Source organism: Thermococcus thermotolerans (genome assembly GCF_024707485.1).
GTDB lineage: Archaea > Methanobacteriota_B > Thermococci > Thermococcales > Thermococcaceae > Thermococcus > Thermococcus thermotolerans.
Genome location: NZ_CP102602.1, coordinates 1,548,721 through 1,768,614, shown reverse-complemented (window position 1 = coordinate 1,768,614; position 219,894 = coordinate 1,548,721). Strand labels below are relative to the sequence as shown.

Annotated in this window: 242 protein-coding genes, 4 tRNA genes and 2 pseudogenes (2 of these 248 cut by a window edge); 138 read left to right on the top strand and 110 right to left on the bottom strand. The window is 53.3% G+C overall.

Translation table 11 applies throughout. The annotated features are described in order from the left end of the window. Window positions 1-1,772 carry the 3' portion of a glyceraldehyde-3-phosphate:ferredoxin oxidoreductase gene (gene gor / locus NUS69_RS09995; RefSeq protein ID WP_258083611.1) on the top strand. Its footprint begins 187 nt before the window's first position, so only the last 1,772 of its 1,959 coding nucleotides appear in the window; its start codon lies off the left edge, out of view; its stop codon occupies window positions 1,770-1,772. A gap of 105 nt (window positions 1,773-1,877) precedes the next feature. Here gor and NUS69_RS09990 read toward each other — a convergent pair whose 3' ends face one another. Both NUS69_RS09990 and NUS69_RS09985 read right to left on the bottom strand, forming a co-directional pair. After that, window positions 1,878-3,569, bottom strand: coding sequence for a prenyltransferase/squalene oxidase repeat-containing protein (locus tag NUS69_RS09990; RefSeq protein WP_258083610.1), 1,692 nt, complete (start codon window positions 3,567-3,569; stop codon window positions 1,878-1,880). 9 nt (window positions 3,570-3,578) lie between these two features. Then, entirely contained in the window at window positions 3,579-4,439 is an 861-nt protein-coding gene (locus tag NUS69_RS09985) for a hypothetical protein (RefSeq protein WP_258083609.1), read from the bottom strand. A gap of 231 nt (window positions 4,440-4,670) precedes the next feature. Between NUS69_RS09985 and NUS69_RS09980 the strand changes: the two genes are divergently transcribed. From NUS69_RS09980 to NUS69_RS09955, 6 genes are all read left to right on the top strand, one after another. Then, window positions 4,671-5,933 carry a phytoene desaturase family protein gene (locus NUS69_RS09980; RefSeq protein ID WP_258085091.1) on the top strand — a complete coding sequence of 421 codons (1,263 nt, stop codon included), beginning with the start codon at window positions 4,671-4,673 and terminating at the stop codon, window positions 5,931-5,933. Between the two features lie 139 nt (window positions 5,934-6,072). Beyond that, window positions 6,073-7,020, top strand: coding sequence for a carbamate kinase (gene arcC, locus NUS69_RS09975; protein WP_258085090.1), 948 nt, complete (start codon window positions 6,073-6,075; stop codon window positions 7,018-7,020). A gap of 48 nt (window positions 7,021-7,068) precedes the next feature. Then, window positions 7,069-7,911 (top strand): SDH family Clp fold serine proteinase, encoded by an 843-nt coding sequence (locus tag NUS69_RS09970; protein ID WP_258083608.1) that lies wholly within the window; start codon window positions 7,069-7,071, stop codon window positions 7,909-7,911. Between the two features lie 145 nt (window positions 7,912-8,056). After that, window positions 8,057-8,959 carry a coiled-coil protein gene (locus NUS69_RS09965; protein ID WP_258083607.1) on the top strand — a complete coding sequence of 301 codons (903 nt, stop codon included), beginning with the start codon at window positions 8,057-8,059 and terminating at the stop codon, window positions 8,957-8,959. Window positions 8,960-8,968: 9 nt separating this feature from the next. After that, window positions 8,969-10,675 (top strand): archaeosine synthase subunit alpha, encoded by a 1,707-nt coding sequence (arcS, locus tag NUS69_RS09960; protein ID WP_258083606.1) that lies wholly within the window; start codon window positions 8,969-8,971, stop codon window positions 10,673-10,675. A gap of 31 nt (window positions 10,676-10,706) precedes the next feature. Continuing rightward, on the top strand, window positions 10,707-11,003 hold the full coding sequence (locus NUS69_RS09955; RefSeq protein ID WP_258083605.1) for a DUF2103 domain-containing protein: 297 nt from the start codon (window positions 10,707-10,709) through the stop codon (window positions 11,001-11,003). Here the strand turns inward: NUS69_RS09955 and NUS69_RS09950 are convergent. From NUS69_RS09950 to NUS69_RS09915, 8 genes are all read right to left on the bottom strand, one after another. Next, complete coding sequence (locus NUS69_RS09950) at window positions 11,000-11,662, bottom strand: ABC transporter ATP-binding protein (RefSeq protein WP_258083604.1); 663 nt, start codon at window positions 11,660-11,662, stop codon at window positions 11,000-11,002. The two genes, NUS69_RS09955 and NUS69_RS09950, sit on opposite strands and share 4 nt — an antisense overlap. Continuing rightward, a complete protein-coding gene (locus NUS69_RS09945) occupies window positions 11,659-12,096 on the bottom strand; it encodes a hypothetical protein (RefSeq protein WP_258083603.1) in 438 nt (145 codons plus the stop codon). Before NUS69_RS09945 ends, NUS69_RS09950 begins: the two co-directional genes overlap by 4 nt. Continuing rightward, window positions 12,093-12,863 (bottom strand): ABC transporter permease, encoded by a 771-nt coding sequence (locus NUS69_RS09940; RefSeq protein WP_258083602.1) that lies wholly within the window; start codon window positions 12,861-12,863, stop codon window positions 12,093-12,095. Before NUS69_RS09940 ends, NUS69_RS09945 begins: the two co-directional genes overlap by 4 nt. A 4-nt stretch (window positions 12,864-12,867) precedes the next feature. After that, the gene (locus NUS69_RS09935) at window positions 12,868-14,457 is read right to left on the bottom strand and encodes a PEGA domain-containing protein (RefSeq protein WP_258083601.1); all 1,590 of its coding nucleotides are present in this window, start codon (window positions 14,455-14,457) and stop codon (window positions 12,868-12,870) included. Then, the gene (locus NUS69_RS09930) at window positions 14,454-15,488 is read right to left on the bottom strand and encodes a hypothetical protein (RefSeq protein WP_258083600.1); all 1,035 of its coding nucleotides are present in this window, start codon (window positions 15,486-15,488) and stop codon (window positions 14,454-14,456) included. Before NUS69_RS09930 ends, NUS69_RS09935 begins: the two co-directional genes overlap by 4 nt. Further along, window positions 15,485-16,510, bottom strand: coding sequence for a hypothetical protein (locus tag NUS69_RS09925; protein ID WP_258083599.1), 1,026 nt, complete (start codon window positions 16,508-16,510; stop codon window positions 15,485-15,487). Before NUS69_RS09925 ends, NUS69_RS09930 begins: the two co-directional genes overlap by 4 nt. 4 nt (window positions 16,511-16,514) lie before the next feature. Beyond that, complete coding sequence (locus NUS69_RS09920) at window positions 16,515-16,886, bottom strand: hypothetical protein (protein WP_258083598.1); 372 nt, start codon at window positions 16,884-16,886, stop codon at window positions 16,515-16,517. A gap of 216 nt (window positions 16,887-17,102) precedes the next feature. Beyond that, window positions 17,103-17,738 (bottom strand): hypothetical protein, encoded by a 636-nt coding sequence (locus tag NUS69_RS09915; protein WP_258085089.1) that lies wholly within the window; start codon window positions 17,736-17,738, stop codon window positions 17,103-17,105. Window positions 17,739-17,838: 100 nt separating this feature from the next. Between NUS69_RS09915 and NUS69_RS09910 the strand changes: the two genes are divergently transcribed. Both NUS69_RS09910 and NUS69_RS09905 read left to right on the top strand, forming a co-directional pair. Then, the gene (locus NUS69_RS09910; protein ID WP_258083597.1) at window positions 17,839-18,441 is read left to right on the top strand and encodes a class I SAM-dependent methyltransferase; all 603 of its coding nucleotides are present in this window, start codon (window positions 17,839-17,841) and stop codon (window positions 18,439-18,441) included. Between the two features lie 44 nt (window positions 18,442-18,485). After that, a tRNA-Gly gene (locus tag NUS69_RS09905) sits at window positions 18,486-18,563 on the top strand. A 126-nt stretch (window positions 18,564-18,689) separates the two neighbouring features. Here NUS69_RS09905 and lrpA read toward each other — a convergent pair. Both lrpA and rlmD read right to left on the bottom strand, forming a co-directional pair. Further along, complete coding sequence (gene lrpA / locus NUS69_RS09900) at window positions 18,690-19,115, bottom strand: HTH-type transcriptional regulator LrpA (RefSeq protein ID WP_258083596.1); 426 nt, start codon at window positions 19,113-19,115, stop codon at window positions 18,690-18,692. A 69-nt stretch (window positions 19,116-19,184) separates the two neighbouring features. Further along, window positions 19,185-20,438: a 23S rRNA (uracil(1939)-C(5))-methyltransferase RlmD gene (rlmD, locus tag NUS69_RS09895; RefSeq protein WP_258083595.1), complete on the bottom strand. Its 1,254-nt coding sequence runs from the start codon at window positions 20,436-20,438 to the stop codon at window positions 19,185-19,187. 108 nt (window positions 20,439-20,546) lie between these two features. Here rlmD and NUS69_RS09890 point away from each other — a divergent pair, with 108 nt between their 5' ends. Together NUS69_RS09890 and NUS69_RS09885 are read left to right on the top strand one after the other, a co-directional pair. Further along, window positions 20,547-20,762, top strand: a complete 216-nt coding sequence (locus NUS69_RS09890) for a helix-turn-helix domain-containing protein (protein WP_055428457.1) — start codon at window positions 20,547-20,549, stop codon at window positions 20,760-20,762. 44 nt (window positions 20,763-20,806) lie between these two features. Further along, on the top strand, window positions 20,807-21,637 hold the full coding sequence (locus tag NUS69_RS09885; RefSeq protein ID WP_258085088.1) for a MinD/ParA family ATP-binding protein: 831 nt from the start codon (window positions 20,807-20,809) through the stop codon (window positions 21,635-21,637). Here the strand turns inward: NUS69_RS09885 and pyrE are convergent. Then, window positions 21,593-22,153 (bottom strand): orotate phosphoribosyltransferase, encoded by a 561-nt coding sequence (pyrE, locus tag NUS69_RS09880; protein ID WP_258083594.1) that lies wholly within the window; start codon window positions 22,151-22,153, stop codon window positions 21,593-21,595. The two genes, NUS69_RS09885 and pyrE, sit on opposite strands and share 45 nt — an antisense overlap. Before the next feature lie 107 nt (window positions 22,154-22,260). Between pyrE and NUS69_RS09875 the strand changes: the two genes are divergently transcribed. Beyond that, window positions 22,261-22,998, top strand: coding sequence for a PrsW family glutamic-type intramembrane protease (locus tag NUS69_RS09875; protein ID WP_258083593.1), 738 nt, complete (start codon window positions 22,261-22,263; stop codon window positions 22,996-22,998). Here NUS69_RS09875 and NUS69_RS09870 read toward each other — a convergent pair. The 5 genes from NUS69_RS09870 to NUS69_RS09850 form a co-directional block, all read right to left on the bottom strand. Next, the gene (locus NUS69_RS09870; RefSeq protein ID WP_258085087.1) at window positions 22,982-24,661 is read right to left on the bottom strand and encodes an ATP-dependent DNA ligase; all 1,680 of its coding nucleotides are present in this window, start codon (window positions 24,659-24,661) and stop codon (window positions 22,982-22,984) included. The genes NUS69_RS09875 and NUS69_RS09870 overlap by 17 nt on opposite strands. 44 nt (window positions 24,662-24,705) lie before the next feature. Further along, window positions 24,706-25,608, bottom strand: a complete 903-nt coding sequence (locus tag NUS69_RS09865; protein ID WP_258083592.1) for a pantoate kinase — start codon at window positions 25,606-25,608, stop codon at window positions 24,706-24,708. A 68-nt stretch (window positions 25,609-25,676) separates the two neighbouring features. Further along, entirely contained in the window at window positions 25,677-27,284 is a 1,608-nt protein-coding gene (locus NUS69_RS09860; RefSeq protein WP_258083591.1) for a Na+/H+ antiporter NhaC family protein, read from the bottom strand. Window positions 27,285-27,591: 307 nt separating this feature from the next. Beyond that, on the bottom strand, window positions 27,592-28,179 hold the full coding sequence (gene udg / locus NUS69_RS09855) for a type-4 uracil-DNA glycosylase (protein WP_258083590.1): 588 nt from the start codon (window positions 28,177-28,179) through the stop codon (window positions 27,592-27,594). Window positions 28,180-28,188: 9 nt separating this feature from the next. After that, window positions 28,189-28,548 (bottom strand): hypothetical protein, encoded by a 360-nt coding sequence (locus NUS69_RS09850; RefSeq protein ID WP_258083589.1) that lies wholly within the window; start codon window positions 28,546-28,548, stop codon window positions 28,189-28,191. Window positions 28,549-28,751: 203 nt separating this feature from the next. On the opposite strand from NUS69_RS09850, the gene tes reads away from it, so the two are divergent. Both tes and NUS69_RS09840 read left to right on the top strand, forming a co-directional pair. Then, window positions 28,752-30,524 (top strand): tetraether lipid synthase Tes, encoded by a 1,773-nt coding sequence (tes, locus tag NUS69_RS09845; RefSeq protein ID WP_258083588.1) that lies wholly within the window; start codon window positions 28,752-28,754, stop codon window positions 30,522-30,524. Window positions 30,525-30,534: 10 nt separating this feature from the next. Continuing rightward, window positions 30,535-30,840, top strand: a complete 306-nt coding sequence (locus NUS69_RS09840) for a DUF3213 domain-containing protein (protein ID WP_258083587.1) — start codon at window positions 30,535-30,537, stop codon at window positions 30,838-30,840. A gap of 11 nt (window positions 30,841-30,851) precedes the next feature. On the opposite strand, the gene NUS69_RS09835 is transcribed toward NUS69_RS09840, so the two are convergent. Next, complete coding sequence (locus NUS69_RS09835; protein ID WP_258083586.1) at window positions 30,852-32,309, bottom strand: DUF2139 domain-containing protein; 1,458 nt, start codon at window positions 32,307-32,309, stop codon at window positions 30,852-30,854. Between the two features lie 89 nt (window positions 32,310-32,398). Between NUS69_RS09835 and NUS69_RS09830 the strand changes: the two genes are divergently transcribed. Together NUS69_RS09830 and NUS69_RS09825 are read left to right on the top strand one after the other, a co-directional pair. After that, on the top strand, window positions 32,399-32,746 hold the full coding sequence (locus tag NUS69_RS09830) for a CidA/LrgA family protein (protein WP_258083585.1): 348 nt from the start codon (window positions 32,399-32,401) through the stop codon (window positions 32,744-32,746). Then, a complete protein-coding gene (locus NUS69_RS09825; RefSeq protein ID WP_258083584.1) occupies window positions 32,743-33,417 on the top strand; it encodes a CidB/LrgB family autolysis modulator in 675 nt (224 codons plus the stop codon). The genes NUS69_RS09830 and NUS69_RS09825 overlap by 4 nt, the downstream gene beginning before the upstream one ends. Here NUS69_RS09825 and NUS69_RS09820 read toward each other — a convergent pair. Together NUS69_RS09820 and NUS69_RS09815 are read right to left on the bottom strand one after the other, a co-directional pair. After that, window positions 33,382-33,822, bottom strand: coding sequence for a Tfx family DNA-binding protein (locus NUS69_RS09820; RefSeq protein ID WP_258085086.1), 441 nt, complete (start codon window positions 33,820-33,822; stop codon window positions 33,382-33,384). The two genes, NUS69_RS09825 and NUS69_RS09820, sit on opposite strands and share 36 nt — an antisense overlap. Window positions 33,823-33,986: 164 nt before the next feature. Continuing rightward, window positions 33,987-34,064 (bottom strand) — tRNA-Tyr (locus tag NUS69_RS09815). A gap of 76 nt (window positions 34,065-34,140) precedes the next feature. Between NUS69_RS09815 and NUS69_RS09810 the strand changes: the two genes are divergently transcribed. The 4 genes from NUS69_RS09810 to NUS69_RS09795 are packed head-to-tail and all read left to right on the top strand — an operon-like array spanning window position 34,141 to window position 35,772. Next, the gene (locus tag NUS69_RS09810; RefSeq protein WP_258083583.1) at window positions 34,141-34,719 is read left to right on the top strand and encodes a hypothetical protein; all 579 of its coding nucleotides are present in this window, start codon (window positions 34,141-34,143) and stop codon (window positions 34,717-34,719) included. Between the two features lie 35 nt (window positions 34,720-34,754). Beyond that, window positions 34,755-34,979 (top strand): type II toxin-antitoxin system HicB family antitoxin, encoded by a 225-nt coding sequence (locus tag NUS69_RS09805; RefSeq protein WP_258083582.1) that lies wholly within the window; start codon window positions 34,755-34,757, stop codon window positions 34,977-34,979. Then, complete coding sequence (locus tag NUS69_RS09800) at window positions 34,957-35,205, top strand: type II toxin-antitoxin system HicA family toxin (RefSeq protein WP_258083581.1); 249 nt, start codon at window positions 34,957-34,959, stop codon at window positions 35,203-35,205. The genes NUS69_RS09805 and NUS69_RS09800 overlap by 23 nt, the downstream gene beginning before the upstream one ends. Window positions 35,206-35,214: 9 nt before the next feature. Beyond that, the gene (locus NUS69_RS09795; protein ID WP_258083580.1) at window positions 35,215-35,772 is read left to right on the top strand and encodes an aldolase; all 558 of its coding nucleotides are present in this window, start codon (window positions 35,215-35,217) and stop codon (window positions 35,770-35,772) included. Between the two features lie 52 nt (window positions 35,773-35,824). On the opposite strand, the gene NUS69_RS09790 is transcribed toward NUS69_RS09795, so the two are convergent. Both NUS69_RS09790 and cobO read right to left on the bottom strand, forming a co-directional pair. Beyond that, entirely contained in the window at window positions 35,825-36,076 is a 252-nt protein-coding gene (locus tag NUS69_RS09790) for a UPF0147 family protein (protein ID WP_014013138.1), read from the bottom strand. A 117-nt stretch (window positions 36,077-36,193) separates the two neighbouring features. Further along, on the bottom strand, window positions 36,194-36,721 hold the full coding sequence (gene cobO / locus NUS69_RS09785; RefSeq protein ID WP_258083579.1) for a cob(I)yrinic acid a,c-diamide adenosyltransferase: 528 nt from the start codon (window positions 36,719-36,721) through the stop codon (window positions 36,194-36,196). A gap of 156 nt (window positions 36,722-36,877) precedes the next feature. Here cobO and hsdR point away from each other — a divergent pair, with 156 nt between their 5' ends. The 7 genes from hsdR (at window position 36,878) to NUS69_RS09750 (ending at window position 45,176) form a co-directional block, all read left to right on the top strand. Continuing rightward, on the top strand, window positions 36,878-39,406 hold the full coding sequence (gene hsdR, locus NUS69_RS09780) for an EcoAI/FtnUII family type I restriction enzme subunit R (RefSeq protein ID WP_258083578.1): 2,529 nt from the start codon (window positions 36,878-36,880) through the stop codon (window positions 39,404-39,406). A gap of 3 nt (window positions 39,407-39,409) precedes the next feature. Continuing rightward, window positions 39,410-40,906, top strand: a complete 1,497-nt coding sequence (locus tag NUS69_RS09775) for a class I SAM-dependent DNA methyltransferase (RefSeq protein ID WP_258083577.1) — start codon at window positions 39,410-39,412, stop codon at window positions 40,904-40,906. Then, window positions 40,903-42,207, top strand: coding sequence for a restriction endonuclease subunit S (locus tag NUS69_RS09770; RefSeq protein ID WP_258083576.1), 1,305 nt, complete (start codon window positions 40,903-40,905; stop codon window positions 42,205-42,207). The genes NUS69_RS09775 and NUS69_RS09770 overlap by 4 nt, the downstream gene beginning before the upstream one ends. Next, window positions 42,204-43,448, top strand: coding sequence for a hypothetical protein (locus tag NUS69_RS09765; protein ID WP_258083575.1), 1,245 nt, complete (start codon window positions 42,204-42,206; stop codon window positions 43,446-43,448). Before NUS69_RS09770 ends, NUS69_RS09765 begins: the two co-directional genes overlap by 4 nt. Before the next feature lie 147 nt (window positions 43,449-43,595). Continuing rightward, window positions 43,596-43,760 carry a hypothetical protein gene (locus NUS69_RS09760; RefSeq protein WP_258083574.1) on the top strand — a complete coding sequence of 55 codons (165 nt, stop codon included), beginning with the start codon at window positions 43,596-43,598 and terminating at the stop codon, window positions 43,758-43,760. Window positions 43,761-43,870: 110 nt separating this feature from the next. After that, a complete protein-coding gene (locus NUS69_RS09755; protein ID WP_258083573.1) occupies window positions 43,871-44,545 on the top strand; it encodes a DUF3800 domain-containing protein in 675 nt (224 codons plus the stop codon). Window positions 44,546-44,744: 199 nt separating this feature from the next. Further along, the gene (locus tag NUS69_RS09750) at window positions 44,745-45,176 is read left to right on the top strand and encodes an EVE domain-containing protein (protein WP_258083572.1); all 432 of its coding nucleotides are present in this window, start codon (window positions 44,745-44,747) and stop codon (window positions 45,174-45,176) included. A gap of 847 nt (window positions 45,177-46,023) precedes the next feature. Here the strand turns inward: NUS69_RS09750 and NUS69_RS09745 are convergent. Beyond that, window positions 46,024-46,100: transfer RNA gene (locus NUS69_RS09745), tRNA-His, on the bottom strand. Window positions 46,101-46,241: 141 nt separating this feature from the next. Here NUS69_RS09745 and taw3 point away from each other — a divergent pair. Further along, on the top strand, window positions 46,242-46,880 hold the full coding sequence (taw3, locus tag NUS69_RS09740; protein ID WP_258083571.1) for a tRNA(Phe) 7-((3-amino-3-carboxypropyl)-4-demethylwyosine(37)-N(4))-methyltransferase Taw3: 639 nt from the start codon (window positions 46,242-46,244) through the stop codon (window positions 46,878-46,880). 1 nt (window position 46,881) lies between these two features. On the opposite strand, the gene NUS69_RS09735 is transcribed toward taw3, so the two are convergent. From NUS69_RS09735 to NUS69_RS09725, 3 genes are all read right to left on the bottom strand, one after another. After that, window positions 46,882-47,631 (bottom strand): lipoate--protein ligase family protein, encoded by a 750-nt coding sequence (locus tag NUS69_RS09735; protein WP_258083570.1) that lies wholly within the window; start codon window positions 47,629-47,631, stop codon window positions 46,882-46,884. Between the two features lie 344 nt (window positions 47,632-47,975). Further along, window positions 47,976-48,452, bottom strand: coding sequence for a signal peptidase I (locus NUS69_RS09730; RefSeq protein WP_258083569.1), 477 nt, complete (start codon window positions 48,450-48,452; stop codon window positions 47,976-47,978). Next, window positions 48,413-48,976, bottom strand: coding sequence for a DUF531 domain-containing protein (locus NUS69_RS09725; protein ID WP_258083568.1), 564 nt, complete (start codon window positions 48,974-48,976; stop codon window positions 48,413-48,415). The genes NUS69_RS09730 and NUS69_RS09725 overlap by 40 nt, the downstream gene beginning before the upstream one ends. A gap of 63 nt (window positions 48,977-49,039) precedes the next feature. On the opposite strand from NUS69_RS09725, the gene NUS69_RS09720 reads away from it, so the two are divergent. From NUS69_RS09720 to NUS69_RS09700, 5 genes are read left to right on the top strand one after another with little or no spacing between them, the layout of a single operon-like run. Next, entirely contained in the window at window positions 49,040-50,119 is a 1,080-nt protein-coding gene (locus tag NUS69_RS09720; protein WP_258083567.1) for a hypothetical protein, read from the top strand. A 6-nt stretch (window positions 50,120-50,125) separates the two neighbouring features. Further along, window positions 50,126-51,061, top strand: coding sequence for a dipeptidase (locus NUS69_RS09715; protein WP_258083566.1), 936 nt, complete (start codon window positions 50,126-50,128; stop codon window positions 51,059-51,061). Between the two features lie 41 nt (window positions 51,062-51,102). After that, window positions 51,103-51,303, top strand: coding sequence for an antitoxin family protein (locus NUS69_RS09710; protein ID WP_258085085.1), 201 nt, complete (start codon window positions 51,103-51,105; stop codon window positions 51,301-51,303). Continuing rightward, entirely contained in the window at window positions 51,294-51,770 is a 477-nt protein-coding gene (locus NUS69_RS09705; protein WP_258083565.1) for a type II toxin-antitoxin system VapC family toxin, read from the top strand. The genes NUS69_RS09710 and NUS69_RS09705 overlap by 10 nt, the downstream gene beginning before the upstream one ends. Before the next feature lie 4 nt (window positions 51,771-51,774). Then, window positions 51,775-52,626, top strand: coding sequence for a class I SAM-dependent methyltransferase (locus tag NUS69_RS09700; protein ID WP_258083564.1), 852 nt, complete (start codon window positions 51,775-51,777; stop codon window positions 52,624-52,626). A gap of 5 nt (window positions 52,627-52,631) precedes the next feature. On the opposite strand, the gene NUS69_RS09695 is transcribed toward NUS69_RS09700, so the two are convergent. Next, window positions 52,632-54,506, bottom strand: a complete 1,875-nt coding sequence (locus NUS69_RS09695; RefSeq protein WP_258083563.1) for a dipeptidyl-peptidase 5 — start codon at window positions 54,504-54,506, stop codon at window positions 52,632-52,634. Window positions 54,507-54,574: 68 nt separating this feature from the next. On the opposite strand from NUS69_RS09695, the gene NUS69_RS09690 reads away from it, so the two are divergent. Beyond that, complete coding sequence (locus NUS69_RS09690) at window positions 54,575-54,901, top strand: hypothetical protein (protein WP_258083562.1); 327 nt, start codon at window positions 54,575-54,577, stop codon at window positions 54,899-54,901. Here NUS69_RS09690 and NUS69_RS09685 read toward each other — a convergent pair. Next, on the bottom strand, window positions 54,869-55,516 hold the full coding sequence (locus NUS69_RS09685) for a serine/threonine protein kinase (protein ID WP_258083561.1): 648 nt from the start codon (window positions 55,514-55,516) through the stop codon (window positions 54,869-54,871). The two genes, NUS69_RS09690 and NUS69_RS09685, sit on opposite strands and share 33 nt — an antisense overlap. Before the next feature lie 52 nt (window positions 55,517-55,568). Here NUS69_RS09685 and NUS69_RS09680 point away from each other — a divergent pair, with 52 nt between their 5' ends. Then, the gene (locus NUS69_RS09680; RefSeq protein ID WP_012572508.1) at window positions 55,569-55,796 is read left to right on the top strand and encodes an Lrp/AsnC family transcriptional regulator; all 228 of its coding nucleotides are present in this window, start codon (window positions 55,569-55,571) and stop codon (window positions 55,794-55,796) included. A gap of 54 nt (window positions 55,797-55,850) precedes the next feature. Here the strand turns inward: NUS69_RS09680 and NUS69_RS09675 are convergent, their stop codons facing one another. The 3 genes from NUS69_RS09675 to NUS69_RS09665 form a co-directional block, all read right to left on the bottom strand. Continuing rightward, window positions 55,851-56,525: a TIGR00153 family protein gene (locus tag NUS69_RS09675; RefSeq protein WP_258083560.1), complete on the bottom strand. Its 675-nt coding sequence runs from the start codon at window positions 56,523-56,525 to the stop codon at window positions 55,851-55,853. A gap of 4 nt (window positions 56,526-56,529) precedes the next feature. After that, window positions 56,530-57,747 (bottom strand): inorganic phosphate transporter, encoded by a 1,218-nt coding sequence (locus NUS69_RS09670; RefSeq protein WP_258085084.1) that lies wholly within the window; start codon window positions 57,745-57,747, stop codon window positions 56,530-56,532. Window positions 57,748-57,846: 99 nt separating this feature from the next. Then, entirely contained in the window at window positions 57,847-59,505 is a 1,659-nt protein-coding gene (locus NUS69_RS09665; RefSeq protein ID WP_258085083.1) for a metallophosphoesterase family protein, read from the bottom strand. Between the two features lie 127 nt (window positions 59,506-59,632). On the opposite strand from NUS69_RS09665, the gene NUS69_RS09660 reads away from it, so the two are divergent. Continuing rightward, on the top strand, window positions 59,633-59,989 hold the full coding sequence (locus NUS69_RS09660) for a cupin domain-containing protein (RefSeq protein WP_258083559.1): 357 nt from the start codon (window positions 59,633-59,635) through the stop codon (window positions 59,987-59,989). Here NUS69_RS09660 and NUS69_RS09655 read toward each other — a convergent pair. The 4 genes from NUS69_RS09655 to NUS69_RS09640 form a co-directional block, all read right to left on the bottom strand. Then, window positions 59,986-60,552 carry a signal peptidase I gene (locus tag NUS69_RS09655; RefSeq protein ID WP_258083558.1) on the bottom strand — a complete coding sequence of 189 codons (567 nt, stop codon included), beginning with the start codon at window positions 60,550-60,552 and terminating at the stop codon, window positions 59,986-59,988. The genes NUS69_RS09660 and NUS69_RS09655 overlap by 4 nt on opposite strands. An 18-nt stretch (window positions 60,553-60,570) precedes the next feature. Further along, on the bottom strand, window positions 60,571-60,957 hold the full coding sequence (locus NUS69_RS09650; protein ID WP_258083557.1) for a hypothetical protein: 387 nt from the start codon (window positions 60,955-60,957) through the stop codon (window positions 60,571-60,573). A 170-nt stretch (window positions 60,958-61,127) separates the two neighbouring features. Continuing rightward, window positions 61,128-62,405 carry a tRNA (N(6)-L-threonylcarbamoyladenosine(37)-C(2))-methylthiotransferase gene (locus NUS69_RS09645; protein ID WP_258083556.1) on the bottom strand — a complete coding sequence of 426 codons (1,278 nt, stop codon included), beginning with the start codon at window positions 62,403-62,405 and terminating at the stop codon, window positions 61,128-61,130. Window positions 62,406-62,616: 211 nt separating this feature from the next. Then, window positions 62,617-62,829, bottom strand: a complete 213-nt coding sequence (locus NUS69_RS09640) for a TRAM domain-containing protein (protein WP_055430018.1) — start codon at window positions 62,827-62,829, stop codon at window positions 62,617-62,619. Between the two features lie 363 nt (window positions 62,830-63,192). Between NUS69_RS09640 and NUS69_RS09635 the strand changes: the two genes are divergently transcribed. The 28 genes from NUS69_RS09635 (at window position 63,193) to NUS69_RS09500 (ending at window position 79,667) form a co-directional block, all read left to right on the top strand. Beyond that, on the top strand, window positions 63,193-63,690 hold the full coding sequence (locus NUS69_RS09635) for a monovalent cation/H+ antiporter subunit E (protein ID WP_258083555.1): 498 nt from the start codon (window positions 63,193-63,195) through the stop codon (window positions 63,688-63,690). Continuing rightward, a complete protein-coding gene (locus tag NUS69_RS09630; RefSeq protein ID WP_167893848.1) occupies window positions 63,687-63,950 on the top strand; it encodes a cation:proton antiporter in 264 nt (87 codons plus the stop codon). Before NUS69_RS09635 ends, NUS69_RS09630 begins: the two co-directional genes overlap by 4 nt. Continuing rightward, window positions 63,947-64,318: a monovalent cation/H(+) antiporter subunit G gene (gene mnhG / locus NUS69_RS09625; RefSeq protein WP_258083554.1), complete on the top strand. Its 372-nt coding sequence runs from the start codon at window positions 63,947-63,949 to the stop codon at window positions 64,316-64,318. Before NUS69_RS09630 ends, mnhG (NUS69_RS09625) begins: the two co-directional genes overlap by 4 nt. Continuing rightward, window positions 64,315-64,581: a DUF4040 domain-containing protein gene (locus tag NUS69_RS09620; protein WP_055430021.1), complete on the top strand. Its 267-nt coding sequence runs from the start codon at window positions 64,315-64,317 to the stop codon at window positions 64,579-64,581. The genes mnhG (NUS69_RS09625) and NUS69_RS09620 overlap by 4 nt, the downstream gene beginning before the upstream one ends. After that, window positions 64,578-64,874 (top strand): hydrogen gas-evolving membrane-bound hydrogenase subunit E, encoded by a 297-nt coding sequence (mbhE, locus tag NUS69_RS09615; RefSeq protein ID WP_258083553.1) that lies wholly within the window; start codon window positions 64,578-64,580, stop codon window positions 64,872-64,874. Before NUS69_RS09620 ends, mbhE (NUS69_RS09615) begins: the two co-directional genes overlap by 4 nt. Then, window positions 64,871-65,332 (top strand): Na(+)/H(+) antiporter subunit B, encoded by a 462-nt coding sequence (locus NUS69_RS09610; protein WP_258083552.1) that lies wholly within the window; start codon window positions 64,871-64,873, stop codon window positions 65,330-65,332. The genes mbhE (NUS69_RS09615) and NUS69_RS09610 overlap by 4 nt, the downstream gene beginning before the upstream one ends. Further along, window positions 65,329-65,688 carry an NADH-quinone oxidoreductase subunit K gene (locus tag NUS69_RS09605; protein ID WP_055430023.1) on the top strand — a complete coding sequence of 120 codons (360 nt, stop codon included), beginning with the start codon at window positions 65,329-65,331 and terminating at the stop codon, window positions 65,686-65,688. The genes NUS69_RS09610 and NUS69_RS09605 overlap by 4 nt, the downstream gene beginning before the upstream one ends. After that, window positions 65,685-67,220 (top strand): proton-conducting transporter transmembrane domain-containing protein, encoded by a 1,536-nt coding sequence (locus tag NUS69_RS09600; protein ID WP_258083551.1) that lies wholly within the window; start codon window positions 65,685-65,687, stop codon window positions 67,218-67,220. The genes NUS69_RS09605 and NUS69_RS09600 overlap by 4 nt, the downstream gene beginning before the upstream one ends. A 1-nt stretch (window position 67,221) precedes the next feature. Beyond that, complete coding sequence (locus tag NUS69_RS09595; RefSeq protein ID WP_167893852.1) at window positions 67,222-67,569, top strand: hydrogenase; 348 nt, start codon at window positions 67,222-67,224, stop codon at window positions 67,567-67,569. A 14-nt stretch (window positions 67,570-67,583) separates the two neighbouring features. Beyond that, window positions 67,584-68,099 carry an NADH-quinone oxidoreductase subunit B family protein gene (locus NUS69_RS09590; RefSeq protein WP_055430026.1) on the top strand — a complete coding sequence of 172 codons (516 nt, stop codon included), beginning with the start codon at window positions 67,584-67,586 and terminating at the stop codon, window positions 68,097-68,099. Beyond that, window positions 68,096-68,623 (top strand): NADH-quinone oxidoreductase subunit C, encoded by a 528-nt coding sequence (locus tag NUS69_RS09585; RefSeq protein ID WP_258083550.1) that lies wholly within the window; start codon window positions 68,096-68,098, stop codon window positions 68,621-68,623. Before NUS69_RS09590 ends, NUS69_RS09585 begins: the two co-directional genes overlap by 4 nt. Beyond that, window positions 68,620-69,915: a hydrogenase large subunit gene (locus tag NUS69_RS09580; RefSeq protein WP_258083549.1), complete on the top strand. Its 1,296-nt coding sequence runs from the start codon at window positions 68,620-68,622 to the stop codon at window positions 69,913-69,915. Before NUS69_RS09585 ends, NUS69_RS09580 begins: the two co-directional genes overlap by 4 nt. Next, the gene (locus NUS69_RS09575; RefSeq protein WP_258083548.1) at window positions 69,912-70,901 is read left to right on the top strand and encodes a respiratory chain complex I subunit 1 family protein; all 990 of its coding nucleotides are present in this window, start codon (window positions 69,912-69,914) and stop codon (window positions 70,899-70,901) included. The genes NUS69_RS09580 and NUS69_RS09575 overlap by 4 nt, the downstream gene beginning before the upstream one ends. Next, window positions 70,898-71,323 (top strand): 4Fe-4S binding protein, encoded by a 426-nt coding sequence (locus NUS69_RS09570; RefSeq protein WP_258083547.1) that lies wholly within the window; start codon window positions 70,898-70,900, stop codon window positions 71,321-71,323. The genes NUS69_RS09575 and NUS69_RS09570 overlap by 4 nt, the downstream gene beginning before the upstream one ends. A gap of 247 nt (window positions 71,324-71,570) precedes the next feature. Beyond that, window positions 71,571-72,074, top strand: a complete 504-nt coding sequence (locus tag NUS69_RS09565) for a Na+/H+ antiporter subunit E (protein ID WP_258083546.1) — start codon at window positions 71,571-71,573, stop codon at window positions 72,072-72,074. Then, entirely contained in the window at window positions 72,071-72,364 is a 294-nt protein-coding gene (locus NUS69_RS09560; protein WP_055430032.1) for a cation:proton antiporter, read from the top strand. The genes NUS69_RS09565 and NUS69_RS09560 overlap by 4 nt, the downstream gene beginning before the upstream one ends. Beyond that, the gene (mnhG, locus tag NUS69_RS09555) at window positions 72,361-72,714 is read left to right on the top strand and encodes a monovalent cation/H(+) antiporter subunit G (RefSeq protein ID WP_258083545.1); all 354 of its coding nucleotides are present in this window, start codon (window positions 72,361-72,363) and stop codon (window positions 72,712-72,714) included. The genes NUS69_RS09560 and mnhG (NUS69_RS09555) overlap by 4 nt, the downstream gene beginning before the upstream one ends. Beyond that, window positions 72,711-72,974, top strand: a complete 264-nt coding sequence (locus tag NUS69_RS09550) for a hydrogenase subunit MbhD domain-containing protein (RefSeq protein WP_258083544.1) — start codon at window positions 72,711-72,713, stop codon at window positions 72,972-72,974. Before mnhG (NUS69_RS09555) ends, NUS69_RS09550 begins: the two co-directional genes overlap by 4 nt. After that, window positions 72,971-73,243, top strand: a complete 273-nt coding sequence (gene mbhE / locus NUS69_RS09545; RefSeq protein ID WP_167889866.1) for a hydrogen gas-evolving membrane-bound hydrogenase subunit E — start codon at window positions 72,971-72,973, stop codon at window positions 73,241-73,243. The genes NUS69_RS09550 and mbhE (NUS69_RS09545) overlap by 4 nt, the downstream gene beginning before the upstream one ends. After that, the gene (locus NUS69_RS09540) at window positions 73,240-73,707 is read left to right on the top strand and encodes an MnhB domain-containing protein (protein ID WP_258083543.1); all 468 of its coding nucleotides are present in this window, start codon (window positions 73,240-73,242) and stop codon (window positions 73,705-73,707) included. The genes mbhE (NUS69_RS09545) and NUS69_RS09540 overlap by 4 nt, the downstream gene beginning before the upstream one ends. Continuing rightward, window positions 73,700-74,065 carry a sodium:proton antiporter gene (locus NUS69_RS09535; RefSeq protein ID WP_167889868.1) on the top strand — a complete coding sequence of 122 codons (366 nt, stop codon included), beginning with the start codon at window positions 73,700-73,702 and terminating at the stop codon, window positions 74,063-74,065. The genes NUS69_RS09540 and NUS69_RS09535 overlap by 8 nt, the downstream gene beginning before the upstream one ends. Then, the gene (locus NUS69_RS09530; RefSeq protein ID WP_258083542.1) at window positions 74,062-75,615 is read left to right on the top strand and encodes a proton-conducting transporter transmembrane domain-containing protein; all 1,554 of its coding nucleotides are present in this window, start codon (window positions 74,062-74,064) and stop codon (window positions 75,613-75,615) included. The genes NUS69_RS09535 and NUS69_RS09530 overlap by 4 nt, the downstream gene beginning before the upstream one ends. Beyond that, window positions 75,612-75,965 carry a hydrogenase gene (locus NUS69_RS09525; RefSeq protein ID WP_258083541.1) on the top strand — a complete coding sequence of 118 codons (354 nt, stop codon included), beginning with the start codon at window positions 75,612-75,614 and terminating at the stop codon, window positions 75,963-75,965. The genes NUS69_RS09530 and NUS69_RS09525 overlap by 4 nt, the downstream gene beginning before the upstream one ends. After that, entirely contained in the window at window positions 75,966-76,412 is a 447-nt protein-coding gene (locus NUS69_RS09520; protein ID WP_055430039.1) for an NADH-quinone oxidoreductase subunit B family protein, read from the top strand. After that, window positions 76,409-76,972 (top strand): NADH-quinone oxidoreductase subunit C, encoded by a 564-nt coding sequence (locus NUS69_RS09515; RefSeq protein ID WP_258083540.1) that lies wholly within the window; start codon window positions 76,409-76,411, stop codon window positions 76,970-76,972. The genes NUS69_RS09520 and NUS69_RS09515 overlap by 4 nt, the downstream gene beginning before the upstream one ends. Beyond that, window positions 76,972-78,210, top strand: coding sequence for a hydrogenase large subunit (locus tag NUS69_RS09510; protein WP_258083539.1), 1,239 nt, complete (start codon window positions 76,972-76,974; stop codon window positions 78,208-78,210). The genes NUS69_RS09515 and NUS69_RS09510 overlap by 1 nt, the downstream gene beginning before the upstream one ends. Further along, window positions 78,207-79,172 carry a respiratory chain complex I subunit 1 family protein gene (locus tag NUS69_RS09505; RefSeq protein ID WP_258083538.1) on the top strand — a complete coding sequence of 322 codons (966 nt, stop codon included), beginning with the start codon at window positions 78,207-78,209 and terminating at the stop codon, window positions 79,170-79,172. Before NUS69_RS09510 ends, NUS69_RS09505 begins: the two co-directional genes overlap by 4 nt. Window positions 79,173-79,175: 3 nt before the next feature. Continuing rightward, complete coding sequence (locus tag NUS69_RS09500; protein ID WP_258083537.1) at window positions 79,176-79,667, top strand: 4Fe-4S dicluster domain-containing protein; 492 nt, start codon at window positions 79,176-79,178, stop codon at window positions 79,665-79,667. Between the two features lie 6 nt (window positions 79,668-79,673). Here NUS69_RS09500 and NUS69_RS09495 read toward each other — a convergent pair whose 3' ends face one another. The 5 genes from NUS69_RS09495 to NUS69_RS09475 all read right to left on the bottom strand — a co-directional run bounded on the left by NUS69_RS09495 (window position 79,674) and on the right by NUS69_RS09475 (window position 82,260). Then, complete coding sequence (locus NUS69_RS09495; protein WP_258083536.1) at window positions 79,674-80,183, bottom strand: ferritin-like domain-containing protein; 510 nt, start codon at window positions 80,181-80,183, stop codon at window positions 79,674-79,676. A 141-nt stretch (window positions 80,184-80,324) separates the two neighbouring features. Next, window positions 80,325-80,819, bottom strand: a complete 495-nt coding sequence (locus NUS69_RS09490; RefSeq protein WP_308686508.1) for a ferritin-like domain-containing protein — start codon at window positions 80,817-80,819, stop codon at window positions 80,325-80,327. 39 nt (window positions 80,820-80,858) lie between these two features. Further along, on the bottom strand, window positions 80,859-81,038 hold the full coding sequence (locus tag NUS69_RS09485) for a hypothetical protein (protein ID WP_258083535.1): 180 nt from the start codon (window positions 81,036-81,038) through the stop codon (window positions 80,859-80,861). Beyond that, complete coding sequence (locus NUS69_RS09480) at window positions 81,031-81,741, bottom strand: SagB/ThcOx family dehydrogenase (RefSeq protein ID WP_258083534.1); 711 nt, start codon at window positions 81,739-81,741, stop codon at window positions 81,031-81,033. The genes NUS69_RS09485 and NUS69_RS09480 overlap by 8 nt, the downstream gene beginning before the upstream one ends. A 33-nt stretch (window positions 81,742-81,774) precedes the next feature. Next, window positions 81,775-82,260: a THUMP domain-containing protein gene (locus NUS69_RS09475; RefSeq protein ID WP_258083533.1), complete on the bottom strand. Its 486-nt coding sequence runs from the start codon at window positions 82,258-82,260 to the stop codon at window positions 81,775-81,777. A gap of 61 nt (window positions 82,261-82,321) precedes the next feature. On the opposite strand from NUS69_RS09475, the gene NUS69_RS09470 reads away from it, so the two are divergent. The 4 genes from NUS69_RS09470 (at window position 82,322) to trxB (ending at window position 86,018) form a co-directional block, all read left to right on the top strand. After that, window positions 82,322-83,530, top strand: coding sequence for an ATPase (locus tag NUS69_RS09470; protein ID WP_258083532.1), 1,209 nt, complete (start codon window positions 82,322-82,324; stop codon window positions 83,528-83,530). A 6-nt stretch (window positions 83,531-83,536) separates the two neighbouring features. After that, on the top strand, window positions 83,537-84,070 hold the full coding sequence (locus NUS69_RS09465; RefSeq protein ID WP_258083531.1) for a metal-dependent hydrolase: 534 nt from the start codon (window positions 83,537-83,539) through the stop codon (window positions 84,068-84,070). 48 nt (window positions 84,071-84,118) lie between these two features. Then, a complete protein-coding gene (locus NUS69_RS09460; RefSeq protein WP_258083530.1) occupies window positions 84,119-84,961 on the top strand; it encodes a hypothetical protein in 843 nt (280 codons plus the stop codon). A gap of 67 nt (window positions 84,962-85,028) precedes the next feature. Beyond that, window positions 85,029-86,018, top strand: coding sequence for a thioredoxin-disulfide reductase (gene trxB, locus NUS69_RS09455; RefSeq protein ID WP_258083529.1), 990 nt, complete (start codon window positions 85,029-85,031; stop codon window positions 86,016-86,018). Between the two features lie 65 nt (window positions 86,019-86,083). On the opposite strand, the gene NUS69_RS09450 is transcribed toward trxB, so the two are convergent. Then, window positions 86,084-89,611: an SAM-dependent methyltransferase gene (locus tag NUS69_RS09450; protein ID WP_258083528.1), complete on the bottom strand. Its 3,528-nt coding sequence runs from the start codon at window positions 89,609-89,611 to the stop codon at window positions 86,084-86,086. A gap of 159 nt (window positions 89,612-89,770) precedes the next feature. Here NUS69_RS09450 and NUS69_RS09445 point away from each other — a divergent pair, with 159 nt between their 5' ends. Both NUS69_RS09445 and NUS69_RS09440 read left to right on the top strand, forming a co-directional pair. Continuing rightward, window positions 89,771-91,108 (top strand): ornithine aminotransferase, encoded by a 1,338-nt coding sequence (locus NUS69_RS09445; protein ID WP_258085081.1) that lies wholly within the window; start codon window positions 89,771-89,773, stop codon window positions 91,106-91,108. A gap of 103 nt (window positions 91,109-91,211) precedes the next feature. Continuing rightward, on the top strand, window positions 91,212-91,820 hold the full coding sequence (locus NUS69_RS09440; RefSeq protein ID WP_308686507.1) for an ECF transporter S component: 609 nt from the start codon (window positions 91,212-91,214) through the stop codon (window positions 91,818-91,820). Here NUS69_RS09440 and NUS69_RS09435 read toward each other — a convergent pair. The 3 genes from NUS69_RS09435 to NUS69_RS09425 form a co-directional block, all read right to left on the bottom strand. Further along, the gene (locus NUS69_RS09435) at window positions 91,817-92,110 is read right to left on the bottom strand and encodes a family 4B encapsulin nanocompartment shell protein (RefSeq protein ID WP_055430371.1); all 294 of its coding nucleotides are present in this window, start codon (window positions 92,108-92,110) and stop codon (window positions 91,817-91,819) included. The genes NUS69_RS09440 and NUS69_RS09435 overlap by 4 nt on opposite strands. After that, complete coding sequence (gene deoC / locus NUS69_RS09430; RefSeq protein ID WP_258085079.1) at window positions 92,094-92,774, bottom strand: deoxyribose-phosphate aldolase; 681 nt, start codon at window positions 92,772-92,774, stop codon at window positions 92,094-92,096. The genes NUS69_RS09435 and deoC overlap by 17 nt, the downstream gene beginning before the upstream one ends. Window positions 92,775-92,958: 184 nt before the next feature. Further along, window positions 92,959-94,167, bottom strand: coding sequence for a CGP-CTERM-anchored Cys-rich protein (locus tag NUS69_RS09425; protein WP_258083527.1), 1,209 nt, complete (start codon window positions 94,165-94,167; stop codon window positions 92,959-92,961). A gap of 115 nt (window positions 94,168-94,282) precedes the next feature. On the opposite strand from NUS69_RS09425, the gene eno reads away from it, so the two are divergent. From eno to NUS69_RS09410, 3 genes are all read left to right on the top strand, one after another. Continuing rightward, window positions 94,283-95,575, top strand: coding sequence for a phosphopyruvate hydratase (eno, locus tag NUS69_RS09420; protein ID WP_258085078.1), 1,293 nt, complete (start codon window positions 94,283-94,285; stop codon window positions 95,573-95,575). A gap of 182 nt (window positions 95,576-95,757) precedes the next feature. Next, window positions 95,758-95,967 (top strand): hypothetical protein, encoded by a 210-nt coding sequence (locus NUS69_RS09415; protein ID WP_258083526.1) that lies wholly within the window; start codon window positions 95,758-95,760, stop codon window positions 95,965-95,967. Beyond that, window positions 95,964-96,791 (top strand): radical SAM protein, encoded by an 828-nt coding sequence (locus NUS69_RS09410; RefSeq protein ID WP_258083525.1) that lies wholly within the window; start codon window positions 95,964-95,966, stop codon window positions 96,789-96,791. Before NUS69_RS09415 ends, NUS69_RS09410 begins: the two co-directional genes overlap by 4 nt. A 103-nt stretch (window positions 96,792-96,894) precedes the next feature. Here the strand turns inward: NUS69_RS09410 and NUS69_RS09405 are convergent, their stop codons facing one another. The 8 genes from NUS69_RS09405 to NUS69_RS09370 form a co-directional block, all read right to left on the bottom strand. Then, window positions 96,895-97,704 carry a hypothetical protein gene (locus NUS69_RS09405; RefSeq protein WP_258083524.1) on the bottom strand — a complete coding sequence of 270 codons (810 nt, stop codon included), beginning with the start codon at window positions 97,702-97,704 and terminating at the stop codon, window positions 96,895-96,897. 51 nt (window positions 97,705-97,755) lie between these two features. Then, window positions 97,756-98,289 (bottom strand): hypothetical protein, encoded by a 534-nt coding sequence (locus NUS69_RS09400; protein ID WP_258083523.1) that lies wholly within the window; start codon window positions 98,287-98,289, stop codon window positions 97,756-97,758. Between the two features lie 4 nt (window positions 98,290-98,293). Beyond that, the gene (locus NUS69_RS09395; RefSeq protein WP_258083522.1) at window positions 98,294-98,815 is read right to left on the bottom strand and encodes a hypothetical protein; all 522 of its coding nucleotides are present in this window, start codon (window positions 98,813-98,815) and stop codon (window positions 98,294-98,296) included. Beyond that, the gene (locus tag NUS69_RS09390; protein WP_258083521.1) at window positions 98,806-99,468 is read right to left on the bottom strand and encodes a hypothetical protein; all 663 of its coding nucleotides are present in this window, start codon (window positions 99,466-99,468) and stop codon (window positions 98,806-98,808) included. Before NUS69_RS09390 ends, NUS69_RS09395 begins: the two co-directional genes overlap by 10 nt. Before the next feature lie 52 nt (window positions 99,469-99,520). Then, window positions 99,521-100,525, bottom strand: a complete 1,005-nt coding sequence (locus tag NUS69_RS09385; RefSeq protein ID WP_258083520.1) for a hypothetical protein — start codon at window positions 100,523-100,525, stop codon at window positions 99,521-99,523. A 373-nt stretch (window positions 100,526-100,898) separates the two neighbouring features. Next, complete coding sequence (locus NUS69_RS09380; RefSeq protein WP_055430137.1) at window positions 100,899-101,351, bottom strand: Lrp/AsnC family transcriptional regulator; 453 nt, start codon at window positions 101,349-101,351, stop codon at window positions 100,899-100,901. Between the two features lie 55 nt (window positions 101,352-101,406). Then, window positions 101,407-101,961: an XTP/dITP diphosphatase gene (locus tag NUS69_RS09375; protein ID WP_258083519.1), complete on the bottom strand. Its 555-nt coding sequence runs from the start codon at window positions 101,959-101,961 to the stop codon at window positions 101,407-101,409. A gap of 42 nt (window positions 101,962-102,003) precedes the next feature. Further along, window positions 102,004-102,492, bottom strand: coding sequence for an adenosine-specific kinase (locus NUS69_RS09370; RefSeq protein WP_258085077.1), 489 nt, complete (start codon window positions 102,490-102,492; stop codon window positions 102,004-102,006). A gap of 71 nt (window positions 102,493-102,563) precedes the next feature. Between NUS69_RS09370 and NUS69_RS09365 the strand changes: the two genes are divergently transcribed. After that, window positions 102,564-103,481 (top strand): Lrp/AsnC family transcriptional regulator, encoded by a 918-nt coding sequence (locus NUS69_RS09365; protein WP_258083518.1) that lies wholly within the window; start codon window positions 102,564-102,566, stop codon window positions 103,479-103,481. On the opposite strand, the gene NUS69_RS09360 is transcribed toward NUS69_RS09365, so the two are convergent. Both NUS69_RS09360 and NUS69_RS09355 read right to left on the bottom strand, forming a co-directional pair. Next, window positions 103,478-104,410 carry an SPASM domain-containing protein gene (locus tag NUS69_RS09360; protein ID WP_258083517.1) on the bottom strand — a complete coding sequence of 311 codons (933 nt, stop codon included), beginning with the start codon at window positions 104,408-104,410 and terminating at the stop codon, window positions 103,478-103,480. The genes NUS69_RS09365 and NUS69_RS09360 overlap by 4 nt on opposite strands. A gap of 96 nt (window positions 104,411-104,506) precedes the next feature. Beyond that, on the bottom strand, window positions 104,507-104,935 hold the full coding sequence (locus tag NUS69_RS09355; protein WP_258083516.1) for a molybdenum cofactor biosynthesis protein MoaE: 429 nt from the start codon (window positions 104,933-104,935) through the stop codon (window positions 104,507-104,509). Window positions 104,936-105,035: 100 nt separating this feature from the next. On the opposite strand from NUS69_RS09355, the gene NUS69_RS09350 reads away from it, so the two are divergent. Next, complete coding sequence (locus NUS69_RS09350; protein WP_258085076.1) at window positions 105,036-105,899, top strand: hypothetical protein; 864 nt, start codon at window positions 105,036-105,038, stop codon at window positions 105,897-105,899. Here the strand turns inward: NUS69_RS09350 and NUS69_RS09345 are convergent. The 6 genes from NUS69_RS09345 to NUS69_RS09320 all read right to left on the bottom strand — a co-directional run bounded on the left by NUS69_RS09345 (window position 105,892) and on the right by NUS69_RS09320 (window position 111,710). Then, a complete protein-coding gene (locus tag NUS69_RS09345) occupies window positions 105,892-106,590 on the bottom strand; it encodes a ThiF family adenylyltransferase (protein WP_258083515.1) in 699 nt (232 codons plus the stop codon). The genes NUS69_RS09350 and NUS69_RS09345 overlap by 8 nt on opposite strands. Window position 106,591: 1 nt before the next feature. After that, a complete protein-coding gene (locus NUS69_RS09340) occupies window positions 106,592-106,858 on the bottom strand; it encodes a ubiquitin-like small modifier protein 1 (protein WP_258085075.1) in 267 nt (88 codons plus the stop codon). 455 nt (window positions 106,859-107,313) lie between these two features. After that, entirely contained in the window at window positions 107,314-107,610 is a 297-nt protein-coding gene (locus NUS69_RS09335; protein ID WP_258083514.1) for a hypothetical protein, read from the bottom strand. 12 nt (window positions 107,611-107,622) lie between these two features. Continuing rightward, complete coding sequence (locus NUS69_RS09330) at window positions 107,623-110,517, bottom strand: hypothetical protein (RefSeq protein ID WP_258083513.1); 2,895 nt, start codon at window positions 110,515-110,517, stop codon at window positions 107,623-107,625. Between the two features lie 113 nt (window positions 110,518-110,630). Next, window positions 110,631-111,143 (bottom strand): CDP-2,3-bis-(O-geranylgeranyl)-sn-glycerol synthase, encoded by a 513-nt coding sequence (locus tag NUS69_RS09325; RefSeq protein WP_258085074.1) that lies wholly within the window; start codon window positions 111,141-111,143, stop codon window positions 110,631-110,633. Window positions 111,144-111,188: 45 nt separating this feature from the next. Beyond that, window positions 111,189-111,710, bottom strand: a complete 522-nt coding sequence (locus NUS69_RS09320; protein ID WP_258083512.1) for a GbsR/MarR family transcriptional regulator — start codon at window positions 111,708-111,710, stop codon at window positions 111,189-111,191. A 120-nt stretch (window positions 111,711-111,830) separates the two neighbouring features. On the opposite strand from NUS69_RS09320, the gene NUS69_RS09315 reads away from it, so the two are divergent. From NUS69_RS09315 to NUS69_RS09285, 7 genes are read left to right on the top strand one after another with little or no spacing between them, the layout of a single operon-like run. After that, complete coding sequence (locus NUS69_RS09315) at window positions 111,831-114,098, top strand: hydrophobe/amphiphile efflux-3 (HAE3) family transporter (RefSeq protein WP_258083511.1); 2,268 nt, start codon at window positions 111,831-111,833, stop codon at window positions 114,096-114,098. Further along, window positions 114,095-116,464, top strand: coding sequence for a COG1361 S-layer family protein (locus NUS69_RS09310; RefSeq protein WP_258083510.1), 2,370 nt, complete (start codon window positions 114,095-114,097; stop codon window positions 116,462-116,464). Before NUS69_RS09315 ends, NUS69_RS09310 begins: the two co-directional genes overlap by 4 nt. A gap of 51 nt (window positions 116,465-116,515) precedes the next feature. Continuing rightward, window positions 116,516-117,424, top strand: a complete 909-nt coding sequence (locus NUS69_RS09305) for an LEA type 2 family protein (protein WP_258083509.1) — start codon at window positions 116,516-116,518, stop codon at window positions 117,422-117,424. Between the two features lie 42 nt (window positions 117,425-117,466). Beyond that, window positions 117,467-117,985 carry a DUF3201 domain-containing protein gene (locus NUS69_RS09300; protein WP_258085073.1) on the top strand — a complete coding sequence of 173 codons (519 nt, stop codon included), beginning with the start codon at window positions 117,467-117,469 and terminating at the stop codon, window positions 117,983-117,985. A gap of 9 nt (window positions 117,986-117,994) precedes the next feature. Then, complete coding sequence (locus tag NUS69_RS09295; protein WP_258083508.1) at window positions 117,995-119,143, top strand: RsmB/NOP family class I SAM-dependent RNA methyltransferase; 1,149 nt, start codon at window positions 117,995-117,997, stop codon at window positions 119,141-119,143. A 2-nt stretch (window positions 119,144-119,145) separates the two neighbouring features. Further along, window positions 119,146-120,183, top strand: a complete 1,038-nt coding sequence (locus tag NUS69_RS09290) for a flippase-like domain-containing protein (RefSeq protein ID WP_258083507.1) — start codon at window positions 119,146-119,148, stop codon at window positions 120,181-120,183. A gap of 56 nt (window positions 120,184-120,239) precedes the next feature. Beyond that, complete coding sequence (locus tag NUS69_RS09285; RefSeq protein ID WP_258083506.1) at window positions 120,240-121,076, top strand: NAD(+) kinase; 837 nt, start codon at window positions 120,240-120,242, stop codon at window positions 121,074-121,076. Here NUS69_RS09285 and NUS69_RS09280 read toward each other — a convergent pair. The 5 genes from NUS69_RS09280 to NUS69_RS09260 all read right to left on the bottom strand — a co-directional run bounded on the left by NUS69_RS09280 (window position 121,060) and on the right by NUS69_RS09260 (window position 125,968). Then, window positions 121,060-121,851: a DUF835 domain-containing protein gene (locus NUS69_RS09280; RefSeq protein WP_258083505.1), complete on the bottom strand. Its 792-nt coding sequence runs from the start codon at window positions 121,849-121,851 to the stop codon at window positions 121,060-121,062. The genes NUS69_RS09285 and NUS69_RS09280 overlap by 17 nt on opposite strands. Next, complete coding sequence (locus NUS69_RS09275; protein WP_258083504.1) at window positions 121,842-122,819, bottom strand: bifunctional N(6)-L-threonylcarbamoyladenine synthase/serine/threonine protein kinase; 978 nt, start codon at window positions 122,817-122,819, stop codon at window positions 121,842-121,844. Before NUS69_RS09275 ends, NUS69_RS09280 begins: the two co-directional genes overlap by 10 nt. Window positions 122,820-122,859: 40 nt before the next feature. After that, window positions 122,860-123,381: a flavin reductase family protein gene (locus NUS69_RS09270; protein ID WP_258083503.1), complete on the bottom strand. Its 522-nt coding sequence runs from the start codon at window positions 123,379-123,381 to the stop codon at window positions 122,860-122,862. An 82-nt stretch (window positions 123,382-123,463) separates the two neighbouring features. After that, complete coding sequence (locus NUS69_RS09265; RefSeq protein ID WP_258083502.1) at window positions 123,464-124,780, bottom strand: acetate--CoA ligase family protein; 1,317 nt, start codon at window positions 124,778-124,780, stop codon at window positions 123,464-123,466. Beyond that, entirely contained in the window at window positions 124,781-125,968 is a 1,188-nt protein-coding gene (locus NUS69_RS09260) for a hypothetical protein (protein WP_258083501.1), read from the bottom strand. It lies immediately after the preceding gene. Between the two features lie 70 nt (window positions 125,969-126,038). Between NUS69_RS09260 and coaD the strand changes: the two are divergent. Further along, window positions 126,039-126,503, top strand: a pseudogene (coaD, locus tag NUS69_RS09255) (phosphopantetheine adenylyltransferase); the annotation flags it as partial. A 70-nt stretch (window positions 126,504-126,573) separates the two neighbouring features. Next, window positions 126,574-127,254 (top strand): triose-phosphate isomerase, encoded by a 681-nt coding sequence (tpiA, locus tag NUS69_RS09250; RefSeq protein ID WP_258083500.1) that lies wholly within the window; start codon window positions 126,574-126,576, stop codon window positions 127,252-127,254. 78 nt (window positions 127,255-127,332) lie between these two features. Here tpiA and NUS69_RS09245 read toward each other — a convergent pair. From NUS69_RS09245 to NUS69_RS09215, 7 genes are all read right to left on the bottom strand, one after another. Next, a tRNA-Gln gene (locus tag NUS69_RS09245) sits at window positions 127,333-127,408 on the bottom strand. Window positions 127,409-127,881: 473 nt separating this feature from the next. Continuing rightward, window positions 127,882-128,568 (bottom strand): hypothetical protein, encoded by a 687-nt coding sequence (locus NUS69_RS09240; RefSeq protein ID WP_258085072.1) that lies wholly within the window; start codon window positions 128,566-128,568, stop codon window positions 127,882-127,884. A gap of 49 nt (window positions 128,569-128,617) precedes the next feature. Further along, on the bottom strand, window positions 128,618-132,508 hold the full coding sequence (locus NUS69_RS09235; RefSeq protein WP_258083499.1) for a DNA-directed DNA polymerase II large subunit: 3,891 nt from the start codon (window positions 132,506-132,508) through the stop codon (window positions 128,618-128,620). A gap of 173 nt (window positions 132,509-132,681) precedes the next feature. Beyond that, window positions 132,682-133,758, bottom strand: a complete 1,077-nt coding sequence (locus tag NUS69_RS09230) for a hypothetical protein (RefSeq protein WP_258083498.1) — start codon at window positions 133,756-133,758, stop codon at window positions 132,682-132,684. A 2-nt stretch (window positions 133,759-133,760) separates the two neighbouring features. Next, window positions 133,761-135,869 (bottom strand): DNA-directed DNA polymerase II small subunit, encoded by a 2,109-nt coding sequence (locus tag NUS69_RS09225; RefSeq protein ID WP_258083497.1) that lies wholly within the window; start codon window positions 135,867-135,869, stop codon window positions 133,761-133,763. Continuing rightward, window positions 135,869-137,116, bottom strand: a complete 1,248-nt coding sequence (locus NUS69_RS09220) for an ORC1-type DNA replication protein (protein WP_258083496.1) — start codon at window positions 137,114-137,116, stop codon at window positions 135,869-135,871. The genes NUS69_RS09225 and NUS69_RS09220 overlap by 1 nt, the downstream gene beginning before the upstream one ends. A 395-nt stretch (window positions 137,117-137,511) precedes the next feature. Then, on the bottom strand, window positions 137,512-138,135 hold the full coding sequence (locus NUS69_RS09215; protein ID WP_258083495.1) for a DNA-binding protein: 624 nt from the start codon (window positions 138,133-138,135) through the stop codon (window positions 137,512-137,514). A 687-nt stretch (window positions 138,136-138,822) separates the two neighbouring features. Between NUS69_RS09215 and NUS69_RS09210 the strand changes: the two genes are divergently transcribed. From NUS69_RS09210 to nucS, 3 genes are all read left to right on the top strand, one after another. Next, window positions 138,823-139,839: a potassium channel family protein gene (locus NUS69_RS09210; RefSeq protein ID WP_258083494.1), complete on the top strand. Its 1,017-nt coding sequence runs from the start codon at window positions 138,823-138,825 to the stop codon at window positions 139,837-139,839. Between the two features lie 187 nt (window positions 139,840-140,026). Then, a complete protein-coding gene (radA, locus tag NUS69_RS09205) occupies window positions 140,027-142,537 on the top strand; it encodes a DNA repair and recombination protein RadA (protein ID WP_258083493.1) in 2,511 nt (836 codons plus the stop codon). Between the two features lie 35 nt (window positions 142,538-142,572). Then, entirely contained in the window at window positions 142,573-143,325 is a 753-nt protein-coding gene (gene nucS, locus NUS69_RS09200; RefSeq protein WP_258083492.1) for an endonuclease NucS, read from the top strand. Here the strand turns inward: nucS and NUS69_RS09195 are convergent. Next, a complete protein-coding gene (locus NUS69_RS09195; RefSeq protein ID WP_258083491.1) occupies window positions 143,322-143,702 on the bottom strand; it encodes a DUF473 domain-containing protein in 381 nt (126 codons plus the stop codon). The genes nucS and NUS69_RS09195 overlap by 4 nt on opposite strands. Before the next feature lie 9 nt (window positions 143,703-143,711). Continuing rightward, window positions 143,712-144,440, bottom strand: coding sequence for a proteasome assembly chaperone family protein (locus NUS69_RS09190; protein WP_258083490.1), 729 nt, complete (start codon window positions 144,438-144,440; stop codon window positions 143,712-143,714). A 328-nt stretch (window positions 144,441-144,768) separates the two neighbouring features. On the opposite strand from NUS69_RS09190, the gene NUS69_RS09185 reads away from it, so the two are divergent. From NUS69_RS09185 to NUS69_RS09105, 17 genes are all read left to right on the top strand, one after another. Continuing rightward, window positions 144,769-145,722: a hypothetical protein gene (locus NUS69_RS09185; RefSeq protein WP_258083489.1), complete on the top strand. Its 954-nt coding sequence runs from the start codon at window positions 144,769-144,771 to the stop codon at window positions 145,720-145,722. Window positions 145,723-145,728: 6 nt separating this feature from the next. Beyond that, window positions 145,729-146,112 (top strand): hypothetical protein, encoded by a 384-nt coding sequence (locus NUS69_RS09180; RefSeq protein WP_258083488.1) that lies wholly within the window; start codon window positions 145,729-145,731, stop codon window positions 146,110-146,112. 90 nt (window positions 146,113-146,202) lie between these two features. Beyond that, window positions 146,203-146,976 (top strand): S-methyl-5'-thioadenosine phosphorylase, encoded by a 774-nt coding sequence (locus NUS69_RS09175; protein ID WP_258083487.1) that lies wholly within the window; start codon window positions 146,203-146,205, stop codon window positions 146,974-146,976. Window positions 146,977-147,138: 162 nt separating this feature from the next. Continuing rightward, on the top strand, window positions 147,139-147,903 hold the full coding sequence (locus NUS69_RS09170; RefSeq protein WP_258083486.1) for a hypothetical protein: 765 nt from the start codon (window positions 147,139-147,141) through the stop codon (window positions 147,901-147,903). 9 nt (window positions 147,904-147,912) lie between these two features. Beyond that, complete coding sequence (locus tag NUS69_RS09165; protein ID WP_258083485.1) at window positions 147,913-148,284, top strand: hypothetical protein; 372 nt, start codon at window positions 147,913-147,915, stop codon at window positions 148,282-148,284. Window positions 148,285-148,383: 99 nt separating this feature from the next. Continuing rightward, window positions 148,384-148,893 carry a hypothetical protein gene (locus NUS69_RS09160; RefSeq protein ID WP_258083484.1) on the top strand — a complete coding sequence of 170 codons (510 nt, stop codon included), beginning with the start codon at window positions 148,384-148,386 and terminating at the stop codon, window positions 148,891-148,893. A gap of 161 nt (window positions 148,894-149,054) precedes the next feature. Continuing rightward, window positions 149,055-149,516 (top strand): thermonuclease family protein, encoded by a 462-nt coding sequence (locus NUS69_RS09155; RefSeq protein WP_258083483.1) that lies wholly within the window; start codon window positions 149,055-149,057, stop codon window positions 149,514-149,516. A gap of 72 nt (window positions 149,517-149,588) precedes the next feature. After that, complete coding sequence (locus tag NUS69_RS09150; protein ID WP_258083482.1) at window positions 149,589-150,863, top strand: amidohydrolase family protein; 1,275 nt, start codon at window positions 149,589-149,591, stop codon at window positions 150,861-150,863. A 45-nt stretch (window positions 150,864-150,908) separates the two neighbouring features. Beyond that, complete coding sequence (locus tag NUS69_RS09145; RefSeq protein WP_258085071.1) at window positions 150,909-151,460, top strand: [protein ADP-ribosylglutamate] hydrolase; 552 nt, start codon at window positions 150,909-150,911, stop codon at window positions 151,458-151,460. Between the two features lie 67 nt (window positions 151,461-151,527). Then, window positions 151,528-151,794: a hypothetical protein gene (locus NUS69_RS09140; RefSeq protein ID WP_258083481.1), complete on the top strand. Its 267-nt coding sequence runs from the start codon at window positions 151,528-151,530 to the stop codon at window positions 151,792-151,794. Between the two features lie 14 nt (window positions 151,795-151,808). Further along, entirely contained in the window at window positions 151,809-152,246 is a 438-nt protein-coding gene (locus NUS69_RS09135; RefSeq protein WP_258083480.1) for a hypothetical protein, read from the top strand. Between the two features lie 32 nt (window positions 152,247-152,278). Next, complete coding sequence (locus NUS69_RS09130) at window positions 152,279-153,721, top strand: NAD(P)H-hydrate dehydratase (RefSeq protein ID WP_258085070.1); 1,443 nt, start codon at window positions 152,279-152,281, stop codon at window positions 153,719-153,721. A gap of 6 nt (window positions 153,722-153,727) precedes the next feature. Beyond that, window positions 153,728-154,384: a hypothetical protein gene (locus NUS69_RS09125; protein WP_258083479.1), complete on the top strand. Its 657-nt coding sequence runs from the start codon at window positions 153,728-153,730 to the stop codon at window positions 154,382-154,384. Window positions 154,385-154,572: 188 nt separating this feature from the next. Then, a complete protein-coding gene (locus NUS69_RS09120; RefSeq protein WP_258083478.1) occupies window positions 154,573-155,316 on the top strand; it encodes a hypothetical protein in 744 nt (247 codons plus the stop codon). A gap of 123 nt (window positions 155,317-155,439) precedes the next feature. Then, the gene (locus NUS69_RS09115; protein WP_258083477.1) at window positions 155,440-155,877 is read left to right on the top strand and encodes a translation initiation factor 2; all 438 of its coding nucleotides are present in this window, start codon (window positions 155,440-155,442) and stop codon (window positions 155,875-155,877) included. 20 nt (window positions 155,878-155,897) lie between these two features. After that, a complete protein-coding gene (locus NUS69_RS09110) occupies window positions 155,898-156,302 on the top strand; it encodes a hypothetical protein (RefSeq protein ID WP_258083476.1) in 405 nt (134 codons plus the stop codon). 21 nt (window positions 156,303-156,323) lie between these two features. Next, complete coding sequence (locus NUS69_RS09105) at window positions 156,324-156,698, top strand: hypothetical protein (protein WP_258083475.1); 375 nt, start codon at window positions 156,324-156,326, stop codon at window positions 156,696-156,698. 36 nt (window positions 156,699-156,734) lie between these two features. Here NUS69_RS09105 and NUS69_RS09100 read toward each other — a convergent pair whose 3' ends face one another. The 4 genes from NUS69_RS09100 to NUS69_RS09085 all read right to left on the bottom strand — a co-directional run bounded on the left by NUS69_RS09100 (window position 156,735) and on the right by NUS69_RS09085 (window position 159,718). After that, a complete protein-coding gene (locus tag NUS69_RS09100; RefSeq protein ID WP_258083474.1) occupies window positions 156,735-158,108 on the bottom strand; it encodes an alpha-amylase in 1,374 nt (457 codons plus the stop codon). A gap of 145 nt (window positions 158,109-158,253) precedes the next feature. Next, window positions 158,254-158,811 (bottom strand): ArsR/SmtB family transcription factor, encoded by a 558-nt coding sequence (locus tag NUS69_RS09095; protein ID WP_258083473.1) that lies wholly within the window; start codon window positions 158,809-158,811, stop codon window positions 158,254-158,256. Window position 158,812: 1 nt separating this feature from the next. Then, a complete protein-coding gene (locus NUS69_RS09090; RefSeq protein WP_014788876.1) occupies window positions 158,813-159,118 on the bottom strand; it encodes a DUF211 domain-containing protein in 306 nt (101 codons plus the stop codon). Window positions 159,119-159,142: 24 nt separating this feature from the next. Then, window positions 159,143-159,718 (bottom strand): winged helix-turn-helix domain-containing protein, encoded by a 576-nt coding sequence (locus NUS69_RS09085; RefSeq protein WP_055428344.1) that lies wholly within the window; start codon window positions 159,716-159,718, stop codon window positions 159,143-159,145. A gap of 221 nt (window positions 159,719-159,939) precedes the next feature. On the opposite strand from NUS69_RS09085, the gene NUS69_RS09080 reads away from it, so the two are divergent. Beyond that, on the top strand, window positions 159,940-161,352 hold the full coding sequence (locus NUS69_RS09080) for an acetate--CoA ligase family protein (protein ID WP_258085069.1): 1,413 nt from the start codon (window positions 159,940-159,942) through the stop codon (window positions 161,350-161,352). Window positions 161,353-161,400: 48 nt separating this feature from the next. Here the strand turns inward: NUS69_RS09080 and NUS69_RS09075 are convergent. After that, window positions 161,401-161,502, bottom strand: a pseudogene (locus NUS69_RS09075) (ribonuclease VapC); the annotation flags it as partial. 249 nt (window positions 161,503-161,751) lie between these two features. Between NUS69_RS09075 and NUS69_RS09070 the strand changes: the two are divergent. Both NUS69_RS09070 and NUS69_RS09065 read left to right on the top strand, forming a co-directional pair. Then, window positions 161,752-162,906 (top strand): tryptophan--tRNA ligase, encoded by a 1,155-nt coding sequence (locus NUS69_RS09070; RefSeq protein ID WP_258083472.1) that lies wholly within the window; start codon window positions 161,752-161,754, stop codon window positions 162,904-162,906. Window positions 162,907-162,977: 71 nt separating this feature from the next. Then, a complete protein-coding gene (locus tag NUS69_RS09065) occupies window positions 162,978-164,756 on the top strand; it encodes a M1 family aminopeptidase (protein WP_258083471.1) in 1,779 nt (592 codons plus the stop codon). A gap of 18 nt (window positions 164,757-164,774) precedes the next feature. On the opposite strand, the gene NUS69_RS09060 is transcribed toward NUS69_RS09065, so the two are convergent. The 3 genes from NUS69_RS09060 to NUS69_RS09050 are packed head-to-tail and all read right to left on the bottom strand — an operon-like array spanning window position 164,775 to window position 166,487. Continuing rightward, window positions 164,775-165,464, bottom strand: coding sequence for a 3'-5' exonuclease family protein (locus tag NUS69_RS09060; protein WP_258083470.1), 690 nt, complete (start codon window positions 165,462-165,464; stop codon window positions 164,775-164,777). Next, window positions 165,454-166,338, bottom strand: a complete 885-nt coding sequence (locus NUS69_RS09055; protein WP_258083469.1) for a viperin family antiviral radical SAM protein — start codon at window positions 166,336-166,338, stop codon at window positions 165,454-165,456. Before NUS69_RS09055 ends, NUS69_RS09060 begins: the two co-directional genes overlap by 11 nt. Further along, window positions 166,335-166,487 carry a hypothetical protein gene (locus tag NUS69_RS09050; RefSeq protein ID WP_258083468.1) on the bottom strand — a complete coding sequence of 51 codons (153 nt, stop codon included), beginning with the start codon at window positions 166,485-166,487 and terminating at the stop codon, window positions 166,335-166,337. Before NUS69_RS09050 ends, NUS69_RS09055 begins: the two co-directional genes overlap by 4 nt. A 111-nt stretch (window positions 166,488-166,598) precedes the next feature. Between NUS69_RS09050 and NUS69_RS09045 the strand changes: the two genes are divergently transcribed. After that, window positions 166,599-167,702, top strand: a complete 1,104-nt coding sequence (locus NUS69_RS09045) for a hypothetical protein (RefSeq protein WP_258083467.1) — start codon at window positions 166,599-166,601, stop codon at window positions 167,700-167,702. Here NUS69_RS09045 and NUS69_RS09040 read toward each other — a convergent pair. Together NUS69_RS09040 and NUS69_RS09035 are read right to left on the bottom strand one after the other, a co-directional pair. Beyond that, complete coding sequence (locus NUS69_RS09040) at window positions 167,692-167,934, bottom strand: hypothetical protein (RefSeq protein ID WP_258083466.1); 243 nt, start codon at window positions 167,932-167,934, stop codon at window positions 167,692-167,694. The genes NUS69_RS09045 and NUS69_RS09040 overlap by 11 nt on opposite strands. A gap of 71 nt (window positions 167,935-168,005) precedes the next feature. Further along, window positions 168,006-168,656 carry a hypothetical protein gene (locus NUS69_RS09035; RefSeq protein ID WP_258083465.1) on the bottom strand — a complete coding sequence of 217 codons (651 nt, stop codon included), beginning with the start codon at window positions 168,654-168,656 and terminating at the stop codon, window positions 168,006-168,008. Between the two features lie 94 nt (window positions 168,657-168,750). On the opposite strand from NUS69_RS09035, the gene NUS69_RS09030 reads away from it, so the two are divergent. From NUS69_RS09030 to NUS69_RS09015, 4 genes are all read left to right on the top strand, one after another. Next, on the top strand, window positions 168,751-169,428 hold the full coding sequence (locus NUS69_RS09030; RefSeq protein ID WP_258085068.1) for a fumarylacetoacetate hydrolase family protein: 678 nt from the start codon (window positions 168,751-168,753) through the stop codon (window positions 169,426-169,428). A 45-nt stretch (window positions 169,429-169,473) separates the two neighbouring features. Next, window positions 169,474-169,812, top strand: coding sequence for a hypothetical protein (locus tag NUS69_RS09025; protein WP_258083464.1), 339 nt, complete (start codon window positions 169,474-169,476; stop codon window positions 169,810-169,812). A gap of 341 nt (window positions 169,813-170,153) precedes the next feature. Then, window positions 170,154-171,905, top strand: coding sequence for an OPT family oligopeptide transporter (locus NUS69_RS09020; protein WP_258083463.1), 1,752 nt, complete (start codon window positions 170,154-170,156; stop codon window positions 171,903-171,905). 4 nt (window positions 171,906-171,909) lie between these two features. Next, window positions 171,910-172,428 carry a cell division protein gene (locus NUS69_RS09015; protein ID WP_258083462.1) on the top strand — a complete coding sequence of 173 codons (519 nt, stop codon included), beginning with the start codon at window positions 171,910-171,912 and terminating at the stop codon, window positions 172,426-172,428. Between the two features lie 42 nt (window positions 172,429-172,470). Here the strand turns inward: NUS69_RS09015 and trm14 are convergent, their stop codons facing one another. From trm14 to NUS69_RS09000, 3 genes are read right to left on the bottom strand one after another with little or no spacing between them, the layout of a single operon-like run. Beyond that, window positions 172,471-173,568, bottom strand: coding sequence for a tRNA (guanine(6)-N2)-methyltransferase (gene trm14 / locus NUS69_RS09010; RefSeq protein WP_258083461.1), 1,098 nt, complete (start codon window positions 173,566-173,568; stop codon window positions 172,471-172,473). 5 nt (window positions 173,569-173,573) lie between these two features. Next, on the bottom strand, window positions 173,574-174,647 hold the full coding sequence (locus tag NUS69_RS09005; protein WP_258083460.1) for a GTPase: 1,074 nt from the start codon (window positions 174,645-174,647) through the stop codon (window positions 173,574-173,576). Beyond that, window positions 174,601-174,936, bottom strand: a complete 336-nt coding sequence (locus NUS69_RS09000) for a TIGR04076 family protein (RefSeq protein ID WP_258083459.1) — start codon at window positions 174,934-174,936, stop codon at window positions 174,601-174,603. The genes NUS69_RS09005 and NUS69_RS09000 overlap by 47 nt, the downstream gene beginning before the upstream one ends. Window positions 174,937-175,028: 92 nt before the next feature. Between NUS69_RS09000 and NUS69_RS08995 the strand changes: the two genes are divergently transcribed. The 5 genes from NUS69_RS08995 to NUS69_RS08975 are packed head-to-tail and all read left to right on the top strand — an operon-like array spanning window position 175,029 to window position 181,308. Then, window positions 175,029-176,465 (top strand): DUF515 domain-containing protein, encoded by a 1,437-nt coding sequence (locus NUS69_RS08995; protein WP_258083458.1) that lies wholly within the window; start codon window positions 175,029-175,031, stop codon window positions 176,463-176,465. A 10-nt stretch (window positions 176,466-176,475) separates the two neighbouring features. Beyond that, window positions 176,476-177,456 (top strand): hypothetical protein, encoded by a 981-nt coding sequence (locus tag NUS69_RS08990; protein WP_258083457.1) that lies wholly within the window; start codon window positions 176,476-176,478, stop codon window positions 177,454-177,456. A 6-nt stretch (window positions 177,457-177,462) separates the two neighbouring features. Further along, complete coding sequence (locus NUS69_RS08985; protein WP_258083456.1) at window positions 177,463-179,325, top strand: CpaF family protein; 1,863 nt, start codon at window positions 177,463-177,465, stop codon at window positions 179,323-179,325. Between the two features lie 10 nt (window positions 179,326-179,335). Then, window positions 179,336-180,400 carry a type II secretion system F family protein gene (locus NUS69_RS08980; RefSeq protein WP_258083455.1) on the top strand — a complete coding sequence of 355 codons (1,065 nt, stop codon included), beginning with the start codon at window positions 179,336-179,338 and terminating at the stop codon, window positions 180,398-180,400. A gap of 5 nt (window positions 180,401-180,405) precedes the next feature. Beyond that, complete coding sequence (locus NUS69_RS08975; protein ID WP_258083454.1) at window positions 180,406-181,308, top strand: type II secretion system F family protein; 903 nt, start codon at window positions 180,406-180,408, stop codon at window positions 181,306-181,308. On the opposite strand, the gene NUS69_RS08970 is transcribed toward NUS69_RS08975, so the two are convergent. Continuing rightward, the gene (locus tag NUS69_RS08970; RefSeq protein ID WP_258085067.1) at window positions 181,285-181,779 is read right to left on the bottom strand and encodes an FKBP-type peptidyl-prolyl cis-trans isomerase; all 495 of its coding nucleotides are present in this window, start codon (window positions 181,777-181,779) and stop codon (window positions 181,285-181,287) included. The two genes, NUS69_RS08975 and NUS69_RS08970, sit on opposite strands and share 24 nt — an antisense overlap. 133 nt (window positions 181,780-181,912) lie before the next feature. On the opposite strand from NUS69_RS08970, the gene NUS69_RS08965 reads away from it, so the two are divergent. Further along, window positions 181,913-182,206, top strand: coding sequence for a hypothetical protein (locus NUS69_RS08965; RefSeq protein ID WP_258083453.1), 294 nt, complete (start codon window positions 181,913-181,915; stop codon window positions 182,204-182,206). A gap of 9 nt (window positions 182,207-182,215) precedes the next feature. Here the strand turns inward: NUS69_RS08965 and NUS69_RS08960 are convergent, their stop codons facing one another. After that, a complete protein-coding gene (locus tag NUS69_RS08960; protein WP_258085066.1) occupies window positions 182,216-182,710 on the bottom strand; it encodes a DUF2118 family protein in 495 nt (164 codons plus the stop codon). A gap of 69 nt (window positions 182,711-182,779) precedes the next feature. Here NUS69_RS08960 and NUS69_RS08955 point away from each other — a divergent pair, with 69 nt between their 5' ends. From NUS69_RS08955 to NUS69_RS08935, 5 genes are all read left to right on the top strand, one after another. Then, on the top strand, window positions 182,780-183,631 hold the full coding sequence (locus tag NUS69_RS08955) for a DUF4129 domain-containing protein (protein ID WP_258083452.1): 852 nt from the start codon (window positions 182,780-182,782) through the stop codon (window positions 183,629-183,631). Continuing rightward, entirely contained in the window at window positions 183,621-184,070 is a 450-nt protein-coding gene (locus NUS69_RS08950) for a hypothetical protein (protein WP_258083451.1), read from the top strand. Before NUS69_RS08955 ends, NUS69_RS08950 begins: the two co-directional genes overlap by 11 nt. Beyond that, a complete protein-coding gene (locus NUS69_RS08945; protein ID WP_258083450.1) occupies window positions 184,039-184,992 on the top strand; it encodes an AAA family ATPase in 954 nt (317 codons plus the stop codon). Before NUS69_RS08950 ends, NUS69_RS08945 begins: the two co-directional genes overlap by 32 nt. A 78-nt stretch (window positions 184,993-185,070) precedes the next feature. Next, window positions 185,071-186,297, top strand: coding sequence for a DUF58 domain-containing protein (locus tag NUS69_RS08940; RefSeq protein WP_258085065.1), 1,227 nt, complete (start codon window positions 185,071-185,073; stop codon window positions 186,295-186,297). Continuing rightward, complete coding sequence (locus tag NUS69_RS08935) at window positions 186,294-186,716, top strand: hypothetical protein (protein ID WP_258083449.1); 423 nt, start codon at window positions 186,294-186,296, stop codon at window positions 186,714-186,716. The genes NUS69_RS08940 and NUS69_RS08935 overlap by 4 nt, the downstream gene beginning before the upstream one ends. Here the strand turns inward: NUS69_RS08935 and NUS69_RS08930 are convergent. Continuing rightward, window positions 186,713-187,546 (bottom strand): carbohydrate kinase family protein, encoded by an 834-nt coding sequence (locus tag NUS69_RS08930; protein WP_258085064.1) that lies wholly within the window; start codon window positions 187,544-187,546, stop codon window positions 186,713-186,715. The genes NUS69_RS08935 and NUS69_RS08930 overlap by 4 nt on opposite strands. 158 nt (window positions 187,547-187,704) lie before the next feature. Here NUS69_RS08930 and NUS69_RS08925 point away from each other — a divergent pair, with 158 nt between their 5' ends. The 4 genes from NUS69_RS08925 to NUS69_RS08910 all read left to right on the top strand — a co-directional run bounded on the left by NUS69_RS08925 (window position 187,705) and on the right by NUS69_RS08910 (window position 190,181). After that, window positions 187,705-189,201 (top strand): carboxypeptidase M32, encoded by a 1,497-nt coding sequence (locus tag NUS69_RS08925; RefSeq protein WP_258083448.1) that lies wholly within the window; start codon window positions 187,705-187,707, stop codon window positions 189,199-189,201. A gap of 36 nt (window positions 189,202-189,237) precedes the next feature. Then, window positions 189,238-189,441: a hypothetical protein gene (locus tag NUS69_RS08920; protein WP_258083447.1), complete on the top strand. Its 204-nt coding sequence runs from the start codon at window positions 189,238-189,240 to the stop codon at window positions 189,439-189,441. 162 nt (window positions 189,442-189,603) lie between these two features. Next, a complete protein-coding gene (locus NUS69_RS08915; RefSeq protein ID WP_258083446.1) occupies window positions 189,604-189,840 on the top strand; it encodes an antitoxin VapB family protein in 237 nt (78 codons plus the stop codon). Next, on the top strand, window positions 189,813-190,181 hold the full coding sequence (locus NUS69_RS08910; protein WP_258083445.1) for a type II toxin-antitoxin system VapC family toxin: 369 nt from the start codon (window positions 189,813-189,815) through the stop codon (window positions 190,179-190,181). Before NUS69_RS08915 ends, NUS69_RS08910 begins: the two co-directional genes overlap by 28 nt. On the opposite strand, the gene NUS69_RS08905 is transcribed toward NUS69_RS08910, so the two are convergent. Together NUS69_RS08905 and NUS69_RS08900 are read right to left on the bottom strand one after the other, a co-directional pair. Next, window positions 190,174-190,521 (bottom strand): ASCH domain-containing protein, encoded by a 348-nt coding sequence (locus tag NUS69_RS08905; protein ID WP_258083444.1) that lies wholly within the window; start codon window positions 190,519-190,521, stop codon window positions 190,174-190,176. The two genes, NUS69_RS08910 and NUS69_RS08905, sit on opposite strands and share 8 nt — an antisense overlap. A 9-nt stretch (window positions 190,522-190,530) precedes the next feature. Further along, complete coding sequence (locus NUS69_RS08900; RefSeq protein WP_258083443.1) at window positions 190,531-191,643, bottom strand: geranylgeranyl reductase family protein; 1,113 nt, start codon at window positions 191,641-191,643, stop codon at window positions 190,531-190,533. A 60-nt stretch (window positions 191,644-191,703) separates the two neighbouring features. Between NUS69_RS08900 and pcp the strand changes: the two genes are divergently transcribed. The 3 genes from pcp to NUS69_RS08885 are packed head-to-tail and all read left to right on the top strand — an operon-like array spanning window position 191,704 to window position 195,001. After that, window positions 191,704-192,306 carry a pyroglutamyl-peptidase I gene (gene pcp / locus NUS69_RS08895; RefSeq protein WP_258083442.1) on the top strand — a complete coding sequence of 201 codons (603 nt, stop codon included), beginning with the start codon at window positions 191,704-191,706 and terminating at the stop codon, window positions 192,304-192,306. Between the two features lie 12 nt (window positions 192,307-192,318). Next, window positions 192,319-194,349 (top strand): DUF460 domain-containing protein, encoded by a 2,031-nt coding sequence (locus NUS69_RS08890; RefSeq protein ID WP_258083441.1) that lies wholly within the window; start codon window positions 192,319-192,321, stop codon window positions 194,347-194,349. Window positions 194,350-194,383: 34 nt separating this feature from the next. Continuing rightward, a complete protein-coding gene (locus NUS69_RS08885; protein ID WP_258083440.1) occupies window positions 194,384-195,001 on the top strand; it encodes a hypothetical protein in 618 nt (205 codons plus the stop codon). Here the strand turns inward: NUS69_RS08885 and NUS69_RS08880 are convergent. Beyond that, a complete protein-coding gene (locus NUS69_RS08880) occupies window positions 194,982-195,290 on the bottom strand; it encodes a transcriptional regulator (RefSeq protein ID WP_258083439.1) in 309 nt (102 codons plus the stop codon). The genes NUS69_RS08885 and NUS69_RS08880 overlap by 20 nt on opposite strands. Window positions 195,291-195,294: 4 nt before the next feature. Continuing rightward, window positions 195,295-195,909 carry a hypothetical protein gene (locus NUS69_RS08875; RefSeq protein ID WP_258083438.1) on the bottom strand — a complete coding sequence of 205 codons (615 nt, stop codon included), beginning with the start codon at window positions 195,907-195,909 and terminating at the stop codon, window positions 195,295-195,297. A 148-nt stretch (window positions 195,910-196,057) separates the two neighbouring features. On the opposite strand from NUS69_RS08875, the gene NUS69_RS08870 reads away from it, so the two are divergent. Then, on the top strand, window positions 196,058-196,804 hold the full coding sequence (locus NUS69_RS08870) for an RAD55 family ATPase (protein ID WP_258083437.1): 747 nt from the start codon (window positions 196,058-196,060) through the stop codon (window positions 196,802-196,804). Here NUS69_RS08870 and NUS69_RS08865 read toward each other — a convergent pair. From NUS69_RS08865 to NUS69_RS08835, 7 genes are read right to left on the bottom strand one after another with little or no spacing between them, the layout of a single operon-like run. Then, the gene (locus NUS69_RS08865) at window positions 196,772-197,740 is read right to left on the bottom strand and encodes a TIGR00269 family protein (protein ID WP_258083436.1); all 969 of its coding nucleotides are present in this window, start codon (window positions 197,738-197,740) and stop codon (window positions 196,772-196,774) included. The genes NUS69_RS08870 and NUS69_RS08865 overlap by 33 nt on opposite strands. Window positions 197,741-197,787: 47 nt before the next feature. After that, complete coding sequence (locus tag NUS69_RS08860) at window positions 197,788-198,921, bottom strand: site-2 protease family protein (RefSeq protein ID WP_258083435.1); 1,134 nt, start codon at window positions 198,919-198,921, stop codon at window positions 197,788-197,790. A 48-nt stretch (window positions 198,922-198,969) separates the two neighbouring features. Further along, on the bottom strand, window positions 198,970-199,854 hold the full coding sequence (locus tag NUS69_RS08855) for a glycosyltransferase (protein WP_258083434.1): 885 nt from the start codon (window positions 199,852-199,854) through the stop codon (window positions 198,970-198,972). After that, window positions 199,851-201,122, bottom strand: coding sequence for a sulfatase-like hydrolase/transferase (locus NUS69_RS08850; RefSeq protein ID WP_258083433.1), 1,272 nt, complete (start codon window positions 201,120-201,122; stop codon window positions 199,851-199,853). Before NUS69_RS08850 ends, NUS69_RS08855 begins: the two co-directional genes overlap by 4 nt. Then, window positions 201,115-202,065, bottom strand: coding sequence for a glycosyltransferase family 2 protein (locus NUS69_RS08845; protein ID WP_258083432.1), 951 nt, complete (start codon window positions 202,063-202,065; stop codon window positions 201,115-201,117). Before NUS69_RS08845 ends, NUS69_RS08850 begins: the two co-directional genes overlap by 8 nt. Further along, window positions 202,062-202,928, bottom strand: coding sequence for an alkaline phosphatase family protein (locus NUS69_RS08840; protein ID WP_258083431.1), 867 nt, complete (start codon window positions 202,926-202,928; stop codon window positions 202,062-202,064). The genes NUS69_RS08845 and NUS69_RS08840 overlap by 4 nt, the downstream gene beginning before the upstream one ends. A 2-nt stretch (window positions 202,929-202,930) precedes the next feature. Further along, window positions 202,931-203,938, bottom strand: a complete 1,008-nt coding sequence (locus NUS69_RS08835; RefSeq protein ID WP_258085063.1) for a glycosyltransferase family 2 protein — start codon at window positions 203,936-203,938, stop codon at window positions 202,931-202,933. Window positions 203,939-204,184: 246 nt separating this feature from the next. On the opposite strand from NUS69_RS08835, the gene NUS69_RS08830 reads away from it, so the two are divergent. Both NUS69_RS08830 and NUS69_RS08825 read left to right on the top strand, forming a co-directional pair. Beyond that, on the top strand, window positions 204,185-205,042 hold the full coding sequence (locus tag NUS69_RS08830) for a sulfotransferase (protein ID WP_258083430.1): 858 nt from the start codon (window positions 204,185-204,187) through the stop codon (window positions 205,040-205,042). A 430-nt stretch (window positions 205,043-205,472) separates the two neighbouring features. Next, window positions 205,473-206,333 carry a cation diffusion facilitator family transporter gene (locus NUS69_RS08825; protein WP_258083429.1) on the top strand — a complete coding sequence of 287 codons (861 nt, stop codon included), beginning with the start codon at window positions 205,473-205,475 and terminating at the stop codon, window positions 206,331-206,333. 37 nt (window positions 206,334-206,370) lie between these two features. Here the strand turns inward: NUS69_RS08825 and mfnA are convergent, their stop codons facing one another. Genes mfnA through NUS69_RS08810 form a run of 3 tightly spaced genes read right to left on the bottom strand, consistent with a single transcriptional unit; the run spans window position 206,371 to window position 208,988 of the window. Continuing rightward, the gene (gene mfnA, locus NUS69_RS08820; protein WP_258083428.1) at window positions 206,371-207,525 is read right to left on the bottom strand and encodes a tyrosine decarboxylase MfnA; all 1,155 of its coding nucleotides are present in this window, start codon (window positions 207,523-207,525) and stop codon (window positions 206,371-206,373) included. Between the two features lie 37 nt (window positions 207,526-207,562). Further along, a complete protein-coding gene (locus tag NUS69_RS08815; RefSeq protein WP_258083427.1) occupies window positions 207,563-208,738 on the bottom strand; it encodes a cation:proton antiporter in 1,176 nt (391 codons plus the stop codon). Window position 208,739: 1 nt separating this feature from the next. After that, complete coding sequence (locus NUS69_RS08810) at window positions 208,740-208,988, bottom strand: TIGR00304 family membrane protein (RefSeq protein ID WP_258083426.1); 249 nt, start codon at window positions 208,986-208,988, stop codon at window positions 208,740-208,742. A gap of 74 nt (window positions 208,989-209,062) precedes the next feature. Between NUS69_RS08810 and NUS69_RS08805 the strand changes: the two genes are divergently transcribed. Next, window positions 209,063-209,761, top strand: coding sequence for an HAD family hydrolase (locus NUS69_RS08805; RefSeq protein ID WP_258083425.1), 699 nt, complete (start codon window positions 209,063-209,065; stop codon window positions 209,759-209,761). Beyond that, on the top strand, window positions 209,733-210,386 hold the full coding sequence (locus NUS69_RS08800; RefSeq protein WP_258083424.1) for a diacylglycerol/polyprenol kinase family protein: 654 nt from the start codon (window positions 209,733-209,735) through the stop codon (window positions 210,384-210,386). The genes NUS69_RS08805 and NUS69_RS08800 overlap by 29 nt, the downstream gene beginning before the upstream one ends. 68 nt (window positions 210,387-210,454) lie before the next feature. Here NUS69_RS08800 and NUS69_RS08795 read toward each other — a convergent pair whose 3' ends face one another. After that, window positions 210,455-213,880, bottom strand: a complete 3,426-nt coding sequence (locus tag NUS69_RS08795) for a CARDB domain-containing protein (protein ID WP_308686506.1) — start codon at window positions 213,878-213,880, stop codon at window positions 210,455-210,457. Between the two features lie 118 nt (window positions 213,881-213,998). Here NUS69_RS08795 and NUS69_RS08790 point away from each other — a divergent pair, with 118 nt between their 5' ends. Both NUS69_RS08790 and NUS69_RS08785 read left to right on the top strand, forming a co-directional pair. Further along, window positions 213,999-215,957, top strand: coding sequence for an alpha-amylase/4-alpha-glucanotransferase domain-containing protein (locus NUS69_RS08790; protein ID WP_258085062.1), 1,959 nt, complete (start codon window positions 213,999-214,001; stop codon window positions 215,955-215,957). A 73-nt stretch (window positions 215,958-216,030) separates the two neighbouring features. Beyond that, window positions 216,031-216,519, top strand: a complete 489-nt coding sequence (locus tag NUS69_RS08785) for a hypothetical protein (RefSeq protein ID WP_258083422.1) — start codon at window positions 216,031-216,033, stop codon at window positions 216,517-216,519. Here the strand turns inward: NUS69_RS08785 and NUS69_RS08780 are convergent. The 4 genes from NUS69_RS08780 to NUS69_RS08765 form a co-directional block, all read right to left on the bottom strand. Further along, a complete protein-coding gene (locus NUS69_RS08780) occupies window positions 216,516-217,172 on the bottom strand; it encodes a DUF257 domain-containing protein (RefSeq protein ID WP_258083421.1) in 657 nt (218 codons plus the stop codon). The genes NUS69_RS08785 and NUS69_RS08780 overlap by 4 nt on opposite strands. A gap of 92 nt (window positions 217,173-217,264) precedes the next feature. Further along, entirely contained in the window at window positions 217,265-218,182 is a 918-nt protein-coding gene (ttuA, locus tag NUS69_RS08775) for a tRNA-5-methyluridine(54) 2-sulfurtransferase (protein WP_258085061.1), read from the bottom strand. A gap of 63 nt (window positions 218,183-218,245) precedes the next feature. Then, window positions 218,246-218,857 (bottom strand): DUF257 domain-containing protein, encoded by a 612-nt coding sequence (locus tag NUS69_RS08770; protein ID WP_258083420.1) that lies wholly within the window; start codon window positions 218,855-218,857, stop codon window positions 218,246-218,248. Then, the gene (locus NUS69_RS08765; RefSeq protein ID WP_258083419.1) at window positions 218,847-219,452 is read right to left on the bottom strand and encodes a DUF257 domain-containing protein; all 606 of its coding nucleotides are present in this window, start codon (window positions 219,450-219,452) and stop codon (window positions 218,847-218,849) included. The genes NUS69_RS08770 and NUS69_RS08765 overlap by 11 nt, the downstream gene beginning before the upstream one ends. Window positions 219,453-219,713: 261 nt before the next feature. Between NUS69_RS08765 and NUS69_RS08760 the strand changes: the two genes are divergently transcribed. Further along, window positions 219,714-219,894, top strand: partial view of a hypothetical protein gene (locus NUS69_RS08760; protein ID WP_258083418.1) — the beginning only. 608 nt of this gene lie beyond the right edge of the window; 181 of the gene's 789 nt are visible here — the first part of the coding sequence; the start codon lies at window positions 219,714-219,716; its stop codon lies off the right edge, out of view.

Genomic DNA, 219,894 nt, shown 5'->3' with positions numbered 1-219,894 from the left:
CAACCCTGCCCGGGGCTCACAGGCTCATGTTCTTCTTCCGTTCCCCCCTATACGGGACTCTCTTTCCATCTGCAATGGGAGGCGCTGCTTACGCCTTCAAAAACGTTGGCATAGACTTCGTGGCCTTCGAGGGCAAGGCCGAGAAGCCCGTCGTTGTTTTACTTTACAACGACGGCGAAAACGTAAGGGTGGAGCTCCACGCGATAGAGCTTGAGAAGGTCATCGAAATATGGAGGGGCTACAAGGGAGAGGAGGGAGTCTATGCCCTCACCCAGTATCTCATCGATACCTTTGGAGAACGCTTTGACTTCGAGTACAGAATAGCGGTCGTTGGGCCCGCCGCTCTAAACACCAACTACGGAGCGATATTCTCCCAGGCACTCAGGAAGGGAGAAAGGCTTGTTGGAAGCGAGGACTGGGCGGCAAGGGGAGGCCCGGGTTCGGTTCTTCTCAGGGCTCACAACGTCGTCGGAATAATATTCGGCGGAAAGCCGAGGAGGAGAAGCTTCCCGGGCGAGGACATCGGCAGCTTCAAGACCTCCAAGAGTATCGTCGAGGGCGTGCACAAAAAGCCGTACAACGAGATAATAGCCGAGAAGACGACCAAGTACCGCTTCAACCCCAAGCTCAACACCGGCGGAACCTTCGGTGGCAACTACCCGGCCGAGGGCGACTTCGTTCCGATACTAAACTGGCAGATGCCCTACATTCCAAAGGAGGAGCGCATAAAAATCCACGAAAACATCATGAAGCACTACTGGGAGCCCTTCAACGAAGAGGCCATAAAGCCCAAGAACTGGACGACCTGCGGCGAGCCCTGTCCTGTCGTGTGTAAGAAGCACCGGAGGGGACACCACGTAGAGTACGAGCCCTACGAGGCCAACGGTCCGCTGAGCGGAAGCATAAGCCTGAGAGCCAGCGACATAAGCGTCCACGCCGCCGATGCAATGGGCTTCGACGCGATAGAGTTCGGTGGAACCGCAGCGTGGGTTTTGGAATTAATCCACCGCGGTCTGCTCAAGCCGGAGGAGGTTGGCATAAGCGGAAAGCCGGAGTTCACCAAAGAGGCCCTTCTTGAGAGACCGGTGGAGGCGAGCGAGGTCAACGCCAAGCTCGTCGCCGAGCTGGCCCACAGGGTGGCCTTCGCCGAGAACGAGATAGCGAGGATAATCGGCCTCGGAAAGAGGAAGGCCAGCGTAATCTTCGACGAGAGGTTCAAGGACAGGCTGAAGTACGGCGAGAGCTTCAAGGACTACGGCGTCTTTGTCCCTCTCGGCGAGGACGGTGAGATGACGCCGACGATGTACTGGGCGATAGGCAACTACATACCGCTCCCGATTCAGGGTAGGTACTGGACCTTCTACCAGTTCGGCGTCTTTCTTGAGCCGGAGGAGCTCGCCCAGAAGATAATCGCCTCGGCTCTCTGGGAGTTCTGGTACGACAACGTCGGCTGGTGCCGCTTCCACAGGGGATGGATGAAGCCCGTCCTTAAGGCACTGTTCATGGACGCCTACGGAGAGAACGTCGACATGGAGGAGCACGCGAAGAAGCAGATAAAGAGGCTCATAGAGTACGCGAGGAAAGCCGGCTACACCCCGGCATTCTGGGACAGCATGCGCGTGATAGACCTCGTCGCCGCCGGAAGCGAGGAGTTCGGCAACGAGCGCTGGGCCGAAAGGTTCAGAATCGACAAGGTCGGCACCGCCAAGGAGTACCTCGAGAGGGTGCTCAGTGCATACAGCGAGATTCTGGGAGTGGAGTGGAGGTTTTGAGTTTTCATTTTAGTTTTCATTTTCCTATCTATTTGCGAAAAGAACGATTGTCGGTTTTCTATCCTATAAATGGCTCAAATCTAAAAATGTAAAAAATGTGGCTGGCTAATGATAATCAAGAAGCCTGAGGATATCGAGCGCTAAAAACGTTGGTATTGGTCCCCCCTGCTCATGATGTTCGCATGGGGCGTAAGAGAAAAAGCCATAGGGGCACTTTCTCAGCTCAAGTGCCTTTGCTATCTCCTCTTTCCCGTCAACCTTGGCCCCCATTGAGTTTAGAGCCAGCAAAGTGTACCTGGTTATTGGTAAAGACCACCACAGGGCGCCTTGTCTGCTGGATTTAATGAACTTAACCGTCTTTTTATCCCCATACCCGTACCCAAGCTCGTTGAGGATCAGGACTGAGTAAAGAGTTATTTCGAGCCGGTTAATTTTTATCTTTGATATTTTGCTACCAAACCCTCCATCACTATCCTTTAGTCCCAAAACAAAGGAGGTCACGTTTTCTTTCCATCTTTCGTCGATTTCAATGCCCAGTTCCCTACTCGTTACAAGCAGGTAGTATATATCCTTTAGCAGGTAGTGGTTTTGATAGACATCCGAGAGGTTCAGGTTGTCGAGGAAGCTTTTCAGAAGGGGTTCTACTGTCTCCTTAAGCTTACTGGGAGGCACACCAAGCTCCTTTAGTGCCTCGTATTCCACCCATATCAGGCTCGGTTTACTCTCCCTTGAGATTTCAGTGAGTAGGTAGTCTCTGACACTCGTCTCATTGGGCACCGTTGAATTCAAAAGCTTGAGAGTTATTACGGAGAAGGCGGTGCCCACCGGATTAGGCACTATGTAGTTTGGAATGCCTACGAAACCTCCGAGTGGCCCTTCAAGGGACCGCAGGTAGCTTACAGTATCCGCCCCAACGTCTCCTCCTGCATAGGTTATCGTCTCCACCGCCCAGTGCGTGGTGTCAAGGTGTCCCTTTTTAGCGCCTCTCGTGTCAGAGTATGCGCCGTCAAGGCACTTGTATTTCTGAATACTCGTTAGTATTTTTCTTCTTAGCGTTTCGTTTTTGATGTGTTCCTCCCTTATGAATCTCGCCATGGTTTTGAGATCAAAGAAACCGAGTCTCTCTATTCTGTCGGACGCCTCATCAAACACGGCCCTCGCGGTCTCATACATCACGGTGTAGTTGGGTATTTCATCGGGGGAGTATCCTGACTCCATGAGAAGCCCCCTGAACTGAAGGAAGTCCCACAAAAAATCCAGTGAGTGTTCCGGCCTCAGCTTGAGCCAGAGAGACATGGAAACGTTCTTCGCCAAGGTAGAATTAAGCAGAATGAGGGTTTTCGCATGCAGGAAGGTCTCGTTTGACTTCCTCATGTCCTCAATGATGAAGTTTTCGAAGGCCTCCCTGTTTCTGAGGCTCATATTGAACTCTTTAAAGAGTGTTAGCAGATAATAGGCATCAAGAACCGAAGGGTAATTCCGACCGTTGTAAAAATTCTCCTCTTCTTCCCTCAGGAACTCTATGGTTTTTTCGAGATGTGTTGGACTAAGGTTCAGAAGGCTCAGCGTCATGATACCGTGATATGTGTGATACAGGCTTGGAAGTATCGTAAATGAAACGTCGCCGTTCCAGCCACCTGTAACCGGATCCTGAGCGAGGTAAAGGCGTTTTACCGTCCAGTTTACCCATGAAGAGGATACTACCTCGGGTGAAATAGGCCGTGTCTTTGTTGCCGAGATGATGAGAGCAATCCCCAATAAAAAAATCAAAATAGTGGCTAGGATTTTGTTTCTCATTGTCCCACCTCAAAATGCTGATGAGTCTATCGCCACATATGTGCTCGTAGAAAGACTCTTAAAGTTGCCCGTTGTAACCTCAAACGTTGCCAAGGGCATGGAACTTACACTGTATATTCTTACTTTGGTGTAGTCCCTAACCGTTAGTGCACCCTCGTATGAATGAGATATCGAGTCGTAATTGTTAATGCTGTCCTCTCCAAATGAACCGTCAATTGAAATCCATGAACTACCACCAGATACTTGGATTGATAATCCCGGAGGTATTGAAATAGTACCTCCTATGCTCCAACCGCTGGCGTATGTTTCTCCTCCAAAAGAGAGTTTGTTGCTCAACTTGATGCTCTTACAGTTGTACTGATATGTGATATAAGGGGGATATTCCGTGATGGCCGTGCTATATGCGTAGTGGTAAACACTGAGGTCTATTGTTTCTACTGGATCATACTGGTCCATTCTGAACCTTGCAGAAAGAGCGGCTCCTACTGATAATTTTATCTTCTTGTTGTCCCGCTCATTCAGTTTAAAAGTGGTGATTCTGTAGTTGCTGTCAGATTTGATTATTGTATTTTCATAGTTGCTTTGTAATCTTATATCCTCCGTCCATTTGTTTAAAACACGCCTTACCATTAGCTGATTAACCCTCTCTAATATATCACCCCTGCCCACCTTCGAAGTTTGCCCTATAATTATCATTCCGTTGTTCATCTTTCTCAGTGGAACATTCACTCCATCAACCGTAATTTTCTCGTTGGTACTAATCTTTTCTAAAGCATCTGTCGTTGGATACTGCTCTGCGTATACTGCCCTTCCTAAGGTTCCAACCATTAGCAGTCCAACGAGGACTGCCAATAGTGGTTTCCACTTCACCCAGTTTACCTCCTCTGAGTTTTTGCATCACCACGTGAGCAACTTGCCTTTATAAATTTTTCCTTTTACCACAAGTAAATTTTCTTCATTTTTTATCCGAGTACGAATTTTTTTAGAGTTGAGTTTTGCTCTTAGAATGAACGAAAAGAAGCCAGAGTAAAAGAGTTGCATAGCCATGCAATAGCTAAACCCTTATATTCTTCTCTTTCCTCAGGTTTTCAGGTGAGAAAAATGAGGGCAGTTGTAATAGGCTCCGGAATCGGCGGTCTTCTAACGGCTTCCTTCCTGGCTAAAAACGGTTACGATGTCACCGTCATCGAAAAGTCACCCCACATCGGCGGCCGCTTTACAAATTTAAACTACAGGGGCTTCGGCCTCTCCACAGGAGCGTTCCACATGCTCCCCCACGGCGAGGACGGGCCTTTGGCTCACCTTCTCAGGCTCCTCAACGCGGACGTCCAAATCGTCAACTCGAAGCCGAAGGGCATGATTCTCTACGGCGGAAAGACCTTCCACTACCGTGATGGCTGGAAGTACCTGAGCTTTACCGAGAAGGCGAAAGCGACAAAGCTCCTCCTTGACATAAAGAGGAACAAACTACCGGCCGGAGAAGAGGCTGAGATGAGAGGCCGCGAGTGGATAAGGGAAAGGATAGGCGACAACGAGTTCGTTGACCTCTTCATCAAGAGCTTCCTCGGCTGGGCCGACAGCGTCCTGGACGTTCCGGCGGGAGAGCTGGCGAGGGAGATAAAGGCGGCGCTGAGATGGGGAGGGCCCGGACTGGTCAATGGAGGGTGTAGGGCGATAACCGGAGAGCTGGCAAGGATAGTGGTAGAAAACGGCGGAAAAATCCTCATGAAGAAGAGGGCCGTCGAAATCGACCCCGAGGCGAAGAGAGTCTTTACTTCCGACGGGGAGGAGTTCGCCTACGACGTCCTCATCTCCAACGTCGGGATAAAGGAAACCGTCGAGCTGATCGGCAGGGAGAACTTCGACCGGGACTACCTCAGGCGCGTTGATTCCCTCAAACCGAGCGAGGGCATCAAGTATAACGTTGCCCTGAAGGGCGGGTCAAGGATAGGGAACACCGTCGTCTTCACCCTTGACACGGAGAGGATAAACGGCTACAACGAGCCGTCATCTCTGAGCCCTGAGCTAGCGAGGGAGGGATATACTCTGGTAATGCTCCACCACGCTTTACAGAGCAGAAACGTCAAGGCCGAGCAGAGGAAGGGCATCGAGGACATCTACCGCATCTTCCCGAACCTCGACGAGGAAGGGGAGATTCTGCTCATCCAGACCTACCTCGACGGGAATCCCGTCAACAGGGTCGCCAGCGGCCAGACCGTCGAGGACTTCCCGATAAGCGATGTTTACATCGTCGGCGACGCCTACAAGCCACCCGGAGGAATCGAGGTTGAGGGCATAGCTCTCGGCGTCATGAGGACACTTGAGAGGCTCGGCCTTGGGGACTTCCGGGAATGGTATCTCTGAGGCAGTTCTTGCCTATCCTTTCTTTACCTTTGCCAACTTATTTTTCCTCCTCTCGAACCTTTTTTCGGTGAACAGTCCTGGCTTCTAACGAACGTTTTTATTCTCCTGCGCTGAGTTATCCATCCCGGAGGTGATGCTCATGAAGAGGGTTGTCATCGCTCTTGGCGGGAACGCTATTCTCCAGCGAGGCCAGAAGGGGACCTACGAAGAGCAGATGGCCAACGTCATGAAAACGGCCAAGCAGATAGTTGACATAATCCTTGACGGTGACTACGAGGTTGTAATCACCCACGGAAACGGTCCGCAGGTCGGGGCGCTCCTCCTCCACATGGACGCGGGTCAGGCCACCCACGGCATCCCGGCCCAGCCCATGGACGTTGCCGGCGCGATGACCCAGGGGCAGATAGGGTACATGATACAGCAGGCGATAAGGAACGAGCTGAAGAGACGCGGGATAGACAAGCCCGTGGCGACGATAGTCACTCAAACCATCGTTGACAAGAACGACCCAGCATTCCAGCACCCGAGCAAGCCGGTTGGACCCTTCTACGACGAGGAGACGGCAAAAAGGCTTGCAAAGGAGAAGGGCTGGGTCGTCATAGAGGACTCCGGCAGGGGCTGGAGGCGCGTCGTGCCGAGCCCGGATCCAAAGGGCCACGTCGAGGCGCCGGTCATAGTTGACCTGGTGGAAAAGGGCTTCATAGTCATAGCCAGTGGAGGCGGTGGCGTTCCGGTCATCGAGGAGGACGGCCAGCTCAAGGGCGTCGAGGCGGTTATAGACAAGGATCTGGCGGGCGAGAGGCTCGCCGAGGAGGTAAACGCGGACATCTTCATGATCCTCACGGACGTGAACGGGGCAGCTATAAACTTCGGAAAACCCGACGAGAGGTGGCTCGGAAAGGTCACCGTCGAGGAGCTCAGAAGGTACTACGAGGAGGGGCACTTCAAGAAGGGCAGCATGGGTCCGAAGGTTTTGGCCGCCATAAGATTCGTGGAGTGGGGCGGCGAGAGGGCCGTCATAGCCCACCTGGAAAAGGCAGTTGATGCACTGGAAGGAAAGACCGGGACGCAGGTCATAAAAGGCTGAACCAAATCCTATAAATACTTCTCTTCCCAAATTTTATCCGGTGATGACATGGCGGACGCGACGACCGGGTTCTTTGGCTCCCTGCTGTGGTGGCTGTTCTTCATGTACATCCTCCTGTGGCCCCAGATGCAGTACAGGAGCCTGCAGCTAGCCAGGGCCAAGATACTGAAGAGGCTCTCGGAAAAGCGGGGCTCAACCGTGATAACGATGATCCACAGGCAGGAGAGCGTCGGGCTCTTCGGAATACCCTTCTACAAGTTCATAAGCATCGAGGACAGCGAGGAGGTGCTCAGAGCTATTAGAGCCGCTCCCAAGGACAAGCCGATAGACCTCATAATACACACCCCCGGAGGGTTGGTTCTCGCGGCAACGCAGATAGCAAAGGCACTGCACGACCACCCGGCTGAAACGCGTGTCATAGTTCCCCATTACGCCATGAGCGGCGGAACGCTCATCGCCCTCGCCGCGGACAGGATAATAATGGATCCGCACGCGGTTTTGGGGCCGGTTGACCCCCAGCTCGGCCAGTACCCCGGGCCGAGCATAGTGAGGGCCGTCGAGAGAAAGGGCGTTGACAAGGTGGACGACCAGACACTCATCCTGGCCGACGTGGCAGAAAAGGCCATCAAACAGGTTCGGGACTTCGTTTACAGCCTCCTGAAGGACAGATACGGCGAGGAGAAAGCCAGAGAACTGGCCCAGATACTCACCGAGGGCCGGTGGACCCACGACTACCCTATTACATACGAGCACGCCAAGGAGCTCGGCCTTCACGTTGAAACAGATGTTCCGGATGAAGTTTATGCTCTCATGGAGCTCTACAGGCAGCCAACAAAGCAGAGGGGCACGGTGGAGTTCATGCCCTACACCCAGAAGGGCGAGAGCTCCTGAAGTGCCGGGTTTTCTATTACTTTAACCTTTTTCGAATTGTTCGCAAAATTTCAGCCAAAAAGTTTTTATTTACTCTCACCGTTTTCAGTCCAGATGTTTGGAGTAAGCTCACGGGCTGTTCTAAAAATAGGGAAGGGGAAGAGAGATGCAAGTGAAAGTGGATCCAGAGGAAATTAAGAGGATCAAGAGGGAGATAGAGGCCCTTGAAAAGGAGAGAAATGAGATAAGGGCCAAACTAGATGAGCTGGAGAAGGAGCTTCAAATCTGGGTTCAGAAGAGGGATGAAAAGAACAACGAGGTCAAGCAACTGCGTCAGAAGGGGCGCGAGTATAAAGCCAAGAGGGATGAAATCAACCAGCAGATACAGGAGCTCAAGAAGAACCGCGAGGAGATAAACGCCAAGCTCGACCTCCTCTACCAGGAGATACTCGAGTACAGGACGAAGAGGGACGAGTACAACCAGCTTCGCAGACTTAAGATGCCGCCGGAGAAAATACAGGAGCGTATAGAGAAGCTGGAGTGGGAGCTCCAGACCAACCCGAACATAACCCCAGACAGGGAGAAGCAGATAGTCGACCAGATCCAGGTTCTCGCAACTGAACTTGAGATAATCCAGCAGGCCCAGAGATTCCACAACAAGCTCGTCGAAACGAGAAAGAAGGTGGACCAGCTCAAGAAGGCCAGGAGGGGCATAAGCATGGAGATACAGAAGCTCGCCAACCAGAGCCAGCAGTTCCACGAGCAGATGATAAAGGCCTTCAACCAGGCCGACGAGGTCAAAAAGGAAGCCGACGAGTACCACGCCAAGGTCGTCGAGCTCAGGGAGAAGATCAAGGAAGTCAGGAAGGAGCTCCGCGAGATCGAGAAGAAGATAAGAGAGTACGACGAGAGGCACAAGGAACTCATAGCCTACAGGCTCGTCGCCAGGATGCGCTCGAAGAAGGACGCCAGCTTCGAGAAGGCCGTTGAGGCCCTTGAGAAGTTCAAGCGCGGGGAAAAGCTAACGCTCGACGAACTGCTCCTCCTCCAGAGGTACAACCTCGTCTGAGGCCTGGCTATGGAAGTCATCCGGCACGAAGGGCCTGGAAGGCTGGGCCTCGTAAGGCTCGGGGAGCACACCTTCAGAACTCCAGCCCTAGTGGGGGTAGACTTCACACTATCCCCGTTCAACTCCTTCTTCCACCCCTCTGAACCGGGGGAGTACGACTTCAATCTGGCTCCCTCTATACCCCTCGGCTTCTACACGCCGGACGATGTAATAGAGAAGGCCATAGGAAGGCTCTGGAGCGTAAACTACGAGGGCTTCAACGCATTTTACCTACCAGCTTTGAGGAGAACGGAGTATTTAGGTGAGTTCTTCAAGATAATTGAACGCCATAACTTCGATGCCGTCTACCTCGGAAACTCAAAGATTCTAGTGAGGGAGTACCGCTACTTCGTGAGAATCCTTCGGGAGCTCCGCGAGAGGTTCCCCAACGCCATGATAATAGCCGACCTGGAGCCGTTCTTCTATCCGCTCGCCGTTTACCTCGGAGTTGATGCCTTCGACACCCGCTCGCTCAAGCTCTACGACTTCGAGGGCAAAGGTTTCACCGGGTACAGCCCCTTCCTGTGGGGGAAGGAGCCCAATTCCCTCGACTTCGCCAGGGAGACTATACTCCTTGTGAGGAAAGCCCTGGAGGAGGGAAAGCTCCGCTACCTCGTTGAGAACTTCTTCAACACCCAGTACCACGCCGGGATACTCCGCATAGCGGATTTAGAGCATCCGGATTACCTTGAGAAGTACACTCCACTCCAGAAGGAGACGGTTTACTTCATAAGCGACGCCTCGATAAGGAGACCGGAAGTTAAGAGGTGGCATTCGAGAGTTGCCGAGCGCTTCGTCCCGCCGAAGAACACTGAACTGGTTCTCCTCTTCCCATGCTCGGCCAAGAAGCCATACTCCTTCTCCCGCTCTCACACCCTCTACCGGAAGGCGGTTAAGGAAGCCCTCGGCTCAGGAATAGCCAGAGTCCACGAGCTGATTCTGACTTCGCCCTTCGGTGTGGTTCCAAGAGAATGGGAATGGCTGGCAAAGTACGACATAGTAGTTACCGGCCATTGGGGCGAGGAGGAGATTAAGCCCGCCGCCGAACTCCTCGCAAAAACCCTTGAGAAGTACCCGAAGGACGTTCCGATAATAGCGCACCTGGATGAAGCCTACGTCGAGATTGCAAAGCTCGCCTCCGAGCTCTCCGGAAGGGAGATAACCTTTACGGAAGCTAGGAACGGCACGACGGGCAGGGAAAGCTTAAAATCCCTCACAGAAACGCTGAGGGAGTTTGAACTTGAGGGTACCAAAGAGGACAGGACGTACCGCTACTTCGAGGGCATAAGGAAGGTCTTTGATTTCTACTTCGGAGTTGGTGCCGGAGAGGCCGTTCTGCCGGACGGCGGGAAAGTCAAGGGCTCCAAGATGCTCCGCCTCTTCGTGGACAACCAGCAGACGGGAACCTTCAGGGACGGAGTGATAAGCGTCACTCCCTATGGAATGCAGAGGATATATGACGCCGTTGGAAGCTACTGGGTGAGGATAGACTTCGAGCTTCGCGGTGACGTCTTCGCAATCGGTGTTGACGAGGCGGACCCGGCGATAAGGCCGGACGACATAGTCGGCATAGTCCGGGATGAGAAAGTTGTCGGCGTCGGGAAGGCCGTTCTGGCCGGAGAGGAGATGGTTCGCTCAAAGAAGGGAGTCGCCGTTAAGGTGAGGAAGAGGGCGTAAGGCCTAAAAACCTCCCTTCAATTCTCCACACATGCCAAAGCACTTCAAGAAAGGCGTCAAGAGGGAGCACCACTTCCTGAAGGGTCTTGAAAAGCCCTTGGAGAGGATAGCAGCCATACCCGGGGTTAAGAAGGTAATCCCCGGCAGGATCTACGCCAGCGATTCTAGGGGCTTTGAGATAAAGGTCTCAAGGGAAACGGCAACCGGTTTGAAGCTGATAGCCAAGAGCGACGGCTCAGTCCAAGACGTGTTTCTTGTGGTTGACAAAGCCGACAGAGAGAGGGTGTGGAGGGAGATAGAGAGGCTCGTGGGGGAGTGGAAGGGTTAAATCTCCTCGATTTTTGGCACCACCTCCTCCGGGATTCCCGTCAGCGCAACCTTTCCCGCTGCTATCACAACTATTCTATCCGCGAACTCCACCAGGGGGCGCCAGATGTGGGACACCACGACCATGTTGGTTCCTTCCTTGGCCTGCTCCCCGATTACTTTCGCCACTTCCTTTATGCCCTCAAGATCCAGGTTAGCCAGGGGCTCGTCGAGGAGCACCAGCTCAGGCCTCCCGAGGAACGCCTGGGTGAGGCTGATCCTCTTGAGCATTCCAGCAGAGTACTCCCCCATCTTCCTGTCGAGGTAATTCACCGCGGAGAAAAGCTCCGCGGCTTCCCTTACCTCGCTCTCTCCCAGTCCCTTGACCTGGGCCAGGTAGTTGAGCCATTCCCTGGCCGTCCTGTGCTTCGGAAGGGCCGGTGGGTCGAAGGAGACGCCTATCCTTTTCCTCAGTTCGTCGTTGCTCCAGGGGTTCTCCCCCAGGACCCTGATCTCTCCCTCGCTCGGCCTGTAGAGGCCGGAGCAGAGGTTCAGGAAGGTGCTCTTTCCACCGCCATTGGGGCCTAGTATCAGCGTTAGTCCTTCGTCAATATCTAAGTTTATTGAATCCAGCGCCACCAGCCTGCCGAAGCGCTTGGTGAGGTTTCTCGCGGTTATCATCTTTTCCTCCCCTCCACGAGCAGGATCGCCGCCAGAATAAGGGCGCTCACTCCACCAAGGCCGTACCTGATGTTGAGCACCATTACCGATGGGTATCTGTTTATGACCCTCACCGCCATTGTTACTGGTGTCATGGTCTGAACCGAGAAGTAGTAGGGGCCGGAATGCTCCAGCATAACCCTGCCCCTGAAGCTTCCGCTCACGTTTCTCTCAAGGACCGCCCTTCCGCTTTCCGGATCAAAGACCCTGATGGCGTATTCGGTTCCCTCGTCGGCGCTGGAGCTGAGCATGACCATTCCCGAGGAGGGCACGATGATTCCCTGCCCCATGAGAACGACCTCGGAAATCGGCTGGGTCAGCGCGTTCTTCTCTATCGGGAACACCAGAACGGTCATGATGACTATGGAAAGCAGCACCGCCTTCAGGAGCCTCATGAGACGTCCCTCCACTCGCTGACTATGAGAGCCATTCCAAGCATCACCACCGGAAGGAGAAGCCCCACGTAGAAGGAACCATCAAGAAACGCCGCTATCCTGTCGGAGGGGTAAAACTGAGCTGTATATGCCTTGAAGAACGCGTTGTCGATCACCGCCGGAGGAAGGCTCCTCAGTTTAAGCACGATGGGCACGTAGAGGAGTGTGATGCTCCCGAGGAGGGAGGCGAAGGTGTTGGGGGAGAGCATAGCCACCAGGGCCGAGATGGACACCACGTAGAGCACCATCATAGCCCAGTACAGGAGATAGCCCGCTAAAAAGCCCTCTCCAAAGAGCGCCCTTCTGATCAGCTCGGGAACGTCCCCGTGAATGTAGATGAAAGCAAGGAACGCCGGTAGGATTGAGGCGAGGAATAGCAGTATCATCGCGGAGAGTGCCTTCGAAAGGACCACCGAGTGGTTCCTGATGGGCAAGCTGTAGACGCTCCTGGCAACCCTTGTGTCCCTATCGTACCTGAGCATCAGCGAGACCAGCAACGCTCCGGTGAGCGCGAAGATCGTGTACTCCTCGACTCCCAGCCTTGGCAGGGTGAGGCCAATGTTCTTGGCCGATTCGGAAACTATTACGCCCTCCGGCCCGGCCACCATGAACACGGTATCGTTGCTCGTCAGGCCGGAAAAGAAGGTGATGCCGAGCATGATGAAGCCAAAGATGAAGACGATGAGGTTGTAGGGATCCTCAAGCTCCCACATTATCTGTGCCCGCATTGCCTCACCTCCTCACCCTCAGGGCCAGGTAAACGGCCGCGACAACTCCAGTCAAAAGGGCTAGCTTGATCCACAGAGAGCCGCTGTCCCTTCTCGATGTACTGGGAACATCATCGACGGAAGGCGCTGGGAGGGTTTGAGTGTCGTCGGAAGTGTCTTTCTCGTCGGTCTCAGCCATTTCCCCAGATTTCATGTCCTCCGCTCCGCTCGAAGGGGGCGAGATGACGATTTCCTGATCCTCCACCGCGGGCTTCTTCTCCAGGTTTACTTCAACTGCCTTTGACTCGTTAGGGGCCAGGATTACCTCCAGGCTCTTCGTGAGATAACCGGGAGCCTTCACGGTGATGTTGTATCGCCCGGGGCTGAGGGTGAGGTTTTTGACATTGACCTCCTTGCCGTTCAAGAGCACCGTCGCGTTGCCCGGATACGTCACGAGGTTGAGTGTCGCGCTGGCAGGGGAGAGCTTCAGGAAAACACTCGCGCTCCCCGTAAGAACCACTGATTCTTTAGCCGAGAGGTTGCCCCTCGAAGCTATGACCGTGTAGTTCCCGGGAGGAAGGAACATCGTGGTGGGTGTGACGGCAAAGGCCCTTAGAACCCCGTCGGTAACCACTATGGAAGCGTTGCCCGGCTCTGAATCGACTTTAAGGGAAACCGCTCTCAAATCTTCCCTCTCCACAGTCAGCGCGGACTTCACCTTTTCCATGTCCACGTTGATGTGGCGGGTTTCGTTGGGAGCAACCTTCACGACGCTTTCGATTAAGTAGTGGTTCTCCGCGATTCCAACGACGTGGGTGTCGAGCCTGTGAATTACCGGAATCCGTATCGTCCCATAGTAACCGACGGCGGTGGCGTTGTGGACATCGTGGGGGATCGCTGGAACGTAGAGGCCCATGGGGGTGTAGAAGATGTATCTATTGTGGCCTCCGTTGATGTAGAACGTTAGGCCCTCGGGAACCGAGGTTATCTCCAGCCGCGCCCAGGGGACGAGATAGGTGGCGTTCCTGACGCTCTCCTGCCGTTCGCTTCCTCCTGAGTACACTTCGACGTAGAAAATACAGGGTTTCCCGTCATCGTCTCCAATGTGCATGAAGGTTCCGTTGAGGGTTATGTACACCTCGTCCCTTCCCCGCACTGCGAGGCCCATCGGGTAGGGGTTCGATATGTTGAGATACCCGGAGTTGCTTCCACACCCACCCGGGAATGCAAACGGATTGAAAGGCGGGTTGAGCTTCTCCCGGCTGTAGTTGGCACTCTCATTGAAGATTGCCCTTATCAACACTATCCCTTCCCCCGAAACTGCCCCCGCAATCCCCGCGGGGTTCACGCGAATTATTGTGGCCTTTTCGGCCACCACCGAAACCCTGGCAACCACCGTGACGTTTCCGGTTATCCTGACGGTGTAGTTTCCCGGCTTGAGCACCAGGCCAACGGGAGTGGCATAAGAGCCCACCCCAACTATCTCAGCCACGGTTCCGGGCGCCTCAACGGACAGGTAGCCTGGCCTCTCCATCGTGCTTTCCTCGGCTGAATACGCCGGGGGAACGAGCAGACCGGCCACCAAAAACGCCAGGAAAATGAGCTTCCACCTCACCGCTTCCACCTCCTTTCCGTCCACAAAGCTATCATAGCGAGAACGACGAGCGAGAGGACGAAGAAGTACTTAACCGGCGTCGAAGGTGAACGTCCGCTTCCATAGTCAGGGAGCTTGACGTTGGTGTCGTAGAGGTTGAAACCTTGAGCATACCACTCCTTATCCACCTTGCCCTCATCGATGAGCTTGTGAAGCTTCCGTGAGTTCACCCTGTCAAGAGCAATCGCTCCTATAACCCCCAAACTTGTTAGTTCTGATGTCATGTCCGTGAAAATCGTTGCTATAAGAACACCCGTGTCCGGTTCGTAAATCAGCTCAGTTATTATGGTATGGCCCTCACCTCTTGTTAGATCATCAATAACGTATGCCCCCCTGCTCTCAACAAACAGGTAGGGTGGGATAAAGTCCCTGTAGTGGGTGTGAAGGATTTTGTCCTCCATCCACGTGAACGAGACGTTAGTTATGACGATATCATCCCCCTTAAGGTCATACTTCTTCATAAAAGCCGGGGTGAGGAGATAATCACCCTTTTTCGGCGGGCTGGCAGGATTTATGAAGAACGTAGGTGGCCCGATTGGGGTACCATCCTCCTCATAATACACCATATCGCTCAGGTTTAAGCGGAGGACTCTCGAAAGAACCAAGCGGGGAATGATTTCACCCGGCCTCACACTCACGTTGTTCATTTCAAGCGTAACCCTCACGAGAGCCGTTTCGTTGGTGACGTTGAGGATTTCAAAAGTCAGGTACGAATCGCCCGTAACGAAGAGAGATATCAGGGTGCGGTTGTCAATCTCCAAAGGACTGCCATCTTCTTTAGAGGTCTTTTTAATTCTGTTGTAGGTGTCCTTCGGGAGGAGTCTTGGCCAGATCATGAAGATGTTTACCTCATTTTTCTCAGGGTTTTCAGGCATTTTCATTGCGTATTTGATGTAGGTTCCTTCTTTGAACCAATATGGGAGCGAGTAAACTGGGGATGTGGTTGCTGAGACTGCCAAGAGTGCTAGGATAACAATGGTGGTTTTCTTCATTCCCTTCTCCACCTCCAGTTAAGGACTGCAGCGATGACCAAGAGCGCTAGTGAAGCCGCGAAGAAGTACTTCATTCCTGTTCTTGGGGTTGCTGTGGAAGAAGTTTCAGGGAATTTAATGTTAGTATCGTAGAGGTTGAAGCCAGGATTCCAGAGCCCATGGGGGGTTCCGCCCCGATCCTTAAGCCTCTCATTCCTTTCGGCGGCTGAATAATCATAACTATCGCCGTTTATTACTCCGAGGGCCAGCAACTCTGGAGTTACATCAAAAGATCCTGTTATCAAGACCCCAGTATCAAAATCATAGATGTAGTTACTCCAAATTGTAGCTGAGTAATAACCGTCACTGAGTTTCCAGTAGAAAGGAACCTGTGAGCTGGATATGTGGATATATGGGGGTTCAAAAGTGCGATAGTATGTGTTTAACTTTGTATGCTCCCACAAAGAATAAGATACATTGTCCACGAGAATGTCTTGGGTTGCAGCACCCAATTTCCCGACACGGCTCATATTTACCAGTAGACTTCCTTTGAGGGGCAGATTCTCTGGAAAGACAAGAAAAGTTGGCCTTCCGAGTACTGAACCGTTGTTATCTATGTACTCCATGCGTCTAAGATCTAATGTGAGGGTCGTGGACATGACAATCTTCTTTAGATAATATCTGTTGTAAATCCAGACATCGTTAAGTTCGAGAGTGGTGTTTACAAGTGCAGTCTCATTTTGCACATCCAATATCCTGAACGTCAGAAATACGTTTCCCCGAACCACTAAGGATACAAGCTCATCTGCACCTGTACCAGTTAGACGTTTTAAAATTAAATCCCGGGATTGATTTGGTATTTGGGATAGGTAAACCTCAAAGATATTAACATCATATTCTTGGGGATTGTCGGGAGTTAGCAGGGCATATTTTAAATAAACCCCCTCTAAGGACAGGGTATGAACAGACGACACTGGAGAAATCAATAATACAGCAAGCTCGAGGATAATAAAAAAAAGAGATAAAAGAGAGATATTTTTCATCAATTCACCTCCAGTAATTAGGTAGGTATGCTATTGCAGTGTCTTTGTATGGCTCAGAGTACCTCTTGTAAACTACCTTGTAATATGCAAAAGAAGAAGTAACTCTATGCTCTGGCTGATACCATTCCATTCCCTTTGCTGTGGCTGTTCCGTAGACGGTGTCTGTGAGGACCATCTTGAACTGGCCGTTGCATACGAGTACTTGCCCGTGTATGCCGGCCCAGACCCATTCGTTGTCGCTCCACTGCCTAACGTCGCTGTTGTGGTCCCATGGCGTCCAGCAGCTTTGGGTGGAGGCGTTGCTGCCTGCGGCGTTCACGAGGCCAATCAACAGTCCTCCAACCAGGAGGACTCCGAGCAGTATCCTACGCTTCATGGTAGCACCCCCTTTGAGGGCATTAGTAATGACGTGCCGGACCTTATAAGTCTTACGTTTTAAAGTTATGTTAAATACACCTGAGTTAGTGAATGCAAAAACAGCTAGTGCCGGTTGTACAGTAACAAACCAGAATTAAGTAACCAACGTATTTGATTTCCAAAAAGTCTCGGATCGAACCCTCAATGAACCTAAAATGTTAAAGTGGAGAGTGACTTAAATCTCTCCCCTTCCCTCAAAGAACGCCTCAAGCTCCTCGTCGCTTACCTCATCGTCAGCCTCAGTGTATCCGAGCTCCCTCTTCTGAAGTTCTATCAGTCCCGGCGTGAGGAGGAGCTTTCCATCGAGCTTTGGAACAGCGTAGTGGAGCGTTATCTCGCTGAACTCGTCGAGCTTTATCGTGGGGTTCAGCTCGTATTCGATCTCCTCCAGCCTCTTTCCCTCTGCTATCAGTTTCGCCACTATCGCCGAGCCGTCTATGGAGAACTGCACGCTCCCGATGTGCCTGGCCTTCGCGCCCTCGATCTTCTCGGTTATGAACTTCTTGGTCTTCCCCGTGAACTCGAAGTCGCCGAGTATTCCGCCGACGACGATTATGCTGTCCTCGTCGATGTCCTCCGGCTTCAGCTCCTCCTCTGCGAAGGGATCGAGGATTATCAGCTTCGAGCGGTCGAAGGGAAACTCGGTAACACTGGCCGTTATCACACTCCCCAGCTTCGCCAGCTCTTCCCCCTCCTCTGGGAGAACGTTGGTGAATATCAGCTTTTCACCCCACCACTCGCTCGCGTGCCGGTACTCCAGCAGAACCCACTCCCTCAGCTCCTCAAGGTGCTCGATTATCAGGTACGGCATGAGCATCACCGGGGGAGCTTTAGGGTTAGGCCTTAAAAGTCTGCCGACTTCCCGGAACTGCCCAGTTAGAGTTTTTAATCCCGAAGGCGGACTCCATGGTATGAGCTTTAGGGAAAAGTATTCAAGACTGGGCGAGAAGTACGAGCGCATAGACGGGCCGCTTGAGAGGTTCTTTGACCCCCTGAGGAGGAAGGCGGCCGCCTTTGTTTCCGGAAAGGTTTTGGAGGTCGGTGTGGGGACGGGCTTGATGCTTCCCTACTATCCAAAGACCATTGAACTTCACGCGGTTGATGCAGTCCCAGAGATGGTGGAAGCCGCCAGGAAAAAGGCCAAGAAACTCGGCCTGAACGCCCACTTCTACGTCATGGACGCCGAGAACCTTGAATTCCCGAACGGGAGCTTCGACACGGTCGTGAGCGCCTTCGTGTTCTGTACTGTGCCGAACCCGGAGAAGGCGATGAAAGAAATCCATCGCGTCCTGAGGCCGGGCGGGAGGGTGGTATTCCTCGAACACACAAAAAGCGACTGCAAGCTGATCAACTGGCTCTTCCTCAAGCCCCTTGACATTCTCCTCGGGTGGCTAATAGAGGACAACACCCTCCGGGAAACCCACAGACTGGTGGGAGAGTACTTCAAGGTCGAGCACGAGGAGAGCCGCTACCACGGGATTGTAAGGCTTATTGTGGGGAGAAAGGAGGGATAAAACTTTTAAAGTCCGAGGATGCCTTATATTACGGGCTGGACAGCGCGGTGGTAGTCTAGCCTGGTCTAGGACACCGGCCTCCCAAGCCGGTAACCCGGGTTCAAATCCCGGCCACCGCACCAGAATATTCTGGTGAACGCATCTTTTCTAGACTCAACAGTTTTTGGGACGACGTCTTCTCCAAAAACAATCTATGGAAATATCACCCATGAAGGATAAAAACCGAGAAAATCCAAAAAGAGAAAAGCTCACTTCAGCTTTTCGAGAATTATGGCGGGGCAGACCTTTGTAACGCCCTCGATTTTGCCTATCCTGTTGGAGATTATGTCGGAGAGATCCTCCCCGTCCTTGGCCCATACCTCGGCCATTATCATGTGGTCACCGCTGGTGAGGTAGACGGTACGCACAAATTCCAGTTCCTTTAGTTTGTTGGCCACTTCAAATATCTTCTCGGGGAGGGTATCGACCCCGGTCAGGCTGACCAGGTTGTAGCCGAGCTTCGACGGGTCAACGACAACGGTGTACTGCCTTATCACCCCCGCCTCCTCAAGGGCCTTAACCCTCTTCCTGACGGCTGTCTCGCTGATGCCCAGAACCTTGGCTATCTCCGTGAAAGGAGTACGGGCATCCCTGGTGAGCATCTCTATTATGATCCTGTCCCTTTCATCAAGCATTTTTCATCACCTCTGTTCAATGTTATGCAGACTAAGTATATTAAGTTTTTGAACCTATTGGTTCTAAAGTTAAACCTTGAGTTTAAGTTTGACAACCGTCTCCACGTGGGGTGTATGCGGGAACATGTCGAGGCCAACTGCACTCTCAACGGAGTATTTCTCGGAGAGGACATTCAGGTTGTCTCTGAGTGTCTTTGGATTGCAGGAGACGTAAACGATGGTTTGCGGTCCCTCTTTTAAGAATTTTCTTACCAATCTCGGATGCAGCCCTGCCCTCGGCGGATCCACGATTACCGTGTCGTATTTCGAAAGATTTTCGACATCTTTGTCCTCTCCAATCCTGAAGGTTGCCTCAACGCCGTTCAGCTGGGCGTTTTTATTGGCCATCTCCACGGCGAAGGGATTGACCTCCACCCCCTCCACGCTAAAGCCCCGCTTGGCGAGGTATATTCCAAAGGTCCCAACGCCAGAGTACAGGTCGAGCACCCGCTCGCCGTCAATTAGTTTGGCCACCTCCCTGAGGAGGTTGACCGCCCCATAGCTGTTGGTCTGGAAAAAGCTGTTGGGATGTATGAGGTAGGTAACGTCGTCGAGCCTTTCTCGTATAAACTCGGAGCCCCAGAACCTTTCCACATCGCCGTAGGAGACATCGCTCTTGGTCCTGTTAACGCTCCAGTAGACCGAGGTGGCGTAGTCGAAGTATTCAGGGAACTCCGCTGGAAGCTCACCCTCCGAGGTGACGAGGTTCACCATAAGCTCTCCCGTGAACTTGCCCTCCCGGATAACTATGTATCTCAAAAACCCCTCGTTCCTGCGGATCTCATACAGGCTCGGTTTAAAGTCCTCTATGAAGTCCCTCAGGGAGCGGAGAACCTTCCGGCTGGAGTCGCCGAAGACGGGACACCCCTCAATATCGACAGCGTCCCACCACGTACCGCGCCGCCTGAAGCCGATACCGTTTGTCGAAATAACAACATCAATACGATTTCTGTGACCATATATCACTGATGACGGGATAACATTGACATCAAAACCCAGAATTTGGGACAACTTGTCAGATTTGAACCTGACCTGTTCGTCGTAGGGAATATGCTGGAGCAGGCACCCGCCGCATGTCCCGAAGTGGGGGCACCTCGGCTCAATCCGCATCGGAGAAGGCTTTGTCACTTCAAAATCGGTCGCCACGAGGGTTCTCTTCCTCTTTCGCCATCTCCTTACCTCCACCTCGTCGCCAGGTGCCGTGAAGGGAACATGGACATCCCTCTTTCCAAGCCTCACAACTCCCAGTCCCTCGTTGTCAAGCCTCTCAACGATCCCGCGCATGATTCCCTCTTCAGCAGTCGCTTTATAAACCTGCCCTTGTACATGTGCCAATCCTGTCCACAGAAGGTTTATTTAGGTGGTATGAGTAACTGAATATTGGTGCCCCTGATGTTCGGCAGGCGTAAGGACGTTGTTTATAAGGTTCTTGCCACCAAAAAGAGGGCCGTGGCGCTCCAGGCCCTGAGTGCCGAGCTTGAAACACCAATGCCCGCGGTTCTCAAAACCGTCAAACAGCTTGAATCCGACGGTCTGGTGGAGGTCTTCTACGGCCAGAACAAGGCTTCAATAATGGTCAGGGCAAAGACCATAGAGGATTTCATCTGACTCCCAAATTATTTTTAAATAATGCGATGATGGAGGCCCGGACAGTGGTATCAGTGGTGATAACCGGCAGGGGTGGCGCTGGAAAAACCACAATGACCGCCAACCTAGGCACGTACTTTTCCAAGAACGGATACAGGACACTCGTCATAGACGGTGACCTGTACCTGCCCAAACTTTCATTTCATTTCGGGATATACAACCCGATATACAACCTGCACACCCTCCTGAAAAATCCCAAAATGCGCGCTCTGGATGCCGTCTACCACGACATCAACACAGGTGTCGATGTGCTTCCGGGTAGCTCAAGGCTGTACGATGTCATCGACCTCGACAACAAACGACTCAGGAACATCGTGAGGGAGATTTCAACGAGGTACCAGCTGACGATAATAGACTCCCCAGTTGGCATACCCTTCGACACTATATCGACCTTCCGGCTCGCTCAGTATCAGCTCATCGTGCTCGAAATAGAGCGCTCCCCGATACGCTCGATCCACAGAATGATCGAGAACGAAGTCATCAAGCTCAAGGCCCTGGGCGAGGCCTACGGGCTGAGGGTAGGGGTAATAATAAACAAGGTCAGGGAATCGTCCCACAACATCGATGACGTTGTGGACTTCCTTGAGTACAGCGTCGATATCCCCGTTGTCGGGATCATCCCCTACGACCATAAGGTTCCTGAAGCAACAAACATAGGGAGACCTGTTCTCGACTACGCACCCCACGCTCCGGCGTCAAAGGCCATTAGGGAGGCCGGCGACATCCTGAACGAGTGGATATTCGGAAAGAGGAGGGAGGGCCTGCTCCACAGGCTATATGAGGCAATAAGCTCATTCCTCCACTCCGGCAGAGTCCCTGCGGGCAAAAAGCTCTGAGACCGTGACAAGGGGTATGAATCTGTACCTCTTTCCTATTCTCTCGCCTGCCCCCTCTTCCCTGTCAACGACCACGCTTATGGTGACTATCTCAGCTCCGGCCTTCTCCAGAACCTCAGCGGCTTTCAGAACACTTCCGCCGGTTGTTGTGACATCCTCGACGAGGAGGATCCTATCGCCGGGCATGACCTCGCCCTCTATCTGGCTCCCCGTACCGTGCCCTTTGGGCTTCTTGCGGACTATGACGAGGGGCTTTCCGGTTTCCAGCGATAGGGCCGTCGCTATCAGCACGGCCCCAAGCTCGGGACCGGCAACGCGGTCGAAGTTTATCCCGGCCTTTTGGACTTCTTCCGCCATCAGCCTCGCGATAAGTTTGAGTGCATTAGGGTTCGTGCTGAGCCTCTTGACGTTTATGTAATAGTCACTCTCCTTCCCCGAAGTGAGCACAAAATGCCCGAAGAGTATGGCCCCCTCGGAGAAGAACATATCAATGAGCTGATCCTTCATGTCCCCCATTTTGAACACCCTAATGTAAATTTTCCTGCGGGTCACGGGTGAGATATACACCGAATTTAAAAAAGTTGGGGCCAACTTTAATAAAGAGTGATGGTGGAGAGAATACCATGCTCACACCGGAAAGGGTCATCGGATACTACTTCGGGGTCATAACCATAGCTGGCGGCCTCTCCGTTCTGCTGGCAGTTAGATACACCCTCCGGAGATGGCGCTCCTTCCCCGAGAGCGGCTGGAAGGTTCAATCCTTCGCCATCGGAGTGCTCGGCCTCATTATAGCCTCGATCCTTGAGGCACCCCTTCTGTTCCTCAAGACGTGGGTTGCACTGGCCTTCGCGGCGGGGATAGTCGAAGAGTCGGTGAAGCTCCTGCCCCTGAAGTTCTTCGAGCGCTCTCAGGAGTGGGAGAAATGGAAGCTCGTCATTGGTACCGGACTGTTCCTGGGAGTCGTGGAAGGAATAATGTACACCGCTGGAATCTTCGCCCTTAACCAACCGGCTTATCTCGTGGGTGTCAGACTAGTTCTCGTTGGACTGCACACTGTGTGGGCGGCCATCACGATAGGCTTTCTGCTAGGCGAGACCGGATGGAAGCGCTTCACTGGTCTGGCCTTCTCGATGATCGCCCATGCCCTCTATGATCTCCCACCACTGGCAGTTGCCGACGGCTACCCCGGAACCGTTGTGGCTTATCTTGCCGGACTGTCGACAGGTTTCCTCATCGTGACACCGCTAATGGCAAAAAAGGCCGCCGAGCTGGCGGGGAGACTTGTTCCAGAGAAGGATGAAGGAACGGGCGAAGTGCCGGAGAATATTGAAGAGACGGAGGAAATCAGCGCTTCGCCTTAAACCGTTCCTGGAACTCGTAAAGCTGGGCTATGCGCTCGATAGTGTCCGCTTCCTCCGGACTCTTGTCCTCCCTCAAAGCGACGTAGCGCGGGAAGCGGAGGGCAAAGCCGCTCTCGTACTTCGGGCTCTTCTGTATCTCCTGGTAGGTGACCTGGATAACGACCTTCGGCTCTATCTCGACGTACTTGCCTTCCTCGCGAACTATGAGCGGCTTGAGCATCCTGGTGAACTCTGCCAAGTCCTCGTCGGTGAAGCCGCTCCCGACCTTTCCGACCGGGACGAACTCTCCGCTGTGGGGGTCAAAGGCCGCAACCAGGAAGGAGCCGAGGAGGTGTGCGCGCCTTCCTTCACCCCATTCGGCGCCGATTATAACGAGGTCGAGGTCCTCCATCGTGGGCTTTATCTTGAGCCACTTCTTGCCCCTGTTTCCCGGCTCATAAACCGAATCCAGGCGCTTCGCCATCAGTCCCTCGTGGCCGATCTCAAGGGCTTTCTTATAGAACGCCTCGGCCTCCTCGACGCTGGTGGTTACCAGCTGCTCAGCCAGCCTTATCCGCTCCCCCGGAGAGATTATCCCCTCCAGCCTCTTTCTGCGCTCGGAGAAGGGCGTGTCTATCAGACCCTCACCGTCAACGTAGAGGACGTCGAAGAGGTTCAGCTCCAGCGGGATTTTTTCCACCATCTCCTCGATGTTGTACTTTCTCCTGAAGCGCCTCAGCACGTACTGGAAGGGCCGGGGCTTCCCGCCCTCGCCCACGGCAACGAGCTCGCCCTCCACGATGGCCTTTTCAGCTTTTACGCTCTCCAAAACAGCGTCAACAACCTCGGGGATGGACTTCGTCACGTTCTCCAGCCGGCGGGAGTAGATAACAACCCTGCTACCATCCTTGTGAACCTGGACGCGCGCGCCGTCGTACTTTATCTCGAATACCGCCTTCCCACCCATCTCCGCCAGGGCTTCCTTCACACTGGCCGCGTTCTGGGCGAGCATCGGTCTTATAGGCTTGCCCACCTGAATTCTGACCTTTGAGAGGCCATCATTGCCCTCAAGTTTGGCCACCTTCGCCACGTATCCGAAGTCGCTGGTGAGCATGTAGGCCCTCTCGACGAGCTCTGCCTTGACTCCAAAGGCGCTCGCTATGGCGTCCCTCATGAGTCCCTCGGCAACGCCGGTTCTCATCGTTCCCAGAACCGTTCTGGCGAGGTACTTGCCCTCCTCGGGTTGAGCATCCATGAAGAGGTTGGCCAGGTACTTCAGCTTTCTGTCCTGACTGCCCTGCCCGCTCGCCTCTGCTATCTTAATGAACGTGCCGTAAACGCGCTTTATCGTGAGGGGCTGGGAGAAGAAGCTCTTCTGCTTTTTCTTCTTCAGGGCAAGGGCGACGCTCTCTCCCAAATCGCCGGTGTCCCTCACCGAGTTCTCTATCTCCCTCTCGGGAACGCCGGTTGCCATGGAGACGGCCTTTATGAGGAGCTTCTCACCAACGCCGAGTTCTCTCTCATCCCAGTCGGGAAATACCTTTCCGAGAATGAGGTACGGTATTATCTCAAGGAGCTCATCGGGGGTTCTCTTCAGAAAATCGGAGACGAACCTCGTCTTGAGGGTCTTGAGTGTCGTTTTTTCAAGGCGTCTGTAAAGGTCGGCCAGTTCGGCGTATTTCATCCCCACCACCTGGGATAGGTTAGGGGGAAGGGAGATAAAAGGGTTTAGCCGACCCACCTTCCCACCACGGGCCTGCCCTCATGGATTCCGGTCACATCGTAGGGCAGGTCGAGGTCGGAGACCAAGCTTATGGCCTTCTCCACCTCGTCCTCCCGGAGAAGGGCAAAGAGACCCCTGCCCAGCATTATCATGGAGCTGGGATTCCTGAGTACCCTATCAATCTCCCCCGCCAGCTCAAGGAGCTCACCGCTCAGGAGGCCGGTTCTCTCCGCGAACCCTCTCGCGAGGGTCATCATTCTCTCAGGCCTCGGTTCCAGGAGGAGCTTCTCAAGGGCCTCCTTCCCCTCGCGCTCTATGGTTCTCACGACATCGCCGTCCAGAACTTCTCTCGTTGATAGCCTTCCAAGGGGGACGACGAGGACTTTGTATCCCTCGAAGAACAGGTTGTCAACAACCCCGATTCCCGGGCCACCTGCCTTAACGCGAACCTCTATCCCACCGGCGAGCTGGGCTATCACATCCCCAAGGCCGCCCCTGTTGAGGACCTCATACTTGTGCGCTGTCTGAGCGGCCCTAAGCCACGTCCCGCCGAAGGTGTAGCTTAACGCTAAGGCCGTTCCCAGAGCGCCGCCGGCGCTGTTGCCGAAGCCGTACCCGTTCGGAAAATCGAAGTACTGCCAGATTTCAACCTCTCCGCGGAAATCCTCTGGAACGAGTTCATCCGCGACGGAGTAGCTTATGACTGCCCTCTTCTTCCCAACCGGCTCGCCGTTGAAGGCTATGTGTACGTGCCTCTCAAGGGAGCCCTCCTCGACGCTCGCGAAGACGTTGACACCCTTGTCGAGGTTCACGCCCGCACCAAGGGAGCCTGCTTTTAGAGGGTCATCGTGAAACACCGGGACGAAGAAAGCCGTTATGTGAGCCGGAACGAAAGCCCTGACGAGCACTCTCTCACCTCCGAGAAGAGGGTTGAACCTTTGCCTTTTAAAAGTGGCGAGAAAAGGAAAGGGAAAGCTCACTCCTCGGCCACGTAGACCGGCACCTTGCCGTGGGGTATGCCGTACTTCCTGCCGTACCACTCGCTGAGGAAGTACCAGGCTCCGACGAGGAGCACCAGACCAAGTGGCAGGAGGATCCACCAGGTGTGGACTCCGAGTCCGAAGAGGAGGTAGAGTATTATGCCGACGCCCGAGGCGGTCATCGCGTAGGGAACCTGGGTCGTGACGTGGTCTATGTGGTCGGAACCGCTGAACATAGAGCTCATGATTGTCGTATCGCTGATCGGGGAGCAGTGGTCGCCGAATATTCCTCCTGCGAAGACGGCACCGATTGCCGCGAAGACCTCCGGACCGAGGTAGCCGGTAACGCCGTAGGCGAGGGGTATCGCTATCGGCAGCATGATGCTGAAGGTTCCCCAGCTCGTTCCGGTCGTGAATGAGATGAACATCGAGATGAGGAACACTATCAGGGGCACCCAGCTTCCTGTAACGCCGGCGCTCTTGGCGAGGTCGACGATGTAGGGTGCGGTTCCAACGGCGTCGGTGGCGCTCTTGATGCTCCATGCCAGGAGGAGTATGGTGTTGGCAATAACCATCTGCTTCATGCCGCGGACTATCGCGTCCTCGGCCTCCTCAACCGTCATCTGCCTGGTGACGAGCACGAGGAAGAGGGCAACAACGACCATCGCGAAGCTTCCCCAGAGGAGCGCCAGTGCAGAGTCGGAGTTCCCGAGGACCCCCATCAGTCCGTCGGTGGCGTAGACCTCGCCCCCACCACCGGTGTACCACATGCCGTAGAGCGTGACGAAGATCAGCGTCAGTATGGGCCATATGAAGATGTGAACGCTTCCTCCTTCCTTGGGCATCCCCAGGTCGACTTCCGTTGTCATGAGGGGCCTGGCGCCGTCGCGGAGGACTTTGCCCTCCTTCCTTGCGCGCATCTCGGCCTGGAGCATGGCCCCGTAGTGCCTGTGGGTGAGCGCCACGATGAAGACGAGTATTATCGCGAGTATCGAGTAGAACCTGAAGGGAACGCTGTGGGCCCACGCACCATAGGCGCCCCCAACGGACGTCAGGTCAACGTTCAGCTTGCTGAAGGCGTCGCCGATGAGACCCACCTCGTAGCCTATCCAGGTCGAGACTATAGCCAGACCGGCGACCGGTGCGGCCGTTGAGTCGTCTATGTAGGCGAGCATCTCCCTCGAAACCCTTGTCCTGTCGGTGATGGGCCTCATGGTGTTTCCGACGATGATGGTGTTGGTGTAGTCGTCGAAGAAGATGAGCACGCCGAGGAGCCATCCCATCAGCGAGGCGCCGCGGCTGCTTTTAACCTTGCTCGCGAGGGCGCGGCCTATCGCGTATGCACCGCCGGACTTATAGATCAGCCCGACGCCGGCTCCAATGAGGAAGTCGAACAGCAGTATCTTGACGTTCCAGTCGTCGGTGGCGTTCGCCACTATCCAGTCGAGGGTCTGGGTGGTTCCAGTCACTGGGTTCCAGCCCGATACCATAACGCCGCCAATCCAGACACCGGCGAACAGCGCTAGGATAACCCTCTTCGTCCATATCGCCAGTATAATAGCCACCAGAGGTGGCAGCAGAGATAGTATACCGAAGTCCGACATGGTTTCACCCCCATTAAATATCATGCCTTGAAATCTTGGGTGGAATATAAGCTTTCCTGAATACTTTTTGACATAATGACATATTTTCGAAAATTTCGTGGTCCCCTTCCATGCATTTGAACCGTATTTCCTGCATCTCAGTGAATATTAGTGTACCTCTGCATTAATGCATACTCTCAAGTACAATAATGCTCACCAATTCCATAAAAATCTTTCCCAGAAAAAGCTTCAGGAGACAGCGTCTCGGGCTTAAAAAACGCCAAGTAGGGAAGACTCACTCGGAAGAGTAATTGAAAGTGGAACAGCCTCATGGAGAGCCCTTGATAAGCTCTTTCAACCTCTGAAAATCCTTCCTCAGCTCTTCCTTCAGCGGGGGACGGTATAGGGCCACTGCCGGATGATACATCGGCATTATGACGAATCTCCCGAAAAGGGTGTTTGCCTCGAAAGTTTTTCCGTGGATTTTGCTTATCGGCTCGGCTTCGAAGCCAAACTTCTCAAGGATATAGCGCATCGAGTGCCTGCCGAGCGGGACTATGACCTTCGGCCTGATGATGTCAATCTGCCTGTCGAGGTAGGAGGAGCAGGCCCTGATCTCCTCATCGGTGGGGTCGCGGTTTTCTGGGGGACGGCACTTCACGATGTTGGTGATGTAGACCTCTTCCCTGGTGAGGCCTATCTCAGCCAAAAGCTCATCGAGAACTTTACCGGCTCTCCCAACGAAGGGGAGGCCCTTTTGATCTTCCCAGTACCCCGGTGCTTCCCCGACGAACATGATTTTTGCATCGTAGCTTCCCGAACCGGGCACGGCGTTCGTTCTGAGCTGGCCGAGCGGGCACTTCTGGCACGCCCTAATCCGCTCCTCAAGCTTTCTCATTGCCTCTTCCCTGCCCATGAAAACACCTCATCTCTTGAGTGCGAGGGTCTTCTGGCTCAGGTAGGCTTTGAGGAACTCGACCCATGCCGTATAGTAGCCCTTCTCGTACTCGTCCCTGAACTCGTGTTCAAGAATGGATTCAAAGTGCCCAAGGAGCTTCTCGGCCTTTTCCCTGTCGTGCTCGTTTATCAGCTGGACTATGAGTGCATCTGTGTCGTTGTCTTTCAGGGCGCTCATGAACCCGTTTATTGCCTTCCCGTAGCCCCTGCCCCACTCATCGGAGCCGGCCATCTTCTGGAGCTTTTCCAGGTGCGCCTTTGCCTTTGTGAAGTCCCTCCTCAGCAGGGCGCGGAGGAACATTTCCATCCTCATCTCTCTCGCAGGCATCTCACCACCGGACTAAGTTTGAGGGTCTGTTTTTAACCTTACCTTTTTTCCTCTCGAAAACCCCACCATCCATGACAGGTCAGCTCTCTACCCAAGTATGGGGCATAGATATGCAGGAAAATCTTCATATTTACGCAAAAGTTTTTATATCCTGAAGCGAAATAAAACCCAGCAAAAGGAGTGGAAATGAGGGGTGAATGGATATGGCAGAGAGCGTTGGTGAAGTGCCCAGCGGCGAAAAGGAATTCGACCAGCTGACGAGGAGGATCAGGGATATAGTCGAGTTTCCGGAGATCAGCGAGGAGGAGTTCGAGGAGATGCTTAGGAAGGCCAGCAGGGCTTACGGTGGACATCTGCCCCACAGGACGTACTCCCTCTGCCCGGAAACCAGAAGGGTCGTTCCGGCAGTCGTCTGGGAGAAGGACGGTATGGTGTGGATAACGAAGCGCTGTCCGGAAGGTATGATAACCGACCTCTACTATGAGGATGTTGAACAGTACTACCGGTTCCAGCGGTGGAAGTTTGACTTCAAGCTTATGAGTGCCAACGTTGACGCCTCGGGCGTCAACTGCCCCCTCGACTGCGGTCTCTGCGCTAGGCATCGCTCCCACACCAGCCTGCTCAACATAGTTCTCACCAACCGCTGCAATCTGAGCTGCTGGTACTGCTTCTTCTATGCCAAGGAGGGCCAGCCGATATACGAGCCAACCCTTGAGCAGATAAGGATGATGCTCCGCAATGCAAAGAAGGAGCACCCCATCGGGGCAAACGCCGTTCAGCTCACCGGAGGCGAGCCGACCCTCCGCGAGGACCTCATAGAGATAATCAGGATCGCCAAGGAGGAAGGCTACGACCACGTCCAGCTCAACACGGACGGAATAAAGCTCGCCTTCGAGCCGGAGCTGGTCAAAGAGATACGCAAGGCAGGGGTCAACGTGCTGTACCTCAGCTACGACGGAATGACCCCCCAGACCAACTGGAAGAACCACTGGGAGATACCGCTCATCTTTGAGAACGTGAGGAAGGCCAGCGGGCCAGGAATAGTCCTCGTGCCGACCACCATAAGGAACGTCAACGATCACGAGCTCGGGGCGATAATCAACTTCGGCCTCAACCACCTCGACATCGTCCGCGGTGTAAACTTCCAGCCGATTTCCCTCGTAGGGAGGGTTCCGAAGAAGGAGCGCCAGCGCTTTAGAATAACCATACCGGGCGCGATAAAGAGGATAGAGGAGCAGACCCACGGTGCCATAGCCAGGGAGGACTGGTATCCGATTCCGATAGCGGGGCATATAGCCAGGTTCTTTGAGGCGTTCTCGGGCAGTAAGTACTACATGACCAGCCACTACGGCTGCGGTGCCGCCACCTACGTCTTCCTGGACAGGGAGAAGAAGAGGGTCGTCCCGATTGGAAGGTTCCTTGATGTGGAAGGCTTCGTTGAGTACCTGGAGAGCAAGGCGGAGGAGATAGAGGGCTGGAAGAGCATGGGCAGGCTCCACAAACTCAAGCTCGGCGCCGAGATATTCATGAAGTTCAAGAGCTTCTACGACGAGAAGTACGCCCCCGAAGGGCTCGGTGTCCTCGACCTCATAAAGAACGCCTTTGTCCACGGCAACTACGACGCCCTCGGAAAGTTCCACCTCAACGCACTCTTCCTGGGAATGATGCACTTCATGGACGAGTACAACTACGACGTCGAGAGGGTTGAGCGCTGCGTCATCCACTACGCCATGCCGGACGGAAGGATAGTGCCCTTCTGTACCTTCAACGTGATCCCGGAGCTCTACAGGGACAAGGTGCAGGCCCAGTTCAGCTACACCTGGGAGGAGTGGAAGGCGCTCCATCCTGACTGGGAGTACCGGAAGGACAAGTACATCAGAACGAAGGAGTTCGTTGAGCGGATGAAGAACAGCGAGCTCTACAGGAAGACCTACGTCGACATCGAGGACTACCTCGGAGTCATGGAAAAGGCGTGAGGTGGTCGAGATGAGCGTCAGCCCGGACAAGATGCTCACGGTGCTCAGCTTCAGGTTCGGGAACATAGACTGGGAGAAGGCCACTGCAAAGCAGTACGAGCTCCTGAAGGACGAAAGGATATGGAGGGCGTTCCTCAACGGCTACGCCAAAAACGGCTTCGTGGTATTCGATGAGGATGCACTACCCAGGGAGGAGCTTCTAGAGAAGCTGAAAGAGCTGGAACCGGAGATAATCGGAGAGGAGCGCATAGCCGTAAGGGAGCTCGTGGAATCCAGCTACTCCTGGAACAACATCCTGGGAAGCATGGAATCATAAAAGGAAAAGGCTCAGCGGAGCTCTATTCTTACTTTTCCTTTCATGTCCTCTTTCTCCAGCTCGAAGCCCACGATTCCGCTGAAGGAGTCCAGCTCAAGGATGTTCTTGCCCGCCTTGACATCGAAGGTTTCCGCAACGGCCTCCCCCGCTGGAAGCGAAAGGTCGTATTCGTAGACGGTCAGCCTGTTGTCGTTGCTCAGGTAGAGAACCATCCTGGGCTCGCGGTAGCCGTCGAGGGGGACTCCTCCGAAGGTCCCACCGCCCAGCTTCCTCGCCATGCTAGGCAGTGACAGGGGCACTGAGAAGCTCACCGCCGGCGGCCTCTCCTGAATTATCTTCTCGTCGAGAACCACCACATCCCTGCTCCCCGTGTCAAAGGGCGTCGCCTCGGTTGAGCCCGTGTTCGGGGTGGTGTTGGTGGCAATAAGGAGCTTTCCGTCCACCTTTTCGATGCCCGTAACCCTCGCCCCGAAGGTTCCCACTATCTTTACCATCGGCGGTGCGATGTAGAGGAGAACGCTGGGCCCGGCTATCGTGTTGGTCGTCGCCCACGTCAGACTCCCGTCCGGCCGGTAGAGGACGTCGTGGTGGGCGTTGTAGGCCGTCAGTATTCCACCGCCGACGTTTATCGCGTTCACCCTGAAGGGGGCGTAGAAGGTGTAGAACTCGAAGAGACGGAAGAACCCGAAGTCCTCACCCATGAGGGGGTTGCCTGCTATTATCCCCCCACGGACGAAGGCAAAGGCCCTGTTGTAGGCACTCGCCAGTGGTCCGTATTCCGGCCTTATGTAAGGCCTTCCATCGACGCTGTCCCCGGGTTTAAACGCTTCCCATTTTCCGGTTATCAGGTCGAGGGCCCTTATCTCCCTCAGCCCTGCGGTGAAGTTGCTCCCGACCCCAAAGAAGGCTGCATCGTGAACCAGGGTCCCCTTGAGGGAGGGCTCGTGAATCAGGGCTTCCGCCTTCCCGGTTCTCCTATCGAGGGCATAGACACCGAGGTTCGCGTGCCCGTCTTCCCTCGCGAGCAGGAGCCTGTCGTTGTAGGGGTCGTAGAGTATATCGCTTACCTCCCCTGCCCAGTCGGTCTCGTGGTGGATGGAATCCTTCCAGAGGAGCTTTACAGTCCCCTCTTCGGTGTCGTAGACGTGGACGTGGGAGTACTTGTTGTGGAAGAGTATCCTTCGGTCCTCTCTGTAAACGGCCGGGGCGTGAACCCAGCCGCCGAAGTATATGAACTCGTCAACGGTCTCGACCGCGTTGTAGGTATCTCCACCGCTCGTCGGGGCATCGCCGAGAAGGGTGAAGTCGTAGGTCTTTTCCTCGCCGCTCTTCACGTCTATGAAGTGCGCCTCGGCCTCGAAGGCCAGCGTGAAGTAAAGCGTCCCATTGTGGTATTTCAGCCCGAATATGCCGCCGCTACCCCACTCCGGGCCGTACCTTGGGGGAAATCTATAGTCCCTGAGGAGCATGGTATCACCAGGGGTGTTACGCGGTGATGGCTTATTGGTCTTTCGCATGGGCCGGGACGCTTTTATATGCCCTTGCCGTAGGTTGAGACATGAAGGCCTACCGCGGACTGGCGATAATATTCGGCTTCTACGCACTGGGCGAGTTGGTAACATACATCCTCAACCTGACGGTTCCCGGAAGCGTTATGGGGATGCTCTTTCTCCTGGGTTCTCTGCTCGCGGGCCTCATCAAACTGGAGTGGGTGGAGGGGGAGGCGGAGCTATTCGTCAGGAACATGAGCGTCATGTTCGTTCCTCCCGGCGTGGGGATAGTGGCCTATCTCGGCCTCATAAGGAGCCAGGCCGTTCCGATATTCGTCGCCCTGGTTCTGAGCTTTCTGATTACGCTCGTCGTAACGGCGAAGACCGTCGAGTTCCTCAGGAGGGGGGAGAAATGAACCCGCTCGGGATAACGCTCACGCTGGTGGTTTTCTACCTGTTCTCGGAGCTCCACTCCAGAAGGAGAGCCTTCTACACGAACCCGGTTCTCCTGTCCATAATCACGATAGCGGTTATCCTCAGGGGGTTCGGAATCCCCTACGGGAGCTATATGGGCAGTGCGGTTATACTCAAGTTCCTGCTCGGGCCGGCGGTGGTGAGCCTGGCCGTCCCGGTCTACAAGGGCAGAGCAACAATAAAGGCCTACGCAAGGGAGATAGGGCTCGGAATAGCCACCGGCGGGACGGTCGCAATCCTGAGCGCGTTCTACATTGCCAGACTCCTTGGCGGGAGCGAGGAAGTCCTCCTCAGCATAGCCCCGAAGAGCGTTACCACCGCCATTGCGATCGGCATAAGCGAAAAGATAGGGGGCATTCCAGCCCTAACCGCGGTTCTCGTGATACTCACGGGGCTCCTCGGCAACGCCTTCGCCCCGGAGCTGCTCGGCCTCATCCGGGTCAGGGACAGAATAGCGAGGGGCCTCGCAACTGGCGTCAGCTCCCACGGCCTCGGAACCGCGAGGATAATACTGGAGGACGAGCTCGCCGGGGCTGTCAGCGGTCTGGCCATGGCCCTGAACGGTGTCTTCACGTCCCTACTGCTTCCCCACCTCATCGAACTCCTCAAGTAGGCACTCGCTTATCCTGAGCCTGTCCCTGGCGTCAAGGAAGAGTGTGAAGTCTCTCTTTGCCAGCCTGTCTTCGACAGGCGCGTGCTCCACGAGAAAGGCTATTATCTCCGCCGTGCTGTAGGGGACCTTGATCTTCAGCTCGTCGGCCTTTCTGAAAAGTTTCACCGGCACGGTGAATATGTCCTCCCCCTTCCGCACCTCAACGCTTATCTTCGAGTTTATCTGCTCCCATATGAGGAGCGTGTTCCTGGCCTTCTCGACCTTTTCAAGGGCCCGTCTCTCAAGGATGCTTATGTTGGCCCTGCTCGTCCCCAGCATCTCGGCTATCTCGCTCTGCTTCAGGCCCCTGGCCCGCAGACGGAGTATCCTAATCTGCTGCTCGGTGAGGAAGCTCTTCGAGGGCATTTTAAACACCAAAGTTTAACACGGTGCTGAAGATTAAAAAGTTTTTCTCAAAAAGCCGGGCAGAAACCGTCGAATCACCAGAAGAGCCCGTACACCGAGATAGAGCCCTCGAACGAGAAAGAACCACAGGTTCAAAGCTCTCAGAAAAGTCCGTAAAATTCTGGTGGTCCCGCGGCCCGGATTTGAACCGGGGACCTGCGGATCTACAGTCCGCCGCCGCTCCCAGGCTAGGCTACCGCGGGACCCTACAGGCAGCCCGTTCCATAATCCCCCGGGTAGGTTTATAAATTTTTCTCCCGAGGTAATTGGGGTGGGAACATGAGGCTCTACGAACCTGTTACACTCGCCATGCCGCTCGCGAAGGGAATAGGGGAGTTCATAATGCGCGAGGGCAGGTTGCCGGACGGTGACGAGCTCCGCGGGATGCTGAAAAGTCTCGGAATGGAGGAGAGCTGTCTCGACCGGGGGTTGGCCCTCTACAGGAGCAGGTTCCTCATAGCCCTCGCTTTCCCACGGGGGGAGACGCTGGTGGTTGACGTCATCTCCTCCAGCGGCGAGCTCAGCGATGCGCTGGAGGTCATAGCCTACAACGACAAAAAGCTCGGGGCGTTCGTCGTGGAGATCCTCCCGACCAACGACCTCGAATACGAGGGAAACATAGGCATCGAACCGATAATCATAGACGGGAAAACCCTTGAACTGGAGAGCAACCCGGTCTTAGGGCACTTCGAGGAGGATGAAGATGGGCTCTTCCTCGTCATAGCCCGCGAGACGTACGAGCGGTGGAGGGGCGAGGGTGACGTTCACACCTGCCCCGTCTGCGGCGGGGAGCTCGCCTGGAAGGGGGAGAAGGCCCGCTGTCAGGACTGCGGCTACGGTGTGAGGGTAAAAGGTTAAGTACCAAGAGAAAGAACCATTCCCAGGGGAGTGTGATGATAGTAAAGTTTGACGTGTATTTCGATGGGGAGTACTGGTGTGCCAGAGGAATTAACGAGGACATTTTCACTCAGGGAAAAACCCTAGATGAGTTGATGGAAAACCTCCAGGAGGCTGTGGAGCTTCATTTCGAGGAGGAGATCGAGAGAGGAGAGAAAATAATTGTCATGACGCTCTCGGAGTTTGAGGTGTCCAGAGTTGAGCAAACTGCCAGTAGTTAGCGGCGAGAAGTTGATAAAACTCCTCAAAAGGCTTGGATACACCGTTGTAAGACAGCGCGGAAGCCACGTCAGACTTGAGAAAAGAACCCCGCTGGGAACGCATAAGATAACGATTCCGTATCATGACGAGATAGCCAAAGGAACCCTCAAAGACATCCTTAACAAAGTATCCCTCTGGAACGGGATTCCCCGTGAGGAATTGATTGAGATTCTCAAAAAGCTTTGAGGTGAAACCATGAGCAGGACAATCAAAACCCAGCTTGTTAAATACTCCAGACTGGCCCACGAGAGGGGACTTACCGCCGCCTTTGGCGGAAACCTGAGCATCAGGAAGGGAAACCTCGTCTTCATCAAGGCCACGGGGGCTGTGATGGACGACATGACTCGGGAGCAGGTGGCCGTTATAGACATGAACGGGAGACAGATTTCGGGCGTCAGGCCTTCCTCCGAGTACAGGCTTCACCTGGCCGTGTACAGGAGCCGGCCGGACGTCAAAGCCATAGCGCACCTCCATCCCCCCTATGCAATAGCCGCAACATCCCTAATCGACTGGGAGCTGCCGATAATGACCCCCGAAGCGGAGATATACCTGAAGAGAATCCCGATAGCCCCGTTCCGACCTGCAGGAACCCAGGAGCTGGCCGATGTCGTGGCGGATGCCATACTCCAGTCGGACGCTGTAATAATGGAGCGGCACGGCATAGTGACCGTCGGAAGAACCTTGCGGGAGGCGTTCTACAAGGCCGAACTGGTGGAGGAGAGCGCGAAGCTCTGGCATCTGGGCAGAAAATAGCCCTTTTTTTATCCACCCGAAAGCGCAGGAAATGAGCGTAAAAAGAAAACGCTCACTTGACCTGCTCAAGGGCACCGAGGACCTCCCAGATGATCGTCCTCGTGTGCATCGGCATGTTCGGGTCCTCGCTTATCTCCTCAAGGATGGCTATCGCATCGGCGGCCCTGACGGCCGGCTCCTTGCTCTCGTCGAGGAGGGCCTCTATGGCCTGCTCGGCGGCGCGCCTTATGTTCCTGGGGACAACGGTGTCCTGGACGACCTGCTCCTTGAGAACCTGCACGATCTGGCCGATGAGCTCGCTCATTCTATCACCCCCTTTTCTAAAGAATTGTTACTAAAATCTCCTCGGGTTATCTTAAGCTTTCCTAACTAAAAAACTTTTCGGTCAACGTCGAAACCTGGCGAGAAATAGAGCGTGGAGTCAGAACTCCACGCCCCTCCTGGCGAGGATACCCCTCTGGTAGGGGTGCTTTATCTCCCTCATCTCGGTGACGTAGTCCGCTAATTTGAACAGCTCCTCTGGGCAGTAGCGGCCGGTTAAGACCAGTTCGGTGTGGGGCGCTCTGTTCCTGATGAGCTCCTCAACCTCCTTGACGTCGAGCATTCCGAAACCGAGGGCGACGCAGATTTCGTCGAGAACTACTAAATCCCATTCGCCGCTTGAGACGACCTCCTTCGCGCGCTCCAGGGCCTTCTTCGCCGCCTCTATGTCGTCCGGTTCAGGTTTCCCGTGGACGAACTTAGGTAAACCGAAGGACTCTATGACCGCGCCGCACTCAGCTATCTTCTTCTGCTCGCCGTACACATTGGGAGCCTTCATGAACTGGAGGATGATGACCTTTCCTCCCGAGCCGAGCATCCTGACGGCCAGACCAAAGGCGGCCGTCGTCTTCCCCTTTCCGTTGCCGGTGTAGATGTGCACCAAGCCGAGCTTGTCTTTCCATGCCATCTTGACTTCACCGGATGGATATAATTGCCAGGGTTTTAAAGAGTGTTGGATCTCTAAGACAGGTTCATAAGGGAGTAACATCCATAAAACCTCCACCCCATGCCCAGAAGTAAACGTTATATATTCCGTATGGTCACAGATTATGGGTTTTGAACCATGCGGGGGTATTCAGATTACACTGAAGCCGACACCAGAAGTAAGCTGATTGACCCAAAGCTCCACGAGAGCGGATGGGATGAAGATAAAATCAGGCGAGAGTACGTTATCTCTGTGGGCAGAATCCTCAACAATGACGGAAGCAGGACGTCTCCCAAGAGGGCAGACTACGTTCTATTCTACCCGAACTTCCAGGGACATATAATAGCCGTTGTGGAGGCAAAAAAGGCAAGTGGGGATCCATACTTAGGGCTGGAGCAGGCGAAAGGGTATGCAAAAGCCCTCGATGCCCCTTTCGCATACGCCACCAATGGGCTGAAGATAGTTGAGTATGACTTCTTCACAAAGCAGACCAGAGAACTGGATGAGTTCCCTGAACCGAAAGAACTATGGGAGAAATACACAAAGAGAAAAGGCCTCGACGAGGCAATAAAACGGGTGAAATCAAACCCCCTCGAAGTCCCGTTCTATATTCGCGACAAAAAGCCCCGCTATTATCAGGAAGTCGCCGTTAGGCGTGCAATCGAAGAGATACTCCTCGGGAGAAAGCGTCTGCTCCTGACCATGGCGACTGGGAGTGGAAAGACGTTCGTCGCGTTTCAGATAGCGTGGAAGCTCTACAAGAGCGGCTTTTTGAAGAAGATACTCTTTGTGGTAGATAGGGTCTACCTGAGAGGGCAGGCGTACAACGCATTTGAGGCATTTGGAAACGCTCGCTGGGAGCTCAAGGGGGACAACATAAACTTTGCCAAGGATGTTTATTTCGCCACTTATCAGACCCTGTACTCTGAGAAAAACGGTAAGAGGGTCTACCAGCATTTTGATCCAGACTACTTCGACCTCGTCATAATAGACGAGTGCCACCGCTCCGGATGGAAACGGTGGCACGACATCCTGAAGTACTTTGGGAATGCCATACACCTCGGCTTGACGGCAACGCCCAAGAGGAGCGATAACGTGGACGTTTATCGCTACTTTGGAGAGCCAGTCTATGAATACACGCTCGCCCAGGGGATAGAAGACGGCTATCTTGCCCCGCCCGAGGAAATCATAAGAGTGTACACCAATGTGGACAAGAAGGGCAGAATAACCTTCAAAGAGCTCAAGAGCGCAGGCGTTCAGCTTGAGATACCCGAAGGAGCCGAGCTAAAGGAATATTATACATCGGAGGAGTTCGAAAAAACCATAATCCTGCTGGACAGGACGAGGGCGATAGTTGAATGGATAGCGAAGTTCCTTGAGGACACAGACCCATTCGCCAAAACCGTTATTTTCTGCCCAACTCAGAGGCACGCGAGAGAAGTTGCGGCACTTCTCAACAACTATTTCAACCCAAAGTTCCGCGTTGACAACTACGCCTATCCGATAATCTCGGACGACCCTGAAGCCCACAGGGTCTTGAAGAACAGCTTTGCAAACGCGGAGGAGATGTTTCCAGCTGTGGCAACGACCGTTGACGTGTTGAGCACGGGGATAGACGTTCCGCCGATAAGAAACATAATCTTCCTGAAGCATGTGGGCTCAAAGGTCGAGTTCCATCAGATAATCGGAAGAGCCTCAAGGCTGTACGACAGAACCCGAAAGTTCACCTTTAGGATAATAGACTTTACAGGAGCAACGAGGCTGTTCGACAGCTGGGACGTTCCGAAGTTCAAACCGGATAGAGACCGGCCGACGGACTGGTATCTTAACATGCTCATAGTTGATGATGAAACCCTAAAACCCGTGAAGGGTGCCGACGTTGTGGTTCACGTTAAGCCCGGGAAGCCCGTTCATGTGGTCGCGGACGACGATGGGAGGATTTTTCTGAGCAACGTTCCGAGGGAGGCGGTACTCGTCGACATAAGGGCGAGCGGGTACAGGCCAAAGAAAACCTACGTCTCGACATTTCCAAGACCGGATAACCAAGCCACGGTAACGCTCAGGAAGCTGAAGCCGGAAAACAAGGCACCGATAACGGTTAGGGGTATCAACGTCTACATCCAGGAGGAGAACAAGATAAAGATAGAAATCAGAGGCAACAGGGTTCTTGAGGCGGAGTACGTGAAGTACACCAAAGAGCAGGTAAGGAGAAGAATAGCCAGCCTGGCCGACCTCAAGAAGATCTGGCTGGACAGAAAAGCGAGGCTCAGATTTAAGGAAGACCTGAAAAAAGCGGGCATAGACCTCAAGTTGCTCTCGCTCATCGAGAAGGTTCCAGAGGCGGATGAGTTCGACCTGCTGGCGAACCTCCTCTTCGACGCTCCCATAGTTTCGAGGGACGAGAGGGCGCACCTGTTCCTTGAGCTGAAGAGGGAGTTCATGAACAAGTTCGGTGAGAAGGGCAGGGAAATAATACTCGACCTCATAGACCACTACCGCCTCTACGGCCTGAGCGAGATTGAAGACCCAAGGGTTTTTGAACTTCCAGAGTTCAAGGCCTACGGCGGGCTGAAGGGCATAGCCAGAATCTTTGGCGGAGGGAAAGGTCTCCGCAAAGTTCTGGAAGAGATTGAAAAGGGCCTGTACGCTGATTTAATGGAGGGATGATGAATGGAGAGGCAGACCTTAGCCAATAGAATCGAACACATCTACGAGATAATGCGAGCCGAAGGGCTTTCAATTCTCGATTACGTTGAACAGCTCTCATGGATGCTTTTCCTTAAAATCCTGAGCGATAGGGAAGAGGAGAGAAAGCTTGAGGCCGAGCTGAGGGGTGAGCGGTACAGCCCGGTGATAAAGGAGGAGTACCTCTTCCACAACTGGCCGAAGCGCTTCGGCGTTGACAGCCTGGGGAGGGTAAAGGACGTAAAGGCCTTCTACGACTTCATAGCGAACGAGCTCTGGCCGTATCTCAGCTCCCTCGGCGGGAGCGACGAGCTGAACAAGATAGGGGAGATATTCTCCAACGTGACCCTTAAAGTCCACGACCCCCACAACCTGCTTGAGATATTCCAAAACATCGAGGACATAAGGACCGACGAGGAAGACACGCAGATAATGTCCCAGCTCTACGAGGAGACCCTGATGCTCATGGGCCGCGAAGGAGGGGCGGCCGGCGAGTACTACACCCCCAGGCCCATCGTCAGGTTCATGGTTAAGGTCGTCGATCCAAAAATTGGCGAGAGTGTCTTCGACCCATTCTGCGGTTCGGGTGGCTTTTTGGTTGAGGCCTACAACCATATGTACGAACAGGCCAAAACCGTTGAAGACCTCAGGAAGCTGGAGAAGGCCTTCCACGGCCAGGAACTCAAGGCCCAGCCCTATTTAATAGCCAACATGAACACGCTTTTGCACGGGGTCAATGCGAAGCTCGTGAAGACCGACACCTTCAGCGAGGACCTGCACAATCCGGGCGAGCTCTACGACGTAATACTCACGAACCCACCATTTGGGGGTAAAATAAAGGAATCCAACCTCCAAAACTTAATCGTTAGAACCCGCTCGACCGAGCTGGCGGCGCTCCAATACGTAATGAGAAAGGTGAAGCCCGGGGGCAGGGTGGGCATAGTCCTGCCGGACGGGGTTCTTTCCAACGTTACCAAGGCCTACGTGAGGGTTAGAAAAGACCTCCTTGAGAAGAACAACGTCTTCGCGATAGTCAGCCTCCCCCAGGGAGCCTTCGCCAACATCTCGCCCAAGGGCGGAACTGGGCCAAAAACCAGTTTGCTCTTCTTCGAGCGCGGAAAACCCACGAAGGAAATCTGGTACTACGAGCTCGTCCCGCCCAACGGAAAGAACTACACGAGGGCGAACCCGATTAGGGATGAAGACCTCAAAGACGCACTCGAAAAGTTCGAGGCGTGGAGGAAGTACCTCGAAACCGGCGACGAGGAGTGGAAGAAGAAAGCCCTCTCCGAGAACTCGTGGGTGGTGAGCATAGACGAGGTTAAGGAGAGGGACTACGATTTGAGCGCAAGGAACCCGAACAGGAGGCTAACGATAGAGTACCCAGCGCCCGAAGAGATTATAGCAAGCCTTGAGGAGAAAGAGAAGAGGATAAGCGAGCTTTTAAGGGAAATCAAATCCGTCCTCGGTGAGAAGCCATGAGGGAGAAGCCACTCACGGAGTTCATGAGTTCGAAGAAGACCCAGCCGAAAAAGGAAAACTCCAAGTCAAGGGGGCTCAAAGGCCCCTGGGAGCTCCCGGAAGGCTGGAGATGGGTGAGGCTTGGGGACTTAGGAAAGTTTGAATATGGTTATACAGCCTCAGCAACGAATAAAAACACAGGAGTAAAATTCCTGAGAATAACTGACATTGATGAAAACGGAAAAATAAACTGGCTGAAGGTTCCATTTTGCGAGATTTCTGAAAGAGATTTTGAAAAATATCATCTAGAGGTAGGGGATTTGTTATTTGCAAGAATTGGAGCAACCACAGGGAAGGCAACATACATTGATCAAGAGGTAGATGCTGTTTTTGCTTCATATCTAATCAGGCTGAAAGTCACAAAACCTGAAATATTCCCCAAGTTTGTGTTTTATTTCGCTCAAACACCCTATTATTGGGTAAATATCAGAGAGGAAATGGGAGATAAACTTAGGAAAGGCATAAATGCTAAGGAACTTTCCCGCATTCTTACCCCCATCCCTCCTCTCTCCGAACAAAAACGCATCGTCGCCAAGCTCGACGAGGTGAGCAGGCGCCTTGAGGAGGCAAAGAGGCTCGCGAGGGAAGCGAGGGAGGAAGCGGAAAGGCTGATGGCCTCAGCTCTGCACGAGGTCTTCTCGAAGGCGGAGGAGCGGGGATGGGAGTGGAAAAAGATTGAAAAAGTAGCCGGAATTCGGGGAAACGCAGGGGTAAAGAAAAAGCTCTCTCAATTTGACAGTATCGCGTTTATCCCAATGGAACTGATACCCGAAAACGGGATTTTTGCACGCTATGAAATCAGAGAACCAGCAAATATTAAGAGTTATTCTTATTCTGAACCGGGAGATATCCTCTTAGCCAAAATAACACCATCATTCGAGAACGGAAAGCAGGGGATGGTACCTGAAAATGTCCCAAATGGCTTTGCACTGGCGACAACCGAAGTTTATCCAATATACATAAAAGATACCAATTCACTAGACAGAATGTATCTCTTCTACATCCTGAGAAGCAAGTACGCGAGAAAAACCCTCGAAGACCAAATGCTTGGAACAACAGGAAGACAAAGAGTACCTAAAGAAGCCGTGCTGAAACTTAAAATCCCCCTCCCGCCCCTCGAAGAACAAAAGCGCATTGTCGCCTACCTCGATTCAATTAGCGAGCGCGCCCAGAGGCTGGTAAAGCTCTACGAGGAGCGTGAAAAAGAGTTAGAAAGACTCTTTCCCGCGATACTCGACAGGGCGTTTAGAGGTGAGTTATGAAGTTGACAACAAAAAGAGCCTTTCTAAATACTGTGATAGCACTCGTGGGAATAATAGGCGGAGGGGTGTTTGGAGTCTATTATGGGAATATCCTGGTGTCTGCCTTGATAATTTTCGTGACTTTTGTTTTGCTTTTTGGATTGTACTATCTCTTCGAGCAAAGTTCTGAGACCTCCAATCAAACTTGGCTTAACGAAAAAGAGAGATATGAAAAACAAATCAAACAGCTGGAACAAGACAAAGAAACTCTTCAGAAGAGAGCCAAGCACTTAGAGAAGTTAAATGAACAGCTGAAGGAGTTACAAGAGCTGTTTTATATTCTCGTACGTTATGGAAAAGTTTCAGTCAGTGACATAACGAAGAGATGGGAGAAGAAATACGGTAAGGACTCCGCTTTTATAGTTTATGAGAAGGGTAGGGGCTTTAATCTAAAACGCGATACGAAGAAGAGAGGCTACCTTCTTGAAAAACTACCAAAGGCCCAGGGTATTGAGCTAAGTGACGAAAATAAGAGCACTATTTGGAGGCTCCTTCAAGATGTCCTTATGAACAAATCTCCGTTTTCAGAGTTCTTAAAGGAGGAGTATGGCAGGTTTTCTGCTCCCCTATTTAAAAGTAGTCCTCCAGAACCCTTCCATTTGATAGTGTTTCCACAGGAACTTCGAATTTCTCCCAAAGACTTAGCTAGAGTCTTCCAAGAAGAATACCTCAACTATGCCAACAAGCTTAAGAAAAAGCTCAAGGCAGAACTTAACCGTATAATGTTGAATTTGCCAAATAGTCAAGAAAAGGAGGTAATTCAAGCGATTATAAAAGATTTCGAGCAATGGGATCCCGCAGAAGGCGTCTTAATAGTCTTCCCATTTTCTGCTGCTGAAATCCCGTTTGGAAAGTTCAGCGAGGAAGCACTAAGCCTTCTCGAAAAGTACCACCCTCGTAGCCTTGAGACTATCAAGGAAGAGCTAACGAAGACCATACTCAGGAATCTCACGCTCTCGGCGTTTCTGGAATACGCTAAATTGCCTCCCCATAAAATTCAGGAGCTTGAAGAACATGAAGACGAAATCAAGGCAAAGCTAGGAATAAAACAGTGGGGAGAGCTGTTTAAAGTCGCCCCCAACCTAATTCAAGATGTATTCTCCCAATACAACATTACCGAAGAAGAACTCGAACGAATCCTGAATGCAGTTGAGAGAATTACCGAGATAACTGAGCGCCCCGATAGGATTATTAGGAGGTGAGCTCTAATTCCCGGAGCAAACTACGGCTTTGCCCGGGCCATTGGCGGGGCAGTCACAGGTTTTATCACCACTAAAATAGTCCGGGCCTTCGCCTACAGCTTCGGACTCCCATGGATGTCCTTTTTATTTAACGTCTTTTCCATCTTCATGACGGTTGGCCTGATAGACGTAATGCCCTTCTGGTCATTCTCCTACCTGATGGGCTGGCTCATTGGCCTGATTTACATCGGCCCAATATTCCTAAGCCTTCCCGAGCTCCTCCTCTACCTTGGAATAACGCTCTTAGTGCTCTACTGGAAGTTCAGTGGTTGATAAACCGACAAATCAGAAGCCAAAAATCTGACAGAAATTTAACGACGATACGGATAAGGTATATTTATTCCGCAAAAAGACGTACTTTAGGCCAAAACGGAGGAACGCCTATGACACATCTTTACATCGTCCTCGACGAGGCAGGAGACTTAGGTTTTTCAGCAGGCAGCAGTCAGTACTTCGTTATGGGTGCCATCATACTCAAAGCAGATGACGTGAAAAAAGCAAGGAGGATCCCCAAGAAGGCAAGAGGGAAACTCGGCAAGAAGAAAAAAGACATCCCTGAGCTAAAGGCCTCGAAGAGCGACGATAAAATAAGAAGATTCATTCTTAATGAACTCTTCAAATGCCCTAGTGCTCATATAGCGGCCGTTTATGTGAACAAGAAAAACACCTACGACTACATCAAAAACAACCGCTCCCAAAAGGCCACTCACTACAACTACATCGCGAGGGTTCTAATAGTGGACTCACTGAAACTGTATCTTGGCAGAATCGGATACACGCCGGACAAAGCGCTAACAGTCGAGGTGTACCTCGACCACTATCACACCACGAAATTTAGAAAGAAAAACTTGGAAGAGTACATACAAAAGATGATAACCGAAGCCATACTCTATGGGGTGAAAGTGACCGTTCACCAGAAGGATTCACGGGCAGAACCTCTCATCCAAGTGGCGGATTTCGTTGTTAACGCGTTCTACAGGAGGCTCGACGGCAGAGAGGACTTCATTAAGAAGTTTGAAGATGCCGGAAAAGTCCTGAAGTTTAAGCAGATTTACTGAAACCAAACGAGAAGTAGGAATCGGCCCCCGGGCCGCCATTTGCGCGTACCTCAAGGTACGCGGCGGACACCGGGACTTACCCTCATCTCCGTTTATACTTCTGTGTAAACTTCTTTTAAATGTTAGTGCCCAAACTTGGCCATGTGGGGACACAAAGCGATATTAAGCCGGACGAACCAACTCCAACTGGTGAACCCTCATGACTCACTGGCTCTGCATCACCACTCGTGACAACTGGGAGGTTGTCAAAAAGAGGAACGTCTGGGGTGTCGCTAAGAGACACAGGAACACCATCGCCAAGGTTAAACCAGGTGATAAGCTCGTCTTCTACGTCAAGCAGGAGCGGAAGAACAAAGAGATTCTCGAACCAAAAATCTTCGGCATTTTCGAGGTTGTAAGCGAGCCTTACACCGACTCAACAAAGATATTCAAGAGCCCACCACACCTCAACGAGACTTACCCGCTCAGGATTAAGATCAAGCCAGTTAAACTCGGCGAGCTCGACTTCAAGCCTCTCATCCCAAAGCTCAGCTTCATCACCAACAAGAAGCGCTGGAGCGGCCACCTGATGGGCAAGGCAATGAGAGAAATCCCGGAGGAGGACTACAAACTGATCGAAGTTCTGCTCTGACTTTTCATTTTGAACAACAATCTCGAATTTTTTGATGGTTGTTATTCATCCTCGGTATTGTAGCCGAGGAAGCGAACCCCATTCAGGAGTATGGCCACAGTTACCGGACAAAGATTGATCACAGTCTGTGACCGCTCTGAGAGGCTGCTTGCTAAAAAAGGATGCATACCTCAAAGTTATACCCTCTAATGCCGGATTTCTCATAGAAACTACCGCATATTTAAGCCCCACTTTTCTTTTTGACGCCCGAAGGGCGTCGTATTTGAGGGACTGCTTTTGGTTTGGCTAATTAACGAGAATTCCATACTAAAGATTAGCTTTTTGTTAGATGCACACTGGAAGAGGCGCTTGAAAAGCGGTCACGAACCTTGATCAAACTTCGCGAAGGCGAAGTTCTGGGGGTGTGGGGGCGTTAGCCCCCCGGAGAATTAAGGAGTAAGGAAGGTGGGGAAACGTAGTTTCCCAGGTTTTTAGAGAAAACGGGGTTGTGGGGCAAAGCCCCACTCCGAGGGTTTGAGAGTACAGGAAGCTTTTGAAAAAAGCTTCACCAAAAGAACTCCCTTCCTGCTGAACTGGCAGAGAATCAAGCGTGCACTCTAAACTTGCCTATGAAAACGGGTTTAACATCCAACTCTGGACTTTTTGTGAGTTTCACTTTTCTTCTGGCGTCCTCTGGACGCCTTGTTGGGAGTAGAACCTCGTAAGAGTGGCAGTTAGAGAGTAAACCCGAGGAAAATAAGCACTTTAGAATTGCACGCTATCTTTCCGTCAACGCTTCGTGGGAAGCGAAGCTTCCCGACGTGTTGAGACGAAAGTCTCAACATGCGCCAGCAAAGGGTTGATGTGATGGGGCCAGGGCCGGGATTTGAACCCGGGCTAGGGGATCCACAGTCCCCTGTGCTAACCAGGCTACACCACCCTGGCCATTTCCAGCTAAACCTTTTGGGTTAGCTTTATAAAGTTTTCGACAGAAGGGTGTGAAAGAGGGAGCTGAGACCTTTTACATACCATAACTGAAAGCTGGGGAGAGATTTAGCGGGACAGCCGGCTTTGGGAGGTTTAGATATGAAGGCAAAGCGCGAAGCACTCACCAGCCTCTTCACGGCGATGAGAGAGGGAAAGGTTGACGGGGACATAATCGACCTCCTCCTGCTCATAAACTCCATCGATGGCATCTACACGACCTCCTCCTGCTCCGGCAGGATTGGAATCATCGAGGAGCCGGCCCTAGGAGCGAAGCCGCTTTCAAGATGGCTCATCAAAGTCCACCGCCCGATTGGGTTTGAAGAGGCTAGGAAAGCCCTGGGAAACGCCGAGAGAGGCCTCATCTTCCTCAAGAGCCAGCCGCCGATATTCCACGTCGTTGCCGAAGACATCGAGAAAGCGAAGAGGCTCCACGAGCTCGGCCTGGCTTCAGGCTTCAAGTACACCACCTTCAAGGTAATCTCAAAGAGATACCTCGTCGAGATAAACGCCACCGAGTACCTAACCGCGCCCCTCGGGAGGGACGGAAGGATTTTAATCGACGATGAATACCTCCGCTTTGCCGTCGAGCTTGGCAACGACATGCTGAGAAGGAGCAAGGGGCGCTTACCGCGCCTGGAGAGAAGCTTCAGAAAGCTGAGAGAAGAGTTCGGTGAAGATGAGCTGTTCTACGAACTGGCAGAGGAACACGGAACAGAAGGAAAATGGGGGCTACCATAGTTCAGCGGCTTTCGTTCCACTCCGGGTTTCCATATTTCTCCTCTATCAGCTTCTCCGCAAGCTGAAGCTCGTAGTCCGTTAGTTCGCCCTCGACAAGTTCAAAGGCAGCCCCGAATTTGTCCCTGAGAAGTTCGTAGGCCTCCCAGCGGCTAAGCTTTACCCCCTCGCGCTCCAGAGTTGTAACACGCTCCCAGATGCTCGAAACACCCTTGTCGGCCAGCTTTGCCTTGGAGACCCGCAGAACCCTTCCGAGTATCTCGACGCGGGTGGAGTACATGAAGGTGCCGTGCTGAAGGATTACCCCCTTCCTCCTCGTCTGTGCGGAGCCGCTGATCTTTTTCCCGTTGGCGACGACGTCGTTGAGGCCGGAGAAGCCGGCATCGAGGTCGAGCTCTTTCAGAGCATCAACGAGAGGACCCGCGAGATAGCGGTAGCTCGTCTCAACGTTTTTGAGCATGGGGTGTAAATCCTCGCCGACGATCACCGAGTAGGTTATCTCGCCGAACTCGTCGTGGAACACCGAACCGCCGCCGGTTATTCTCCTTACGACTGGGATGCCGAGCCGCTTGGCTTCCTCAAGGTTGACGTCGTGGACGACGCTCTGGAATCTCCCAATGGTTACCGAGCTCGGCGAGAAGGCGTAGAGCCTGACCGTGTCTGGGGCTTTTCCCTCGATTCTGGCGCGCATTATCGCCTCGTCTATGGCCATCTGAACCTCGGGCCGGGCAACTATAAGCGGAATGAACCTCATGACATCACCAAGGTTAAAAGGTCGTGAGCGTTTTTAAGTCCAGCGATGATGAAGCCCAAGCCCTTCCGATGGGTGAGGAGAGCGGTCACCACTGAGCGGATAGAAACTTTGCCTTCGCAAAGTTTCTGGGGGTGTGGGGGCGTTAGCCCCCCGGAGGGTTAAGGAGTAAGGAAGGTGGGGAAACGTAGTTTCCCAGGTTTTTAGAGAAGAACGGGGTTGTGGGGTGGAACCCCACTACGGGGGTTTGAGAGTACAGAGAGATAAGGGGGCGGAGCCCCCTTGTCTTTCGTAGGGTCAGGGGCCGATTAGCTCATCATCGGAACCCTCGGACACCTACCCTCACATCATCCCAGGCCGAGGTGCTCCCTTATTATGAGGGGGATGAGCCCTATCTTCGGGAAGACGACTAAAGCCTTGTCCTCAACGGCATAAGCTGGAACGCAGGGGATGGTGCCGTAGGGTGTCGGATACGGGGGGTCGGGAGCCCAGTTGTTGTCGCCCCACGTCACGAAGCACTTCTCGACCTTTCCCCCCAGCTCGACCGTGTTTATCTCCCTGACGCGGTGGATTATCGGGTATTCATAGCCGGGCCGTTTGTAGACGATAACGTCACCGACGCGGACGTCGTCTATGTTATCCTCGTTTATACCCTTGAGCAGGACGACGTCACCCCGATAAAATACGGGCTCCATGGACTCGCTGACGACTATTACCAGGGGCGAATCAGTGTGAAGGGCCAGTTTGAGGCCCACCTGGAGCGTGAAGACCGCCAGGAGGGCTATCAGTATCCACGCCAGATCCTTTTTCCATGAGTCCTCCATTTCAGCGCCTCCATGAGGGTGCTTATTCTCGCGGGTATGGCACCTATCGCGGTGCAGGTTTCCAAGCTTACCCTCTTTCCAGTGATGTCCATGTGGTAGCGGGCGGTCTTAAAGATTTCCTTCGGGAGGCCGTGCCTGCCGAGGCCGACCAGGAGGAGGAAACTCTCACCCCTCAAAGCCCTCTCTGCAAGCTCAAGTGGTGTTATCTCCTTCTCCTCGCTCGGCTTTCTGGTCGTGGCGACGGGGACACCGAACTGCGGCGGAAACCCCCTCCTGGGGAACTCCAGAAGGTGGAAGCGGTTTCTCTCGGCCAGCTCAAGCAGGTATTTTCCGCCCTCACCTATCGTGGTGCGGGAGCTAATCTCCCGGGCAACGTCCAGCGGCTCTCCCTCAAAGGGGAAGCCAACCAGTGCCAGATGGAAGCCGTAGGCGTGGGCAATTGGCCCGGCCCTGGCTATCGCCCTGAGGTGGGCCTCATGGAGCTTCTTTGGGTCGTACGTGTTGTAAAGGGCCAGAGTCAGCATCTTTCCTCACTTAAAGTGGCCAGGGAATGTTTATAAGGATTTAGAACAGACTAAACAGTTAGGATGACGACGCGCGAGGAAATAGAACTATTGATTGAAAGGGGGTACTACGAGGAGGCCCTGTCCGAGGTTCACAATCTGAAGGATCCCCTGGACCAGATAGAGGTTCTCACGGACATAGCCGTTGCTATATACCAGCACGGCGGGCCCCAAGAATGGATCCCCAGCATAATAGAGGACGCCATGTACATAGCCAAGAAGCTCAAAGACCCGGCCAGCAGAGCAGTGGCGTACTCAACGATAGCCTCTTCCCTCGCGATAATGGGATACGAAGAGGACGCTATGGATTTCTTCAATCGTGCTCTGGACGTAACTGGTAGAATAAAAAGCCCAATAGAGAAGGGGATAGTCCTCTCCGAGCTTGCGTATCATCTGGCAATTGGGGGTTATCCCGAAAACGCCCTTGAGCTCTTCAACATAGCCTTTGACACAATAATCGGGGCGGAAGTGGGGTACAACCTTAAAGTCGACGGCATAATACGGATAGGCGAGCTCCTTGAGAAGGCGGGTGATGCACTTCCGTCGAGTAAAGCCCTCGACTTCTACCGTATGGCCTTCGACATATTTGACAAGCTCCATGTAAACCAGCGCGCGGCCGTCGTCGAGAAGAAGATAGAGCTGGCCCAGACGGTCTACGAGGTCGGCCTCCCGTCGATACGGCAGGCGCTCCTTGAGGGAAGGAACCACTACGCCCTTGCGCTCATTGAGAAGAAGTACGCCGGGGTCGTGAGGCTCATAGGAGAGCTTGAAGTGGCGCTCTGGATGAAGAGGGTGAACAACGTAGAGTATCTGGAGGTCGTTGACAGGGCCTTTGAGCACTGTAAAAACCCGCGCTTCACGGAGGCCAACGTGCAGAAGATAGCCAGGATTCTGACCGAACTCGGAAGCCTGAGAAGGGCGCTTGAGTTCGCGAAAGCTATAAAGGACGTTCGCAAGAAGAGCGACGCCCTGAGGGCAATAGCCGTAGAGCTGGCAAAAAGAAACGAGTTTGAAGAAGCGCGGGAGATCGTTGAGAGCATACCCGACCCGGAGATAAGGGCCGAAGCTATGACTGAGGTGGTTGCTATAGAGGAGAGCCAGTGAGGAGCCATGATATTCGACGCCCATTCCGACCTCCCGACGTTCATCTACGACGAAAGGGACAGGGGGAAGGTTCACGTTCTGGAGGAAAACTTCGAACGCTTCTTCGCCCCGGGGATAGATGCCAGGGTCATGGCCATCTGGACGCGCCCCGACAGGAGGAGCAACGCAACCGTCTACGGCCTGGAGGTCCTCAACGCCCTCAGAAGGGACATCGAGGAGAGCGAACGCTTCGAGCTGGTGACGAACTCTGAAGGGATGAAAAGGGTCATTGAAGAGGGAAGAATCGCACTCTGGCTCGGCCTTGAGGGTGGTGAACCGATAGGTGAGAGCATCCACCTCCTGGAGGTCTTCTACCGCCTGGGCCTCCGCGTTTTAACCCTCACCTGGAGCCTGCGCAACGCGATAGGCGACGGTGTCTTTGAAAGAACGAATGGAGGACTCACCAACTTCGGTATCGAGGTCGTCGGAAAGGCGGAGGAGCTCGGAATAGTCATCGACCTGAGCCACATCAACGAGGCCGGCTTCTGGGACGTCCTCGATATTACCGCGTTTCCGGTTATAGCGTCGCACTCCAACGCAAGAACCCTCTGCGACCACCGAAGGAACCTCACCGATGAACAGATAAAGGCCATAGCGGAGCGCGGTGGTGTCATCGGGGCGGTGGCGATCCCAAGCTTCGTCCACCGGGAGAGGGCAACACTTGAGAGGTACGTGGAGCACATAGCGTACATGGCAGACTTGGCCGGTTACAAACACGTCGGTCTCGGCTTCGACTTCGTCTACTACCTCCCCGGATGGAGCGGCAGGAGCGTAGAGGGCTTTGAGGACGAATCAAAGATTCCGGCGCTGATTGAAAAGCTGAGAGAGACCTTCAGCGAGAAAGAAGTCGAGGCTATAGCCTTCAAGAACTTCGAGCGCGTTTTTGAGAGGGTCGTGGGTTAGGTTTTTAATGGTTTTTCCAAACTTCTCCATGGGGAGTGATAATGGGAACAAAGATAGTTGCTGTTTATGAGAACGGCGTTCTGAGGCCCAAGAAGAAGCTTAATCTTCCAGCCGGCACGGAGGTTGAGCTGATAATCCGACCCTCCTTGAAGGGGCTCATAAAGCTATTTGAGGGCGTAGAAGTTAAGAAGGACGCTGAGAGCGCCCTCAACGAAACCCGGGAGAGGAAACTATGGGAGTAGTCATAGACTCCTCAGTTGTCCTCAAGGCACTCTTACCTCCCCCCAGAAATCTCGATGAGGAGATACTCAAAAGGGAGCTTGAAGCTCACGAGAAGTGTCAGTTCATACTTGAGACGATAGAAGAGAAAAGAATTGAAATTCACTCACCAGCCGTAATCGTCGTTGAAGTAGCTGGGGTCATCAGGAGGATCACCGGAGACGAATACAGGGCGTCGATCGCCAGCGACACCATCGAAGATAATTTCATACTTCACTATGATGCAGAGATTCTGGAAAAAGCCAGGGAGGTCGCCACCCTTACTGGAGCTTCTGGATTTGATGCGTATTTTATAGCAACGGCACGTCTTCTGAACCTCCCACTGATAACTGACGACAGAGGAATGCATCTCAGAGCCAGAAAATTGGAAATAGAGTCCCTCCTAGTGAGAGAGAACTCCATCAGGGAAATAGAACGCGTCCTCCGGTGATACAATGGAAATCCTTTATTTTCTGACCGCGAGAGAGGCAAGGAGGCTGCTCTTCGCGAAGGGTGGGGCGAGGCTCAACCTCGACCTGAGGAAAACGAACCGATCGTGGCTCGTAACCATTGAGGGAGACGAGTTCGTGTTCCCAGACGGAACGCGGGTTGGGAGGGACATCATAGAGAGAATCGCGAGAGATGAGGGGAGCGTTTACTTTATCAGAAACGGCGTTTACAAGGCCGCAATAGCCGGAAAGCACTTCTACAAGCTCGTCCCGACGATTCCGCCCACGATAGAGATAAACGGCATCAGAATGCACCGCACGAAGGAAGTGAACCCTCTCCAGGATACAAGGAACAAGGTGAACGCGGTCAAGCCGAAGGAAGGCGAAACGGTTCTGGACACCTGCATGGGGCTGGGATACACCGCCATAGAGTCCGCCAGGAGGGGGGCGTACGTCATAACCATTGAGAAAGACCCGCACGTCCTGGAGCTCGCCAGGATAAACCCCTGGAGCAGGGAGCTCTTCACGGGAGGAAAGGTGCAGGTCATACAGGGCGATGCCTCCGAGGTCGTGAAGCGCTTTAAGAACGAGACCTTCGACGTTGTTATCCACGACCCGCCGCGCTTTTCTTTAGCTGGACAGCTCTACTCGGAGGAGTTCTACCGCGAGCTGTATCGCGTCCTAAAGCCCGGTGGGAGGCTCTTCCACTACGTCGGGAACCCGGGGAAGAGGTACCGGAGGAAAGACCTCCAGAGGGGCGTCATGGAAAGGCTGAGAAAAGCGGGCTTCGTGGGGGTTAAGCGTGTTGAGGAGGCCCTGGGAGTGGTGGCGAGGAAGCCAATGAAAGAAAAGGGATAAAAAGCTCATTCCTTCGTTTCGCCCTTCATCACCTCCTCCACGTCGAAGCCTTCCTCATACTTCTTGAGTTTGCGCTCGAAGAACTCGATGAAGAGCCTGTACCTCTTCGCTCTGTGCTTCGGCTTGCCCCGTATGCTGTGGCCGTGGGCACCACGCTTGAATATCGCTATGTACGCCTCCTTGCCCATGTCCCTGAGCACGTTGTAGAACATTAAACTCTGGTCGAGCGGACAGCGGTAGTCCTCAAGGCTGTGGATGAGCAGGATCGGCGCTTTAACCCTATCTGCGTAGAACAGTGGGCTGAGCTTCCTGTAGTTATCGTTTTCGAGCGGATTTGGCCCGATGACTTCAACGTCGTACCAGAGGCCTATGTCTGAGAATGCGTAGTTCGTCAGCCAGTAGCTTATGCCGTTCTCGCTGATGCCGGCCTTGAAGAGGTCGGACTGAGTTAAGGCCCAGTTGGTCATGAAGCCGCCGTAGCTTATGCCGGTTATTCCAACGCGCTCCCTGTCTGCCGGGGGTTCGAGCTTAAAGAACTCCTCAATACCGTTCATTATGTCCTGGAAGTCCTCCAGACCGGTTCTCTCCAGCACGCGGAGGGCAAAGTCTTCGCTGTAGCCGTTGCTCCCGCGCGGGTTCACGAAGACAACGTAGTAGCCCTTGTTCGCCATTAACTGCATCTCGTAGACGAAGCGGTGGCCGTACATCCCCTTCGGTCCGCCGTGGACGAAGACTATCACCGGAGCCTTCTCATCTTCCTTCAGCTCCGGTTTGAGGTACCAGCCGTCTATCTCAAGGTCAATGGACCTGAAGCGGAAGTGCCTCGGCTCAAAGGTTTTGAGCCGTTCGAATATCGGCCCGTTGTAGTCGGTTATCTGCTTCAGCTCGCCGTCGTAGAGGTAGAGCTCCGCTATTCTCGTCGCCGTCGCTATAAGCAGAACCGCCCTGCCTCCGTGGACGTCGAAGCCGTATACACAGTGGTCACCGGCAACGATTCTCTCGGCCTTCCCGTCCCAGAGCCAGAGGTTCACCCTTCCAGCGTCGGGCGTCAGGAAGTAGACCCTCCCATCATCAAGCCTAGCGTCATAGACGTCCAGCGGACCTTCGTAGACCGGCTTGAGCTCTCCGTCCCAGATGTAGAGCCACTCGTGCTCGCTGAGGTACTTCTTCTCCCTCTTCCCCCTCAGAAGGATGGCCTTCCCGTCGGAATCCACCGCCATGAAGGAAACGCGCTCGAAGAGCTTTTCCTCCTCGCCGTCCCTCCAGAGGTAGATGTCGTAGAACTTGAAGAGGGCGGGCTTGCTTCCCTCGCGGTGCGGGACGTTGACGAGTATGGAATCGCCGTGCCATATCCCACTTGAAAACCTCGGCTTCTCGAACCGCTCGATTACCTCCTCGCTCTCCGTGTCAAGAACCCAGAAGGTGGTCTTTTCGCCGTCGAAGAAGCCCATGTTATCAAACCAGGCCGGAACATCGTCGTCGAAGACGAAGTCCTCATCGTCCCTCCTCTTGAACCCCACAACGAGGAGCCTCCGGGAGTCGTCGTTCCACTGAATTGAGCGGACGTTTTTAGCGCTCAAAACCTTCTTGGCGCTCAGGGTCTGGACGTCAGCGACCCATATCTCGCTCTCCTTCTTCTCCTCGTTAAAGCGAGTAAAGGCGAGCTTTCTGCCGTCGGGTGAGATCCTCGGCATGGAGGCGTTCTCGATGAAGCGCCTCGCGCCGGTCTCCAGGTCCTCAACGACCACGGTGCTTTCGTACCTGTTGTCCTTCATGTTGGCCTTGGTGAGGGTGTAGGCGACAAGGTTCCCCCTTATTCTCGGGTCGCCCAGGTAGGCGAACTTAGAAAAGGTCTCATGGTTCCATTCGATACTGCTCATAACGCTATCACCTACCTAGTAGAGAGCCTTAAAAGTATATAAGGGTAACTACCCGTCCAGGTGAGAGGATGAAGGAAGAGTACGCCGTTGGAATTATACTGGCTGCTGGAATAGTGGTTTCGCTCGTTCTCAGAACATACAGCGGAATAGCACTGGCCGCCCTAGGGATACCCCTCTACTTAGCATACATCGCGAGGGAGCAGAACGTACTGGCGAAGTCGAGGCTCTACGACCGTGACCTCTTCCTCATGATAGCCATAGCGGTGGTGGTCATACTGGTCTTCAACTACCTGTGGGACCCGAGGATGGGCCTCATAGCGATGGCGATCGCGATACCCCTGCTGGCGATCTACGCAGACAGACTAAAGGCGAGAAAGGAGGCGGAGAAGGCCTGAAAGCCTCCCCGTTCTTTTGTAAGCCCTAACTTCGTTCCTCATTTCGTCCAAAAATTCTCCATCGATACCGAACTTCGCCCTCACCCGACGCGAGATGTAGTTGTCGTTGAGGAAAATCATCGCCATCGCGGAGGTGAGGTTCTTCGGCTTCCTCCAGTTGGCCTTCTCAAAGTCTATGAGGTAAACGCGCTCGCCGACTATTATGTGCTTGCCGCCCTGGATCTGGCCGTGGTCGAGGCCGAGCCTGTCGAGGAGGGCGGTTTTCTCGACTACCTCAAAGAGGTGGCGCTTTTCCAGGTCGGCGTGGAAGATTATCTCCCCCTCCGCGAACTCCCGGATTAGGTACTCAAGGCCTTCAAAGACGCCATACCTCACCAGCGGGGGAGTTACCCCGAAGGGCTCTATCGTCCTGACGATTTTCGCCTCCCTCGCGAAGTTCTGCCTCGGCGAATCGGGCCTTTGGAGCTTAATGATGACGTTTTTTTCATCTAACATTGCCCGGAAGATAAGGCTCGTGGTTCCCTTGGAGTAGGGGCGGATTTCCTCGAATCCGAGCGATTTCAGGTGAGAGTAAAACCGCCCCAGCCGGGCTTTGCTTATCAGGTGGTCGAACATACTCCTCGATAAGCTTAAATACTCCGCCGATAAAATACTTTTGGTGATAGCCATGGTGACGGCTTTTATTTTGATGGTGACGGCCGCTGGAAAGGAAAGGGAAGTTATGGAGAAGCTTCTGGCCATGCCGGAGGTTAAGGAGGCCTACGTGGTCTACGGCGAGTACGACCTCGTCGTTAAGGTTGAGACAGACACGCTCAAGGACCTTGACCAGTTCATCACGGAGAAGATAAGGAAGATGTCCGAGATACAGATGACCTCGACGATGATAGCCATCTGAACCTCTCGTTCTTCTCTCTTGCCCTTCTTCTAAGAATAACGGAAAAGAAGGGGCTCACTTATTCATCATGAGCCTTATCCTCTCGGCCGCATCCTTCGCCTTGTCAGAGATGTTGCTGAGGGTTCTGGCGATGTTGAGGATGTAGAATCCGTCGCCCCAGCTCATCTTTTCCGTGTTCTCAAAGACGAGCTGCATGAGCTTCGTGTCGAGGCCGTCTATCTTGTTCTCGACGCTCTCTATCTGCCTGATTATCTCGTACTCCTTGGATATCTCCCCGTCGGCGAAGCCGCTCTCTATAACCCTATCCATCTGGACTATGGCCTCGTGGACGAGCTTTGCAGCCTTAATGCTCTCCATGCCCATCTGGAGGATTACCTCCTTGACCTCGACCGGAAGCTCTCCAGGCTCCCTGATGAGAAGCCATTTGGCGGTGTCCTCTGCCGCATCTGCCACCTTGTCCTGCATGTGGAGGTAGATGAGCACGTCCTCTCTAGCCACTGCCATCATGAGCTTCGAGCTGAGGGAGTCCCTTATCTCCTCTTTTATCCTGTCGGCAACGTCCTCAAGGCGGTCAACCTCGACGGCTATCTTTCTCATCTCCTCGTAGTCCCCATCGTACCAGCGCTGGAGCGCCTTTTCGAGGGTCTCAACGGTGTTGAGAACGACCTCGGAGTGCTTTATGAGGGGCTTGAACGGGCTCTTCGCAAAGAGTTTTGTCCAGACCTGCATGTTATCACCCCACGATCATGAGGAACTTGAATATGGCCGCGCTTATCAGACCCGCGACCGGAACGGTAATGAACCAGGAGATTATTATGTCCCTAACGATGTTCTTGTTTATTGCCTTTACTCCCCTGGCAAGGCCTACCCCTATGACTGCCCCAACGACGGTATGCGTTGTTGAGATTGGCAGGCCCATCCAGCTGGCAACCAGAACGACCGTTGCTGCCGAAAAGTCTATTGTGAAGCCTCTCGTGTTGGTGAGCTCCGTTATCTTCTTTCCTACCGTCTCCATCACCCTGTATCCGTAGGTGGCAACACCTACCGCTATCCCCAGGCCACCGAGGGCAAGGATCCACTTGGGGACGGGAACCTGCATGCCGCTCAGCCCCATCGTTGCCACCGCATAGACGGCCGCGACGGGGCCTATCGCGTTTGCCACGTCGTTGGCTCCATGCGCTAAGGCCACGTAACCAGAGGTGATGACCTGAACCTTTCTAAAGATTGCCTCGACACCTATGAAGGGGTCGCTGCTCGGGAAGCGGAGCTTTATGAGGACGTACGTTACAAAGAACACAACTATGCCGAGCGGGACGCCGTACATGAAAACGCCCGTCTTGAGGTCCTTTCCGTGGAGGACCTTGATGTAGAACATCGTCCCTATGACCACGAAGGCCAGCCCGATCCAGAAGGGAGACCAGATGCGGGCACTCCTCACGGGGTCTTTTCTCTCGAAGATGCTTTTTGTTAACGCCTTGAATATGAAGTAGGCCATTATGGCCCCGACTATCGGGGAGAGTATCCAGCTGAGGACAACCTGAGTCATCTTGCCCCAGTTGACTATGGCCGTTCCGGCGTAGACTATTCCATAGCCCGCTATACCGCCTATGATCGAATGGGTTGTCGAGACAGGCAGGCCGAACTTGGTGGCTATTACAAGCCAGAGGGTCGCCGCGAGAAGCGCCGCAACGGAACCGTAGATAAGAACGTTCGGGTCGGTTATCATCGTCGGGTCGAGGATGCCCTTCCGTATGGTCTCGGTAACGCTTTTTCCAAAGAAGTACGCCCCGGTGAACTCAAGAAGGCCGGCTATTATGACGGCCTGTTTGGGGGTTATCGCCTTCGCACCCACCGCGGTGCTCATCGAGTTGGCGGCATCGTTAGCGCCTATCGCCCACGCCATGGCAAATCCGAGGATCACGGTTATCAGTAGCCACACTTCCACTGCCATCACCGAAGCCCAATAAGGGGGGACATATAAATATCTTGCCGCAGTAGAATATAGTTGTGTGGGAATCTCTATGTAGAAATAAATAGAATAAATAGAAAATCAGGGATTCACCTTCACGGGCTCGGCGGTTATGGTGGCATTGGAGAGCATGCCGAGCCTGGCATAGTGGTAAAAGCCGCCCTCATCGGGCTTGGCGTAGAGCGGCGCTCCGCCTCCACCGGTGACTATGTACCTGACGCCGTCTATCTCACCGTCCCAGAACATGTGAATGTGGCTAAAGACCCCAAAGGCGTTGTAGGCCTTCATGAGCTGGAGGAGCTTCTTGCCGTCCATGTAGTTCATGCCGTGGTTGCCATTGGGTCTTGGGTCAACCGGAGGGGCATGCATGACGATGACGGGCTTCTTGCCGAGGCTCTTAGCCTTTTCGAGCTCGTTCTGAAGCCACGCCCACTGCTCGTCGCTCAGCCCGTAATCGTGGTCTATGTTGTTCATGAATATGTAGTAGTAATCTCCAAGGACGAAGGAGTAGTCCGTCGGCCCAAAGAGCATGTGGTAGACGTTTATGCCTTCCCCGCGGTACTCGTGGTTGCCAACGGCTATGAACACGGGCTTGTTCCACTTCCACTCCTTCATCAGCTCGCCCCATTCGTCGACCTTGCCGGAATAGACCAGGTCTCCACCGTCTATTATGAAGACCCCGCTGTCGGCGTTTATGGCATCCCTTATCTTGAGGAATACCTGCGGAAGTTCCTTCCCACCATCGGGCCTGTGGTCTCCGAAGGCAAAAATCGTGTAGTTTTCAACATCCTTCGGAACGACGCTGAAGGAGGGTTTGGAGGTTGTGAACCTGACCCACGTGTCCCCCGTCTCGACACCCTCCGGCAGGTTGAGTACGGAGGGATTGGTGTTCTCGATGACGTAGGTGAGCTCAGCCCCGTTGGAGTTCTTGACTTCCACGCTGACGTTGAAGCCAAGGGCGTAAATATATACGGTCGAGCCGTTGACGAACTTTATGAATCCTCCCTTTACCGTAACGTTCTCACCGTCAACGATGCGCCAGTAGTAGATGAAAGGCTCCATCGTCTTAAATGAGCTCAGGTACCAGTGCTCCCCCTCGTCGGGTATCCCGTTCCAGTTGTTGTCCCCTATGACCTTGAGGAGAATTCCCTCGAACTCTCCGCTCCTCACGACGTCGTTGGGATAGACCTGACCTCCGTTCTTGATTCCCATCGCGTACTCCAGAGCGGCTCCGGCACCTGCCTTGCTTGTGCCCGTGAAGACTATGTACTCCCTTCCATCCTTATTGAACGCCGCAAAGATGCCCTTATCCTTGCCAACGAACTTAAGGCCGAGCTTGTAGACGATGTAGCCGAAGTAGTCATTGACCGTTATCAGTATCGGCTTTCCTCTGAGAACCGGGCGGGCATCCTCCGGAGAGAGTATAGCGATGCCACCCTCGTACTGGCTCGCCGGCAGGATCTGGGCGTTCGGGAAGTAGTGCTTGGCCAAGTCCTCGTACCCTTTACTGACGTAGACCTTCGATGTGTTCCCAATTTTGTACCAGTTAGAAAGGACCTGGCCTTTTCCATAAGCTGCAAAGTCAATGCCACCGGATTCAGTGGGAGAAGCTGTTGGAGACGTAGCTGATGTGATCCCCGTGCTTGTGGGGGATGTTGAGGCTGTCCCTCCGTTTGACCCTATGCATCCCGCCGTCAGGACGATCAGAACCAGCAGGACTGCAGAAGCAACCTTCCTCATAATATCCTTCACCACAGGAAGTTAAAAGTTGGAGCTTAAAGTCCTTTTGGACTTTTCCCTATATTTTCCGGCCCCCTAAGCTCGGCAGGTTTAAATAATCGTGTCTAAAATTTATCTGGGTGATACCATGTTCGTTGGACACTACAAAGACGTCCCCGAGAAGGACACCGGTTTTGAGGGGGTAACCATAAGGTGGCTCGTTTCTCCAAAGCTTGGGGCTAAAAACTACGCGATGCGCTACTTCGTCCTCAGGAAGGGCGCTGAAATACCGCTCCACCACCACGACTGGGAGCACGAGATATTCATCGTGAAGGGTGAGGGAATAATAACCGGCGGCGGCAAGGAGGTTCACGTCAAGGCTGGCGACTTCCTCTACGTTCCACCCAACGAGACCCACGGCTACAAAGCGTTAAGCGAGACCTTCGAGTTCCTCTGCATCATTCCCGCCAAGAAAGAGGCAATCCCCGAGGATGAGTGGGTCTAGCGGCGGTAGTGATACACCTTTATTTTCTTTCTCCTGAGGGCGATCAGGTCTGCCTTTCTGGACTTAGGACGTACAGGTTCTTCCAGAAGCGACCAAGCTATATCATACGCGAGAGAGGCCACCACTATAAGCAACAGACCGAATATTATGAGAGGCGTATAGTACCAGATGATCCCAGCCTTGGGAACAACGAGCACGACCTTTCCCACAATCTGACTGGGATAGACCCTCCACGGATCAGCGTACTCTCTGTTATCCCCTTTGGTTACATAGTAAATATTTCCCGCCGGGTCAGTTTTTATATCCACCACCCGATGGGTTATCCTGTACGTTGCATTTCCAATCTCAATACGATAGAGAATCACGTCACCGATATGCACATCGCCCGGGGAGACGGGTCTTGTAATCACCATATCGTTCGGGTTTATATGGGGTTTCATGGAGTCGGTTAGGATGACAACGTACTGAAAGCCGAGGACAAAGTGCAGAGCAACGATTCCCAGCACAAAGACAAGAATAGAATACGTCAAAATGGAGAGGAAGTCAAAGCGCTTGGCATTCATTCAGGGCCTCCTATTCCTTCAGCCACCCTGGTAGACCACGTAGACAGTGTCGAAACTGCTCAAAGCCACTGGCGAGGCAAAGGTAAGCGTATAAGTACCCGATCCATTCAAAGTCGCCTGAGCAACGGCCACTAGAGTCGTCCCACTGTAGAGCTTCAGATATATTGTTCCAGCCCCCGGATCAGTGGTAACAGTAACCGTGGCGCCGGTAACGTAATCCGGGTTAGTAGAGTCAAGTGTCCACGAAACATCCGCGTTTGTAACACTGCTCGTTATAACGGTGCTCCCCTGTCCAAGCTCCTGAACGTTCAGGGTAATGGCAGGAACAGCAAGCGCGGCGCTGATGAGGGAAAGCGCAAGGGCCAGAGCAAGCGGAATTAACCTCTTCTTATTGTTCCTCCTCATTTTGACCCACCCCTAAATAGAGCCTTATAACTTCTGCCCCTCTGGGGGTATAAATAGTTTTCTAAAGCAAACCATAACGGTTCACCTTTTGAAGTTGTAGGTTTTACAAAAGAACCAGAAAATCGTTAAGAATCCCTCAATCCACCTTGGATACTTCACAAAAGAGTGCCTCAGTGAAGGGGAGTGCCTCTAAGGTACGTCGAACCGGCCCATTCGACCCGAACCCGGAGGAATTCACCGGGCTCGCCGGAATCCAGTATTATATCCTTGTAATTGAAAGTCCGGGCCTCAACGCCCCCCTTCTCACCGGCGCCGTGGACAAGAACCTCGACTGTCCTGCCGACGTAGGAGCGGTTTATTTCGTGGGCTATCTGGAGTCTGAGCCTGTGAAGTAAACGGGAGCGTTCCTTGACCCTCCAGCCAGGAAGTTGCTTCCATCTGGCAGCTACCGTTCCCGGTCTCGGAGAGTAGCGGGAGACGTTTATCTTGTCCGGACGGACGCGCTTAATCAGCTCAACGGTGTTCTGAAAGGCCTCATCACTCTCCCCAGGAAAGCCCACTATGATGTCCGTATTGAGGTTCAAATCACGAACTTTCTTACGAAATGTTCGAACTATCTCCTCAAACTCGTCCACAGTGTACGTTCTTCCCATCCTCCTCAGAACCTCATCGTCGCCGCTCTGAACCGGCAGGTGGAGAAACCTGTAGACTTTCGGATCCTGGTAGGCATCAACCAGCTCGTCGAGTATCTTTATCGCATGGTTCGGGTTCATCATGCCGACCCTTATCCTGAAGTCGCCCTCTATAGCCGTTATCTCGTCAAGGAGTTCAGCCAAGTTCGTCCCGATGTCGAAGCCGTAGCAGCCGGTGTCCTCGCTCGACAGCTGGATCTCCCTGTAACCCTTTGCCAGAGCTTCCTTCACCCACTTGACAACGAGTTCAGGCCTGTAGCTCTTAAGCACTCCGCGGGCGAAGCGGGTCGCACAGTAGGTGCACCCGTTCAAGCAGCCCTCGCTTATGGGCACGACGAAGGCAACACCGTTTTTCCACAGCCGCGGGAGTTCAAGCTTGTCTATGCTCCTCTCGCGCCAGCCCTCAACGCTCACCAGCTTTCCGCCGCGCTCAGCTACGCTTATCGCCTCGGCTATTCTATCAATGCTTTTCACTCCGAGGATCCCGGAGACGCGGGAGTCTATGGCTTCCGGGCTGACGTGGGGAAGGCAGCCTGTGACGATGACCCTTTTTCCAGAGCCGATGAGCTCCGCTATGCGCTCGCGCATGTGCTTCTCTGTGGGGTCCTTTACGGCGCATGTGTTCACCACGACGTAATCGGCATTTTCAGGGGTTTCCACCAGCTCATAGCCTGCCCTAACCAGGAGGGCCTCCATTATCTCAGCATCGGCCCTGTTCCTCGTGCAGCCATAGGTCTCGACGTGAACCCTTACCATCGGTGGGCGCTCTGGGGAGGGGTTTAAAAAGGGTGCGGTTCAGGTTTGGGAACTACCTCCCAGAGAACAGAAGGCTCATCACGAGCAGGACAGGAAAAACGTGAAAAATTGCTGTCATCGTGGCACCCCTATGCCATGGCGTCAGGATATCGAATAAATCTTAGTGAACACCCTAACGCTTCAATCAGGTAAGAATAGAAGGGAAAGGAAATCAGATGACTTCCGCGAAAGCGAACTTTCTCTTAACCGAGTTAATGACGATCTCAACCTCGTCGCCGACCTGGGTGTTCGGGACGAAGATAACGAAGCCCTTTATCTTGGCGATGCCGTCACCGCCCTTCCCAAGGCTCTCAATCCTAACTCTGTACCTTTCTCCAACCTTAACAGGGGCCTCGTAGCCACCGCCAAATCCATCTCCATACATATCTAACACCAACTCTTTCAACTTTCCGGGCTCTTCAGGGAGAACTCCAAGAAGAGTCCCAACACTTGCTCGTCCCGAGGGTATATAAAGCTTTGGGTAATTTTTACGCCCCTAAAGTCACTAAAATGCCGTCTCCAGCCATATAAGTCCAACAAAGGACAATCAGGCCCAAAAATTTCTGCCAGCCAATTTTCCACCGCCGACGCAAGTATTTAACCTTTGGTTAAAAACAAGGAGTTACAGACCTTTACTTTCAATTCTAAGCTTCAAAAAACCCTTTTAAAACAAATAACGAAGTTTTAATTGAAAAACGACGAAACACAGGGCTGTAGAGCCCGTATCATGTGAGAGGAGGGAAGAACAATGAGTTTCATCGCTGTATTCATTTGGTCATTCGTGCTCTGGTTAGTGCTGACTGCGGGCAGTAAAGGGTTACTCTGGAGCGGCCAGGAGCTCGTTGCCGGGGTGATATTCTCGGCTATAATAGCCTTCGCCACCAGGGACGTCATAGGGGAGAAAGCATCACGCTTCCTCAACCCCGTTAAGTGGGCGGGCTTCATAGCCTACACCCCCGTGCTCTTCTGGGGCATGGTCAAGGCCAACCTCGACGTTGCCTACCGCGTCATAACCGGCAGGATAAAGCCGGGAATCGTGCGCGTCCCGGTTGACCTCGAAAACGACGCCCAGTACACCATACTGAGCAACTCGATAACACTCACCCCCGGAACGCTGACCGTTGATGCCTGTCCGGAGGAGAAGGCACTCTACGTCCACTGGATAAACGTCACCGACAAGGAGCCGAAGAGCTCCGAGGTGATAGCCGGCTCATTTGAGAAATGGGCGAGGAGGCTGGGAAGATGATAGCACCCGAGTTCTTCTACGCTGCGGTCATAGTCATGATAGGTGCGTTCCTGGCACTGCTCAGGGTGTTCTTCGGCCCGAGCGTGCCGGACAGGGTTGTCGGAGTGGACACCCTCAATACCCTGATCGTCGCAGGGATGGTTCTGCTAGGAGCGGCCTACGACAGGACGATATACATCGACATCGCGATAGTCTACGCGCTCCTGAGCTACGTCGGAACCCTGGCGATAGCGAAGTACCTCCAGGGGGGATTGAGGTGAGCGCGGTAACCTACGTAATATACGCCTTCCTGGGCATAAACATCATCTTCAACCTGCTGGGCAGCCTCTCGCTCCACAGGTTCCCCGATGTTTACACCAGACTCCATGGGGCCACGAAGTGCACCACCTTTGGGACGATCTTCGCGGTTTTAGCTGTGGTAGTTCACGCCGCCTACCAGCTCCACCTCACAGGTGACCCCAAATACCTCCAGATGGCGCTCCACAGCCTCGTGGCACTGGTGGCGCTCCTCCTCACGAACCCGACGGGGGCGCACGCAATAGCGAAGGCGGCACACCTCAGCGGATACAAACCCGCCAAAGCCGTCATCGATGCCTACGAAGAGAAACTAAGGGGTGGTGAGGAATGAACGTCCTCTCGGTTGACATGGCGATCCAGTTCGGCATACTCCTCGGCGTCCTCATAGCGGCCTACCTCACGATAACCATGCGCGACTTGCTCAGCGCGGCCATAGCTTCCGCCGCGATGAGCCTTCTGCTGAGCCTGGAGTTCTACATGCTCCACGCGCCGGACGTCGCAATAGCCGAGGCCGCCGTCGGAGCCGGCGTCGTTACGGCCATAGTTGTGTATGGAATTGCCAAAACGGAGAGATGGGAGCGTGAGGGGCCATGAACAGGACTTTTGGAGCTCTCGCACTGCTGTTCCTCCTCGGAGTGCTCCTCGTCGTTGCGAGTCCGTCAACGGGGATAAAGTTCGGCCTCGGCGGGGACGAGTGGATGAAGTACCGCTACACCGACCAGTACTACATCAAGCACGGCGTTGAGGAAGTAGGGGGGACAAACATAGTCACGGACATAGTGTTCGACTACCGTGGCTACGACACCCTCGGAGAGGCGACGGTTCTCTTCACCGCCATAGCTGGAGCGGTGGCTCTGCTAAGGCCCTGGAGGAGGGATGAAGAATGAACCGCCGTTCGGAGCAGAGTGAAATGGGGCTCATCGTTAAGACCACCGCGAGGGCCACCATCCCCCTCATCGGCATATTCGGCACCTACATAGTTTCCCACGGTCACCTCACTCCGGGAGGCGGCTTCCAGGGGGGTGCGACGATAGCCGGGGCAGGGATACTGTTCCTCATAGCCTTCGGCTTCGGCGAGATGAAGAGGCGCTACAACCACCACCTCTACTCTGCACTTGAGGGCCTCGGAGGCCTGGTATTCCTTGGAGCGGCCATGCTCGGTCTGGGAGTTGCGTTCTTCTACAACACGCTCTGGCACAGCGGGCCCTTCTTCAACGGCCAGCCGGGAACGCTGCTTTCAGCGGGATACCTGCCGATAATGAACCTGGCTGTAGGTCTGAAGGTCTTCGCGGGACTGGTCAGCGCGATGGTGGCGGTAGCCGCTTACAGGAGGTGGAAAGAGTGATCCCGTTCCAGTTCATCACCGCCTTCCTCATGATAGCAATGGGAATCTACGCGTTCCTCTACAAGAGGAACCTCATCAAGCTCATCCTGGCCCTCAACGTCATCGACTCCGGAATACACCTGCTCCTCATAAGCTTCGGCTACAGGATAGAACTCGGCCAGATACCAACCGCGCCAATCTACACCGGCTACGAGACCGTGAAGAGCGCCATGGTGGCCCCACTGCCCCAGGCACTGACCCTCACCAGCATAGTCATAGGAGTCTGTGTGCTGGCCCTAGCCATGGCCCTCACGATAAACGCCTACAGGCACTACGGAAGCCTCGACGTTAACAAGCTCAGGAGGTTGAGAGGATGATGCTCCCGTACCTCATCATAGTCCCACTCTTCGGAGCGTTTGCACTCCCGATAATAAGCCTCGCAGGAAAGAAGGCTAGGGAGCTGTGGGCAGTACTCATCACCGCCATCACGCTCGGCGTCGCAGCGGAGCTGTTCTACACCGTCTGGAAGGGCGGCGAGATACTCGTTTACACCCTCGGAGCGAAGAGCCCCCTCGGAAACGGAGTCCCGTTTCCGATAAGGATAGTCTGGGAGGTCGACCTGCTGGGAGCAATATTCATCCTCATGGTGGCCTTCGTCGCCTTCGTGGCCGTGCTCTACTCCACCGAGTACATGAGGCACGACACGGGCCTCGAAAAGTACTACGCGCTCGTACTCCTCCTTGAGGTCGGAATGCTCGGTATAGCCATGACCGGCGACCTCTTCAACTTCTACGTGTTCATGGAGATAATGAGCATAGCCGGCTACGCCCTCGTTGCCTTCAGGAACGACACCTGGGAGGGCATAGAGGCCGGCATAAAGTACATGTTCGTGGGCTCGATAGCGAGCAGCTTCATCCTCCTCGGAATAGTGCTCCTCTACGGCCAGTACGGAACGCTGACGATGGCCTACCTGGCCAAGATGATAGCCGAGAACCCGACCTTCACCGCCAAGGTGGCCCTCGGACTCCTCATCGGAGGACTGCTATTCAAGAGCGGTGCGGTTCCAGTCCACATGTGGCTCGCCGATGCCCACCCAGCGGCTCCAAGCTCAATCAGCGCCATGCTCTCCGGCCTGGTCATCAAGATAGGCGGAACCTACGCCCTGGCCAGGATGGCCTTCAGCGTCTTCAGCACGGGCATAGACACCAGAACCATAGGGTGGGTCATAATACTCTTCGCCTGCGCTACCCTGATAGTGGGCAACGCGATGGCTGTAATCCAGACGGACATGAAGAGACTCTTTGCCTTCTCCAGTGTGGGCCAGATTGGATACATCCTCCTCGGAACCGGAATAGGCCTGGCCGCCTACGGAAGCGATGTTGGAAACATAGCCTTGGCGGGAGCGATATACCACACCGTCAACCACGCCGTCATAAAGGCGCTCCTCTTCCTGGTCGCCGGAGTCGTCATCCACCAGCTCGGAACCAAGAACCTCAACGAGCTGAGCGGCATAGCCAGAAAGATGCCCGTGACTAGCTTCGCATTCCTTGTCGGCGCCGCGGCGATAATAGGCCTCCCGCCGATGAACGGCTTCGCGAGCAAGTGGCTCATTTACGAGAGCTCGGCGCTCTTCAACCCGCTGGTGGCGGTCATAGCGGTGATAGGAACAGCGTTCAGCCTTGCGGCGTACATCAGGGTGCTCTTCACCTTCCTGGGAAGGCCCAGCGAGAGGGTCATGAAGGCCAAGGAGCCAGGAAAGGCCATGCTCGTGCCAATGCTCCTCCTCGTGGCGGTAATAATCCTCATGGGGCTCTTCCCGTGGTTCATCAGCGACCGGATCATGATACCCGCCGCAAAGATGCTCGAAAACGCTGGAACCTACATATCAGCCGTGCTGGGGGGTGCGTGAAATGTTCGGCTACTGGGACGCTCTCTACTTCGTTTACGTTTTCATCATAGGCCTGATCATCTCGTACATGCTCTACAAGTGGGCCGAGCGCTCAAGCACCGGAACCCGGAGAACCGGGGATGGAACCAAGATATTCCTCAGCGGTGAGGACCAGGACAACGTTATCCCACAGTTCGAGCACTTCCAGGGCTACGTCACCGGAAGGCACGTTATGTGGGGCCTCATCAGGGGAATCCACAGGCTCTTCCTGGTCTTCCGCAGGGAGCACACCGGACTGCTGAGCGACTACGTCAGCTACCTGCTCGTCACGACGGCGATAGTGGTGGGGGCCCTGATAGTCTGGGGATGAGGAGGTGAAAAGGTATGGCCATTAAAGTTCACGCCCACGATGCCCATCCAAGCTCAAACCCCTCCCAGCGCGAGAGGCTTGAGAAGGAGATATCGAAGCTGTGCAGATACATAGGAAGGTCACCGTGGGTTTTCCACGTCAACAGCGGCAGCTGCAACGGGTGCGACATCGAGATAATAGCAGTCCTAACGCCGCGCTACGACGCGGAGCGCTTCGGTGTAAAGCTGGCCGGGACGCCGAGGCATGCCGACATACTGCTCGTCACCGGCCCCGTCACCAACCAGAGCCTTGAGAGGGTCAAGCTGGTCTACGAGCAGACCCCCGACCCCAAGGTGGTGGTGGCAGTCGGAGCGTGCCCCACCGGCGGAAGCGTGTTCTTCGAGAGCCCCTTCACCAACGCACCGCTGGACAGGCACATACCGGTGGACGTCTTCGTCCCGGGCTGCCCGCCGAGACCTGAGGCCATACTGCACGGTGTCGTGCTCGGCCTTCAGAAGCTGATTGAGAAGATTGAGGGGGGTAAGAAATGAACGTTGACGAGTTCATCAGGGTTTTCGGCGAGAGGTTCCCTGAGGCGGAGATAAGGGTCAGCGAGAACAAGCAACCCCACCCGAGGAAGAGGGTGTGGGTCACGGTCGAGAGGGAGAAGTTCCATGACGCGATGGCGTTCATAAAGGAGCTCGACCCGACGGCCCAGTTCTCCATAATCATCGCCAGGGACGCCGGCGAGACGCTTGAGGCAAAGTACCACATGGAGCTCTTCTGGGAGGAGGGCGAGAGCATCTCGCTCATAGTCGGCACCAGCGTCCCCAAGAACGACCCAAAGCTCCCTACCGTTACGGACGTCTTCCCGAGCGCTCTGCCCTACGAGAGGGAAGTCCAGGAGTTCTACGGACTGTTCTTTGAGGGAATCCCCGACCCCAGAAGGCTCTTCCTCCCGGACGACTGGCCCGAAGGTGTCTACCCGCTCAGGCTGGACGACACAGGCATCAAGCCGGAGATGGTGAAGAACGCCGGCCACCCGTACAAAATGAAGAGGGAGGGCTTGAAATGAACGAGAGAATTGAGTACTGGGTCAAGATACCCATTGGACCCATTCACCCGGCCCTTGAGGAGCCGGAGAAGTTCATCATAACACTGGACGGAGAGAGGATAATCAACGTCGACGTCAAGCTCGGCTACAACCTGAGGGGAATAGAGTGGATAGCCCTGAGGAGGAACTACATCCAGATACTCTATCTCGCCGAGAGGATGTGCGGCATCTGCTCATTCTCCCACAACCACACCTACTCCAGAGCGGTAGAGGAGATGGCCGGCATAGTGGTTCCCGAGAGGGCCGAGTACATCCGCGTGATAGTTGGCGAGCTGGAGAGAATCCACTCCCACCTGCTCAACCTCGGTGTGGTTGGCCACGCCATAGGCTACGATACAGTCCTGCACCTCACATGGCTCGCCAGAGAGCGCGTTATGGACATACTTGAGTTCATCGGTGGCAACAGGGTCAACTACGCCGTCAACATGATAGGCGGCGTCAGGAGGGACATTGGGGAGAAGCACATCAGGGCCATAACCGACATGATAGACTACTACCGCAGGGAGGTCATGCCCAAGATAGAGGAGGTCTTCCTCTACGACCCGACCGTCGAGGCAAGGCTTAGAGACGCGGGCGTTATTCCAAAGAGGATAGCAATCGAGTACAGCGCTCAGGGGCCCACCGCGAGGGGAAGCGGCGTCAAGAAGGACGTCCGCTACAACGAGAAGCTCGGCGTTTATCCCGACCTCGGTGTGAAGCCGATAACCCCCAAGGAGTTCACCGGTGTCATCAAGGGAGACGTCTTCGACAGGATGGTCGTCAGGGTCGGAGAGATATGGCAGAGCCTTGAGCTCATCGAGAGGGCCATAGACCAGATGCCGGAGGGCAAGATAAAGGCCGTTCCCAAGGACAACGCCCTCCTCTTCCAGCTCAAGAAGGCAGAGGGGGAGGGGATAGGCAGGTACGAAGCCCCGAGAGGAGAGCTCATCCACTACGTCATGGCCCAGAAGGGCAAGGACGTCCCGGCGAGGTGGAAGATGAGAGAACCAACGTTCCCCAACCTGTTCGCGATAGCCAGGGCACTGGTAGGCGAGCAGGTGGCGGACGTTCCCGTCGCGATAGCCTCAATAGACCCGTGCCTGAGCTGTACCGACAGGGTCGCGGTTATCGATGCAAACACCGGAAGGAAGAAGGTTCTCACCGAGAGGGACCTTCTCAGGCTCTCCATTGAGAAGACGAGGGAGATCAACCCCAACGTAAAGGCCAGACCCGAAGTAGTTGGAGTAGGATGCCCGAGGGGTGGTGGACTATGAACCTCCTCTACGCTACCCTTGGATTCGTAGGGGTTTACATCTACGTCTCGCTCGCGTCACTGCTCTGGGGAGGAATAGACAGGAAGCTCGTCGCGAGGATGCAGAGGAGAATAGGGCCCCCGCTGCTCCAGCCCTTCTACGACTTTCTCAAGCTGGTCAGCAAGGAGTCAATAATCCCGAGGGACGCCAACAGGTTCTTTGAGCTGGCCCCGGTCATGGCGCTCGCGACATCAATAGCGCTCCTGGCCTACACGCCGCTCGGCTTCGAGCCTATTTTCGGAACGAAGGGCGACGTCATAGTCTTCATATACCTGCTCACCCTCATAGGATTCCTCCGCGTGGTTGGTGCCGTCAGCTCGGGCTCTCCCTACGCCCAGATTGGCGCCCAGAGGGAGATGGCCCTACTCGCGTCAAGGGAGGCCCCCATGATGCTCGCCCTCTTTGTAATCCTCTGGCGCCTCAGCGAGCTCGGCGTTACCAAGCCCTTCAGCATGGGCACGTTCTACGAACACAGCATCTGGGAGCTGGGGACACCCCTGAGCCTTATAGGCGCCTTCATACTCCTCATAGTCTTCCTTGCCTGGCTCGCCAGCGAGATAGAGGTGGGCTACTTCAACATACCGGAGGCGGAGACTGAGCTCGCTGAAGGCCCCATGGCCGAGTACAGCGGCAGGCACCTGGCAATATTCGAGCTCGCCAACGCCATAAAGGCTTTCGTGAGTGCAAGCCTCGTCGTGGCAATATTCTTCCCATGGGGAATTTCCGGCTACCTCGGCCTCACAGGGGTTCCCGCGATGGTGGTGGAGCTCATCTTCCACACCCTCAAGGTCTTCGGAGTCCTCTTCGTCAGCATGAGCATCTTCAGAGCAATAACAGGAAGGCTCAGGATAAACCAGGCGGTGAACATGTTCTGGACGAGGCTCCTGCCGGCCAGTATACTCGGGGCGCTGCTCCTGGCCATTGACACCCTGGGGGTGATAGCATGAAAGTCCCACCGACCCTCTCAACGGTGCTCGGAAACCTCTTCAAGAAGCCTGCAACCAACCCCTTCCCGGAGAGCGAGCCGGTGCCGGTTCCGGAGGGCTTCAGGGGCAAGCTCAACTACGACGTCGAGAAGTGCGTCGGCTGCAGGCTCTGCGTCATGGTCTGCCCGGCCGGGGTCATAGAGTACGTCCCCGAGGTCAGGAAGGTCACATTCTGGCTCGGAAGGTGCGTCTTCTGCGCCCAGTGTGTGGACGTCTGCCCCGTCAATGCACTCTGGATGAGCGACGAGTTCCTGCTGGCGACCACCGACAAGTACGAGGACAACCTCATGTGGTTCCACGGGGAGGAGATCGAGGAGTTCAAAAAGAAGCTTGAGGAGCAGAAGAAGGCCAAAGAATCCGCAAAGAAAGAAGCCCCTAAGTGAATACCCTATTTTTATATTTTCCTCCATGACCTCTGATGTTCTTTTCTGAGCATCCGTATCCAGAAACATACTACAGAGAGCTGTTTTTTGGACTTATGTAAAGCGCTGTGCTGTTTCTATTTGTCAAATTTCAGGTTGTTAACCATTTGTTTTAGAAATCCATTTATAAAGATTTAGCCAATGCTCAATTGAGATTTCGGGAAAATACGCCCGATAAGGGTTTAAAACCTAAAGTTGAGGTGGGAAAATGGGGTTTGCCGCACCGTTCCTGTGGTCCCTTATCGTCTATCTGCTCCTCACAGCGGGTTCCGGCAATGTCATCGCCTGGAGCCCCGGGGAGCTGGTTGCAGGGATAGTAATAGCGGCCATCATCGGCTATGCAACAAAGGACGTCATGGACGAAAAGCTGGGCTACTTCTTCAACCCGAAGAGGTGGCTGCTGTTCATAGTCTACGCCATAGGGCCGTTCTTCTTCGCCATGGCCAAGGCCAACCTCGACGTCGCCTACAGGGTCATAACGGGGAAGATAAGGCCGGGGATTGTGAAGATATCGCCAGACCTGACCAGAGATGAGAGCAGGACACTCCTTGCCAACTCAATAACCCTGACACCGGGAACCTTCACCCTGGAGATAGACGACGAGGGCAACTTCTACGTCCACTGGATAAACGTTCCGCCCGGGAAGGAGAGGCCCACTCCAGAAGAGCTGTGCGGATACCTTCCAAAATGGGCAAGGAGGATTGCGGAATGACGGTCGATGGTATGTTCATGTGGGCCATGATACTGCTCCTGTTCTCGGCCATGCTGACGCTTATAAGGCTTCTGGCGGGGCCGACAATACCGGACAGAGCCGTTGCGCTCGACTCAATGACGACGACAACGGCCGGTGCCATGGTTCTCTACGGCGTCATAACCAGACAGGCGGTCTTCATAGACGTCGCACTAGTCTACGCGGTTCTGAGTTACATCGCAACGCTCTACATAGCCCGCTACCTCGTGAAGAAGAGGGTCGGCATCGCTTATGAGGGTGATGCACCATGATCGAGTGGCTCATCGGGACGTTCCTGGTGATAGGAGTCTTCTTCAACCTGCTGGCCAGCATCGGTATCCTCCGCTTCCCGGACGTCTACACGAGGATACACGCGGCGACGAAGTGCACCACCTTCGGAACGATATTCATAGTGCTCGCGACGGTTACATACTCGATTTACAACTACTACTGGGTGGCCAAGAACCCGGCATGGGTAACCATAGGGATACACTCCGCCCTGGTCGTGATATTCCTCGTTCTCACCAATCCCGTCGGAGCCCATGCCCTCGGTAGAGCGGCCAGGAAGTCGGGAATAAGGCCCTACGGGGCCGTTATAGATGAGCTGGAGGGAAGGCTATGAACTTCGAGGAGCTCTTCTGGGCGATTCAGGTTCTAGTTGGCTTGGGGCTTTTGATTACTGCAGTAGCGGCCATCCGGCTCAAGAACCTGGTCTCAGCGGTCATCGCGATGGCCGTCTTCAGCCTGATACTGTCACTTGAGTTCTACGTGCTCCAGGCGCCGGACGTCGCCATCGCCGAAGCCGGTGTCGGGGCGGGCCTAACGACCGCGATGTACCTGCTGGCGATTAAGAACACCACCGACGAGGAGGTGGTAGAATGAGGCGTGCGCTGGGCCTCTTTGCGTTCATAGGATTCACGCTGTTCCTTCTGGTTGCAGCTGCGAGCCTCAGACCCTTCGGGGAGCCCGTCCACAAGGATATGGACTCATACTTCATCCAGCATGCTCAGGAGGAAGCCTCGGCCAACAACGTCGTTACGAGCATCGTCTTCGACTACAGGGGATTCGATACCCTCGGTGAGGCGACCGTCCTGTTCACGGCCGTTGCCGGTGTGTTGATGGCCCTCAGGCGGAGGGAGGTGAAGACATGACCACCGTAATCATCAAGACCACCACGAAGTACCTGGCGGCGCTCATACTCACCTTCGGAGCGTACATAATCCTCCACGGCCACCTCACTCCGGGAGGCGGCTTCCAGGGAGGAGCCGTCTTCGCCAGCGGCCTTGCGCTCCTCATCGTGGCCAACAAGTACGACGACATAAGGAGAACCTTCTCCAAGGTTCCGCTCAGTGCCTTCGAGAGCATCGGTGCCCTCGGCTTCCTCGGAACGGCGGCACTTGGATTCATGGGATACACGTTCTTCAGGAACGTGATAGCCAACAGCGGGTTTCCGCTCTTCGGTGAGCCCACCCCGCTCGGAATTAATCCAGGATACCTGAACACCGGTGGAACGCTGCCGTACATGAACATATTCGTCGGAACAAAGGTTCTGGCAGGGTTAACGAGCATAATCCTGGTGTTCTACCTCCTTCTGGGGGTGAAGAAGGATGAATAACGTGATTTTGGTCAACCTCCCCTTCATAGTCGTGGCGCTCCTGCTGGCGGTGGGGTTCTACACGATAGGATTCAAGAGGAACCTCATCAAGGTCGTCATAGGCATTGAAATCCTTGAGGGGGCAGTCAACCTGTTTCTGATAGCCCTCGGCTACGTCAAAGGCGCCTACGCCCCAATATACACAATGGCACCGAAGGAGGCGGTAAACAACATGGTTCTGCCGACGCCTCAAGCATTAACCCTGACGAGCATCGTCATAGGCGTCGCCGTATCGGCCCTTATGCTCGCCTTCGCCGTCAACATCTACCGCCACTACGGAACCCTTGACGTTACAAAGGTCAGGAGGCTGAAAGGATGATCGAGCATTTGCCGGCACTCATGATAGCCGTGCCCCTCTTCGGGGCGTTTATAGCACCTCTGCTGAAGAAGAAGGGAAGTGCTCCAGCCGTCTGGGCAGTAATCATCACCGGTGTAACCCTGGGAATGGCGCTCCTTCTCGTTAGACAAGTGCTTGCTCAGGGCATGATGGTGTACGTCTTCGGGGCGGACAAGCCGACCCTCGTTCTGCCCTCGGGATACAGGGTTCCGGTGAGGATAATCTTCGAGGTCGACGCGATAGGTGCTTTCATGGCGCTCTCGGCAACGCTCATGAGCTTCATCGGGGCGCTCTATTCCTACAGCCACGTCAGAAACGAGACCGGCCTTGAGAAGTACTACGCGCTACTCCTCCTGCTTGAGGTCGGAATCCTCGGCATGGTCCTGACGGGAGACCTGTTCAACCTCTTCGTGTTCCTTGAGATAGCCGGAATAGCCGGTTCGGCGCTGGTAGGCTTCAGGAACTACAGGGGAGAGGCGAGTGAGGCCGGAATCAAGTACCTCATAGTCAGCGCGGTCGCTTCGCTGATGGTGCTGTTCTCCATAGGCCTGCTCTACGGTCAGTACGGGAACCTCAACATAGCCTACCTGAGCACGCAGATAAGCTTCAACACCGTTGACATGATAGCCCTTGGAATACTCTTCGCGTCCTTTGCGATGAAGTGCGGTTCCGTGCCGACCCACCACTGGGTTCCAGACGCGTACACAGAGGTCCCCTCGGGAATCAACCCCACGCTGCTGGTGGCGACCTATGCGAGCCTCTACGCCCTCTTCAGGGTGAGCTTCAGCCTCTTCGGCAACATAACTGTGAACATGAGCAGCCTCGGGTGGATAATGAGCATCCTCGGAGTCCTCACTATGTTCATAGGCGTCACCATGGCGCTCGTCCAGAAGGACGTCAAGAGGCTCATGAGCTACCACGCGATTTCGCAGACAGGCTACATGCTCCTCGGAGTCGGCGTTGGCCTGGCAGTTCTCAACGACCCGGCAAAACTGGCCGCCTTTGGAAGGGACGCGATGGCGGGAGGTATATTCCACATAATCAACCACATCATCTACAAGAGCCTCCTCCTCATGACCGCCGGAGCGCTCTTCTACGTCACCGGGACGAGGAACCTCAACGAGATGGGCGGCTTGGCCAGAAAGATGCCGTACACCACGATAGCCTTCATAGTTGGTGCCGCGGCAATATCGGGAATACCGCCCTTCAACGGCTTTGCCAGCAAGTTCCTCATCTACGAGACGTCCTACCAGCTCAGCCCCATATTCGCGGTGTTCGCAATGGTCACGAGCGTCCTGACATTGGCGTCCTTCGTCAAGGTCTTCGCCTCGGCCTTCCTCGGACCGCCGGTCAAGAAGTACGAGGAGGTAAGGGAGGTCCCGAGGAGCATGGTAATAGCGATGCTAATCCTGGCGGCGCTGTGTATCCTCTTCGGCCTGTTCCCGAACGTGGTGCTGGACAAGCTGGTGTACCCGGCAGTTGACGCGCTGCTGAAGCTGGGCAGCTACCAGACGTGGGGTGGTCTGCCATGACCTGGATTGAGAGCCTTACGCTGAACTCACCGTCGGGCTTCTGGAACCCGATAGTCTGGCTGGCGTTCCTGGTGATCTTCGCCTTCATCGGCTACCTCATCTATTCGCGCGGGAACAGGAGCTACAAGCCCAACACGGAGCAGGTTAAGCCCTTCATAAGCGGCAACGCAGTGGAGGATGTGGAAGAAATCCGCGTAAGGGCGGGGGACATATACTGGGGCTTCATCGAGGCGCTCAAGGGCTACTACAACGTCCTCATGAGAATGCACAGCGGAGACCTCAGGGACTACATACTCTGGTACCTCGGACTCGGTGCCGTAATCCTGTTCGTCCTCGTGGGGGGTGTGTGAATGGGGAAGCTCACCAACTTTAAGCGCTCCATATGGGTGTTCCATGCATCGGGAGGGAGCTGCAACGCGTGCGACATAGAGATAGTTGCCGTGCTTACTCCCCGCTACGACGTGGAGCGCTTCGGAATCAAGCTCGTCGGAAGTCCGAGGCACGCTGATGTGCTCCTCGTTACCGGGGCCATTCCAAGGGACTTCGCGGACAAGCTGAGGCGCGTGTACGAGCAGATGCCCGACCCGAAGGCGGTCGTGGTGGTCGGGAACTGCGGAACCAGCGGCGGGGTCTTCTATGACTCATACAACATAGCGGGCCCGATAGACGAGATAATACCCGTGGACGTCTACGTTCCGGGATGTCCGCCGAGGCCAGAGGCGATAATAGACGGCGTTGTGAAAGCCTGGCTCAAAATAGAGAAGCTGGAAAAGGAGCTGGAGGGGAAGAAGGAATGAAGGAGCCGATGAGCGTGGAAGAGGTACTCAAGAAGCTCCAGGAGGCGCTGGGAGAGGCGCTGCTCTCCCACGAGGTCAGGGAGTACACCATGGGCGTTAAGCGGAAGAGAACCTACAGGGAGCTTTGGGTCACCATAAAGCCCGAGGCCTTCAGGAAGGCCGTCGAAGCCATATTCGCCCTCGACTACCCCCACCTCCACTTCATCGCGGGAGAGGACGGAGGAGGGGAAACCCTAACCATGATCTACTCCTTCGGAGTCTTCCACACGCACCCCTGGGGCGAGCTCAGCATCACCATCAAGTTTGACCTCTCCAAGGACAACCTGGTTCTCCCAACGATAACCGACCTCATGATCGGCGCGGAAACCAACGAGCGCGAGATAAGGGAGATGCTCGGTGTTGAATTCGAGGGACTGAAGAACAAGAGGCACATCTTCCTGCCCGACGACTGGCCGGAGGGTAAGTATCCATGGAGAAGGGACGAGTACGGCGTCGAGGACATGGTAAAGCACACCCACAGGAGCGTGAACGAGATAAGGAAGATGAGGGGTGAGGAGTAATGGCCAAAACCCAGTATTACGTCCCCGTCGGGCCTATTCATCCGGCACTGAAGGAGCCCATAAGGGTCGAGGCGAGGGTCGAGGGCGAGAAGATAGTGGAAGTCGACGTCAAGAGGGGCTTTGCCCACAGGGGAATAGAGTACATGGGCATGAAGAGGAACGCCATCCAGACGCTCTACCTCTCCGAGAGGATATGCGGAATCTGTTCGATATCGCACCCCTACGCCTTCGTGGTCACAGCAGAGAAGGCCCTCGGAATAGAGGCGCCGCCCAGGGCCCAGTACATCAGGACGATAATAGGCGAGCTCGAAAGGATACACAGCCACATCCTGTGGCTCGGTGTCGTGGCGCACGAGATGGGCTTCGACTCCCTCCTCTTCTGGACGTGGAAGGGCAGGGAGAGGCTCCTCGATATACTCGAACTCCTCACCGGGAACAGGATAAACTACTCGGTCTTCATGATAGGCGGCGTCAGGAGGGACATCAAGGAGAGCCACGTAAAGGCAATCAAGGACATGATAAGCTACTACAGGATATTCAACAAGGAGATGAAGGAGGTTTTCCTCTCAGACCCTGTTTACAAGGCGAGGACGAGGGGAGTTGCCCAGCTTTCCAAGAAGATGGCGCTTGAGCTGAACGCCGTCGGGCCGGTGGCAAGGGCCGCTGGAGTAAGGATGGACATCAGGCAGGACATACCGTACGACGCATACGCCGACATAGACGTCCGCGCGGTGGTTCCGCAGGACATCGTCGGAGAGGCCAGGGGAGACGCATACGACATCACCATGGTGAGGCTCTACGAGATAGACCAGAGCCTTGACATCATCGAATACTGCCTCGATGAGATGCCCGAGGGCAAGCTGATGGCAATTCCAAACTACGTGGCGCTCCTTGCAAAGATAAGGAGAACCCAGGGCGAGGCCATCGGAGCCCACGAGGCACCGCGCGGTGAGGTCATCCACTACATCAAATTCGACGGAAAGAGGGACGGACCATCCGTCTGGAAGGTCATAGCACCGAGCTACAACAACATCAACACCTGGGCTCCGCTTCTCCTCGGCGCCGAGGTGGCGGACATACCGATAGTCGTGGCCTACATCGACCCGTGCATGTGCTGTAACGACAGGATAGCTGTCGTGAGGGACGAGGACGGCAGGATAATCGACCCGGCGACTCTCCACAGGAAGGCGGTTGAGAAAACAAAGAGGATTAAGGACGAGCTGGGGGTGAGAGAATGACCCCCGAGACCCTCATTTACGCGTTCACCTTCCCCGTGCTGGGAGTCTTCCTCGGGCTGGTCTACAAGGGTATAGACAGACGCTTCTCGGCGAGGCTGACCTCCAGGATAGGCCCGCCCATAAGACAGCCCTTCTGGGACGTCGGAAAGCTGCTCCTCAAGGAGACCGTCGTTCCGGAGAACGCGATAGCATGGATATTCAACGCAATGCCGATAGTTTCCTTCGCGGCCTCGATGACCCTGCTTCTCTACATACCCTTCGGAGTGCTCAAGGCCCCGCTGGAGGGCTACGGAGACTTAATCGTCATACTCTACCTGCTCACGCTGCAGTCCCTCGCAATGGCCATAGGCGGATTTGCCTCGGGCAGTCCGTTCTCATCGGTGGGTGCGCAGAGGGAAATGGTGCTCATGATGAGCTACGAGATGCCACTGGCTACGGTTATAGTGGGTTTCGCCATGCTCTACAGGAGCTTCTCACTGACCACCATAGCGAGCACACCGGTGTGGGGCGTCGCGGGTCCGCTCGCTGCCATGGGAGTGCTGCTACTTCTAATAGCCCTTCTGGCAGTCACACCTGCGGAGCTGGCGAAGCTGCCCTTCGACATAGCAGAGGCAGAAACGGAGATATGTGAGGGTATGCTCGCGGAGTACAGCGGGAGGAACCTGGCACTGTTCTACCTCTCCGATGCCGTCAGGGGTTTCGCCATGGCTGCCTTAGAGGTCGTGCTGTTCTTCCCGTTCACGCTGACGAGCATACTGAACCTGGGTCTCACCGGAACAGCGTACTATGTAATAGAGGCGCTGTGGTTCCTCTTCAAGGTGCTGGTGATATACCTGCTTGCCATAACGCTGGTCAGGACGTCCTTCGCCAGGTTCAGGATAGAGCAGGCATCCAGGGTGTTCTGGGTCTACGTCAACATAATCGCCCTCGTGGGACTCGTGCTGGTATGGCTGGGGGTGTGAAGCATGGTCAACAAGATGATGTTCGTCCTCCTAAAGCAGCTCGTTAAGAAGCCGGCCACGAATCCCTTCCCCGTCAAGCACGCTCCGGCGAACGTAACGGAGCTGATAGAAAAAGTCCAAAAGGGAGAGGTCCAGATAAACCCGCCGGTCCCGGTTCCCGAGGACTTCAGGGGCAAGCTGGTCTACACCCCCGAGAGGTGCATCGGCTGCAGGCTGTGCATCCTGGTCTGCCCGGCGGATGCCATGGAGTGGATTCCGGAGCTCAAGAAGATACGGCACTACGTCTCGCGCTGCATGTTCTGCGCCCTCTGTGTTGACGTTTGCCCCGGCAAGAAGTTCCCCGGCGAGGAAAAGGCCGTTAAGGCGCTCAGGATGAGCGAGGAGTTCCTCATAGCCGACTACGACAAGTACAGCGACAACCTCATCGAGGAGCCACCGGAGGCGAAGGAGCTCTTCAAAAAAGAAGTGAAGGAGGCAGTGGAGTCCGAAGGCTAGCGTGAGCTAAGCCTTCACACCCTCTTTTATTCCATTGTGGTACCTGTAATCCCTGATGAGGGATTCCACAGCCCTTTCGTGGAGCCTCTCCGTCGAGCCCAGGTACAGGAACACCGCCTTCATCGTTTCGTCGTCGGCCTTCTCCGCCAGAATTGAGTATATCTTCTCCGCGACTTCCTCAAGCTCAAGGGCACATTTGAGGACCGCGAACACGTCGTTTTCACTCTCAAGTTCCCTTATGTCGGAGAGCTCCTCCAATGAGGGCCCGTTAACTGTGGGGATATCCCCCTCAAAGTTCCGGGTGTAAAGGTTCCTGAGCTTTCTTTCGTGCCGTCTCGCCTCCTGAGAGAGGAGCTTGAACATGTCACAGACGGCACCCTCAATCTCCATGCCCTTCGCCTTCTCAGACAGCTTTTCGTAGAGAAGGGCCTTATCCCCTTCAAGGGATATCCAGTAAGCGAGAAGCTCCTTCAGGGGAAGCTCCCTAAGGAGAGAGACACCCTCAAGATCAACCATCTCACTCACCTCAACCCAATGTACCCGGGAGGTTTTATACGGGCTTTGGCACAACCGTCTATAAAAGGCGTTTGAAACAATCAGCTGCTTCTCAAAGGATATATCAAAAATGGAGGACCTTTTGAATCGGATTTCGAGATTTCAGGATTTTTCCTTTACCAATTCATGATACCTCTGGCGGAGCAGTTCGTAGTGGCCCCACTCAACATCGGCAAGCTTGGAGTAGAGCTTCCTCAGCTCGGGGTCGTCAGCCTTCTCGGAGAGAAGCCTGTACGACTCGTGGGCTATCAGCTCGCTTTCCATTGCAGCGCGGATGACCTCGGGAAGCTGGTCAGCCCGCTCAAGCTCATCGAGAACCGGGAGAACCTCAATGGGCGGAAGGTCGCTTCCCGGAACCTCCCCGTAGGTCTCCCTGAAACTCATCTCAAGCTCCGATGCATGGTTCAGAGAATCCTCGGCCAGCTTCTCAAAGGTTTCCACCAGTTCCTCGCCCAAACCAAGGTTCCTCGCACGTCTGGCGAGCTCGCGGTAAAATCTCGCCTCCTTCTTCTCACCCTCTATCCAGTAGGCCAGCGCTTCCCTGTAGTTCAGCCTTGAGAGGAACTCAACTACCTCGTTGACGTCGTACATTTCCATCGAACAGCGATAGGGCACTCGCCTAAATAAGCTTTAGGTTCATCTAACGAGCCATATCGCAAGGGCCATCACAATGTAGGCAACGATGCTGATGACGATGTGAACCTTTATCCAGGCATCCCTGCGCTTGGAGATAAAGATAAACGCCCCGCTCAGCATGGCGAGGCTCATGAGGGCAAAGCTCAGGTAGCCAAGGGTGTAGTGGTCAAAGCTAACCATTTGGAACACCCACCGGGAAGATGTAAAGGGGGGCACCTTCCGTTCCCAGTATCTCCGCAACACCCTCGTCGTAGAAGGCACCGACTGCGACGGTTCCGAGGTTCAGGGCAGTCGCCTGGAGGTATATGTTCTGGCCTATGTGCCCCGCCTCCATGTGGACGTACCTCACCCCACGCTCACCGTATCTGGAGGTCGTCCTCTCATAGAAGGCCACGAGGACTAAGCTGAGGGGTGCATCCCCAACCCACCGCTGGTCGAGGGCGGCATCCTGGAGGGCTTTTCTGTAATCGCCGGTCTTCACCAACACGAGGGTGTGGTTGAACGGGTCGTAGCGGTACACGCCCGGGGTAAGACCTTCAATGTTCCCTGCCACCACATAGACCTCGAAGGGATACGTCGCCCCCGCACTGGGCGATGCCCGAAACTTGGTTCGCTGGGCCGTTATTCCCTGTGCCGCCCAGAGGAGCTGGGAGAGCTGGCCAAGGGTTACGGGCTCGTCCCTGTAGGAGCGTATGCTCCTCCGCCTCGCTATCGCTTCCTCGACGCTGACCTCTGAGTCCAACCTGGGCTCCGGCAGGGCTATGGCCTCCCCAGAAATGGTCTCGCCCACCCCCCTCCAGGGGAGGTAGGGCTTGAGGATGAGAAGGAGGGACGAGGCCACCACCAGCGCCACAACGATGTACGAAACATGCCTGAAGTTCATGTATATGAATTGGACGTCATCCTATTTTAGGTTTCACTCCACCACATCAAAGCGGAGCAGTTCGCCCCTCATCACCAGCCCGATTCCGGCCTTTTTCCCCAGCACCTCGACGGCGACGGTGTAGTCCGGGTCGCTGAGGTTGACTTTTAGGCCGAAGGCTTCCACTATAAGCGAACCCAGCTTTACTTCAAGCTCCCTCTGGGACAGCCCCTTGTTTCCCCTGACCTTGGCGCGGACGGCGAAGGTGCCGTCTATTCTTTCCGCCACTTCAAGGACGGCCCTTTCAATCTCATCCCACCTGGCGGGGACGATGAGGTGGAGGGGGACAACGCGCTGTATCGCCTGGGTCTCGAAGTTCTTAAGCTTCTCAAGGGCCTCTCCCTTCGGCAGGGGCGTCTCGGCTATAAGAACCCCCCTCCAGTCCGTTCCCTTAACCCGAACCCTTTCCAGAGCCCATTCAAGCTCAAGTATCGCGTCGCCTTCCCTCCCCTGGGGTGCCGTAACGAGAAGAATCGTCATCTCCGCTCACCGATGGACAAGTTTTTATATTTCGCGTTCCTAAACTATGCGGTGGGTTAAAATGGGAGCGAGTAGCCTTAAGCTTTATCCCTACCAGTCATACGAAGTTTACGGTCTTTCTCGAAACCCCTTTGAGCAGCTTGCGAGTGAGGGAATAGCCGACGTCGAGAGCATTCACGTCTATCAGGAAATAGACATGCGCATCCAGATGATAGTGTCTGAAGTAATAGGCAACAAGAGCTCCATAGCGCTGAGCATAGTCGGCCCCCTCGGGATGGGCAAGACCCAGAGGCTCAAGACCATAGCCAAGGCCATAGAGGAGAACAGGGGAAAGGCCATCTACGTTAAGGTTGACACGAACGACATCCTCAAGCTCACGCGCGACATCTTCTACGCCCTCAAGCCGCCGAAGAGCAGGACGAACATCTTCCTCGAAAACCTATCAAGGAAGCTCGGCTTCATAGACAGGCTTGAGAAGATGCTGAGCGACAGGGACGAGTACAAGAGCAGGGACATAGCAGAGCTTTTGACCGAGCAGATGGGGAAATATCCCTACTGCGCCCTCCTCCTGGACGAGCTGGAGAACATGCAGACAGCGAGCGAGAGGGAGAAAATACAGTTCTTTGAGATGCTCAGGCACTTCATCAGCAACATGCCCCAGGGCTGTATCGTTGCCTTTGCCTGCGTTCCCGAGGCATATGAGGAGTACTCCAGGATTTTCCCGGCCTTCTTCATGCGCCTCCACTACGAGTTCAAGCTCCGCCCGATGAGCCTGGATGAAGCCTACGAGCTCGTCAAGAAAAGGCTCAACCTCGTGAGGACACGGGACACCGACGATCCGCTGTACCCGTTCACGGAAGAGGCGGTAAAGCTCATCCACGAGCTCGGGAAGGGCAACCCGAGGCAGATTCTAAGGCTCCTCCACTACGTCCTGAGTGAGGCTGCCAAACACAAGTTCGACCCGATAGATGACTATGTTGTCACGACCATCCTTGAGGAGCCGAAGAGCCTCGAAGAATACCTGACGAGGATTCCGAAGGACTACAAGGACCTGGTGGAGGCGATAGTCCACGAGTTCAACGGCGGACCGGTGAGCTACATTCAGATAGCCAAGGTGGTTAAGCGGCCGGGAATACAGGTCTACGACCAGCTCAACGAGTTAATAAGGCTGGGCTTTCTGGTCGGGGACCCCAAGGGCAACTACAAGGTTCCTGAGTACGTGAGGAAGTTCCTTGAAGAGGGCGAAGAGACGGAAGAGAGCGAAGAGTGAGGGGCAATGCCGAACTACGACGCCCACCTCCTGAGCGGCATAGTTTCCTACCCGCTCACCGTTTTTATCGCCTTCGTGCTCAGGGATTACGCGGGAATACCATTCACCATCAGCACTTTCGCCATGGTGATAGGCTACGCCCTCTACGTCCTGGGGGCGGATTTGCCCGACATGGACCACCCCAACGCCCTGATACACCGCGGGACGAAGCCGATAGTAGCTGTAGCAGTCGGGAGCGCCGTCTTCATGCAGAGCCTTGGCTCCATAAACCTCGGGGGAGAGCCTCTCAACGTTGCCGCCGCGTGGGGAGTTGGGACGCTGGCAGGGGTCATAGCATGGTACGGCTTCACTGTGATAATGCCCAAGCACAGAGGGATAGTCCACTCCCTGCTCTTCGCGGCCATATACGGCGCTCTGGCCTTCATAATGGTGGAGTACGGCCTGAGCATGGCGAGAGGTGAGGGACTCTACGTCGGCTTCGCCGCCTTCAGCGGCTACACCCTGCACCTCCTCCTAGACCGGGAGGTATCGCTGGTCTGAAGGGAAAAGATTTATCCTTCCACAGGGACAACCGTCTTTGGTGGTCTCATGGATCCGGGGATTATCTTTTTCCTTCTGATAATTGCCATCATCGTGGGGGCACTTCTCCTTGGCTACGTCCAGCAGAAAAACGCGAAACGAACTGCCGAAGAGCTGCTAAAAAAGATAGAGATAAGGGAGAATACGCTAATCCTTCCGAGGAGGATGATGCTCGTCAAGGGAAGGCTAACTCTCAGGGGATACTGGTCGAGCTCCGGCAGGAGCAGAAGCTACCACGTCGACCGGAAGTTCACCGGGAGGAGCGAATTTGAAGGGGAGAAAATAGAGCTGAAACCGGAGAGGTTTACGCTGATAATGGGGAAGGACGAGGAGGCACTAATAGACGTGCCCGCATATCTCATCACCGAGCCTGAATTCAAGGACATCCTGATTGTACCCATAATTCCATCCTATGACTTTGAGATCGGTAAGGGGTCCCTGGAGGTCTCGAAGGATATGGAATTCGCCCACGCAAGGATTGAGCTGAACGAATGGGGATTTTCCGGGAAGCTTTACACTACGGTGCAGAAGTGCAGGGGAGCGAGGATTGAGCTGAAAACAAAGAAACCAAAAGTCGTTGAGAAACTCGCCGAGACACGGGAAAGCACCGAGTTCCGGAAGGAGTTCCTGAGGGAGAAGCTGGTGATAATCTGCCACAGAAAAGCAACAGATCCGAGACACTTTGCCCAACTCTTGGGGAGAAAGGTCTTCATCGAGGGACACGGCGAGTATACGCTGGAGCTAACGTTAGATGTCCCCTTCGGAAAGGACGTCCATGACTCAACAATCCTCAGGGTCGAGCCCTCAGAAGGGATTCCCGAAGGGACTATCAGGGCCGAGGTTGTGGTCTGAGTACCCAAATTCGGGTGGCAATGTTTTTAAATATTCAACCCAAGGTTAAGAACCGGAGGTGGGAGAGATGTTCAGCCTTGGTGGCTTTTCACGCGGGGGTGAATACGAGAACAAGACCTGGGACGTGCTGATCATCGGTGCCGGCCCAGCAGGCTTTACCGCGGCGATATACGCCAAACGCTTCGGCCTTGAGACCCTGATACTCAGCAAGGACCTCGGAGGAAACATGGCCCTAACGGATCTCATAGAGAACTACCCCGGCTTCCTCCAGATAAGCGGTTCCGAGCTGACCAGCAGGATGCACGAGCAGGTCAAGAACCTCGGCGTTGATATAGTCTTCGACGAGGTCGAGAGGATAGACCCCACGGAGTGCGCCTACTACGAGGGTCCGTGCAAATTTGCGGTCAGAACCAAGAACGGCAAGGAGTACAAAGCGAAGACGATAATCATAGCGGTCGGTGCCGCGCCGAGAAAGCTCCACGTCCCTGGAGAGGAGGAGCTGACCGGAAGGGGCGTTTCCTACTGCGCCACCTGCGACGGCCCGCTCTTCAAGGGCAAGAAGGTCATCGTTGTGGGCGGCGGAAACACGGCACTACAGGAGGCACTGTATCTGAAAAGCATAGGCGTTGACGTGACCCTCGTCCACAGGCGCGACCAGTTCAGGGCGGACAAGATACTCCAGGACAGGTTCAAGGAGAGCGGCATTCCGACGATACTCAACACTGTCGTGACCGAGATAATCGGGGAGAACAAGGTCGAGGCAGTGAAGCTGAAGAACCGCGTAACCGGGGAAGAGACAGAGATGAAGGTCGATGGGGTCTTCATATTCATCGGCTACGAGCCGAAGACGGACTTCGTCAAGCACCTCGGCATAACCGACGAGTACGGCTACATCCCGGTGGACATGCACATGCGCACCAAGGTGAAGGGCATCTTTGCAGCTGGAGACATAACCAACGTCTTCAAACAGATTGCTGTGGCTGTGGGTCAGGGTGCTATCGCCGCAAACTCCGCCAAGGAGCTCCTTGAGGAGTGGAACTCAAAGGTCGTGGAGTGACCTCCGAGTTTCTTTTATTCCCCCATGGTTTTTATCGAAAATAAAGACAAAAGAGGCCAGCCGGCTCACATCCCCTCAAGTATCATCTCCATCAGCTTTCTGTCCGGGTTGCCGTAGACGAACGTTGAGAGCAGGTACTCCATTTCCCTCCTCGTCAGACCGAAGACGTCCCTCGCTATTACCGCCTCAAGCTCGGCCCTTATTTCCCTGCGCTCGTCTTCGTCGGTGGTTTCTTCGGCCCTTAACCCGAGCTCCTTCGCCATCTCGTCATAGTGGCCTTTCCTGTAAAGCAACCTGAAGGCGAGCTCGATGACCCGTAACTTGAGTTCAGGCTCAACCTCTGGAACAGGGAGCTCGTATATGTAGAACATATTGAGGTTTGCAGAGACCCTCTGCCGTATGTAGTAGTCCAGAACGAAGCTGTTTAGGAGGGCTATGAGGTAAAGGACTTCTTCGTAAGGTATCCTTTCCTGAACAATTTTTCCATCTTTTATGACGTAGCGGAAGGGCTTGAAGTAGTTGAGGGAGTTTCCCGTGAAGACCTTCTTTGGAAGGACGGTACTTATTAATGTCCTTTCATTAGTTGAAGATGCTATCGCCCTGTAAGCCAGCCTGTACTCTTCGTAGTCGAGCTTGAAAATCCCTTTTTCAAAGTTCTCCCTCGCCAGCTCGAAGTTCTCGTTTATGAATTCTCTCAGGGCTTTACCCTTTAGGCCGAGGCGCTCTCCTTCGGCCTTGAGGAACTTCTTAACCCTGCTCAGCTCCTTGCTCAAAAGCCTCTCCCTGCCCTTTGGCTCCTCAACCCAGTACCTTGGCCCGGCAAAGAAGGGCTCGTACTGGTGTATCATCTTGCCCTCGTATAGGATTAAGCCTTTTCCGGAGGTGTTGAAGAGGTCGTTGTCGTTGGTCATGTGGAACTCGCTCTTGATGTCCCAGCCGTGCTCCCTCAGGAGTCTCCAGTCGCCCCTTATCTTCTGAACGAGGGAGACGTCCTCCTTCCGTCTGAACTCCACGACGCCAAGAACGTCCGGCGACATCTTGGGTATAAGCTCAACGGGATAGTCAAAGGTTGTCGAGCTGATAAAGTCCTCGAAGGTTCCGCCGTTCTTCTCAAGCCATTCCTCGTAGTCCTTCCTCGTAACGTAGAAGGCCGCCTTGAACGGTTTGTTGCACTTCTCCTTCGTGAAGAAAACTATGTCGAACTTGAAGCGCGAATCCACGTCCTTGAACCAGCCGTTGCCACGGTTCTCGAAGGAGACCAGCTCCTTGAGGCAGTACTTATCAAAAATTTCCTTTCTCAGGAGCATTGCACCCTCGTCGGTGTGGAAGTTGGAGGGAATAAGGAGGTTCACGGCTCTTTTGGACAGCTCCATCGCCCTTTCGAGGAAGATTTTTTGATACGCCAAGTCCCCCTTGCCGTAGAGGCTGTAACGGTTCCGTATGAAATCGGAGAGCCTCTCTATCCTGCCCTTGTAGTCTTCCCAGAGGGCCCTAACTTTGGGGTCTTTCAGCTTTTCCTTGAAGAGCCTCTTGAACTTCGGCCCCTCGATGCTGAACTTGCTTACCTCGCCGAATATCTCCGGGTGCATGGCCGCGAATTCCTTCGACTGGGGCTTTATGTTCTCCCACGGCGGGTTGCCGATGACCCCGTGGAAGCCCCGCCCTTCTTTAGGTAGGGGCTCGCCGTCCTCGCCGAAGTACAGGAAGAAGAACTCCAGGGGGTAGAAAAGAGGTTTTTCAAAGTCCCAGCCGTTTTCCTTCATCTTCTCGACGAGCTTTTGCCTTATCCGGGCCTTTATCTCGGCCATGCCTTCAAGCACTTCGGGGTTGAGGGGGTCGCTGAGGTAGGCCTTCCTCTTCTCCCAGAGGGCTTTTATGTCCTCTTTGAACTCCTTCATCAGCTCAACGACCTCATCGTCCGGTAGGGATACTATCGAGTTCCCGTTTATGAGGTTCATCTCAAGGTCAGGGAGGATATGTCCGCTCTCCTTCAGGTTGGTGTAGCGGAAGTCCCCGGGGCTGAGCTTTACAGCTTCCTTCCATAGGTTCACCTTGGCGACGTCTATGGCCCTCTCGTCGAGGTCAACGCCGTAGATGTGGCGGAGGATTATCAGCGAGAGCAGTTTTCTCCTGTGACCGTTCCTCTCGAAGCCGAGGAACTCCCGTATCCTCCTTATCGCCTCCTTGCGTTTTCTTATATCCTCGGGCTCGCTCAGGATGTTGCTCATGTCCGTTGCCCATCTCGTCTTGACCTCTATCTCGTCGTAGACCCTGTAAATCTCCCTAAGAACCTTTATCAGGAACGAGCCGGAGCCACAGGCGGGGTCTATTATCGCAATACTGACCAGCCTTTTCGCGAGTTCCCAAGCTCTATCCTCATCGAACTGGGCAGAACTCAGAACTTCGAGGAGCCGGTCTTTTATGGGGCCAAAAAGCTCGTCCACCAGCCTCTTGGCCATGTACTGCGTTATCTCCTTTGGCGTGTAGTATATCCCCTGCTGTTTCCTCCGCTCCGCTAAAAACGTCTCGTATGCCTTGCCAAAGATGTCCTCATCTATCTGCCTGAAGTTGTAGTAGAGCAGGCCCCTCTGAAACATCCCACCCCAGCCCTTAAGGCCGAGGATCAGGCGAAGCCTTTTGTCAAAGCTCTCGATGTTCTCCTTATCGTCTTCGAGGTAATCCAGAACCGATTTCTGGAAGAGCTCCGTGTCGTAGTATAGGTAGAACCAGTCGTCTATCTCACGGAAAAAGACCTCCAAAACCTTCTTCGCACCCTTGGGAGACCACTTCCTCTCAGCTTCTTCGTAGGCGTCTCTAACAAAGCGGAATGGTATCAGACCGTAGTCCTCAAGGGTTCTTATGAAGATGAACTTGTTTATGAGGTGCACTATAGCCTCGCTTGGGTTGTCGGATTTCCAGCGGAGCTTCAACAGCGCCCTGTGCCACCCCTTTAAATCCTCGAAGAACTCCTTATCGAGATTCTGCTTTGGTGTCTTATCCTCCTTTCTCCTCGCCACTTCCCAGAGGTCTTCGATGCTTATTAAATCCCGGATGAACTCCTCAAAGCTCTCCCTGTGGAACGGCTCGAACTCTATCACAGCCTCCCTGTTGAAGTAGTAAACCTCCTCAAGGTTGGTGAGCACGACGTAATCAACGATGCCGGAGCGGAGGTACTTGACGATTTGATTATCCCTCGTCCTCTCAAACTCCTCTCTGAGCTTCCTGTAGAGCTCCTCCAGCCTGACCCGTTTACCGCTGGTCTTGTGCATTGCCTTCAGCTCAACGGCGACTGGATTGGTAACCCCCTTCCTGAAGACGTAGTCAACCCATCCCCTCTCGTCGAGCCTTACCTCTGGACTGAACTCCACACCAATGATACCAAGAATCGGCTTGAAGAGAAACTCCGATAGGAGAACCTCCGGCTTGCTGTGGGGGAGAAGCTCAACGTATTTCCTTGCGTTGGTAGTTTTCAGCTTTTCGGAGAGTTCCTGGCTGAGCGCAGGGGTTATCTTAAAATCCATGGAGCACAGAACATCGATGTCATGGAGGTAATCGTGAAGAACTTTCTCATCGATTCCAGCCAACCTCACCACCCATTAAAGTTCGGTTCAACTCTTAAAAGCCCATCGGAGTCTCAAGATACTAACAGTGCCAACTATTTCCCAAATTCCTCGAAAATTCTTCGGTCAAAGATGTTCATTGATGAACACAGACTTATATAGGGGAAGCACAATCTTCCACCGGTGATGCAGATGGTGGTTAGACCGAACGTTAAAGAACTCCCCGGGCCTAAAGCCAAAGAGATCATAGAGAAAAACTTTGAAGCCCTCGCCTACACAACCCAGGACCCGGAGACGCTCCCGATAGTCATCGACCACGGGGATGGAATCCTCGTCTACGACGTTGACGGAAACGTCCTCTACGACTTCGGAAGCGGCGTCGGCGTCCTCAACGTCGGCCACACCCACCCGAGGGTCGTTGAGGCGATAAAAAGGCAGGCCGAGAAGTTCACCCACTTCGCTCTCAACGACTTCTTCTACGAGAACGCTATAACACTCGCCAACAAGCTCGCCGAGCTCGCCCCCGGCGACTTCCCGAAGAAGGTTGTCTACCAGAACAGCGGTGCCGAGGCCAACGAGGCCATGATGAAGCTCGTCAAGTACGGCACCGGCAGGAAGAGGTTCATCGCCTTCTACCACGCCTTCCACGGCAGGACCCAGGCCGTTCTGAGCCTTACAGCGAGCAAGTGGGTTCAGCAGGACAGGTTCTTCCCGACAATGCCGGGAGTCGAGCACATACCCTACCCGAACCCCTACAGGAACCCCTGGCACATCGACGGTTACGCCGAGCCGGACGAGCTCGTCAACCGCGTTATAGAGTTCATCGAGGAGTACGTGTTTAGACACGTCCCGCCCGAGGAGGTTGGAGCCATAGTCTTCGAGCCGATACAGGGTGAGGGCGGCTACGTCGTCCCGCCGAAGAACTTCTTCAAGGAGCTCAAGAAGCTGGCGGACAACTACGGCATACTCCTCGCCGACGACGAGGTTCAGATGGGTGTCGGAAGAACCGGAAAGTTCTGGGCCATCGAGCACTTTGGCATAGCTCCGGACACCATCCAGTTCGGCAAGGCCATTGGCGGCGGAATTCCCCTAGCGGGTGTCGTCCACAGGGCAGATATAGCCTTCGACAAGCCGGGCAGGCACGCCTCGACCTTCGGCGGCAACCCGGTTGCCATAGCCGCAGGTCTTGAGGTCGTCGAGATAGTCAAGGAGCTCCTCCCGCACGTCCAGGAGGTCGGCGACTACCTCCACAGGTACCTCAAGGAGCTGGAGGAGAAGTACGAGGTCATTGGCGATGCAAGAGGTCTCGGTCTCGCGCAGGCAGTCGAGATAGTCAAGAGCAAGGACACCAAGGAAAAGAACCCCGAGCTGAGGGACAGGATTGTCAAGGAGGCCGTCAAGCGCGGGCTCATACTCCTCGGCTGTGGCGACAACAGCATAAGGTTCATCCCACCGCTGACCATAAGCAAGGAAGAGATAGACGTCGCCATGGAGATATTCGAAGAGAGCCTCAAGAAGGCTCTCGGCTGATTTTCTTCCCATTCCCTATTTTATTGTCCACTTGTTTTCAGTCGTAGTAAACGGTTACCACCGCAACAACAAGCTTTTAAAGTTTAAACTTGAAATTTCGGCGGTGGTGAAGGTGGTGGATCTGACGGAGATACTCAAACCCTACGGTCACTATGTACTTGGAGGCGCGGTGGTGGTTTTCCTCGCGTACCTCTGGACCAAGAGGAGGGAATACAAGGCACCTGCCACAATAGCCCTCTCTGCAATCCTCGCGGCAGTGGTTGCGATAGCCACCAACGTGATAAAGGTGCCCACCCCTGCAACGGGAGGCTACATAAACCTCGGAGACACCATGGTCATGTTCTCGGCGATGGTCTTCGGGCCGGTCGTTGGAGTCTTCGCCGGCGGTGTTGGTTCGGCCCTTGGAGACATCATCGGTGGCTACCCCGGATGGGCACCGATAACGCTCGTTGTCAAGGGACTGGAGGGTTTGGTTATAGGGTACATCGCCAGAAGGAGCGATAACGTCTCGACCCTCGTCATAGCCGGAATCGTCGGTGGAATGATAATGGTCTCCGGCTACTTCGCGTTTGAGGCGTACATGTTCGGGGTTCCTGCGGCTCTAACGGAGGTTCCCGGGAACACCGTCCAGGCCGTCACGGGGATAATAGTAGGAACGGGTCTGGCAACGATAATAAAGAAGAGGTACCCCGAGGTCACAGACCTCATCTAAACTTCCAGCTTTTTCAGTTCTTCCCACATCTCACTTTCCTTGAGGAGTGGCTCAACGGATATTCTCCTTGAGGCCCTTTTTATCTGGCCCAGATACTTGGAATCAGCGACCACGGCATCGTAGCCCAGCTCTTCGATCTTATATATCCTGAGCCTGCAGTCCCTGAGTATCTCCGCGGAGTGCTCAAGGAAGCCCGGCCCAACTAGGAGTATGTCAGGTTCAAGGCCCTCCTCTTGGAGCTCCGCTATGGCCCTCATCAGGATATCCTTTATCTCACCCACGCCCTGCATCTCTCGCCCCCTCCACGATTTTTACGCCGCTCGACGTCCCAATCCTGGTCGCACCTGCCTCTATCATCGCCAGGGCCTGCTCGTAGGTTCTGATGCCTCCAGCCGCCTTGACGCCCATCTCCGGGCCAACAACCTCCCTCATGAGCCTCACGTCCTCAATGGTGGCCCCACCCGTGCCAAAACCGGTTGAGGTCTTCACGAAGTCCGCTCCTGCTTCTTTCGCCAGCTCGCAGGCCTTGACCTTCTCCTCCTCCGTGAGATAGCAGGTCTCGATGATGACCTTGACTATCGCGCCCCTCTCGTGGGCGACCCTGACTACCTCCTCGATGTCCCTTTTCACGTACTCGTAGTCCTTATCCTTCAGAGCGCCGATGTTGATGACCATGTCCAGCTCGTCAGCACCGTCTTCCAAAGCCCTTTTTGCCTCAAAGACCTTGACCTCCGTCGGGGTCGCGCCGAGGGGGAAGCCTATAACAGTGGCAACCTTCACGTCCGAGCCCCTGAGGACTTCTTTTGCCAGCTTTACCCTGTACGGGTTGACACAGACGGCGTAAAAGCCGTACTCCTTGGCTTCCTCGCAGAGCTTAACTATATCATCGGCGGTAGCGTATGGTTTGAGATTCGTATGGTCGATATATTTAGCTATATCGAGATGATCACCCATAACCATCACCAGTGCCTACTTTTCCTGAAGGTATTTAGACTTTTTCTCCTCAAAAATGGGCAATTTACCGGAAAATCTGCAGGGTTTCATTGAATCTTCGGCAATTTTTTGAAGTTATCCCGCAGGGAGTGGACAAAAGCCAGCAACATGTGGGGCATTCAACCACACAAAAGGAAAGAAAGGGTCACCTCCTCCTGAGTATCAGGAGCAGCAGGGGCAGTCCTACCACAACGGCCGGCCCGCATATTCCCCGAGCTCCTTCCTGGGACGTTTGAGAGCCCGTCGGAGAAGCCGTTGCCGTTGGACCAAAGTACGCCGTTCCGTTCGGGAGGGTGTACGCGGGCACCGTTCCCGAAAAGCATCTCACCAGCTCGGGGTCTCTGCTTTCCCTGTATGGAATCCAGGCGTAGCTCCTGCTTTCGGTCTCGTACCAGCCTATCTTCGAGTTGTGGCCGGCAAAGCCCCACTCAGCAGCATTGGCTATCCTGTTGACGTCTTCTTCGTCCATTTTGACGACGCCGCCCTCAATCAGCCACTCCAGCTCCGTTCTGATCGCCTCCGAGGCGTTAACCTCGGAGGGCTCAACCGATGGGGAAAGCCGGGTTAAGGCAGTCTTAACCAGAGTGAGCGGTGAGTTGCACGAGACTCCGAAAGCGCCAAGGAAGTCTTTGACCGCCGCGTTCAGAGCATCATCCGATTTGTTGATTCCCTCAACCTTGAGCTCGAAGTATCCTGCCCTGATAACCCGGGAGGGGTCGATACCATGCTCCCTCAGACAGGACTCAAAGGCAGGGTTCAACTTCCAGGTGCAGATGCCGTCCACACAACCGCAGCTCGTCAGTGACAGGCAGTCGTACCACGGCATGTAAACGCAGGGCGTGACTATCTTTGACGCCTCCTCTCTGGGGGCGCAGACCTCACCGGAGCAACCGCCGGTGGCGCAGTCGGCATCAGAGGTGCATTCACCCCCTTTAATAGGGAGGAGGGTTATCTTAACCCCATTTCTATCAAAGGTCGTGTTGTCTGAGACATTCCAGCCGTCGGCCCTCAGCTTTTCAAGGGCATCTGGAGTGATGAGAAGGGAGGCGTTTAGCGACCCCATCGAGACGTCCTCGGTCTTCCACTCAAGGGGAATCCCAACTTTGAGGTGAAGCCCATCGCTGGCATTCCAGACCAGAACGTAGAGCCTCTCATCGTAGTGGGAGCGGAAGATGAAGGTATCGTTTTCATAGAGAACGTGATGTGCAACCTTAAAGCGCCAGAGCTCGTAGGTTATCCCAGGTTTATTCAGAACAACTTCGACCGCGTAGGAATCCGCCACACTCATGCACGCTCTAACCAACGGCGTTACAGTAAACATCAGAAGAATCAGGAAAGCCACCACCCGCCTCATACTCCCACCGGTAAAACTACGCGGCAAAAATATATACACTTATCCATGGCTTCAGCCAAAATTGAAGCTAAAACCTTTATATGTCCCGGAAAGAATATCACCCGAGGTGATTGAGATGGAGAACCCGTTTGAGATAACCGGAGTCGTTGCCAGGGAGATACTCGACAGCAGGGGGAACCCGACGGTCGAGGTCGAGGTCTACACGCCGATAAGCATGGGCCGCGCTGCCGTTCCGAGCGGAGCGAGCACTGGAACCCACGAGGCCCTTGAGCTCCGCGACGGCGGAAAGCGCTACCTCGGCAAGGGCGTTAGAAGGGCCGTTGAGAACGTCAACAAGATAATCGCGCCCGAGCTCATCGGCATGGACGTTACCTGGCAGAGGGACATCGACAGCCTCCTCCTTGAGCTCGATGGAACGGAGAACAAGAGCAACCTCGGAGCAAACGCCATGCTTGGTGTTTCTCTCGCTGTTGCTAAAGCCGCGGCAAACGCCCTCGGCCTTCCGCTCTACCAGTACATCGGCGGAACCAACGCCTACGTCATGCCGGTTCCGATGAGCAACGTCATCAACGGAGGAGTCCACGCCGGAAACGAGCTCGACTTCCAGGAGTTTATGATTATGCCCGTCGGTGCCGATTCATTCAGGGAGGCCATAAGGTGGGTGAGCGAGACCTACCACGTCCTCAAGAAGGTCATAGCGGACAAGTACGGAAAGGACGCGGTCAACGTCGGCGACGAGGGCGGCTTCGCCCCACCGCTGAAGGAGCCCCACGAGCCGCTCGAACTTCTCATAAAGGCCATAGAGGAAGCCGGTTACAAGCCGGGAGACGAGATTGCCTTCGCCATGGACCCGGCTTCAAGCGAGTTCTTCCACCCTGACATCGGCAAATACGTCGTCAACGGCAAGGAGTACACCAGCGCTGAGCTCCTCGAACTCTACAAGGAGCTCGTCTCAAGCTACCCGATAGTGTCAATCGAGGACCCGTTCCACGAGGAGGACTGGGAAGGCTTCGTCATGATAACCAGGGAGCTTGGAAGCAAGATACAGATAGTCGGCGACGACCTGTTCGTCACCAACCCGAAGAGGATAAGGAAGGGCATAGAGATGGGAGCGGCAAACGCGCTCCTCCTCAAGGTCAACCAGATTGGAACGCTGAGCGAGGCCATAGATGCCGCCTACACGGCATTCAGGGGCGGTTACGGCGTCGTCGTCTCCCACAGGAGTGGAGAGACCGAGGATTCAACCATAGCAGATCTCGCCGTTGCCCTCAACGCCGGCCAGATAAAGACCGGTGCTCCAGCGAGGAGCGACAGGAACGCCAAGTACAACCAGCTGATACGCATAGAGGAAGAGCTTGAGGGCATAGCGGTCTATCCGGGCAGGAAGTTCCGCAATCCATTCCTCTGAGCATCCTATTTCTTTTCTACATTGCTGGCCAGTAAGGGTTTTAACCCCCGGCTTCAACGTTTTTTGAACTTGAGGGAACCAGTTGAGTGGTTAATCCGGGGAGGCCCTGACCGATGGAGAATGGATATCAAACTCTTCAAGGCGACTCCGTTCCCTGCAACCCCCTTTCTGAGGTGAGTTAGATGAAAAAGCTCAAAATCTACATCCCAGGCATCAAATTCCCCTCGCAGGACCCGGGGGTTTCACCCCCCACGTCCTTGCTAACCCCCTCCCCCCGAACGTGGGGCTTCGCCCCACATAAATCGGGAAACTACGTTTCCCAGACCCTTCCTTCTCCTTTAAACACCGGAGAGGGCTTCGCCCCCTACAACCCCCAAAGGTGGTTTGAATGAGAAAGCTCAAAATCTACATCCCAGGCATCAAATTTCCCTCAATCTCGCTCACCGGAAACTACTGCGCGCTGAACTGTGCTCACTGCGGGAAACACTACCTTGAGAGCATGAGAAAGCCCACCGGGAGAGATCTCCTGGATTACTGCGTCAGCCTTGAGAGGGAAGGTTACACAGGCTGCCTGTTGAGCGGCGGTCTAGACTCCCGCCTGAAGGTCCCCCTCGATAAGTACGCCGATGAAATCCAGGAGATAAAGAGGAGGACGAGCTTAAAGCTCAACGCCCACGTCGGCTTTATAGATGAGGACGATCTGGAGTGGGTTAAATACGTAGATGTCGTTTCCCTCGACTTCGTGGGAGATGACGACGTCATAAAGAGGGTCTACAAAATAGATAGAACCGTTAAAGACTACCTCAGAATCCTCGACCTGCTCACCGATGCCGGGGTGAGGGTCGCCCCCCACATAACCATAGGCCTCGACTTCGGGAAAGTCCACTGGGAGTACAGGGCCATAGACATGCTGGCGGAGTACCCCATAGACGTCCTAGTCCTCGACGTGCTCATCCCCACCAGGGGGACTGAGATGGAAGGTGTATCCGCACCGGGGGTTGAGGAGAGCCTTGAGGTCGTGAGGTACGCCAGGGAGCGTTTTGACGGGGAGATAAGCATAGGCTGCATGCGGCCGCTGGGCAGGTGGCGCCTTGAGTTTGACAAGGGGGCCGTTTTAGCGGGTGTTGACAGGCTGACAAATCCCCCCAGAAAAGTCATCGAATGGGCAAAAAGCCTGAGGGAGGTTGAGATAATCTACGAGTGCTGCGTGATGTGACCTCCTCCCCGTCCTTAAGGGTAAATCTCCGGAGTAGCACTGTACAGGGTTATGTCTCTTATTGGTCCAGCACTCCCCATTTATTACCCCTAACCTCTAAGTTTCAAATAATCTTTGGTCTGCCGAGTTTTTTGAGTTCCTTTTCCGCATCTTTGATGGCCTCATCAATGGCCCTTAGGAGGACATCCTTTGGGACTTTGACGGCCATACCGGAATACAGGACGAATGCCAGCAAAAATTCGCCCTTTCCAGAGTCTGCCGCGTAGAGAACTTCAAAAGGGTCGTAGGTTGAAAGGGTAAAGCGAACGAAGGGAGGAGCCGCTCCTGCTGAGAGCTTTTTAAGGCCCGCCAGTTCGCGGAGAAGGCCCCTATCCTCCGGCTTTTTTGCCCCCTTGGAAGACAGCCTCTTGATTTCGCCATCAACGTTCCGCTTTACCCGCCACCTTTCGCCGGGCAGTTTTCCGTCCGCCACGAAACCCTTGAGAAGTGCAAGCTCCTCAACGTACCCCTTGAGATTAACGAAAGCCTCCAGCACGTACGTGCTCACGTAAACCTGAACCTCGTACTCGTCCATGATGCCCTCAGGTTCACCGAACATCTCAAGCACTTCATGTGAAGGCGGCTTTAGCTTGAACCTGAGCCACTCCATCCGCACAGGTTTATTAGTGAGAACCGCTTTCAAGTTCTGGATGGAAGTCCGGATTGTCTCGACGAGTTTTTTGCGGGCGACCTGCACTCCCCTCCCGTCCGGCAGCGTCAGGCAGACCATTCCGCCCTCTACCCTTACCTTCAGGTTCCAGAGCCTTTCCGGCGGATTCTCCATCGATTGGAGCGTCTTTAGGGAGCCCATGAATTCATCCAGCACCACCGGGTCTTCACTGATGAAAACCGGCCCGTCTTCGAGCACCAGCACGGGAAAGCCCCTGTTTCCATTCTGGGGAAAGAAGGAAAAAGACAACACTGCTCACACCCCCGGTATCTGGAGTGCACCCCTCCACCTGAGGTACTCGTCCCTTAAGCCCTCGGGGACTTTGGTGTCGAGCCTCCCGAACGCGTCAAACACGGCCTTGGCCATGCACAACCCGAGCTCCCTCGCCGAAAGCTCCACTTTTCTGATGGAGTACGTGGGGAGAGGGACGTTAAAGTCATCGGGGCAGCATAGGACGACTTTACCGTTTTTCCGCTTCATAGTCACACCAAAATCCTCTGGCAGTCCGAAAGTGAGCAGGAAAAAGCCGTCAAAAGCTTTGCAGGAACTTATCAGAGTGGTGTAATCAGGCTCGTCTTCAATCTCCATCCCCTCAAAGTTACTGGAGAGAAGGTAGATGGTGCCTTTAGCAAGGCTATTTATGGCAAGTATCAACTTTAAGCTATGGACTGTCGAGAACACTTCCAGGGGGCCGAGCTTTATCCTGTAGCGTCCGGGAGGGACGACAAGGGCTTTCCAGAGGGGTCCATTTCTAACATCAAGCTCATCCCATGTTATTGAGCATTCCACGGCATCAACCCTCGAGCACGTCCTTATACTCGCTCTTCCGCACGAGTTCTTTAACCCTCTCAAGCCCCGTCAGGTAAGCCTCATCGCTGGTTCCCTTCAGGTACTCCTCAAGGAATTCCAGGGCGGCTTTCACGTACTCCCTGACTTCAACCCTCTCCCTGCCAATAAATCGTCCATCCTCGAAGGCCTCAATGAGCAGGTAATCGCCCTCCTTCCTGAACACCACGGGAGAAATCGGCTCGTAAGTGCCGAAACCCACCTCGAGCTTCCTGCCCCTGCAGTTCCTTCTTATCACTCTCCTCTCGTCCTCCTCGAACTTTTCAAGCACGTAGGGGATTTCATCGCATGACGAGACTGCAAAGGTTACTGTAGCGAGAATTGCCGACAGCGCCTGCACAATGTAGCAGAGCGCTAATACAAACTCTTTTCCGTTAATCTCCACCTCGATCTCAGCCCCAAATCCTTCGGATTCCTTCAGCTCTTCGAGAGTGGAATCAACCGAGAACTTAACCGGCACTAAGACCACCTCCCGGCTTTTTTCCTTAAAAAATTAAGGAGCCTCTTATAGTCATCAATCATTTCCTGGTATTCCTTAATCCAATTCTCCTCAAATACGCGGGTGCAGGATTCCAATTCCAGGATAGCCTCTTCTATGACATTCATTGCACCCTTCACGAACTCGCTAATGGGTACCTTGCAGACCTTTCTGTAGTCCACACTCACGAAATGGAGATAACCGCCCTTCCTGAATCCATAGACAATCAATATCGGGTCGTAGCTTCCGAGGAAGGACCTTAAAAATGGACTGGAGGTTAACTCGTCAAACTCATCTCCCAATAGTTCCCCCAGAATCCGAACTTCCTTATCTAGCCAGTTCGGGAGTTCATCTATGCTGTTAAAGCCCCATCCGTACGACTTCACGTCTTCAGGGATCTCCCCGGTTGCGGCATAAAATGCAAATCTGAAAAGCTCATAAAGAAATTCGTTGAAGTGAACGGTTGCGTTAAACACTTCCTCTCTTTGGCAGTGGATGAGAACATCGTACTCGCTGAGGGCAGTCTCTATTATCGATTCCTCTGGGTATCCATAATTTTTCCCTTCTATTACTGCCTCTTTTATCATCTTTTCCAATGGTCCAAAGGGCTCCTCAAGTTTAAACGTGATTTTGAAGTTCACCATTTGCATCACCCAATGTTATGCAGCTAAAAAAATTAAAAGTGGTCTCTTGTCCTCAGTCCCAATCCACCGGGTGTGCTGTCACTATCCTGTAGAGACCATTAGACATTTTCCTAATGACCACTCTTAGCTTGTTCTTGGCGCCAAGCCCGTAGTAATACTTTTCAAGGACTACTTCATGTGGCGCATTGCTTCTGTCACAGTTTATCCTTCCGCTTTCTATAGTCTCTTCAAGCATCTGGAGGAGCTGTTTGGCGGTTATCTGTTCAAATTTCGATTTGTGGTCGTACACTCTCCTTTTAATGTGCCTTTCAATTATGTGTGTCGCCCCTTCATCATCAATGATGACGTCTCCTTCCGAGAAGTAGCTGCCGCAGGCGTATCTTCCCCTGAACTTTACCCGAAAGTTCTTGTACTTCCTATCAAACTCCTCTGCAAGCTTCTTAGCATCGTTGGCATCCCATCCGTTGAGGTATGCTTGGCCCAAGAGTCGTCCAAATTCTTTCGGGGTGAAGAGGTCGTTGATCTGATCGAGCTCGCTCTTCTTGACCTCCACTACAGTCCTGGAGCCGTCTTTGATCACAATTTTCTCGGCTATTGGTAGGGGAATGAACCAGAGCTTCTTAAGGTGCACCTCCACTTTTGGATGCTCCAAAGAGGAACCCGCAACGCTAAAGAACCCATCTCCAAAGTCGGAGAGCTGCTTAAACCCCGTTGCGCGCAGAATAACATCCGCCACCCTGCCGCCGTACTTCTCAATAACCTTGTAAAGACCAATCGCCGCGAGCGTCGCAAGGCTTACCGTCAGTGCCAACAACTCCGTACTGCCCACGACTATACTTATACCAACGCCGATAGCGGGCAGGAACTTCGGCTTAACATCATCCCCAGGCCCCTTCTTAGCCAGCTCCTGGGGAACCGTTACTGTACTGTTAGTAGTCGTGTTAACGAAGCTTGCCGTGGCGCTGGCACTACTGACCGTCATTCCCAAGAAGAGCACCACCAAAGCCAAAGCAAGAACCCTCTTCCAGCCCATGGATTCACCTCCAACGCCCTTCATACGGATAATAAATCCAAACATTAAAAAATTTACTGTTTTGAATATTAACAGGGCAGTGACAATTAAAATCAGATTACTGCTCAGCGAGAAGTTCGGATTACAATCGCCAAAACAGGACAATCAAAGAACCGCCAGAAAGCTGGCGGAACCGTAAACACCAGGGAAAATCACAACACTTTGTCTCGATTTTCCACAGACTTCCTCCCGTCATAAAGGGCGGGGCTTTCGAGAAAAATATAATTCACTGCAATCACCAACCACTGCCTCATTCTGACCTCCTCCTAAGGAGGCTCTTAAAAGAAAACGCAGGGCTCACCATCCCTCGCGTCATCATAAAATCAGAAAGGAGAACGCCAATCATCGCCCGGCAGGACTAAAGCTCCTCCTTAACCGTTACGAACGACACCATAGTTACGGTCTGGCCAACCCCTTTTATCTCCCGGAGCCTGTCAACTACTATCTTCCCGACCTCCTCGGAGCTCGGAGCGCGTACCTTTATGAGGAGGTCCCATTCGCCGGCTATTATGTGGACTTCGTAGACCCCCTCAAGGGCCGCTATCCTCTCAGCAACCTCCCTTTGGCTCAGACCGGAGTCGGGTTCGTACCTGGCGAGTATAAAGGCCGTCGTCCCGAGGTCGAGCTTCTTGTAGTTGGGCTTGACCGTGAACTTCTCTATCACCCCTTCCTCGACCAGCTTCTTGATGCGGTAGTGAACGGTGGTCCTCGGTATCCCCAGCTTCTTGCTGAGACTAGCTATGTTCTCCCTGGCGTTTTCCTTTAATTCCTTCAACAGCCTCAAATCGGTGCTATCGAGTGATGCTACCATCGCGACCCCCTTCGTCATTCGTTCAATTATAACTGTTAACTTTGGAACGATGGGCTTATTTAAGGTTTTCCTTTAGCCAATCAGCAAAGGCCTTCAGGGCACGCCCCCTGTGGGAGATGGCGTTCTTCCTCTCGGTTGTCATTTCGGCAAAAGTAATGTCAAATCCCCGAGGCCTGAATATCGGGTCGAAACCAAAGCCGCCACTTCCCTTAGGGGCGGTGGTTATCTCGCCATCGACCCTTCCGGTAAAGATGTGAGCTCCACCGTCCCAGTAAGCTATTACACTCCTGAAGTGGGCATTTCTGTCCTCAACACCCTCCATCAGCTTGAGGATTCCACCTATCCCAAGGGTTCTGTAAACGTAGGCAGAATACACTCCAGGGAAGCCGCCGAGGGCATCTATAAACAGCCCAGAATCATCGAGAAAGAACGGCCCATCAATCTTTCTGGCAAGCCATTCAAGGCCGAAGAGGGCGACCTCCTCAAGGGTATCCGCCTGTATCTCCGGATACTCCATCCGGAGCTGGTAGACTTCAACACCGAGCGGTTCGAAGTACTTCTTCGCCTCCTCGACCTTTCTGGGGTTAGAAGTGATGAACGCCAGTCTCATGAGACCACCTAGTGAGAAGGGGAACGGAGAGATAAAAAGGTTTCAGTCTATCTTGTAACCTATCCTCTCGACGAGTTCCCTGCGCTCCTTCCTGAGCTCCTCGTCTTCGATCCTGTTGGCGGCCTTGCCGTCCACAATCCCCAGAACGCTCCTGCCGAGGTCGGTCTCAGCTATTATCACCTGGAACGGGTTTTCACTGGCGCCGTAGACCATGGCAACGGCGGGGTGGTTCTTGACGGCGTTGAGAACGTTTATCGGGAACGCGTTCTTCATCAGTATAACGAAGACGTGGCCGGCTCCAATCTTGAGGGCGTTTTTAGCGGCAAGCTTTTCAAGCTCGGGATCGTTGCCGGTGAAGCGCGTCAGCTGGGGCTTGGCCTCGTTCATGGCTATTCCGAACTTTATGCCCGGAACCGTTGTGAGGAGGGTCTTTGCTAGGTCATCAACGGTGAATATAGAGAAGTTGCCCTGCCCGATTATCACCTCGACCCCTTCGGGCTTTTCGATGTCAACGACGTCTATCTTCACCATGTCTACCACCGGAAGAGTTTAATATACATCGACGATATAACCTTTTCCGTGGAGTATATTGGTGAGGTGAAATGGGCGAGCCTGTCATGGAGGAGCTCGAATTTCTCGTGGAGATTTTGGTGAGACATCCCACGGATAGCCTGAAAAAAATAGCCGAGGAGGAGGGGATAGACTACTATCGTCTCAAGAGGCTGTACGACAAGTACTACGGAAAATACATCTCCGTCAGTGCCGTTTATAATATTAGGATAATAGGCCTCAGGAGTTATCTGGCGTTTCTGAGCGTTCCTTCAGACAGCATACTTGAGACGGGTTATAGAATGGCCCAGAATCCTTTTGTGGCCTATGTCAATCCTGCATTCGGATTCAAGAATGGACTATCGGCAGTACTCCACATTCCAGACGACCAGAAGGACAGGATAGACGAGATGCTATCAAAATACTCCGACGACTATGAATACTATGAGGTCAGGGCGTATCCATACAGCGGGGACGACAACTTCGGGGAATGGAACCTGAGCTACGATTACGCTGTGCTGATGGACATCTTGAATATAGACGCGAGAACCCCGATAACCAAGATAGCACAGAGGCTCGGAAAGACCCGCCCCACAGTAAAATTCATGATAAACAGACTTAAGAGTATGGGAATCCTGGTGGGATTCGACCCCGCTTTGGAAAACAATATCCACGACAGGAGTGTTCTTGGAATAACGGAAACCCTCGATGAATCAGTCCTAGAGAGATTCAAGGAATACGAGATCGTCGTTGGGGTGCTCCCTGGAAGAGGATACGTCATAGAATGGTTCTTCTCGTCAAAAGAGGATCTGGGAACAAAGATACTGGAGTTCAGCAACTACGTGGAAAAGCTACTCATAGAGTACTTTGATCCCACATTCAAAGAACTCAACGACAAGAACGGAATGACCAGGTACTCACGAAGGATAAAAAAAGACGGGAGCGGGTACCGATCCATACTGGACTTCTAAAATACTATCTGGCAGTATTCCAGGCCGTCTATCTCACCGGTAGCCTGATACTCTAGCGCCCTGCAGTCGTGGCAGATATACCTGAACGGACAGTCACTGCAGGCCCCTATATCATCCTTTGTCATCCTCCAGAAGGCCTTGATTCTCCTCTTTCTGAGAACCTTCTTTATCCCCAGCTCCTTCAGATCCCCGACAACGTAGTTCCTGAGGAGCGGACACGGAAGCGCATAGCCGTCAGCCGTTACGGCCATCGTACCGGCCAAGCAGTCGTGGTATCTTTCAACGGTTGGATTCAGTATCCTCTTGACCTCTATAACGTTGAAGTCCAGCTTTCTAGCGGAGCCGGGGAAGAGAACGTCGACGTAGACCTCCCCGGGGAAGGTGGTCTTGAGGCCCATAAGCTCATCCAGCTGTGAACCCCGCACCATTATGAGCGCTCCGTAGAGCCAGCTGTGGGCCTCAAGCCTCTGAACGTTTTTCGGTGAGTATTCAAGCTCGGCGATGAAGCGGACCCCATCGACGGGTTCGACTGATTCCACATCCTCAAGCCTGACGACTGCATAGACCTCCGGAACGCCTATTTCAGAGGCGTATGTGGCAACGCTGGTAAGGTATTCCACCCTGTCGTAGTTGGTGAGCCAGAGTTCCTTTCCGCCTATCTCCTTGAACTCCCGGATAAGCTCCTTCACCCTTTCGGGACTGAGAGGTTCCCTCCGAAGAATGAAGGAGCTGTTCCCTATACACCCTATTGAGCGCGGTATGCCGTTAATCTCGGAGAATTTACCGTTTCCTGCACCAAGTTGCACGATGAGACGCTCAAGCCTGCCATTGTGGGAGCTGTTGCTCCAAGGAGGCTTTCCTATGGAGACTATATTGAGGGCCATCCCCACATCAACGGTATGAGATGCATCGTAGGCTACCCTCTCCATTAATCCTCACCATAGAGGAGAGGGACAGAATTGTATATATACTTTTTCTATTCCGATTTTGCACACTACTAAGAGTAGTCTGCAAAAAATGGAAAATCACTTCTCAGGAACCAGCCGGTCGCCCTCGATCCAGAAGGTGCCCTCATCCGTCACCTCCCTCTTCCACACCGGGACGCGGCGCTTCACCTCATCAATTGCCCACATGCAGGCCTCAAAGGCCTCCTTCCTGTGCCTGCCACTGGCGATAATGAGTATCGTGTCCTGACCGACTTCAAGCTCTCCGTAGCGGTGCCAGATAAGCATGTCCAGAATGGGGAACCTCTCAAGGGCCTCTTTTCGTATACGGGCCATCTCAGCCTCGGCCATCTCAGGATAGGCCTCGTAGATGAGCTTCTCTACCCTCCTCCCGTGGTTCTCGTTTCTGACCTTGCCAAGGAAGAACACATAGCCACCAGCCTCCGGAACCAGGAGGTAGCCCAAAGCCTCGTTGAGGTCAAAGGGTTCTTTCGTAAGCCTGACCTTCATCTCTCATCCCCCCTAAAGACTACACACAACCAGATTAAAACCTGCCGGGTTAACGAAAAGGTTTAAGTGGTCTCCAGCCGAGGGTTCCTGGGTGAAAGGCATGAAAAAATATGCCCTCGTTCTCATTCTGGTTCTGGTCATCGGATTCACCGCTGGCTGTCTTGGAGGCGGCAGCGATACCACGACGTCGAGCCCCGCGGTCTCTTCCAGCCCCGGCACTACAACCCCGACAACCACTAGCCAGTCTCCAACAACCACCAGCCAGTCCCCAACGGAAACCCCAAAGGAGGTCACCACGGACGAGCTCCTTCAGTGGGTCTCGGCCCTGAACCAGTACACATACGTCAGCAACGCCACGATCTCAATGCTGGTAGTGGTAACGCAGGGAAACGTCTCCCAGAGGGACAACGTCACACTGAATATAATCGAAAGGGGCTACATGGACTTTGAATCCTGGAGCGCGGTCATAAACACGACCACCATCAGCGTCCCGGACGGTGCCTCCACCAACACATCAAGGATCGTCTTTAACAACGTCACCTACATCCGCACTCCCCTCGGATGGGTGAAGAGCGACGACCCAACCACCGCGGAATTCGTCTGGAAATACAACATCGTAAGCCTCGCCAAGGAATACCTGAAAAGAACCCCAGACGAAAGGGAGAACGGCGAGAGGCTCGTGCTCAGGTACCACCTCAGCGACTACGAGGTGAGGCCCCTGGCAACCATGTACTTCGCCACAACTCCCGACACGGAGATCAGCGTGAAGGACGGCGTCCTTGAGCTGTACTTCGAGAACGGCAGGCTCGTAGGGGGAAGGGTAAGCTTTTCAGTGAGTGCGAAGACATCAATAGACGACCCCACCATCGGGAAGATGACGATAACCCAGGACGGCTCGTGGAGCGAGACCATACGGATAACATCCATAAACGAGAAGAAAAACGTGGAAGCACCATCTACCTGAGCTCAATAACATCAAAGGTGTTGAAGGCAAGGTCAACTATGAGCAGTCTGTTGAGGAGGGGCTCACCGATCCCGGTGAGCAGTTTTATTACCTCCATCGCCTGAATGGTGCCAATAACCCCAGCTGTTGCCCCGAGTATCGGGAACTTTCCCCTATTTTCCCTCACGTTCGGAAATATCTCGCGCAGGCTCTTGGTCTTTCCAGGAATTATGGTCGTCACCTGCCCGTAGGTTCCCTCAACGGCTCCGTGAATGAGGGGAACCTCTGCCTTTCCCGCGTAGTCATCGAGGAGAAACCTTGTCCCGAAGTTGTCGAGGCAGTCAACGATGACGTCAGCCCCTTTGAGAACACTATCGATGTTGCCCTCGTCCAGTTTACCTACAAACGTTTCGATTTTTATATTTGAGTTGAAGTGCTCAAGCTTCCATTTGGCAGAGAGCGGTTTAGGATTCTCATTCAAATCCTCCTCCCAGTGGAGTATCTGTCTGTTGAGGTTGCTCAGCTCCGGCTTTTGCTCGTCTACAAGGAGGAGGGTACCAACGCCAGCGGCGGCAAGGTAGTAGGCGACCGGACTCCCGAGGCCACCGACTCCAACGACCGCGACCTTTGAGGCCTTAAGCTTCTCCTGACCCTCTTCACCGAAGATCATTATCTGCCTGTCGTAGCGCTCAAGCTCCCTTTTCGTGAGCATATCAACCACCGCTCACAGGGGGAAACAGCGCAACCACATCACCATCCTCAAGAACCTCATCGAAACCCACGTAACTGCCGTTCCTGGAGACATTGACATCAGCTAGGTCGTCGTCCTCGGCGAAGACCTCGTTTTTGAGAACGGGATGCCTCTCCTTCAGGATTTCTATCAGCCCGCCGATGGTCGTCCCCTCGGGAACTTCGAGTTCCTCCTCACCGGTGCCAACCAGGGAGCGGAACCTGGCGAAATAGCGAACCCTAATCCTCATCCACACCACCGAAAAAAGTTGGGGGAGGAGTTAAAAAGGGTTGCTGGATAAGAAAGCCAAGGTCCCAACTCCTCGGACGTTAAGCTATGTCCCTTACTGGATGGGATGTCCCCGTCTTCATCGTTAAGATTATATCATCTTACCACCAAATTTAAGTCTCTCCAAGTTAAGCGTTAATGCCGTTTGCTCTTTCAGCTTGAAATGTATAGTACACTGGGCTGAGCCACCTAGACCAACAACTGCAGGGCATGTCATCGTCGCCTTCACCAGTCCGGGTTGGATAATGTTGATTTTTGCGTTTGCGAGTGTTTTCCTCCGACTTTTAAGTACAACGTGATGTCCTGACATATTTTACTGAAGTCTGCCCATTCGCTCATTGTTTTCCTCGCGTAGATTTTCAGAATCCCATCTTGGACGATGTATCTTCGATAATTAAAAATAAAAAAATAGCTGATTTATTTTAAGCCCTCTCTGGAATTGGCAGGTTCAGGATATAGCCTCATTACGACTGTGGTATATCCTGCTAGAGACATTGTGAATATAATGAAGGCTATGAAATTTGTAGGATCACTTAAAAATGGCAGGTTACCAAAGAACCACCTCCAGTACAACCATGTCATCGGCGCCAGTAATGCTATTCTCTTTGCAACTTGAATTCTGCCTTCTTTTAACCTCAGATACATTACTATAACCATTAAAAATAAGAAAGCGTGGGGGAACATCACTATAATGCTGTGGATAACAACATCCATTTCAATCCACCCCTAACTTGTTTCTTTAAGTATTACATAGACTATTGCTCCAACAGCTAATGAGAGTCCAAACGTAGCAAATGCGCTAAACCCAGCGGCTGCAAGTAATAGCCCTGTTAGACCTGCTGTAGCGGCGGGTACTCCATATTCGGTCACCAGACCTCCAGCTATTTCTTGCATTGCTGAGCTGCCAAAGTAGTAGAGAGTTAGGGTCCTATTAATGGTTATGTCTTTTTGGGGATACGGCATGTCAATTTGGATTTGAAGTGTGTAGTTGGTGTCTGCCCACTTAAAAGAACAGTCCCCTGTTATCTGATCACAAGTATAGCGATAATCAAGAATTTTCCGATCGTCGGGGATATCAATGGGCGCTACTAACAAAACTTCAGTACGACCTGGATCTATGTTGATGGAGTTCTGGATGGGATATTCAATGCTAACTGTTCTGGTCTCATGGAGATACTCATCGTAAGGATGGCCAGTTAAAATGACCTGCTTAGTATTTATGCCGACTCGTTCATCTAGAGTGTTCCTTATGTATATCCTGCATTCAATGGTTTCACCAAGACCTGCCCTTTGAGGACAATCGATATTTAAGATTTCAACACCCGTGACCTCGATGGATTCTGTTTCGCTGTCTTCTGGGTTCCAGGGATCATCTAAGCCGATGTTTCTTGACCAGGCTTTTATCTTTACAGTATGCTCGCCCACTGGGAAGTCGTCCGGAACATTCCAAGTAAGGATTACTCCCGTGGAACGACCAGCAATCACTGTGGTCTCAACAACATCAACAGTAACTCCATCAATCTTTAACTCAACCTTCACAGACTTGTCTACTGGATACGTATTCTTCAAATCCACACTGAACTCAACAGAACCACCAAGACGAGCCGTACTTGGCCAACTTGTTGGAACAACATCAATCATCTTCACAACAGTGGGGTCTGTGGAGTCATCCTCCTCCACCGTCACGTAACCACTAAAGCTTTTCTCATACTGGTCAAAAGTACATTTTCCAGTGTACGTGAAGGTTCCGGACCAAGCATAGTGAACACTGCCAAAGGTTCCCGTTATACTCCCACCAGCGGGAGCATTAATGCTAACGCTAAAATTCCTCATGCTCGTGTCGCTACTGCTTATAGGGTACTTAACGTCGATCTTACATGATCCAGAAACATCAGCATTATTCTCATTCTTCACGACAACCTTGAAGGCAACGTCTTCCCCTGCAGTAATGACTCCATCACCATTTTCATCTTGAGCCAAAACGCTTACATAAACCTTGCTAGGATCAATGTCTTCCTCCAACGGTATTGTCTTTGAATAACTCTCGGTTATTTCACGCTCATCATTAGCTGGACTAACACTGTTCGGTATCTGGCCGGAACTGGGGGTATAAGTTATCTTAACAGTCCCGCTTACCGTAACTTGGTCACTTCCATACACTCTTCCACTGACGGTACTCTCCACCACAAAGCTATCACCTGGATAAAGAAAACCCATAGACTTGGAGTCACTCAACTCAGTTCCTTGAAACTCTAAATTCACGTTTGAGACGGCGTTGTCTTCAACATGGAGGTGGACTGCAACCTTGTATGTGACGTAATCCGAGGTTACCTCAACCGCTTCCACATTAACACTGTCGACCATCAAACGTCCTTCCTCGTTGTTGGGATCAAGGGCCAACAGCGCAGTCTCATCGGCAGGGGTTATAACGGTTGTACTCTCGGAAAGTTCTGCCGTAGTGGACTCTTCTGGAGAGGTCATCGAAACAGGCAGTACTGGCAGTTTTGGATCTATTGGATAGATCGGGTCTATTGGCTCTATTGGATAAATTGGCTCATTCGGAACTTGTACAGTTGAAGTGCTCGTACTCACGATAATTACCTTGAGCGCACTCCTCAACTCTGCAACTTTCTGATTAAGCATCCACTGAACCTCAGAATTGTTGTTACCACAATTCCTGGCCTTTACGAGAGTCATTATGTTGGATGTCAGCTCATAAGCCCGTAACGCACTTGGCCAGTAGTAGGTTGTAGTGTTAAGCATGAAACCGTCCTCCGACGGAGAGGTGACTAGAGTGGTAAACACCATTGAACCATTATCCGTCCAGTTAACACGATCCAGTGTTCCAGTCTTCGTAATTACACTCCCATTGCGCAAAAAGGTTAAACTAACAAATCTCTCCTGATACGTCAAGAAATTATACGCAGAATCTCTTAAGGCTTCAATGGAGTCTTCCATTCCCACGTAATCACTCACAGCGTACGCATGATAAAACTGAACCCATGGATCTGCCAAAACAGGGTTTATCAGTTCTTCATTGTTTAAGGTTGGAGCTTCAGCGGGCTGAGTCCACTTCCATTTCTCCAGCGCCCAGGCTTCATAACGATTGTACTTGAAGGCCACGTTAATGAATGCCATGGAGAATTCTTCAAGGAAGGCCGTCATGTTAAAGTCTTCTGTAATGTTTGCCCCGTTCTGAACAATGTACTCTTCCAAAGCCTGAATCTGCTCGTCAGTCCAGCCCTGCTCCTTAAGAGCATCAACAGTCTCCTGTGGCAGACCGTTTTCGCTAATGTTCTGAGCCATTTCGCGGAGTTCCTCCGCAGTGTAATAAGTTTTGACTCCAGAGGCTTTCAACTCTTCCAAAGCCTGCCAGATTAAGGCTGAAATGTTGGCTGCATTCTCAGCACCGAGGCGGGAGTTTTGAATCAACTCTGGAGCAAGACTGAGATTGCCGTTTTCAACTTCAACTACAAGTTCCGCCTCCCTGTTTAGAATATCCCAGAAAGCCTCATAGGGATCACTGGTCGTTACTGCTGCCGCGTAGTTGTTTGACATTCCAGCACTTACCGTCATACCCAAAATCAGTATTACTAACCATAATCCTGCTAACTTTCTCATGGGAACGTCACCAAAATACTAAAACTTGTTGAAGTTTAAAAGAATTTTCTATTCAAATTTAACACACTACTAAAAATAGTTAGCAAAAAACGGAAAATCTGAAAGAGCACTCATCACCACGGCACGCCCTTCCAGCCCATTTTGTAGGCGAAGTAGTTCGCGCCCCAGTGGATGAAGGGGGAGACCACGAGAAGGAATATTATCTGGCCCGAGCTGAGGGTTTTAACCGGATAAGCGAGTGCAAGCGCGCTTATGAGGAATCCCAGCTGGTCGAGGCCTATCGCAGGGGCGCCACGCGGGAGGTTTGCCCTCCTCTTGAAGAAGCTGCCGACCAGGTCCCCGGTGAGGGCACCGAGGGCAAGAAGGAACGCGAGCAGGGCGGCCGTTCTGAGGTTTCCGTAAAACCCGGGTGTGAGGAAGTACTGGATGAGTCCAGTCAGCGTGCCGCACGTCAGGCCACCAAGGAAGCCCCTCCAGGTCTTACCATCGCCGAGGATCCTTCGTCCGTCGCGCCAGTTCTTGCCCCCGTCTATAGGGGAGCCTCCCCCCAGCAGCACCGGTGAAGCATTGGCAACATAGGCGGGCAGTATATACCAGAATGCCCAAAGCAGTGATGAGAGCGCCATCGCCATAATTTCACCCGGTCTGATTATTGAAGGTCGGTTTTAAAGCTACCGTTTTTCGGGTGCTTCAAGACAGTCCATGAGCCTCTCAAGAACCTCCTCGTCCTCGTGCTCAATCAGAAACCTCAGAATCCTTTCCGCAAGGTCATTCCTGTGTATAGCAAACCTGATGCTCTCCCTTATTAACTCTGCCTCCTCGCTTTCCTCACCCTCAAGCTCCTGAAGGGCCCGTTCCAAGTTCGCCCTGGTCTGCTGTATGTCCTCCATTATCCTGTTATAATAGGCCGCCTGCCTCCAGTCCTTGAGGAGTTTTGTTGCTTTGTAGTAGGCCCTCTTGTCACCGGGCTTTTTGATCCTCACGACGAGCCCTATGCGCTCCATGAACTTGAGGGCGGTGCTCACGTGGGAGAGAGAATAGCCCGTCGCCTCGGCGATCTCACCTAAACTCATGGGCTCCCGCGCAAGGAACAGAACGCCGTAGATGTAGCCGTAAAGCTCGTTGAAGCCGAACCTCCTCGCGGCCCCTGCGAAATGATCCATAATTATCCTCTTGGCCTCTTCGATCCCCATCACCAACACCCCGATTTTATACCATCGCCGAAAGGGACTGCATCAATCAACTGACAAAAGGTTTTTAAGGTTTTACTTATTTAAAACTTTCGGAAATTTCCGAAAGTTGGGGGAGAAACTATGAATCCACTGAGGAGCGCCGCGAGAATCATCGTGAGGTACAGGGTAGCCTTTGCACTGATAGCGGTGTTTCTGCTGGTCGTTTCGGTATACGGAATCCAGAAACTCCGCTTTGAGAGCGACCTCAGAACCATGCTCCCCGAAAACCACCCCTCCATAGCGGACTACACGGCATTGCAGAACGAGTTCCAGAGCGGGGACAGCACGCTGATAGTCGTCAAGGTGAACTCGATAGAGCCCGGCGGTGTCTACGACATCCGCGACCCGCAGGTTATAGAAGCCATCTACGAGCTTGAGCAGAGGCTCAGGCAGAGGGAGTACGTAACCGACACGGTGAGCATCGCCGATATCTACATGCAGGTTCTGGGAAGGCTTCCAAAGACCGAGGAGGAGGCAAAGTTCGTCCTCGATATGCTTCCGCCGGAGGAGAGGTACGGGCTCGTCAGCAGGGACTACACGACGACGATAATAGCCGTGACTATAAGCAGGGAAAAGAAAACGGAAACCCTCGTAAGGGTCTACAGGGGCATAGAGGAGGACATAAACGACGTCAAGTTCCCGAAGAACGTTGAGGTGATACAGACTGGGAACATAGGGATAACCTACCGCATACTGGAACTCCTCCAGAGCGACCTCAACAAGACGATGGCAATATCCTTCATCCTCGTCATAGCCCTGCTCCTCTACTTCTACCGCTCCCCCGTTAAGGCCGCCATCCCCCTCATTCCCCTCGTCTTCGGAGTCACGATGACACTCGGCTTCATGGGATTGATGGGCATACCCCTCGACCTGGCCACGACCACAATAGGGGCGATGCTCATCGGAATGGGAATAGACTACGGAATCCACGTGACCAACCGCTATTACGAGGAGAGGAAAAGGGGAAGGAGCATAGAGGAAGCGGCAGAGGAAGCGGTCGCTGAGACAGGAAAAGCCCTACTAGGCGCGGCGCTTACAACCATAGGCGGCTTCGCCGCGATGTACCTATCAAGTCTCCCGATGCTCCACCACCTGGCCACCGCGCTGATCCTCGGTCTAAGTTTAGCCGCGCTCAACGCAGTCGTGATAACCCCCGCGGTCATAATCCTAGAGGAGGACATAATGAAGCGGGTAAAAGGCCACTACGTGGTCCCAGAGGTTCGCTCCCACTCGGGCATGGTGGGCAGGGTCTTCCACAACCTCGGAGAGACCATAAGGAGAAAACCCGCGGCATTTCTAGCGGCGGTGTTTCTGATAACCCTCTTCTTCGGATACGGAATAACACAGGTGACCACCGAGGTGAGGCTTGAAAAGTTCGTCCCCAAGGGCATGCCGGAGATAGAGGCGCTCATGGACATCAGGAGTGACTTCGGCGGTCAGGACGAGCTGTACGTCCTTGTTAAGGCGAACGACGTCAGGAACCCAGCCATAGCCAGGGGCATTTACCGCTTCGAGAATCAGGTAAAGGCGGACTCCTACTACAACGGCGTCTTCGACTCGGAGAGCATAGCCGACGTGGTTCACCGACAGTACGGCTACATTCCCAACGATGAGGAGAAAATAAAGAGCGCCCTTGGGAAAAGCCAGGGGCCCAGCCTGGTCTCAAGCGACTATTCCATGACCATCATCAAGTTCAAGGGCGACTTCGGCGGGGCCAGCATGGATGACTTCAGGAGGATAATGCGCTATTTCGAAGAGGAAACCGCGAGGGCGCAGAAGACCGAATTCCCACCGGGCGTGAAGCTCTCCCTCACGGGAGACATATACCTGAACTACGTACTCGACCAGCTCACGAAGGTCGAGATAAACCGCATCTCGACCTACGGAACCGCCGTTGTCGTGTTAATAGTGCTCCTCCTCTTCAGGAGACCCAAGGTTTCGATGGCAATGATAACACCGATGTTTTTAGGTGCCCTCTGGACGGTCGGCTTCATGGGATGGGCCGGGATACCTTTCACCCAGAGTCTGGCCGGAGTTATCTCAATGATAGTGGGCCTGGGCGTTGACTACGGCATGCACCTAACCCACCGCTTCCTTGAGGAGATGAACGAGGGCAACCCCAGGCCGATAGTTACGTCGGTTGAGAGCGTCGGGCCCGGCATACTGGCCGGAGCTCTGACAACGGCCGGCGGCTTCCTGGCCTTACTCGCCGGTGAGCTACCGACCATACACGACTTCGGAACGACCCTGGCGTTTGGAATATTCGCGTCAATGTTTGCCGCTTACCTCGTAACCCCTGCGCTGCTGCAGGTCTTTTACGGAAGAAATATTGGAGGTGGTAGGGAATGAAAAAAACCGGATTGATTCTCGCCCTGATGCTCATCACCGCGATGCTCTCCGGGAGCGTGAGCGCATCAACCGGAAGCCCCCTGTTCGAGGGCTACCTCAGCAAGGGCGAGGCTATTCTCGTCGGTCCGCTCATAGTGACCCTAACCGACACCCAGAAGGACTACGGAAGCGGCGACTACTACGCCTTCCTCCTCATAATGAAGGACGGCAGAATACTCAACGCCGAATACAAGACGATACTCGTGCCGGATCCCAACAAGATACAGCGCCTTCTCCTCGACCCGGAGTTCCTGACGGCTATGGCACAGGCCATGGGCTACGACGTGACCCAGTGCGAGCAGTACGTGAACAACAGCGCCGAATTCAACGCCTGTCTGATCGCCAACGCCTACGGATTCTACCAGTGGCTCAACAGCGCGTCCCCGCAGGAGATAGCCGACGCCGTGATTAAGACCATCGAGGAGCACCCAGAACTTGGAATAAGGAAGGAAGACATCCTGATGGAGGTAACCTATCCCGAGGTAACCCCTGTTCGGGAAGGAGAGACCGTAGAGGTCAGCGTTGACAACCGGACGGTTTACGTGACCGTCAACGAGGTATATCCAAACGGCGTCAGGATAAGCATGAGCGGACCCTCTGAATGGAGAGCCGCAACAGCCCCAGGACTGATAATTTCAAACGTTGAAATGCCGAGCACGGTTCAACCGGGAGACACGGTTACCGTCAAGGTTCACCTCAGGAACGAGGGTGCCAGAAAGGTGCGCTACATCAACGTCTTCGTTACGCCCGCACCGATGAGCTTCAACGACAGCTCCTCAATAGCGAGCGCAGTTTCGATGGCCCTGAGCCAAACCGGCCTCTCAAAGAGCGTCTTCTATCCGGAGGAAAGCACCGTGCGGTACATTGAGTACCTCGAAGGCAAGGAGAACACAACTCTGACATTCAGGATAAAGATAAACCCCAACGCCGACGTTGGAACGTATCCCCTCTACGTTGGGGTCGTCTACTTCACCGGCCTGGGGGCGAACATGCGCATGGTGCAGAGCTACAACTTCGTGGCTCTCACAGTCAAAAAGCCCAGGGAAGCCTTCGTCGAGATAACCAAGGTCGAGACCGAGCCCCGGGAGATAAGCCCTGGAGACACCTTCACGGTGCGCTTTACCATTGAGAACACCGGGGCGGAGGCCGTTAAAGCCCTCAGCCTGAAGATAAGCTCCTACAAAGTGCCGGTACAGGGCGAGATAAAGAACGTCGACCTCTCGGCGCTCTCTCAGCTCCCAGTCCAGGGGAGTGAGCAGCTCAGAGGGAGCCTGCAGGATGCCCTCAACCAGATAATGGGCCAGCTTGCCAAGCAGAACATAGAGGCCTTCCTGCCTATCGGGGAGGACAACGTGAAGTATCTCCCAGAGCTTCAGCCGGGGGAGAAGGCCACCCTTGAGTTCAGAATCAAGGCCAATGAGAAGCTGGAGAACGGCATATACCCGCTCAGGATAGAGCTGAAGTACCTCACGGAGCCGAACGAGAAGGAGATAACCGACGAGAGGCTGGTCGGAATAGACGTGACCGGAAGGGCCCAGCTGATACTCTCCAGGGTATCAACGTCGCCCGGCAAGATAATCCCCGGGACGGACAACGTTGAGGTCGACTTCCAAGTGGACAACGTTGGAACCGGTACTGCCAGGACGGTAATAGTAAGGCCCATGCCGGGATGGCCCTTCTCGCTCAGCGAGAGCAGCGAGCAGGTAATTGGCCTGGGAAACCTGGGGAAGGGCGACTCCGCAAAGACCTCATTCAAGATAAACGTCGCCGAGAACGCCAGCTCCGGAACCTATGAGATACCCCTGCTCGTGACCTACACCAACGACCTCGGTATGGCGAAGAACGTCACGCTCAAGGTTCCCATAATAATCGGCGCCAAGCCGAACATCGAGGTCGTCGGTGTGGACTTTGCTCCAGAGCCCCTCCAGGGGGAGACCGTCAACGTATACATCAAGCTGAAGAACACAGGCGGAGAGAAGGCCACCAGCGTGCTCATCGAGGGCGTCGTGAAGGCCGACCAGCCCTTCAGTCTGGATAAGAGAACGGATTACATCGGCGACCTGGCCCCGGGAGCAACGGGAGAAGGAGTAATCGTGCTCAGGATAGACGGAAACGCAATTCCAAAGGACTACAACATCCAGCTGCGCATAAGGGCCGTCGGAGACCCGGCCCAGGGGGACGACAACGTTTACGTCTTCGAGAGAACCGCGACAATCTCCGTGAAGGAGAACACAAAAACCCAGACCAACCTGAGAAACCTGGCCATAGTCATCGGCGTGCTCGTGGTCATAGCGGTGCTCTACACCTACAGGAAACGGTCCAGCTAAGCCGGAAAACTTTAAACGCACTTCAAAGAATGAAGGGACACGGTGGAAAGAATGAACTGGAAGCTGCTGATACTTGGTGCGGCGCTTATAATCATCTCCTGGATAGGCTACGTGGCCTATGCCGCCATGACCGCCAACCCAACGGTCCACGCCAGCTGGGGCTACGTGGATGAGAAGACGACCGAGATATGGGTGGACGCAGAGCTGAGCAAGCCCCTGCTCGTCCCGGTGGAGGTAGAGAACCTGAGCCTGAACTTCATGGGGATACCCGTTGCCAGGGTCGCGAGGTTCGACTACGGTGCGACGAGGTCGAACATAAACATGGCCATAGTCATAGACAACGAAAACCTAGTCCGCTCCCTGGTGGCCTACCTGGACAACGGCCAGACGGGGGAGGTCGAGTTCCGCCTCAAGGGAAGCCTCCTCAAGGTAATACCAATCAACGCGGACATAAGACAGGTTATCAGCGAGGACATCCTCGCGTACCTCAACTTCACCGCGGAGAGCAAGGAGCTCGCGGGTGGACTGGTTAAGAGCCCTGCGCTGGTCGAGACTGCCTTTGACTGGGCCGGCGAACAGAACGGAAAGGCAGTCCTCATAGCCCACATGAAGTTCTACAATCCAAACAAATACCCCGTCCCGATCACAAAACTCAGCTTCGACGCGTATGCGAACGGTATAAAAATCGGGTACGGCGAAACCGAAGAGACCGCCGTCATACCCCCCGGGGGATACTCCACCGTGGACGTCAGGATGTACGTTGATGAGAGCAGACTGACCAAAGTGTGGGAAATTCATGTAAAAAACGGTGAGATGAGTAAGGTTCGCGCGGATATTTTCATGGACATCTCCGTCCTTAACCAGAGGTACAGCATCAGGCTGGCAAGCTACGAACAGACGGTAAAAACGGACATCATGGGTGGCCTCAACAGCATGCTGGAGAACCTCCTCTCCGGATGAAGGTTTTTAAGTCCCCCACCTTTTCTATTTCCGGTGAGAGGAATGAACGTGAGAGAGATTCACGAGTTCCTTAACGAGATGTGGGAGGGCATATTCAGGCTCAACGAAGAGCTCAAGCTTGAGCTCCCGAAGGAGGGTTTTAAGGTTGAAGACGTCGAGGAGGCCTTCGGGGCCTACATCTTCATAGACGGTGAGTGGAGGCTCATGAAGTATCCCCACCCGGCCTTCGAGGTAAAGCCCCAGATAGAGGTTGGCGCGACGCCGGAGAGCTACTACTTCGTGGTCGCGGTTCCAAAGGAGAGGATAAACACAGAGTTTCTTGAGAGATTCATCGAACTCTTTCCGAGGAGCTTCATATATGGGAGCGAGAACTTTCTGAGCGACATCTACAACTGGCGCAGGGACGGAAGGGTCTCCCCAGGGGAGATACTTGAGAAGATCGAAGCCAGTGATGAGAAGCTGTTCCAGTTTGAGGCGAACTTTGAAAGCGCCGGAGAGCTGAAGAAGGGACTTCTGAAGCTCATAGAGACCGGCAAGCGCTTCGAAATCTTCGACCTCTGAGGTGTCCCCATGTACGCCGATGCTTTCCCCGAGGAGCTGAGGGAGTACTACCAGAGGCTCTTCGGGAGCGAGGCGGAGGAGATAATGGCCTCCCTCAGAACGCCGGTGGAGAAGTACTACATCCGCGTGAACACGCTGAAGACCAGCAGGTCAAAGCTGATGAGCATCCTCCGGAAGGAGGGCCTAAAGCCAAGGCGAAGCCCCTACCTCAAGGAGGGCATATACTTCGAGAGGGAAGGCCCGAACTTCCCCGACGACCACGAGCCCGGCCTTCCAGTCGTCCGCGCCAACAAGTTCGCGAGCGAGAGCGTCTATCAGGGCGCGATGCTCTACGCTCCCGGCGTTCTCCAGGCGGACAAAAAAATCAAGCCCGGCGACGAGGTGGAGATACGCGACCCAAGGGGACTTCTCGTCGGAATAGGCATCGCCAGAATGAGCGCCAAGGAGATGGTAGTCTCGACGCGCGGAGTGGCGGTAGAGGTCACCCTGCCGAAGTTCAAACTGCCAAGTCTGAGTGAACTGGAGTCCTTCAGGGAGGGCCTCTTCTACGCTCAGAGTTTGCCATCTATGGTGGTCGCCCACGTTCTTGAGCCGAGCGAGGAGGAGATAATAATCGACATGGCAGCAGCACCGGGCGGAAAGACGAGCCACATAGCCCAGCTGATGCAGAACAGGGGAGAGATAATAGCCATAGACAAGTCCAGAAACAGGCTCAAAAAGATGGAGGAGGAGCTCAAAAGGCTCGGCGTGAAGAACGTTAAGTTAATCCACATGGACTCGCGGAAGCTTCCCGAGCTGGGAATCCAGGCGGACAAGATACTCCTGGATGCGCCGTGTACGGCCCTTGGCATAAGGCCAAAGCTGTGGGAGAGCAGGACGCCGAGGGACATAGAGGCAACGGCCCGCTACCAGAGGCACTTCATCAATGCCGCCATAAAATCCCTAAGGAGGGGCGGTGTTCTCGTCTACTCCACCTGCACGCTGAGCTACGAGGAGAACGAGGCCAACGTGAAGTACATCCTCGGCAAAGGTTTAAAGCTCGAAGAGCAGAGCATCTTTATAGGTTCGAGCGGTATGGGTATCGACGAGGTTCAAAGGTTCTATCCAAACAGGCACCTGACCCAGGGATTCTTCATAGCCAAATTCAGGAAGGTGTAGCCATGGACTGGAGGAAGTATTCCCTCCTGGGCCTGGGTCTGGCGATAATAGCACTCCTCCTCTGGTGGGCCGGGATAGGGGAGGTCATGGCGATACTCAGGAACGCGAGGGCCGACTACTTCCTCCTGGCGGTTCTGGTTTACATAGCTGCAGTCATCATATGGGCCCTCCGCTGGAGGGTTCTCCTGAACAGTCTGGGCATCGGAGTTCCCTTCAGGACGATCCTCGGGGCCCTCTTCGCGGGCATCTTCGTGAACAACGTCACGCCTGGGGCAAGGGGCGGCGGCGAGCCGGTGAGGATGTACTACATATCCAAGCATACCAAAGAACCCTACGGCAACGTCTTCGCCACGATAATGCTCGACAGGATACTTGATGTGATCCCAGTCGTCGTCATGCTCTTCCTCGCGACAGTGTACGTATACCGCCTCGGGTCGTTCACGCTGACAATCACGGTGTTTGTACTTGACCTCGCTTTTGCCGCCCTGACCCTGGCAACGGTTGGCATACTTCTCAGCGAAAGGAAGACCAAGGGCATGCTCTACTGGGTCTACCGGCAGTTTGGAAGGATCATGCCGAAAAAGGCCGCCAAGTACGAGGAGAAGTTTGTTCATGCCGTTGAAGTCAGCGTCCCCCAGTTCCAGGAGAAGTTCAAGTTCCTGCTCACCCACAGGCGCGCCTTTGCACTCTCTCTGGCGTACTCCTTCGCCTTCTGGTTCCTTGTTCTCCTCAGGTCATACCTGATATTCCTGAGCATCAACAACCCGATAGGCATCCTCGACGTCATGGTCGTCCAGACCATCGGCATAGTGGTGGGAATGATGATGATTCTCCCGGGAGGGGCCGGGATAATCGAGGCCATAAACTCCGCGGTGTACGTCCTACTGGGCATAGGGAAGGGAGTGGCCGTTACGGCAACGGTCCTTGAGAGGCTCATCTCCTACTGGGCCCCCACATTCACGGGGGCTATAGTGATGGCGCACTTCGGCATAAAGGTCAGAGCCGAGAGGCAATCCCGCGAGGAAGAGGGAAAGATATAAATCCAACTTCCAATATTTTTGAGTTAGCACTATCGCCTCGCGGGGAAGAGGGTAGTATGAAGTTCGGAATCGTTGCCCGAAGGGATAGGGAAGCGGCGCTGAAGCTGGCGTATAGAGTTTACGACTTTTTAAAGATTAGTGGATACGAGGTGTGCGTCGACAGCGAGACCCACAGGCATCTCCCCGAGTTCCAGGAAGAGGACGTCTGCCCGCTTGAGGATTTCGACGTCGATTTTATAATCGTCATAGGGGGAGATGGGACGATACTGCGGGTGGAGCACAGAACCAAGAAGGACATACCCATCCTCGGAATCAACATGGGGACCCTCGGCTTTCTCACGGAGGTGGAGCCCCACGAGACGTTCTTTGCACTGAGCAAGCTCCTTGAGGGTGATTACCACATAGATGAGCGCATAAAACTGAGGACCTACCTAAACGGCGAGAACACCGTGCCGGACGCGCTCAACGAGGTGGCCGTCCTGACGGGAATCCCCGGAAAGATAATCCACCTTAAGTACTACATAGACGGAGGCTTGGCCGACGAGATAAGGGCCGACGGGTTGATAGTCTCAACTCCAACAGGTTCCACAGGCTACGCAATGAGCGCGGGCGGACCCTTCGTTGATCCAAGACTGGACGTCGTGGTCATAGCACCTCTCGCACCAATAGCCCTGAGCTCAAGGCCCATGATAGTGCCCTCGTACAGCACCATAGACATCAGAAACATCGCCATTACAAGGGAGGTCATCCTCGCCATCGACGGCCAGTTCTACACGTACCTCGAACCGGAAACGGAGATAACCGTGAAACTCTCCCCAAGAAAGGCCAAGTTCATACGCTTCACCAGTGAGGTGTACCCCAAGTATACAATGAAAATCAAGGGGAAATTCTGAGGAGCTCTTTCAGGTCTTTTATTGGGGCAAACTCTCTTTTGAGTATCATCATCTCCTTTTCATCCAGGGTTGGATTCCCAACCAGGAGGAGAACCGTGGAACCAGTCCCAATCGCATAATCCTTGAGAGCCGAAAGGAATCTGAATACGGACTGGAACTCATTATATAGAACCAGAACCTCAAGACAGTCTATCACAATGAGCTTCCCACCCCCCTGGAAAAACTTCACGGCACTGTCCAGGATCACGTGTAGTCTCGTTGGACCCACCCCACTTTCGCTGGCCTGTGTTATCCAGAGGGTGTGCACATGCTCGCAGATGTCCTCGTACTTCCATGGGCTCCTTGTAATAACCATCGCCGGAACCTCACACTTCCCGAGGAACTCCAGCACCTCACCCTCGTTTTCACCGAGATATATAAAGCCACCAGGGGGCAGAGTTCCATCAAGTACCTTTCCGGACGGTACCGGAAAGATTCTCTTCTCAACGCTCCTGATGTAGTTCATCAGACCGTAAGCTATCCCAAGGATGGAAAGAAAGTATGATACCTGCTTCATGGGCCACAAAATCTCAGGACGTGTCATGAAATCGTCAATTATGTCCATTGCCCGCCCAATGGACGCCAGGAGGAGCGAAAACGCCGTTACGATGATGAACCGATTGAGGGGCTCTTCGTAGCGGTTGATCCTCCTGAGAGCATAGAGGGCTGCATACCCGATTACAACAAACAGAACGACATCCGCGATAAACACCAGCAGAGGCACCATCAGCTCCATACTACCTCCACCTCATCGGTCCTGAACTTCTGCCTGACCAGGGTATCCCGAATGCTGAAGCGAACACCACCAAGGTACATCCTCAGACCGGTGTAGGCTATCATGGCCCCGTTGTCCCTGCAGAGGTCGTAGGGAGGGACGAAGAAGTCTATACCCCTGTCCTCGGTCATGGCTTTCAGCATCTCGCGGAGGCGGTTGTTCGCTGCAACCCCACCGACCAGGACGACCTCATCCTTGCCGGTGTGAGCCACGGCCCTCTCCGTCACCTCCACCAGGGCGGCAAAGGCCGTCTCCTGGAAGGAATAAGCTAAGTCCTCAACGCGGTACTTCCCGGTTCTGTACTTCCGAACCGCCTCGGTCAGGATTCCGGAGAAGCTCAGATCCATGCCCTTCACGGCGTAGGGAAGCTCTATGTAGCGCTCGCCCTTAAGCGCGAGCCTCTCAATCTTTGGGCCACCGGGAAAGCCTATACCCAGCTCCCTGGCGAAGGTGTCTATCGCGTTGCCTATGCCTATGTCGAGGGTCTCTCCGAAGACGCGGTAGCGGCCGCCTTCCAAAGCCAAAACCTGCGTGTTTCCGCCGCTGACGTATAAACCAACGGGGTCCTTAACGCCGAACATCTTGGTTATCTCGACGTGGGCGATGCAGTGGTTGACGCCGACTATGGGCTTGCCGTATTTTATCGCGAGAGCCCTTGCCGCCGTTGCCACGACACGCAAAGCAGGACCGAGGCCCGGCCCCTGGGAGAAGGTTATAACGTCAACGTCATCCATACCTATTCCGGCCTCGTCGAGGGCCTTTCTGAGAAGGGGTTTCAAGAGATTAGCGTGGTGTTCGGCCGCTTCCTTCGGATGTATTCCCCCCTTCTCCGTCGTGAGAGTGTGGAATACGTTGGCCAGAACTTCCGTTTCTGTAACGATGCCTATGCCAAGGGTGTGGGCCGTGCCTTCCAGGCCAAGGGCTATCATCGTGATACGCTCGGGAAAAAGTGTATAAAAAGTTGCCGGGCTACCGTCCCGGCCGGTAAACCTTATTCTCAAAGGTCACGAAGTCGGTCCACGATGCATGGGCCAGAAAGCCGGCCTCAAGGTTCGGACGGTCTCCACTGAAGGCGTCCTCTCTGGCCGAACCGCCAACGACCTCACCCACAAACCATGTGTGGTCGCCGTAGTCCCTCTCATCGACGAGCCTGCACTCGATGTTCGCCAGTGCGTTCCCGATGCTCGGCGTTTCAATTGCCTTCGAGGGAACCAGCTCTATGGAGGTCTCCTTCAGCTTTTCAGGCCCGTGCTTCGTCCCGACTATCCAGACATCATCGAGCATGTCCAGGCCGGGAACGCTTATCACGAACTCGCGGTACTTCTTGACGAGCTTCCAGGTGTGTCTCTGTGGCGCTATGGCAACACCGACCATAAACGGCCTCGCTGAGACTATGGTAACCCAGTCCGCGGCCATGACGTTTGCTTCCTCACCCTTACCGGCTACGACGAGATAAGTCCTCATAGGATAGAGCAGCCTGTACGACTTCATCCCACCACCAAATATGAATCCCTCTTCATGATATAAAAGGTTAAAGTCCCAAAGAACGCCGGGACATTAAAAGAGAGGAGCATCAGCGCAGGGAGAGCCAGTAGAGTGCCCTGGCGGCCCTCTCCGGTGTCGGGAAGTTCTTGAGTCCATGCCTTTCGAGAAGCCTAACCCCATCACCCACCAGCTCCCCGGCCATAAAGTTGACTATTACTGGCTTATCGCATTCGGCCTCGATTACCGCCTTCGCTATCTCTTCGCTTGGAATGAAAATCGGCGGCACGCAGATGACGAGGAGCGAATCCACGTTTTCGTCCCGGCAGACGACTTCAATCGTTTTTCTGTAGCGCTCGTAGTCCGCATCGGCTATCAGGTCAATCGGGTTCCTCACCGAGCACTGGGGCGGAAGGAATAAGCGGAGTTCATTGACGGTCTCCTCGCTCAGCTTTGCAATCTCAAGGCCCAGCCTTTCGAGCTTGTCCGTTGCCAGAACACCCGGGCCGCCGGAGTTGGTGATTACCGCGACCCTCCTTCCTGCCTTGGAATACATCTCAAAGGCCTTGGCAGCGTCGAAGAGCTCCTCCATTTCCTCGACCTCGATTGCCCCGGCCTGTCTGAATGCCGCCCTATAAATCTCGTAGCTTCCAGCCAAAGAGCCGGTGTGGGAAGCTGCAGCTTTGGCCCCGCTCGCGCTCTTGCCGGCCTTGAGGATGATGACCGGTTTTCTTCCAGCGGCGTAGCGGAGGGCCTTTAGGAACCGCCTGCCGTCCTTAACGCCCTCGATGTAGAGGGCGATGACCTTCGTGTTTTCGTCGTCCGCGAAGTACTCAAGGAAGTCGCTCTCATTCAGGTCGGATGCGTTTCCATAGGAAACGAAGGCCGAGAAGCCTATCCCCTCGTCGTTGCCCATAGCCAACGCCGCACCGCCGAAGGCACCGCTCTGGCTGATTAATGCCAGCCCACCGGGCCTAACCCTGACCTCGAAGGAACCGAAGAACCTCCCGTGGACGCCGAAGATGCCTGCGCAGTTGGGGCCTATAACGCGAACGCCGTGCCTCCTAGCCTTCTCCACCAGTTCGCGTTCAAGCTCCTCGTTCCCAACCTCGGAGAAGCCGGCTGAGATAACGACCGCACCCCTGATGAGGGGGCCTATTTCATCGATTAGGGAAGGAACGAACTTCGCCGGGATGGCGATTATAGCAGTATCAACGGCCTCGTCAAGCCTCTCACGGATTTGGAGAATCCTCTCGGCGACCTCAACGGTTCCGCCCTTCGGGTTGACCGGGATTATCTTGCCCTCAAAGCCCCCCTCCACGATGTTCCGGAGAATCTCGTAGGCTATGGCGCCCTTCTTGAAGGAGCCAAATACCGCAACGCTGGAGGGATAAAAGAAGAAATCCATTCACTCACCCCCACCGTCCGGCTCCCGGGACAGCTCCTGCTTTCCAGTTTCCGGTGGAGAAGCCCCACCCGATTCCTTCTCTGCTGTTTCAGACCCCTTCCTAGCCCCTTTCTTTTTCACTATGATAACGGCCGCTATCACGAGCACAACGGCGATTCCATAGGCGTAGAGTCTGTAGTTAGACTTCTTCTCCGTGACAGTTATTATCAGGGTGTGGTCCGGCGCCAGAACGTAAGTGCCCCTGACGACGGAGATGTTGTCAAAAGCCCCCGGAAGCTTCACCATGGCCTTCCATATCTTTTCAGAGGACGTCTCCTGGTAGGCAACCTCCGGCCGTACAACCCCGATAACGACCAGCGAACCGTTTTCCTGTCTGGTGTCTATACTCATAACGTCCATTGTGGCTCTGAAGCTGGCCAGGAGCTGGTTTATTATCGACGGGGTAGCGTTGGCACCGGTGAAGGTCGCGTTGAACTGGACGTAGCCCTCTTTCGGGTCGTAGAGGAGTGAAATCTCCTTCCGGGTCGAGTTCAGGAACAGCACGTAGGAATACACTGGGGTGTACAGCTCTATGATTGGGAGAAAGCTTCCGTTTTTCCATACGGCAACGTTATCGCTCAGGTCGTCTGGAACGGGAGCCAGGTTCTTTATCTGGTAGTCGCGGGGGAGAATCAGGGTGAGCTTGTCCCAGCTGTAGTCGAAAACGTGTCCTCTGTAAACAAAGTCCAGAAAGCCGCTCACAGGGCACCGGAGCACCTTTCCATCGCCCACAAGGAAGTTCGCAACTGCAAAGGTCACGACGGCCGACCAGTTGTCGAGAACCCTGACGGGCCCTCCGGAGGGGAGGTATATGGTGCTGCTCATGTTGGCGGCCTCAAACTTCTTCTCAAGGTTGTCTTTCATGTTGTCGTAAACCAGTTGCTTCACCAAGCTCGCAAACTCCTCATTGGCCTTCGTGCTGTTGTTGGCTACCAGATAGTCGAAGTACGCCCGATAGCCGGGATCCTTCAGAACCACGTATATCTTGAAGGTTCCCATCCAGGTAGAGGTGTTCTCGACCTTAACTCGGGCCACGGTAATGGTCATCTCCATCCTGAAAAGGGGTTGCGGGTCGTCGACCGCACTGACCTCACCGATGAGAGGAGTGAGGAGAAAGATGATGAGCATGAACGCCATGAACCGCCTCATTCAACCACCTCCACGGAAATCTTCTCAGCGAATAAAAAAGCTTATTGGTTCCTTCGCCTAAGTTTCCCCCATGGGGAAAAGATACAGAAAGGTCGTGGTCGGCGGAACGTTCGACAGGCTCCACCTCGGCCATAAAGCCCTGCTCAGAAAGGCCTTCGAGGTCGGAGAATACGTCTATATAGGCCTTACCTCGGACGAGATGATACGCGAGAAGCCCTACGCCGATAAAATCCTTCCATACGGAATCCGGTTGAAGGATTTAATCAAATTCTTCGAGGTGAACGGCTATTCTAACTACCGAATCATCAAGATACACACTGCAATAGGCTTCGCGGACGATATGAAAAGCCTTGAAGCCATAGTCGTGAGCGAGGAGACCTACAAGGGCGCTCTCATCGTGAACAGGGCGAGAAAGGAGAAAGGCCTGAAGCCCCTGGAAATAGTCACCATAGGGCTCGTGAAAAGCTCATTAGGCTCCAAAATCAGCTCATCCCTGATAAGGGCCGGCCTCATAGACCCCTTCGGAAAGCCGCTTTCCAGTGGAAAGAAAGCCCGAAAGGGAAAGGCGTTTAAGGAACAAAAACGTAACACCTACGGTGATACCAATGTCGAAGCTGAAGGAACCGATTATAGCGATTAACTTCAAGACCTACGCCCAGGCCACGGGCGATGGGGCTTTGAGGATAGCCAAGGCCGCCGAGAAAGTTTGGAAGGAGACCGGGATAACAATCGTCGTCGCACCACAATTAGCCGACCTCTACAGGATAGCCCAGGAGGTCGAAATCCCTGTCTTCGCCCAGCACATCGACCCGATAACGCCGGGAAGCCACACCGGCCACGTCCTGCCGGAGGCCGTCAAGGAGGCCGGAGCTGTGGGAACGCTCCTCAACCACTCCGAAAACAGGATGGTTTTAGCGGATTTGGAGGCCAGCATAAGGCGCGCTGAGGAAGTTGGCCTGATGACGATGGTCTGCTCCAACAACCCAGCCGTCAGCGCGGCTGTGGCGGCACTCGGGCCGGATTATGTGGCCGTCGAGCCGCCCGAACTCATAGGCACAGGCATCCCCGTCAGCAAAGCCAAGCCGGAAGTCATCACCGACACGGTCGAGCTGGTTAAGAGGGTCAACCCGGACGTCAAGGTTCTAACTGGCGCGGGAATTTCCACGGGAGAGGACGTCAAGAAGGCTCTAGAGCTGGGAAGCGTTGGAGTTCTTCTCGCAAGCGGAGTTACCAAGGCCAAGGACCCGGAGAAGGCGATAAGGGATCTGGTGTCGCTGATCCTCTGAGCCTTTTCTAACTTTTAAAGCCAGTCACGTCCAAACAAGCCCGTTCAAAAATTTCTTAGGCCACAGAACAGAAATTAATGGTAGCCCCGCCGGGATTCGAACCCGGGTCGCGGGATCCAAAGTCCCGCATGCTTGGCCGCTACACCACGGGGCTGCCCGATAGAAAAAGCCGAGAAGAGGCTTATAAAGTTTAGTGAAAAGTTACCCCAGCAAAGTCGCCCGGCAGGGATTTATCAAGTTCGTAGCTTTCTCCCAAGTTCCCCTTTGGAAGCGATTTTCCATATTTCAAGAGCTCCCAACTTTTGACGGAGCCTTTTCCAAAGCTTCCTGCGCGTAGTTTGACAAGTTGGTGATTCTTCTGTGAAGTGCTCTTTTGAGAGGTTTGCTTTTTTGAGCGCGTGGTTTTTAGTGAAGAATTCCTTTGAAAATACATTATCCAAGTGGGTTTGCTATCTCTGCCCTCCGAAGGAGGCTTCAATGGTTTAAACCCGCGTTTTGTAGCCTTGAATTATGAATTCCTACCTGAAAATGCCTGTTGAGAGTACAAACGTCCTCCACGTTGAATTTTTGAAAGGAATCACAAACTTTGATGAATCTCTGTCGAGCAACTTTGTGAAGGCAAAGTTTCTAAAACGCAAACTCCTCCACGCTGAACTTTTCCATTACCCTCTCGAAGTCCGTCTCCGGAGCGTAGGTGAAGCCGCACGTGGTGCACTTCAAAACTCCCTTCTCCTCGCTCAGGGGCGAGAAGCAGACCGGACAGCGGTACTCATCGCGGCTCAGAGAATCGTAGACCTCGTCCTTCATTACGAGAAGGTTTAGCTCAACCTCCCAGTCCTCGTGGAGCATTCCCCAGAAGGGAGTCTCGACCGGATAGAACTTCTCAAGGATGAGCGCGTTTATCCCAATCCCCCTGACGCCGGGCGGGAGTTTACCGGTCGGCTCTATGCTCACCACGTACTGGTCGTAGAACTCTATGTGCTCCGCTCTGACCGTTAAGCCACTGGAGAGTCTCGAACGGAGGGGAATTATCTGGAGGAAAAGGTTTTCCCTCTCAACGTCCCAGCTCGCGCTTACAGAGACGCTCCCCTTCGTGAAGAACTGGGTGATGTACCTATCATCGCGCTCCTCGCCGGCGAGGTGGAAGCCCAGTTTTCCCATCGCCCTCCCAAGGAAGTTCGGCCTCGGAAGCCGCTGGTAGTTCACCAGGTACTCACCTATCCATCCAGCGAGGGGCATAGAATAGCCTATGAAAGCCTGCCTCTGAACCCGCAGGTAGGCCACGCTGGGGAGCAATTTGAACCCTGAGTTCATTCCCATCAAAGAAAGAGCGGCATAATGATATATATGATTAACGGAAAAACTAAGAGCCGAAGAACTCGTCGAGACTTATGCCCTTCTTTTTCTTCTTCATGGCAGCCTTTTCCTTCTTGACTGCTTTCTCGAACCCTTGTGATGGCTTTATCTTCTTCTCGGAGCGCTTAGAGGCTTTAGATTCCTTCTTTTTCTCGGGTTTGGAACTCTTCTTGAGCTTTCCGTTCGCCTTAAGTTCATCAAGGTAGCCGTTTTTGCCGTTGGACTTACCGGTTCTTGCCTTTATCATCTTCTCGCAGACGTCGGCCGAGAAGCCCATGAGCGTCCTCTGCCTCTCGGGAAAGACGTTCTCGAAGAGGGTCTTGATGTCCTTCTCAGTCAGGCATATCCTCTGCCTCGTGTAGTCGAGCACGTTGTACTTCGTGACCAGCATCTTGGCGGTCGGAAGGTACTTCTCTATAGCCCCTTTGCTGACCGTGAGGACTATCTTCCCGCCGCACTTGGGACACTTACCTGTCAGCGGGGGCCTTCTGTATTTGGTGTTGCATTTAACACACCTAAACTCCTGCCTCGTGAAGCTCCTAAGGTTGCCCCTCAGGTCGGGAACCAAGTGGGAGTTGATTATCGTCTCGGCCACGTGGTGTTCGTCAACCGCCCTTATGCGCTCCGCCAGGGCGAGCTGGCGCTCGACCTTCTCCACCATGTCGCCGAGCTGTTTGTACAGGCTCATCTTCGGGCCGAGGCCGATGTCATCTGTATCATGGGTGAACTTCAGGCCCTCGTACATCTCCGGCCTGCCGAGCCTGTCCTCGACGCGCTCGATGAACTTGATCTCCTTCGGGGACTTCATCTCGTAGGTCGCGCTGTAGAATTCCAGCGGATAGTAGCGGACGACGTCCATGTTATGAACCTCGCTGTCCACCTCTCTTGGATCGAGGCGGGTGGTAACGACTAAAGGCGCGTCCATCTTGCCTCCGCGCTTCTCGGGCAGATAGTACTTGCTGAAGTTGAGCAGGGCGTCGAGGAGGAGCATTACAGCGTCCTCGTCGCCGTCACAGTTCCTCCTCTTCGCGGCGTGGTAATACGGGTGCGCATAGCCCACGAGAACGTCGGAGAAGCCTATTATCCTGCCTATGATTCCCGCTGAAGTGTGGGGGGCGAGGCCTATCACGAGATGTCCGACGAGGTCCTCCATCTTCTCGGCGTTGTAGAACCTCGGAAGGCCGTAGAACTTCTCAAGGAGGTCGTCTATGAAGCGGGCAACCTTTAGGAGATACCTTCCAGCCTCGTAGGGCAGTATAACGTCCTGAACGCGGAGTTCGAGTATCTGGTCGTCCCGCTCCAGTGGCTTGCCCTCAAAGTCATGGGTGTAGCCGAGTTCGCGAAGCTTTTCAACGCTCGTGCCTATCTCCTTTGGCTTGAAGTGGGTTATCGGGGCATCTGTGGCATCGAAGCGGATGGTGCCATCTTTAAATACGTAAACGTCGTTTTTGGCCCTTAAAAGACCCTTCTCAAGCGGCTCTGCCATCTTGTAGCCGGAGGTCATACCCTGGACGCCCTTGAGCTTGTCGATGCCGTAAACCTTCACGTTCTCCATAGCCCTCCTGAGCAGTTCGGACGGCTTTATGGTTCTCCTCGCGTAGGGCTTCAGCTCCATGCCGCACTTGGGACATCGGAAGTCAAAGCCCCCTGCCTCGTTCTGGGAGTAGTCGACGTTGCACTTGGCGCAGTGCCAGAGGAGCTCCTTCCTCGTCCCACAGCGCGGGCAGATATGCTCCGGCCCGGTGTGGCCACATTCCGGACAGCGGAAAAAGGCTATCTCCACGCTCGTTACCTTTCCCTCCTCGGCGGCCTTCTTGATGTCCCTGCTGGAGCCACCGGCGAGGCCGATCGGGAAGAGAACCTGAACCGGCGGCTTCATCTTCCTCTCCTTGGCCTTCTCCGGCCTGCCCATTCTCGCGCCTATCCAGCTTATTCCCCTGTCACGGAGCTTTATCCGGTTGTTCTCGTTGATTATGTCTATGGTGGTGTGGAAAGGCTTGGCCCTGAACTCCCATTCGAGGTTGCCAAGGGGTGTAAGGAGCGCGGCGCTCCAGGGGTAATCGATTACTATGACCCTCTTCCGCTCCTCTGTCCTCTCAAGCCTGTGAGGTAAACCTAGGAGTTCAAGGTAGCGCTTGATTTTGGGGTCGTTCTCCAGAACCACCTTCCTCGCGAACTTGTTCTTCATGTGCTCGTCCCACTCGATTTGAGCCCCCAGCAAGGCCCTCTGAAGCTCCTCGACTTCCTCAGGTTTGAGCGTGTTCCAGTAGAGGGTGTAGTACGGATGAAACGGAACGTCCAGGACCTTTGAGAGGTGCACCGCAACCTCAACGCTCGGCCTCACACGGAGGGGGTCTTTCAGCAGGTCTTCGAGAAAGTCCGGGTCAACTTCAATGTACTCCGCCGCCTCCTCGATGGGCCCGCGCGGGTTGTCGGAGAACGGCTTAAGCTCGACCTCATAGGTCTCGGCTATAGCTTTGACGAACTCCTGAATCCACCATTCCTCGACGTAGTTGGCAGGCAAAAGCGTCTGGTTGTTCTCGACGAAATCGCCGAAGTTCACCAGAGCATCGCCGACGTAGAGTATCTCGTCAATCTTGTCCCGGATTCTGAGGGCGGTCTCGTAGTCGTCCACGCGAATAACGCTCCCGTCCTTGAGCCGGACTATCGGGCCTTCCACGGTGGTTGCCGGCGTCACGATACAGCCCTTGCCGGGCCTTTCCGTCTTCATCTGGGTTCCAATAGCTATGAACTCGTCCAGAACCAGCATGGTCGCAGGATTGACACTCCAAGTTGCGAAACCGCTGACACGGGAGCGGCCGTATCTGAGCCTGAACCCACCGTTCTTTGAGGGCTCGGCGAAGAGCGGCCTGCCCCCGATTATTTCCTTCGTGTACTTTTTGTTGGGGGCGATATTGGCCCTGAACTTTTCGTAGAGTTCGTAGTAGAAGCCCTTCTCAACTTTCTCCCCGATCTCTTCCTTTGCACCGGAATCCTCCGCCTTGGACTCATCGACTTTGGACTCCTCTGCCTTTTTGCCCTTCTCCTTGGCTTCAACGAACTCCTTTATCCAGTCCCAGCCCTCAACGCCCATCTTGTCGATGTACTTGACGAGCTTCTTAGCCTTTTGGAGGACACCCTCGGCCAGAACGAGAATCGCTCCGCCGCGAAGATGGTTGGTCTCAACGCCGGGAACGTCCCTGTGGGAGACCTCAACTTTATCCGTTTCTTCACCGGTTATCTCGATGGGGATGTTTCTCATGGCGAGTCTTACCTCGTCGGCCTCGGGATGATACTGCAGTCTCGTAACGGCACGGTGGTAGAGGTCTATCTCCTCGACCATTCTCTCAATGTGCTTCTCACTGGGCTTGAAGCGGTCGAGGCCGAGCTTCTTCCTCACGTAGTCGCCGACGAGGACGCTCAAAGCCTGTGCCGTTCCGCCGGAGCTCCTGATTGGACCAGCGTAGTAGAGGGCTAAATACTCGGAGTTATCGTCCCAGCTGTTGCGCTTGATTTTGACGTCGGCTATTCCCTCCAGTGGGGCCGAAACTATTCCCTCCGTGAGGATTGCCAGAGCCGTTCTGACGGCCTGTTCAGCGTAGCGCTCCTTGCTCCCGAGGTCGCCGAACTTCCCCCCGATGATCTCATCGACCACCTTCAGGGCGGCCAGCTCTTTACCGTACTCCTTGACGAGCTCCCTGATTCTCTCGGCGACGCCCTTCGGCCCAACGAGGCTCTCAACACGGCCGGCCATGTCGGTCGCCTGGGGCACCTCCACTTCCAGGCTGGGATCTTTGCCCTGCTCACGGGCCTTTCTCGCCACCTCGTAGGCCCTGTCTATCTCGCGCTGCAGGGATTCAAAGTAAGCCTTAATTTCGGGTGAGTAGAGCTCAGGCATGAGTAATCACCCCTACTTCAAGAAGAGATTCGCAAGTAGATCCAACGAGACTCCACAAAAGGTAAAAATTCAAGAGTAGCTTATAGGTCAATATTAAGGAATACCGCCTAGCCTGGCGGTATCCCCATTTCATTTTTGAACACATCAGTATAAAAAGATTTCGAGCCATTGTATCAACCCCCGTATTTGGAGATAAGTTCAGATATTGTTAGATGGGTTACTGGGAATCCCAAGGAGGCGAGGTATTCTCCAGTTCCATGGCCATAGGGACCAAGAGAAACGAGAATTCCCCCATTTCTGCGGAGCTCATCAACATCGCCACCTGCACCACTCTGGAGGGCAAGGAACTTAATCGAACCCCCAACTTCGGAGGCGTGTCTCAGAATGTACTCAAATGCCGGAGATTTTTCAATTAAACGCTGTTCGTTCTCCGGGAGCAAACCTTCCCTGATAACGTAAATCATGGGGATGGGATACCATGATTGGGGAAGAACATCGTTTTCAGTTGAAACAGGCACGATTTTAGATAGGCTTCTGCTACCAACATGGTACACCTTTAACAGGTCTGGAGCGAACCCTATCGAGGACAAATTCTGGAGAAGAGAAGGCACATCAAGTCTCCACTTTGAGAGCAGTATGCTCTCCTTGATGTACCTGAGGACGAGGTCTGCAGTTGATATCAGAGGATTAACCTTGTCACCATTGGGGATAACCACCAATTTTTTTGAATCCCTGCAGAGCTTCTCCCATGCGAGTGTTCTCGGCGAAGGGTTGAAGTTATCAATATAAACGACTGGATGAGACCGACCCAAACGAGATAGAACGACCCAAGCAGGAATGTAAGAGAAGTACGAGCCAAGTTTCTTCTTAATGAAATTCATAACACCAACCTGCGACCCATCCGGCATGCTAATTTTCTTAACGCCAAAAGAAGCAAAGATGAAGTTGGTTATAACACCCCCTGGGACAACAACCTTTTCAACGAACTCATTCATACGCAGGAAATACTCCGTCGGGTCGTTGTCCCCACCAATGAGAAACCCCCTAACATCCGAAGACGAAAAAATCCACCGGGGGGTCTTTAAGTTCAGATCCTCCTTGAAATCTTCAAAAAACTCACGGTAAAGGTCCAAAAAAGAGCCATAACTGGACTTCCTAATCGTTACGGCAACCCCGATTCTCGCGATGAAAGTTCCGCGCCGCCCAACGAACTTTATGTCTCCTTCATCGGAACCGATAAGGAGACCCACAATCACACCCCCTCACAGTACTGGTCGAACCTTATAACCGCCCTCAGCCGGGCAGTCTCGATGTCGATTATCGGAACCCTCGCAGGGGTCGGGACTATGTTAACCATCTTCTGGAACTCGGTCTGCGCCTGCCACGTGCCCGTGTTTATAAGAAAAACCCCATTGTACATCTTGTACTGCATAACGTGGACGTGACCCGCCTGGAAGAGGTCTGGGACGGATTCTATGACGAGGGTATCCTCCGAGTCCGGAGCTATAGGAACCTTCTCCCCAAAGGTCGGCGCGAGGTGGCGGAGCTTGAGAAGATCAAGCATCGCCTCCGCCGGCCTGTGGTGGCTCCTGTTTGGTAGAGCCGTGACGACGTCCTCTATTCCCCTGCCGTGGGCTATGAGGAAGTCCCTGCCGTGGAGCCGTATCACAGCGGGATTGCTTATTATAACCGCGTTCTTCAACTTCAGAAGGGGTCTCGCGTACTCCTCGTAGAAGCCCGGCTGTGGCAGGGCTGTTCTGGCCGCATCGTGGTTGCCCGGGCCGATGAACATGGTTATGTGCTCCGGCACGTTGCTCAAAAGATTGGCCAAGGCCTCATACTGGTCGAAGATATCGGGAATGGCAAGCTCGTTGTACTGGCCTGGATAGATGCCGATGCCATCGACAACGTCACCGGCAATTATCATGTACTTGATCCTGCTGACGAACTCCTCCTCGGCCTTGTTGTTTACGTCTCCATTCAGCCACTCCAGGAAGCGCATGAAGGCCTTCTCGCAGAACTTGTTCGAACCGACGTGAATGTCGCTGAGAAGAACTGCGTAAACCTTCTCCTCAAGGGGCGGCTTCTCGCGTTTGAACTTGGGAACGTCAGGGAGGTAAATCCTGTTCGCAAAGAATATTCCCCTTCCAGAGTATCGCCCCCTGAAGGCCACCACCGCATCGGGCATTATCTGGAAGAACTTCTTGCTCTCCTCGTTGTTGCGGTTTATGAAGACCTTGATAACACCGGTATTGTCCTCCACCTCGAACATAAAGCCCTTGGCGGTTTCTTTTTTGCTGTTCACGAGACCAATGATGGTTACCTCGTCATCTCCCCGCACGTATCCCAGCTTGGCTATGTCTATCACACCACCTATCTCCGGGTTTTCGCGGAGGATTCTGCGCATCTTCCTGAGCCTGCTCCTGAAGTAGTCGGAGTAGACCTTGATTATGATGTCCCCCTCTTTTCCGGCAGCATTTTTGGCCTTGGGGAGGGCAAATTTAACGTTCTTCACATCGAAGACTACCTCATAGTCGTCGGGTATCTCCTTTGCCCTGTAGTGAAAGCCCTCCACGGGAGAGATTTTGAAATCTGAGTAGACAGAGTAGCTCTTCTCCTTCCCGGGAATCTCCTCGCCTACGTATGCAATGGGCACCCCGTAGTCACCATAGACCACCTTGGGCTTAACCCCGTTTCCGTTTTCATCACCGTTAACGTAGCCGTTATTGTAGCCATTGCCGTTTTCGGGGAGAGCCTCCTCAACAACGGTTTCACTTTCCACGGGAAGGCTTTCATCTGAAGCCTCAGATAAGATGGACTCTTTAACTTCGGTTTCAGATTCGAAGTCCCCTCCGACCCCTGCGGTCTCGACATCTCCAGTGGAAATGAAACTCTCCCCCCCAGAAAAACTGCCCTCTTCTTCCCCAGATTGCGAAATTTCATATGTTTCCTCGCCGCTTTCAGGGATGGTTCCAGTGGAAATAGACGTTCGAGAGGCGTCACCAGAAGAAAGAACTGCCTCAGCCATTTTCGTAGAAGAAGCTGCCAACTCCGCAGATTCATTGAGAGAAGACGGTTCCTCTGAGATTTCCCCACTTGGGGCCGACTCAGACGAGATGTATTCCTCAAGGGAGGGTGCTTCTTGGGACGGAGACTGGGTGGAACTTTCCATTGGAGAGACACCCTTCTGCGACAGGAACTCCTTTGCCAGTGCAGAGTCTATCACGAAGGTCCCCTTTGCCTTTGCAAACTTTATGAGCTCCGCGAGCGTGAAGTCTCTCTTATAGGCATCAACTAGAAGATAGTAAGCCGAGGGCGTGATTAAATAGTTATTGGACATCAAATCCTCGATCAGACCCATCAGAGCAGCCTCCTCTGGCGGGACATGCTGATTGTCAGCACGGTCTGGAGCTGGTGGTCATGACGGTATATGTTCTTAACCTTATAAGGGGTTACGTTCAGGCGAATCTCCTTGGTTCTCCCATAGCGGCCCTTGCTGACGACCTTGGCGTTGATGATGCCGAGCATGTCGAGCTCGTTTATAAGGTCGCTCACGCGCCTCTGAGTGAGGGGTTCGAGGTCGATGTGGTCGCAGAGGGACTTGTAAACGGAGTAAACGTCACCGGTGTTTGCGGGAAGCTCACCGTTCTCATCGAGGAGGACTATGGCGTAGAGGAGGACCTTTGAGTGAAGCGGAAGGGTCTTTATAACCTCCTCCATGGTGTCCTGTTCTATCTTCTCCTGTGCCTTCCAGACGTGCCTCTCAGTGACCTTGCTGGCCCCCTCACGCTCTGCTATCTCCCCAGCGACACGGAGGAGGTCCAGAGCCCTTCTAGCATCTCCATGCTCCCTCGCGGCCAAAGCCGCACAGAGAGGAACGACCCCATCGTCCAGAACACCATCATTGAAGGCGTCCTTTGCACGCTGCATGAGAATATCACGGAGCTGGTTGGCATCATAGGGCGGGAAGACCACTTCCTCCTCGCTCAGACTTGAGAGAACACGGGCATCGAGGTACTCTTTGAACTTAAGGTCGTTGGAAATACCGATTATGCTGACTTTGGCTTTGGAAAGCTCCGTGTTTATCCTCGTCAGGGAGTACAGTATATCGTCGCCGCTCTTCTTGATGAGTTTGTCTATTTCGTCCAGGACTATTATGACGAAGCGCTCCTTGGCATCTATAACCTCCTTGAGCTTGGCGTAGACCTCATCAGTCGGCCAGCCGACAAGGGGAACCTCGACACCGCTCTCAAGCTTGAAGTAGTTCACAATGTTAGCCAAGACGCGGTACTGGGTGTCGACTATCTCACAGTTGACGTAGATAACATCCACGGGGACGTTATACTTCTGGGATATCTTCTTGAGCTCCTCAGTCACGAACTTGATGGTTACGGTCTTACCGGTTCCGGTTTTTCCATAGACGAAAACGTTGGAAGGTGTTTCTCCGCGGAGAACGGGAACGAGGATATGGGCAAGGTTCTCAATCTGCTCACGCCTGTGGGGAAGCTCCCGAGGCGTATAACTGTGCCTGAGAACCTCCTTATTCTTAAAGATCTTCTTGGCGTGAAGGTACTTCTCAAAGATTGAATCAAGGTAATTGTCGTCCATGGACACCACCCACTCCACTGGAAATCCAGCCCCATCGCTGATTTTTATTCATGAAATTCTTTATTTGTTGAACATATGATAATTTTATACCTCATAGTTGTCAATCAGCCAATTCTATCTAAGAGATCCTGAACATCAAACATGTGCTCCAGAGGAAGCACCGGATGCAGAGGAAAGCATAGATAGTCGAGCCAAGGGGTTTATATGCCTTGTTGAACAGGCGGATGTAAAAAGGCAGGTGGAAAATAGAAGAGATAATCAATGAAAATAAGGCCGAATCACCCCTCTTTGTCGCCGGGTTCCCCGAATATATCCCCAAAACGGCGTCAAGGAGCCGTTAGTGCAAGCGGACCGGAAGAAAATGTCCACATGGAAAAATCATGGGGGTAAAAAGCTCAGAAATAACCCACGTCCTTACCCCGTTCATCCATTTCCTTCTTGGCCGCGAACACTTCGTCGAGCAGATTCTTGGCATCCTCCACACTCATCCCAACTTTAACAGTTAGGAACCTCATTAACTCATCCCTGCTGGCACCGTGGTCGACTCTTTCCAGAACCATTCCAACTATGCGGTCAAAGATCTCCCTCGCAAAGGCCTCCTCAAGGCCCAGCGCTGAGACGGCAGACATCAGTCCTATTAGGAGCGACGTTAGGGCGTCGTTAAACTCTTCCTTCCCGAGGGTCTTCTTATCCAAGTCAACGCGGAGGTAAACATCATCATCCATGCCCGAGAGGGTGAACTTCATGAGGTTCACCTGGTCGTTGAGACGCAGGAGGGTGTGGTACACCTTGAGCTTCTCGTCCTTTGTCATGGAGAACGTCTCCAAGCCCAGAGGCACCAGCAGGTGTATAAAGTCCTCCGAGAAGGCCACCAGCAGGGAGAAGGGCATCCTCGGATGCTCCGCCACGTACATTCCCGGCCGCATTTCCTTAACAGACCATGGCAGGTCAACGATGTCTTCGGCATTGTCATTGCCTGCCCTCAACCACTCCAGAACCAGGGTTTCAATATCCTCCATGCGAACCACCGATACAAATTTGTTATAAGGGGTTAATAATATTGCACCCGAAGCGTAGTTTCCACAGGAAGCAAAGGGGTTCCATGTACAGTAATGCACATCGAGAGTTTCGATTTGTAAAGGAACCGATGGGTGCATTCCATCACTTCCACTGAAAGAAGAATGTACTCTTATGGATATCCATACAAGTTCATCAGAGCAATTATCGAGACATTTTGAGAAAACAGCATTGTTATCGTCTTTGATAAACCGTTAACAAAACGTGACCCCTGGGAGTTTTGTTTCCTGTGGAACACGGATATGGCTACTCGCCTCATTGTTTTGTGTTTCTGGTGAAACTCTCCCGTCTCATCTACGACTTCTAGTATTTATATTTTTTCATGAACAATGTTCATAAAAATCATGCAATCGCTTATAGTGATGAAAATTAGTTCATCACGAATCCAACATTATTTAAAAATTGTAGATTTGGCATTTGTAATCCGCTTTATAAATTGCCCTTTCTATAAACTGCCGGCTTAAACCCGTCCATCTCCAAAACTGGGTTCCAGTGGAAATGAAACTCTGGGGGGGTCTTTCAGATGGGCATCGAAAAAGACCTTCGTTTCCACTGGAAAAATGAGTCCATCCGTGGATGTGTGGGGGCATGGGTGATAATTTTTTAAAGCGGGCATCATAGTGTACATCATGATTCCGGTACCCTTAGTGCGGAGACTCCTCAGAATGAAGGTCAAGGTCAGCAGGAACCGGCTCCTGCAAATAGCTACCCTCGTGCTCATGCTGGCGGTTGTTTTCGCATTTCTGTTCATGTATTTCGAGAACGTGAGCTTTTACACGGCTTTTTACTGGGCAGTCATAACCATGGCCACAATCGGCTATGGTGACATAACGCCCCAGACAGAGGCCGGCCGCGCGGTGGCGATGGTCGCTGCCGTTGCCGGGATCTCGACGTTTACGGCCCTTGTTTCGATTCTGGCCGAATACTTCATTTCGTCGTCTCTAAGGAGGATGATGGGCATGCACAGGGTTAACTATTCCGGACACTACGTGATAATCGGTCGGGGGAGCAGTTTCCCTAGCTGTGTGAATGAACTCATGGCGGCGATTTCCAGTGGAGATGTAGAGATGCGGCCCATAGTGGTGGTCTTTCCAGATGAAAGCGAGAGGAAGAAGGTCGAGCTTCCAGAGGAAGTGGAGGTCCTCATAGGTGACCCCACGAATCCGGAAACGCTGGAGCGCGCCCATGTGGGGGAGGCATCCTACGTTATCCTCGCCCTGGAGGACGACTCGAAGTCCGTCTTCACGACCCTCATGGTGAAGCGCATGTCTAACGCGAAGGTCTTCGTCGAGGCCCTCCGCGGGGAGAGCCTGGAGCTTCTCAAAGGGGCCGGAGCCGATAGGGTGATACTCAGCAGGAGCCTCGCAGGAAGGTTGCTGGCCAGCTCCGTTTTCGAGCCAGAGGTGGTAGACGTCATAGATGATCTTACCACATCAACAGGGGGCTACGACATCTCCGTTCTGGAGCGTAAGAACCTCTGGGGTGTCCCATACGTCGAGGCTATGAAGCGCCTCCGTGAGGAGGGCTACTTCCTCCTTGGCTACTATCGGGAAAAGCCCGTCCTCAGCCCTGCGCTGGACGAGAGAATCCCTGAAGGATCCAAACTGATCGTTATAAGGCCCGGCTCTTCCAGTGGAAAAAATTGATGGTGTTGCTTTATTCCCTTTGTATCTGGTCACATGCCCTGTTTCAGCGCAGAACAGTTTTTCGGAAGCAGGGATTTGTGATATTTCTTAATACCTGGCAGTTTCATCCACCTCCCCATCGGAAAGAAAAGTATATAACCCTTCGGCTTTTTACCCCTATGAAAGGTAGGTGTAGAGGGTGAGTGAGATGCCACGGAAGAAGAAGGCTGACGATGAAATAAAAGAGCTCGAAGAGTTTGAGGAGCTCGATGTCGTTACGGAGTCCCCATCAAGCTCAACTAAGAAAAAGAAGGAGAAAGAAATAAAGACCCTTGAAGACCTCCCGGGTGTTGGGCCAGCCACTGCCGAGAAGCTCCGCGAGGCCGGCTACGACAGCATTGAGGCCATAGCCGTTGCATCCCCTATGGAGCTCAAGGAGATAGCTGGCATAAGTGAGGGTGCTGCTCTCAAGATAATCCAGGCCGCCAGGGAAGCGGCAAACATAGGAACCTTCATGCGGGCGGACGAGTACATGGAGAAGCGCAGAACCATAGGCAGGATTTCCACTGGAAGCAAGAGCCTCGATAAGCTCGTCGGCGGTGGAGTCGAGACCCAGGCCATAACCGAGGTCTTCGGAGAGTTCGGAAGCGGGAAGTGCTTTGCCAAGGATACGAAAGTTTACTACGAAAACGATACTCTCGTTCACTTTGAGACTATAGAGGAGATGTACGAGAAGTACAGGGCTTTAGGGAGGGAAGTTCCCTTTGATACTGGCTTTGCGGTTCCACTGGAAACAGTCAGCGTCTACACCTTTGATCCTGCGACCGGAGAAATAAAGCGCACTAAGGCATCTTATCTGTACCGCGAGTGGGTCAGAAAGATACTTCAGCTTAACCTCTCTCGGGGACGGAAGCTCAGGATAACCGCAGTTCACCCTGTTCTTGTCTTCAGAAACGGCCTTCAGTGGGTTCGCGCGGGGGAGCTCAGGGAAGGCGATGTGATTGTTGGCGTTCGCAAGGTTCCCGCAAATTCTACACACTTGTCCGATGAAATGGCCTATTTCCTCGGTCTCTTCGTTGCGGAAGGGACATCGAATCCGCTCTCAATAACCACATCCTCTGAACAACTCAGGGATTTCATCGTTGAGTTCATTAAGCGCCATGACGGCTATGAGCCAAAGGTTGAAGTTAGGCGCGGTCTCTACAGGATACTCCTCCGCAAGAAAACTGCGGAGTGGCTTGGAGGGCTCTCAGCTTCGAACGCTCAAAGCAAGGTCGTTCCGGAGGAAATACTCAACGGTGATGAGGACACGATAGTAAGCTTCCTCGCCGGTTACCTCGACGGTGATGGCCACGTTGCCGAGTCCCACATTGAGTTCGTCACCAAGAGCAGGAACCTGGCTGATGGTATCGTCTTCCTGCTGAAGCGCCTCGGGATTTCCCCAACGGTCTCCGAGAAGGTCATAAACCGAGAAACTTACTACAGGATTTTCATAACTGGTGAGGACAGGGCTTCCTTCAGCTCGGTTCTTGGGGTTTCCATCCTCAAGAACTCGAAGCTACCTGGCCGCGGCGTTGGTCGTTATCCTCCAGCAGTGGCCAGGTACCTCTCTGCCCTTTACTCTGAATTCAGACTGCCAAAGAGGGATGGTGAAACTGCATACCACATCCTGACACGCAGTAAGAACGTCTGGTTCACCGAGAGGACTCTCGAAAGAATCTCTGACTACTTCAGGGATGCCCTCAACAGGCTTGAACTCACAAAGAAAGCAATTGAAAACGGGGAGAAACCAGAGCTTCCGTTCCCGTGGACGGTTCTCAGGAAGTATGGCTTTACCGATAGGCAGATTTCAAACTACCGTGCCAGGGGACTTCCAAAGCGCGAACCCCTTAGGGGCAGAGTAATCTCGGCTCTCCTGCGTGAGATTGAAGAGCACGAGAAGATTGCCAGAAAAGCCATTGAATTCATTGAGTTCCTTAAAAAACTGGAATTCTATGAGGTAAAGTCCGTTGAGCTTGTTGAGTACAACGACTGGGTCTACGACCTAGTTGTCCCAGAGACCCACAACTTCATAGCGCCGAACGGCCTCGTCCTCCATAACACTCAGCTGGCTCACACTCTCGCGGTGATGGTTCAGCTCCCCGAGGAGGAGGGCGGCCTCCACGGTTCGGTCATATGGATAGACACCGAGAACACCTTCAGGCCCGAGAGAATAAGGCAGATCGCCGAGAACCGAGGTCTCGATCCGGACGAGACCCTCAAGAACATCTACGTGGCCAGGGCCTTCAACAGCAACCACCAGATGCTCCTCATCGAGAAGGCGGAGGAGATAATCAAGGAGAAAGCGGAGACAGACAGACCTGTAAAGCTCCTCGTCGTTGATTCTCTCATGGCCCACTTCAGGAGCGAGTACGTCGGCAGGGGGACTCTGGCGGAGAGACAGCAGAAGCTGGCGAAACATCTCGCAGACCTTCACCGCATTGCTGACCTCTACGATATAGCAGTCTTCGTCACCAACCAGGTTCAGGCCAAGCCCGATGCGTTCTTCGGCGACCCGACGAGGCCCGTTGGTGGTCACATCCTTGCCCACAGCGCCACGCTTAGGATATACCTCAGGAAGGGTAAGGCCGGGAAGCGCGTCGCCAGGCTCATAGACAGCCCGCACCTTCCCGAGGGGGAGGCGATCTTCAGGATAACCGACAGGGGCGTTGAGGACTGAGTTAGCTTTTTAACCCCTCTTCTTTACTTCTCCCCATGTCGAAAGTTGAGGCCGTTCAGAACCCCTCCCGCGATGAGCTCTTGAGGATAGTCGATTCCGCCCTGTCGTCCGAGGCAATGCTGACGATATTTGCCCGGTGTAAGGTTCACTACGACGGGAGAGCCAAGAGCGAGCTCGGCTCCGGCGACAGGGTGATAATAATCAAGCCGGATGGTGCCTTTCTCATTCACCAGAGCAGGAAGAGGGAACCCGTCAACTGGCAGCCGCCCGGGAGCTTCGTAACGGTTGAGGAGCGCGATGGCGTAATCATCCTCCGCTCCGTGAGGAGGAAGCCGAAGGAGATACTCGAAGTTGAGCTGGAAGAGGTTTATCTAGTTTCTCTTTTCAAGGCCGAGGACTACGAGGAGCTTGCTTTGACCGGCAGCGAGGCCGAGATGGCGGAGATGGTATTCCGAAATCCCGAACTCATCGAGCCGGGCTTCAAGCCCCTCTTCCGGGAAAAGCAGATCGGCCACGGCATAGTGGACATCCTCGGCCGCGATAGGGACGGAAACCTCGTCGTCCTTGAACTTAAGCGCAGGAAGGCCGACCTGCATGCCGTCAGCCAGCTCAAGCGCTACGTCGAAGCCCTGGGAAAGGAGCACAGGAACGTCAGGGGAATACTGGTCGCGCCGTCCCTGACTGCTGGTGCAAAGAAGCTCCTCGAAAAGGAGGGCCTTGAGTTCAGAAGGGTTCAGCCACCGAAGAGGGAAAAGCTCGGAAAAGGCAGGCAGAAAACTCTTTTTTAGCCTATGTCCATCTCCTGCGGCAACATCTCGCGAACCCTGACCACCAGCACCGTGTTCCTCTTCCTCACCTCGACTATTCTACCGAGGCCGAGGAGCCTCACCTGCGCCCTGCACACTGTCACTTCCCTCTCGTCGCTCTCCTCCCATGGAATCCTCTGCTCCATGCTCTCCAGGCGGAGTATCTCCGCGAGAAGCCCTTCCGTGCCCACGGTGACATCCTGGAATGTCTCGTATGTGAGGAAGACCCGTCCAAGCTCTTGAGCCTTTTCGAGGGCAATGACGTTCCTTGCGCTTCTTAGCTCAAGGGTCTTGTACGGGCTCCGCAAAAGCTCATCGAGAACCCGCCTCGCGATTCCGGCGAGGGTTATAGCCTCCATGCTCCCACCTCACAGGTAGATGCTCTCGTACTGCTTCTCGGCCTTTCTTCTTGCCTGCTCCATCTGCTCGTGCATCTTCCTCAGCTGGGTCTCTATCATCTCCGCCTCCTTGATGAGCGGCTCCGTTGAGACCTCTATCGGCGTCAGCTTCTTGAGGATTTCTATGACGTTCGCTGCTGCCCTCGGGTCGGGTCTGTCCCCGAACGTCTCCCCGAGGAGGACGTAGGCGTCGAGTTTTTCCTTGCTCGCCTCCCAGAGGAGCTTTCCGCTCATCCCCATTATCGAACCGTACTGGAGGATTTTCACGCCCAGATTCTCAAGCTCCCTGTTCAGCTCTTCCTTTGCCCCAACCCCCCAGACGTCCATCTTCTCCTTGAAGAAGCCTATTCCTATGCCCCCGAGGGACACTATCTTGTCAGCCCCCGAGTCCTTGAGGTACCTCACGAGCTCCCGGGCTATCTCGCTCACGAGGGTTGGGGGCACGTAGATGTCGGCCGTTGCCAGTATTATGTTGTCCTTCCCGTAGAACCTGAGCGGAGGGTTGGGTTTCCCATCGAAGATCAGGGCCATGGGCGGGATGAACGGGCTCTCCACGTAGCCTATCATCTCCATTTCAAGCTCCTTCGCCAGGAAGTTGGCCGCTATGTGGCCGACCAGGCCTATTCCGGGATAGCCCTCTATCAGGATGGGGTTTTTTATCTCCGGCAGAACTATCTTGACCGGACTCCCGTTTTCCACGGTACCACCCCCGGAGAAATTTAGTTCCAAAAGGTTATTAAATTTTCGGATTCTTTCATTTCCAGAGAGATTGTTTGAACTAAAGTCGATGTTACCTGTCCCGGAAAGTCATTAAACCCTTCAAGGGGATTCAATGTGGGGTAAATGGGTTTGGACAGGATGCAACGTTGAGCTGATTTGTCCTGTAACATAGCAGAAGGGATATTAGGAGAGAGTATTAAAAATTTCTTAAAATGCCCATATTTCTATTTTCAAGTTTTATGTTCTAAACCATTACTAATAGAAAATTATATATACGTCTAACACCCAACACCTAATGGTGATATCTTTGAAATGGATAAGACTCTTGGCCGGAGTTCTGATGTTTGTTTTTGTTTTTTCAGGGTTTGTTAGTGCACGACCTCAGGCTGACGTGGACAGCTGGACGGTTATTGATCTCTTTGTTATGGAGCAGATTGATATTGCACATACCAAAGGAACTATCAACGACCCGCATTTTGTGAACAGGCTCACCAACCTCGTTTTGAAGAGATTTGACAGACAGCTTGATGCTGAGATTGCTGAACATGCTAAAAACCTCGCACCTGAGCAGAGGGAAACCCTTAAGCGGTTACTGGTAAGCGATTACGTCTCCTACCTCTACCAGAGGAGCTTTTACCCCAAGAACGCCAAGGTATTAGTCGTGAAGCCCATTAAAGTTGCCTCAGTTAAGACTAACGGCAAAGTCTATGACTATTACTATGCTCCGATGAGCTCTTCAATCCCCTACCCAATCCATTGGTGGGTTCAAGTTAAGGTTGATATTAACGGAGGAACGGGAACTGACAGCAAGGGATACCAATACAACGTAGATGGCCATAATGACCTCTTTAAAATAGTTGTCTATTATGACTCAACGAGTGTAAAGTATGAACTTCATTTCTACGATGAGGACCACCCGGACCCTTCACTTAATGCTGTGTATGACTGGACACGATGTCATATTTTATATCCTGGGAGAGATGATACTTATGGATGTGAAGACATAGAAAGCATCGAAGTCAAAGATGGCTCAATAATCTTCCCAACGACATCTAGTACCTATACAGAATGTGGATATTTAATTTGTCATGAGATAAGTCAGACATACGCAACGCCAGCACCCACCCATGGTTATGGAATTAAGTTGTATTCTTCTTCTTCCGTTGAAGTTTACGTTAGCAACACCTGGAACCACCTCATGAATACTGTAGATACTAGCCCGGATATGGCCAAGATCTGGCACTATTATTCGTGGAGGTAGTGGGATATGAGGTACTCCCTTCGTTTCCTCATATCTTTGAGGCTTTTTCTAAGGGTTTTTGCTTTTGCTTATCCGCTCTTTCTAACGGTTATGTACAACTTTTGGATTTTTGAAAAACTATCCGCCGTTGCGTGGTGGGGGTACATAGTCTTTGTGGCCGCGTGGGAGCTTCTGATGGGTGTTGCTGGTGATCGTCTGCCGTTAAAGTCCCTCTTAACCACCTACGTGGCAATTGCCCTTCCCCTTGAATTCCCAAGCGTTTTCTTAGGTGGTGTTTACGTTCACACAGCACTTGTCTTTCTGCCCTGGGTTGTCCTCTGGTACGGGTCTCTACTGCTGTTGACTGCTCTTAATTTTTACTTAAGACCGGTGATAACGATGGGTGGGTGATAAAAGGAGTTAACTGCTGTGGGGAGTTATATTTCCACTGGAAAAGCAACCCTTAAATAACACGGGGCTTATTTTTACAGGGTGATGTCTATGGTGAAGATTGGTATCATGGGTGGTTCAGGTGTTTACGGCGTCTTCGAGCCTAAGGAAACGGTGAAGGTCCACACCCCCTACGGCAGGCCTTCGGCTCCAGTGGAAATAGGGGAGATAGGGGGCGTTGAGGTAGCCTTCATACCTCGTCACGGCAAGCATCACGAGTTCCCACCGCACGAGGTTCCCTATCGCGCGAACATCTGGGCGCTCAAGGAACTGGGCGTCGAGACGGTCATCGGCATTACCGCCGTCGGCTCGCTCCGCGAGGAGTACAAGCCGGGAGACATCGTCATAACAGACCAGTTCATCGACTTTACCAAGAAGCGCGACTACACATTCTACAACGGACCGCGCGTCGCCCACGTGAGCATGGCCGACCCATTCTGCCCTGAGATAAGGAAAATCTTCTACGAGACGGCCAAAGAGCTCGGCTTCCCAGTCCACGAGAAGGGCACCTACGTCTGTATCGAGGGGCCGAGGTTCTCAACGAGGGCAGAAAGCTTCATGTTCAGGCAGTTCGCCCACATCATCGGCATGACGCTTGTCCCGGAGGTAAACCTCGCCAGGGAGCTTGGAATGTGCTACGCGAACATCGCAACGGTCACCGACTACGACGTCTGGGCCGAGAAGCCGGTTGACGCTCAGGAGGTGCTCAAGGTCATGGCCGAGAACAACTACAAGGTTCAGGAACTGCTCAAGAAGGCCATCCCGCTCATTCCGGAGGAGAGAAAGTGCGGCTGCGCCGATGTTTTGAAGAGCATGTTCGTGTGATTTTTATAATTACTTTTTGGGATTGTTTTTCTTTTCTACGTTTTTAATATGACGCGTGGTTGGTTTGATACTCCTTAGACAGTCTCTTTTGTGACGTATTGGAAAAAAAGATAATACTATGGTAAAGCGTAAAATTTAAATATGACTTTTGCTTCATCAATAATGGTGATGCCCGTGAAGCGGTTCCTGACTGTAATGGTTGTGTTCCTCATCCTTGGCCTAACAGCTAGCTCTGCCATGGCGGCGTCTGATGTTGTGCCAAAGTCAACTCCGAATGTTCCCACTACTCTAAAATGTCCTTGTTGTTCAGGGAACGTGAGCCTACCGAAGGATCTCCGGGTGCAGGAACTTAGGGGGCCGACGACGTATCTAATGGCCCTAAGGGCTTTCAATACTAAAGATTCAATAATGCTGAGGGAGCACCTGCGGGATCAAAACCTTGTGCCAGTGTACGAAAAAGCTACCGTTTTGATAGTGGAGTACAACGGAACAACGACAGAAATAGTTAAGGTGCCGCTGGTTGGATCCACTAGTGTGGGGCAACTGGTTTATGTCCAGAACAAATATGGCTCTGCGTTGGCACTGGGCAGATATGTGCTAGGATCTCATGAAATAGAAGTTTATACTGTGGATATTAATGGAAATATTCATAAGGAGATTCGTCCGCTGGGATTTTGGGGATCTTTGAAATGTTTCATTTGTGAATATGTGGCCGATGCTGTGATAAAGCTAGGAGGAACTGTTGCATGTACTGGGGTGTGTGGCACGGTGTGTTTAATGTCCACTCCAATTCCGGGTGCAGTGGCAACATGCCTTGCCACATGCTTTCCGATTTGTAGCGTTGTAAGTGGAATTGTAGTTGAGTACTTAAAATACAACAAGTACATAAGCCCCCATGAAGTATGTAAAAAAGCAGGATATTGTTGAGGGGGTGTTATGGTGGCCCTAAAAAAACTCTTCAACCGAACTTACTTTTTACATATTTTTTGGGGGATTGTTTTAGATGAATTTTTTATATCTTTTGTTATGACTATAGTTATATTCTCCGCTTTTAAAGGAAGTTCTTTAATGGCGGCTGTGATATCTGCCCTTGTCTTGATGGTTTACCTGTTGTTGATTCGGAGAAGTATTCATTATAAAAAACAGAAGTTATGGCTCTTGTGGAGTCTCTACAGAAATATAACCCGGAATATTGACAAAGAAGAGGGCAAAAGGATCATGGCTCTTTTTATTTCTCGTGAAAAGAATCTTGAGCATAGGAGAATTTTAGAGAGGTATTCTCGAATTCTCATCGGTGGTGAAGCGTAATGAGTGCATGTTGAATAACTTTAGTAGTGTAGAATAAGTGTTGTGTATAGGTGTCATCAACTGAGAAGCATATTCGTAGATTAATCAGGGGGTAGGAAAATGAAGTGGTGGGTACTGATATTATTGACAGTCTTGGCTTTGGGAGGTATTTTCCATACATATTCGGAGGAAGATGTGATCTCTTACTGGTCTTCCATCACCTCCTTTACGGCCCACGAAACAATAAAAATCGGCAATCAGACGTTTGAGAGTCATGTTTCCTTTACAAAGCCCGACAAAATCACTAGAAAGGATTACATAAACGGTTCCTTGGTTCAAAAAATCGTCATAGAAAACGGAATCCAGAAGATTATAACCGCCAACGGAACGTTTGTCCTTAACGCCACCATGGAAGACATTAACGCCCTCGATCCCTTCGCTTCAATACTCACCAACCTTGAGTCCTTCAACGTCACGTGGGAGGGAGACATCTTGCTTCTCAAACCAAAGACTGAAGGAATGCCAACCTACGAGGTTGAACTCAACGGAAAACTGCCGGAGAGAATCACAATAAAACAAGCCGGACTGGCGATTGTGGTGGAGTACAAGACGATTGAGGTGACAAAATAGCGTACGTTTATTTTTGGACCATGCCCTTTTCTCTTTTATGAAACTGTGTTTGTTTCTGGTGAAGAGCGTTTGGACTCTTACTGAGATATCTTTCTATGTTTCCTGAAAAGTTGGGGAGTAAAGATTTATACTGGTTTTTTAATGGTCTGTGGTGACCTTTAATGGGTAGGAGAGTACTTTTAATAACAATAGTGCTCTTAGTGGTTTCAGCACTAAGTTTTGCCAGCACCTACGAGTTCCAGGCCTACGGCTACGTCACAAAGGTGGTTGATGGCGACACCGTGTGGTTTCACTCCTACTACGGTTACAAAGCTGGAGAAACCTTCAAGATCCGCTTCGCCGACATAAACGCGCCCGAGATATACACCGATGAAGGCAAGGAATCGAAGGCCGCTTTGGAGTGGCTCCTCGATACATACGGCCGCTACGTCTACCTCGACGTCGATGACGTCTACGAAACCGACCGCTACGGCAGGGTCGTTGCCGTGCTCTACCTTCCCTTCTGGTACTACGGCTACGCCCTGAACGTTAATGAGTGGCTCGTTGAGAGCGGCTACGCGAGCATCTGGGACCACTACAACGAGTTCAACCCCTACTCCTGGAGCCTCTGGGTTCCCATTTGAGGGCTTTTCTCTTCTCCGACACCTTTTTAACTTCCACCGGAAACACACCCCTTTAAAACAGGGGTGGTGGTCATGAGCATTCTCATCAAAAACGGCCGCGTTATCTACGGCGAGGGCTTTGAGGTCGTTGAGGGTGACGTTCTCATTGAGGGAAATCGAATCGTTAAGGTGGCCAAAAACATCACAGAGCCCGCTGACACGGTCATAGACGCCAAGGGGCGCGTTGTCTCTCCGGCCTTCGTAAACCTCCACACCCACTCACCAATGGGTCTCTTCCGTGGCCTGGCTGACGACCTTCCGCTGATGGACTGGTTGCAGAACCACATATGGCCGAGGGAAGCAAAGCTTACGAGGGAGTACACCAAGGTTGGGGCATACCTAGGTGCGCTGGAGATGATAAAGAGCGGGACCGGCACGTTTCTCGACATGTACTTCTTCATGGACGCCGTTGCCGAGGTTGTGGAGGAAGCCGGCCTGCGTGGGTACCTCAGCTACGGCATGATAGACCTCGGCGACCCCGAGAAAACCGAGAAGGAGATCAAAGAGGCCCTCCGGGTGATGGAGTTTATCGAGAAGCTCGGCTCCGACAGGGTTCACTTTGTCTTCGGGCCGCACGCACCGTACACCTGCTCCATAGCCCTCCTCAAGGAGGTAAGGAGGCTCGCGAACGAGCACGGCAAGCTCATCACCATCCACGTGAGCGAGACGATGGCCGAGATAGGCCAGATAAGCGAGCGCTATGGCAAGAGCCCCGTGGTTTTGCTCGATGAAATCGGCTTCTTTGGGAGCGACGTTATAATCGCCCACGGCGTCTGGCTTGACAGCAGGGACATCCAGATACTCGCGAGGCACGGTGTCACCGTCGCCCATAATCCGGCGAGCAACATGAAGCTCGCGAGCGGCGTGATGCCCCTTCAGAGGCTCCTGAACGCGGGTGTAAATGTCGGTCTTGGGACCGACGGCGCCGCCAGCAATAACAACCTCGACATGCTCGACGAGATGAAGCTGGTCGCTCTCCTCCACAAGGTGCACAACCTCGATCCAACGGTTGCCGATGCTAAGACGGTCTTCAGGATGGCGACCCTCAATGGGGCCAGGGCTTTGCGCCTCAACGCCGGGGTCATAAAGGAGGGCTACCTGGCGGATATAGCAATCATTGACTTCAACCGGCCCCACTTGAGGCCAATAAACAACGTGATAAGCCACTTGGTTTATTCGGCCAGTGGAAACGACGTTGAGACTACGATAGTCGACGGAAAAATCCTCATGCTCGACCGTGAGGTCCTCACGCTCGACGAGGAGAAGATAATTGAAGATGCCGAAAAAACGATAGAGAAGCTGGCCTGAGTTAGGGTTAAATTTTCTCTTTCATAAATTTGCCTGGTGAGTTCGGTGGTCTCCTTCGAGATTGTCCGTGGGGACATAACCCGCTTTCCGGCCGAGGCCATAGTCAACGCCGCGAACCGCTATCTGGAACACGGAGGTGGCGTCGCCTACGCGATAGCAAAGGCCGCCGCTGGAGACGCCCGCGAGTATATCAGGATAAGCAAGGGAGCCATGAGGGAGCAGCTCGGAAAGAACTCCATCGAGCACGGCGAGGTCGTTGTAACGCCGGCGATGAGGCTTGAAAAATACGGAATCAAGTACGTCATTCACACGGTCGGGCCATACTGCGGCGGCGTCTGGGATGAGGACAGGAAGGAGAGGCTCCGAAAAGCAATTATGGGAGCGCTGAGGAAGGCCGACGAGCTCGGTGTCAAAACCATAGCCTTCCCTGCCATAAGCGCCGGCATCTACGGCTGTCCGCTTGAGGAGGTTGTGAGGACGTTTAAGGGGGTCGTTGAGGAATTCTCGAAGGAAGCGAAGAGCGTGGAGAAAGTCTATCTCGTGCTGTACTCGGGGAGGGATTACAGAACCGCAGTTGAAACCCTCGGTTTGCACTGAGCACTTTAAACGTTATACTGTGGAAAAATATATAACTCGTCAAGTTAAAAATTCACTGGGGCGCGCGATGTCATGCGAAAGGGTTGAGGAACTCATCAAGAGGCTCGCTCTTGGATTTGTCACGCTCTTCCTGTCGGGCTTTTTGGTTCTGTACTATTCCATCAGAAAACTGATCTGCGCGTCAACCGATCTATGTTCCCCGGGTCCTTGGCCAAGAACATCGGACATAAGCAGTATTGACATGTTCGTTATGATTTTCGTCGTTTCCGTTGTTTTCTTTTCCGTCCTCTGGTATTTCTCGTCCAGCGGAACGGAAAAATCTGACAGGAAATAGCGGGTGTATCGTCTATGGAACGTGAGAATAGTAGGACTGGAAGGAACAATCCTTCCCTCTCCCCTTGGCTACCCTTCCTTATACTGTTCCGATTCGGTTTTCGCTTCGTCACGCTCCTCGATTCGGTTCTCGGCATGGTGCTTTTCTACAACGTGCCCCTCTTGCTGCATCTCCCCAGATTCGTTGCCTTGGGTTACCCGCTCATCATGGGCATCGCTGAGGTTTACCTCATGGTGGTTCTCCGGAGGGGGAAGTTTCCCGTCAGGTTACTTCTGGCGTATTTCATCATAGCCGTCGTCTTTGAGTTCCCCGCCGTCGTCATTGAGTCCTCCTACGCGGCGATTAAGAGTGGGATAAGTGGGATTCTCATATTTGTCCTGATGTGGTACATCACGGCTCCTCTCGGCCTGCTTCTCGTCCTGACCTCGTATCGCTCATGGAAAACCCCTTAACCTTTGAACCCGAAATTTCTCCGGTGATACTCATGCGCATCGAGGACGTTTATATCTGGGACATCAACGCTAGGTGGCTTGGGATTACGCCTTACCAGCTCATGGAGAACGCTGGAGCGGGCGTTGCCAGGACGATTGAGGAGAAGTTCGGGAAGGGCCTTACGGTGGCCGTCTTCTCAGGCACCGGAAACAACGGCGGCGATGGCTTCGTCGCGGCCAGACACCTCAGCTTTGAGAACGATGTCACGCTCTTCCTCGTTGGAGACGAGGCCAGGATAAGGAGTGAGGAGGCAAGACACAACTGGGAGATACTCAAAAGGCTCGATTTTGTGAAAATTAAAGTCCTGAAGGACTCTGCCTATGTAAAATCCCTGGATTTAAGCGCTTACGACGTTATCGTCGATGCCCTGCTCGGGGCCGGCACGAGGGGCGAGCCGAGGGAGCCGATACGCTCGGCCATCGAGAAGATAAACGAATACGCCGGAAAGACCAAGATAGTCAGCGTCGACCTGCCGAGCGGCTATCCCTCCCAGATTCGCGTTAAGGCCGACTTCGCCGTCACATTCCAGTGGGACAAGGAGGAATACGAGGGCTTCGAGCGCGTTGTGGTTAAGATAGGCTATCCCAAGGAACTCTACCACCTCGTCGGGCCGGGCGATGCGAAGTTCGCGCTAAGGAAGAGGGGTGAGCACAAGGGACAGAACGGTAAACTGCTCATCATCGGTGGGAGCGGGGACTACTACGGCGCGCCCTACCTAGCTTCCAAGGGGGCTAGCTACCTCGTCGATTTGGTTTACTTAGCGATGCCCTCCGAACCGGCGAAACGGATAAGCGACCCCGACCTGATCCTCAGGCCAGTCGAAGGGAAGAACTTCACAAAGAAGCATCTTGAGGGAGTCTTGGCACTGGCAGAAAAGGCTGACGCCGTCGTCATCGGCCCGGGAATCGGTCTCGCCGAGGAGACGAAGGAGTTCGTGAGGGGGTTCGTTAGGCGCTGTGAGAAGCCGATGGTGATTGATGCGGACGGTATTAAGGCTGTAGCCGAGGATTTGAGCGTTCTCAATGGAAAGACCTTTGTCTTAACTCCCCACGCGGGTGAGTTTGCGGTTCTCTTTGGCGTCAAGCCCGAGGGTTCACTCATAGAGAAGGCCAAAGTGGTGAAGGAGAAGGCCGGCGAGCTCGACGGTGTTATCCTTCTCAAAGGTCCCTACGACATCATCAGCGACGGGAAGACCTGGAAGTATAACCGGACCGGGAACAGGGGCATGACCACCGGTGGAACCGGGGACGTTTTGGCGGGCCTCGTTGGTGCACTCCTCGCGCTCGGCAACGAACCGCTGAGGGCCGCTTCCGTTGGTGCCTTCCTCAACGGCCTCGCGGGGGATATGGTGAAGGAGGAGCTCGGCGAGAACTTCACGGCCTTGGAGGTTGCCAAAACGGTTCCGTATGCCGTGAAGTGGGTGATGGAGTTCTGAGGTGGTATGATGCGGCGTTTTTTGAAGGCCTTCCTTTTTCTTGCCGTTGTCTCTCTGGTTCTGGTTTCCCTTCTTATCCTCTTTTCAGGGGAGAAGTACCAGCTGGAGGTCGAGACTCACTTCAACTCTCCCCTTGAGTTTGAGGATGCGGAGCTTATGGCCGGCTATCCCAACGAGGTTACCCACGTGGCTCTCTTCAAGTTCAGGCGCTCCAGCAATGGTAGAAGGGACTTTCGGTTCGTGAAGACCTTTGAACTTCCCGTCGATTATGTGGTGGCGGAGATACGCGACGGAGACCTGCTCTACTGCAGGGCGGTCTTTGAGGACGGACGCTTCGTCCTCGACGACGGGCACTGCTTCCCAACCCTTGAAGACGCCCTGCGGCGGAGGATAACCCTGAATTCCTGCATCAACGGCACTTACCTCGGCTACAAAATTGAAAGGAACTCCATCGTTTACTTTCTCTTCCAGGCTTCAAACGAGACGACCTGCGTGAACGAGAGCGTTGAAGTCCTTGGAAGAACGTGGGGGGTTTTCGCGGAGATAACCGGGACGAACGGGACTCTCCTTTGCCCGGCGGAGGTAATTAACGGGACGTATCTCACCGACGAGGTTGTGAGGATAAAGGAAGGGTGGTGTGAGCCCGAAAGTTCTGGGGGATGATGTGAGTTTGAAGTTTTGGAGATCTTTTTTACTCAACTTATTTCGTCAATTGGAGTCATTTTGCGATGGTTGAAGTCTTTTTTTCATGTTTGTTATAAATTACTATTGAAGAGAAAAACTTTTAAGGACTTGGATTTTATGTCCATTGAAAACTCTTGGAGGTTAGCCCCTTGAAGTGGCGTCCGTTGATGGCAGTCCTCCTCGGACTGCTCCTGCTTGGAGTGACGACTGGAAGTGCGATGGCTGCACCATTAGCAGAAACGCCAATACAGCCTACGATATTCGGAGACAAGAGTGAGCTTCATCTTAGTGTTGAACCGTATCTCTTTTATGTATACAAGGGTAGGATATACCTAGCGTATCACTGGGAATGGGACCATACTGAGAAACTATTGGATGGGTCCTCTGATTACATAACGATAACAATACCTTGGCAAATCCGTCTCAAAGACGGCCATTGGGATGACATATTTTATGAGAATGAAACTCCAGATGTTATAACTTACCCATCTGATGGTTCAGTGGGTCGGCCGGTTATTCTTGGAGTTGATATTAAGTCCAAGATAATTGGTGGACACGAATTCAAGTTCTTAAGGATAAAAATCCCAGTTGATGATGACGTTTCGAGCGGGTATATATACATCGGTGTCAGACCTAAACCTGAGTATCAGGGACTCAAATTGACAACAGTCATGTACTATATTCACACGTACAGTTGGGGGAGTGCTCTTAACGCAGTTGGAAGGGTCGCAGTCTCATTATTTTTCCCAGAACAGATTGCGGTTAGGGTATTTGGAACAACAGGGGTAAAGATTTTATCAGGAATAGTTTCATGGAGCATTGGAGAGTTAATAGGATCGGTCACAGGAATCAAAGGTTGGGATAAGTCTACCACGGGAGAGGCAAATAATGTCATACAGTGCGTATCCTGAGGTCACAGATCCTCCTAATCCTGGGTGTTTTAGAGGAATATGCCCCACATCACACAGCATTCAGAAGTGGTGAAGATACTTAAAGCTCTTTTGCTTTTAATTTCCTGTGTTAAACTTGGGGGTATGATGATGAGGGAGTACATTCACAACAGAAAGTTCATCCATAATTTTCTTACACGGTTGGTTGCGGCAGAGATATTATTTGTAATCTTTGGAAAGTACGCGATCCCTGAGAAGAGTTTGCAGTATGGCATCCTGTGGTTGCTTGCGATGACCCCAATCATTTTATACCTGTATCGAGCGGAGTGGCAAACGCTGTCAAAGGTGTATCCTCCAAGAGATGCTGACAGAATAGCTAACAACCTCCTGATGGCGCGCTATATGATAGGGTTCATACCAATAACCGCCGCAATACTGGGAAGCTGGTTCGATGGAAACCTGATACTCCTTGGCCCGGCAGGCGTTCTCTTTGCACTGCTGGCGGCAAAGCTCCTCACCGATGCCGGTTATCCCCTCAGCAAAGAGGAAAAAGAGAGGATATTCAGGATGGAATTTGGCTAAGGGTGCTAAAGGTGGTGAAAATGAGGCTCTACGGAACTGAAGTTCCTTTCATCTTATTTTTGCGCTGGTGGATTGCCAAGCTGGCCCTGGCACTCCTCGGTGGGTACTTTGGAAGTGATGGGTTTTGTCCTGAGGCCCTTCTTGTCACGGGTTTTTACTGGTTGGCCTTCCCGGCCCTGATGTGGCTCATGTGCTCCGCCTACAGGGATTCGGAGTACTGCTCGCTGGAGAGCAGTCTGTGGTTCGTGTTCTCCGGGGTGGTTCCGGCGTCTAATGTTTTCGTGTGGGTTTTCGGGTTTTATCCGTACTCCACCGCGGTAATCTCGCTCCTCTGGACACTCCTGCTCTTTAGGGTTGGGCTGGCTCGAGGGGCTGAAAAAACGCTTGGCCTTGTGGATAATAATAGGGCAGGTCACAAATACTAAAAAAACGACGGGTGATGAAAAATGGCCTCCGAAAACGCGGTTCGGGTGCTTATCTCGGTTTCGGCCGTTATCCTTGCGGTAGCTGTCCTCGTGGTTAGAGGGTTTTCTCCTGAGACGATGCTCGTTCTAGTACTTCTCTGGATCGCGGGTGCCCTCCTCCCCCGCGCCTGGGAGTTCCGGAACGGAAAACTGGAGGGGGCCTTTTTACTACGGAATGTCCTTCTGTATACTGCTTTGGTGGTTCTCGTTAGGGCGGAGTACCTGCTCCTTGAAGAGAGCGTCTATGGGGTCTCCAAGGAAATGATGATGTTCTTCACGGCCTGGCTTCTCAGTGGGATTTTTGAGTTTCTCTGGCCAGGATTCGCGAGAAAGGGAGCCAATCAAGTGTCGTCGTAAACAGACGAGAAGAATAGAAACAGCTGGGGTGTGGCCTCAGCCCACCCCACAGTAGCTCCAGACGGAGTAGCCGTACTGGCCGTTGGCCGGGTCGTGGGCCGGGGCCTCAAGGTAGACCCAGCCGCTGGAGGAGACGTACTTGTCCACCCAGCCGCCGAGGTTGCCGGTGTATTCGTGTATGCACGAGCCGGCGAACTTCGGGACGTAGACCCACCTTCCGACCCTGCTTGGGCCGAGGTTGATGTAGGTTATCAGTCCCGGCTTGTTCCCGTAGCCGTTTCTCACGAAAATAAGCTCGTCGCTGTCGTAGTAAACGATGTCGGTGCTCCCTCCCGCGAGGTTGTCGTGTATCCAGATGAGGTTCCTGAGCCTGTCCTTGTTGAGCCACTCCTCATAGTCCCTGTAGAATATCATGGGCTGACCCTCGTAGGTGAGGATGAAGGCGTAGGCCGGGTACTTGTTCCAGATTATGTCGGTGTCGTGGTTTGCTACGAAAGTCACCGCCTTGAACGGGTCGCGGCTGACCACGGTCTGTCCGTATCTGAGGGCATCGACAAGTGCTGGGATATTGTTGTTATCGAAGGCCTCGTCCATCTTGTAGTAGAGCGGGAAGTCGAAGACCTTGGCACCGCTCGCGTAGGCCCAGTTGAGAAGGGCATCAACGTTGGTGTCCCAGTACTCTCCAACTGCCCAGCCTCCCCACCAGTCCAGCCAGTCCTTGACGACCCAGGGAGCGTAGCCCTTGACGTAGTCGAAGCGCCAGGCGTCGATGCCGATGCTCCTGAGATAAGCCGCGTAGCTTTCGCTGCTCGCCCAGAGCCAGTACTGGTCCCAGCTCTTGTCGTGGCATATGTCTGGGTAGCCTCCGAATGTTCCGGAATCGCCCGCGTGGAGCTCGTTCGGGTGGAAGTCAAGGTAGTTGGCCGTGTACTTGCCCGACGCGACCTTCGAGAAGTCGGTCCAGGTGTAGTCGTTCACGAAGGGGTTCCACTCCAGGTCGCCGCCGGCGCGGTGGTTGATGACTATGTCCGCTATCACCTTCATACCGTAGGCGTGGGCGGTGTTTATCATGTTTATGAGTTCCCGCTTCGAGCCGAACCTCGTCTCCACCGTTCCTTTCTGGTAGTACTCGCCGAGGTCGAAGTAGTCGTAGGGGTCGTAGCCCATCGAGTAACCTCCGCTCATGCCCTTGCTCGCGGGAGGAATCCATATCGCCGAAATCCCGGCGCTCGCCCAGTCCGGTATCTTCTGGGCTATCGTGTCCCACCAGATACCGCCCATGGGAACGTCCCAGTAGAAGGCCTGCATTATAACGCCGCCGTTCTCAAGGGTTTCCGCCTTTGCCGGAACTGCCGAGACGCTGAGAAATACCAGAAGTACGAGAAGTGCAACCAACACTTTCCTGGCCATGGCAATCACCACCGGGTGGTCATAATATATCACCGATGGTGAAATATTTAAGCTTTATCGCTAATGTACATTAAGGAGCGTAATTGTTCATTATAATCGGGGCCAAAAACGAAACGTCATGTTTCATGTTAGGTGAGTAAAAAATTTAGAACCCAACCAGCTTTCTCACTTCCTTTGCCTTCTCACAGAGTTCGCAGCTCTGGAGGAAGACCAGCATGTTGAGGAGATGGAAGAGCTCTATCTCCGTGAGGTCAACGTCGGCCTGGGATATCATTTTGATTATGGGCTGGGAGTTGAGCTCTATCTCGTTCAGGACTTCCTTCGCCAGTTTCTTGAGCATCTCCCTGTCCTCTATCCGGAATCCTGCCTTCTCCAGAATCTGGACAAGTTTCTCTGCCTCAACCTGCAGGTACGCCTGTCTGAACTCCTCGATGCTCTCATCCGGGTCTGCTTTTATGAGGAATATCCTCGCAGCCCTTGCGTAGACCCTCTCGTTCCCGTGAATCTCCAGCTCCTCCACGAGGCCCGCTGATTCAAGCATCTTCACGTGCCTGTATATGGTCGTTCTGTCCTTCCCTATGGCGTCGCTGAGCTCGTTGATCGTCATTGGTCTGTCTCTGAGCAGTTGAAGGATTTTAAAGCGCGTCTCCTCGGAGAGAACCTTGACCTTTTCGGGCTCGGTGATAATTAGAACTTCCCTCAACTCAATACTCCTCCAGCTTGTCCTGGGGAGTTTCTCCTTCCTCAACTATCTTTTTGCCCGCCGCGACCATGTCTATGCTGTGGACTACCCCGCCGAACTCCTCGATGGTTCTGACTATCTCATCGTAATCGAGGTTGTCGCCGACCATCGTTATCTTGACGTTCTCCGTTTCCTTGTCTATCTCCACCAGCGTTATGTTGACGCCGTCGACGCCCTCAAGCTCGCTGAGTCCAAGCGCCAGCTCCGTCACCATGGGCTGGTGTGGCTTGAGCACGTCCAGGACTAGAAGTCGTATCCCCTTCGCCATATCCCATCGCTTCTCCTTTCCCCATCACTTTTTAAGTATTTTCCCGAGCCTCTTGAGGAGCTCCATTGCCTCCTCATCGCGCCCCATCCTCGCCATGGCGAGCCACTCGATGGCGTGGATGATGTCCTCGTTGGAGAAGTCCCTGAGCCTGTCCTCGTTTTCCTCTATCTCCCGGGATATTTCAGTCTTAAACTCGTGCTCCTTCTTCAGCAGTTCGTCCATCGTGTTGAGAAGTTCTTCATCGTCAAACTCGTATCCGAGCGCCTTGAAGACTTCGAGCTTTGTCTTCAGCCTGGAGCGGGCAAAGTACCTCAGCTCCTCGTCCCCGAGATAGAGGTTTATGTAGAACGCATCGGCCGTTCTCCCGTAGTACTTCTCCACAAGGTTGCCCTTCATCTCCGTCCTCTTGACCTCGACCAGGCCCGCTTCCTTGAGCTTCTCGATATGGTGGTATATGGTCTGGGGCGTCTTGCCCAGTATCTCACTCAGCTGGGAGATGGTCATCTCCTTGTTGCGGAGCAGTCCGAGGATCTTTCTCCTCGTGTCCTCAAGCATCAGCTTTATTACTTCAGGGTCTGTTATGACCTTCACTTTCGCCATTCCCATCACCCAATTTAAACGTTCTAATGGTTTTTTGAACGTTCGAGAATTTAACTCTTTTGCTTTGGTTCCTCCTCAAAACCCCCCGGTAACTTTATATATGTAAAGGCTGCTTTCTCCCTGTACCCTTGCTGGACAAAATATCCAGTCTTTCCGGATGTACCCATCTGTGGAGGAAGGCTTAAATATGGTCTTCCGAAAAACCTTCGGAGGTGGATAAGATGGAGGCTCCAAAGCTCGATTTCCTGTTTTATCCAAGGAGCGTCGCGGTCATCGGGGCGTCAAACGTCCCAGGAAAGATAGGGAACTCGATAATGCGCTCAATAACGCTCAAATTCGATGGAAAGGTCTACGCTGTCAACGTCAAGGGTGGCGAAGTCGAGGTCAACGGGAAGAAGTTCCCCGTTTACAGGAGTATCAAGGAGATACCGGACGAGATAGATGTGGCCGTCATAGCGGTTCCCGCGAAGTTCGTTCCAGATGTCATCGACGAGTGTGGCGAGAAGGGTGTTAAAGGCGCCGTTGTCATCTCCGCTGGCTTCAAGGAGGCCGGAAGGGTCGAACTTGAGGAGGAGCTCGTAAGGAGAGCCAGGAAGTGGGGCATCAGGCTCGTCGGCCCCAACTGTCTCGGCGTCACCAACCTTGAGAACGGTTTCGACTGCAACTTCAACCCGCCGGAGAGGCAGGCAAGACCGCCCGCTGGAAAGATCGCCTTCATGAGCCAGAGCGGCGCCTTCGGCGCTGCAATCCTCGACTGGGCGGCCAACCATGAGATAGGCATGAGCAAGTTCATCAGCCTCGGCAACATGGCCGACCTCGACGAGAGCGATTTCATAGCGTACCTTGGCCAGGATGAGAAGACCGGCGTCATCACCGGCTACATTGAGGGCGTCAAGGATGGTAGGAAGTTCTTCAACATAGCGAAGGAGGTCACGCTCAAGAAGCCCATCATCATCCTTAAGGCCGGAAGGACCGAGGCCGGCGCCAAAGCGGCCGCAAGCCACACAGGTTCCCTCGCGGGTTCGTTCAAGATATACGAGGCCGCTTTCGAGCAGACCGGCGTTTTGAGCGCCAAGAGCATGCGCCAGCTCTTCAACTACGCCAAAGCTTTAGCCATGCAGAAGCCGGCGAAGGGCAACAGGGTTGCGATAGTCACCAACGGCGGTGGAGCAGGAGTCATGATGAGCGACGGCCTGCTTGAGCGCGGCATGAAGCTCGCGGAGCTGAGCGAGGAGACAAACCGAAAGTTCAAGGGGGCCATAGAGAGGAGGGAACTTCCCGAGCACATGAGCTACAAGAACCCGATAGACATCATAGGCGACGCCCCGTCGAGCAGGTACGAGATAGCCATGCGCTACGCTCTCGAAGACCCGAACGTTGATGTCCTCGTCGTCATAGCCCTCTTCCAGAGTCCGGCTCTCGACGAGGGAATCGTCGAGGCGATGGGGAGAATGAGGGAATACGGCAAGCCCATAGTCTTCGTGGCCCCCGGTGGAGACTACCCGCACAGGATGGCCAGGAGGATAGAGAAGGAAGCCGGCGTTCCAGTCTACGAGACCGTCGAGGATGGCGTCGATGCCGTCTATGCCCTCGTCAAGTACGGCGAGTGGCTGAGGGAGAACGGGAAGCTCTAATGAGCTTTTCAGACTTTTTTTCACTATGTTCATAGTTTTTACCCTTTTAAAGTCCACACCAAAAGTTGCCATCTTGTCTATCCCGTAGAACTCGCAAGTTGATACTATGAGCGCATCGTTTGGGAGCAGATGGTATCTCTCTTTTATTCTTCCCTCCCGAAGTGCTCTTTACGCCTCTCTGGCAGTTCTCCAACACCTCCTCCCTGGATACTCTAAATATGATTATATAATCGTGATTATAGTTTGCAGTTTAAGTTAATGCACCTCCAAAAACTTTAAATCCCCTTCTTCCCTTTCTCTTCCCATGCGCGGTGGTCGTTTTTGGCCCTGGTGAAACCGACCTCTTCTTGACCGCCTTAGCCCTGAGTTTCGTTTCCACTGGAAATGGAGGTGTTTTGAATGGACGACTTTAAGGTCACCCCATGGGACGTTGAAGGCGTAGTGGACTACGCTAAGCTGATAGAGGAGTTCGGGACGAGTCCGCTCACGGACGAGCTGATAGAGAAAACCGCAGAGCTGACGAAGAGCGAGCTTCCCATCTACTTCCGGAGGAGGTTCTTCTTCTCCCACAGGGACTACGATAAAGTTTTAGCGGACTACGAGAGCGGAAAGGGCTTCTTCCTCTACACCGGAAGGGGCCCGAGCGGGCCGATGCACATCGGCCACATCATCCCCTTCTTCGCCACCAAGTGGCTCCAGGAGAAGTTCGGCGTCAACCTCTACATCCAGATAACCGACGACGAGAAGTTCCTCTTCAAGGAGAAGCTCACCTTCGACGACACCAAGAGGTGGGCCTACGACAACATATTGGACATTATAGCCGTCGGCTTCGATCCGGATAAAACCTTCATCTTCCAGGACAGCGAGTTCACCAAGATATACGAGATGGCGATACCGATAGCGAAAAAGATAAACTACTCGATGGCCAGGGCGGTCTTCGGCTTCACCGACCAGAGCAAGATTGGGATGATATTTTACCCGGCGATACAGGCAGCGCCGACCTTCTTCGAGAAGAAAAGGTGTTTAATCCCTGCGGCCATAGACCAGGATCCATACTGGAGGCTCCAGAGGGACTTTGCAGAGAGCCTCGGCTACTACAAGACCGCTGCCATTCACTCCAAGTTCGTGCCCGGTTTGATGGGCCTTGAGGGCAAGATGAGCGCCAGCAAGCCTGAGACGGCCATTTACCTCACCGACGACCCGGAGGAGGCTGGCAGGAAGATATGGAAGTACGCCCTAACCGGAGGCAGGGCAACCGCCAAGGAGCAGCGCGAGAAGGGCGGCGAGCCCGAGAAGTGTGTCGTCTTCAAGTGGCTGGAGATATTCTTCGAGCCCGACGACAAGAAGCTCATGGAGCGCTACCATGCATGTAAGAACGGCGAGCTCCTCTGCGGCCAGTGCAAGCGCTACCTCATCGAAAAGGTTCAGGACTTCCTGAAAGAGCACCAGAAGAAGCGCAAGGAGGCCGAGAAGAAGGTCGAGAAGTTCAAGTACACTGGCGAGCTCGCCCGCGAGCAGTGGGAGAAGAGCATCCCGGAGCCGCTGAGGGGCTGAGCCGGATTTTTAATCCATTTTCACGAAACTTTTTATACTGGCTGGGATTAACTTTTACCGGTGGGTTAAAGGTGAGGAAGGCGGTTCTTGCTTCCCTGGTTGTTTTCATGGTTCTCGTGAGCGGCTGTCTCGGTGGGAATACGACGACTGGAACGACATCAACTGGATCGGCCTCGAACACAGTTTCGTCCCTTCAATCACCGGCTTCTCAGCACAAGACGCCGCTGAAGTTCCTCTACCCTGAAGAGCGGGCTGACGTAAACATGAGCTTTGAAAACATGACCGAATTCTTCTGGAAGACGTATTCTGCCGTGCCTTATTCCCAGTACGGGAACATAAGCGTGAACTACACGGATGGAACCTTCAGGGGCAGGTACGAGTTCGTCCTTACAAATTTCACCTCTGGAACGCTTTATCTGGTGCTCCTCGTCACCCCGAAGGATCCTATAACCCTCAACGTCACCATCGAGGGCGTCCCTCTTGAGCTTTCCCGCATGGACGTCTACCGGTGGGTTAATGAAGATGGCGTTGGCATTGAGATTTACGCGGTCAACGTCTCGACGAATCTTAGCGAGCTCCACGGGGTTGCCCACTACGAGTTCCGCTACCTTGAGAACGAGGACTACCTGCGTGAGATGTGGAGGAAGAACGTTCTCATTGGAACCGACTTTTCCTGGTGGGAGTTTGCTTCGAGGAATGCAACCATCACGGTAATCCCCACGTTTCCAGAGAACACGGTTTTTGTGCTGTCAGAGTGGGGCATAGTCCGTTCGGGAATGAAGGTCGTTTACAACGCCTCCCTTAAACCCTACGAGGGCTTTACGCTCTACATCCCGGACATGGAATGGAAGGGCTTTCAGTGGAACGGGGTGAACTTCACCGTCTATTTCACCAAGGGTATATATAACGAGGAAGGCTTTGACTTGGTTAAAAGGGAGTTCACCTTTGCCATGGGGCTGTACAGCAACCTGACCGGGATTCTTCCGGTTGAAAGGTTTGATGCCGTCTTCTTCCCAGGGTTACAGAGGATGATGTACAAACGCTTTGGAAAGAAGCCCTTTGGACTGAATTTGGGACACGTTATACTCGTGGAATGCCTCGTTGGCATGAACGACTCCGCTGTAAACTACGCCTCCATAATCTTCCACGAGCTTGCCCATGAATGGGCCGGCTATTACGCTTCCTTCGGTTACTTCAACGAACCGCTGGCAACTTTTATGCAGATGGAGGCGTACGGCAGGTGGAATCCCGAGGGCTATCTCTCCTGGCTGAACCAAAACGAGTACACGACGCTGAGATATGGGGGAGATGTGCCCTTCTACGAGGTGGTGAGGGATGCAGTGAAGTACCGACGCTCCGGAATCACCCTTTACTGGAAGGGCGCCTTCATGCTCCGCTCCCTCCGCTTCATCGTCGGAAACGAGACCTTCAACAGGGCCCTTCACGATGTCCTTGGGGAGTGCCACGGCTCCCACTGCAACTACACGGCGTTCATCAGAACGGTTGAGAACGTTTCCGGTGAAGACCTCGGCTGGTTCTTCGACGAGTGGTTCAACTCCACGCTGTTCCCGGACTACAACATCACCCACCTGGGCCTCTCTTCGACGGGCAACGGCTACAGCATGACCTTTACCATCGCCGACGCCAGCAACTTCACGATGCCCGTCCCGGTGCGGATTTACCTCGACGACGGGAGCTATGTTGACAGGACGGTCTGGGTTAACGGAACGGCAACGGTGGACCTTGAGCTCCCCTCCAGGCCGATGAGGATAGTTATCGACCCCGATGAGGTAATGGCCAACATAAACAGGGAGTTCGAGGTCAATGGGGTTGAGGTGAAGGTGAATTGATGAGATAAAAAGAAAGGTCTACTCTCTATTCCTTTTATTTCTAATCTTTTTCAGCTTGAAGTACACATCCTTTGAAATCTCGATTTCTTCTATGGTTCTCTTCCGGATTCTATCATGCTCTGACCTATCATAAAAATCCCACACCTCAGTTCCGCTTGGCTTTTTGTTTTCAATCATGAGCAGGTTTTTAATCACCCAGTTCTGAGATACCGGAGCCAGTACCTCTGGATATTTTCTTTCTGGAGTCAATGGAACGGAAGCAACGCTGAGATCAAGATGTCTCATCTTGAAATATGTTTCATACAGTTTCTCTGGCTCAGCGATTTCATGAATCAGGCTTCTTACGAAGAGCACCGGTATGTCAAAGCGGGCTATTCCGAATCCTGCAGCTATCGGTTCCGTGAGCCGGGGGCCGTTTCCAAACACTTCCAGTCTCGTCCAGCTTTCCCGGAAATAGTAGTAGATCTTCCTGAGAAGCTCCCTTTCTTTTTCCTGTATGTCTTTTCCATTCATCTCCCATATCCAGAACTCCTCCTTTTTCTCGAATTTGTTTTCTATTGGGAAATACCTCTGGAAAACTCCCCCAATGACGAAGCCTCCATTCAGATATGGATTGGCCTTTAGTCCCGGCCGGTTTCTGTGTTCTTCCGGAACGTAGTACTCGATATCGAAGAAAATCACGTGTGTAACTCCATGTTTAAACCTCATTTCCACCCCTCCTCCAGTTATAAATCCCTCCGCGGAGAACGAACTTCGATGCGTCAAATCTCAGCCCATCAAATGCTTCATTCAGTTCAACTTCCAGCAAGGAAGGCCGGTGATTGTTGGCCTGGGTGTTCTCGTCATAGAACCTTCCATAGGGATCCATCATTAAATATGAACCGGTCATCAGCTCGTTGTCCTCTGCTACTGGTTTCAGGTCGCTGTGACGTTCAACAAATGATTGGAATTCTTTTTCTGTAATCGCCAGCTCTATGCTTTCTTCGTTTATTCCCTGCACTATTTTTAGCTGAAAAACTTTCCATCTGTCTGGTGACAGTTCCCTGATGATGTCATGCATGTCCTCCTGCCAGTTTAATTTGGTAACTACTGTGTTTATCTTGACTCCAATGTGGGGATGAAGCTTCCTTATTATTTTGACTGCTTCTTGAACCCTTTTGACGTGATCACCATAACCCCTGCCGAGTGCAACTTCGACTTCTTCCTTTCCGCTGTCAAGGCTGATGCCAATCCAGTCAAGGTATCTTCCATATTCTTTCAGGAATTCCTTTCCGAGGTCTTCCACGAGATAGTAGCCGTTGGTGACTATCGACGTTGCCATGCCAAGCTCCTTGGCGTATTTTATCAGCTCCCCGAGGTTTTCACAGAGTAGTGGCTCACCTCCGGTGAAGTTTATCTTTTCAATTCCGCTCTCCCTGAGCTTGCTTATTGGGATCTTTGACTTTTCGATGTCTCTGCAGAGCTCTGGCGCTCCTCTGAACTTTGCGAAGCAGAACCTGCAACGATAGTTGCACCTTTCGAGCATATGCCAGTTGACAGCCAGTGGAGTCGTTTCAAAAATTGAAAGGGGTGAGGTGTTCATTTCTTCCCACCCTTTGAGTTCCTTGCGGCTGCGCTCATTGCCCTGGCCTTGAAACCCTCGTCGGCCTTAACGGCTCTCCCGCTGTCCACTGCGCTCTGTATCCTCCTCGCGGCCTCCCAGGTCATGGGTTTGGAACCCTTCTTTCCCATCTGGCTCACCCCTAAGAGCTGTCAATAGTTATTCCGCGATTTACTTTATAAGGAAGTATTCTCGAAAAGAAACGTTTTTTTGTGAATATTCGCCAAACTTATGGGGTATATATGGTGAGACCTAAAGATACTGAGAAATTCACAAAGATTGCATACAAAATAATTGACTTTGCACACGATGGTAATGAGCTTACGGTGTATAGTCTCTCGAAAAAGCTTGAAGAGCGACCGGAGACTGTCAGAAGGATTTTAGATGAACTTGTACGTTTAAAAGTCCTGTCCAAGCCTTCTCTGGAGGAAAATCTTCAAAAAGGCCGTAGGAGAGTTAAACTCTACAAGCTCATATGGGATCCCGAAAAAGCCAAAGAGATTGTCCAGTGCTGGAAGAAGTTTCACTCTCTACGTAGAGAACTCAATGCTTTGAAACACCTAGCTGATTCCAAAGAGCAGAAGTTTGAGTTTTCAGAATTGTCGTACAAGTTCTGCCCCTATATTGTCCTACTTGGGATTGACTTGATTGAGGGGGTTAGGGGATTCCTGGGAAAGTTTGATTGGAAGACTTTTCTCGATCGTGCTATTCCTCTATATGGGGCAGTGTTCTCATTGAGGCATGACCAAGAGCTTAGAATATTAAACGAGGATTATGTTGGTGGGGAGTTTTTTGTTGTTTCAGGCAAGAATTCCTGTAGGTTCTTTGAAGAGGCACGCTGGGTTGAGTACGTGGCTCGCAGAAAGGCTAAGATGGAAATTGAAAACAGACTTTTGGAGATGTTCCACGGAGAAAATGAGTTCCAGTGTCTAAGTATTCACTACGGTGATGGAACGGGTGCACTTTCAAACTACCTCTTGGGTGTTAGATATTTTATCGAGGGTTCGCGGCTTATTGTTTTTGATTTTTCACCAAATCCCTTTTTGACAAAAACTGACGATGAAAACGTGGCTAAGGCCTTCAAGAAGTTGATAGAGTATCTTCAGGAAAAACACGACAAAGTACGGTTTATTCAGGTTAGGGCCATCTCTGGTGCAATGGGAGAATTTTTGGAGTCCCTTGGGTTTGAAGAAAGAGAAAAGCTGTATCTGTATATAAAAACCGAAAAGCTGTCCAGTGGCTCAAGGTTTGTCGTTGAACTATCTAGGAATCCTCCATCTGCAAGTGAGATGGAATGGGTAGTGAGAATTTTTGAAAAGAAAGTAAGATCTGGGGTTAGTCCCTGAACCCCCACTCCTCCTCGAACTCCTTTTCTTCCTCGATTTCTTCTCCCTTCAGCTCGACCCTGAAGGTTTCCTCTGCCTTCACGTCCGGCCTCAGCCTTATGTCCAGAATGCCGCGGATCATGAACTCGCCGTGGCCGAGGAGTACTGTCCCCCCACCGAGAGCCTTTGCCACCATCCTCGGCGTCACCGTCCCGTAGGTTCCCACCATGATGACCTTCTCCTCCGGGAGCATCCTTTCCCGGAACTCGAAGCTCCTGCCCTTCCCGATGACCTTCTTGTACTCAAAGTCCTCAGCGGTGAGGGCTACCTTAACGCTCTTCCCTTTCGTGAGGGCGGAGTAAACATTCCCCGGATAAATTTTCCGTCCCCTCTGAAGTTTATTTGGACGGAATCGCTCTCGGTGGCAACGGTTACCGTGCCGCTACCTCTGACTTCACCCTCATCGGTGAAAAATAGCACCAGGACGTTTTTGTAAAGCCCGTCGGTTATTCTCACGGCGGGAGCCTTTACGAAGCCTGTGCCGTCGGGGGAAACGGCCACTTTGAACGGTGAGCCCATGAAAGGGACCCGTGAGGCTCTCTTCCTTTCCCCGGGAAGGAACTTCCTCTCCACTTGGTATCTCCTGTTCCTTCCGCTCCTGACCCAGTATCCCCTTATCTCGAGCGTCCCCCTCTCGAGTTCGAGCTCCTCCGGAAAGGTTACCTCCGATTCGGAAAAGTTCGCAAGGTTCGCGAAGTTTTCGGCACGCCGGTATTCTCTCCTCTTCTTCATGAGAGCCCTAATTCCGCTTAGTGTTATCAGGAGAAAGAAAGCGAAGACCCCTATGGTGAAGATTCTGTTTTCATCCACGTTGAATATTATGAAAGCCAAGAGTGCCAGAAGGAACAGTTCAAAAATGAGCATAAATATCAGCCCAACTGTGCTCTCCCTCTCCTTGAGAACGGAGAACCTCATGAGTTTCACCGTTTGTGTTTTGGAGTCTGGACCTTATTACCTTTCCCCACGAGGGGTTTATAACCCATCCAACGAACTATTCTTGGTGTTCGAAATGATTCGTCTTCCCTTCCGTGACGGCTTTTACGAGGTAAAACCGAGCAAGATAATCTGCCTCGGCAGGAACTACGCCGAGCACGCAAAGGAACTTGGCCATGAGGTTCCGAAGGAGCCCGTTATCTTCCTCAAGCCACCGAGTTCGCTCATAGGACCTAAGCAGGCGATAATCCTGCCGAGGAAAAGCAAGCACGTTGACCACGAGGTCGAGCTGGCCGTGATAATCGGAAAGCGAGGCAAGAGAATTCCAAGGGAAAGGGCTATGGACTACGTCTTGGGCTATACAATTCTGATGGACATAACGGCCAGGGATCTGCAGTGGGAAGCAAAGCGAAGGGGCCTTCCCTGGACGGTCTCGAAGGGCTTCGACACCTTCGCTCCGGTTGGTCCGAGAGTGGTTGACAAACGCGAGCTGGACGTGAGCGATCTGGAGCTGGGCCTGAAGGTCAACGGTGAGCTCAGACAGCTTGCAAGAACAAGCGAAATGATATTCAAAATCCCGGAGATAATCGAGTACGTCTCGGGAATAATGACCCTTGAGCCGGGGGACATAATAGCGACCGGAACTCCAGCTGGAGTCGGCCCGCTGAGGCACGGAGATAAGGTGGAGGCCTGGATAGAGGGCATAGGAAAGCTTGAGGAGGACGTCTTGGCCGAGGATTCGATACTCTGCTGAGAAACTTTTTTAAGTTTTTAGCATTTAACTATCTTTGGTGGTGCTATGGAACGGGCGCGTTCAGTGGTTGTCTTCCTGCTGGTTCTCTCCGTTGTAACGGCCGGCTGTCTCTACAACAACTTCGTTTATGCAAGGGAAAAAGGCGTTCCAGCCGGGGAGAGCAGGGAGTGGTTCTTCAAGGGTCCGGCGAACCTGACCGTGAAGATTACCTCAAACGTTCCCCTTGAGGTGAAGGTGGTATCCTCTGACGGCGCTGTGCTGAGGGACTTCGGAACCGTCAGGGAAGTGAACGCTGTTGTTGAGCTTCCAGGGGGTACTTGGAAAGTTGTGGTGAGGAACCCCGGCAACGAGACTGCGGTCATTGACGTGACCTTGAGGGCATGAGCCTTCGTTTTTTCCCGGGCTTTTCCTAAATCACTTCAGCCTTTTCAAGTTTCAACTAACCATGGTTCGGCGGATTAAACGGCACATTAAACACCCTTCGAGCCCTTAATGTCGTAATGTGCGTTGGTGTTCACCTGTTCATCTCACTGATGAATTTTTATTCATGCTGACGCTAAAAACGGCATAAAAGTCTTTTTTAACCCGTTTCTGGTTTTAACTTCGCTTTCTTGACCTTTACGGGTCTGAAAAACTTTATATTTTGGAAAGGGGCGATATCTAAGGGTTGCACGTCCTATAGGCATGTGGACATAAATGCTCATGACTGTACAGGAGGTTGGGAGATGGCTGATGCCAACTGGAAACTGAGGTCATCTGGATGGAAGCGTGGCAATTCTGACGAGACCTACCGCGAAGTGACGCCCGCCGCTATAATACTGGGTGTTGTCTGGGGCGCCTTCATGGCGGCCAGCTTCACCTACGCGGGGATGATAATGGGCTTCACCTCCGGCGGTTCGGCCATAGCTGCCATCGTCGGCTGGGGAGTCCTCAGCGGAATCCTCAAGAAGGGAACCGTCGTCGAGAACAACATCGTCCAGACCATAGCCTCTGCCGTCAACATCTCCGTCTCTGGAGTCATCTTCACCATACCAGCGCTCTACATCATGGGCCTGCACCAGGAGATAAACACGACCTACTTCTTCCTCGCCACCGCGGCCGGAGCAATACTCGGAATCACCTTCATCATCCCGCTGAGGAAGCAGATGATCGAGATCGACAGGCTTCGCTTCCCGACCGGAACAGCCGTTGCCACCGTCCTCAAGACCCCGGGAAGTGGAATCGAGAAGGCCAGGCTGCTCTTCCTCGGCATGGCCGTCAGCACGGCCGTCTATCTGGTCCAGCAGTTCCCGGTGCTCGGCCTTCCGGAGATTATTCCCGAGTACGTCGACCTTAGAGCCATACTCCACCTCCCCGAGTGGGTCAGCCTCGCCATGGCCCTCTCGCTGATGGTCTTTGGAATGGGCCTCATCACCGGAAGGAACGGCCTCATAGTCCTCGCCGGCGGAATACTCTCCTACTACATCATCACCCCCATAGTCAAGGCCCTCGGCTGGCTCCCGAGCGACGTCACCGGTGGAGCGATTAGCGGCTTCGTCTACGCCAACATGACCAGGCCGCTCGGTATCGGAATGCTCCTCGGCGGCTCGATAGCGGGCCTCATACTCTCGATGCCCGTCATCATAGTTGCCCTCAGGAGCATAGCCAACGCGAGCAAGCTCGGAACCGGCAGGAACGAGGAGCTTCCCATAAAATACCTCTACGCCGGAATAACCCTCGCCTTCCTGCTGCTCCTCGTCACCACCTACCAGCTCGGTAACCTGGGCATCGGCAGGAGCCTGCTCACCGCCCTCGTCGGCGTCGCCTGGATATTCGTCGCTTCACTGCTCGTGGCCATGTCCACAGGAATGACCGACTGGAGCCCTGTCTCCGGCCTCTCGCTCGTGTCGGTCATGATACTCCTTTACCTCACCGGCAAGCAGGTTCCGCTCACCATACTCCTCGGAGCCACCGTCGGTGTAGCCATCTCCGGCGCCGCCGACATGATGCAGGACCTCAAGACCGGTCACCTCGTTGGGGGTATTCCCTCCAGGCAGCAGAAGGTCGAGCTCCTCACAGCCTGGATAGGGCCGATAATAGCCCTCACCGTCGTCGGACTCATCTGGAAGGCCTACGGAATAGGAAACGAGGCCGTTCCGGCGCCGCAGGCCATGGCCCTCAAGTCCATGGTCGAGGCCATCCTCGGGGGCAACGTTCCAGTGGACAAGTTCATCGCCGGAGGAATACTCGGCTTCGCCCTCTCCATGAGCGGAATACCGGGACTCGGCGTCCTCGTTGGCCTGTCGATGTACCTGCCGATGCTCTACATCCTGCCCTACGGACTCGGCTGTATCGTCCACGAGATCGCCAAGAGGAGGAAGGGCAACGAGTTCATAACCGAGAAGGTGCTCCCGGTCGCGGCCGGACTGATGGTCGGAGAGGCGGCAATGACGCTCCTCTTCGCGGTCCTCACAGTGCTTGGAGTGCTCCACCCGTGAGGTGATGGAGATGAAGAAGCTCTTTGGAAACGTCCTGCTCACGGTAGGCCTCGTCGCAGGTTCGATAACCGCCGCCAGGATACCGCCCATGTGGGGTGGTTTGGCAGTTTCCCTCGCGGTGATGGGTGTCGGAATATTCCTCAGGCGCCAGGGTGCGAAGGAGGAGCTCCACAGGGCGGCCCAGACCGGAACCGGCGGCGTCAGGGAGCTTGAAAGGCTCCTTTCAGATGCACTCGGAAGGCTTGAGGCGATAATGGACGCCTCCGGCGAAAGAGCCACGGCGGAACTTACGAAGATACTCGAAGAACTCGACGAGTTCGCCGAAAAGGCCCAGCCCCTCAGGATAGAGGGTCTCATGACCTACGGAACCATCATGAGCGTCTTCAGCAGGGGTGAGAGGGCCCTCAACAGGGCCTGGAGCGCCTTCGCTGACGGCTACGAAGAAGAGGGAAGGAAGTACCTCCGCTACGGCTACGACGATCTCAAGGAGACCCTCAGCGCGGTCAAGGCGCTGAAGGTCTGAGCCTAAAATTTTTTCTTTCCCTTTGATGTCCACTTGATCCCGCTATTCTATGACGTAGGTGTGAACCATGAGTCCACCGTGTCCTATGAGGCGGTGGTGCCTGATATCAAAGCCGTTCTCCTCTATGGCTTTCTCTATCGCCCTTTTTTCGGTGGTTATGAAGACACCGCGCTTTTCGAGAACCTTTGCCAGCCCTCCGAAGAAGTCCATGTAGAGCCTCGGAATGGCGCTCTTCCTTCCTATCTTCAGCCCGTAGGGAAGGTTGCTCACGGCGAAATCGACGCTTTCGACGTACTCGCTCAGTCTGGTTGCATCGCCGAGAAGGAATTCTATCCTCCCCAGCACTCCCGCGGAGAGGGCGTTCATTTTTGCTCCAACCAGGTGCTTCCTGAACTTCTCCAGGCCGATTATCCGTCCATCATAGCCCCTCAGGGCCAGCTCTATCGGAATCGTACCGCTTCCGCAGAATGGGTCGATGAATGGGCCGCCGCCGGGGTTTGCCAGCTCAATCAGCGCGTTGGCTATGCTGGCTTTGAGATGAGCCGGATGGTCGTAAACGCGCCACGGCCTCTTGTGAAGGGAGCTGTCTCCGGTTGTGTCTATTCCGAGGAAAAAGACCTCCCCTATAAGCTCTGCTCGAAATATGACTGCCGGGTGGTCGAGATTCACCTTGGGGGTTCCGAAGCGCTCGAGCCTCTCGAATATTGCCTTTCCGACGGTTTTTGATATGTCGAGGCTCGTTATCTTATGTTCACCCTTCCTGAAGGAGCGCACCGCAAAGGGTTCGCTCACCTTGACGTACCTTTCCACTGGAAGTTCTGAGACGAACTCCTCTATCCTCCTGAGGGCAAGCTCGGGTTCCTCTTCGCCTATTCCCTCAAAGCGCTCGCTCGCTATCTCGACTATTACTCTGTGAAGGAGCCTTGAGCGCTCGTTAAGATAGGTTGAAACGCTAAGCTCCCTCTTCCTTCCCTTCTCGTCGGTGTAGAAGGCCTCGCCGACTTCAGCGAGAATTCTACCCTCAACGCCGAGCGGCTTCTCCTCCACCCGAAACGGAGCTCCTAACTCCGAGAGCAGGTTCTCGACCTCGGCCTTCGCGAGGTCTTCAATTCCCTGTGAGGTCGTCAGCAAAAGCCTCATACCCATCACTCCATTATCGCTATTACTCCCTTCCACTTCTTCCCGAAGCACTCGCTCGCTAAAACGTGTTTGCCGGTGAGCCTTTCGAGGAGCTTTGTTCCGCCGTCGCACTTCTTGAAGCCGGTCGCTATCCCAACGGTAAAGCCCTCTATCTCCCTTATCCCCACGCGCTTCCGGTTGTCGAGCTTTTTTCTGAGTTCGTCGCCGTACTTCCACAGGATCCTCCTCGGATCGAGGAGGAGGTCCCTCTCTATTCCATCGAGAACCTCCTCAAAGTCCCATGTAAAGTCTTCCTCTCTCTTCCCCTCTTTCCCAAATAGGGTGAAGCGACCAGTCTGCCACTCCCTCAGGAACCATCTTGCCGTCTCCTCGATGTCAACCTCTCCGCCGGCCTTTATCAGGCCCCTTCTCTCTCCTATCTTCCTTAGGACTTCCTCCTCGCTTTTGAACTCCTCTATTCCGAACTTCTCGGTTATCGCTTCCTTCCTCGTTTCCAGGATTCTCCCAATGAGCTTGAGGGCCGGCTTTACGGGATCTTCTATCTTGTCGGCCGGAAAACCGCCCTTGATGACGAGCTCGTAGAAGTCGTCTATCGGAACGACGCCTGGGCTGTCAAGAAGCCATATCTTCTTGCTGAGCCTTATCAGTTGCTTTCCCTTTGTGTAGCCTGGTATTGGTGCGGTCCCTACCGCTCTTTTCCCCTTCAGCGTGTTGATTATCGTGCTCTTCCCAACGTTGGGATAGCCTATGAGGGCGACCTTAACCTTCTCCCTCTCGTTAAGCAGGGGTTTTGCGAGCTTTCTTATTTCCCTCCTCAAGATTCCAGTTCCCATCCTCTCACGGGCGCTTATGAAAACGACCGGAAGGTCGCTCTTCCTCTTGTACTCCTCAGCCCACTCTTTCGGCACTAAATCCGCCTTGTTCATAACTATGAGGAGCGGTTTGCCCTCTTCCTGGGCGAGTCTCTCCAGTTTTCTGTTCCTCGTCCCTATCGGGTCGCGGGCGTCAACTACCTCAATTATCATATCGGCCTCATCTATTACCTCTCTCACCACTCTCCACGCTTTTCTCTGCTTCATCTCTCACCACCGTTATCTCAAAGATTACTGTACCGCCGTCGGTGTATGGCGGTCCAGGGTCAAGGCACTGGACGTAGGCTTTCTCACCCCTGCCAAGCCCTAGTTCACTGGGCTTAATACCCTTTCGCAGTGCGAGTATGTACGGCAGTAGTGATGCGAAGGCGTGGGTGCATATGGCATCGGTTTCGTCCAGATTTACCCTTGCCCCCTCGATCACTATTCTGTTCCCTGGGCTAAAAACGGGACATTTCCCCCGGATTTTTATTACTCTAATCTCTAACCGCTCCATACATCTCACCGAAACCTAAATAAAGATTGAAGTTCAAAAAACTATTCGACATGAGAAGCTGGTTATGATAACGATTGATGGTGGTGCTCAACGTGTCCGAGGATATTGAGGCGAAAATCCGCCGCCTTAGAGAGCTGGGTAAAGCCAGCGTAGAGCCTGAAGTTCCTAAAACTGCCAAACCCCCTGTCAGGAAACCCCCTAAAAAGCCCCGTCCCGTAGGCAGTATCCGGGAGAGAGAAAGAAGAAAACGCATTCTCATTGGTGCATCAATAGTCATACTCGTGATTTTGATAATTTCTATAGGGGCTTACATTTACATGGAAAACCGGGCCGCAGAGGAGCTCACCCAGGCTAAGAACAAAAAACTCGCAGAAGTCAACTCTTATTTTAAGCCCGGGAGCGAGCTCATGAACACAACGTTTGGAAAAAATGCCCGTGATGAGCTGATCAGAAAGATAAACGCTGCCCAAACGGTTGAGGAGGTTCAGTCGATAGATGTCAAAGCTGCCTATCAGGAGGCATGGAACCAGTACCAGGCATATCTTGAGGAGCAGAAGCGTCTTGAGATGGAGCGGCAGCTCAATCAGACCAAGAAGGAGAAGATAAGTCAGATCGAGGCTCAGTTTAGCCAGCTTCTCGCAATGCCGCTGCCGGACGATCTCAAGAAGAAGGTTATTGACTCCCTGAACAGCCTTGAAGAGCAGGTCATGAGCGCCACCACCGAGCAGCAGGTCAACGCAGTAAACGCCGACCCGTATCTCCTGGAACTCTGGAGGGAGTACTACTACTACGTCATTGACACGATCCCGACCCAGAACGTCATCCTTGAGAGGGACAACGTCAAAAAGATAGTCACCAAGGCCGAGGCCAAATCCGCTCTAGGAGGCATACTCGACTACAGGGAGCTCATCCAGTACAAGGTTTATAAGGTCGAGTTCGTTGACATCGCCCTCGTCCTCTCAAGGGACAAGATAAATGGTGCCTTCCTCGCTCCGGGAGACAAGATTATGATATTCGCGAAGAACGCGACCAACGCGCCTTTCAAGGAGATAGTCAACGAGGGCTACGTTGAGCTGGTTCTCCTGCCGACCCAGGCCGGAACCATATCCGTCAACGAGGCGCAGAGCCAGACGAGTTCATCGAGCACCACTTCATCAACCCAGTACACCGAGCAGCACAACACCCAGTACACGCCGGGAGATACTTCCATAACCAACGGACAGGCCATCAGCGACATATACACCAACTCCCAGACGGCCAGCCAGAGTGCCTCCGCCAGCTACAGCTACACGGTTGACCTCACGGAGATCCTCAAGGCCATCGCGGCGGGCAAGATACAGGCCAGCGAGGACGTCAAGGAGCAGCTCAGGGCATACGGCTGGGAGATAGTTGACCTTGAGAAGGAATCGGGCATGCTCGTGCTCGATCCGAACACCCAGTTCCTGATAATAGTGAAGGTGCCCTCGATATTCGTGCCGGACATACTCTCCAACCAGCAGTACCTTTACATCGCTAAGGTCGCTACCTGAGGTGATCATAATGAAGCGCCTCGCAGCATCTCTCTTTATTCTTTTGTTAGCTTCATCTCTAGTTAGTGCGGCTACCTACACCCTCCCTGGTGACACTTACAACAACATCGGAGTCATGGGGGAGGTGATGATAAACCTAAACGTGACTATTGTAAACACCGCTCCGTTCCCCAAGTTCATCGTCGTTAACCCGCGCTATGACTTCACCGTTTACAGGCTGGATAACAGTGAGAGCGTTCAGGCCTTTCTTCTGGGGGATACCGTTGTCCATAACATCTCGAACGTCCAGAGAACAACCCTCAACTACTACACCGGCTTCTGGATAATGCCCTATGAAACCGTTGTCGTCAACTTTAGGATAACGTCCCACTACTCATACATCATACCCACCATCGACTACCAGACGGTGTGCGGTGACTCAGCCAAAATAACATCCGTTGAGTACAATGGAAGCAGTGTCAGTGGAGTCGTCCAGGACCTCGATGATATAGGCGTTTTAAGCTGTGGAGTGGTGTATCCCCAGCTTATAAACACCCCGAAAGTTATCTACATGCGGAGCATGTTCCCGATTATTGATGGTCACATAAAAATCCTCGGGTATGAGGGGGACGTTACCTTCCGCCTCACCAACGTTCCAAACGAGGCTGGGATATTCAACACCTTCTTTGCAGCTGCGATACCGGTCATATTTAATGGGGCTAACATGACCGACTTCACCCCGAACTATACGATGACCTACAGGGACTATATGGAGGAGTTCATCTGGAAGTACAAGGGTCTCAACCCACCCCAGAAGACCCAGCCACAGCCTCTTCCCTCAATGCCCGGAATGTTCCAGCTCTCGAACAGCCTTATAAGCGGTGTATCGGTTGGAATCCCCGAGATTAAACCGCCAGAGTATGCGGGCTTTGACTTCCCCATCTGGATAATATTCATGGGCAAGGGTGTGGATATAACCTACCACGTTAGCTGGAAGACTGAGGGGCGGTGAGCGTTGGTGCTGGGCGAGAAGAAAAAGAAGAAGGAAACGGTATCGTGGATTGATGAGATCCTGAGCGGAGAGGATGACCTCCTTGAGAACGTACTCAAAAAAGACAAGAAGATGGAGGATGAGGAGGAGCAGCTCCCCTTTGTGAAGGAAGAGGGGGGCATTGATCTTGAGGAGATACTCAGTCGTCCCTCTCCGGAGGAAGCTATAACCAGCAGACCTACTGGGGCAGACATCTTGGGGGAGATTTTGGTAAAAGAGGAAAAAGCCCCTACCGAAGGTTCCAAGCCCGCTCCGAAGCCAAGGCCACCTTCAACCCTCCAGGATATACTGGGTTCTTCGATCCGCTCGGAGGAGGCCACCTACGCCGGGAAGGCCGAGGTTCTAGATGCCTACGGAAACGTCCGTATACTCCGTGTAAAGGGCGAGCCTGTTCCAATATATGAGATACGCCTTCCCAAGCTGAGCCGTGAGGAGGAAGAGCTGTTCAAAAGGATAAAGGATCGGGCAATTACTGAACTTCAAATTGACCCCACTGCCTTCCCCGACGTGGAGGAGCGCCGGCGTGTCTTCATGAACGCCGTCAGGCGGATGATTAAGGACGAGGCTCCCCATTTCTCCGAGGGCAGGATTGAGGTTCTCACGGAGATGATAGTCCAGTCCATGATAGGCTACGGCAAGCTCGATCCCTTGGTTAGGGACGACAACCTTGAGGAGATAATGGTTATCGGAACGAACAGGCCTGTTTACGTCTGGCATAGGCGCTTTAACATGTGTAAGACAAACATAACCTTCCAAGAGGAGAAGGAGATACTCAACATAATAGAACGCATTGCAAGGGAGGTGGGCAGGAGGATAGACCAGCAGAGCCCGCTCCTCGATGCACGCCTTCCTGACGGAAGCCGTGTCAACGCCACGATACCCCCCATAAGTCTCGACGGCCCAACCATAACCATCCGTAAGTTCAAAAAAGATCCGCTCACGATAATTGACCTCATAAAATACGGAACCATGAATACAGAGATAGCTGCCCTCCTCTGGATATTCGTTGACGGTCTCGGAGTTAAACCCGCCAACGTTCTCGTGGCTGGAGGTACAGGTTCCGGAAAGACGACCACCCTGAACTCCCTGGCGATGTTCATACCTCCAAGTGAGCGTGTTATTACGATAGAGGACACCGCCGAGCTTCAGCTCCCGGTCGAACACTGGATCAGGCTTGAGACAAGGCCCCCCAACGTTGAGGGCAGGGGAGAAATCACGATGGATGACCTCGTGAAGAACACCCTTCGTATGCGTCCCGACAGAATCATAGTCGGTGAGGTTCGTGGCCCCGAAGCCAGAACGATGTTCACCGCCATGAACACGGGGCACGATGGATGTATGGGAACCATCCACTCCAACAGTGCGAGGGAGACTATAGTCCGCCTTGAGAGTCCCCCAATGAATGTTCCAAGGATAATGATACCGGCTCTTGATATTATTATAATGCAGGTAAGGTTCCACAGCAGAAAGAAGGGCACCATAAGGCGCATTACTGAGATTGCAGAGGTATCGGGTATAGAAGGGGAAAGCGTCCAGCTGAACAAGCTATACAAGTACGATCCCGCGAAGGACGAGCTCATCCCCACTGGAGTCCCGAGTAAGACTCTTAACACCCTTGCCCACCATACCGGGATGAGTGTATCGGAGCTTGAGTTCGAAAAGGAGAAGCGTAAGATAATCCTCGACTGGATGATAGAACGGGGTATACGAAGCATTGAGAAGGTTGGGTACTACATAAGGCAGTTTTACATAGATGAGGAGGCACTGTTCAGGAGAATCCAGGCAGAGAGTGGCGTAGAGACTAGCAGGCAGGTTAGGAACCTGGTTTAGGGTGGTAATCGTGGGCGTTGTTAAAGCCATTACTGACTTTTTGGAGCGCCTAGGTGGGAAAACTGTTGAGGTAGCCGAGAAGCCCATAAGGAGAATCCCCCAGGGTAAGAGTGTTCAGGAGAGGCTTAGGGCCCTTAAAGAGCTCCAGAAAGAGGTTGAAAAAGAAAAAACCATGGAAAAGAAGGAAAAGGAACTGGAAGAACTGCTTGAATGGAGAAAAAAGGAAATACAAAAGCCCTTCTCCGAGAGACTTGCCGAGACTGTGCTTCGCTACTTTAAAGGCCCAGTGGAAACACTCACAAACTCGCTGAGAGGGCTTGATCAGGATCTTTACAGGGCAAGTATATTAATGCCCCAAGAAAAGTATGTTGCCCTGATGCTTGCAGTTGCAATTTTTGCGGGCATTTTTGGGTTTCTCTTTGCATATCTCCTGTACGTCCCTGTTGATATGTCTGCTCTGGTGGGGTTCCTGGGTTTTGTGGGTGGCTTTATGTACATGAGGTACTACCCAAGGATGGTCTGGAAGCGCAGGATCGTTGAGGTGGAAAGGGCCATGCCCTATGCCCTGAGGCACATAGCGTCCCTCCTGAGTGCGGGTGTTGGTATTTCAGAGGCCCTTCTCTCCGTTGCCCGTGCTGATTACGGTGTCATCTCTGAGGAGTTTGAGCTAATATTGAGGGACATGAGGACAGGTTCGTCCTTTGAGGATGCCCTTACAAAGTTTGATGAGAAGATGGGTTCGGAAAACGTCAGCCGTGTCGTCAAGCAGATACTCAGGGCAATAAAGTTCGGTGGAAACCTCTCCGAGATCCTCTATAAGCTGGCGGAAGACTTTGCCTTTGAATACAGAATGAAACTGGTGGAGTATGTCCAGAAAGTCAATGGTATAGCTTTCATATACATGTTTATGACCATAGTCCTACCCACGATGTTTGTGGTTGGAATATTGGCAGGGTCTGTGATGGCACAGCAGCTAATACTGCCCCCGGAGACTCTGGCGGTTATACTTCTCTTCGCTTTCCCTGCCCTGTCGTTTATAATCGTTAGCATGATCAAGAAGGGAGAGCCGAGGTGACAGTGATGGCCGGTGGATTGTCTTCAGCGTTGATAAAAATCGTCGAGAGAATAGTTCCCAAGCGCTGGATGAGGCGTTATGAGGTTTTCATATACTCTTCCGGTATAAACTTCCTCGCTGCAGAGTACCTTATAGTGTCCCTGCTGATTGGGATAATAGGAGGTCTTGTTATTGAGCTATTCCTTCATCCAGTGTATGCCGTTGCAACGTTCATAGCACTTTTTGCGGCAATAGCCTTTGGTTATCCATACTGGAAAATCAGCAAGCGCATAGAGGATATGGAGAAAATGTTGCCTGATGCATTCTTTTATTTGGCCAGTTCTCTTAGGGCGGGGATCTCTTTCTCGGAGGCGCTGGAGGAGCTAACGACGACTAAATTTGGTGCACTTACGGAAGAGTTCAGGAGGACTGTCGCCGAAATAAAGAAAGGTCGTCCAACATCTGAGGCACTTCGTGCCTTTGCGATAAGGAATATGAGATCTCCCGTCATTTATCGTTCCATGATGATAATTATTGAGGCCCTTGAGAGGGGCGCACCTATGAGCGATGTCTTGGTCTATGTCGGAAACGACGTGAGAGAAATACTCAGGATAAAGCAGGAGAGAAAAGCCTCGACCGGCATGCAGGTTATGTTCTTCATAATAACCAGTGGATTTATCGGCCCCCTGATATTGGGAATAGTCGCTCAGGTCATGTTCGCGATGAGTACTGGGAACGTGACTTTTCCGGTTGGTACTATACGGACGATACTTTTGGCTTTTGTTGCTCTCCAGGCCATAGTTTCAGGTTTGGGGATTGGTGTCATAAGAGAAGGGAAATACTCAGCAGGCATCAAATATAGCCTGCTGCTAATGGTGATGGGTATTGTGGTCTTCCAGGGGACTTCAGGCCTCAATATTGGAATCTGAGGCCTCTTCTTTAGCTTTCTGGACGTCCACTATTTCTACCTCGAAGATGAGGGTCTTCCCTGCGAGCGGGTGGTTGAAGTCGAGGGTGACGCTCTCCTCGCCGACCTTGGCTATCTTGGCTATCCCCGAGTCTGTCATGACGTACATCCCTTCAACCGGCTCCAGGCCCGCGCTGGTAAACTCGGAGATTGGAACATCTATAACCAGCTCTGGGTTCGGCATGCCGTAAGCCTTCTCTGGAGGTATCGTAACCGTTTTCTTCTCCCCAATCTCCATGCCGATAAGGGCCTCGTCAAGGCCGGGAATTATCTCGCCAACTCCGACGTTGACGCCGAGGGGGCCGTATTCCCTCTCCTCCACGTATATCTCGTTTTCCCTGGCGATGTCCTCGTAACTGGTATCAAAAACTTCACCGTTCTCAAATCTGCCCACGTAGTGGAACACCACAAAATCTCCAGCTTCAATCTTCATTTCCTTCAACTCCAAAATTCTCTTCATGGGGGGCTTGACCCGGCGCCTTATAACGGTTTTGGTTTTTCCACTTTGAACGATAAACACGGCAACTATATAAAGAACGTCACACCATTTAAAAGGGGGTGATATCATGGGGTACCTATCCGAAACCCTCAGGAGAGAATACAGCGACCTCACCGTTAGGGACGTGTATTCCACGAAGCTAGGGGACACCGATGTTGAGATAATTGAGGCCTCAAAGGACGGCAAGAGGTTCATAGCCATGTTCCAGAGCCGTAAAGTGAAGGAAAACCTGTTCAGGTGGTCGCTGATAATAACAAGCGCTAGGCACACCAGGACCCTCAAGGGCATGGATCCCATCGACGGGATAACCTTGGCCCTCAAGTCCAGCATAGATGCGATAATTGTAGGAATGGAAGAATGAAGAGGATGCCTACTCCTCGGGAAGGATGTAGTAAACGTAGTGCGGCCTGTTCGTTACCTCGTCTATGAACACAACCGTCCCGGTCTTGGGGGGCTTGAGGTAGTGAACTTCACCTTTTCTCGTGGTTATGGCCGCGAAGGCGTCGCCCGTTCTTACCCTGTTCCCCACGTTCGCTATCAGGGTCTTTGTGTATCCCTCCACGGGGAGCAGGAGCAGTTCGTCGCCCTTCTTCAGGTATATTCTCGTCCTTCCGTCAGGGAGCACCAGAACCGCATCCGCGAGCAGCTTTCCCTCAATTCTGTCAACGTAGAGGTAGAACCTGTCGTAAACTTCCTTCGCGAGGAACTTGGCACCCTCCGCCTCAACGAAGTCGGGAACGGTTTCACCCTTCTTCAGCCATACCTCAACGTTCCCGCTGATGATCACGCAGTCTTTTATCGCCTTTCCTCCCTCGATGCATTCCTCCGGAGGAGCTTCAACGTAAAGCTTCGGAACCCTCTCCACCGTCATCACCTGACCTTTACCTGGGGGTAAAAGCTTTTAAACCTGCCCTCTCTACACTTTTCGATAAAAATGTCCACCAGGGTAAAATTCTTGGCCCTCTCTGGACTGCTGTTTTCACTGATGACGCTCATGATTAATTACAGCGCAACTACATTGAGCGCATCTGAGGGCAGTTCTGCGCCCTGGACAGGCGTCCTTCTTATCGTTCTCGCGATAGTTGGTCTTTTCGTTATCATCGGCGTCCTTCTTGGGTGGAGGGATCCTTTCAGGCGGGATGAGGGCGGTAGCTTCGGTTTCCTGACTTACTTTGCCATTGTGCTCGGTGGCATCGTGGGAGGGGTTGTTTTCCGCATGATGAAAAAGCGCCCCCAGGGTTTTCCAGCCAACGATACTTCTGTGAACGGCTCGGTGAACGGTTCACTTCCCCTTCAGTCCACCACCCAGTCCCCCGTTTACTACAACAACACCCCGCTGGCACCCACGTTTAGGCATCCTCTGCCGTCCCAGTACCTTCTCTATGCCCTCCTTGTGGTTGCAATAGCGGTCTTTGCATACCTTGCCGTGATTCAGTATCGCGAATACCTGCAGAAAAAGGAGCGTAAGGAGATGAAGCTCCGGGCCGAGCTGTTCGATAAGAAGCTTGATGAGCTTGGACTTGAGATGTTCGAGAACCCAAGAGAGGCTATCGTAGGGATATACAAGAACGCCGTTCTCTGGCTCAACTACCTGGGGATTCCCTACGAGGAGAGCTGGACGCACTGGGAGCATGCCCGGCATGTGAAATACATGCACGACGCGTTCCTCGAACTCACCAGGCTCTTCGAAAAGGCAAAGTATGCCCCTGAGAAAATAACTTGGGATGACGCCGGGAGGGCCCTCGAAGTTTACCGCACGATGCGGAGGGGTGTGAATGAGGTTTAATTATGCCCTTGCGATAGCCGTGATTCCTCTGCTCATCGCTATAATCGCCGGGTCATACATGATTAGATGGCTCGCCGTCCTGATTCTGGGCGGTCTTTTGGCCTTTCTCCTCTTTGGTTTTGAGATACATGTCCCCCTGCCCAAGAAGGAGCGCCGGCTTAGGGTCGAGAGAAAAACAGACATTGAGAGGATGGTGACCCTCATAGAGCGCGCCAAGAAAGGAAAGGTCGCCCGCTCCCTTCTTGAGGAGAAGATAGTGGGAATATACGCCACGCTCTCTGACGATTATAACAAGGCTTTTCATTCCCTCACCTCCGAACCCAACGAGGCAATCAAAGCCCTCCGTTCGGAGGGGGATTTTCTCGATAACCTTGAAAAGGCTCTAGAAATCCTGGAGGAGGATATCTATGAAGATAGAGGAGGTAAGCTCCAAGGGTAATGCCGTCCTTGAGGAGGTCAAGAAAGCGATAGTAGGAAAGGACGAGGTGCTGAAGCTCATACTGACGACGATTTTGGCCGATGGGCACATACTCCTCGAAGACCTGCCCGGTTTAGCAAAGACGCTCATGGTGAAGAGCTTCGCCACCGCTCTGGGTGTTAGGTTCAAGCGCGTCCAGTTCACACCGGACTTACTCCCCAGCGATATCCTGGGTGTCAGCGTTTTCAACCAGAAGACCCTCGAGTTCGAGTTTAAGAAGGGCCCAATCTTCACGAACATACTCCTCGCCGACGAGATCAACCGTGCCCCGCCGAAGACCCAGTCCGCTTTACTTGAGGCCATGCAGGAGAGGCAGGTCACAGTTGAGGGGAGCACATACGAGCTGGAGAGGCCTTTCATAGTCATCGCCACCCAGAACCCGATAGAGCAGGAGGGCACCTATCCGCTCCCGGAGGCCCAGCTGGACAGGTTCCTCGTCAGGCTCCGTGTTGGCTATCCGAGTAGGCGTGAGGAAATCGAGATACTCCGGAGGAGGATGGCCAGGAAGAAGGAGGAGGTTGATATAACGCCCATCCTGACCCCCGAGGAGGTCGTTGAGATGCAGAGGACGATAGAGGACGTTTACGTCAGCGACGCGATCCTGGAGTACATAACCGATGTGGTCCTTGCGACGAGGGAGGACAAGAAGGAGATAGAGGTTGGAGCCTCGCCCAGGGGTAGCCTTGCCCTGCTCAAGCTCTCTAGGGCGTACGCCGCTCTGGAGGGCAGGGACTACGTCATTCCCGACGACGTAAAGGCCGTCGCCGTTCCAGCGCTGAGCCACAGGCTCATCCTCAAGAGGGAGCTGTGGTACACGAAGGTCAGCCAGGAGAGCATAATGGAGAAGCTCCTTGAGCGCGTTCCGGTTCCCAAGTTTGAGTGAGGTGAAAAGGTGCAGGCCCAACCCCCGCTCTACGGCACCGCTCACGTTGAGGAGAGGGAGGAGGCGCCCACAGATGAGATGCTCCCAACGGAGAAGGCAGAGGAGATTCTCATCGCTCTCTGGCTCATCGTTATGTTTGCCTTCCTTCTCCTGCGCTGGGAGATGGTGTATCTGACGCTGCCGATAATATGGCTCCTCTTTGTGGCGGTGTTCTTCTTCAAACCACGCCTCGACATTGAGATAGAACGCCTGATTCCCCACAACCGCTTCCTTGAAGGAACTGAAATTGAGATAGTCCTCAGGATTAAATCACACGAGAGGATACCCACCCTGAAGATCACCGAGGACATCCCCCCTGGCTTGGAGCTTGTGGATGGGCGGAGAGAGCACGTCCTCTCCCTCCGGCCGGGAGAGGAGAGGGAGATAAGGTACAGGGTTCGCGTTAAGCGCGGAATCCACGAGTTCAACTGGGTAAAGCTGAGCTATCGCGATCCGTTCGGCTTCTTCAGGGTCGACAGGAAGGTTGACGTCTACAGCGAGATAGTGGGCGTTCCGATAATCACTGACGTCCCAACGCCCTACTCCACCAGGGGGACTAAAATAACCGTCGGTCCGCTCCCCTCTCCGAGGGTCGGTGAGGGGGTTGAGTTCCACGCGATCAGGGAGTACCAGCCGGGAGACCCGCTCAAGATAATTAACTGGAAGGCCACCGCGAGGACAGGCAGGATAATGGCCAACGAGTACGAGAGCGAGCGCAAGGTCGATGTCGTCTTCATCGTCGATGCCTCCTACACCGGCAGTCTCGTCTTTGACCATCTGATTAGAGCAACCGCTTCCCTCATGCTAAACGCCCTCAACAACGGAACCAGCTTTGGCCTTCTCCTGGCCGAAGACGTTCCGCTCTGGATTCGCGTTGACTACGGCAAGAGGCACTTCTTCAAGTGCATAGACTTCCTGAGCACTGCAAAGCCGGACAAGAACAACATGATAGCCTACCAGGTCGAGCACCTGATAAAGGCACGCTTCCCCGCTAAAGCCCAGCTGTTATACTTCTCCCCCCTCCTCACAGAGGAGAGCAGGGAGGCGCTTAAAATAATGGCCCGGTACGGCTACAAAGTCGTGGTCATAAGTCCGAATCCCTACACGGCGGTTGAGCCGAAGGGCCGTGAGGAGGAGCTGGCGGTGAAGCTCCTTACCCTCCAGAGGAGGGCAATGCTGATGAAGATGTCTGCCTACGGCATCATTATCGACTGGGATGTCAGAAAGCCCCTTGAGGCCGCTATCGCGGAGGTGGTTGGGCTGTGAAGATTAAGAGAAGGCTCTACTCCCTCATACCCCTGATTCCCCTCTTCGTACTCCTTGGGACGCGTGACATCAGAACGCTCCTGCTGGTGCCGCTGGCCCTCATGGCCGTCCAGTGGTACTTCCTGGGCGTACTTTTCCTGCTGGTGACGGCGGTCTTTCTCCTCTACACGAGGACTGGCGGCCTCTACGGCCTCACTGTGATGGCGCTGGCGGTTCTTGCCCTTGAGATGGGATATCTTGACAGGGAGCGCGCTCCAAGGGACCACTACCTCATCCTGATCGCGGCGGTGGCAATGTCCTTCCCGACCTATTTGCTGATGTCAATGCTCTCCCCCGCGCTCCCAAGGTTTGAGGTAACTGCACTGGCCGCTCTACTCCTGGTGGTGCTGTACCTCTTTGCCCGGTTCATGGCCTCTTAGATGCTCCAGCTCCCCGTTTTTTTCAGAACCTCCCTGGCCCTCTCCAGTCCTTTTTTAACACAGTCTTCAACTCCTTTTCCCCTGGAGTACATCGCCAGAAAGCCGCCCGCGAATGCATCCCCGGCACCGGTGGGGTCAACGATTTCCTCGGGGCTTATCGGAAGTGCCGAAAACTCCCTGAACTCGCCATCGTAGACGAGAACCCCTCTCTCACCGCGCGTTATCACAACCAGCCCTGCACCCCATCCGTGTAGGATTTTGGCGGCCTCTTCCACGGTTTTGGCTTTTGTTATCGTCAACGCTTCCCTCTCGTTGGGGAATACGACCTCGACCCTCGATACTATCTCCCTCATAAGCCCGGTTTTCTTTTCGTAGTCCTCCATGTACGTTGGGTTGAAATCGAGGCTTACCGTCTTGCCTTCCAGCCTTTTCAGGGCCTTGAGCTGTTCCTCCGGCGGAATCGGGGCTATGTGGAACAGCCCCGCGTCCAGGTAATTCTCGGGGATTGGGGTCTCGCCCATTTTCTCAGCGATCCCCATGTCAACCGGGGCCTCAACGCTTCCGTCCTCGTGGTATATCATGTATATGTGGATTGTTTTACCGGGCAGGATTTGAACGCCCTTGATGTCGAGGATTGAGGCGAGCTTTTCGAGCCATTCCCTCGGAAAGTCCACCCCAACTTTGGTTATCAAACCAACCCTCGCGCCGGCCAGCGCCGCCGAAGTGGCAACCGCCGCGGCCGCACCACCGGGGTAGACTATCTCCTCCCTTTTCGGAAACCTAATGTAGTCTATTGAGACGTGGCCGAGCACCGCCAGGTCAAGCTTCATGATCATCACCAGCACTCGCTTTTTCAGGGACTTGTGCCCACCCCTTTAAGCGATTTCCGGTTAGAGTAATCGGCTTCTACCCACACGTTTAGATGAACGTCGAAAAGGTTAAAAGCGCCGAAGGGAAAGATTTTATCAAAGAAAATGGGGTGGTTTCCATGGAAAGCGTCTTCCAGAACGAGACCGTCAGGGAGATACTTACGAGATACCGCCGTATCTGGGCGATAGGCCACGCCCAGAGCGTCCTCGGCTGGGACATGGAGGTCAACATGCCGAGGGAGGGAATCCTTGAGCGCTCCGTTGCCCAGGGCGAGCTCTCCGTGCTTTCCCAGGAGTTCCTCCTCAAGCCGGAGTTCGTCGAGCTGGTGGAGAAGGCTAAATCCATAGAAGGCCTCAACGAGTACGAGAGGGGCGTTGTCAGGGTTCTCGACCGCTCGATAAGGATAAGCCGCTCGTTCCCGCCGGAGTTCCTGAGGGAGATGAGCGAGGTGACCAGCCAGGCCACCAAGGCCTGGGAGGAGGCCAAGAAAAAGGACGACTTCTCCAAGTTCGAGCCTTGGCTGGACAGGATTATAGATCTCGCAAAGCGCGCCGCCGAATATCTCGGCTACGAAGACGAGCCCTACGATGCTCTCCTTGACATGTTCGAGGAGGGCCTCACAACCAGGGAAGTTGAAAGGATGTTCGGCAGGCTTGAGAAGGAGCTCAAACCCCTCCTTGAGAGGATAATGGAGGAGGGTAAAGTCCCGCAGAGCCACCCGCTTGAGAAGGAGAAGTATGAGCGGGAGTGTATGGAGAAGGTTAACATCTGGATACTCCAGAAGTTTGGCTACCCGCTCGGCGTGCGTTCAAGGCTCGACGTATCAGCCCACCCCTTCACCACCGAGTTTGGTATCCGTGATGTCAGGATAACCACCAGGTATGAAGGCTACGACTTCAGGAGGACCATTCTCAGCACCGTCCATGAGTTCGGTCACGCACTCTACGAGCTCCAGCAGGACGAAAGGTTCATGTTCAGTCCGATTGCGGGTGGAGTAAGCCTCGGCATCCACGAGAGCCAGAGCAGGTTCTGGGAGAACATCGTCGGCCGCTCCAGGGAGTTTGCCGGCCTCATCCACCCCGTCCTGAGGGAGAATCTGCCCTTCATGGCGGACTACACTCCGGAGGACGTCTACCTCTACTTCAACATGGTCAGGCCTGACTTCATCAGGACTGAATCAGATGTCGTCACCTACAACTTCCACATACTCCTCCGCTTCAAGCTCGAAAGGATGATGCTCAACGAGGGCGTCAAGGCCAAAGACCTCCCGGAGCTCTGGAACGACGAGATGGAGAACCTCCTCGGCATAAGGCCGAAAACCTACGTAGAAGGAATCCTCCAGGACATCCACTGGGCCCACGGAACGGTCGGCTACTTCCCGACCTACAGCATCGGAACGCTCCTGGCGGCGCAGTTCTACTACCACATGAAGAAGGACCTCAACGTGGAAGAGCACATCGCCAATGCGGACTTCGAGCCGATAAAGGCCTGGCTCCGCGAGAAGGTTCACAGGTACGGCTCAATCTATCCGCCGAAGGAGCTGCTTAAGAAGTCCATCGGTGAGGAGCTGAACCCGGACTACTTCATAAGGTGGGTGAAGGAGAGGTATCTGTGATTTTCATATTTTTTAAAATTTTTAGGGGGGAGGGCGATGTACGAGGGTTTGATAGAGATTACCGTCAACTGGGGACGGGCATATCTCCGTCGTTATCCCGACAAAGAAGATCGGGTTATTGAAAGCTCGTTGAACTGGGTTAAGGGGTATTACAAAGCATTGACTGGTGAAGACATTCCTCCAGAACTGCTGAAAACGATAGAAAAGAGACTTCGTGAAGAATTTGGACCTGATTTTTAGGGAGGAGTCATGAGACGGAACGTGTTCAATGACCGCCAGTAGATCCTCCTTTGTGATTCAGGGATAGTTCTCCATGATTTCTTCAAAGCTCCAGCAGTTGGCGAGGAGAAGTGGGGAATAATGCTTAAATATGATGCATGCACACAATGTATTGGTGGGAACATGGTCAAGACGATAACCATTTCGGATGACGTTTACAACGAACTCGTCCGGATTAAGGGTAAAAAATCCTTCAGCGAGCTGTTTCGGGAGCTCTTAAGGGAAAGAAAGGGAAACGTCGACGCCCTGCGTCACCTGTATGGGATATTGAGCGAGGAGGAGTATCGGGAGACGAAGAGAAGGCTCAGGGAGATCGAGGAGGAGTTTGAGAAATGGGGGCAGTCCTTGACACAAACGTGATAATCGAGATCGCCAGGGGCAACGATGAAGTCTTTGAAAAAATCACGGCTTTGGACAACACTTTCTACATAACCTCAATAACTAAGTTCGAGATTCTCCTTGGAATGCCCAAGAAAGACGAGCTCATATGGCTTGAAACACTCATTGAGCTCCCGTTTGATGGAAAATGTGCAGAGGTGGCGGCGTACCTCCATAAAAAACTGTGGGAAAAGGGAAATCCCATGTCCTTTAGGGACCTGTTCATAGCATCAATTGCGATTGTCAACGGCCTTCCAATAATAACCTTGGACAGCGACTTCGAGGTTTTGAAGGAATTGGGCTTTGAAGTTTACATCATTTAGACTCCCCAATCCACCCGACCGGTTCGACCTCTATGGCAGCGACCCCATACTTCCTCTCCTTCTCCTCGGAGTAGAAGCGGCGGTACACCTTAACGCCCTCCTCGATGCTCTCAATTCCAGGTAGAACGTTCCCAAGGCCTTCCTTCTCCAGCATCTCCCTGAAGGAGGAGTAAACCCTTACGTCCTTCACCACGCACATCAGCCTGTTCTCGAAGATTATCGTGTCCCCGGGCCGTATCCCCTGCCGCTTCTCGTCGTACAGGCGGCCTTCGACCCTTTTCCTGCCCTCGGCTATAGCTTTGAGGTACTCCTCCTGAAGTCCCATTCGCCAGGTCGCCATGGAACCACCTCACAGGAGGGTTCTGACGATGGCGGGACTTATCTTTATCAGCCTCGCGAGAAGCTTCGGCCTCTTAAGGATTGCCTTTGCGGTTCTCACGTGATCGTCGAAGTCAGCCTGGCCCTCTATGACCTCCCTTGCCTCGGGACTTCCGAGGACTTCGAAGACCCTCTCGATGTCGTCCTGGCTCATGCCGAGGAAGACCTTCCTAAACCTGAGCCCGAAGCTGATCTGCTTTTTCACGAAGGAGCAGCCCTTCTCGTAGTCCCTTAACCTTCCGTCGAGGAGTGCCCTCCTTAGGGCATGGGCACAGTACATCCCGTAGACTATTCCCCCTGCGGTGGTTGGCTTTATCTGAAGCGCCGCATCCCCAACGAGCGCAACGTTGCCCCTGACCCAGGGCTTCCTCACACCGAAGGCAACTGAGCCTGCTTTGAACTCGACTATCGAGGTTGGCTTCAGCATCCTTATCTTCAGGAATCTGTGGAAGGCATCGAGGCTCCCGAGGGTTCCGACTCTGGCTACGCTCTCGTTCACCGGAGCCACCCAGAAGAAGAACTCCGGGTTTATCTCCCGGTTTACCCACACCTCGACGAAGTCCGGATTGAACTCCCCCACGACTTCAGCCTCGTAGCCGCTCAGAAACTCCGCTTTCGTCTGAACACCTATCGCCTTGGCTACGGTGCTGTTCACACCGTCTGCCCCGATGTAGAAGTCGGCCTCGATCTCGATCCTCTCGCCGAGGTGCTGTAGAACCGCCTTCCCGTTCCTGAATCCCTGAAAGGTCGTCGCCATGTAGTAGTCCACGCCCTTCCCCACGGCCCTCTCTGCCAGCCACCTCTCAAGGGCCTTCCTGTCCACGAGGTAAGCCTGCGGCGATTTTCTCTCTATCTCGAAGCTCTGTATCCGGGAGTAAAAAACCGCTCCGCGGAGCTTGTTCAAAACGACACTCTCCGGAAGACCGAGCCTCTCGTAGTTCTCGGCCCCTATTATTCCGGTGCAGGCCTTCCCCCCGAAGGAGCCCTTCCTCTCCACCACAGCTACTTTAAAGTCCCTCGCGAGCAGGTTGGCGAGGTAGTTGCCAACCGGCCCGGCACCGATGATAAGAACGTCGTACCTCATCCTCACCCACCGGGGGGAGTGCGTTTTAAAACCTAAAAACCTAACCTTTCCGGTGGTACCATGAAAGTGCTCGTGACGGGATTTGAGCCCTTTGGGGGTGAAGAGATAAACCCCTCATGGGAGGCCGTTTCAAGGCTTCCGGACGAGATCGATGGTGCAGAGATAGTAAAGCGCCAGCTCCCGGTGACCTTCAACGGCGTCAGAAAGATTCTCCCAAAGTTTATCGTCGATGAGAGACCCGACGTGGTTATCCTGACGGGCCAGGCCGGCGGGAGGCCAAACGTAACCGTCGAGCGCGTTGCGATAAACGTCATGGACAGTAAGATGCCCGACAATGAGGGCTTTGCCCCTGAGGACGAGCCTGTCTTTGATGGTGCTCCCGCTGCATACTTCGCAACACTCCCGATAAAGGCCATCGTGAGCGCTCTGAGGGAGGCAAAAATACCCGCCGGAATCTCCAACACCGCTGGCACCTACGTCTGTAATACTGCAATGTTCACGGCGCTCCACACGATAGCCGTTGCGGGAATGGAGACTAGGGCGGGCTTCATCCACGTTCCTTTCAGTCACGAACAGGCCTTAGAAAAGCCAAGGCCCTCAATGGCCGTTGAGACCATAAAGAAGGCCTTTGAAGTCGCCATCAGAACCTCCCTAAAGGCCTGATAATCTTTTTAAATGGCCCCTCCAACCTTCTTACAGAACCCCCAGAGGGTGAGGCCTATTCTAATCCTCGGAGTGGACATAATAAGCGAGAACCCCAAGAGGTTTGCGGTGGTAAGCTGGTTCAACGGCAGGCTTGAGAAAAAGGGTGAGTTCACCTTATACAGACTAATTCGCTTTATCCAGTCCAAGAGGCCGGATATAGTGGCCATAGACAGCGTTACCGAGCTCGGCGACGACCTCAGGAAGTTCCTCCGCTCCCTTCCAGGCGGCACGAAGCTCGTCCAGGTAACCGGAAGGCCGGGCGAGCAGAGGAGCCTCCAGAGTTTAGCTAAGGAGCACGGGATAAGGATAACCGACAGGTTCGACCCCTACGAGGAGGCCAAGCTTTCAGCTTTACTGGCCAGCAAGGGGGTCGGCTACGAGGTTCTTGCCTTCGAGGACGAGGTGATAATCAAGGTAACCCGGGGGAGAAGCCACGGGAAGGGTGGCTGGAGCCAGGACCGCTATCGGAAAAGGGTTCACAACCTCGTCCGCGACAAGGTGAGGGAGATAGAGGACAGGCTCAGGAGGGCCGACATACCTTTTGACCTGGAAGTTGAGGAAAAGGACTACGGCCTGGCCAAGGGCGAGTTCAAGGTCTACGCCAGCAGGGAAGAGCTGGCTGGACTGATAAAGCCCACCCGTGGTGGGGACGTCGAGGTGAGGATCCAGCCGGTCGAGAGGGCCGAGCTCGGCTTCGCTCCCCTGAAGGGCGAGGAGGCTATACGCGAGAGGAGGAGTATCATAGTGGGCATAGACCCCGGAATAACCGTCGGCATAGCTGCCATAGACCTAAACGGCCGCATCGTTGCCCTCCACAGCGAGAGGAACATGCCGGTCGGCGAGGTCTTCCGGTTTATAAGCGACGTTGGACACCCCGTTGTTGTGGCCACCGACGTGAACCCGGCGCCTGGCTTCGTCGAGAAGATAGCCCGCTCCTTCAAGGCCAGCCTTTTCGTTCCCAGGGAGAGCCTCCGCGTTGAGGAGAAGAACGAACTCCTGCGGAACCTGGGGATAAGCGTAGACGACGACCACCAGCGCGACGCTCTGGCTGCGGCCTACAAGGCCTACCTTCGGCTGAAGCCCAAGCTTGAGCACGTTGACGCTAAGCTCCGGGAGGCTGGGCTGACCAGTAAGGCCGAGGAAGTCAAGGCCTTGGTCATCCAGGGCTACAACCTCGGCGAGGCCATGCAGCGGGTTACCCTTCGTGAGAGGCCTAAGGGGGAAGAAAAGCCCGAGGAGAAGCCCAGCATCGATGTTGGGCCCTACATCAAACGTATCCGTGAGCTGGAGAGGAGGGTAGAGTTCCTTGAGAGGGAAAACGCCGAGCTGAGGGAGATAATAAAGGAGCAGCGGAAGACGATAGGCAGACTTGAGAGACGGCTCGTGGATTACGATGAGGAGGTCCGGAGGAAGGTTCTCCGTGAGAGGGAGCTTGAGGCGAAGGTGAAGCGCATAGAGATCCTTGAGAAGCAGCTCCGCGAAGCAAAGGCCGTCATAGAGAGGTTGAGCAGGGATCTTGTTCATGTAAAGAGGATGAACGTGGTGGAGATAAGGGGCTCCGCCGTCCCCCTGAAGGTCATGAACGTCCTCAGCTGGCGCGAGCTCGAAAAGCTGGAGCGTGAGATCGGCGTAAAGAGGGGCGATGTTCTGTTCGTGATTAATCCTGCTGGAGCGGGAAGGGCCATAGCGGAGGAGCTGGTTGAGAAGGGAATCCGGGCGCTGATAACGGAGAAACCCCTTCCGGAGCCGGTCAGGGAGGTTTTCAGGGAGGCACACCTTCCCTTCTTCACAGGAGATGAACTCGACGTCAAGCGCGTCGATGAGTTCGCGGTTGTGGAGCGGGAAACCCTTGAGCGGGCCATAGAGGCACTTCTGGCCGAGTGGAAAGAAGAGGACAGGGAGAGGGAGGCGGAGAGACTCCTCCGCCTCGTGGAGGAGTACAGAATAGAGCGCATGAAAGAGCTGAGGAGAAAGGCGGAGGAGGAAAGCAAGCATCGGTAGATTTTTACGTTTGACGTCCAACGGACTAAAGGTGATGGGCATACAGAGGGAGGAGAAAATAATCTTGACTTCAATCTTCGTGGTTTTTCTGGGTTTCATTACGGCTCTGATGAACGGCAGGGTGGATCACGTTTACAGGACTACTGTTGCCATGATAGGCCTGTCTCTTCCCCTTGTGATTCCAAGAGCCTTCCCGGATCCCCCGAAAACGTTTGACCCATATCTTGCACCGCTTTACGACCCGCGGACCATGATGATACTTTCGGTCTTTATATCCGTTCACGTATCCCTCGTGAACGTCCCATTCACGCACTACGACCTGTTCCACAGGGACTGGAGAAACGCCGACATCATAAGCCATCTCCTGGGTGGGCTTACACTGTGGTTAATGATCGCGGAGATAATTCGCTCCCTGGGCGGTGCCCGTTTCAGAATTTCCAGAAGGGAGGTGGTTCTCTATTCGTTCCTGGTTTTCTATGCACTCGCCCTGGGATGGGAGGTGGCCGAAAAGCTCAGCGAGGGTTCAATATCCTTCATACATGAAAGCCTCCTGAACAAGGCCCGGGACGTCATTATGGACACCCTGGGGGCGCTCTTTGGCCTCTGGATGGTCACTAAAAAGGGTTATCCCTTCAGCCTTCTGCGGGAATGAGGGATAGAGCCTCCCTCAGAGCCTTCAGATACTTTCCAGTCTCTTCGGCGCCCTTTTCCGTTATCCTCACGGCCGTCCTCGGTCTGTCCGCTATGACCTTGTAGATTTCAATATAGCCGGCCTTTTCGAGGGCTTTGAGATGGGAATCGAGGTTCCCGGGTGTTACATCAAGAACCTCCAGGAGCTCCTTGAATAGAACCTTCTCCCTTGGCAGGAGGTAGAGCATTATTCCTAGCCTTATCGGGTTTCCAAGGACGTGGTTTCTGCTCAGCTCCCTCAGCGATTCCATGCTATCACCGCTCTATCGCCCTGAAGGCCGAGTAGATGTAGGCGACCACTGTCAGTGAGAACCCCAAACTGACGATGAACCCCGCCCAGGCCATTGCCCCGGTTTCCAGGCCTCTGGCGATGGGTATTCCAATGGCCGGGATGAGGAACGCCGGGATTATCTCGCGCTCGATTCCGCCGTACTTGGCAAAGACCAGCCACATCGTGAAAACCGAGAAGGCTATGAAGCTCAGGAACCCCACGGCCATGCTTGCTTCAGCGTTGACCCCTACGTTCATGCCGGGTATAACGCCCCACCCTAGGACTATCCCTGTGATCCAGGCGAGGGTTATCAGAATCCCCCCCTTCCCTGAGACCTCCGCTTCCCTGCCCGTGACCCGTCCGAGCCTCTGGAGCCTCTTCCACACCCTTCCGGTAAAACTCATGGCAACGATGAAGGCGAGGGGCCAGTAGATCAGGTTGAACTGCCAGGGAGGCCTGAACACGCCTATGATAACGTAGTAGAACAGCATCACCGAGAGCCAGGCCCCGAAGTTCATCGCCCCGTACATCTTTCCCGCCGCTATCAGCCTTCCCTCCACCCTCTCAAGAACGTCCTTTAGTTCCCTAACTTCCTCCATACGTCCCACCGGTCGAGAATAGGGCGGTGGATTATTTATAGGGTGGGGTCTCTCTGCACTTCAGAATACATTCAGTCCCTTCGATGCAGACATGGGAAGATACTATTAAATACTGTGCAACCGTTTATCTTGGATTGGTGGTGACGTCATGGAGCTTCTGAGCACGGGGATACCTGTTCTTGACGAGGCCCTTGGGGGCGGCCTTTTGGAGGACAGCAACCTTCTGATCCTCTACAGCCAGTACTCCAGGGGGTGGGCACTGGCCTTTGAAATACTAAAAAACCGCATGGAGCTCGGGGACTTCGGGGTCATAATTGATTCAGTTCTTCCCTTTTCGGCGCTGGCCATGGAACTGAAAGCGGTCAATTTTGACTTGGAAGGCCGGGGACGAGAGGGAAATCTTGCCATTATAGACCTGTTCTCTTCGTTCTATGGGGTGAAGTACTCCAGGGAGTTTATTTACACGGCTGACATAGACCCCGGGACGTTCCTTCCAAAGTATGAACGGGTATATCGTAGAATCCTGAGGGAACGCATTGGAAACAGACGGCCCGTTGGGATTGACGTCACCATTGATGGGATTGCTTTCCTGCTCGGCACCGAGAACTTCATCTCGATATTTCAGAGGCTCATGGCGGAGAAGGAGAGGGCAAGGATAACCGAAAAAAGAAAGAGGCCACTCAATATCTTTCTCCTGAACAGGGGGAGGGCCTCCGAAAAACTGGTTTCTTGGGTATCGCTGTACAGCCAGTATGTAATTGAGTTCGTTTCCCCCAACGCGCCCTTTGAGGAGACGATGGTGATAAGAAAGTCCCCCCTGCCTGACTTCAACCCACTGAAGAGCCAGTACAGGTTCAGGCTTTCAGGGGGACGTGTGGAACTCATGCCCCTTTGATTTTTTCTCCACTTGGATTCTGAATGTACAGGCCTTGCATATCTCGCTGGTTGTTGGTTGACCGCAGATTTTGCACCTGTTGAGTTCGTTAGTTTTCTTTGTGTATGTCCTGGCTATGAGCGGGAAGAGCTTGTCGTAGCTCCTCAGTATCTGGTATTTGGTGCCCGGGTGCTTCTCCTCCATCTCGTTTATCCAGTCCCTTATCTCGGCCCTAAAGGCTTCCACCGCGTAGGGACACTCGCTAAAGTCAACCTCAATGTTGTTCAGGACAGCGTAGAGGACTATCTCCTTCTCCGGGATCTCCCTGAGGGGCTTTATCCTTGGAACCAGCTCGGGATGGATCTCCTCGTAGTAGGGACCGGTTCTCCCGAGGCGCGCTATGTCCCCCCTCATGATGTTCATTAGGAACATCTGGACTTCGTCGTCCAAGTTGTGGCCGACGGCCAGTTTATCTGCCCCAACATCTTTGGCCGCATAGTTAAGTAGCCAGCGCCTCCAGACGCCGCAGTAGGAGCACGCTCCAACGCGCTCGCCCTTTTCAAAGCTCCCCATTATCTCCACCGTCTCGTCGAGGGTGAAGCCGATGTGGTCCTTGAAGGAGTAGATGCGATGCTCTATCCCCAGCTTTTCGGCATTCCTCCTTGCTATCTCGACGCTTGGAGGGCGGTAGCCTGCTATCCCCTCATCGATAGTTATTGCGACCAGCTCGAAGGGGAACTTCTCGCGAAGCTTCGCCAGAAGGTGCATGAGGACGACACTGTCCTTTCCGCCGCTCACTCCAACGGCTATCCTTTCGTCCTTCCCGATGAGGCGGTACTTCTTCACCGTCTCCTTGAACTTCTTTTCCATCATCTCGTTGAAGTGTTTCCTGCAGTAGTACCTGCCCGTGTAGTGTGCGTGGTATACAGCTTCACGGCCGCACTTTGAGCACTTCATTCGCTCACCTATTTAGGCCGGAAACGGAGGGGTTAAAAAAGTTGGGCTCAGCCCACCAGGTTTGCCAGTGCAGGCCACAGATTCAGTGCCAGAAGGGAGAGCCCGACACCTATTGTGAAGTACCTTACCGGCTTGGCGACCTTCTCTGGCAGGTAGGTTCTGACGACATCATCGAGCATTCTGCCCCCGTCGAGAGGCACCAGCGGGAACAGGTTCATCAGGCCTATCCCCAGGTTGAGCACGTAAATCCAGTAGAGCGTAAAGAACAGGGGCAGCACCACGTTCTCGTAACCTATCTTTGAGACCACGTGCTGGGCTGGATAGATACCGATATATCCCTTTTCAGGATTATCGGGGTGGGCTCCAAGTTTCAGCTGAAGGGTTATTTCCTCACCATCTCTGAGCACCGTGAGTGTCACGAGCTGTCCGGGCTTGGTCGTGTTCATAAAGTTTATGAAGCTCTCCATGTCGGTTATCCTCTCCCCGTCCATGGCGATTATGACGTCACCCTGCTGGAGGACTCCAAAGGCCGGGCCGTCTTCAAGAACGCCGGAGACGAGTATTCCCGCCGGCTGGAGGATGGGGGTTATTGCAAAGTTTATTATGATGAGCGCGAGGATGGCCGTCACAACGTTTGCCAGCGAGCCTGCTCCATAAACACGGAGCCTTGACCGGAGTGGGGCTTTTTCAAGCTCCTCCTCGTCCGGTTCGACGAATGCTCCAGGTATTACAGCGAGGAGAACCAGACCGACTGATTTCAGGGGCAGGTTTTCTGCCCTCGCAACGATCCCGTGGCTGAGTTCGTGGACGACCATGACGACGGCGAGGCCAATGAGGCCGTACCAGAGGGGTATCGTTACCCCTGGAATGACGAGCTGAACCCCCGCCTGCTCACCGCCAGTTTGGATGGTCTGCAGGGCGGTTTTGAGGAGGGCATAAAAGACGTAGGCCATGCCCATGAAGCCAAGGGCTATCCCGACATCGGAATAAACCTTCCAGAAGCGTTTATTTTTGCCTGCAATCCTGTCTATAAGGCCTAGAAGCTTTTTGGTTCTCCACATGGCAATGAACATGTCAACTGCCAGGCCCTCTCCCTTCTCCTCTCTCTTCCCGAAGAGGGCGTAGAGGATTACCCAGAAGGCAGCGATGCCCGCGATGATTGCTACCAGAGTTTGATTCATTTGGGCCACCTAACGGATTTTGGGAGGGAGGTTTAAAAAGTAATCGGGCTAGAGCCTGCCGAGAAACTTAAGGATGTATATCTTCGTTCTCACGTCAAGGAAAGACCCCAGGACATCGGCGAGGTTCCCCCTCATGGAGGGGTTAAGGCGGAAGGCTTCGAGTATGTCCTTGGCGCCGCTCCTGTCACCCCCGAAGACCTTCAGGAGTCCTATCTGGAGGAGATGGTAGCTGAGCACTCGCGGGTCGTGCTTTATATCACCGTGCTCCTCTATCATCCGGTACCTCCCTGCAAGGTACTTTGCAAAAGAGAACTGGCCCGAGTGTATAGAATAATCTACCAGCGGCTCATCTATCGCCCCAAAAAGGCATATCTTTGACATCCTCAGCCACATGTCCCAGTCCTCGCAAGTCGGGAAGCTCTCCCTGAAAAGTCCCGCCTTCTTGAAACACTCCCTCTTCACCATTATGGTCGATGTTCCTGTTATGTTGTCCTTGAGCATGTACCTGTAGACGTTCCCACTCGCTCGCGGGTGCTTTATTCCGAGGATTTTATTCCGTTCAAGGTAGTAATACGTAAAGGCCGTGTATATGAGGCCGTATTCCTTTGGAAGCTCCTTAAAGAGCTCCAGCTGACGTTCCAGCTTGTTCTCCCGCCAGTGGTCATCATCATCGAGGAAGGCTATGAACTTTCCCCTCGCTTTAAGAACACCTACATTGCGGGCGTTCGCTATGCCCTTTCCCTGCTGGGGGATGTATCTGATCCTTCCATCCCCGTACGAGCGCACGAGTTCCCTCGTTGAATTGCTTCGCGCACCGTCTATTACGAGAACCTCGAAGTCGTCGAATTCTTGGCTTAAAACGCTTTCAATGGCCCGCGTTAGGAGCTCGTTTCGGTTGTATGTGGGAATAACGACGGAAACGGCCGGCCTCACTTGGCCACCCCCCTGCCTGCGAAAAGGCTCAGGTGTTTGACTATGAGCTTTTTGGCGATGTTCCTGAACTCTCCTTCGTTCTCTGCGTTTATTTCTTCAAAGCGCCAGTCCTCAACGTTGAAGACTGCCGTGCCGTCCCTGTGGTATAGCTTCAGCCTGTACTTCTCAAGCTCATGGACGAGCTCCTTTTTATCCTTTGCCAGGTTTGGATACGGATAGTGGGTGCCAAAGCTCTCCGCTATGGCGTACTCTGATGTAAGACTGAACTCCTTGCCTTGAATAGTGCTTAAAATTAGGGGCTTTATCCTTGCAAGGCTGATGTATCCGTTTTCCTTCTCGAGGGGTTCTTCATTGGGCAATCTGATGAGAAGAGGAACTCTTAAAAGCTCGTCATGGAGAAAAACGCCGTGTCCGAGCTTTCCCCCATATTCCCCGAGCAGCTGGCCGTGGTCGCTGGTCACTATGGTTATGGAGTTTTCGAGTATCCCCTTTTCCTGAAGGATACTGAGCATCTCCACGAGTCTTTTTTCAAGGTATTTAACCTGTTCTGGATACCCTTTCCTCCACTTCTCCACCAGCTCGGGCTCTTCTCCGAGGAGTCTGTTGACCACGGGGGCATCTGTGAACCCTTCAAAGAGGGAGTAGGGCTCGTGGACTTCCATCAGGTTGATGAAGATGTAGGATGGAGCCTCAAAGTTGAGTTCCCTGAGGAGTTCGTTCGTAACTTTTGCGCCCTTATCCTTTGGCCACCCTTCTCCGTACCTGCTTATGATTCTCCAGAGGACTTTGAAAGGCAGGACGAACTTCTTCTCCTTCATCAGGGCTTTGACAAGTTCCAGCCCATTTTTGGGCTGATACTTTTTGAGCACCCTGTTGAGCTCCTCTCTGTCCCGGTCCTCGATGAGGGGCTTTAGCGTGTCGTGGAATTCGGAAAAGCCCTTTATCCCAAAGTCTGGCCCAATGAAGAAGTTTGCAGTGAAGAGGTAGGTTGTATATCCAAAGGAAGCTAAAACCTCGTGCAGATACGTTCCGTCTTCCCTGAACCTCACGTCCGGCACTTTTCTCTTTTTGCCCTCGTGCACGCCGTGATAGAGGGGGTAGAGGCCAGTGAACATCGATGCATGACTCGGGATAGTCCATGGAGACGGGACTACGGCGTTTTCATAGCTCGTAAAGCCGAAATTCTCCACTAACATCCGCTCTATATCTTTGCTGTAGTCTTTTCTGAGGGTATCGAGGACTATGAGAATTACGTTCGGCCTATCCACGGACACCACTCTCCTTAACTGGAACGATTCTCGCCGCGGCTTTTATCCTCTTCAGCTTCTCCACGTTGCTACGGAACGAGAGGTCGCGCCTTATCATCTCCCTGAGGTCTCCGTTCTCAATTCTTATCTCCCGGGCTTTAAACGCTTTTAAGTACCCCGCAATGAGGCCGTAGGCTTTGACTGGATTGTCCAGCATGAGGAACGCTGCCCTTGCGAGTATCGAAGTGAAGGTAGCTCCGAGCTTGTAGTTTGACCATCCGAGCATCTCGTAACCCCTCAAAAAGCCGAACCTACCCTCTGTCTCCCTGAGCTGAACTGCTATGGCGTCCACGATCTGCCCCGTCTCCCATCCAAGGAACCTGGCAAGGTAATGGGATACCGTATCGGGACTTGGGCCTTCCCGGTATCCCCCGACCTCTCTGAAGCACTCCCTCCTGAATAGCCTCGGGCTTCCTTTGGGTCTCCTTGGGTCTGTTCCTTCCCATACGAGACGGCCGTTTCTGATGTAGTATCCTCCCCCGCTCACTATTCCGAGTCTGTTGTTTTTGTGGAATGCGTCAATCAGCTTCTCAAAAAACTTCCTTTCGAGGATGAAGTCCGCGTCGAGAACTCCGATGTAGCCAAAGACTGTTCGTCGCTCTATGGCCATTTTGAGTGCATGCCTGAATCCCTTTCTAACGACAACGGAATACCTGTATCTGAGGTCATAGCCGGTGACTTTGTCCCTGAGGTGGAGGACTTCAATCCAGTTGAACTCTCTTGAGAGAGCTTCCGCTATCTCTCCCGTCCTGTCTGTGCTGTTGTCGTCCACAATAAGCCACAACTTTGGCTTAACGCTTTGGTTTATGACGCTCTTGGCTAACAGAGGCAGATTTTTTTCCTCGTTTTTTGCGGGAGTTACGATGATGTAGCCCCTTGTTCTGGAACTTCTCGGCTTTCTCACTTCCTCCCCTCCGCCTTCTCAACGACCAGCTTAAACAAATCTTGAGGCCTCTCTATAAGCTCTCCAGTGTTGCTGCTGAAGAACCCGTGGTCGGAGTGATCTCCACCGCGCGGGTCGCCGGGAATCGGCTCCATTCCATGGTCGGAAATTATGTAGAGTACATCACCGTCGTCCAGCTTCTCTGAGACTTCTTTGACAAGCTTGTTCACATCAAAGTAGAGGTTCATCAGCTTTAGCTTTTTCCTTATGTAGAAGTGGGAAATCTCGTCGAGGAAGGGTGTATACCAAAAGATAAGCTCGTAGTCTCCATCAAGCGCCTCAAAGAGGGCTCTCCTATCCTGCTCATAAGTCGCCATTGCGTATTCCACGAGGGATTTGAGGTTGCCATTTACGGCCTCTTTCATTGCGGCCCTTACCTCGGGATTTGAGACATTCCTGCCATACGATGGAACGCCGTTGGTCCAGGTTTTGTCAAAGTAGTCGAAGATGGTCTTATACTTCCGTGTCCTGAGCAGATAGTCGTAGGTCTGTTCAAAAGGGTTGGGAGCCAGCAGGTTTCCAATCTTTCGCCTGATGTTCTTCGGCAGTATCTTGGCCCCGATTTTAACATAAATAGGCTTTTTAATGTCCTTCGCAATGGCCGTTTGCCGGGCTATGAACTTCTGCCTCTTGACGAAGGGTTCCTCTATTTCAGGAACCTTTCTGCCGGTGAGCATGGAGGCCCATATTGGAGGAGTGACTATGACCTTGAAGTCTGAAAGATCCGTCTTGGTGTAGGCCCTTTGTTTGAGGTGCTTGAGATTCCACTCTTCAACGAGGTTGTATTCGAGCCCGTCTATCCCGAGTATGACTATCCTTCCCATCGTCAGTTCCCCCGGTTTGCCCAGAAGTTTACCTCTCCCTTCTTAATCCTGTTTCGGTTTGAGAGGGCAAGCCACATGGCTTCAATCATGTAGATGATCTTGAGGGCTTTCTCCTTTTTGAAGCCGGAAGTCACGAAGAGTATGGAGTGAAGCAGGAGGTCTCCAATCCTGCCAAGAACGTAGATGGCCTTGTTTCTAGCGTTCTGTTCGAAGAGCTTGTAGAACAGATAGAGGTGATAGACCTGTTTCATGGTTTCGAACTGCTTTGATGGAAGTCTTCCTGCTGGGGCCTCCTTATGCACCAGCCTCGCATGGGGAGTCTGATAGAGCGAACCCGGAAAGAGCTTGTGAACTCTGTATGAGAAGTCCTTGTCCTCCCCTATTGCGTACCTCTTGAGGCGCTCGTCGAATTCGAGACTTTTAAATACTTCCCTCCGGTATGACATGTTCGTTCCGCTGAAGCTCTCTCGCCTTATCACCCGGATAACACGGTAGGGGAGAACCTCAAAGAGTGAGGGGAGTTGTTTGTGAACATCGACCTCGTAGTAGCCGCGCTGGAGGAGCCACCAGAGAAACTTCAGAAAACCGAACCGGATGAGCGGGTTGTTTGGGTTTATCCTGTTGGCTATAAAACCCTGAACACCCATGGCGTTTGGGTATTCCACATACACCTTGATGAGGTTCTTTATATAATCTCTCTCAAGAACGACGTCATCGTCCAGGAAGAGCACTATCTCGCCCCTTGCTATCTTTGCTCCGGCGTTTCTAGCGTGGGGGAGGCTGGCGCCGGGGAGGGCAACATGCTTCACGGCGATTCCGGCGTCTCGCATTTTCTTGAAGATGTCATCGGACTCCTCCTTCACTATTTCCCATGAACTATCGGAGCTGCCATTAAGGATAATGACTTCTATTGGGTGGACTGTCTGTTCAATTATAGACTCAAGACACTCTTTGAACTCTCTGGGACGTTTGTAGAGTGTTGATATGATAACTGATACGGACATGGGCATCACTATCAAAATGAGAACCCTGGAACAGTTTAAAAAGATAGCTAGGCGGATGTCGCAAACTATTTAAGTAGCCCCCGTTAACGCATGTTTTGAGTATCATCGGAGGGGAAAATAATGGGGCCGCTCTCGTTCTTTGTTTCTAGAACCAATTATATCTTGGATTTAATCACCATGCGACTACATGATTTTAGAATTGAGGATACTGTGGGAATCTTTGGAACCCGCAGGTCCGGTTCTACATGGCTCATGGAGCTTTTGGAGTCTCTTCCCGAATACAAATCCGTCTTTGAGCCATTTCACCCCTCATGGTATCCAGAGTTCAGAAAGCTCGGCATACCCTACGACCCCTACGTTCCCACACAGGAGAACTACCCGAAGCTGAGGGCATATTTGGAGAAGGTTTTTACCGGTCGGGTGGGAGCCCAATTCCCCCACAGGCAGTACCTTAGAATGGGGATCATAATCCGCCGTTTCAATGCATCCAAGCTCGTCGTTAAGTTCGTCAGGGCAAACACAATGCTTCTGTGGATTGCGAACACGTTCAATCTAAGGGCCATCTACTTCATAATACGTCATCCCTGTGCAACGATAGCCTCCCAGCTTGCGACTGGATACTTCTCGCGGATAACCAAGGAACAGTTCCTGAGTGAAATCCAGAAGGTGCCGGAGCTGGCTGAGAGCGAGCGGTTGATGGACAGGCTTTCGGGCATTAACTCTCAGATAGAACTCTTGGCGGCCATCTGGGCCTTTGAAAACTACATTCCTCTGGCCTCCAAGAAGCCACATCCATGGTATACTGTGATCTATGAGCGTCTCGTTGTGAATCCGGAGGGGGAGCTGAAGGCAATTTTTGGATACATCGGAGAGGAAGTGCCAGAGGGGGCCGTAAGGCGGATAAAAACGCCCAGCAAAGTAACCAGGAAGACCTACGGAAGGGACTACATAGGTACCCCCAGGCAGCTGATAAAGTGGCGCGAAAAGCTTAGTGAGAGGCAGGTTAAAGACATTCTGGAAGTAGTCTCATGGTTCGGACTCGATTTCTACACAGAGGATCCGGAGCCAGACTACGATGCGCTGTTGAAATGGCGGCCTCCGTTTAAATGAGTGCCCGTCAGTGTTGCTACTTAAGATGGCTGTTCTTGGTGTATTCAGAAGTGATTCTGTGCAGTGGATATTGACATGTGTTTGAAGTATTCAACTGTCTTCAGACAGCCCTTGCTGAGCAACCGTTTTAAGCCCCTCTTCCAACACCCAATCGCGATGATGAGTGATGGGCGAACCGATCGGTGAGGAAGGAAAGGTGATCGCTGAGCAACCCTTTTAAGGCCCATCTCCAACCTTTCCCGGGATGATGACTTCAGCCTTGTCTGAGGCTCGTGATGATGGAGTGACGGACTGACCGTTGGCCTTATTTTTATGCCCTCTTGAATTAAATTAGTCTAACAAAATTGGAAAACCTAATAAAGTTAAATATCCGAATGGTGATGGCAAGGTTTAAATATTGTGTGCATATGCACAAAATTGTGGTGATACCGTGGAGGAAATATACAGGCCGATAGGGGTCAGCATAGCAGGGAACGTGGTGCTCTCGCTCATCAAGGTCATCGTAGGGCTCATGTATTCGAGCATAGCCCTCATCTCGGACGGAGTCCACTCCTTGAGCGATGTCATCACAAGCGTCATAGGCTACGCTGGGATAAAGATATCCTCCAAACCGCCTGACAGGAGCCACCCCTTTGGCCACTCCCGCTTCGAGCCTCTGGTGGCGTTCTTAATCGGTGAGGCGCTCCTCATAGTGGCCTACGAGATAGGCAGGGATGCGGTTTACCGTATCCTCCACGGGGGCACTATCCAGGTCAACTCCATAATGCTCGGCGTCACGGTTCTGTCCATCCTCTCCAAAGAAGCCATGTTCCGCTATTCGGTTTACGTTGGTAAGAAGCTCAACAGTCAGATACTCATAGCGGACGCCTACCACCACAGGAGCGACGCGCTGAGCAGCGTGGCCGTTCTCGTTGGGCTTGTGGCCCAGAGGTTTGGGTTTGGTTACGGCGACTCCCTTGCGGGCCTTGTCGTGGCCCTATTTCTTGTGAGGGTCTCCTTTGATATAATCCTGAGGAACCTCGGCTACCTGACCGGCCAGGCTCCACCCTTTGAGGTGTGTGAGAGGATAAAGAAGACCGCCTTAAACGTTCCGAACGTCCTCGGCGTCCACGACCTGAGGGCCCACTACGTTGGGAACAAGCTCCATGTTGAGCTCCACGTAGAGGTGCCTCCGGAACTCACACTGAAAGAGGCCCACGATATCAGCGAGGAGGTCAAGAAGAGGATAGAGGAAATCCCCGAGGTGGAGGTCGCCTTCGTCCACGTCGACATAAAGGGGGTTACGGAGTGATGTCTCAGTTTTAGTATCGGGATATTAAATCGTGTTATTAACGTCCCAGCACGACCTCCCTCAGGTCCTTCAAAAACTCTTCCAGGTGCTCCCTCTTCACGTGGGGCATCATGACGATTCTGATGTAGCCCCTGTGGGCGCTTATGCCCCAGCCGCGCCTCTTCAGTTCCTCCTCGACCTCCTCAAGGTTCTTGGTTCCAAAGGATACTATGTTGAGAACGGGCTCCCTGATGAGGTAAACTCCGGGGATTTTTTTCAGTTCCTCCGCGAACCACCTGCTAAGATCCATAGCCTCCCTTACGATCTCCTTGTAGCCCTCGAAGCCGAGGTGTTTTATCATCGCCCACACGGCCAATGCACTTGCTCCCGGCCTGGTTCCGGTTATGGTGGCCTGCCAGACCTTGCCCCCTGCGAGGTACGGTGCGGGAACGCTTATTGCCTCAAGGAGCTTCTTTTCCCTGAAGATTATCCCCCCGGCAGGGATGGGCACCATTCCCATCTTGTGGGGGTCTATGGTTATGCTCTTCACGCCCCTCAGCCTGAAGTCAAAGTCGGGGATGTCGTAGCCGAGTTCCTTGGCGAAGGGTATCACGAAGCCGCCAAAGGCCGCATCAACGTGGAGCGGAAGGCCGTAGTCGATGGCCAGGTCGCTCAGAGCGGGAATATTATCCACAACGCCGAGCCCCGTTGTCCCCGCGATTCCGACTATTCCTATGGTCTTGTCCGTGATTTTAGCCTCAACGTCATCAACATCGACGGAGTAGTCCTCCCTCAGCTTTGCCCAGACGAGTTTGACCCCAAGCATCTCGCTTGCCTTCAGGAAGGAGAAGTGGGCACTCTCCGGAAGAACCAGCTCTGGCCTTTCGACCTCTGCGATGTTCCGGAAGGCCCGCACCGCCAGAATATTGGCCTCCGTGCCGCCGGAGACTATGTGTCCGTAGCCCTTCTCTAGGCCCAGGAGGTTCGAGAGCATCCCAACTGCTTCCTCCTCGATCCTCTGGCTGCCCACGTGCAAACCGGGATCGCCGAGGTTCCTGTCTATGTACCTCCTAACGATCTCAACGGCAAAGGGATGGGGATAAGTGCACATCGAGCCGAGTATCCTTCCGGAGTCGAATGTCAGATCTAAAGATGTTTTTTCTTCAAGCTCCTCCAGAACCTCTTCCTCGCCCGCACCTTTTCTCGGAAACATCCTCTCACCAGCCTGGCACTACTCCTCGGGGAGGGATTTAAGCTTTTGCCCTCTGGATATAGGCCTTGAAGAACAGCGGGGTCGTCAGCGCGGTCAGCATCGAGACGGCTATGAAGCTGGCAAAGAGAACCTGGTCTATCAGCCCCGCTGAAAGGCCGAAGGTCAGTATGGCCAGCTCCAGGCTTCCCCTTCCCCCCATGCCTATGCCGACCAGTATTGAGTCCCTCCAGCTGAGGCCGAAGAGCTTGCTCCCCAGGCCGCACCCGAGGAGCTTCCCGAGAACTGCTGAGAGGTAAAGGGCCCCTATGAGTGTAAGGCTCATTCCTGCCGTTGGGGGGTTAAACATGAGCCCGACGTAGATGAAGAACAGGGGTATGAAGAACTCGGTGAGGACCACCTGCAGGTCTTCTATGAGCTCGTTCAGCTTTATCCGGGTGACCACAAGGGGGTCCTTCCTTTCCCTCAGCCGGCTTATTGTGAGACCGGCCAGGTAGGCACCGATTATCTGGTTGAGGCCGGCTTTCTCGGCTATGATTGCGAGTGCAAAGGTCAGGATGAGGGTGAATGTGAAGAAGACGTTCAGGTTCCTGACGATTGAGTAGAACCACCTTGCCCTCTTGAAGACGTACTCGGAGATGAGGAGAGTGGCCGCTATGAACGTGAATATCTTGACGGTCAAAATTCCAAAGGAGACTATGTCGAGGCCCCCTCCGGCGAGGGCCGTTATGATGCCTATGAGGTAGACTGCCATTATGTCGTCGGCGAACGCTGCACCCATGATAATTGACGAGACTTCCCTCTTGACGCGTTCCTTGGCCAGGACCCCGCTTGTCACCTCTATGGCCGTGTTTCCGAGAGTTATTCCTATGAATATTGCCGCAGTTGTGCCCTTGCCGAAGTACATCACAGTGATGAAGCCCAGGATGAACGAGAACGCAACCCCAAGGCTGGCGACCACGACTGCCTTCTTGGTGTTCTGTGCTATCGCCGAGAAGTTGCTGGTGAGTCCCATGTAGAGCATCATCATTATCAGCCCAAACTCCGCCAAAACCCCCAGCTCTTCCGTCGGTTCGATGACGCCCAGCACGAAGGGCCCCAGCAGAACACCGGTCAGGACGTGGGCTATTATCGGGTGTATGTTGACGCGCTCAAAGAGCCATTCGATGCTCTTTGCAACGACTAGGAGAATTGCCAGCGCAGGCAGAAAGTCCACGTCATCCCCTCCTCGCGAGCAGAGCCCCTATTATCCAGAGTGCCATCAGTATTATCGCGAGTATCACTGCAATGCCCACGCCCCTGCCCGTCCCGAAGATTATTGGCACCGGGCCTATCATTATAACCCCGCCGCCCTCCACTTCGCCTTCACCGCCGAGGGCCAAAACTGCTGTTCCAATAAAGACTAGCAGGAATCCGAGCAGTATCATTCCCATGCCGGCCAGTATGAGCAGGCTCCCCTTATCCATACGTTGAAGACTTTTCCGTCATCTTTTAAAACTTATCCAAAGGGTTTAAATGCCGGGGAGCCAAATTCTCCAACATGCTTGTGCTCGTTGACCTGGATGATACCCTCTGCAACACGTGGGAGGCCGGAAAATATACGATACTCCGTCTCATCCCTTTCCTTCTGAAACGGAGGAAGTTTAAGGCGTTCTTCTACATACTCACCGCCCGCTACCGCGAGCTTGAGCAGTCCCGGGAGCTCCACATGATGGACCTCGATAAAATCGTGGAGAGGCTCCTCAGAAAGATATACGTTGGCATCTCGCCGGAGGAGCTCGATGAGATACAGGAGCTCGTGGACAGGGTCTTTTTCTCAAACCTGAAGCTGTTCCCGGACGCGGTTCCTTTCCTTGAGGGGCTCAGAGGGATGGGTGCCCGGATAGTGCTCGTAACTGACTCCTCGACCAGATGGCAGAGGAAGAAGCTCGAATACCTCGGCATAAAGGACTACTTCGATGCACTTGTAATCAGCGGAGAGACCGGGCACAGCAAGCTCGACCCCCACAACTTTCGCCTGGCTAGGCGGCTCTTTCCCCACGAGGACGAGGTCTACATGGTCGGCGACAGGGACGACACTGACATGAGGGGCGGGAGGGAAATAGGGGCCGTTACAATACTCGTCAGCAGGGGGTATTTCAAGGGGAGGCTCGCAAAGCACGCCGATTACGTGGTCAAAGACCTCATGGAGGCCCTGGAGGTGATAAGGCGTGAGCATGAAAAACGAGCTGAAGCGTAAGTCCCTTCACCTCACCGGCCTTCTTGTTCCAGTCTCGTACCTGCTCTTCGGCAGGGAGGTCACCCTCACCCTCATAGGCGTGGCCTTTTTCCTTTTCGTCGTGCTCGAACCCTTCAGGATAATCGAGGAGCTGAGGGACAACATCAAGAGGAGGCTTAAGATATACGTTGACAACGACGTCTTCGAGCGCGTTGAGGTTCTGGAGAAGCAGATACGGGAGATAACGAGGGAGCACGAACGCTACCGCGTGGCAGCCCACATATACTTTGCCGCGGCGGCGTTTATCATTGTCTACTTCTTTCCCATGGAGATAGCGATAGGGGCCATCACGGTTGCAACCGTGGGGGATGCCCTGGCGGCTATAGTCGGCAAATCCCTGGGCAGGCATCGCTTCAGCAACGGCAAGAGCCTTGAGGGCAGTGCCGCGTATTTCCTGTCCGGACTTCTGACGCTCTGGCCCCTTGTAGGGCCCCTTTTGGCAGTCCTTGGTTCTCTAACTGGCATGCTTGTGGAGTTCTATGGTTTCCCGCCGGGGAAGGATCCGGGGGAACAGCTGGATGACAACTTTTCAAACCAGCTGGCGATAGCGGTTGTGCTGTATATCGCGGCGCTTTTCCTGGCCTGATTTTTATTCTACGTTCTCAATGTACATCAATGAGACCGCATAAAATGGTAGAAAAGAGTGGATGGAGGTCACTCTATGGTGACCGTGGCGAACTTGGTAAACGTGTCCTCGTCGCCCCACTCTTCGCCGGGCGCTTTGTCCTTGACGGCGTCCTGGAGCGGCAGGCTGTCAACGGCAGAATCGCCGGCACCCTGTCCCGTTACATATGCCACCATACTGAGCTTCTCCGGCTTTCCTCCGAGGGCCTCCCAGGGGATGGCTATCTCAAGGGTCTGAAGTCCGTTCTCCGCTCCCCCTGTGTAGGCGTAGAATCCAACCCATTTGAGCTCCTCGTACTTCCATGCCGAACCGTCCCATACGACAAACTGTGCACTGGTTATGTTGCTGGTTCCCTTGTCTCCGAAGAACTCACCGTTCCAGAAGAAGTACAGCTGCGCGTCCACGCCCTGGCTGAAACCAACCTTCCTGCCCCATGCGTCGGTTCCGGCAGTGTAGCCTCCGTCCTTGTAGTCCATCGCTATGCCGTAGGCAACCCTCCACGATGCCTTGTTCTCCGTGGTGAGGGCTATGTAGAGGAACTGGTCGTCGTAGTCGACGTAGAGGGCCTTGAGGTTTGCACCGTCCTGCCCGTAGCCGGTCTCATCAACGGCTATGGGCTGGACGTTCCAGTCGTCGAGGTTGCCGTCTATGGTCTTGGTGAGGTTCTTGGCGAGCTCCTGCATGTGTTTTTCCCTTTCCAGCTCGCCGCTCTGGGCCTTTTCGACCATTGACTCCATTTCTCTGACTATCTTTTTCATTCCGGTGTAGGCCCGGTATATCTTAAGTGAGGCACCGAACGCATAGTTCGGGCTGTCTATCAGCTCTTTGCCCTCGTTGTAGAGCTTCAGGAGATCCATGACCTCATTTTTGAGCTCGTTGAGCCTGTCCTTCATGTCGTCAGTGAGCGGCATATTGCTCAGCTTCTCCATGAGGGTGCTGTAGCTGGAGTAGTCCCTTTCGAAATGCCGTATACCGTAGAACCTGTTGAGCATGACAAAGGAGTTCTGGTACTGGATTAGCCTCTGCATTTTGACACTGACCAGAGTGGCACTCTCAACGATGTTGTCCATTCTGATCCTGATGTAGTAATCGGGGATGTTATCGGAGAGCTCCTCTGTGGTGCTCGGCTCCTTGGTTATGGTATCAACTATGTCGCTTATTCCATCGTTCGCGAACGGGTCTCCGAAGTTCCAGACGGCCGGACCGTAGCTGAAGCCCGTTGCAACCTGGAAGCTGAACTCCTTGGCTCCTCCAAAGACGCTCAGCGGGATTCTAACCTCAACAGTGTTCTTGTGGAGGTTAATTCCAACGAGGGCGCCGCTGACCTGCACGATGTTTCCGGCGGGATCTACAAAGTACAGCAGGGAGGTCTTGCCCGTTCCGGCGGAGGCTACGGCTGAGGTTTGGCCCGTGTACTGGCTCCCCCCGAGGTTTATGGCCATCTGGATGTCCCACTGAAGGACCCCGTTGGTGTCCATTTCACCGGCGAACCACGTAGCTCCACCGTCCTTATAGTCTATTGGAACGGCTATGAACGTGGCACCGTTGTCCCCGATTTTTATGTTGCTCATGTTGGCGAACTTGAAGAGGAAGTACACGTAGCGGTCGTCCTTGGTGACGCCAACCTCCGTCAGGTCAGCGTGGGCTGAAGTCCCTCCTGGTAGCCACTGATCCTTGTCGTGCTTCTGGTCGTTCGTAGCGTCGCTCCATACGAAGACGCCGTTCTGGACAGTGTATGAGTTCGGGGCGATGCTAACCGCCGGCCAGTCGTCGGGGTTCCCGTCGACGTCTATGCTGCCCACCCAGACAACCTGGACGTCCATAGTGAACTCGTTGTTGTTCTCGTTGGCCTCGGGGATGAGGTTGTCCTCGTCAACGACTGCCCTTATGGTGTACGTCCCTGCGGCGTTCGGGCTCCAGTTGAAGAGGAACCACCTGCTCTCCCCGGCCGCGAGATCGGTTGTCCAGTTGGCGTAAATGTTGCCGTTGATGTATACCCTGACAGTTGCGCCTGTAGTAGCCACGGATCCCTTGTTTTCAACGGTGATATTGTACCTTGCGACTCTATTGATGCCGACGACACTCGGGCCACTGAGGGAAATCGTTAACTCAGGAACTGGGATGAATATTTCAAAGTCCGCCATTTTTGTTATTGTGTCGCTGTCGGTTCTCTCATCCGGGCTGTCATTTGCGGCACTTTCATCCGGGAGTATATCCACGGCACTGCCGCTGTCTCCCGTCACCCACGCAGCTATTGCAAGCTTTTTGGGTTTGCCTCCAATTGCTGACCAGGGTATGGCTATTTCGAGGGTCTTAAGGCCGTTGGTAGAGTCCCCCATGTATGCATACTTGCCTCCCCTGTCAACGAGATTTGGCCAGTCCCAGCCACCGTTGTATGTGTTGAGCTGTGCAGTTGTTATTGATGCACTTCCCTGATCCCACCAGAAATAAACTTCATAATCTATGGCGTACCCGTTTCCGAAGCTTATGCTTCTATCCCATGCGTCGCTTGTTCCTGTATAGCCATTTCCGGTTCCGGGGTCAACGTCAATTCCAAAGCCATATGCCATTCCCCAAGGGCCCGCGTTCTCAGTGTTGTTCGTTTCAATGGCTATGTAGAGATACTGGTCATCCCATGAGACGTAGAGCTTTGTGAGGTTGCCTCCCCGTTCTCCGGCTCCGATGGTATCTTCTGCGGCTAACTCGTTGGCACTCCAATCACTCAGGTCGCCGTCTATGGTCTTAGCGCCGACGTATATCTCTGCAAAGTTGGTGAGTGTGTCTGGATCAGTCCATTCATTGTTTATATTTGAGTAGTCTATAGCTGGATCAACGGGAAGTGTATCAACTGCCGAGTCCCCATCATTGTTTCCAGCAGCCCACACAATTATCCCGATGCTGTTCGGCTTTCCTCCTATGGTGTTCCATGGGATTTTTATCTCTATAGTCTGGATTCCTTGGTTCCCACCAACGTAAGCGTAATCTCCTATGTCCTTTACATTCCCCATGCTTCCCCATCCACTTCCTGTCCAGTCGTGCATCCCCATCCAGACAATTTGTCCATCTTGAGCCTCAGCGTAGATTATGTAATCTGGAAGGAACTGCCCCGAAAACTGTATGTTCTTTGCCCAGGGGTCAGTGGTTCCCCCATTACCACTCCCCGGGTCAATATCAATGGCTATGCCATAGTCGGGCCAGTATTTGGCAGTATTGTTTGTTTTAATGGCAATGTACAGGTACTGGTCATCCCATGCCACATAGAGCCTGTCCAAATCTGCTCCAGGAATACCACTTGGAACTCCTGTAGCTATCAAATCCGAGGCCGTCCAGTCGCTTAAACTTCCGTCTATGATCTTGGTTCCATAGAGGGCACTTGCAAACCTGCCAAAGGGCACCAGGCTGAGAACGAGAACCGCCATCAATACCAGCGCTACCTTTTTCTTCAATCTACACACCTCCAGTGGTGCATAATCCCCAAGGGTGTACGGTAGTCACCGTTAGTGAATATTTAGAGAAAAAGGTTTATATGCTTTTCTTTCCATATCACTGGTAGTGATAACAGGGGTGGTTGCCATGGTGAACTTCATATTCGGGATCCATAACCATCAGCCTCTCGGTAACTTCGGTTGGGTCTTGGAGAGTGCCTACGAGCGTTCCTACCGGCCGTTCATGGAGATACTTGAAGACTACCCGAACATGAAGGTCGCGGTCCATATAAGCGGTCCCCTCCTTGAATGGCTGGAGGAGAACCGTCCCGAGTATATTGACCTTCTCCGTTCCCTTGTTCGGAAAGGACAGCTTGAGATAGTGGTTGCGGGCTTTTATGAACCCGTTCTGGCGGCGATTCCGAAGGAGGACAGGATAGAGCAGATAAAACTCCTCAAGGACTTCGCCAGGAGGCTCGGCTACGATGCCAAGGGCGTCTGGCTTACCGAGCGTGTGTGGCAGCCGGAGCTCGTAAAGAGCCTCCGCCAGGCTGGTATAGAGTACGTCATCGTTGACGACTACCACTTTATGAGCGCCGGTCTGAGCAAGGAAGAACTCTTCTGGCCTTACTACACGGAGGACGGCGGGGAGGTAATAGCCGTTTTTCCGATAGACGAGAAGTTGCGCTACCTTATACCCTTCCGTCCGGTTGAGAAGACAATCGAGTACCTCCATTCCCTCGACGACGGCGACGGGAGCAAGGTTGCTGTCTTCCACGACGACGGTGAGAAGTTCGGGGTCTGGCCCGGAACATACGAGTGGGTGTATGAAAAGGGCTGGCTCAGGGAGTTCTTTGATAGAGTTTCAAGCGATGAGAGGATAAGCCTGACCCTCTACTCGGAGTACCTTTCGAGATTTAAGCCGAGGGGCATTGTGTACCTCCCGATAGCTTCCTACTTCGAGATGAGCGAGTGGAGCCTTCCGGCGGAGCAGGCGAAGCTCTTCGTTGAATTCGTGGAGACACTGAAGAAGCACGGAAAGTTTGAGAAATACAGGGTTTTCGTCCGCGGCGGAATCTGGAAGAACTTCTTCTTCAAGTACCCCGAGAGCAACTACATGCACAAGAGAATGCTGATGGTGAGCAAGCTGGTGAGGGAAAACCCCGAGGCGAGAAAGTTCATCCTCAAGGCCCAGTGCAACGACGCCTACTGGCACGGCGTCTTCGGTGGCGTCTACCTCCCCCACCTCAGGAGGGCGGTCTGGGAGAACATCATCAGGGCGAATAGCCATGTGAAGGTTGGAACTTTCGTGAGGGACATAGACTTCGACGGCCACGATGAGGTCTTTCTGGAGAACGAGAGCTTCTACGCGGTGTTTAAACCCTCCTACGGTGGAGCGCTGTTCGAGCTCAGCTCAAAGAAACGGGCGGTCAACTACAACGACGTTCTCGCTAGGCGGTGGGAGCACTACCACGAAGTCCCCGAGGCGGCCACCCCTGAAGAGGGGGGCGATGAGGGGGTTGCGAGCATACACGAGCTTGGCAAGCAGATTCCAGAGGAAATACGGCGGGAACTTGCCTACGACAACCACCTCAGGGCGCTCCTTCAGGATCACTTCCTCGACCCGGAAACGGCTATAGATGAGTACCGCCTTGCGAGATACCTGGAGCTCGGTGACTTCGTGAAGGGAGCATACGACTACAGCACCTCCGATGGGGGCATCGCCCTCTGGCGCGATGGGACTGTCTCGGGAAGGGCTGCGAGGGTTGAGAAGGTCTTCCACCTGAAAGATGATGGCTTTGCCGTTGACTACGCAGTAAAGAGTGACGCCAAGGCCCTCTTCGGCGTTGAGCTGAACTTGGCCGTTCACAGCGTTATGGAGAAACCCGAGGAGTTCGGGGCGAAAAGCTTTGAGGTGAACGACCCCTACGGAATCGGGAGAGTGAAGATAGAGCTCGACAGAAACGCAAGGGTCTGGAAGTATCCAATAAAGACCCTCAGTCAGAGCGAAGCTGGATGGGACTTCATCCAGCAGGGCGTCAGCTATACCCTGCTGTTCCCGGTGGACGGTGAACTGAGGTTCCGGATTAGATTCAGGGAGCTCTAAGTTTTTAACTCTCCATTCTCACAATTTTCCAAAATATTTTTAAGTCTGATTTTCTACTTCAAATGGTGATACGATGATAGAGGATGCCGCGAGGAACGCCGTCATAGGTCAGGTTGTGCTGATACTGGCAGGACTTGCTGGGGGCTTTCTGGGCTTTCTGGTTTCACTCTTTGGATTCGGAGCGTACGCCCTCGGGATGAACGGCTTTGCGGAGGTTTTCGGGGATAGCAGGATATTCAGATTCGTCGTGTTTGCGGTTGTAACATCGCTGGCCGCTGTCCTGGTTCTTCTGGCCGGTTCCGCCAAGGCGGGCCTGGTTCTCTTGGCGGTGGCGTACCTCTTCGAGATACTGGCCAACTACTACCTGTACCGTGCCTCGGGTGTTCCCGCGGTGATATGGGGGTACGGTCTTATGTTGCTTGGGCTCCCGCTCCTTCTTGTCTACATCGGGGTGCTCCTCATCATAGCGGGCAGGGTCATGGTGATATACGGCTACTATTCGATTCCAGAGATGTACAGAATAAGAAGAAAAGCGAAGAAGCACATGGGGATGGCCCTTTAAACCCTGATTGTTAGTCCTTCCAGGCTCTTGTTTATTGATTTTATGACGTAAAACTCAGTAACCTTGTCTTTCCTCGAAACCCTTATCACTGTGGTGGCAATATCCTCAAGGATGTCCACAACGGACCTCCTTGATGAGTCAATTACCTTGGCCTTCAGAAACTGTATTGAAAGCCTCCTTTCGTCCCCAACATATCTCGATATGGCGGTTATTATGGCCTGAATGTTCCTTGGGTAGAATTCTGAGGTTACAAAGAGCTTTTCAAGCCCCACGGCCACGGTCAGTAATGGGGCTTCTGAATTTAGGACTTCCTCGTAAGTTTCCTCAAACTTCTTTGCCAGTATGACAGGTTCGGAGGTGTCCCTTATCCACCCCAGTATATCTCCAGTTTCGATTTTGCCCCCTATTTTAATCGCTTTGACTTTATCAAAAATCTCGTCGTTTATTCCCGCCAGCTTCGCCTTTGCTTTTAGAAGGTAAAGCGAGTCAAAAATGTCCACAACCACCACTGTGTACCCCTTTTCATTTCCCCACCGTATTAACTGGGATAGCCCAAAGTACTGGTCCCCACTGTCTGTCCTTTCTATCAGGACTATCTCACCCCTTTTGAGGGATTCCCAAAGCGTATCCATGAGGCCGTCTGGGACACTCACCGCAGGTCACCTATACCTATTGGGTTTGATATCTTTAATAAAGTATGCTATTGTGGATGAAGATCGAACGTTTAAGTGTGCTTCGGAATGGATTACTCCCTTCTGAGGCTGAAATCAAGCGCTTTCTCCATGCGCCAGAACCTGCAGAACGAACATACCTCCCCGCTCGATGGCATCCCGCAAACTTTACACTCCCTCAACTCCTTCTCCTGGAGCTCGGCCTCGAAGATGTGCTTCTTCCTAAGGTAGCCCTTCACGAAGTTTATCTTGGTTCCGGGCCTCTTCTCCTCCATATCGTTGAGTATGCCCTTGTACTCTATGGTCGGGGCCCCAACCGCGTGGGGGCATTCTTCGATGTGGTACTCTATGCCGTTCGCCAGGGCGTACGCCACGACCTCCCTCTCGGTCAGCTCGTAGAGAGGCTTTATCTTCTTCACGAGCTTTCCGTTGAACTGGGAAGGAGTTACGGGCCCCTGCTTTGCCAGGTACTGCGTGTTCCAGTTCATCAGGTTGGCGAAGATGAAGCTCGCCTCGTCGTCGAGGTTGTGGCCGGTGGCGACTGCATCAAATCCGTTGTCGTAGGCGAACTTGTTGAAGATGTAGCGCTTGGTTAAGCCGCAGTAGGAGCATGTGGGCCGTCTCGTCCTAACTTCGCCGATTCCATGGCCCAAAAGCTCCTTAACCCTGACGATGTGGAGGGGAACCCCCAGAGCTTCGCACTGCTTCTTTGCATATTCTTCGCTCTTCTCCGAGTACTCTCCGATGCCCAGGTTGATGTGGAGGCACTCGATGTCGTAGCCGAGTTTTTTCAGCACGTAAGCTGTAACCGCTGAGTCCTTCCCGCCACTCACAACAACCAGAATCCTCTCGCCCGGTCTGATAAGCTTGTAGCGCTCTATTGTCCTCTTCACCTTCCTCTCGAAGTACTCCGTGAAGTGCTCCGGGCAGAGGTAGGTTCTTGGGTAGTGAAGCTTAATGAAAGCTGGCTTCTCGCAGAACTTGCACCTCATGGGCATTTCTCTCACCGAAAATAGAGGAGGTGGTGGCCTTTTAATTTTAATCCCTAAACGCGGTTATATTTCCAGGCTCATGCCCTCCTCTTCCAGATGGGGGGACTTGGCTATTAGAACCCTCCCATCATTTTTGACGATGAGGACGCGTGTAAAAGCTTCCTCAAGAAGGGCCAGATACATGCCCTCGACCATCTCTCGGTTGACAAAATAGAAAGTTATTCTTTTGGAGTTCCCGATGAAAGCCGAGGCGAGATTGGATAGGGCAAGTATAAAACGCCTATTGTTGTTTTGGAGTGGTATCAGTCTTTCGGGGTTCAGTATCAACGTAACAGTCCCCGGGTTTTTCGAGTAACGCTCCCGCAACTTCTGGATAAACCTGCTTAGGAATATGCCGGGATCCTTGTGGGGGTCTACTTCGAGTATTACCCTGCCCCATTGTGAAGTTCCTCCGACTTTTATCCTGGCGATGTTGTCCGGGACGGAGGTTCCGGAGATGCTGAGCCACCTCAGGATTGGCATGAGGGAGTCTATTATGTCGATTACCAGCATGTTGTTCCAGCCGTAGTTTGTCCCTATGAGGTGGAAGATGACAGGATGTTTTGAGAGCGATGTGTGCTCTATGAGGACGCTTTCTCCGGGCTTTATGGTTCCGAGGTACTCCTCAAATCTCATCCTCGCTCACCTCCGGGAATTTCAGCAGTTCCACCCTTCTTCCAGAAACCCGGAGCACATAGTCCGAGTCCTGTTCAAGCCCCTTCCTGAGGTACTCGGAAGCTATGCTGGTGTTCAGGAACAGGAAGTTCATCTTACATCTGATCGGGAGGTATCTCCGGGTTACGGTTTCAAAATACCTTTCGAGCTTTGGAGGATTGTCGAGAAACGTGAATGAGAACTTCTCCATCCCGAGGACTATTGTGTGATTTCTGCTCTTTTCGGGGACGTTCTTTGCCAGCCGTCCGTAGGATGCCAGATGGTGTTCAAAGTCCTCTATGACGTCCACCAAGCCGAGTACGTTTCCTATCCTTATCGTCCCCTTCTCCTTTATCACGGGTACGTCATCAAGTTCAAGGCTCAAGCCCGCAAACCTGAGGTTCTGCGTGAAGATGTGGAGGGTGTCCCATATGTCGACTATCAGTGGGGTTACTCCCACTTCTCTCCATCCCATCAGTATCTCGTAGAATATCCTCTCGGGATGGTCCGTTGAGCGGTACTCTACCAGGGCAATGCCGTCCTTCTTCCGCAAAAGTCGTTGAATTATCTCGCTCATGCCAAACCACTCATACCAACATCTGCGCTGGGTCTAAATATACCTTGCGGGTACAAACGGTGCCTTCCTTATTAATAATGACAATTGCATCGTCATGCAACTCCTTTACTCTGGCTTCTTTTTGTTCATTCTAAGAGCAAAACCCAACTCTGAAAAAATTTGCACTCGAAAAAAAATGAATCAAACTTACTTATAGTAAAAGAAAAAATTTATAAGGAAAAGTTGTTCATATGGTAATGCAAGAATTCGGGGGAGGTGAGCATGATGCGATGGCCGGGTCTAATGGCAGTCCTCATTGGACTGCTCCTGTTTGGAGTAACGGCAGAGAGCGTAATGGCATCTCAAGTGGTTGTAGACAGTGACTATGCCTATGGCACTAGTGGGATAATGAAACTATCTGGAGCCCTTTACAGAAACACTGAAGATTCCGACTCCAATCATG

Bases quoted from the DNA above. Each gene is read 5' to 3' on its own strand.
- NUS69_RS09990 (WP_258083610.1), bottom strand. From the start codon at position 3,569: ATGAGAAACAAAATCCTAGCCACTATTTTGATTTTTTTATTGGGGATT.
- NUS69_RS09980 (WP_258085091.1), top strand. From the start codon at position 4,671: ATGAGGGCAGTTGTAATAGGCTCCGGAATCGGCGGTCTTCTAACGGCT.
- arcC (WP_258085090.1), top strand. From the start codon at position 6,073: ATGAAGAGGGTTGTCATCGCTCTTGGCGGGAACGCTATTCTCCAGCGA.
- NUS69_RS09970 (WP_258083608.1), top strand. From the start codon at position 7,069: ATGGCGGACGCGACGACCGGGTTCTTTGGCTCCCTGCTGTGGTGGCTG.
- NUS69_RS09965 (WP_258083607.1), top strand. From the start codon at position 8,057: ATGCAAGTGAAAGTGGATCCAGAGGAAATTAAGAGGATCAAGAGGGAG.
- arcS (WP_258083606.1), top strand. From the start codon at position 8,969: ATGGAAGTCATCCGGCACGAAGGGCCTGGAAGGCTGGGCCTCGTAAGG.
- NUS69_RS09955 (WP_258083605.1), top strand. From the start codon at position 10,707: ATGCCAAAGCACTTCAAGAAAGGCGTCAAGAGGGAGCACCACTTCCTG.
- NUS69_RS09950 (WP_258083604.1), bottom strand. From the start codon at position 11,662: ATGATAACCGCGAGAAACCTCACCAAGCGCTTCGGCAGGCTGGTGGCG.
- NUS69_RS09945 (WP_258083603.1), bottom strand. From the start codon at position 12,096: ATGAGGCTCCTGAAGGCGGTGCTGCTTTCCATAGTCATCATGACCGTT.
- NUS69_RS09940 (WP_258083602.1), bottom strand. From the start codon at position 12,863: ATGCGGGCACAGATAATGTGGGAGCTTGAGGATCCCTACAACCTCATC.
- NUS69_RS09930 (WP_258083600.1), bottom strand. From the start codon at position 15,488: ATGAAGAAAACCACCATTGTTATCCTAGCACTCTTGGCAGTCTCAGCA.
- NUS69_RS09925 (WP_258083599.1), bottom strand. From the start codon at position 16,510: ATGAAAAATATCTCTCTTTTATCTCTTTTTTTTATTATCCTCGAGCTT.
- NUS69_RS09920 (WP_258083598.1), bottom strand. From the start codon at position 16,886: ATGAAGCGTAGGATACTGCTCGGAGTCCTCCTGGTTGGAGGACTGTTG.
- NUS69_RS09915 (WP_258085089.1), bottom strand. From the start codon at position 17,738: ATGCCGTACCTGATAATCGAGCACCTTGAGGAGCTGAGGGAGTGGGTT.
- NUS69_RS09910 (WP_258083597.1), top strand. From the start codon at position 17,839: ATGAGCTTTAGGGAAAAGTATTCAAGACTGGGCGAGAAGTACGAGCGC.
- lrpA (WP_258083596.1), bottom strand. From the start codon at position 19,115: ATGCTTGATGAAAGGGACAGGATCATAATAGAGATGCTCACCAGGGAT.
- rlmD (WP_258083595.1), bottom strand. From the start codon at position 20,438: ATGCGCGGGATCGTTGAGAGGCTTGACAACGAGGGACTGGGAGTTGTG.
- NUS69_RS09890 (WP_055428457.1), top strand. From the start codon at position 20,547: ATGTTCGGCAGGCGTAAGGACGTTGTTTATAAGGTTCTTGCCACCAAA.
- pyrE (WP_258083594.1), bottom strand. From the start codon at position 22,153: ATGGGGGACATGAAGGATCAGCTCATTGATATGTTCTTCTCCGAGGGG.
- NUS69_RS09875 (WP_258083593.1), top strand. From the start codon at position 22,261: ATGCTCACACCGGAAAGGGTCATCGGATACTACTTCGGGGTCATAACC.
- NUS69_RS09870 (WP_258085087.1), bottom strand. From the start codon at position 24,661: ATGAAATACGCCGAACTGGCCGACCTTTACAGACGCCTTGAAAAAACG.
- NUS69_RS09860 (WP_258083591.1), bottom strand. From the start codon at position 27,284: ATGTCGGACTTCGGTATACTATCTCTGCTGCCACCTCTGGTGGCTATT.
- udg (WP_258083590.1), bottom strand. From the start codon at position 28,179: ATGGGCAGGGAAGAGGCAATGAGAAAGCTTGAGGAGCGGATTAGGGCG.
- NUS69_RS09850 (WP_258083589.1), bottom strand. From the start codon at position 28,548: ATGCCTGCGAGAGAGATGAGGATGGAAATGTTCCTCCGCGCCCTGCTG.
- tes (WP_258083588.1), top strand. From the start codon at position 28,752: ATGGCAGAGAGCGTTGGTGAAGTGCCCAGCGGCGAAAAGGAATTCGAC.
- NUS69_RS09840 (WP_258083587.1), top strand. From the start codon at position 30,535: ATGAGCGTCAGCCCGGACAAGATGCTCACGGTGCTCAGCTTCAGGTTC.
- NUS69_RS09835 (WP_258083586.1), bottom strand. From the start codon at position 32,309: ATGCTCCTCAGGGACTATAGATTTCCCCCAAGGTACGGCCCGGAGTGG.
- NUS69_RS09830 (WP_258083585.1), top strand. From the start codon at position 32,399: ATGAAGGCCTACCGCGGACTGGCGATAATATTCGGCTTCTACGCACTG.
- NUS69_RS09825 (WP_258083584.1), top strand. From the start codon at position 32,743: ATGAACCCGCTCGGGATAACGCTCACGCTGGTGGTTTTCTACCTGTTC.
- NUS69_RS09820 (WP_258085086.1), bottom strand. From the start codon at position 33,822: ATGCCCTCGAAGAGCTTCCTCACCGAGCAGCAGATTAGGATACTCCGT.
- NUS69_RS09810 (WP_258083583.1), top strand. From the start codon at position 34,141: ATGAGGCTCTACGAACCTGTTACACTCGCCATGCCGCTCGCGAAGGGA.
- NUS69_RS09805 (WP_258083582.1), top strand. From the start codon at position 34,755: ATGATAGTAAAGTTTGACGTGTATTTCGATGGGGAGTACTGGTGTGCC.
- NUS69_RS09795 (WP_258083580.1), top strand. From the start codon at position 35,215: ATGAGCAGGACAATCAAAACCCAGCTTGTTAAATACTCCAGACTGGCC.
- NUS69_RS09790 (WP_014013138.1), bottom strand. From the start codon at position 36,076: ATGAGCGAGCTCATCGGCCAGATCGTGCAGGTTCTCAAGGAGCAGGTC.
- cobO (WP_258083579.1), bottom strand. From the start codon at position 36,721: ATGGCATGGAAAGACAAGCTCGGCTTGGTGCACATCTACACCGGCAAC.
- hsdR (WP_258083578.1), top strand. From the start codon at position 36,878: ATGCGGGGGTATTCAGATTACACTGAAGCCGACACCAGAAGTAAGCTG.
- NUS69_RS09775 (WP_258083577.1), top strand. From the start codon at position 39,410: ATGGAGAGGCAGACCTTAGCCAATAGAATCGAACACATCTACGAGATA.
- NUS69_RS09770 (WP_258083576.1), top strand. From the start codon at position 40,903: ATGAGGGAGAAGCCACTCACGGAGTTCATGAGTTCGAAGAAGACCCAG.
- NUS69_RS09765 (WP_258083575.1), top strand. From the start codon at position 42,204: ATGAAGTTGACAACAAAAAGAGCCTTTCTAAATACTGTGATAGCACTC.
- NUS69_RS09760 (WP_258083574.1), top strand. From the start codon at position 43,596: ATGACGGTTGGCCTGATAGACGTAATGCCCTTCTGGTCATTCTCCTAC.
- NUS69_RS09755 (WP_258083573.1), top strand. From the start codon at position 43,871: ATGACACATCTTTACATCGTCCTCGACGAGGCAGGAGACTTAGGTTTT.
- NUS69_RS09750 (WP_258083572.1), top strand. From the start codon at position 44,745: ATGACTCACTGGCTCTGCATCACCACTCGTGACAACTGGGAGGTTGTC.
- taw3 (WP_258083571.1), top strand. From the start codon at position 46,242: ATGAAGGCAAAGCGCGAAGCACTCACCAGCCTCTTCACGGCGATGAGA.
- NUS69_RS09735 (WP_258083570.1), bottom strand. From the start codon at position 47,631: ATGAGGTTCATTCCGCTTATAGTTGCCCGGCCCGAGGTTCAGATGGCC.
- NUS69_RS09730 (WP_258083569.1), bottom strand. From the start codon at position 48,452: ATGGAGGACTCATGGAAAAAGGATCTGGCGTGGATACTGATAGCCCTC.
- NUS69_RS09725 (WP_258083568.1), bottom strand. From the start codon at position 48,976: ATGCTGACTCTGGCCCTTTACAACACGTACGACCCAAAGAAGCTCCAT.
- NUS69_RS09720 (WP_258083567.1), top strand. From the start codon at position 49,040: ATGACGACGCGCGAGGAAATAGAACTATTGATTGAAAGGGGGTACTAC.
- NUS69_RS09715 (WP_258083566.1), top strand. From the start codon at position 50,126: ATGATATTCGACGCCCATTCCGACCTCCCGACGTTCATCTACGACGAA.
- NUS69_RS09710 (WP_258085085.1), top strand. From the start codon at position 51,103: ATGGGAACAAAGATAGTTGCTGTTTATGAGAACGGCGTTCTGAGGCCC.
- NUS69_RS09705 (WP_258083565.1), top strand. From the start codon at position 51,294: ATGGGAGTAGTCATAGACTCCTCAGTTGTCCTCAAGGCACTCTTACCT.
- NUS69_RS09700 (WP_258083564.1), top strand. From the start codon at position 51,775: ATGGAAATCCTTTATTTTCTGACCGCGAGAGAGGCAAGGAGGCTGCTC.
- NUS69_RS09695 (WP_258083563.1), bottom strand. From the start codon at position 54,506: ATGAGCAGTATCGAATGGAACCATGAGACCTTTTCTAAGTTCGCCTAC.
- NUS69_RS09690 (WP_258083562.1), top strand. From the start codon at position 54,575: ATGAAGGAAGAGTACGCCGTTGGAATTATACTGGCTGCTGGAATAGTG.
- NUS69_RS09685 (WP_258083561.1), bottom strand. From the start codon at position 55,516: ATGTTCGACCACCTGATAAGCAAAGCCCGGCTGGGGCGGTTTTACTCT.
- NUS69_RS09680 (WP_012572508.1), top strand. From the start codon at position 55,569: ATGGTGACGGCTTTTATTTTGATGGTGACGGCCGCTGGAAAGGAAAGG.
- NUS69_RS09675 (WP_258083560.1), bottom strand. From the start codon at position 56,525: ATGCAGGTCTGGACAAAACTCTTTGCGAAGAGCCCGTTCAAGCCCCTC.
- NUS69_RS09670 (WP_258085084.1), bottom strand. From the start codon at position 57,747: ATGGCAGTGGAAGTGTGGCTACTGATAACCGTGATCCTCGGATTTGCC.
- NUS69_RS09665 (WP_258085083.1), bottom strand. From the start codon at position 59,505: ATGAGGAAGGTTGCTTCTGCAGTCCTGCTGGTTCTGATCGTCCTGACG.
- NUS69_RS09660 (WP_258083559.1), top strand. From the start codon at position 59,633: ATGTTCGTTGGACACTACAAAGACGTCCCCGAGAAGGACACCGGTTTT.
- NUS69_RS09655 (WP_258083558.1), bottom strand. From the start codon at position 60,552: ATGAATGCCAAGCGCTTTGACTTCCTCTCCATTTTGACGTATTCTATT.
- NUS69_RS09650 (WP_258083557.1), bottom strand. From the start codon at position 60,957: ATGAGGAGGAACAATAAGAAGAGGTTAATTCCGCTTGCTCTGGCCCTT.
- NUS69_RS09645 (WP_258083556.1), bottom strand. From the start codon at position 62,405: ATGGTAAGGGTTCACGTCGAGACCTATGGCTGCACGAGGAACAGGGCC.
- NUS69_RS09640 (WP_055430018.1), bottom strand. From the start codon at position 62,829: ATGTATGGAGATGGATTTGGCGGTGGCTACGAGGCCCCTGTTAAGGTT.
- NUS69_RS09635 (WP_258083555.1), top strand. From the start codon at position 63,193: ATGAGTTTCATCGCTGTATTCATTTGGTCATTCGTGCTCTGGTTAGTG.
- NUS69_RS09630 (WP_167893848.1), top strand. From the start codon at position 63,687: ATGATAGCACCCGAGTTCTTCTACGCTGCGGTCATAGTCATGATAGGT.
- NUS69_RS09620 (WP_055430021.1), top strand. From the start codon at position 64,315: ATGAACGTCCTCTCGGTTGACATGGCGATCCAGTTCGGCATACTCCTC.
- mbhE (WP_258083553.1), top strand. From the start codon at position 64,578: ATGAACAGGACTTTTGGAGCTCTCGCACTGCTGTTCCTCCTCGGAGTG.
- NUS69_RS09610 (WP_258083552.1), top strand. From the start codon at position 64,871: ATGAACCGCCGTTCGGAGCAGAGTGAAATGGGGCTCATCGTTAAGACC.
- NUS69_RS09600 (WP_258083551.1), top strand. From the start codon at position 65,685: ATGATGCTCCCGTACCTCATCATAGTCCCACTCTTCGGAGCGTTTGCA.
- NUS69_RS09595 (WP_167893852.1), top strand. From the start codon at position 67,222: ATGTTCGGCTACTGGGACGCTCTCTACTTCGTTTACGTTTTCATCATA.
- NUS69_RS09590 (WP_055430026.1), top strand. From the start codon at position 67,584: ATGGCCATTAAAGTTCACGCCCACGATGCCCATCCAAGCTCAAACCCC.
- NUS69_RS09585 (WP_258083550.1), top strand. From the start codon at position 68,096: ATGAACGTTGACGAGTTCATCAGGGTTTTCGGCGAGAGGTTCCCTGAG.
- NUS69_RS09580 (WP_258083549.1), top strand. From the start codon at position 68,620: ATGAACGAGAGAATTGAGTACTGGGTCAAGATACCCATTGGACCCATT.
- NUS69_RS09575 (WP_258083548.1), top strand. From the start codon at position 69,912: ATGAACCTCCTCTACGCTACCCTTGGATTCGTAGGGGTTTACATCTAC.
- NUS69_RS09570 (WP_258083547.1), top strand. From the start codon at position 70,898: ATGAAAGTCCCACCGACCCTCTCAACGGTGCTCGGAAACCTCTTCAAG.
- NUS69_RS09565 (WP_258083546.1), top strand. From the start codon at position 71,571: ATGGGGTTTGCCGCACCGTTCCTGTGGTCCCTTATCGTCTATCTGCTC.
- NUS69_RS09560 (WP_055430032.1), top strand. From the start codon at position 72,071: ATGACGGTCGATGGTATGTTCATGTGGGCCATGATACTGCTCCTGTTC.
- mnhG (WP_258083545.1), top strand. From the start codon at position 72,361: ATGATCGAGTGGCTCATCGGGACGTTCCTGGTGATAGGAGTCTTCTTC.
- NUS69_RS09550 (WP_258083544.1), top strand. From the start codon at position 72,711: ATGAACTTCGAGGAGCTCTTCTGGGCGATTCAGGTTCTAGTTGGCTTG.
- mbhE (WP_167889866.1), top strand. From the start codon at position 72,971: ATGAGGCGTGCGCTGGGCCTCTTTGCGTTCATAGGATTCACGCTGTTC.
- NUS69_RS09540 (WP_258083543.1), top strand. From the start codon at position 73,240: ATGACCACCGTAATCATCAAGACCACCACGAAGTACCTGGCGGCGCTC.
- NUS69_RS09535 (WP_167889868.1), top strand. From the start codon at position 73,700: ATGAATAACGTGATTTTGGTCAACCTCCCCTTCATAGTCGTGGCGCTC.
- NUS69_RS09530 (WP_258083542.1), top strand. From the start codon at position 74,062: ATGATCGAGCATTTGCCGGCACTCATGATAGCCGTGCCCCTCTTCGGG.
- NUS69_RS09525 (WP_258083541.1), top strand. From the start codon at position 75,612: ATGACCTGGATTGAGAGCCTTACGCTGAACTCACCGTCGGGCTTCTGG.
- NUS69_RS09520 (WP_055430039.1), top strand. From the start codon at position 75,966: ATGGGGAAGCTCACCAACTTTAAGCGCTCCATATGGGTGTTCCATGCA.
- NUS69_RS09515 (WP_258083540.1), top strand. From the start codon at position 76,409: ATGAAGGAGCCGATGAGCGTGGAAGAGGTACTCAAGAAGCTCCAGGAG.
- NUS69_RS09510 (WP_258083539.1), top strand. From the start codon at position 76,972: ATGGCCAAAACCCAGTATTACGTCCCCGTCGGGCCTATTCATCCGGCA.
- NUS69_RS09505 (WP_258083538.1), top strand. From the start codon at position 78,207: ATGACCCCCGAGACCCTCATTTACGCGTTCACCTTCCCCGTGCTGGGA.
- NUS69_RS09500 (WP_258083537.1), top strand. From the start codon at position 79,176: ATGGTCAACAAGATGATGTTCGTCCTCCTAAAGCAGCTCGTTAAGAAG.
- NUS69_RS09495 (WP_258083536.1), bottom strand. From the start codon at position 80,183: ATGGTTGATCTTGAGGGTGTCTCTCTCCTTAGGGAGCTTCCCCTGAAG.
- NUS69_RS09490 (WP_308686508.1), bottom strand. From the start codon at position 80,819: ATGGAAATGTACGACGTCAACGAGGTAGTTGAGTTCCTCTCAAGGCTG.
- NUS69_RS09485 (WP_258083535.1), bottom strand. From the start codon at position 81,038: ATGGTTAGCTTTGACCACTACACCCTTGGCTACCTGAGCTTTGCCCTC.
- NUS69_RS09480 (WP_258083534.1), bottom strand. From the start codon at position 81,741: ATGAACTTCAGGCATGTTTCGTACATCGTTGTGGCGCTGGTGGTGGCC.
- NUS69_RS09475 (WP_258083533.1), bottom strand. From the start codon at position 82,260: ATGACGATTCTTCTCGTTACGGCACCCCAGGGGAGGGAAGGCGACGCG.
- NUS69_RS09470 (WP_258083532.1), top strand. From the start codon at position 82,322: ATGGGAGCGAGTAGCCTTAAGCTTTATCCCTACCAGTCATACGAAGTT.
- NUS69_RS09465 (WP_258083531.1), top strand. From the start codon at position 83,537: ATGCCGAACTACGACGCCCACCTCCTGAGCGGCATAGTTTCCTACCCG.
- NUS69_RS09460 (WP_258083530.1), top strand. From the start codon at position 84,119: ATGGATCCGGGGATTATCTTTTTCCTTCTGATAATTGCCATCATCGTG.
- trxB (WP_258083529.1), top strand. From the start codon at position 85,029: ATGTTCAGCCTTGGTGGCTTTTCACGCGGGGGTGAATACGAGAACAAG.
- NUS69_RS09445 (WP_258085081.1), top strand. From the start codon at position 89,771: ATGGTGGTTAGACCGAACGTTAAAGAACTCCCCGGGCCTAAAGCCAAA.
- NUS69_RS09435 (WP_055430371.1), bottom strand. From the start codon at position 92,110: ATGCAGGGCGTGGGTGAGATAAAGGATATCCTGATGAGGGCCATAGCG.
- deoC (WP_258085079.1), bottom strand. From the start codon at position 92,774: ATGGGTGATCATCTCGATATAGCTAAATATATCGACCATACGAATCTC.
- NUS69_RS09425 (WP_258083527.1), bottom strand. From the start codon at position 94,167: ATGAGGCGGGTGGTGGCTTTCCTGATTCTTCTGATGTTTACTGTAACG.
- eno (WP_258085078.1), top strand. From the start codon at position 94,283: ATGGAGAACCCGTTTGAGATAACCGGAGTCGTTGCCAGGGAGATACTC.
- NUS69_RS09415 (WP_258083526.1), top strand. From the start codon at position 95,758: ATGAAAAAGCTCAAAATCTACATCCCAGGCATCAAATTCCCCTCGCAG.
- NUS69_RS09410 (WP_258083525.1), top strand. From the start codon at position 95,964: ATGAGAAAGCTCAAAATCTACATCCCAGGCATCAAATTTCCCTCAATC.
- NUS69_RS09390 (WP_258083521.1), bottom strand. From the start codon at position 99,468: ATGGTGAACTTCAAAATCACGTTTAAACTTGAGGAGCCCTTTGGACCA.
- NUS69_RS09385 (WP_258083520.1), bottom strand. From the start codon at position 100,525: ATGAAGGGCGTTGGAGGTGAATCCATGGGCTGGAAGAGGGTTCTTGCT.
- NUS69_RS09380 (WP_055430137.1), bottom strand. From the start codon at position 101,351: ATGGTAGCATCACTCGATAGCACCGATTTGAGGCTGTTGAAGGAATTA.
- NUS69_RS09375 (WP_258083519.1), bottom strand. From the start codon at position 101,961: ATGAGACTGGCGTTCATCACTTCTAACCCCAGAAAGGTCGAGGAGGCG.
- NUS69_RS09370 (WP_258085077.1), bottom strand. From the start codon at position 102,492: ATGGTGAAGATAGACGTCGTTGACATCGAAAAGCCCGAAGGGGTCGAG.
- NUS69_RS09365 (WP_258083518.1), top strand. From the start codon at position 102,564: ATGGGCGAGCCTGTCATGGAGGAGCTCGAATTTCTCGTGGAGATTTTG.
- NUS69_RS09360 (WP_258083517.1), bottom strand. From the start codon at position 104,410: ATGGAGAGGGTAGCCTACGATGCATCTCATACCGTTGATGTGGGGATG.
- NUS69_RS09355 (WP_258083516.1), bottom strand. From the start codon at position 104,935: ATGAAGGTCAGGCTTACGAAAGAACCCTTTGACCTCAACGAGGCTTTG.
- NUS69_RS09350 (WP_258085076.1), top strand. From the start codon at position 105,036: ATGAAAAAATATGCCCTCGTTCTCATTCTGGTTCTGGTCATCGGATTC.
- NUS69_RS09345 (WP_258083515.1), bottom strand. From the start codon at position 106,590: ATGCTCACGAAAAGGGAGCTTGAGCGCTACGACAGGCAGATAATGATC.
- NUS69_RS09340 (WP_258085075.1), bottom strand. From the start codon at position 106,858: ATGAGGATTAGGGTTCGCTATTTCGCCAGGTTCCGCTCCCTGGTTGGC.
- NUS69_RS09335 (WP_258083514.1), bottom strand. From the start codon at position 107,610: ATGGATGTTGTTATCCACAGCATTATAGTGATGTTCCCCCACGCTTTC.
- NUS69_RS09330 (WP_258083513.1), bottom strand. From the start codon at position 110,517: ATGAGAAAGTTAGCAGGATTATGGTTAGTAATACTGATTTTGGGTATG.
- NUS69_RS09325 (WP_258085074.1), bottom strand. From the start codon at position 111,143: ATGGCGCTCTCATCACTGCTTTGGGCATTCTGGTATATACTGCCCGCC.
- NUS69_RS09320 (WP_258083512.1), bottom strand. From the start codon at position 111,710: ATGGGGATCGAAGAGGCCAAGAGGATAATTATGGATCATTTCGCAGGG.
- NUS69_RS09315 (WP_258083511.1), top strand. From the start codon at position 111,831: ATGAATCCACTGAGGAGCGCCGCGAGAATCATCGTGAGGTACAGGGTA.
- NUS69_RS09310 (WP_258083510.1), top strand. From the start codon at position 114,095: ATGAAAAAAACCGGATTGATTCTCGCCCTGATGCTCATCACCGCGATG.
- NUS69_RS09305 (WP_258083509.1), top strand. From the start codon at position 116,516: ATGAACTGGAAGCTGCTGATACTTGGTGCGGCGCTTATAATCATCTCC.
- NUS69_RS09300 (WP_258085073.1), top strand. From the start codon at position 117,467: ATGAACGTGAGAGAGATTCACGAGTTCCTTAACGAGATGTGGGAGGGC.
- NUS69_RS09295 (WP_258083508.1), top strand. From the start codon at position 117,995: ATGTACGCCGATGCTTTCCCCGAGGAGCTGAGGGAGTACTACCAGAGG.
- NUS69_RS09290 (WP_258083507.1), top strand. From the start codon at position 119,146: ATGGACTGGAGGAAGTATTCCCTCCTGGGCCTGGGTCTGGCGATAATA.
- NUS69_RS09285 (WP_258083506.1), top strand. From the start codon at position 120,240: ATGAAGTTCGGAATCGTTGCCCGAAGGGATAGGGAAGCGGCGCTGAAG.
- NUS69_RS09280 (WP_258083505.1), bottom strand. From the start codon at position 121,851: ATGGAGCTGATGGTGCCTCTGCTGGTGTTTATCGCGGATGTCGTTCTG.
- NUS69_RS09275 (WP_258083504.1), bottom strand. From the start codon at position 122,819: ATGATAGCCCTTGGCCTGGAAGGCACGGCCCACACCCTTGGCATAGGC.
- NUS69_RS09270 (WP_258083503.1), bottom strand. From the start codon at position 123,381: ATGAAGTCGTACAGGCTGCTCTATCCTATGAGGACTTATCTCGTCGTA.
- NUS69_RS09265 (WP_258083502.1), bottom strand. From the start codon at position 124,780: ATGGATTTCTTCTTTTATCCCTCCAGCGTTGCGGTATTTGGCTCCTTC.
- NUS69_RS09260 (WP_258083501.1), bottom strand. From the start codon at position 125,968: ATGAGGCGGTTCATGGCGTTCATGCTCATCATCTTTCTCCTCACTCCT.
- tpiA (WP_258083500.1), top strand. From the start codon at position 126,574: ATGTCGAAGCTGAAGGAACCGATTATAGCGATTAACTTCAAGACCTAC.
- NUS69_RS09240 (WP_258085072.1), bottom strand. From the start codon at position 128,568: ATGAACTCAGGGTTCAAATTGCTCCCCAGCGTGGCCTACCTGCGGGTT.
- NUS69_RS09235 (WP_258083499.1), bottom strand. From the start codon at position 132,508: ATGCCTGAGCTCTACTCACCCGAAATTAAGGCTTACTTTGAATCCCTG.
- NUS69_RS09225 (WP_258083497.1), bottom strand. From the start codon at position 135,869: ATGGGTCTGATCGAGGATTTGATGTCCAATAACTATTTAATCACGCCC.
- NUS69_RS09220 (WP_258083496.1), bottom strand. From the start codon at position 137,116: ATGGACGACAATTACCTTGATTCAATCTTTGAGAAGTACCTTCACGCC.
- NUS69_RS09215 (WP_258083495.1), bottom strand. From the start codon at position 138,135: ATGGAGGATATTGAAACCCTGGTTCTGGAGTGGTTGAGGGCAGGCAAT.
- NUS69_RS09210 (WP_258083494.1), top strand. From the start codon at position 138,823: ATGATTCCGGTACCCTTAGTGCGGAGACTCCTCAGAATGAAGGTCAAG.
- radA (WP_258083493.1), top strand. From the start codon at position 140,027: ATGCCACGGAAGAAGAAGGCTGACGATGAAATAAAAGAGCTCGAAGAG.
- nucS (WP_258083492.1), top strand. From the start codon at position 142,573: ATGTCGAAAGTTGAGGCCGTTCAGAACCCCTCCCGCGATGAGCTCTTG.
- NUS69_RS09195 (WP_258083491.1), bottom strand. From the start codon at position 143,702: ATGGAGGCTATAACCCTCGCCGGAATCGCGAGGCGGGTTCTCGATGAG.
- NUS69_RS09180 (WP_258083488.1), top strand. From the start codon at position 145,729: ATGAGGTACTCCCTTCGTTTCCTCATATCTTTGAGGCTTTTTCTAAGG.
- NUS69_RS09175 (WP_258083487.1), top strand. From the start codon at position 146,203: ATGGTGAAGATTGGTATCATGGGTGGTTCAGGTGTTTACGGCGTCTTC.
- NUS69_RS09170 (WP_258083486.1), top strand. From the start codon at position 147,139: ATGGTGATGCCCGTGAAGCGGTTCCTGACTGTAATGGTTGTGTTCCTC.
- NUS69_RS09165 (WP_258083485.1), top strand. From the start codon at position 147,913: ATGGTGGCCCTAAAAAAACTCTTCAACCGAACTTACTTTTTACATATT.
- NUS69_RS09160 (WP_258083484.1), top strand. From the start codon at position 148,384: ATGAAGTGGTGGGTACTGATATTATTGACAGTCTTGGCTTTGGGAGGT.
- NUS69_RS09155 (WP_258083483.1), top strand. From the start codon at position 149,055: ATGGGTAGGAGAGTACTTTTAATAACAATAGTGCTCTTAGTGGTTTCA.
- NUS69_RS09150 (WP_258083482.1), top strand. From the start codon at position 149,589: ATGAGCATTCTCATCAAAAACGGCCGCGTTATCTACGGCGAGGGCTTT.
- NUS69_RS09140 (WP_258083481.1), top strand. From the start codon at position 151,528: ATGTCATGCGAAAGGGTTGAGGAACTCATCAAGAGGCTCGCTCTTGGA.
- NUS69_RS09135 (WP_258083480.1), top strand. From the start codon at position 151,809: ATGGAACGTGAGAATAGTAGGACTGGAAGGAACAATCCTTCCCTCTCC.
- NUS69_RS09130 (WP_258085070.1), top strand. From the start codon at position 152,279: ATGCGCATCGAGGACGTTTATATCTGGGACATCAACGCTAGGTGGCTT.
- NUS69_RS09125 (WP_258083479.1), top strand. From the start codon at position 153,728: ATGATGCGGCGTTTTTTGAAGGCCTTCCTTTTTCTTGCCGTTGTCTCT.
- NUS69_RS09120 (WP_258083478.1), top strand. From the start codon at position 154,573: ATGGCAGTCCTCCTCGGACTGCTCCTGCTTGGAGTGACGACTGGAAGT.
- NUS69_RS09115 (WP_258083477.1), top strand. From the start codon at position 155,440: ATGATGATGAGGGAGTACATTCACAACAGAAAGTTCATCCATAATTTT.
- NUS69_RS09110 (WP_258083476.1), top strand. From the start codon at position 155,898: ATGAGGCTCTACGGAACTGAAGTTCCTTTCATCTTATTTTTGCGCTGG.
- NUS69_RS09105 (WP_258083475.1), top strand. From the start codon at position 156,324: ATGGCCTCCGAAAACGCGGTTCGGGTGCTTATCTCGGTTTCGGCCGTT.
- NUS69_RS09100 (WP_258083474.1), bottom strand. From the start codon at position 158,108: ATGGCCAGGAAAGTGTTGGTTGCACTTCTCGTACTTCTGGTATTTCTC.
- NUS69_RS09090 (WP_014788876.1), bottom strand. From the start codon at position 159,118: ATGGCGAAGGGGATACGACTTCTAGTCCTGGACGTGCTCAAGCCACAC.
- NUS69_RS09085 (WP_055428344.1), bottom strand. From the start codon at position 159,718: ATGGCGAAAGTGAAGGTCATAACAGACCCTGAAGTAATAAAGCTGATG.
- NUS69_RS09080 (WP_258085069.1), top strand. From the start codon at position 159,940: ATGGAGGCTCCAAAGCTCGATTTCCTGTTTTATCCAAGGAGCGTCGCG.
- NUS69_RS09070 (WP_258083472.1), top strand. From the start codon at position 161,752: ATGGACGACTTTAAGGTCACCCCATGGGACGTTGAAGGCGTAGTGGAC.
- NUS69_RS09060 (WP_258083470.1), bottom strand. From the start codon at position 165,464: ATGAGGTTTAAACATGGAGTTACACACGTGATTTTCTTCGATATCGAG.
- NUS69_RS09055 (WP_258083469.1), bottom strand. From the start codon at position 166,338: ATGAACACCTCACCCCTTTCAATTTTTGAAACGACTCCACTGGCTGTC.
- NUS69_RS09050 (WP_258083468.1), bottom strand. From the start codon at position 166,487: ATGGGAAAGAAGGGTTCCAAACCCATGACCTGGGAGGCCGCGAGGAGG.
- NUS69_RS09045 (WP_258083467.1), top strand. From the start codon at position 166,599: ATGGTGAGACCTAAAGATACTGAGAAATTCACAAAGATTGCATACAAA.
- NUS69_RS09040 (WP_258083466.1), bottom strand. From the start codon at position 167,934: ATGCTCCCGGAGGAGAAGGTCATCATGGTGGGAACCTACGGGACGGTG.
- NUS69_RS09035 (WP_258083465.1), bottom strand. From the start codon at position 168,656: ATGAGGTTCTCCGTTCTCAAGGAGAGGGAGAGCACAGTTGGGCTGATA.
- NUS69_RS09030 (WP_258085068.1), top strand. From the start codon at position 168,751: ATGATTCGTCTTCCCTTCCGTGACGGCTTTTACGAGGTAAAACCGAGC.
- NUS69_RS09025 (WP_258083464.1), top strand. From the start codon at position 169,474: ATGGAACGGGCGCGTTCAGTGGTTGTCTTCCTGCTGGTTCTCTCCGTT.
- NUS69_RS09020 (WP_258083463.1), top strand. From the start codon at position 170,154: ATGGCTGATGCCAACTGGAAACTGAGGTCATCTGGATGGAAGCGTGGC.
- NUS69_RS09015 (WP_258083462.1), top strand. From the start codon at position 171,910: ATGGAGATGAAGAAGCTCTTTGGAAACGTCCTGCTCACGGTAGGCCTC.
- trm14 (WP_258083461.1), bottom strand. From the start codon at position 173,568: ATGAGGCTTTTGCTGACGACCTCACAGGGAATTGAAGACCTCGCGAAG.
- NUS69_RS09005 (WP_258083460.1), bottom strand. From the start codon at position 174,647: ATGAAGCAGAGAAAAGCGTGGAGAGTGGTGAGAGAGGTAATAGATGAG.
- NUS69_RS09000 (WP_258083459.1), bottom strand. From the start codon at position 174,936: ATGGAGCGGTTAGAGATTAGAGTAATAAAAATCCGGGGGAAATGTCCC.
- NUS69_RS08990 (WP_258083457.1), top strand. From the start codon at position 176,476: ATGAAGCGCCTCGCAGCATCTCTCTTTATTCTTTTGTTAGCTTCATCT.
- NUS69_RS08975 (WP_258083454.1), top strand. From the start codon at position 180,406: ATGGCCGGTGGATTGTCTTCAGCGTTGATAAAAATCGTCGAGAGAATA.
- NUS69_RS08970 (WP_258085067.1), bottom strand. From the start codon at position 181,779: ATGAAGATTGAAGCTGGAGATTTTGTGGTGTTCCACTACGTGGGCAGA.
- NUS69_RS08965 (WP_258083453.1), top strand. From the start codon at position 181,913: ATGGGGTACCTATCCGAAACCCTCAGGAGAGAATACAGCGACCTCACC.
- NUS69_RS08955 (WP_258083452.1), top strand. From the start codon at position 182,780: ATGTCCACCAGGGTAAAATTCTTGGCCCTCTCTGGACTGCTGTTTTCA.
- NUS69_RS08950 (WP_258083451.1), top strand. From the start codon at position 183,621: ATGAGGTTTAATTATGCCCTTGCGATAGCCGTGATTCCTCTGCTCATC.
- NUS69_RS08945 (WP_258083450.1), top strand. From the start codon at position 184,039: ATGAAGATAGAGGAGGTAAGCTCCAAGGGTAATGCCGTCCTTGAGGAG.
- NUS69_RS08940 (WP_258085065.1), top strand. From the start codon at position 185,071: ATGCTCCCAACGGAGAAGGCAGAGGAGATTCTCATCGCTCTCTGGCTC.
- NUS69_RS08930 (WP_258085064.1), bottom strand. From the start codon at position 187,546: ATGAAGCTTGACCTGGCGGTGCTCGGCCACGTCTCAATAGACTACATT.
- NUS69_RS08925 (WP_258083448.1), top strand. From the start codon at position 187,705: ATGGAAAGCGTCTTCCAGAACGAGACCGTCAGGGAGATACTTACGAGA.
- NUS69_RS08920 (WP_258083447.1), top strand. From the start codon at position 189,238: ATGTACGAGGGTTTGATAGAGATTACCGTCAACTGGGGACGGGCATAT.
- NUS69_RS08915 (WP_258083446.1), top strand. From the start codon at position 189,604: ATGGTCAAGACGATAACCATTTCGGATGACGTTTACAACGAACTCGTC.
- NUS69_RS08910 (WP_258083445.1), top strand. From the start codon at position 189,813: ATGGGGGCAGTCCTTGACACAAACGTGATAATCGAGATCGCCAGGGGC.
- NUS69_RS08905 (WP_258083444.1), bottom strand. From the start codon at position 190,521: ATGGCGACCTGGCGAATGGGACTTCAGGAGGAGTACCTCAAAGCTATA.
- NUS69_RS08900 (WP_258083443.1), bottom strand. From the start codon at position 191,643: ATGAGGTACGACGTTCTTATCATCGGTGCCGGGCCGGTTGGCAACTAC.
- pcp (WP_258083442.1), top strand. From the start codon at position 191,704: ATGAAAGTGCTCGTGACGGGATTTGAGCCCTTTGGGGGTGAAGAGATA.
- NUS69_RS08890 (WP_258083441.1), top strand. From the start codon at position 192,319: ATGGCCCCTCCAACCTTCTTACAGAACCCCCAGAGGGTGAGGCCTATT.
- NUS69_RS08885 (WP_258083440.1), top strand. From the start codon at position 194,384: ATGGGCATACAGAGGGAGGAGAAAATAATCTTGACTTCAATCTTCGTG.
- NUS69_RS08880 (WP_258083439.1), bottom strand. From the start codon at position 195,290: ATGGAATCGCTGAGGGAGCTGAGCAGAAACCACGTCCTTGGAAACCCG.
- NUS69_RS08875 (WP_258083438.1), bottom strand. From the start codon at position 195,909: ATGGAGGAAGTTAGGGAACTAAAGGACGTTCTTGAGAGGGTGGAGGGA.
- NUS69_RS08870 (WP_258083437.1), top strand. From the start codon at position 196,058: ATGGAGCTTCTGAGCACGGGGATACCTGTTCTTGACGAGGCCCTTGGG.
- NUS69_RS08865 (WP_258083436.1), bottom strand. From the start codon at position 197,740: ATGAAGTGCTCAAAGTGCGGCCGTGAAGCTGTATACCACGCACACTAC.
- NUS69_RS08860 (WP_258083435.1), bottom strand. From the start codon at position 198,921: ATGAATCAAACTCTGGTAGCAATCATCGCGGGCATCGCTGCCTTCTGG.
- NUS69_RS08840 (WP_258083431.1), bottom strand. From the start codon at position 202,928: ATGGGAAGGATAGTCATACTCGGGATAGACGGGCTCGAATACAACCTC.
- NUS69_RS08835 (WP_258085063.1), bottom strand. From the start codon at position 203,938: ATGCCCATGTCCGTATCAGTTATCATATCAACACTCTACAAACGTCCC.
- NUS69_RS08830 (WP_258083430.1), top strand. From the start codon at position 204,185: ATGGAGCTTTTGGAGTCTCTTCCCGAATACAAATCCGTCTTTGAGCCA.
- mfnA (WP_258083428.1), bottom strand. From the start codon at position 207,525: ATGTTTCCGAGAAAAGGTGCGGGCGAGGAAGAGGTTCTGGAGGAGCTT.
- NUS69_RS08810 (WP_258083426.1), bottom strand. From the start codon at position 208,988: ATGGATAAGGGGAGCCTGCTCATACTGGCCGGCATGGGAATGATACTG.
- NUS69_RS08805 (WP_258083425.1), top strand. From the start codon at position 209,063: ATGCTTGTGCTCGTTGACCTGGATGATACCCTCTGCAACACGTGGGAG.
- NUS69_RS08790 (WP_258085062.1), top strand. From the start codon at position 213,999: ATGGTGAACTTCATATTCGGGATCCATAACCATCAGCCTCTCGGTAAC.
- NUS69_RS08785 (WP_258083422.1), top strand. From the start codon at position 216,031: ATGATAGAGGATGCCGCGAGGAACGCCGTCATAGGTCAGGTTGTGCTG.
- ttuA (WP_258085061.1), bottom strand. From the start codon at position 218,182: ATGAGGTGCAAGTTCTGCGAGAAGCCAGCTTTCATTAAGCTTCACTAC.
- NUS69_RS08770 (WP_258083420.1), bottom strand. From the start codon at position 218,857: ATGAGATTTGAGGAGTACCTCGGAACCATAAAGCCCGGAGAAAGCGTC.
- NUS69_RS08765 (WP_258083419.1), bottom strand. From the start codon at position 219,452: ATGAGCGAGATAATTCAACGACTTTTGCGGAAGAAGGACGGCATTGCC.